Origin of the sequence: Chroogloeocystis siderophila 5.2 s.c.1 (assembly GCF_001904655.1) — a bacterium.
GTDB classification, from domain to species: Bacteria; Cyanobacteriota; Cyanobacteriia; order Cyanobacteriales; family Chroococcidiopsidaceae; genus Chroogloeocystis; species Chroogloeocystis siderophila.
On sequence record NZ_MRCC01000011.1, the window covers coordinates 1 to 197,792 of the forward strand.

The window sequence follows — 197,792 nt, forward strand, 5'->3', positions numbered from 1 at the left end:
CGAGCTTCGTCTCCCAAAAGCTAGGTGAGTTTGACCGACTTTTGCAAGAGACCTAATCTACTCGTACAAGTAAACTGTACTTTGCTAGGTCACTTCACTATCTAAAAATAGTTTTTACCTATTCGCGAACTATGTTTAACCTGCTCTTAATCCTGTCCAACGTCTGGAGTGTTAAAGATCAAGGCGTAGGCAGAAAATGAGAGTGAGTTCATGTCCATTCGACGCCCCGATATTGTTCTTTTAGTCCTCGATACTCAGCGGAGCGATCGCCTTTCGTGCTACGGGTATGCCAAAGAAACCTCTCCCAATTTAGATGCGTTTGCTGCCAGCGCAACTCTATTTAGAAATGCAGTTTCGGCAGCGCAATGGACAGTTCCTTCCCACGCTTCTATGTTTACGGGATTATATCCTTCAGCACATCAGGTCTTGCAATCATATTCAGTATTGCCCAGTAACATTACAACTTTGGCAAAACGGTTGAGCGCTAATGGTTATTACACTGCTGGATTTTGCAACAATCCGCTGGTGGGGGTGATCAACAATGGCTTGCGGCGAGGATTCTATAGCTTTTTGAACTACAGTGGCTTACTCACCTCACGACCCAATCAAGCCGGATTTTCGCCACAACTGCTTGACCGTTACCGTCAGTCGTTTAAGCGGTTGCTAGCTGGAGCCTTAAACTGGGTGCAAGATTCCTTTGCGCGCTCGGAATTGCTGCTGGCATTTTCGTTTACACCCTTGATGGTGCCCCTGTGGCAAACGGCACTCAGCTTCAAGGGCAATACCTTAAAATCACTAGATGATGCAGCGCAATTACTGATTGATCGTCGGGGAATAGGTAACGAGCAGCCAATTTTTACATTTATTAATCTTATGGGTACTCACATGCCTTACCATCCTCCACGCTTGTATGTTGAGCGGTTTGCGCCCCACGTACTGCAAGACAAAGCAGCGCAGCATTACTTGCAACGATTTAATGGCGATATTTATGGCTGGTTAGCTCCCTTAGCCGATGCATTAGATGAGCGGCAGAAAATGACATTAGATGGGATGTATGATGCTGAAGTTGCCTATCAGGATCACCAAATTGGCGTGTTTTTGCAGAAGTTGCAGGAAAATGGTGTACTGAATAATACGTTGATGATTATCTGCTCCGACCATGGAGAACATTTAGGCGAAAAACACTTTGTTGGACATTCGATTTCGCTCTACAATGAACTCGTGCAAGTGCCCTTGATTATCCGCGATCCCACGGGTGCATTCCCTGTGGGAGCAATTCGTGAAGATGTCGTTTCAACCCGCTGTTTATTCCATACTGTATTGGCGGCTGCAGGAGTGGCAAGTGAAATAGAAGAACCACTGTCGTTAGCGCATTCCTCTGCGAGTAGCGATCGCCAAGTGTTTGCCGAAGCCATTCCTCCACAAAATGTTGTGAATCTACTCTACAAACGTCAACCAGAATTAGTGCTGTCCTATGCTTGCGATCAACCTAGACGTGCGGTGTGGATTGGCAATCACAAGTTGATTGAAACAGGAGGCGACCGCCTGGAATTGTATGATGTGCGCAATGACCCGCAAGAAAGTTTGAATCTCACAGACATCTTTCCTGAAAACGTTGAGTTTTTGCAGGAATGTTTGCAACTATTTGCTGCGAATAGAGAAGCAATTGCCACCTCTGAACGCGCTCATAGTTACAACGATTCAGAATTGCAAAGAAGATTGCGTAATTTAGGCTATTTAGAAGATTAATCTTCATTTATTTAGTTTATTCATGCTCTATGTACCCCCCTGTTGACCCCATCATTGTCCAAATCGGACCTTTAGCCTTACGGTGGTATGGACTATTGATAGTAGTCGCTATTATCGTCGGAGTTACAGTTGCCAGTCGCGAAGTGGAAAGGCGCGGACAAAAAAGCGATGATTTTTGGGACATGACGATCTGGGTTTTGATTCCAGCATTTATTGGTGCCCGCTTATATTACGTGTTCGTGCAGTCACCGCGTGGGGAGAATGGGTTGGGTAGCTTTTTGCAAAATCCAGTGATGATTCTGCAAATTTGGCAGGGTGGTATTCACATTTTTGGAGCATTTATTTTCGGAGCGATTGCTCTTTGGATATATACTCGCATCAAACGCTTACCCCTGCTTATCTTTATGGATGCGATCGCATTAAGCCTACCTCTAGCACAAGCGATTGGTCGTTGGGGTAATTTCATCAATCAAGAACTGTACGGACCGCCCACTAACTTACCATGGGGATTACACATCGATCCGAATCATCGTATTGGTCCTTATCAAGACTTAACTACCTATCCAGAGACAACTCGTTTTCATCCCTTATTTCTGTATGAGTCGTTGTGGAATTTTGTTGGCTTCGGACTGATTTTTTGGATTTCTCGCCGCTTTAGTAGGCAGTTACGTGATGGTGACATTACGCTGCTGTACTTAATTTGGTATCCTACTGGGCGATTCTTTATCGAGTTCTTGAGAACCGATTCCTGGTTTTTTACAGGGACTCCGTTTAATGTGGTGCATATTTTGTGTTTTATTGCGGTTGTAGGTTCCGCAATCATCCTTTACCGTCGTCATGGCTCTGGACAAAGTTCCTATTCAGGCACATCATAATCAATTGCACGCAGTCCACATTTAGTTTCAAGCGCATGTCACCTAGATCTTCGCCCCGCCTGCTGATCGTTGGATTAGATTGCATGGAGCCATCTTTGGTGTTTGAGCAATGGCGCGATAATCTTCCCAATTTCTCACGTTTAATGGCACAGGGCAGTTACGGACGGTTAGAGAGCAGCATTCCTGCCATTACCGTGCCTGCTTGGAGTTGCATGATGAGTGGACGCGACCCTGGTGAATTGGGCATTTATGGCTTTCGCAATCGCTCCAGTCGAGGATATCAAAAAATGGCGATCGCCGATGGTCGTGCTGTTAAGGTTCCCCGTCTGTGGGATCTGCTGGGCGACGCAGGCTGGAAGGTAGCAGTCATCAGCGTTCCAGGAACTTCACCCCCCTATCCGGTCAAGGGACAATTAGTATCCTGCTTTCTGACGCCTAATCGCAGCGTGCCTCATACCTATCCTCCTGAATTAGCAAACCAAATTAGCCAATGGATGCCTGACTTTATACTTGACGTACCTGACTTTCGATCTGATGAGAAAGACCGCATTCTGCAAGATATTTATACTCTGTGCGACCAGCGGTTCACCCTGGCAACCAAACTATTAAAACAAGAAGCACCAGATTTTTTGATGGTCGTGGATATGGGTGTTGATCGCATTCACCATTGTTTCTGGAAGTCAATGGATTCAAGTCATCCCCAATATAAGCCTAACTCGCCCTATAAAAATGCTATTCGTGACTATTACGTTTATGTTGATCGGCATGTGGGTGAATTACTGAAGATTTGTGGCAATCAAACCGCAATCCTCATTGTATCGGATCATGGAGCGCGTCCGTTGATCGGAGGTATTTGCCTGAATGAATGGTTGATAGCCGAAGGATATCTTGTCTTGAAAGAAGCACCTGATGTTCCTACTTCCTTAGACGAGGTTGAAGTTGATTGGAGCCGCACCAAAGCTTGGGGAGCAGGAGGATACTACGGTCGTGTCTTTTTAAATGTGCAGGGACGAGAACCACAAGGCGTAATTCCCCTGGCAGACTATGAGCAGGAGCGATCGCATCTTGCCAAAAAGCTAGCTGCTATCACTGCTCCTGACGGGCAACCTCTCAATACTCGTGCGTTTAAGCCTCAACAGATTTATCAAAAAGTGCGAGGAATTGCTCCTGATTTAATCGTCTACTTTGACGAGTTAGCTTGGCGCTCGGTAGGTACTGTGGGCAGCAACTCACTCTATACCTCTAAGAACGATACCGGACCTGATGACGCCAACCATGCTCAATACGGACTAATGATTTTCTACGACTCTCAACAACCTGCGCAGGGAAAAGTTATTGACAATGCTCAGATTTATGACATCTTGCCTACGCTACTGCATCGCTATCAGCTCGTACCACCACCCAACCTCCGAGGCAAGGTGTTGCCAATTTGAAGCTATTCTCGCAGGCTAACAACTCAAACTAACAGGCAAAGAGCTTCTCTAACCTTGTGTCCGATGCATCAGCCGTTGTCGCCAAAATGGCAGAAGAAGCGCTCTGCTGCCATGATGTCTTAACCTGGCAGCTACTTGACTCAGTTACTGTCTTCTAGCTTCTTGCAAGCACTACGGCTTTAATAAGCGCGAATTGCTAAGGTGCCAAATACAGCAGGAACTGGTTATTGGTTACTATATAGCAACTAGCCGTCATTACCTATCACCTGACGTAAAAATATGCGCTCATTGCACTGTTGATGCCCCTAGAGGGCATTGCAAATCTTCTGGAAAACTTATGTGATAAATGATTGAGAGTCAAATTGTGTTAAGTTTATCAAATAATGAGGATACAGCTGTTGAGTTTAGCAGGGCTGTTGATTTTAGCCCCAGGGATAATATTTGGGTGCGCTGCGGAGCAAACTCCAGGTGAACCTCAAGCGCAAGTGCAATCACCAACTCAGTCGCCATCACCGCAGCAACCAGTAGGAACACTCCAAGTTCGCGCGAATGGTGAAGAAAGAGCTAGAGAAGGCTTAGTCAGTAAAGATGGGTGGAGAATAACATTTGATAATGTGTACGCTACCATAGCAAACGTTACTGCATATCAAAGTCAACCACCGTTTAATCCGGAACAAGGAGGAGAGATTCAAGCGCAAGAGAAAGTCGTCGTGCTTGACCAAGCGACAACTGTAGATTTGGCGCAACCTGGTAGTGACGGTCAAGATTCAGTTTTAGTCGCAGAAGCATCGAATGTACCTATTGGTCAATATAATGCACTCTCGTGGCAAATGACTCCGGCGACCGAAGGTCCGGCGCAAGGTCAAACTATAGTGATGAGTGGTACAGCCGAGAAAGCAGGGCAAACAGTTAACTTTGTCTTAAATATAGATAGAGAATTTGAATATATTTGTGGAGAGTACGTTGGTGATGCACGTAAAGGAATCGTTCAAGCAGGTGGAAGTGCTGATTTAGAAGCAACCTTTCACTTAGACCACTTATTTGGGGATGGCGAAGCTAATCCAGACGATTCGATTAACCAGGGTGCATTGGGTTTTGATCCTATAGCGGCTTTAGCGCAAAATGGTAAGGCGCAAGTCAATATGGCGCAGTTGCAGTCACAATCTCCACAAGTTTACCAGCAACTACAAGAAATTTTGCCATCGCTTGGACACGTTGGCGAAGGTCATTGCCGAGAAGCTAAAACTCAGACTACCGGCTAACGTCTGTATCAATACCAATCAGGGAGAGTGTTTTCTCCCTCGTTACTGATTCATAAGTTAATTACTTTAGCAACTATTGATATAAGTTCGATAAATCTAGATTATGAATTTTAAGTGGAAAATAATCATTCCTTTTGCTTTTCTTTCTGTTTTTGGCTCATCAGCTAGCGCGATCGCACACGGTGTGCGAATGCAAGCACGAGAAACGCAAGCAATTGAGGTAAATGCAGAATATGACACAGGCGAACCAATGGCACAAGCCCAAGTGACAGTTTACGCGCCTAACGATCCTGCGACTCCTTGGTTAGAAGGTACAACCGACAAAAATGGAAACTTCATATTTACACCAGACTCCTCGCAGCCTGGCAATTGGTCAGTCCAAGTACGCCAAGCAGGTCATGGCAGTATTGTCAATATTCCTGTAGAAGGTAATCAAGCGCCAACTGAAGGAAACGGTACAGCAGTACCAGCAACGAATACTCCGCGTATCGCAAGTAGTGAATCGGCTAACTTTACTCCCTTGCAACTCATCTTAATGGGAGCCGCTGGCGTCTGGGGATTCATTGGTACAGCATTATTTTTTATGCGCGGTAATAAAAGCAATTCTGAACTGCGACGTTCGGAGTCACAGAATGGGTAAGAGGTAGTCGTTGATAGTTACTATTTTTAGTTATGAATTACAGCCCCAGTCAACAGAGTTAGGGCATTATAGAAGCTCATAATCATTTCCCTGAGGAAGTTTAACGCTGACCCCCACTATTACCAGTTACCAGCCTTTAAGTTATTATCTACTGTCTCCCCAATTATGCATATTCCTGACGGTATCCTTCCCGCTGCGATTATTGTTGCAGGCTACGCAACGACTGGCGGGGTAACGTGGTACTCACTGCGTCAAATTAAACGCGATCGCAACCCCCAAGAAAATATTCCGAAAGCATCGTTACTTACAGCAGCGTTTTTTGTTGCTTCTTGGGTTCATATTCCCGTACCGCCAGCGAGCGTTCATTTAATTCTCAATGGATTGATGGGGACTATTCTGGGATACTATGCTTTCCCGGCAATTCTTATTGGTTTATTTTTTCAAGCGGTGATGTTTCAGCATGGAGGTTTATCAACGCTGGGAGTTAATGCAAGTATGTTTGGTATTCCAGCAATTTTGGCTTATCACTTGTTTCAGCTACGTTACAAATTTGGTAAAAATAACCGCGTGTGGACAGGGATATTTGCTTTTTTAGCTGGCGCGGGTGGTTTGGGGCTTTCAGTCGTGTTATTTTTCTTTTTAGTAATTACGAATATTCCGGCAAATATTGATGCAGCAATAGAACGCAATGCAATTTATGGACTTGTACTTGCACATATCCCATTGATGCTGATTGAGGGCGCGTTTACTGCAGCAGTAGCTTTATTTCTGATGCGAGTTAAGCCGGAATTACTAGAAAGTCGATGAAACACGGATTAGATACCTATGCTTATCTGAAGTCTCCAATTCACCGTTGGGAACCTCGCTGCAAGCTTGTCGCGCTTTTAGCTTTGATTTTTGCTTTTGCTTTTGTACAGCAGTTAATTTTGTTACCACCAATGGCAATAGTGACGTTGGTTTACTACAGTGTTTCACGTTTACCAGTTGCTTTTTTGCTGAAGCGGTTGCGTTACCCTGGTTTTTTTTTGGCAGCGATCGCCATTCTCCTACCCTTCAGTGTTGGTAATACTGTTATTTGGCAGCTCGGTTTTTTAGCACTGCGACAAGAGGGATTAGTAGCGTTAATATTGGTTTTTACTAGATTTTTGTGTATTTTAACTATTGGTTTGATTTTATTTGGCACTGCACCATTTCTAACAAGTATTAAAGCAATGCGATCGCTTGGACTACCATCAGTGTTAGCTGATATGACGCTGTTGTCTTACCGCTACATCGAACAGTTTGGCGAAGATTTAACCAGAATGCAGACAGCAATGCGGTTGCGGGGATTTCGTGCCAACAAATTGAGTCAGCGTAACTTAACGGTTTTGGCATCGCTTGCTGGCAGCTTATTGGTGCGTAGTTACGAACAGTCTCAGCAAGTTTATCAAGCAATGATTTTACGCGGATATGGTTACGTGACTCAACGTCGCCGCCAACAGTTCAAAACTCATGCAAGCGATTGGATTGCACTAATGGTAACTTGTGTTGTTGCGTTAGGGTTTGTCGTGGCAGAAATGAGTTTAACAAACGCATGAAGCAGCAATATTCCGAATCAGTGACAGCAGCGATCGCAATTCAAAATCTCACCTTTTCTTATTCACAGTTGAGTGTCTTACAAAATATTAGTGTGACTATCCGCACCGGCGAAAGAGTCGGTTTAATAGGACCTAACGGTTCTGGTAAAACTACATTATTTCTATTAACTTGTGGTGTATTAAAACCTACAGCCGGAAAAATTTTTCTATTTGATAAACCAATTACTGTGGGAGAGTTTCGTCCTGAAATTGGTTTAGTGTTTCAAAATCCTAATGACCAGTTGTTTTTACCTTCAGTTCGAGATGATATTGCGTTTGGTCCAGAAAATATGGGTTTGTCTGCAACTGAGGTAGAAGAGTGCGTACAAGAGGCTATATTCTTAACTGGCATACAGAATTTAGTTGAGCGAGTTCCCCACAATCTCTCTGGTGGTGAGAAGTGCATGGTGGCTATTGCGGGAGTTATCGCGATGCGCCCTCAACTAGTTCTATATGATGAGCCTTCTGCTAACCTAGATATGCGTTCTCGCCGTCGTTTGATTCAGTTTCTCCAAGAATCACAGCAAACGATGATGATCTCTTCGCATGACTTGGAACTGATTTTAGAAGTGTGCGATCGCGTACTTCTTCTCGATCAAGGTCAAATTATTGCTGATGGTAACCCTCGCGATGTTATGGGCGATCAGCCGTTAATGGAAGCACACGGCTTGGAAAAGCCTTTTTCGCTCACGACGCATTAGCAATTTTCCTGCTAATCCTGGCTACTACAGACAAATGTATCTGTATCCTACACGGATGAACTGTTCTGTTGTCCATTCGTCACTATTAGCTTTGGCTCGTTGGCTGACATTGACAGGAAGAACATACCCCCAGCTTTGGCTGAGGTTGATTAGCTGTTTTGTTGTCCAGTCTTGGTTATTGTTTACTTTGTTGTTTCTCATATCAGTTTTCTTCATTGGTGTAACTTTATATTTCCAATATAGAAAACTGTTACATAAAATACAAAAACTAATTTGCATATTTGCTATGAACAGCTTCGATGGATTAAGCTGAAGTACGAATAAATTCGCTGTTACGTAAATAAAGTCCATAGAGGTAGACTTACTTGTAAAAATCTTGTTTTAGTGTACGAAGATACACTTTAGCTTGGTAGCTCCAACTCCAGTCGAAGGCGTCTACTATTTAGCTTATAGTTGCTAAAGATGCTGATATTTAATGAATGTTACGCGACCCTAAACTGATAGTGCTGCTGCTTGCTGGTTCATTGACAACAATGACAGGAGGAGTTGTCGCACCTGTTTTGCCAGAAATTATCGAACACCTACAACTAGATACTGGATTAGCAGCTAACTTAGTCAGCGTGCATAACTTGACGATCGCACTATTTAGTCCACCATTAGGTATTTTGGCAGATCGCATTGGACGATTAAAGGTTTTAGTGCCTGCACTCGTTCTTTACGCGCTGTTCGGTGTCGCGGGTGCATTTATGGATGATTTTTGGTCATTACTACTCTTACGTGCCTTATTAGGTGCAGCAAGTGGCGGTATTGCGGCAGCAAGTCTTGGTTTACTAGGAAGTATGTATGAAGGACAAGCGCGATCGCAAGCTTTAGGATTGGCAACAAGTACCCTGACACTTACAGGTATTACCGATCCTTTGCTGGGTGGCTGGGTAGGTGCAAGTCGATGGCAAAATGCATTTTATCTCTACGGGGTGGGGCTTGCGATCGCATTCTTAGCTGCTACCATTCTTAAAGAACAACCACGAAAAACAAAATCGCAAGCAACTCAACCGGAAAAGCTAAGACAAGTCTTATTACAACGCCACACATTAAAAATATTGATTGCCCTCAGTTTAACTTCCGTAGCAATGTATGCAGTTGTGATCTATGCTCCTTTGTACCTGAATGCGACGATTAATGCAGATACACTTCTTAATGGCGTCGTTTTAGCATCGCGGGCAATTGGCGCTGGGATAATATCAGCTTTTGGTGCAAGTAAACTAGCAAGACGTTTGGGGTCTTCACGCGCGATCGCATTAGGCTTTGGGCTAATGGCAGTTACTTTAATCGCGATTCCACTACTTCATCAAGTGAGTTGGATTGTCGTCAGCGCTATTATGTTTGGTGTCGGCTTTGGAATTGTGCTACCAAATCTTTATAATGCTTTAGCTAATCTTGCACCAGAGCAACTACGCGCTAGTGTACTGGCAATTGGTACAGGAATGGGCTTTTTAGGGCAATTTCTCTCACCGATTTTACTGGCACCAGTCCTCAACTATGCTGGTATAGAAGCAGTATTTTACGCCGCCGCTGCAATTGCGATCGCCACAGGACTTATTTTACTAGCACCGCAGCAATAGACAGTGTTTACAACATTTGTCTAATCTTTTTAAGTTTTTGTTGGCGATCGGGGCTACAAAGAGCAACTATCACACTTGATAAAACATAGGGTATTGCAAATATATTACCCAAATAAGTCCGCCAAACACTCCAAGAAAATATCGCTCTTGTCGTGGGAGATATATGCCAAAAACGATTGACTGAGCATACCATTTCGTTTCCTAAAGCAGTAACTTCATGCCACCAACCTGCTGGAATATAAAGAAGTTCCCCTTGATTGAGAATAACTTCATGTTTGTGTTGTAATGCTGTTTTTAACTTAGGGAATGATTCAAAGTCAGGATTTTCAGGATATACTTGGCTAAACCAAGAACGTAATTTTAAGCCATGCCTTAGATGAATTGAAAGAGGAAATGGGTAAAGATTATATATCTGTGATGGTGGAAAAAGCACAATTTTTTTAGCACCGTGCATTTGCACTAAAGTGCCATCAACAGCATCGAAGTGTAAGCATTCAATGTGACCTCCTGGACTTATCCAAATATTAAAGTCACTTATTGCTTTGTGTAAACCCAGACGTTCTGCTGCACTGTTTAAAACATTTTCGGAATCGAGTGTTGTGTTTTTAATGGAACATTTAGCCAAGTAGATGTCGTGTTCGTGTGCTTGGCGATCGCGCAGTAATTCTGCATACTTATTAAACTCCATCTTTTTTCCTTCAACACCGCTGCCGATATTTTTCCAATGGCGTTTATCATACTGATATCTTGTTTTACCGTAATATCTTAAGAGAAACTCTTGTTCGCCTAAGTTTTGACATAAATACTCTAAATTCCAGTCGCCATTTTTGAGTAATCCTGTAACAATAACTGGTTTACCTAATTTTTGATATTGCTCAAAAAAACTTTCTGCTGTTAAATCAGAGGCATCGACTCTTGCTACTTGATTTTTTTGTACAGAGTTAGAAAAATTAGATTCTGTTAAACTATTCATAAGACTTGATACATATTTTATCCCATTTCTCACTCATTCTGATGACAGATCCACGCTCCAACCCATAGGTTTAAAACTACGGCTATGGTTTAATTACGAACTCCCCATTACCTCCTACTACAAATCAATCTTCTTTTCCACCGATAAACCCATCAAAAAATTTCTATCCTCACTAATATGAGGAAACTTTAACTGAGAATCAGGAATTCCTTTTTGTAACTGGCGTTGACGAATGGTAGCAAAGCTTCCAGGAGCTAGAATTTGCAATTGTGGAGCAGGGATTGTGTCTTTACGACTAATTTCGTAGTGAGTATTGACTTCTTTTAGTTTATAGTCAAAACATCTTAGAAAAGCTTGCGGATCGTCTAATTTGTAACTCTGCGATAACTCAATATTTACTAGATAACGCGCTGGGAAATCATTTTCAGACAAGGTAATGCAGAAATCTTCTAATGGCAAACTAAACTCTTGCTGGAGGGCTTGCATCACTTGTGTGGCATGAAACTCAGTTGTTTTTTCAGTCGTTGAAGAAACAAATCCGCCGCGACGATGGAGAAAAACAATTAATGGGGCTGTATTATAAAAGCCGACAACTTCGACAACATCACCAATATCGTAACGGTAAAAGCCACTGTAGTTCGTAATCAAAATACGGTAGCGATCGCCTACTCTTACTTCAGTTGCTAAGAGGGTATTGGGATGTTCTGCTTCCCACTGATCTTCTGGTATAAATTCAAAGAAACAACTTTCAATTGCTAAAATACTGCCATCTTGATTAACATCAGGGTAAATGCTAAATATACCTTCAGCCGATGAATAAACAGCACCAAATATCGGAGTATCTTCAAAATAAGTGGGAAATCGTTGAAAATAAAAATCTGACGTTCCCCCCCTTGCAGTAGCTACGAAAGATAAATTTTGCCATGCAAGTTTAGGCGTCAGTCGTCCTTGTGAGTGTAATATTTCGTGTAATTGTGTCGCCCGTTTGGGAGATGCGATCGCCATTTTTTCTAACTGATTACGTATTTCAGGTTCAATTTCTAACCAAGGCGCGATCGTTCCTTTTTCTAGATCTTGAATCAAGTCTTCAGCATAACGCTCTAAGTAATTGCAAGTACGTAGAATTAGCATCGGAAAATTCGCAATCATTCCCCGCATCGTTGGTTCTCGTAAAGCAAATAATAAACACACATAATGTCTCGCTAGGCTATCACCGAGTTGAAGCGTTTCGTAAGGATGCGCGAAAAATTGCCGATAAAGTCGCTTATCCATCCGTAAAACACCCGCGCTTGATGGTCCATAATCGATATTGCCAGCCGTACGTCCCCATTTTTGTACCGAGTTCGTTACCAAGAGTTTGCCGAATTGGCGATTTTGTCTTGCAAGTGCTTCACTCAAAAAGCCGATACTTGTTAATGTTGCTTGACGAACAATGTTTTGCGATCGCCTGGTTGTCGGAATCAGTTTTTTCTTACCTGTCGATCCGCTGGTGAGTGTCAGGTAAACCACTCGATCGGGAGTTAAAATATTCGATTCACCTTGCGCAATTCGCTCAGTGAGGGGTTCATAACTGCTGTAAGGTAAAATTGGAACTTGTGCGCGAAATTGGTCAATTGTCTTGATTTGTGCAACTTTGTACTGTTTTCCTAACTCTGTATCGCGCTGTACAAGCAGCAAATCGCGTAAAAACTGCGCTTGTATAGCATCTGTAACATGAGTTTTTTTAACAAAGTTTGCCTTGACACGTCGAGCAAAAGCGGTCAAAAGTGAAGGTAAAATTGCCATTTGTATATTGAACTGTACTTTTTGGCGACAAAGGAGCGCAAGTAAGATTGCAGGACTAGAAGGATACTGATTTATAGCAGGAATTGCCTAAAATAGTCTCAAATTTAACGAGAACTTAAATTTAATTAGAAGCGGTGTTAGGAGGCGTGATGTTTGCTTTACACAGCGTATTAATTGGAGTTATCTGTTTTGTTGTTGCATTTGTCTTAGCAAGTTTAGTGGAATACTGGCTACATCGATTGATGCACGTTTCGCAGCGAATTGGCGAACGTCACCGCGATCATCACCGTCGCAATGAAGGACAAGGCGTCATCTGGGAATTTCGCGATTATGTGCGTGGTAGCTTTGTTGTGATGATTGCTGTATTTTTCCTTTCTTTAGAAGCCGGAATCGGTTGGTTTCTAGGAGGATTAATCTATGCTGCATTCTCAGCTTATGCACATCAACTACAGCACGAAAATCCGACAAAGTGCTTTTGGATGAAAATGCCGGTTCACTATGTCCATCATAAGTATGGTATGTGGCATCACAATTTTGGTTTAGCTGTCGATTGGTGGGATCGCGTTTTTGGAACGTACAAGCCCGTTGAATGGCTGACTGAAGAAGAATTATCGCAACCGAAACGCGGTTATTTACAGCTGCGGTGGTGGTAATTACATTGACAGAAGTTATATCTAGCCCTCTCCTTAATAATACGCTCTGCCCCGCGATAAGATGGTCATGATTTGAATTCACAGGTGCACTCGCTCAGTAATGTATAAGTCATCTGTACGACAGCGGCAGCCGAATGAAACATCTATTCTGAAGTTGTCACTATATGTGTCTTGCGTAACAGCAGGAATTGGCGTTGTATTTGGACTCATTAGTGAATCTAATGCCATCATTCTCGATGGAATTGCTTCAGCCATTAGTTTGATTTCCACCTGGTTGAGTGTGATTGCTTCTCGATTGGTGTTGAAACCGGAAAATGAAAGATTTCAGTTTGGATACCGACACATTGAGCCATTAGTCAATTTTGTTCGCAGTCTGATCGTCATTGCGGTCAGTTTATATGCTGTCTTGACAGCTGTGGTGCAAATCAGGCAAGGAGGTCGCTCAATTACTGATGGCTGGGTTTTAGCTTATGCTCTCATAACCCTCCTGGTTTCCGCATTGATTTATACGTATCAAATGCGCTATGTGGCTCGAACCGGAGCAACGAGTATTCGACTGGAAGCTCAGGAGTGGTGGATCGACTGTTTATCTAGCTTAGGCATCTTGGCGGGTTATGGAGTTGCCTTGTGGTTAGAGCAACGTGGGTTAATTCGCATTGCAGCGCTGATCGATCCAATTCTGGTGTTCTTGATCGTGGCAATTACGCTACCTTTTCCTGTTAAGACTCTACATCAAAACTTGCTCGACATTCTGCTGATTGCTCCTGACGAAGAAATTCAAGAGAACATTTGCAGTACTGTCGCAAAAGTCGGCTCCCAATACGGCTTTGAGCGCTTTCGCCTACATACATCTCAGTATGGTAATTCACTGGATGTAGAAGTCAATATCATTGTCGATGACTCGTTTATCATTCCTGGAGTTTCTTACCTCGATCGAATCCGTCAAGACATCTGGGAAGGGCTGAATATGCCATCATACCGTCTTTGGTTAGTTGTGTGTTTTGTTGGAGACGAGCGATGGGCATGATAATGAGAATGCTGTTAACTACAAAAAAGGTCTAATCAATAAAGAATTTGTTATTTTTGTTGGCTGTAAAGACTTGGGGTGGTATTGTTCCTACAACACATTGGCAATTTTCTCCAAGATAGGGGCATACGCTGTGAAATATTTCCAAGAAGCAAAAGCTCACTTTGTTGCCAGCCACCAGCACCCGATTAATCAGTTTCTTCATCACTTGACGAATATAGTCGCGATCGCCGCCGTTGTCTTTTTGTTCTACGATTGGCGACTCACCATCGTCTGCTTAGTTTTAACCCAAGTTTTTGCTTTGAGTGGTCATGCTTTTTTTGAAAAAAATGAACCTGCATTTGTCAAGTACCCAGGGATAGCAATTTTAGCTTCAATGCAGTGGTCATTCGAGAATTGGTTCGGCGTGCGCCAAATTTTACAGCACTTTCAGCAAAAAGCTCTGAGCGATTAGTAAAAAAACTATTGACTTAAAGGATAATTTATGTATCAAGGTTTACCCGTAATTGATGCAGATGCCCATAAGCTTGAAAATCCGCTGGTAATGCGCGATTATATCGAGCCAGAGTATCGCGATCGCATCGGTTTAGTCATTGATAGCTTAGGCGATCAACGCGCCAGAATTATCGACTTTAACCCTGCAACCGGAAAAAACGATTTAATGCGGATGTTTCCCCAACCGCAGGGGATGGGTAAGGGTGGTTTTCGCAATTTACATCCTGATACGACATTAGGCGCAATGTTTAATCGCGTCCGTATCGAACATATGGATCGCGAAGGCATTGATGTTCATGTCATTTATGGGACATTAAATTTAATATTTTCGAGCATTCTTGATAAAGACTTGGCGATCGCGTTGTGTCGTGCTTACAACACCTACATGGCAGACGACTGTCGTGGCTACGATAACCGCTTGAAACCCATCGGCGTGATTCCGTTACAAGATGTTGACGCCGCAGTTGCAGAGATGCATCGTTGCGTAAACGAACTAGGGATGATTAGCGTCGCGGTTGCGCCTAATATGCCAATTCCGCACCCAAAAGCACCGGAAGCGTTTCCCGAAATCCGCAGTTGCAAAACAATAAGCCATCCAGACTTTCGCCCGATTCTTCAAGCGGCGGTTGATTTAAATATTGGTTTGGGAATTCACGGCGGACCAGGTTCCTACATGGTAGGCGGCATTTCAGATTATACCGAGACTTTTGTCCTCACGCATATTTTCGTACAACGCAACCAACAACAGCTAGCATTAGCGCGGATGGTATTTGACGGTGCATTCGAGCAATTTCCTACCTTGCGCGTTGGGTTTTTAGAGGGTGGTTGCGGTTGGGTTCCCGATTTAGCTCATGCATTCCACGAACATTGGGAAAAGCGCATTCGTGACTTTGATCCGAAACATCCTTATCGCCCATCACTGATGGAATTTACGAAGTTGATGATTCAAGAACGCGGAACGCACAATAACGTTAACTTGATTAGTCAAGCGAAAAACCTGTTCGATTTATTGTGGAATAAGCAACACGATCCGACAGAGATTGAGGATGCTAGTTTGTACGAACATTATGATTTACGCCACCGCGATCCCTTAGAATACTTTGAACGCGGACAAATTTTCACTTCATTTGAATCCGACGATCCAGGTCCTGCGTATCTACACATTGCAATGGGTGAAACTGGTAAACACCTTACTTGCTTCTCCGGCGATTATGGTCATTGGGATGGCGTTTTACAAAATTGCGTCCATGATGCCGCGACAGTAGCCGATTACGATCGCGACCACTTGAGGTTACTTTTAGGTGGCAATGCCTTGGCATTATACGGCGATCGCTTGCGCCAATCCTTACCAAATCATCTCCTCACACAAACCGCACTAACCTAAAATTCAGTACGGGCAAGGCATTGCCTTTGCCCCTCCCCCTGCACTCCCGCCCCCCTATACCCCTAAACGAATGCGTGTACTACTTTTATATCCGCTTTTCCCCAAATCTTTCTGGTCATTTGATCGCGCACTAGAATTAATTGGGCGTAAAGTCTCCCTACCCCCATTGGGGATGATTACCGTAGCAGCTATTTTGCCTCAAACGTGGGAATTTCGCCTCGTAGATCGCAATGTCCGCGAAGAAACCGAAGCAGATTGGGCTTGGGCAGATTTAGTGATTATTTCTGGCATGATTGTCCAAAAACCCGATATGCTGCATCTGATTGGTGAGGCAAAGCGACGGGGTAAATTGGTAGCAGTGGGGGGTCCTTATGTGACTTCTGTCCCAGACGCAGCGCAGGAAGCAGGGGCAGATTTTCTCGTTTTAGACGAAGGCGAAATTACTCTACCACTTCTGGTTGCTGCACTTGAACAGGGTGAAACGTCAGGAATTTTTACTGCCAAAGGCAATAAACCTGATGTTACAACTACACCAATTCCCAGGTTCGATCTCCTCGATCTCAACGCCTATAACGAGATGTCCGTGCAATTTTCGCGGGGCTGTCCTTTTCAGTGCGAATTTTGCGACATTATTGTGCTGTATGGGCGCAAACCTCGTACCAAAACACCAGCACAACTGATTGCTGAGTTACAGACACTTTACGATTTAGGTTGGCGGCGTTCAGTTTTTATGGTCGATGACAATTTCATTGGTAACAAGCGCAATGTCAAGCTGTTGCTGCGCGAACTTGGTCCTTGGATGGCAAACCACAATTATCCGTTTCGCCTCGCGACTGAAGCATCGGTAGACTTAGCCCAAGATGATGAATTGTTAGCGCTGATGGTTGCGGCGAACTTTACGGCGGTATTTCTAGGAATTGAAACGCCAGATACTGATAGTCTGGCGCTAACTCACAAGTTTCAAAATACACGCAATTCGCTGATCGAATCGGTGCGGAAAATAAATCAAGCAGGCTTGAGTGTCATGGCAGGTTTTATTTTGGGATTTGATGATGAAAAATCTGGCGCAGGCGATCGCATTATCGATTTTGTCGAAGCAACCGCAATTCCCAAAGCGATGTTTGGGCTATTACAAGCCTTGCCAAATACTGCACTATGGCAACGACTACATAAAGAAGGGCGACTTTTAGAGGCGAAGCAAGAAACTGAAGGTCATCAAATGACTCTTACTAATTTTGTTCCAACACGTCCTTTACCAGAGTTAGCCCGCGAGTATGTTAGTTGCTTCTGGGAACTGTATGAACCGCGTCGCTATCTATCAAGAGTGTACCGTCACTTTATGGCAATGAAGCCAGCCCCGCACAAAGCACCGTTTCGGATGTTGGAATTTGTCGAGATGCGAGCAGTATTTATTATCTGCTGGCGACAGGGAATTAAACGTAATACTCGATTTCAGTTTTGGAAACAGCTATTTGGAATCATGCGGCACAATCCAGGTGTCTTTGTTCCTTATTTAAGTAATTGCGCGCTAATTGAACACTTTATTCAGTATCGGCAAATCGTTCGTGACGAAATTGAAGCACAATTAGCTACGTTGCTGGAAGAAGAATCAAGGGAAGATATGGTAGAAAAAACCTATGCTGTATCGCCAAAATAAATTGATCGCGCGCCTAGCAACTAAAGTCGCGGCTTGACAAACAAAGTCCTCCTTCGTGGACTAATACAGTTACGCTTTAATGTCGGTTTAATTTCCCTTATTACGCCAAACTGATATCACTTTTACTATAGTAATAGAACTGTCTTTCCCTGACCCCTACAATAATTCATGGTTTCAGTTGCTCGCAAAAATCTCCTAGAAGATCTGCCGCGCTTTCTTGTAGCCCAAGCGGGAATTATGTTTGCAGTGAGTCTGGTGACGATTCAGACGGGAATTTTTAATGGCTTTACGCGCTCGACTACCCAAATTATGGAGCATTCGCAAGCTGATATTTGGGTGACATCCGAAAGTATTGTGCATCTGGAACTATCTTTACCTATCCCTGCGAGCAAAGTTAATGACGCACAGAAAGTTGTTGGTGTCGCCAACGCTGAACCTTTGATGCTTAGAGGTGCAATTTGGCGTAATTCGTTGCAAGAGATTGTTTTAGTGCGAATTATTGGCTTTAATCCCAACGGGCAATTGTTTACACCCCAAAATGTTACTCAAGGAAATATCACTGCTCTAGCACAGCCATACACTGTTATGGTAGATGGAACAAATTTAACGACACTCAATGTAAGTGACGTTGGGGAAGTTGAGGAGATTGCGACTTTACCTGCAAGAGTTGTTGGTGTCACTCAGGGAAATCGTTCTATTATTTCTAATCCGTTCGTATTTACTTCTTTAGAGAACGCTAACGCCTACGCTAACTCCGGTCAAAGTGCTACTCTGTCTTGCAAATTGCAAGCAGGTTCATCAGATATTCAATGTACTAATGTCTACACACAGCCCGATCCTGAGACAACCGCCGCGCCTAAACCACTAGCAGCATCTGACTTGATTACCCATGTATTAATTCAAGCACAGCCAGGAGAAAATTTACAAGTACTTAAGCAAAGAATAGAAACGGCATTACCTAATACACGTGCTTTTACTCAGGCAGAACTTATTAGACACAATCAACAATTTTGGCAGCAGCGGACAGGAATTGGTTTTATTTTAGGTCTTAGTACAGTGGTAGGTGTGATTGTTGGAGTTGTTGTTGTTGGGCAAATTCTTTATTCTTCAGTTACAGATCATTTAAAAGAATTTGGTACGCTCAAGGCAATGGGTGCTTCTGATTGGAAAATCTATAGCGTGATTGTTGAGCAATCCTTGTGGATGGCAATTTTAGGTTATATACCAAGTATGATTCTATGCTACGGCGTGGGAGCTTGGACGATGGCAACACAGGGAATTATGATTTTGATTACGCCGATGAGTGCGATCGCAATTTTTGGTGTCACTGTATTGATGTGCGTCGGTTCTGCTGCATTTGCGATTCAAAAAGTAACTCGCGTCGATCCGGCGATCGTCTTTAAAGCATAATCGAAGCAATTAGTGACCGCGGAAGGCGGTGAACGCAGGCACGGCACCGGAGTTTAACTCCGGTGTATCGTTCACTAGCGAATTACAGCTATCCACTAGCCACTCAAAACACTACTTTTCGTCTTCGTAATACATCGGTGGCTCAACTGCAAAGTTGTCTAGCCTACCTGACTCATCAACAACATAGCCATCGGTAGTCGGTAATCCTGTTCCTTCTTCTTGTTCTGCCAAGACTTCAACTTGATGGACACTTTCTTCTGTGTCTGTGTTAGATGGGATGACAGCATCTGGAGGATTAACGTCAATGGTTTGTGCCATTTGTACGCCGTAGTGATTGTCTCCCGGTGCGCCTCTCCCTGGTTCAGCTTCACGAGGATCTTCCGGCAATACTTGCTCTGGTTCGTTAATCATAATAGTTTACTCTCTGCTTCAAACTTGAGAAAGAGCAATCAATAGTCAACTGCTCAGCTTCTTTGAAAATAGCCCACTATGTATCAGGAGTATCTCTTTCGTAGGAATTAAATTAGCGTAGATTCAACACCAAAGCGATTTGCTATTGGCGTTTAGCTAGATGCCAATTGCAAAGCTTAAGCGTCGTTTCCAGGTAACAAGGCTTTTAAAACGGTAGCAACTCCTAATGTTGCAGCCGCTACAGCGCCCCACTTAATTGGTGGATTCTTATCAAGCCAGTCGCTGAAACTTGGTATCGTGAGGTTGCTGAAGTCTCCCTCTACTCGGTCGTAGCCTTCAATCGGTTCAAATACGTTGTGTGGTGCATCTTCTGATTTTGGTTCGTTGGTACGTTGTCCAGGAAAACCAATGATCAGCAATAACGCATCAAATAATTGTGGCGAAACTTTTTGTAGCAAATCAACAACTTTGCCGACATCTCCTACGATAAAATCGCGTGTGGGATGCTCAGCAGTATACACAATAGCATCCGCAACTAGGCTGGGTTGATAGTAGGGTGGTACTCCTGTTGGTTTTACACCTAATTTCGTGCGGACTTTGTTGTAGTAAGGTGTATTAATCACCGAAGGCATAATGTTTGTGATGCTGATCGGAATACCTTCGTGCATTAATTCAACACGTAGAGATTCTAAAAGTCCTTCTACCCCATGTTTTGAGGCAGAATAAGGGCTTTGTAGTGGAATCGCGCGTCTTGCTTCTACTGAAGAAATGCTAATGAATGCGCCACGCCCTTCGCGTTTGAGGTGCGGTAGTGCAGCCATCGCGCCGTACGCTTGTCCAGTGAGGTTAACATCAATAACGCGCTTAAATTCTTCTGGCGTAATTTTTTCAAAAGGCGCGAGTACTCCTGTCGCAGCCGCATGAACCCAGGTGTCTAGTCTACCGTAAACTTGTACGGTTTTATCTGCGATCGCTTTTACCTGCTCAAAATCACTTACATCCGCAAGAACATAGATCGCGTCGCCGCCCATGCGTTGAATTTCTTCGACAAGGGACCGCAATCCTGATTCACTTCTTGCTGCAACGACAACCTTCGCCCCACGCTTAGCAAACTGTAACGCTGTCTCTCTGCCAATTCCACTCGAAGCGCCCACAATTGCAACAACTTGTTGATTTATTGATTTAAGCTGAGTCACTTTTACTCCTAAAATTTTTGCACCCTCGTAGCTTTCCTAAGCCAGAAAGCTTTATGAACTTTTATTAATTAAATTAGAAAAATTTTAAGGAGATAGACATCAGCCATAAGATTGACAAATAGAAAAGTCTATGCGGAAAGAAAAATATAACATAGCATCGAGATGTTACTTCTCATCTGTAAGTTTTGCGCGATACTTGCGTTTGAGAAGTTTTCCCCAACGGCGATCGTAAGGATGAACTTGCGTTGTCAACTTGTCATCTTGAAAGACCGAACGTCCTTCATTCACCCATTGAAAAATACTACCCTCAAGGTTGTATACGTGCTTGTAACCAGCCTCAGCTAACTTTGTCGCGATTTTTGCGCTACGATAGCCTACTGAGCAATAAACGACAATTGGTGTCTCGCGTGATTCAGGTAAAGCAGATAGGTCAGGTTGCTGGGGATCGATGTGTCGCGCTTGTTGCAGATGACTCAGTTGATATTCCGCTGCATTGCGGGTGTCGAGTAAAACAGGTTGTGGCTGTTGAGAATTTTGCCATTGTGCCAATTGTTGGGTAGTCAACGGTTGAACTGTGGGAAACTTACGTTTGATCAAACGTTTCAAAATCGCAAAAGCAAGCGATCGCCAATTCAACAACCCGACAACTCCCAAAAACATGACTATTAAGCCCCAAATAATCTTGCTATCCAACTCAATCGTCATAACCGCTAATCATAATGTGCGATCACGCTGCACTTAGATTATTACGAAAAGTTTAATATTAGGCGAGTGAATGGTTCATACAATAAAGATTAATGTTAGGATTTGGCAACTTAGATCATCTAGGTAACTGAATGTTTGTCAACACTCTTGCAGAACTTTCACGTACTCACTGCATTGCTCTATGTGCAGTTTTAGTTCCTGCTAACTTAATTGCTACCTCACTGACAATGCTGCTAACTGTACTACGGCGTCCTATGTCTCAGGTATGGCAATCAGCCGGAATTGCTAGTATCTTTGCAGTGTTGATGTTACTGCACGTCTGGACTTGGTTTATGGTGGGAGTTGTTATGCCTCCAACATACATCTTGCTATGCTTAGCAAGCACTTGTTTATTAACTAATCTCAGCTCAATTATTGTTGCCAGACGCCTTGCAGTAAAGCAGCCTGTAGTAGCACAATAATTTTTGCTTGGCGATGGATGCGATCACTACTAGTTCAAGATAACTTCTCAAATGTCAAAAGTTATTTTGAGCTAGCTTTAATTAAATTTTTGGCAATAGCAATAGATTTAATTTATAAACGAGCTATTGCTCTTGTGTTAGTGTCATTTCTTATCTAAATGCTTTTCTTAATATCTACAATACATCTACAATAAACTTTTCTCTAGTTTAAACAGGTAAATACGTAGTCAAATTAGATACTTTACATAAAATGAAAAAGAGAAATTGACGGTAATAACCGCTTACCAAATTCAATAATGATATGAATTTCTTTTAGTGTAGTCTAAAATACTTTCAGTTTAAATACTTAAGCTTTTTGGTATAGAACTAGAGATAGATGAATAAAGAAAAGCTTAAAGATTAATTTCAGTATATAAGTTTACTGAAATTTCTATGCTCACTTCACTCCAGTCGCTAAAAGATATTTTCTTTTGCCCAGAAGAGTCTGATTTTTATGCTTTTTGCATAGAATCATTAGTATTAAATAAGTGTTCTGCGTTAAAAGCAATAGTTGAATTTGGCTCCGGTGATGGTAGTCCAGTTATTAAATCACTACTGAGAACAAGATTTCCTGGTGTGATACATGGGTTTGAAGTTAATCATTTAGCTTACGAAGCTGCCCAATCAAAAATCGAAGCCTTCGGTTTAGCGAGTCATTACATAATACATAATGCATCTTTTTTTGATGCCGCACACCAAGCCGAGTATTTAATCTCAAATCCACCTTATCTTCCTGCTAAGGATAATAAGATATATCAACCATTTCTGCATGGAGGAATTGATGGAATTACGATTACCCAAAAGCTTTTATCTTTGGCTTACGAAAATGTACTCGTAATGATTTCTAGTTACTCTAATCCTGAAAGCCTCATAGATTACGCGATCACAAGAGGCTACGGTACTGCTGATTTTATAGTTTCACCATTGAAGTTTGGTTACTATAGTTCTGACCCTAAAGTACAACAAAGAATTACTGAGTTAAGAAAAAATAATCAAGCTTTTTACTCCGATAATATTTATATGCTAGCAGGCGTATTGTTTACAAAACAGCAGAAATTAACATCCGATTTATCGAAAGAATTAGTTCAAGTGATGACAGCTTTATAAATCTTTCTGCTATTGAATTAGCCATCAAAATACATCCCCCAACTATCAACAATGTGAGGGACGTAAGTTTATTTATTTAACTTGCAAACGATCCGCTTCTTTTGCTGATCGCACGATTGCAACTCCGGCGCGATCGCCCATAAGTTTTTCTTGGTCGTATCCGAGTAAAAGTTCCCAAGCTTGTTCTGGGTACTTATCAGCTAAAGGTAAAGCAACATCGTCCAACATCCAGCGTCCGTGACGTTCGTCTTCGCGAATGTGCAACTCCCAATAACCCATTGCTGCTTGTGATAAACCCAAACGTTGCGCAGCGGTAAGATAGTTACGATAAGCCGCAGGTCCTGCTACCTCAAAATAAGTTAGCCCGCCATTGTAGCGCAGGAAATAACGCTTGCATTCAGTTACTAAAAAGTTGTGGTTAGCGCAAGCTAGCACTTCCCAAGGCACTAAATCAAAATACGCTTCGGGTTCGGTGTTCATACCAAACTCGGATAGCATTTGAGCAAAATACGTCGAGTGCTTGCGCGATAAGCGACCGTTGCCATATTCTTCGATTAATACCCTAGTGAGTGTTGCTTGGACTTCATTCGCTGCACCACCCAGAATTCTTGACAGGCGGCTTCCTTCAACTAATCCATCAAAAGAACCAATCGCGAGTATCCGGCGATATCCAGCTTCAGTCGTTTGTTCGCGGATATAACGGCTATCTTCAGATGGTGGGGGATCGAGATCGCGCGCACCGCGATTCATTAGCCCTTGCTTGACATCTTCTTGTTGCAGTGCAGCAACATCAATTTGGGCGAGTTCCCATGCTTGCCAAGGTGCTTCGATGCGATCGCGGACACTACGTAAGTAAGCTGAACGTTCGTTCGTATAGTGGCGCAAATCGTCGTACCAAAATAACTTGAGACGGTTAATGCGATACAACACCCGCTGTAAAAAGCGATGCGCGGCTGTATCATTAGAATTGGTGTGATAGGCGTCTTGGATAGCGCGATCGAGCGATGCTTCAAATTGACTGGCAAGTTCGGGTTGGGAAGCCAGATTCTCGTCTAAATTTATCATGTCGAGCAGTGCTATAAATTGCTGCTCGGTGTCAGTGTATACAGTTTGGTTGGTTTGTGTAATCATCGCCGTACGCGGTAATGCTTCGGATAACATTGAACAAGTATCTACAATTGTCCGTAACGATCGCATCGCAATACTCCACTCTAGAGGTAGATCATTGAGGAGACAAGAAAGATGCTAGATTCGCTCTGGAGCAGTTGAGATGACACCAGTGAGTGTAAGTTAAATGAAAGTAGCAATTACAGGAGCCACAGGATTTGTTGGCAGTCGCTTGGTAGAACGCCTCCACGCGCAAGGCGACCAAGTGCTAGTGTTTACGCGCAATTCCACAAGCGCGCAACGAGTTTTTCCCAAGGAAGTTTACTCGAATGTAGAAATTGTCGCATATAGCCCTCGCGAATCAGGTGCTTGGCAAAACGCGATCGCCGGTTGTGATGCGGTTGTCAATCTAGCAGGCGAATCGATCGCCGAAGGACGGTGGACACCTCAACGCAAGCAAGAAATCTTTCAAAGTCGGCAGCTTGGTACACAAAGAATCGTCGAAGCGATCGCTAAAGCAAACCCTAAACCCAAAGTTTTAGTCAATGCTTCTGCGATTGGTTATTATGGCACGAGTGAAACGGAAACTTTTGATGAAACAAGTACATCCGGTAATGATTTTCTTGCCGAAGTTTGTCGTGCCTGGGAAGCGGAAGCACAGAAAGTTTTAGATTATGGAGTTCGCCTAGTTATTTTAAGATTTGGTATTGTCTTAGGCATGGGCGGTGCGATCGCGCGGATGGTGACTCCCTTTAAACTTTTTGCTGGCGGTCCAATCGGTAGCGGTCGTCAGTGGTTTTCCTGGATTCACCGCGACGACGTAGTAAGTTTAATTATTGCCGCAATTCAACGCGAAGACATTCAAGGCGTCCTCAACGCCACTGCGCCTAATCCTGTACGGATGGCAGAATTTTGTCAAACGATGGGAGAAGTGATGAATCGTCCTTCTTGGCTACCAGTACCAGGTTTTGCGATCGAGGCGCTTTTAGGAGATGGTGCAATTGTTGTGCTAGAAGGGCAGAAAGTCTTACCGCAACGCGCACAAGCCTATAATTTTGAGTTTCAGTATCCGAATGTTAAACAAGCCTTAGCAGATATTTTGTCATGAAGCTGAGCGTAATGCTGGTTAACTTTTGGGCTGTTGTCGTAAATTTAACCGCTTGAATATCCAGCCGATTAATCCACTGATGATTGAACCAGCCATAAGGATGCCAATCGCAGGTGTAAATACTGGCTGCCATAGTTTGTACCAAAGATCTAAACCAAGCGGAATATTAAGCGTATGACCAATTACGGCGATCGCGAGCCAAAAAAAGCTAAGTAAAACAAGAAAAAAATCTGCAACTAAGGCAGTATTTAACCAGTAGAGTAGTTTTTCTTTCATTTATTTAGAAATAATCGCACCTTTTTAAGCTATGGGGTAGACAAAACATCTAGCCTATAGCCTCTGGCTTTAATTAAACAACCAGCTTTGTACTCGCTGAAGACTTTTCCAGTCGGGTTTGCGGGTTAAACCATCATTAATACTTTGTTTGACTTCATCACGCATTTCCGAGTCAATCATCATCAATTGCATCGCATAATCGACGTGTTCGCGTACTCCTTTTTGACCTGTTTCTAGCATGGCAACTGCTAGATTAACTCTAGCTTGGGGGTCATGGGGATGTAGTTTTACTGCTTTTTGTGCGGCTTTGTACGCCAAGCTAGGTTTGTTGTTAAGTAGATAAATCCACGCCAAACACGTCCACGCGGCGCTACTTTTTGGAGCGCGATCGCAAATGTCTTGAAAAACCGAAATTAAACTTGCTGGATCTTCACCAGCTTTATAACGTTCTATAGCTGTGTCAAATAAAGAGCTAAGCGTTTCTGTCATTACTGAGTAAGTGAAAATAAACGTACCAAAAAAAACTGGTAATTGGTAATTGGTCAGGGGAAAGCTTCTCTAATACCTATTACCCATTACCTCTTACCGGCGCTAAGGCTTTACAAAATACCAGCTTCATCAAACTCCAAACGATTTACCGCATCCACAAGTTTGGTTAGCGTTGGGGTTGGTAAATTGGAATCCACCACCAATCATCGCATCACTATAGTCGAGCATTAAACCATAGAGGTATAACATACTTTTGCGATCGCAAACAATTTTGAAACCATCGTAATCATACACTTCATCATCGCTACGAATTTTGCTGGGGTCTTCAAAATCCATCAGATAAGACATTCCCGAACAGCCGCCTTGGCGAACACCGACACGCAAACACAAATCTTTTCCTTGGCGATCACGAAGGAATAGTACTTGGCGTAAAGCTGCTTCACTGAGTAGAATACCGCGTTGTTGTGAGGGAACTGCTTGCACCATAAGTCGATTAAACTCCTGAGATTTTTAGCGTAAACTGATGTCAGCTTTTTCGTTTATTTTAACGGTTTAGATACAAAGGTTTGAGGAATTGTACTCTACTCCTTTAAAAGCACTCCAAAGGTTTCTATCCTAGAATTGATGGGTTAAATACAGATAAGCTTTTTGACCCGCAAGCAGGGGAGACTTGTAAAAAGGCTCTTAAGGTCGTGCTTCTCAACCGCATTTTCTGGTTAGCTTGGTTATATGACAATGTCCTTAAATTGCTCTACCCGTCGTCGATTACAAAAATTGCACCAGACTTCTAGTGTCTGGGAAGGTGATCGGCGTCCGTTGTCAACTCACAAACAGAACTTAGAAGCACACGGCGAATGTATCTTGTGGGTAGATGGTTCGCAAGGCGTTGTGAGAGCGATGGACGTTGTTGCGGCTGAAAGTGGTCCAGAAGCTGTTGTTCGTACATTACTGCGCGCAATGGAGCATCCCAACAGTCCAGCTAAACCTGCGCGCCCCCAAAAAATTGTTGTCAGCGATCGCGAATTACAGTTTTTCTTACGTGGTGTCCTGCAAGAACTCGAAATCGTTATCGATTATGTTCCGCAATTACCGCTGATCGAGGAACTTTATCGTGGATTTCAAGACGGTGGCGATGAACATACACCCGATTTACCACCACAGTTTGCCGAACCACTCAGGAAAAAAGCCTTAGAGATTTGGCAAGCCGCGCCTTGGAAATTTCTCGAAGAACATCAGATCATCGCCATCGAGATCAATCAAAGCGATGTTGGCACGCTTTATGCCTCAGTTATGGGAATGTTGGGGATGGAGTATGGAATTTTACTGTATCGTTCGCAAGAATCACTCCGGCGATTTCGCGCTTCGGTTTTGTCGGATGAGGAAGAATCGCCCGAACTTTTAGAAGAAGCTTTTCTGAAGCAGGATTGTTTATTTTTAACGTTTGAGCGAACAACAGACGAAGAAGATGAAGACATCGACATTATCGATTTAGCCGATTTGCCAATTGCCCAAATTCAACCATCATTTGGTAATATTCACCCCCTCGAAGGTTTGCGCGCAGTACTTTATGACGAAGAAGCGACTGCGGTATTTTTGGCGTTAGAAGCCCTCGCACGTTTTATTCGCAGCAAACGCCGTCGATTGAGCGCGGAAACATTTCCCGCTTTGAGTGAGCGCTATCGAATTGCTTTACCGATAAAAGACCAAAACCGCAAAACTATACAAATTGATGTCACTGTTAACACTATGCCAGAGTTGGCCACAGAACTAGAAGAAATGGCAGGTTTTGGCGATGAAGCAGAATTTACCGATGTCGAAGAATTATCAAGCTTAGGGGCGCTTAGAGATGACTTAATTCCAGAGGAATCGTTTCTGAGTCTTGGCGTTGTGTCATGGGATATGGTTGAGCATCTGCGCGCATCTGTGACGCATTTGACCCAATCCGAAGAAATGTCCTCAAGCGGTGATGGATTACCAGTTATTCTCATTCAAACTTCCCGTCCTAAAGCTAAAAATTTAATTGAGACAATTCAAGCAACTGGTGGAATCAAAGGTATCGGGTTTAATCCTGGTACGGATATATTTGGTGGCGATCGCTACGACTTAGGCATTCTGCAAACCGAAAACGGCGAGTTATTTCTCTTTGGTGAGTTTTTAGACGACGATCCCGTTCACATCGCGGCGCGCAAAAAGTGGGATGAACGCTGTAAAAAAACTAAAGGCTACTGTGGTTTAATCATTGCGCGTGGTTTAATGGGTGCTTCGCGCGGACAGCCGCAATTACGCGACATGATGGCATTATTTGAAGCGCGATCGCTTTCACCGCAAGATCTAGGCATTGGCACGCTGCAACTGATGCCACAATTTGAATAAGTTAATCAATAGCCTCGTATAAGTCGAAGTTAGGTTTTTCCTGTAGACTAATGACACTAGCTTTCATTAACTGCTTGTGCTCATAGCAAGGCATTGAATCGAGAATGATGGTTGCACTTAGTACAGCAGAATTGCAAGCGCTTTTTGAGGCTGCAAGTCAACAAGGTGAGAGAATTTATCAGCACTCTGCTTGTGAGTGTCAAGAACTTCTGCCACAAAAATTAGGTAGGGGGGGCGATCGCACGATTGTGCTGCGTCATGGACTCACCATTAGAATTCGTAATGCGTTTCTATGGCAAACAATCCGGCTAGAAAACCCACACGACCAATCGACTCCACTAATTGCTAAATTTCATTTGTCCGGCAACTCCAGAGTTCTTACACCCAATGTCCCAGATGTAAAACCAGATTACGAAGAAATTGCTGGCTATAACTACCTTTACTATTTGCCTAATCTCGTTGAATTTGAAGAATGGTACGCTCAAGAGTCAATTCGACTGGTGATGGTTCTTATCGAGCCTGAAAGTTTGCAAGAATTTGACCCTGGTAGAGATCTACCACAGCCGTTACAAAGGTTGATCGCAGGAGATTTGACTGCACGATTTCATCAGCCGCTGGGTCAAACAACAACTGCGATGCGGCAGATACTGCATCAAGTTTTGCAGTGTCCATATCAAGGCACAATGCAAAAGATGTATTTGGAGAGCAAAGCCTTAGAATTACTCACCTTACAGTTTACGCATTGGTTAGAAGATAGTCAAACACCTCAGAGAGCGCCGCGATTGCGGCACGAAGATATCGAAAGGTTGCATCAAGCGCGAGAAATTCTCATTCAGAACATTGATAATCCCCCATCACTGCTAGCGTTGGCACGGCAAGTTAGGCTGAATGAGTGCAAACTCAAGTGGGGGTTTCGCCAGATCTTTGGCACAACGGTTTTTGGTTATTTGCATGAAGTTCGCATGGAGCGATCGCGTCAACTTTTGGCAACAGGTCAACTCAGTGTGACTGAAGTTGCTTACGCTGTTGGTTACAGCAGTCTTCCCTCGTTTAGTAAAGCGTTTCGTAAACGTTTTGGCAGTAGTCCACTTGCCTACAATTCTCAATTCCGTTTCGGATAAAAAAATCTCCGTCTAGAATAAGACCGCGATTAGCAAAACGCCTTAATATCTAACACGTATCTATTGAGATAAATTCTTGAATGCTTAGTGGGTGAGGCGATCGCGTGAATAGACTAAGAATAATTTGGTTTGCCGGAATAGCATCAATGATTACGATTCAGCCAGTATGGGCTAATGTTCCTTCCTTAGCTAAACCGCAGCAATCAACGCCGATTGCCCCAGCTTCTGTAGTTGAAGTGACAAACGTCCAACTCAAAACCCATGCTGGAATAGAAGTCATTTTGATAACTTCAGGACAATTGCCAGTTCCGATAACCTGGACGATTGGTAGTACTCTGATTGCCGATATTCCGAATGCGATATTAACGCTAGGAGATCGCAATGAATTTCAAGCTACCGAACCTACCTCAGCAATCGCGTCAATCCGCGTCACCAACTTACCAACAAAAGGCATTCGCATTGCAATTACTGGAACCGAAGCCCCACCAGTAGCCGAGGTAAGAACCGCACTAGCAGGGTTGGTCGTTAGTGTAGTTTCAGCGCCAACTGAGGACGATTCGATAGAAATTTTGGTGACAGGAGAACAAGAAGACGGCTATTTAGTTCCTAATGCGAGTACAGCAACGCGAACTAATACACCGATTCTCGAAATTCCGCAATCAATTCAAGTAATTCCTCGGCAAGTGTTGGAGGAACAACAGGTAACGCGCTTGGATGAAGCGTTGCAAAATGCGGGTGGAGTTATCTACAACGGCACAGATACATTTAGTGATGTGAATTATAGCATTCGCGGGTTTGGTGGCACTGCTGTGTTACAAGATGGTTTTCGCCAGTATGACTTGGCTGAAATTCCTGAAGTTGCCAATATCGAACAAATTGAAGTATTAAGAGGTCCAGCATCCATTCTTTATGGGGAAATTCAGCCTGGTGGCACAATCAATTTAGTTACCAGACAACCCTTATCTGACCCATTTTACGAAACCGAAATTCAACTTGGTAGCTACAATCTCATTCGTCCTCGGTTTGATATTTCTGGTTTGCTAAACGATAATGCAACTTTGTTGTATCGCTTGAATGCATTGTATTCGCGCCAAGATGGTTTTCGGAATTTTGACCAAGATTTTGAGCAATTTTTTATTTCTCCTGTTTTAACATGGGAGATTAGCGATCGCACTAATCTCACGTTCGATCTCCAGGTTTCAAATCGCGAACGACCACACGATTCTGGTACAGTTGCCTTTGGTAATAGCGTCGTAGACGTACCGCGCAATCGCATTTTCAACGAGCCTGATGACTTTATTCGCCGCAATTTTTTGAGTGTTGGCTACAATCTCAATCATCAGTTGAGCGACAGCTGGTCAATTCGTAATGCTTTTCGCTTCAAAGATGCGAGTGTCTTCTCAGATCGGCTATCTATCCCACTGGAGTTTGATGAAGAAACTGGAATTCTCACGCGAGTTTTTGCATTAGATGATTTTAATTCTCAAAACTACACGCTGCAAACGAATCTTGTCGGTGAATTTGCCACAGGTTCTGTAGAACACACGTTGTTATTTGGAGTTGATTTGAGTCGCACAAACACAAGTCAATATGCGATCGCTAATTTCACTCCATCCCCCATTAATGTTTTTGACCCAGTATACGGTGTAGACCGACCTATTTTGGACACATTGCTATTTGATCGCACATCAGAAACTGACCGTATCGGAATTTATCTACAAGATCAAATTCAGATTGTTGATAATTTCAACTTGCTGCTAGGCTTGCGTTACGACATAGTAGAGCAACGCATTGATAATGTTCCAGCACTATTTTATCCTGATGGCGATACGACTCAAAGCGATAATGCTCTGACTCCACGAGTGGGCATTGTCTACAAACCGATTGAAGACATTGCGCTTTATGCCAGTTATTCGCAATCATTTAATCCCAATACAGGTGTCGCAGCCGACGGTACTGCATTTGAACCTGAACTAGGTGCAGGATTTGAAGTTGGAGTTAAAGCCGAATTTTTAGATGGTAATTTACTGGCTACACTCGCATATTTTGACATTACAAAACAGAACGTGTTAACTGAAGATCCTGATTTTCCTGGTTTGGGAATTTCCATTGCCACAGGCGAACAGCGCAGTCGCGGCTTTGAATTCGATCTGACTGGGCAAATTTTACCAGGATGGAATATTATTGCGTCCTACGCTTATACTGATGCTGCCATCACCCAAGATAATACTATCCCCATTGGCAATCAGTTACCAGGAATTCCACTGCACAACGCTAGCCTCTGGACAACTTATCAGATCCAAAATGGCGATTTTCAAGGATTGGGATTTGGTATTGGGTTGAACTATATTGGGGAACGTCAAGGCGATTTGAGCAATACTTTTGAGGTAGCCAGCTATTTTCTAACCAACGTGGCTGTATTCTATCAACGCGATAATTGGCGCTTGGCGCTCAATTTCAAAAATCTATTTGATGTTGATTATATAGGTAGTACTGGTAATTTTGGCAGCCGCACAAGCGCTGGGCAACCTGGAGAACCATTTACTATGATTGGCTCAATTTCAGTGAGATTTTAAGTTTTGTAAGATTTTGATTTGTAATTTTCATATGGTTGGGAACTGATAATTGTTAATGGAAATCTATCGGTAACTTTCCATTTTCCTCTTTAGGAATGCGTGTAATACATAAATTATGCCTACCTATGCGGCTTCTACTCAAGAGCGAGAGTTATTACATGCGTCACATTCTTAAATTACTGCTACTCGGTTGTGCGCTCTGCGCAACTTCTGCTTGTCATCAGACGCCATCTAATCAAGGCAATGTCTCGGCATCAAATTGCCAAACAGTTCAGCACGAAGTTGGTGAGACTCAAGTTTGCGATCGCCCACAACGAATTGTGGCACTCAATCCTAAGATGTTAGACATCTTACTGTCACTCGATGTGCAGCCAGTCGGTTATGCTGAAGTATTTCCCATTCATCGCGGCGAGTTTGATCGTCCTAGCCAGCAGATTCCTTATTTAGGTAATCGCATCACCCAACCAATCGCAAATCTTGGGGCTAGCAGTGAACCATCTTTAGAGGCGATCGCGCGACTTAAACCCGACTTGATTCTGGGAGACAGCGGGCAAAACAAAGATGAATACGCTCAACTCAGTCAAATTGCCCCGACTCTACTATTTGAATATGTCGGACACGATAAATGGCAAGAACCACTAAGCGCGATCGCTCAGGTATTGGGGCGTGAGCGGCAAGCACAAGCCGTCATTGAAACGCATCGTCAGCAAGTAGAAGCAACTCGTCAAGCGATAGCACCAATTGTTAAAGCATATCCAGAAGTACTTATGTTGGCATCAGAGCAACTTACACAATCACTCGAACTAGTGACATCAGCAGATTTCTGCGGTGGTTTGCTCGAAGACGTAGGATTTCAACTAGTTTCACGATCCAACGAGCAGCCAACCAGCATTGTACAATCAATCTCAGTAGAAGTCTTACCACAACTCGATGCCAATTTAATTTTTATACAGGGACATGATGTTACCAGCTTTAGTCAGATGGGAAGCGTCAAAAATTTAGAAAACAACCAATTGCAAAAAATTCAGCGATCATGGCGTAGTAATACAATCGCGCAGTCCTTGAGTGCGAGTCAGGCAAACCGAGTTTACTTCATTCCAACTTACATTTGCCGAGCTATACCCTCACCTACTGGAGCACAACTAGCGCTCAAGCAACTTCAAGCACAGCTAGTATCGCTTTCAATGCTAGTTAATAGATCTCCTACATGAATCACAGACGTCCTCTTACTCCCTTCGGGTGTTTGTTAGATACTGCAATGCGTTAGCACGTTTTGAATTAAAACTTCTAATGCCTTTGGCACCTTTCTTAGCAAACAATTTCATTATTCAACATTCATGATTCAGAACTCCACAGCGAATTTGTTCGCAATTCATTTTATGCAGGAGGTCTAATCAATAGTAGATTAGTCTTGTGTAGGATTCAATGAATACGTATGACTCGAAATCAAATACAATATCTCTTCTCCTTCAGATTAAAATACGTAAAGATGTGAGCAGGATAGACTAAATGCGCGTTGCCACCTTCCAAGCGGGGTTAGCTGGGCTAGTAACCGCTGTAAATTCGGTAAATGAACCAACAGCATCCACCCCAAAAAACTGCCATAACAAAATTTTTTCTCGCAGGTAGCTACATACAGCAAGATAATATCGATAGTATAGAAGGCGCTACTCTTGCGGGATGCACTGCTGCTCAGGCTTTTTGAAGCGATAGCCGTTATTTCCCAACCCTCAAAGGTTAGTCGTTAAACCACAGCAAACACAAAGGAACATATCAATGCCAGATTGGTTAGAGCATAGCGTGCAGATTGAGGTAGAAGCACCAATTGACCTCGTGTGGAGTTTGTGGTCTGATCTTGAGCAGATGCCTCGGTGGATGAAATGGATTTCATCAGTAAAGATTTTAGAAGATAATCCCGAACTCTCGCGGTGGAAACTTAATACTGGGGGGCTAGAATTCACTTGGTTATCGCGAATCCTGAAAATGGTACCGCAGCAAATTATTCAATGGGAATCGGTGGATGGATTGCCTAACCGTGGTGCGATTCGCTTTTATGATCGCCACAATAGCAGTATTGTGAAACTTTCGGTTTCCTACGCGATTCCTGGAATTCTAGGTAGAATTATGGATAATCTTTTCCTCGGTCGCGCGGTTGAATCGACGATCAAAGCTGATTTAGAACGCTTCCGCGATTATGCACTCCAAGCAAAAGCCGCACAAAAATAAGCTGTTTGCTCGGTTTGGCTCGATGGTTGTAACTAACTTAACAAGTCATAAGCTTGAAAAGATTTATACTTAGCTGTCATTGCTGAAGTTTGCTTGATGAAGTTCCTACGAGGTTATTTTCTTAGCCTTGTCAATCCTCAATTTATGCCAATTGCGCTCAAGGTCGCAGTTGTCATTGGTTCATTGTTGTTTGCGATCAATCATGGTGCAGCTTTTGTCCAAGGACAGATGACACGCGATCGCTGGATTTCGGCAACTCTGACTTACTTAGTTCCCTACTTTGTCAATATCCACGGTCAATATATCAGTAGTTCGAGAAGACTTAAATAAGCCAGCACAAGTAGAAATCACACTTTATCAATTACCACGTCGGATCGCTAAACAGATAAATTGTTAATTCCGCGCACCCAGGCGGAACAGCGGTAATACAAGCACAGATCGTGTCTCCATCTTCTAGTTCTACTTCACAAGCGTGACACGATCCCATCAAACAGCCAGTAGGAATTGTGACTCCAGCCCGTTGCGCAACAGCTAATAAAGGTTCACCAACACTAGCTGTCACCGTTACATTATCTGGTAAAAAACGTATATGAGTTGCCATGATTCTTTAGGACGGCAAAATCTTCGTCAAGTCTAAGTTTGCCTCTACAATTGCAGCAAGCGTATTTAACGTAGTTTCGCGCTGTTTGCGATAGTTAGAAACACCTGTAGGTAAAGATTTTAGACCGCGTTGTTGGCGTAAGCGATTTAACCAAGCACGCCGCCAAGCGCCATTGTCGAAAATACCGTGCAAGTACGTTCCCCAAACTGATTGATAATTATCAACCAAACCCAAACTAGGATCGTCAAATAACGCTTGGTATGTATTAGGATTAGGTGGTGTATTTGGAGTTTCCACGATACGCGATCGCCCTTGATGAATTTCGTAGCCAGCAACAGGTAAGCCTACTTGTGGAAAATTTGATACAACTTGCCGTTGTCGCGCTACTTTTTGCCCTGTAATTACCGTTTGAATCGGCAATAAACTTAATCCCTTAAATCTTCCTGCTTCGCCCTCTACGCCTTCAGGATCAGCGAGAAATTTGCCTAGCATTTGAAAGCCACCACAAATTCCTAATACCGTACCGCCGGCTGCTGCATAGTTTTGAATTGCTTCTGCCATTCCAGTTCGCTGCAAAATTAATAAGTCTGCAATTGTCGTTTTTGAACCTGGAATAATCACCGCATCAGGATGCCCCAATTCTTGCTTTGGGCTAATGTATTTTAGCGAAACACTTGGTTCGGCTTCTAACGGGTCAAAATCGGTAAAGTTAGAAATTCGGGGTAAGCGGATAACGGCGATCTCAAGTTCTCCTTGATTACTGTGTTTGCGTTCGAGTAAGTCTAAAGAGTCTTCAGCCGGAAAGACATCTTCAATCCAGGGAATAACACCTAATACAGGAATCCCCGTGCGTTCTTCCAACCAATGAAGACCTGATTCTAAAAGCGATCGCTGTCCGCGAAATTTATTGATAACGACACCGCGAATTAACGCTCTTTCCTCTGGTTCTAGTAACTCTAAAGTACCTACCACATGCGCAAAAGCACCACCGCGATCAATATCAACAACTAGCAAGGTAGGAGCATTTAAATGCTTTGCGACGCGCATATTTGTCAAGTCGCGGTGTTTAAGGTTAATTTCTGCGGGACTTCCTGCACCTTCACACACCAGCAAATCAAATTCAGCCGCGAGGTGTTGTAATGACTCTGTAATTGCCTGCCATCCTACATCAAAATATTGTTCGTAGTAATCAGTCGCGCTCACTTTGCCTACAGCTTTACCTTTGAGAATGACTTGCGAGGTCATGTTACCCTGCGGCTTGAGCAGAATAGGGTTCATGTCTACTGTCGGCGTGACTCCCGCCGCCCAAGCTTGTACGGCTTGTGCATAACCAATTTCGCCCCCACTCGTGGTGACATAGGAATTTAAAGCCATATTTTGCCCTTTGAAGGGCGCAACCCGCCAGCCACGTCGCGCCAAAATGCGACAAATAGCTGCACTAAGGAGCGATTTTCCAGCGTGGGATGTGGTTCCTACCACCATAATTGCTTTCATAGAGGGCATCTATCTTGAGAAGTTAAAAAGTGAGGTATCAAGTCGGCTGTAGTTATAGCATCAAGTCTCATTTCATATTTTTCCCTTTTCTTGCTCACTTTCAACTATTTGTAAAGCAATACTCGCTTAAAATGGCAGTCGCAGCCAGCGATTCAGCATATTTGACAGACGATCACGACGTGTTGGATTCCACGATTGTTGAGTTTCTTCGACTAACTGCCGACCTAACGGCGTTAAACGAAAACTATCTGTAATTCCCTGTCCGTCAACTTCACGGCGCAGTACTCCAACTTGAATTAACCACATTAAAGCATTTTCTACGGCTAATTCCGATAGCGGACGCTTGGTATAGCCTTGCTGAGTGCCACTCACATTGGCGATCGCATTGGTAGAAACGCTTTGATAGCACATCGTTTCAAATAAATGTCGTTGAAACGGCGAACACGCCAGTGCTACTTTCGCGCGTTCGACTGTTTTTCTTGGATAAAGAACTTTTTTGGGACTGTTGGACTCGGCAATCGACATTTTGTCTTGCTCATTACACTACTTTGTTAGAAATATCGTTAACAATATTTCTTTATGGCTAGCTATCTATTTTAAACAGTAGTTGTGATTCAACGCCGAAATCATCAATTCATCAGTGTAGGCAAGTTAGATTTGCGGTAGAAGTATAAAAAAAGCAGTCAGGGCAGTGCCAATCTAACCAACAGTGCGATCGCTAAAAGGTTTCAGTAAAATTGCGCATGACAAATAGTAGGAGTGTTTTTAAATTTATGTTGTAGCTAAGTTATGTAGACAATGCTACAGAACTATGATTTATTACCTGCTAATTTGCATTGTTTATCAAAGAATCAAGACAGTTATACCTAGCTTCACAAGATGTCGTAACAATCAAATGGCTTCTAATGTGCGATGTTGCTGGATGTCCAAAATTTTGTACGAGAAATACTAAAGCACAAAGATCTTTAGAAAAAGGAATACTGTCTTTTATTTAGCAACAAGAATATTTACATTTTTTAGAGTTGTTTAGAGAACCTTATAAATACCTGCTTTTCTTTTATTGAGGTCTCTAACAACTAAGTTGCAGAGACTTAAAGCGACTCAAAAACTATCTTCAATATAACTAATTTTAGTATATGGATTAAAGCAACTACCAATTTCTAACTTGAGTGTTATGAGTAGTGAGAAATTGGGAATACTCTTTTACAAGAGAACTTTATTAGTCAAACAGATTATGATGCTACACATATTTCAAATACTGCTGAAACAAGCGGCAGTTTAGAAGAGTAAATCAAATAAGGATAACAGTAATTAGATACTCGGCTACAACAAAGTAGTCAAACATTTTAAGAAATGTTTAGCTATTTCTATAAAACTTTTAGATATAATCATGAAAATAAATAAAATCCTGTCACTTATTGGCGTTTTCTTAGTTAGCTTAATAGTGACTGTTAGCTGTTCTTCGACACAACCAGCCTCTAATATTACGAATACTGCTGCAACAGCTACGCCAGTTCAAATGGGTTATAGTGGTTGGCCTGGCTGGTATCCTTGGGCAGTTGCAAATGAGCAAAACTTATTTGCTAAAAATAATGTTCAAGTAAATCTTAGATGGTTTGATGGCTACTTAGATTCTATGAATGCAATGAATGCAGGTCAGTTAGATGCTAATTGTCAAACTTTAGACCAAACAATTAGTTCAGCAGCGAATGGCTCTGACCAAGTTGTTGTTCTAGTTAATGATAACTCAACGGGTAATGATAAAGTTATTGTCCGTGAAGGTATTAATAGTATCGCTGAATTGAAAGGCAAAAAAGTTGCAGCAGAAGAAGGAACTGTAGACCATTTTCTATTACTTTTAGGGATGAAAGAAGCTGGAATAACTCAAGCAGACATTGAGTTTTTTCCGCTAGAGACAGGTGCTGCGGCTGCCGCATTTGCAGCAGGTAGAGTTGATGCAGTAGCAGTATATGCACCTTTTACAACTAAAGCTCTAGAACGTCCTGGAAGTAAAGAATTATTTAGTTCTAAAGATTTTCCTGGAGCAATTCCAGATCATTTAGTTGTCAGTAGAAAGATGATTAATGAGCGTCCTCAAGAAGTACAAGCACTCGTCAACACCTGGTTTGATACTTTAGATTTTATACAGAAAAATCAGGCAAAATCTCTTGAAATTATGGCTCAAAAGGCTGGGGTTTCGGTTGCAGATTATAAAACTTACGATGCTGGTACTACACTTTTCTCTGTTGAACAAAACTTGCAAGCCTTTCAACCAAGAAATGATATGCAATCTTTGCATTATGCAGCTAAAGAGATTAATAAGTTTCTTTTGGAAGCTGACTTGATTAAACGTATTCCCGACTTAAATCGTATATTTGACGATCGTTTCGTTAAAGCTTACGCTGCTTCTCGCAAAGGGCGAGTGTAGTTTTTCCTTAGTGTTGCTAATCTCATTCAGTCAGTAGTTATTAATAAATATATGGCTTACCCTAACAAGTTCAACGCTTTTAAAGGTAAGCCATAATTATTTTTTTATGCAAAATAATATAAATTTGCTCAATAGCCTGGTAACTAACATCACAGTTGCATCCGGTTTGCCACTTTCAGTAATCTATCTCATATATTTGTGTAATAAAGTTTGCAGTATTAACAAGTTAATGCATCTGAAAAAGCTGCTGAAGTCAATAATTTATAACTTTACTCTAGAAAATAATGACCTTACAGTGTGTAAACTTAACCCTTGATATAGCGATCCTATTTGAGTTGTGAAAATTATTTTTTAATAAACCACAAAGGCACATAGACGCCCGTAGGGCGACTTCTCGTAGAGTAGGACACAAAGGAGAGGTTTTTCACGAATGATTTAGGACTGCTATATAAGGAAATAGTACATTTTCGTTTCTTGTGTTTGTCATCTTTAGCAGAAAAATGTTGCGAAGATATATCAATTTGTTGTTACACTGAACTTTTTAACTAAAATCTGAATTATTCTGACCGAGATAAACCTTATGATTAATTATCATTTAAGTAGGAAATTCTCTAAGAAAAATATGCAAATCAAAGCTCAAATTTATACAGTAAAGAATATTACGGTTGCCCTACCGAATTGGTACGTGGTAATATCGACTTCTTTTAGAGGACGATTCTGTACATTTGATAGAAGTCTATAGTGAGTTGGGCTACTGCGATACTGATGATAATTTTTTCTGTAGAGAGCAACTTATAGGAATGTTTTTTGGTTCGAGTAGTCAGTTTAACTATTCTCTTGAAGAAAGAATAGAATTTAGTACAGGCTTGCGCGAAATCAAAGCGATTGATTGCGAGACTTAGTAATTAACCATTTCGTTTTGCCCAGAAGTTTTTGCCAATTCTGCTTCACGCCGTCTAGGAACTTCATACGTCATAAAATCGTATGCCATTTGTGTGTTAGGAAAAATTGCTTGGGCTTCCTGAAGTAAATCTTTTAATTCGATGACGTTTCCTGGCGCATAGCGGGGACTAAAATGCGTCATAATTAACTGTTTAACTTGAGCCGCTAAAGCGACTTGTGCTGCCATTGTTGAGGTAGAGTGGAGGCGTTGAAAAGCAAGTTCTGCATCTTGATGCGAGAAAGTTGCTTCGTGAATGAGGACATCGGCATTTTGAGCTAGGTGGACTGCGCCATCGCAATAGATAGTATCTGTACAATAAGCAATTTTGCGTCCGATTTCTGGTAAACCGCATAGATCAGCGCCGTGAATGGTGCGTCCGTCAAGCAGTGTCACAGTTTCCCCGCGTTTAAGTTGACCGTAAATTCTGCCAGGGGGAATTGCTAGGGCTTTTGCTTTTTCGACATCAAACCTTCCTGGGCGATCTTTTTCGGCTACGCGGTAGCCAAAAGTTGTAATCCGATGTTCTAATCGTTCGCACGTGACAGTAAATTCGTTATCTTCATATACAACACCAGGTTGTACTGTATGGACTTGGATGTTGTATGCTAAGTGAGTCGAAGAATAACGACCACACGCGCGCAAGTATTCGTCTAATTTAGGTGGACCATAGATATCGATTCTTTTTGTGTTGCCAGCCAATCCACAGGTTGCTAAAAGCCCCATTAATCCAAAAATGTGATCCCCGTGTAAATGGGTAATAAAGATCCGTGAAAGTTGGCTGATTTTCAGCTCGCTGCGTAAAATTTGATGTTGCGTACCTTCGCCACAGTCGAACAACCACACTTCGGCTCTTTGCGGTAAACGAAGCGCCACGCTAGAAACATTACGCGATCGCGTGGGGACACCAGAACTTGTTCCTAAAAATGTAATTTGCACGAAAGTGGCAACCTATCTACAGAATTTTGCGACTTCTTTATCTATAGTGGCACGACTAGAGTAGAAAACTCGTTTGTGGGGTCGATTGCTGCAAAAAGCAGTTAATTCGCTTATACTGATGTATTTGAAATTTGATCGTCATCAACCTCTATTTAATCGCCAGAACAAAAAATGTAAGGATGCCAGTATGAAATTTAAACTTCTACGCTTGTTATCGCTTCAAGGGCGCTTCTGGTGGTCAACCTTGTTTTGGCTCGCGTTCATTACTCCCTCAGCGGCAATGGAAATTCGCGTAGCAATTGAACAAGGTGTCGAGCAAGTTAAAGTTGGTAGTTCAACAACGGCGACAATCCGCGATTACAGCAGTGGCAAACCGTTGGGACAACTTGCGGCAATGAATGCCTTTTACGCGCAACCCAATCCTGCTGGCGTTGCCTTAGCGCAGGTAAAATCTTCGGCGATGTGGGTTGAGCCGAGTGGGGATGGCTATGTATTCATTGGCGATCGCTGGTATCGCGGAAAAACCTTGTTAATGCCCACACAACAAGGCGTAACTGCGGTTAACTACGTCGATTTGGAACAGTATCTCTACAGCGTTCTCGGCGGAGAGATGAATGGTAATTGGCATCAAGAAGCTTTAAAAGCCCAAGCCGTTGCGGCGCGTACTTATGCGGTTTACAAGCGAGAAAATGAAAGCAACGGTGTTTATGATGTTGTCAATACGCAAGCATCACAGGTTTACAAGGGTATTGCCAGCGAATCACCTGGTACTCATGCTGCGGTAAATGCCACCACGGGGCAAATCCTCACTCACAATAACAAAGCGATTCTCGCAGCCTTTCATGCGTGTTCGGGCGGTCATACAGAAAACGTTGAAGATGTGTGGTCGCAACCATTACCATACTTACGGGGCGTTGCTGGCTACGATGACAATGTGAATGCCTGTCAGTGGGTAAAGACGGTGACGGGAGCAGAACTGAACCAGAAAATTACTGGAATTGGCACGGTACAAGCTTTAACGCCCGTTTTAAGTCCTTATGGTAGCGTCAAAAGCATGAAATTTATCGGCGATCGCGGTACGCGCGAACTGCGAGGTGATGCTTTACGTACTGCGCTTGGTTTGAGAAGTACGCGCTTTACGATCACAGCCGAACCTTTGGGTTTACGCTTTGATGGTCGTGGTTGGGGTCATGGCTTGGGTATGAGTCAATGGGGAGCGTATAATTTAGCGCAACAGGGTGTTAAGTACCAGCAAATTTTATCGCACTACTATCGCGGTGCTAGCCTGGCTCAGCTAAAACCTTAACCCTAAATCCGATTTAGCCTTGAGGAATATTGTGGTGTGGCAAACACGATCGCATTATTTCTCATTCAGCATCGCTTCAGCATATTCAAGCCAGTTAAGTAATTCTTCGTTTTCTACTAATTTATTGTGGTTGCAATTGACTCATTTGTAGAAACGTCACTTCCCAAACTAATCGTGGTTGTGCGTAGGAGCGTAAGTACTTTTTGGCTTGTTCTAAATATGGTAAAGGTGAGTGTTGTATGTCTCCTGCTAGAAACTGCTGCCAATAAGCGTGTTGTAGGTAATCTATCAACCACAATTGCGCTTCTGTCTCTAAAGTTTTATCAATTTGTCTTGCTAAATCTAAGGCGCTATGCAGCGATCGCGGTGGATGAGTCAGCGCTTTGATGAGTTCAGCAGGAATTGCTTGGAGTTGCTGAATTGCGGCGATTGCATCTCCTGGGCTTCCTTGTGCGATCGCTAATATAGTGGGTGACATCTGCAAATTTTCATCGCTAGCTTGCTGTAAAACTTGCGTCATCTGCTCGCGACTTAGGCGATAAAATGGAATTCGCTGACACCGCGATACTAATGTTGGTAACAACGCTTCCACCGCAGGCGCAATTAAGATGATTGTTGCTAGTCCTGGTTCTTCTAGTGTTTTGAGCAACGCATTCGCTGCGGCTTCTGCGATTGTTTCTGCTTGTTCAATGACAACTAGATTGCGAGATGCTTCTAACGGAGAACGGCTGAGAAATTGCGCGATTTCTCGAACTTGTTCGACGCGAATTATTGGCGGTGCTTTGCGTTTGACTCCAGCATCGGCGGCTTCTGCGGCGGTGAGTCGTTGTCCTTGATGCAGATAAGTTGGTTGCACCCACAATACGTCTGGGTGGTTTCCTAGTTGTACGCGTTGTTTGATTTGGGGATGCTGAGCGACTGGAACATTTGTACAGAAGATTTGCTGAATAAAGCACTGTGCGGTTAAACTACGTCCTACCCCAGGTGAACCAACAAACAAATAAGCTGGCGCAATTCGTTGACGATCAATGGCTTGTGTTAGTAATGCGATCGCTTGTGTTTGTCCGATAACTGGTGCGAAAAAGTTGGACATATATAAAGGTCAGGGGTCAGCGTTAAGATTTAATCTATGTTGGGCTGTTTGCAGTTTTGCTTTCCCAGACGGTAATAATTACGATTTACTCTTGCTTCTAATTTCAGGAAAGCGTTGTAGTAAGATTTGCTGAATTTGTTCTTGTACTTCAGCTACGCTGCGACTAGCATCGACTCGAACAATCCGATTTGGGTGGTTTTGAGCTAATTCAGTGTAACCTTGTTGTACGCGGCGATGAAACTCTATTTTTTCTTGCTCGATGCGATCACCTCCGGCGCTGCGCTCCGCGCAATCACTCGTACTTTGGTACTGTTTTCTGGCGAGACTGATAGCTACATCGATATCTAACCAAATTGTGACATCGCTTTCTAATCCACGTGTGGCAATGGAATTTAATTGCGCAATTAAGCTATGACTTAGACCTCGCCCGTAACCCTGATACGCGACGGTAGAATCAACATAGCGATCGCATAAAATAATGGTTCCATTAGCGAGCTCGGGTTTGAGGACTTCTTCTACGTGTTGGGCGCGGTCTGCTACGTATAATAATAACTCAGTAGAATGATAAATTGGCTGTGTATTTACATTTAACAATAATTGGCGTAGCGCCGTACCTAAATCTGTTCCACCTGGTTCGCGGGTGACGATCACAGATAACGATAATGTTTTTAGCCATTGATGCGATCGCTGTAACTGCGTTGTTTTGCCGCAACCTTCGACACCTTCAAAGACAATCAATCTACCACTCATGCGCTTACTTTACTCTATACAGAAGTCGAAATAAATTTCTCAATGCGCTAGCTTTGTTTTGCTAACCCCTGGTATTGGCAATCTGTCGTATATCATAGAATCGACGCGCGTTTTCCCAGCGAGGAGTATTTATGGCTCGCTATACCAGCTGGTTCACTGTTGAAGTTCCACCTACACGTTTACAGCAGTTACTGATTGAGGTTTTGCAAACTTGCAATCTTGATATTGTATACCACACAAGCGACTACATCATGGCGCAGGAAATTCCTGGCAAAACTCCTTTCGCTCGATTGGTCGTTGTCGAAGTACTTATAGATAAAACAATGAATTCAACCACAGAAACGCGGATCAACATTGTCGTTAAAAACGAAGAATTACCGCTACAAATGAATAACCATTGCTACCAAATGTTTCAACAAGTAAATCAGGCGATCGCCGATAATCATCAGTGGCAGCTAATCGAAAGTATTTGTGGGTGAACTAATAATTTATAAAAATTAAGCCCGCCGATTTGGGGGCTTACGAAAATATGTTCGTTAATTCTTATGCTGGTCTTGCTAGAGTCTACAGTCGAAGGATGCTTGTCGCTAGTATTGTTTAGTCTTCAAACTCTGGCATCATATTCGGACCAATCAAAGTTACATCATACTCGTCCAAGGGACCAGAAGGCATTGTGTCTCTGCTCAATAGGTAATAAATTGCTCGAACTTGAGGACCAAACACAATTTCATCTTCATTTTTGAGGTCGTGTGCAGGAATTTTCCGACCATTAATCAGTAATCCATTGGCACTAGGTTTTCCTTTATAGTCGCCGTCAATAATACGATAGTAAAAGCTGCCATCTTCGCGTGGTAATCTGACCAGCGTTGCGTGACGACGAGAAACAAACTGCGAAAACAAACGGATATCGCAGCGCGCGTCTCTGCCGATAGAGTACACAGGAGCGTCTAAACTAAATTCTTTACGTCCCTGATCGTCTTCAACAATCAGTATGTGGTTCTGATTAGGTTGTAAAGCCATTGAAGCATCGGTTAGTAAAATCACTGAATCAATCTGTTCGTTTCGCTTTGGTCATACCAGCTGGGAATCGCTATCAAAAAGCGCGATTTCTGCTGAGATTATTGAATTAGCTTAACTTAGCTTGATTGTACTTTACATTTAAATGTCTCCTCTATCAAATCTAGTATCATTTCACTAAATGACAATGACAAATAAGTTCTCCTTACCTTTCTGCTTCCTCTGCTGCTCATTTTGCGTAACTTTAAAGTGGAACAATATAAGGTAGCCTTTAATATTCATCACCAGTAACTTACGATCTATTGCAGTTTAGTTACATAAAGTAACACTCTGAGCGTCTACTATTTTGCCTAGAGTAATTACGTATAGGGAAGCATTGAATTTGATAAGTATAAGCGTTTTAAACGCCTGCTGGAGTCTTCATTTCTGTTTGGTGAAAGCGGCGCAACAACAAAGAATTGGTAACGACACTGATTGAGCTAAGTGCCATGAATGCACCCGCTGCTGCTGGACTGAGAACAAAACCAAAACTCGGTAGCAAAACACCAGCTGCAATCGGAATTCCTAGTGTGTTGTAGGCGAATGCCCAAAATAAGTTTTGGCGAATTTTATTGAAGGTCGCACGGCTTAACTTGATCGCAACGACAACATCGGTTAAGCGATCGCGCATCAGGACAATTTCTGCGGTTTCCATCGCAACGTCCGTGCCAGTTTTTAAGGCAATTCCGACCTCAGCTTGTGATAAGGCAGGAGCATCATTAATACCATCACCTACCATCGCCACGAGATGATTTTGCGATTGTAGTTGTTGAATGGCGGCTGCTTTACCACTAGGACGCACGCCTGCAAGGATGTGGTGTGGTTCGATGGCGAGTTGTAGCGCGATCGCCGCCGCGACTTCTTGTCGATCCCCAGTTAAGAGCATGACTTGTAGACCGATTTGCCGCAAGCTATCTACCGTAGCTTTTGCGTCTGCTCTGAGCGTATCTGTCAGCGCAATTAATCCTACTAATGCACTTTCTACTGCTACATAGATGACAGTTTTACCGTTACTGAGCAGCGATTGACTCAGTTGTTGTGCAGCATCATCAATCGTAATCGAGTGCTGTTTGAGCCATTCCTGATTACCCAGCAACACCTGAGTATGACCTGCAACTACGGCTGATACTCCTAATCCTGGTTCCATGTCGAAGTTATGGGCATCGAGAATTGGCAAATTTTGCTGTTGTGCAGCTTGTCTGATCGCGGTAGCTACAGGATGCGCGTTGCCACTTTCTGCGGCTGCGGCTAGTTGTAGCAGGTACTGAGTATCAGATATAGCTTCTTCGCGGCAGATTTCTGTCAAGGCGATGCAATCGCTGACGTGCAAAAGTCCAGTTGTGAGCGTACCAGTTTTATCAAAAACTACTGCACTTAATTGATGTACTCTTTGCAAGACATCGCCACCTTTGATCAATAACCCACGTTCTGCACCTACTCCTGTACCGACAAGAATCGCGGTAGGTGTCGCTAGTCCTAAAGCACACGGACACGCAACAACCATCACGGCGATCGCAAGTTTTAAACTGAGTAACAGCGGCGAATAAATTGTCGTTTGGACATGATGCGGCTGATGTAGTGAGTTATGTCCTAAGTGGACAAGGTGATGCGGCTGCGTGACGACATCAGACCAGATATGAGTCCCAATAAAATACCAAAACACAAAAGTCAATACCGCAGCGGTTAACACGCCGTAGGTAAAATATCCTGCTACTGTATCTGCTAATTTTTGAACGGGTGCTTTGCGCGTTTGCGCGGCTTCTACTAAAGCGACAATCTGGGCTAGCGTCGTATCTTTCCCTGTACGCGTTGCTCGTAGTGAAATTGTTCCTAGTTGATTTATTGTCCCTGCGGCTACAAGATCTCCAGGGTGCTTTGTCACTGGCATGGCTTCCCCAGTGAGCATTGATTCATCTACCGTTGTCTTCCCTGCAACGATTTCACCATCAACGGGGATTTTTTCACCTGGTAGAACTTGTAACCATTCGCCTACGCGCACGCGATCAGCAGGAATTTCTACACTTTCGCATCCTGAAGAAACTGTGGTTGTGGGCTCGGCTATTAAACGCGCAACTTGCGGTTGCAGCGCTAGTAATTCACGAAAAGCAGATGCTGCACGTCCTCGCGCTTGTTGTTCTAATGTTCTTCCGAGTAAGATAAAGCCCAACAGCATCACGGGTTCGTCAAAAAAGCAGTCCCAACCGAGTTGTGGAAACAAAAGTGCTACTAAACTTGCGGTGTAAGCCGTCAGCGTTCCCAATCCCACTAAGGTATTCATGTTGGGTGCATTGCGCCGCAATCCCCGCCAGCCATCAAGTAAAATTGGGCGTCCTGGTCCGAGTAAGGTGGTACTTGCGAGTCCAAAGTGCAGCCAAATATTGTGCAACATCGGCGGTGCAGGCAAACCCCACTCGCTGAAATGTCCCAAGCTAGACAATACAAGCAAAACGCCAGCAACAACTAACTGTCTAAATGCTGATTGCATTTCATGACGGTGTTTTGCTGGCTCTACACTACTAGAAACAGTAGCTTCTCCCTGTGCATAACGTGGTTGGGTAGGGAACCCAGCAGCGGTTAAATTCTCTGCGAGTTCGGCGGCATCTACAGCACCTGCGGTACACTCAACAACGGCAACTTCTGTAACCAAGTTTACACACGCAGAAAGTACGCTCTCATTTTTTGTTAACTGACTTTCGACAACCTTAACACAGCCAGCACACTTCATCCCTTGAATGTCTAGTGTGATTGTTTCTGTGGGTTGATTGATACTACTCGGTACAGACTGCGGTGACTCGGTTTTTGGGACAAGTTGCATAAATTCAGGGCTGCGACACCTCAACACATAACTACTGTAGCGTTTAGGTACAAAGCGATGGTAGTGCGGCTAAGAATTTAGGAAATTCGTAGTAGTTCTACATCAAAGACGAGGGTGGCGTTGGGAGGAATTACTCCACCTGCACCACGCGCCCCGTAACCAAGTTCAGGAGGAATAATTAACTGGCGACGTCCGCCGACTTTCATCGTGCTAATTCCTTCGTCCCAACCTTTGATGACTTGTCCTGCACCGAGTTTAAAGTCAAAGGGACGATTGCGATCGCGCGAACTATCGAACTTCGTTCCGTTTTCTAAAGTTCCGGTGTAGTGGACATAAACTCTTTGCCCAGCTTTTGGAGTTGCGCCATCACCTTCTTGGATATCAATGTATTTCAGTCCAGAGGGCGTTGTTATAGCCTTTTCATCAGACATCATGTTACTAAGTAAAGTATTTTCTGTAGTGGCGTTGCTGGGTGCAACAACCTCATTTGCTGGTTGATTTGGCGTGAGTTGTTCGGCAATTGCAAAGTCGGGTTGTTGACTGCTAAACTGCGCGACTACCAGTACAATGACGCAAGCGATGACAACACCTAAACTAATTAAAATTTCTCTCAAAATTTAGTTCTCCCTCAAGACAATAAATTGAGCGACTTCACGTGTTCTAGTTTATGTCAAAAGCGATTCTTTGTTAGCTAAACCACAGTAGTTACATTCCCCGCCACAATTTATTTTCTAAATCGCGTACCTGGCGCTCAAGACGGTCAATGCGCCCGCGCAATTCATCCATTTCTGCTTGGCGGGGTACACCCAAGTCTTGCAGCATATTGCGCATTTGACGCTGCATTTGCACTTCAAAATTACCTTGTTCTGATTTAAGTTGGTGCATCAAGTTGTCAATAAACTCTTTCGCTTGATCCGGCTGAAGCTTGCCGTCCTTGACTAGTTCATCACTTACTTCCCGCAGCTTTTCGGCTACCAATGACGTTGTGCCTATACCAACCATTAATAGCTGTTTAATCCAGTTGTTGCTTTCCATGCTATCTTGCGGATATTTAATCAATAAAGACGAAATCAAAAATCAGGGTTAGGAATGAGTCGCCACAAGAACATAACTCTGATACTACTGTATACCGTGTTATGGCATAGAATTGCGGTTGCTAAAGCTATGCTTGAAGCGTAAACCCTAAGTGCCCTGTAGTTCTATTGTGGCAAATTTACAGCTTTGCCTATAGCTACTGCAAGATAGAAAATCGCTAAGATGGTTATTGAGTTGCTTAAGTGTAAAGTAGATCCAAATTTGCGCGAACAATATTTGCAATTAGATGCAGAAGTTTGGACGAAAGCGCTGGCTGAGTGTCCTGGATTTCTAGGAAAAGAAGTTTGGCTGAATCCACACGAAGCATCAGAAGTTATTTTAGTGATTCGCTGGGCGACGAAAGAACAATGGAAAGCTATCTCTGACGAGTTTCTAAATCGGATAGAACAACTATTTTTGCAACAAATGGGTCGCACTTATAAAATTGTCGAGTCAGCAGAGTACCAAGTTTATGGCGATCGCTTATCTTCTTAGTTGACATTAACTTTAACTTTACTGTTATCAATGCCACATTGTCCTCGTTGTCATCAATCGGTTGATGCACAAGCTGTGACTTGTCCTTATTGCCGTACTCCACTCAAAGCTTACGGACATCCAGGAATCCCCCTACATCGCGCTACTGGTGATACGTACTTGTGCGATCGCTGTACTTATCACTTAGACGATACGTGTAATTTTCCGCAGCGTCCCTATGCCAAAGAGTGTACGCTCTATCAAGATGTCACACAAGCTCAATTGCGCGCATCACAGCAGTCTTACAAAAGCAGCTTGCGTGCAAATTTCCGTAGCTGGCTTCAACAATATCAGTTTTGGCTATTAATCCTCGGTTTACTCTTACTGAGTTTTTTGATTGTCTTGTAAAGTGGTATGAGGTCAAGAGTAATTAGATTAAGCAATTCACTCGTCCCTCATAATGATCTCCCGAATCTTCTCGGCGGTAGCAGGTGCGAGTAAAACGCCGTTGCGGTAGTGTCCTGTCGCGAGGAGAATGTTGTCAAAACCTGGCACGTGGCGAATGATAGGCGCCGGTTGTCCTTCGGGGCGTGGGCGTAATCCTGACCAAGTGCGGATAATTTTGGCTTGGGCTAAAGCCGGACAAAATGCGATCGCTTGCTGTTTAACTTTTTCTAATTGCGTAGCATCTGCGACTACCTGTCCGTTTGCAGAAAATTCTACTGTCGCACCAACCCAGTAATCTGTAATTGGTTGACTGCTAAGACAAGGAACAATATGAACGTCATCGCCTGTAATAACAGGTTGAAAATGGGGATTGCCTAAAGGTTGATTGACCCGCATATGAATCGCTTGACCGAGTACAGGTTTAATTTCTACGGCTAGCGTTGATTGTGCTTGCTGCGTAGGTGCAAATGTGAGTGCTATGTGAGTGCGATCGCGAGAAGTAGATTCTTGTCGCCATTGCAACGGTGTTGAACCAGTACCGGCGGCGATGACTAACCAATCAACATCTTTGATTTTTTCGGATAATTGAGCGTTCTCGATTTGGAGATACATCCGTTGATCGGCGTTATCGAGATAATAACCTGTGGCTGTGACTCCAAAATGAAATTGAACTCCTTTGTGCTTTGCGGCTTCTACTAAAGCTAACGTCAGCGCTACGGGGTCAACTTGTCGATCTTGCGGTGAGTAAATTGCTGCTACTATTTTTTCACCATTAAGCTGCGGACAGCGCGATTGTAATTGTGCAGCGTTCCAAATTTCTAATTGCCATTCTTGTGCTGAACGAACTGCGGCTAATTTTTCCCAAGCTGCTAAATCTTCTTGAAAACAAAGCATCAATATGCCTTGTCGATTGAAGGGAATCCGCCGCCTAATAGCCGCTTCTAGCTCTGGAATGAGGGTTTCATAGCGTTTGATACTCGCAGCGCGCATCTGCCAGGCATTACCCTTAATTTTGTGGCTAATGGCTCCCATTAATACCCCCAGCGCTGCCCCTGTTGCTGCTTGGGCGGGTGGTTGTTGATCGATCACGGTAACTTCTAGCCCAGATAAACTGAGTTCGTAGGCGATCGCCGCCCCGACAACACCACAGCCAATAACTAGTACATGACTCATGATTTGAGCGAGAATGTTTGAGTCGAGGAGCAGAGGAGCTTGAGAGAGTTACTTGTAAAGAGTGTTGAGTTACTAAGTTATTTTCTAATGCCTCTAGCACCTTTGTTCGCGAACAATTCAAAACGTGCTAACGCACCGCTACGCTTTCCAAAATTCAAAACTCATCACTATTTCCTCGCTCCTCGCCCCTCGTTAATTACGCTTCACTTTCTTGCGTTGGTGTTGATTTGGGAATCAACTGCAAAAAGCCATCGATATCTGCTAAGGCTTCGCGGTAGTTAAGTGTTGCTTTTTGATAATCAGCGGCTTCTGCGGCTTGCTCAATTTTGACTAAATTATCAAACAAGTCGCGAGTATATGCCCTTGCTTGTGATTGGTCTTGCGGTAGAAGATTGCGAGTGACGTAAGTCATTTTGAGTCGCATTTCCCCAACAGGACCGTGAATGAAGTTGCTGACATCGATCCAATCGCGACGTTTGATTAATGTGATGAGTTCGTTATTCATGCGATCACGTAACGCAACAATGTCAGGAACATATTGCTGAATTTGCTCTATCTGCGCCGCCGTATAGGTTGGAGGTGCTTTTGCAACGCTGGGGCTACTACAACTAACAAGAAACGTTGTCACGATAACTAAAATCAATGACAGAATTGACCGATAACGCGCCATAATCTGACTATACTTTTGTCTGCTGATGAACAGTGTCATTTTAGATCGCTGGTGGCAAGAATCAATTGCTATTGTCTTGCGCAAATGAAATTTTCGTCTCCTACTGCGAGAGGGATGTTCTCAGGACACGTGCGGCTCGTTGGGATTCAAAGTTTTAAGTGTAAATATCTGTTAACGGCTGTGGCGCGATCGCGTTGAGAGCAGCGATTGCAAAATTGATAAAGTATTGTTAAGCTGGAATACCAATACAGTAAGCTTTCTAGCGGTTTTCTGTCGTCTTTTTCACTACACTAGACTCAAAATCCAGGAGAGTTCCCGCGTGAACGCAGCTGAGCAAGCAACTAATTTGGAACTTACCAGTAAAATTGCTACAGTCGTTAATCTTTTTAAATCAGAGTTTCCTGACGCTAGGTCTGACCTCAAACCGTGGACTAACGATCCTGATACTAGAGAATTAGTCGATCCGGATTCAATCGATATTGGCTTTCACTTTCCTGGTGTCAGTCGGTCGTTGCAAAGTCGCAGCATTTTGGTACAAATCCGCTTTCACGAAGATCCTTTAAACGGCGATCGCGCTTGTATCGGCGTTGAAGCCGCAGGTTTTGACCATCGTGGTAAGCAGTGGCGTCTTTCTACCGTGGAAAACTGGAGTTTTGTTGGTGTTGTTCAACCTTCGCCTGAAGTTGGAGAAAAGTTAAAATCGTTTTGCCGCGAAATTATCCGCGTATTTAATCAGCCCACAGCACCAGAGTAGTCATTGATCACAAGTAGCTTCAAGGAATTCTCTAATCTTGCTTAATTGCTTGCAGACTGACTTTTACATTCACTACAGTAAGGTGAGTTATAGGTGTTCTGACGTTTACCAAATAGCGTGTAGCGGTTATCGCGGACTTGTTCGTAAATGCGATCGCCTACCCACTTGACGCCTGGTAATCCGCGATAAGCTTCAACAAAAAGATTACCCATCGGTAACACACGCCCAATTTCTTCGATGGCTGCTGTACCTTGCCAACGACGTTCAGGTGCATCAGCATCAAGTAAAATCACACCTAACTCGCAATCTTGTGGTGTAATTTCCCAGGGTGCAAGCGTCGCTTGGTCTTGCATGGGGACGTAACGAAATATTTGTCCTTTATCAAAGCTCTCAAGTAATCGGACAAAAGTCACGCAAAGATTGCAATTGCCGTCGTAGATAACGTGGTAATTCATGAAAACAATTTTCTGTATATGTGGTTACATTTATATTTTTAAGCTTATTTTGCTTGTTGTGTAAATCATGCTAAGGGGGACTTATTACTTGTAGGCGATCGCACAAACTGAATTTTCCCTTTTTAATATTAGTTTAAAGAGATATTTAATATTAAATATCTCTTTAAATAACACTATCTGAAAAGTAAGTGCCTTACTTTTAGGTGCGTACTTACTATTTTTATCTTTTTTGTTTAATATAGTAATAGAAAACGGGCAGTAATAATTTTTTCTAAATAAATTATTCAGCGAAGAGCATTAAAGTGTTTTAGTTATTTTAGTATTGTATAAACCTCAATAAAAATTAACTAATCTAATAATTAGCTATCTATATAGTTACGAAAAAGCTTGCAGGAGAAAACTCGAGGAGGTAAAAATATGACGCACACAGCTACCAACATTATTCATGATAGAAATGCTCGTGGTCGCACGCGAATGGGCTGGTTAGATAGTTACCATACTTTTTCCTTTGGAAGTTTCTACGATCCAGCGCGGATGGGATTTCGTGCTTTACGAGTTATTAACGACGATCGCGTTGTTCCTGGTGCTGGTTTTCCGATGCACAGTCACCGCGATATGGAAATTTTTACTTATGTTCTAGAAGGTGCATTAGAACATCAAGACAGCTTAGGTAACGGCGCGATTATTTCTCCAGGAGAAGCACAAATCATGAGTGCAGGTACTGGAATAACTCACAGCGAGTTTAATCCATCAACAACTGAACCTGTACACTTTTTACAAATTTGGATTATTCCTGATACACAAGGGGTACAACCTAGATATGAGCAAAAAGCATTTCCTCTAGAACAACGACGCGGTAACTTACGTTTAATTGCTGCTAAAGATGGACGTAATAATGCGGTGACAATTCATCAAGATGTTGATTTGTATACGTCTGTTCTAGAAAAAGGTGATGTTTTGAATTATCACCTCAAACCAAACCGTTATGCTTGGTTGCAAGTTGCGCAAGGAATTGTATCTCTTAACGATCAGGAACTTCGTGCAGGAGATGGAGTACAAATGTACGAAGGAGACTTAGAAATTAGCACTGATATTGGTGGAGAGATTTTGTTGTTTGATCTTGCGTAATTTACAGTGAGGTCGCACTTGAAAAATTAGCTATTAGCTTGCTCTGCCATGCTATAATACTATCTATTTAATTGATTTTAGGGTGAGTATTTGCTCACCCTATTTAGTATTAATGGGGGAACAAAATGCGAATAATCGCTAAAAATAATTATGTAATTACAGCTATAATTACTTTCATAGTTGAACCCGAACGTCAACAGAAACTCATTGATACTATACATAGTTGAATTTATTGAGACTACAGTAAAGTATCAATCTTTTAAGTAAATATTAGTAAGGTTTAGCCAAAAATAAGTTTCATTTATATCAGGTAGTCTATACTCAATCTACTCGTAGTTATTAAAATAACTCTACTTAAACGAGGTAAGCATTATGCAAGTAAGTTCGGCTTATACAAGACTTCTTGTTTCAGATCTCAAAGCTTGTTTTTTCTTCTACAAGGATGTTATGGAATTTCCCGTCAAAGTAGAAGATGAAAAAAAGTGGTTATGCTGGGTTTCAAGTTGGTGGAATGAAGCTGAGTTTATTTAGACGGCAAGAAATGGCAGAAATTATTAGAAAAATTGATAAACCAACTCATGCAGAATGCCAAGATAAAGTAGCTTTAATTTTTACTGTACATGATGTTGAACAAGAGTATCATTGTTTACTGCACAAAAATATTAACCTTGTGATTGAACCTCTGACTAATATAGATTACAGGATTAAAACAGCGTACTTTAGAGACCCTGATGGTAATTTGATTGGGTTGTATCAATTTTTAGACTAGATAATATTTGAAACGTTGTCATGACATGAGTACATCTGAGCAGTTTAATATTGAAGAAATAAAAGCGATCGCACTAAAGTCTTAAGCGATGGAATTTTTGCGATCGTTATTACTTGTTTTAGAACTTAGAGTTACAAATCTTTTAGATAACTTAGCAACAAACGAAATTCCCAGATTTATCCATCTGCTGCCTAAATTTATTAGCTACATCTTTCTGAGTATTCGCGAATTTGCAAGAGCAATGATGGCGGAAGAACAAGATTTATAAATATTGGTCAATATCAACTTTGGCACGGGCGTAGTGAATTCGTAGCACAAGCCCCAAAGTTATTTGCTTTATTATCCAGTAAAACGCTGTGATAATAACGAAGATGATAAATACAACAAACAGAGGACGTCGCTCAGTTAAATCATTGACAGTTTTGAGTAGAACGTTACCAGGTTCTGTGACTAAATCCCAACTGTTAAAGCGACGAAATCTACCAAGATAAACCCCAACAGCACACAACATATGTGCGATTAATTCTGCCCAAACGACAAATTGCCTTGCACCCAGACGTCTTAAGTAATATCCTTGATTAATCAAAGCAACGACATAAGCCTCAAATCCAATGAGCATCGCAAATAGATGCACAGGAATAACAAACAGCGTAATTATCCATGGGGATAAACCAGGGCGTATCCCGCGAATGAGATGGATAATATCGGTAAGTACGTAAGGCGCGTTGGGCAAAAAAGCTACGAAGACAACAAAAACTATCCACCATAGTAGAGAACGAGAACGTGTTTTGCGGCGAAATAACCAAAAGCTAAGCGCTAAAGGAATAAAAGCCAAAAACAAGTTCCACAGAATCCAGCCACTGTAGATTGCATCAAAAGCGCGTACTAGCTGCGTAGATAATTCGGTAAATACCCTGGCGGCAAAAATGCGATCCATTTTAGCTGTAATACTCTTATCTTGCTCTTCTTAGATTAACCTCTGTTTAAGATGGTTCCATCAAACAAGATGAAGTTATTAAGCAAAGATAAAGTCGCGTGTAAAACTAACGTTGGTAGAATCTTGCACTACGCCGATCGCATCATTGCCGAAGAAAATGGCGGTATCAAGTGCCGCATTGCCAAACCAGTTTCCGGATTGTAGCGAGTATTGGCTAGAAGTTCCCCTTACTTGAATATAATCATACCGCCAATCAAAATCGGTAATCCGAGCAAAGCCATCTCCTCGATAAAAGACATTAGAAGTGTCACCTAACACAAAGGTATCTGTACCTGTGCCCCCAGTCAAAACATCAAATTCTGTACTACCGCTGTAACCGACGAGAACATCGTTACCCGCGCCGCCATTCAGCGTGTCAGAACCGCCACCACCGAACAAGTAATCATTACCATTCCTACCTGAAAGATTATTGGCAACGCTGTTACCGATTAGAGTATCGTTTCCCGCCCCTCCGATGGCATTTTCCATAGTGACTCTATAGGCGATCGCTAAATTACCATTAGCTCGACTACTACTGTTATTGGAGAAACGTCCAATCGAACTAAAGCTTCCAGGATTAAGGTTAATCGTTGCAGCTAGAGATTGATTCGCAGCACTAATCGTATCGTTACCGCCAGCATCCCAGATTGTTTGTATAAAAGCTTGATTAGCGTTCCATGAATAAGTGTTATTGCCAGTACGAGTATTATTATTAGCACCGTAGAGAGCCTGAATTGCTGCAATGTCGTAAAGCATTGGTGTTTGAGGATGAATCCCACTACCTGGATGCCTGTTGTACGACATCACTGTATACTTGTTGTTATCTTCTTGTGCGGGTAGATAAGGACCTTGACTACCTCCTCCACCTGCATTGTAGTTACCTGGATGTTTTAGCCCTAGTGCATGACCGATTTCATGAACCATGGTCGCAAATCCAAAAGAGCCATTGGTTTGAGTGTCATTAAAAGAGTCAGAATTATTAAGCCAGACATCTCCTCCCAAGGGATTGTTGTCTGGCAAGTAAGCGTGAGCGCTTTTATTATTTCCTAAATTTGCTGTGCCAAACCGAATGATTCCACCCGCACCTGCATCAGATACTTCGACAAATCTGAGTCCTGAAATTTCACTGAAAAGCTGTAAGGCTCTACGTGCTGCGTTGGCTTGCGTTGTATTAAAAGGAACAAATTTGTTGCGCTCTGGATAGTTCCACGGATAATAGCTTGGGACTGATGTCATGAAACTATAACTTATTGTCGAACCAACCCAGTAATTCGCTGGGGTAGGTAGTAGTGCATCGATGTAGTAAACCCCTGTATTTGCTTGCGGTGTTAATCCTCCGTTTGTTGGTGTTGTGGTTTGATTTAGACTGTCGTTATTGAAATCACTGGAAAAACCACAGCACGCAGAACAGCCACAGCACTGTGGTTGAGTTGACAATTGTGATGTTGGTAGATCGTTACCAATCCACCCAAAGTTTTGCCCCAAATCAAACTTCTTTGCATTACTTATCGCTGAAGCTATTTTTTCAGTGTTAACAAGCTTGCTGCTTTCAATATCTGGCAGTATAAGAAGTTCCTTTTCTTTAACCGAATCGACAAAATCGTTTGAAATGATTTGCTGAAGCGATTTACCGGCAGTTTCTATTAACGATGACGCTACTGATGTAAATTCTGTAATAGTAGGCACGATTTCTAGCAGAGTGTCGCTAGCAAATTCGCTGTAATTTAAAAGGTTGTCTTGGTTCAAATCATATTCATCAGAAATTAGATCAGGATATTCTGTAGTTTTTGAAACAGTTGTCATAATTTTGTCAGTAGAAGTTATGAATAAGTGTTTATTAAGCCGCGTCGGGCTGTGACCTAGCTTGTATAAGTTCAGAATAAATGAGTGACTTTTGCGGCGTATTGCCTTTTTGTGCAAATTTATTTACCAACAATAGTTAATTTTTCTTCACGTACAGCGAGATTGCAAAAAGTTATAGTCGTCACATTGAGTAGTTAGGCACTCATAGCCATCAACAATGACCCATTAGCAATTAGTAACCCCAAATAGAGGCTCATAAGTCAAACTATTTTTGTGAATAACAACTTTGAGTAGCAGTGTTTTCAGCTACAGTATCCGCGCTGCTAGTAGTCAAAAATGGTGATTTAGACAACAGTAAGTTACTTTCGCTTACTACTGTTGGTTGCGATTAAGATATGAAACCTCGGATTATTGTCTGCGGCCTAGAACGCACGGGCTACAAAATCTTTTGTTTACTTAGGCAACAAGGAGCAAGTGTCGTAGGAATTCATCACCAGCCGATTCCTAAAGAAGAAACGATCATCGTCGGCGATCTTCAGGCTGCGGCGACTTTACAAGCGGCAAGCATTGAAACGGCGCAAACACTGGTACTAGCAAACAGTGATGATGCGCTGAATTTGGCAATTCTAATTCAAGCACGCGTACTTAATCCTCGAATTCGGATTATCAATCGCTTATTTAATGCCAACTTAGGCGATCGCCTCGACCACACCTTGCCGGATCACGTTAGTATGAGTGTTTCAGGTTTAGCCGCACCGGTATTTTACTTTGCCGCGCTTGGAAATCGCGCGATCGGGCAACTCAAACTATTTAATCAAACATGGCCTATTCAAGAAGAATACATTCATGAAAATCATCCCTGGCGCGGGCGACTGTTGAGTGATTTATGGGACGATCGCACGCGGATGTTGATTTACTATCTACCAGTATGTGGAGAAATTGATCTTGTTTGTGCAGTCAGTTCAGGACAACAGTTGCAAGTTGGCGATCGCCTGATCGTTGGTACCCAACCAAGTATCCGCACAATGCGTAAATCAGCGCTGTCTAAACTGCTGAAAGTCATTACTAACCTACGTCAATTTCGCCAGCACGGGCAATCGTTAATGGTTGTGACGTTAGTTCTGCTGATCACTATTTTTACTGCGACGCTCACTTATATTTGTTTTGATTTAAACACTTCGATTATTGATGCTTTATATTTTTCGGTTGGGATGATTACAGGTGCTGGCGGTAAAGAAGAAGTTGTCGAAAAAGCGTCAGACAGCATCAAAGTCTTTACCGCGTTTATGATGTTAATTGGCGCAGGTATTATTGGAATTTGCTATGCGTTACTCAACGATTTTGTTTTGGGTACGCGCTTCAAACAGTTTTGGGATGCGGCACGAGTTCCGCAACGCCATCATTATATTGTCTGCGGATTAGGTGGCATGGGCGTGCAAGTTGTTCAACAATTCCATGTGAGTGGACACGAAGTCGTCGTTATTGAACGCGATCATAATAACAGATTTCTCAATACTGCCCGTGGATTAGGTGTCCCAGTGATTCAAGGTGATGCGAGTTTACCGGAAACATTACAAGCCGCGAATCTCAAATCAGCAAGCGCTTTATTAATTGTGACCAGTAACGATGCGGTTAATTTGGAAATTGCGCTGAATGCTAAAACATTAATGCCGAGTATTCCCACGATTGTCCGCTACGAACATCCAGATTTTGCGCACATGGCGCAACAAGTCTTTGAATTCGAGGCGGTGCTAAGTCCTGCTGAACTTGCAGCCCCAGCTTTTGCCGCCGCTGCGCTGGGCGGAAGAATTTTAGGCAATGGCATCACGGCGGATAGTCTTTGGGTTGCTTTAGCAACTTTAATCACTCCTTCGCATCCTTTTTGCGGTCAACGCGTTAAAGAAGCCGCAATGCAATCTGATTTTGTCCCGCTGTATATCGAAACGAATTGCCAAACGATCCACGGCTGGGATTTATTAGGTACGTATTTAAGCGCAGGCGATGTCTTATATCTAACTATGCCCGCAAATCGGTTAGATCAGTTGTGGCGGGCTGTACCTTCTCAGATTATGGTGAGTTGAGCGAGTTTTGACAATCAACTACTTGGAATGCGGCAAACACGAAATACCGGTGACTGCGAGGATAATCAAACTACCTCCGAAGCCTTGTGAAACTAAAAGTCGCTCCCCCAGTATAAAATAAGCACTGATCGCACCGAACACAGGAGTCAGCGTTAGGTAAAGCGACAGTCTGCTTGCAGGGAGATAGCGTACCGCAGCAAGGTAAAGGAGAAACGCTAATCCATAGCCAAATGCGCCTGAAGCGATCGCAATTAGTAAATTTCCCCACATTGCAGGTGTAAATTCAAAAGACTCAAAACCTAACCAAAATGCGCCAACGAGCATCATAATAAACAGAATGAGTGCGATAGATTGTTGAATGGCGGCTAAGACTACAGGATGTAAGCGTTGAACTGAACGCGCCGCCGTAATCGCATAAAGTGAAGCAAACAAAACACTAAGACAAACAAGCAAATCTCCCCAGATTGAGCTTGAGGTGATTGCAGTTCCATCAGGAGTGACAACAAACCTCACGCCAACACAAGCTAACAATCCTAATCCAACGAAAGAAAGATTGAAGTGTTCGCGCAGAATCCACCATGACAGTGCCATTGTCATCGCCGGTTCTGTTGTACTGATGAACGTTGCATTACTCGCTGTTGTCAGCGCTAGTCCAAACATCCCGAAAATATGAGATAGCCCAGGTTCAAGTAGCCCTGCTAAGCTCAATTTGAGCGTCGCCCAACGCAAAGGAACTTGAATACCTTGGAAGATAACGATTGTCCAGAAGAAAAGCACACTTGAAGCGGTTTGAATGCATAACAAAGTAAATGGTGGTATTTGTTCTAAAGCACCTTTCGTTAGCACGATGGTTAAACCATAAATTGCCGCAGCTAATATGATTAAGTACGTTCCTTCAGGAAGATTAAATGAGCGTTTGCTACTCCACAACGATTCAGTCATAAAATGTTTCAAGATTTATATTCAGCAAGATCCGTCTATGGAGACCTAAACAACAAAACTCAAGAAGACTTGAAGGCAATATGCTTTCATGACTGTAAGCACCGCTTATACAAAGAACTGTTGTAATATTACCCACGTTCGCACGCAGTAAGCACAAACAGAAGCATTAAATTCGATGCTTCCAAGCCCAAAATACCTAATATGAGTCACCTAGCTGTGACACTTATTTGCAATAGCCACAGGCTCTACTGTATACAGAAGTACCCTAGATAAGCCAGTAATATGAATTAAAGTAATTTTTTTTGAACTTAAGACCATACGTTTAAATTCTACTCAACAGCGATCGCGCTTCGCTTATCGAGTTAGAATTTTGATTTTTGATAACTTTTCTAATAGCACATTACACCTTTATTCTCGCGCAAGTGTTGTCTTCAGGCTGCTTCCATCTCAGCAATACACTGGTGTAACAAATATTGCATTTTATCAACATCGGCATAATGTCTGCGTCCGTGACCTGGTAATACCCACTCAAAAGCGTATTTCGTCAACTTCCGCATTGATTTAATTTGTTCTGACCAAGAATACCAGCAGACATCGCGCCAAGCAACGAGCGAATGACGATTATCTGACCAAGCTAGGTGATCTCCAGTAAAGAGGAACTGTTTGTGGAGCAAAACTGTATGACCTCTCGTATGTCCAGGTACAGGAATGATGAGTAAGTCTGAGGCGAGTTGAAATGGTTCTGAACCTGTTAGTTGAATTTCTACACTGCGAGTATTCGAGGTGACATCATCATGATGCACAATGCGATCGCATTCTAAATGCTCGTAGTATTTCTGATGATCGGCGACGTCATCTTTATGCGTCAGGTACAAATAGCGAACTCTCCCTAATTTCTCGATTTGCTTCACCAAGGGTGATGTAAATCGAGGTGAATCGACCATCACATTACCTTCGGGACGGACAATCAAGTAACTTGCTGCGCCATAGGAGTTTTCTGCATGATAGCCGCAGTGGTATACATTCGCCGCAACTCGAATCGGAAAACTTTGTTGCGCTTCTTTAATATCGCGAGGCTTCTCTACTGTTCCAATCGAACTTGTGGGACACGCTAAGAGTGCTTGTAGCGATCGCATTCGCTCGATATCATTATCTGGCTGATGGTAAACTGCTGACTGTCCTCCAATACGACGAAATACCTCTGGAGTCATCCAACGACAAGTATCGCAATCGATACACGTGTTATCAACGTAGAAGTCTCCACTCACGTTTTGCGGGCGACGCTGATTTAGGTGAACCATAATCTAACCTCTAGAACGCAGCGACACAGCATAGAAGTCACTGGTTATCCCTAGGCTAGCGCAATTGACATTGGTTTGCCTTTTTGCTAAGGAACAAGGTCAGGAAACACTTCTTGTACCGCAGGATGAACGAGGCGATGATTTTGAACGTTTACACCCGCCGCTAAAGCCGGATTTGTTGTCACAGCTTGCATTCCTAAATTCGCCAATTGCACGACATAAGGTAAGGTGCTATTATTTAAAGCTTGCGTTGCCGTCCATGGTACAGCCCCAGGCATATTCGGGACACCGTAATGAACGACTCCTGCTTCCACATACGTAGGCTTAGTGTGACTTGTCGCGCGTAACGTCTCGATACAACCACCTTGGTCAACCGCTACATCAACAATCACCGATCCTGGACGCATCCGCCCGACTAACTCGCGATTCACCAGAATCGGCGCGCGTCGCCCTGGAACTAAGACCGCACCAATGAGTAAATCTGCGTCGGGAACAACAGCGTCAATTTGTGCAGAATTACTATAAAGCAACTCGACTCTAGAGCCAAAGATTGTTTCTAGATAAGATAACCGCTCTACGTTTACATCTAAAATTTGGACAGTCGCACCCATTCCGACAGCAATTCGCGCCGCTTCAGTACCAACAACGCCACCACCTACAACGACAACATGCGCAGGTCGAACACCTGGAACGCCCCCTAACAAAACCCCGCGCCCTCCTTGTTGACGTTCTAGAAACCGCGCGCCAAATTGTACTGATAAGCGCCCAGCAATAATACTCATCGGTGTGAGTAGTGGTAGCTTGTTTGTGCTACTCGTTACTTCTACAGTTTCATACGCGATCGCTGTCACGCCACAATCAATTAAATGCTCGGTTAAAGCGCGATCAGCGGCTAGATGCAAATAGGTAAATAATAATTGCCCTTTTTGGAGAAACCGATATTCTGGCTGAAGCGGTTCTTTGACTTTCACAACGAGTTCCCGATTCCAAGCCTCTTGTGTAGAAACAATTTCTGCTCCCACTTGACGATAGTCTTCATCGGTAAAACCCGCACCGACACCAGCTTGGGATTCTACAAAAATCTTATGACCATTCTCTTTGAGGACTCGCACACTACTCGGACTTAAGCCCACGCGAAATTCTTGATCCTTTGTTTCTTTGGGAACACCGATTTCCATTGGTTATCATCTTCTCATCTGTTTTTAGCTTAAGCGCGATCGCTCTGTCAGTGGCGACATATTAAGCTTCCGAACCGTGCCTTGAGCCTACTTTTGTCAATTTTATCTGTACAATACAGTAAAGAAATGTAAAGAAAACGTAATTTTGGGTACAATCTAATTTGACTTCTGAATCAACTCTCCTAGCCAATCTATCTGAACGAGGTTTCACAAATGACAACTCAACCACAACCAACAACAACGCCCAATTTAGAGGAACCCAAGTTTGGATTTAACGAATACGCCGAACGTTTAAACGGTAGAGCAGCAATGATTGGCTTTTTACTCCTCATTGTTATTGAATACTTGACAGGCAAAGGAGTATTAGCTTGGCTTGGGCTAAAATAGAGTAAAAGACGCTTACGTCTAAGTTATCAGTACTAGTAGAAACAAAACCTACTTGACAGTGAACCTTAGAGAAATTAATTTTGCCATCTTCAGGAATGATGCAAATTAGATAAAGATACCTCCATCTTAGAAACGTAGGTCTTAAGATGATAGCTAAGCTCAAGTGTATTAATTTGTGATGAACGCAGCCATACCGAAATTGATAAAGTCTGCATACCGTAAAGAGCCGCTACCCAGTATATTGGTGACAATGGGAGCGGTAGATGCTGTCATTGGTGGATTAGGCGATCGCTGGTCTTTGTTTGCGTTTGGATTGGTAACTGTAGGAATAGCGATTGGCTTACGCTGGTGGTTGTTACAGCAGCAGCGCCCTTATCCAACAGAATCAGTGAATACACCGCGTTACTTACCACCTAGTAGTAGTAGCTCGCACCAAGCATTACCCGTGTTAAAAGTGTCAAAGAAACGCCCTCGCCACTAAAAAAATCAGAAGCAAACCTACAACTAGTTGCGAAAACTCCTCAACCGAGCAGTTTTGTGTGGGTCGCAATCAACTCAAGCTTCTGCTGATTCAACGAGTTTTTTCAACTTCATATAAGCTTCTTCTGGAGTAAGTGGCTCGGATTCATTTTCATTGGGAATGTAATATTGTCTATTGTCGGGGAAGTGCCGCACTACAAAACTAGAAATGATTCCTAGTTCCATTGCTCTTTCTCCCAGTCTGTCAGCTGCTTCTGCCAAGCTGTATTCATCGTGAATTTTATACTCGCTCATATTTTTGACTGAAGTTATAAAAAAAGACTTAACTAAAATCATCTTACTAATTTAACTATATTATATATAAAAAAGAATCACTTTAAACACCCGACAGCCAATTAGAGAAAATTATATAATATCATCTATTTTCTCCACTTTAAATGGTAGGTGTTAGCGATCACAAAAGGTGAAAATTACTCTTTTTGCAGTCAAGAAATAATCTATATTTTATAAATTTGAGATTGATTTTGATCTAAAATAAAATAAGTTGATTCAGTAAGACTCGGATAACAAACATATATTTGTTTGTTAAAAGTTTTAGATTTAGTTATTTAATAGAAAAAGCAGTAACTTGTGAGATACACAATATTAATGATTAACAATCTTTTCTTGGCTTGGCTAAGCCTTGAGTAAAAGCAACTTAAATATTGGTTTAAATCATCTTCCTAAAGAAGGGTTTTGATGTTAGTTGCATGGACTCCTAAAAATACAAAAATTGTTTTGAGTATTTTTACACTTGCAGTTAACAAGTAGCCTTAGCTTAGAGAAAAATAGTTATTCTAAATTTTGTAACGCTCTCGCTACTTCAAGCGATAAATCTCTAATTGGGAGAATGTCAAACCACAAATAAAGTATTTATCCTGCAAGCTAGATGACCATCACGGTTGGAGGCAGCGCGTGAATGTAGATAAATTTGTTAAACAAATCTATACACAAATAGAAAGCTTGTATCGATTGAACAATGGAACAGAAATTCCAAAAGAAATGTTACCGATCATGCTAACGAATCTGGGCATTATTTCTGAAGAGCTACAGGTAACGGTAGATGAACTACAACGACAAAATGAAGAGTTAATAGCGACACGTACAGCACTGGAATTACAGATCCGACGTTATCAAGAACTCTTTGATTTTGCTTGTGAGGGTTACATCATTACAGATAAATCGGGAAGGATCGAGGAAGCCAATCGGGCGGCGGCTAAACTGTTGAACGTATCGCAGCGCTTTTTAGTCGGCAAATCATTTCTGATGTTTGTTGTTGAAAACGATAGACAAGCACTTTATAGCAAGTTGATGCAACCGCAGCAGGTAGAAGAATCAATCGAGTGGACAGTGAATCTTTGCCCGCGTAATAGCGAACCATTAAAAGTCGCACTCACAATCGTGATCGCAATTGACAACGAAGGTAAGAAAAGCCGAATGCAAATATGTATTCGCCAAAGTCCAACTGCTGAAGCTCAGCCTTTGATAGAGCCAATCGAAGAAAAAGTGAGTGATTTAACAGGCGATCGCCGTAAGTTTGTTTATTTGAAGGGTGAACTCATACCACTTAACCCGCAAATGATTTGGCAAGTCCACCAAGGAATTGTGAAACTAAGCACTTTGAGCGAAACTGGGGAAGAGGTAGTCGTTGGCTTAGCAGGACCTGGAATGCCATTTGGAGTCGAGTTAACTTCGCTGCATACGTATCAAGCTACCGCGCTTTCCCAAGTTCAGTTACTCTGTTATTCTTTTAGCGAACTCGCCGCATCGCCGTTGCTAGCTGCAAATGTTTTACCGCGAATCAACCAAAGATTACAGCAGACCGAAGCTTTGTTGGCTATTTTTGGGCAAAGACGCGTTAAAGATCGTTTTGAGCAATTATTACAGCTACTAAAACACGAGGTTGGGCAACAAACTGCTCAAGGAACTCGTTTAAGCGTCCGGTTCACGCATCAAGAATTAGCCGAAGCTTGTTCAACAACCAGAGTCACAATCACGCGATTGTTAGGAAAACTGCAAGAACAGGGGAAGATTGCCATTGATGGCAACAATCACATTATTTTGAAAGAAAAAAGTTTGTTTGATAAACTGCCGGAAGAAGATGTTTATACCGTGTAGTCGGGTTCAAAGATCAGGGTTAAAAGCAAGCTATAGTAATAGAATTAATTTTCTACCATATCCTGAGTATCGCTGCGATTGCTATATACAAAGAAAAAACCCCTTTCTGGGGTTTTGCTAGCGGTTACTGACTAGTAAAAACGATTACCAATATGACTTAGAGGATGTACAGCAGTCCAAATAGGACAATCCACACCACATCAACAAAGTGCCAGTAGATTTCTGCTGCTTCTACACCAAAGTGTTTCTCACTTGAATAGTGGCCCGCAACACGCGATCGCCACAAAACTGCCAAAATTGCAACGAGTCCAATAAATACGTGCAATCCGTGGAAGCCAGTGAGAACATAAAACGCACTAGCGAATAAATTTGTCGTGAGACCGAACTCCAAATTACTGTATTCGTAAAGCTGTCCGGCTAGGAAAATTGCGCCCATTGCCGCAGTAATTGCTAACCACGTACGCATTCCAGACACGTCATTTTTCTTAATTGCTGTGTCCGCATTGTGAATCACAAAACTACTGGAAATCAGAATTATGGTATTGACTCCAGGCAGCAGCAGTTCTAAGTCTGGTGTTCCTTCGGGTGGCCATGATGGTAGCACCGAGCGAAAAGCTAAGTAAGCACCAAACATACCGAAGAAAATCATTCCTTCAGCAACTAGAAACATAATGAGTCCAGTAATGCGATGGTCTGGATGTTCTTCGTGGTGCGCTGCGGCTTCAGTGTGGTGATAGTTAAGCGCTGTTTTTGCTGGGTCAAGTGTTTGACTTTGCATGATTTCATTAAATAACAAATGTACGGGTAATGAATTGTGAGCGACTCATAATCATCCCTCACAATTCATCGAGTTACTTGCGGTCTTCTGGGTTAGCAGCAACCTTAGGATCGGGATCAGCACGTAACGCTGAATTAGGACCAGCTGCTAAAGCAGGTTCTTTTTCATCTGAGAAGGGTACATTTTCCACTTCTTTATTGTCACCGTTGCTCATACCGTAATCATAAGGTCCGGTTGCTAGAACAGGTAGTTTGTCAAAATTCTCGATGGCTGGTGGTGAAGTTGTCATCCACTCTAAGGTGAGTGCTTGCCAAGGGTTGTTAGCTGCTTTCGGACCGTACATCCAACTCCAAATCGCGTTAATAATAAATGGAAAAGTAGAAACGGCGAGCAGATAAGAACCCATTGTGCAGATGAAATTGAGCGTTTCAAATTTAGGATCATATACCGCAATTCGGCGGTTCATACCCATCATGCCCAACTTGTGCATCGGCAAGAAAGTCATATTTAAGCCCACAATTGTGAGGGCAAAGTGCACCTTACCCCAAAACTCATTGAGCATGCGCCCAGTCATTTTGGGGAACCAGTGGTAGAAACCTGCATAGATACCTAGGACGCTACCGCCAAATAGAACGTAGTGCAGGTGAGCTACGACAAAATACGTATCATGAACGTGAATATCAAAGGGTACAGCAGCTAACATAACGCCGCTAATTCCACCGATTACAAACGTTCCGACAAAGCCCATGGCAAAGAGCATCGCGCTGTTGAGGCGTAGTTTACCACCCCAAACTGTGGCTACCCAGCTAAAAACTTTGATCCCTGTGGGTACAGCGATGATCATCGTTGTGATCATAAAGAACATCCGCAACCACCCAGGAATACCACTAGTAAACATATGGTGTGCCCAGACGATCAAGCCCAAGAAGCTAATTGCCAAACTTGAGTAGGCGATCGCCTGATAACCGAAAACAGGTTTACGCGCGTGGACAGGCAAAATTTCCGAGATTAGCCCGAAAAAGGGCAAGATCATAATATAAACTGCTGGGTGCGAATAAAACCAGAACATATGCTGGTAAACAATTGGATCGCCACCGCCAGTTGGATTAAAAAACGTTGTACCTGCGAGTAAATCAAATGCCAACAGAATTAACGCACCGGCGAGTACAGGAGTCGAAAGCAATGTAATTGCCGAAGTCGCAATCATTGACCAACAAAACAACGGCATTTGATTGACCGTCATTCCTGGGATGCGCATTTTCCAGATGGTCACTAGAAAGTTGATTGCGCCCAGAATTGATGAGGTTCCTAGCAACAGGACGCTCATAATCCAGATCGCTTCGCCTACCTGTCCCGTTACCAAACTTAACGGTGGATAAGACGTCCAACCCGCATCGGGGGCATCACCAATCAATAAGCTGCTGATGAGTAACAAACCAGCAGGTGGAATCATCCAGAAGGCAACGGCGTTCAAGCGTGGAAATGCCATATCCTTCGCCCCGATCATCAGAGGGATGAGATAATTCGCAAATCCAGCGCCTGCGGGTACGATCCACAGGAAAATCATAATCGTCGCGTGGAGCGTAAACAAGCTGTTGTAAACTTCTGGACTGACAAAATCTGTTTCTGGTGTTTTGAGTTCGGTTCGTACTAAGTCAGCTAAAACACCACCGATACAGTAAAAGATAAACGTTGTGACGAGGTATTGAATGCCGATGACTTTGTGATCGGTATTAAAGCTGAAGTAATCGCGCCATTTTCTTCCCCCTGGTTCCTCACTTAGGGCAGAAATGTTAGCGCCTTCTTGTAGCTGTGCTTGTGTCATGACGAAAGAGGAAGTAGAAAGTAGGGAGTAGGGGTATGATATTTAACCCCTAACACCTTTAATGGTGAGTGTGATGGACTTGGTGGAGCATTTCTGGTTGAATGCCCAAATCACTAACGTAAGGAGCTAAAAATTCTGCGGGAGATAAATCTGCTGAATTAACTGCAACTAGCTGCTGCAAATCGAGACTGGCGACTTGCTGTTCTTTTTGCCACTGCTCAAATGCTTCTGGTGTCTCAATGACAAATTGTGTATTCATTGCACCGTGATATGGACCGCAAAGTTCAGCACAGATTAGCTTATACTCACCGACAGTTTTTGGGGTAAAGCGAATTTCTGACTGTCTCCCAGGAATCGCATCTTGCTTTAGGCGTAATTCTGGAACCCAAAAAGCGTGGATTACATCGTTTGCTGTCATGCTGATTTGAACTTCGCGCCCTACAGGAACATGTAATTCGCCTGTAGTAATTCCTGTATCGGGATAGGTAAAGATCCACGCGTACTGCAATCCTGTAACGTTAACCGTCAGTGCTGGAGGTGTTCCTTCTTTATCAGGGCTTGCACCAATTGTAGGAGAAACAACCCCAACGCCAGGCGCATTTTGTCTTTGAGGAATTTGGTCAGCGTTGCGAACTGCTGCGGTTGCTGGGTCTTGCATTGCCGCATCAGATTTTTCCTGGTTGAGGTTAGAATCTGTGTTTGGCGATGTATCGCTCAGCGTTGCAGCGATCGCGGCTCCTGGCATTCTCACAGCTTGTTCTTCAATTGGGGCATCATGAACGCTATGCGGACTAAACCCCCCAATCGAGTTATAGACATCAAAGCTGTAAATTGCAATTCCGATAACAATAATAGCCGGTACTGCCGTCCATAAGATTTCTAGTGGAATATTGCCGAAAATGGGTGATCCATCAGAATCGTCACCAGGACGACGACGATAGCGAATCGCAGAGTAGATTAAGGCACCTTCCACAATTAGAAACAAACCTGTGGAGATGGTCAACATCGCATTGAATAGCCCATCTACTAACTCAGCTTCGTCTGATGCTGGGGTTGGCAGTAGACCATGATTCTGACCGTACCAAAGGCTGACTATGGTGACGACGATACCAACGAGTAATGTCCAGATCGAGGATGGAATGTTCACGGTTTAGCTATTTAGTGACTTTACTTCTTACTTCTATTGTTAGCTCTGCTTATCTACCACGGTAGTGTAGGGACAAACTACCGTCGAGCCAAGAAAGGTTTTTTACTAATTTCTTTGGGATCGCTCAATAAGGTTTGCCTAGCGTCTTTCTCTAGTATCACCTCTGGCAGATGTTAAGCAAAGTAAATTGTGTTGTTCACTGACCTTTGAAGAGGTCAGGGTAATAGGGAAGAACCCGACCTTAAAAAAAGTACAACAAGCACGAATGTATTCATGAGGATTCTCTGACCTCCGCTCCCCGATCCCTGACCCTTGTTGAGTCATTGATACAAGCAAACTTGAACAAGTCGCCAATTGTAATTTTCGGACTACACAGGATAATCATCAATCACAGTCAAAGCTCAATGTAGCTCATTTTCTGTTAGTAATGCGCTAGCGTGGAGATGAGCAGATAGTCACAAAAACATTAACTTTAATAGCTTTCAATCAGGCAGAAGGTATCGTTCATGACCGAATCCGTCCTGCATCAACAAACTGTAACGGGTGGTGAGCAGTCGCAGCCAAAAGAACGAATCCGGCGGCTCGTATGGAAAATTGCGATCGCGACCTTAATTTTGATGGCAATTGGTAGTGCCACCCGCGTAATGAATGCTGGGCTTGCTTGTCCCGATTGGCCTTTGTGCTACGGCGAGCTTGTCCCGACAAAACAAATGAATTTCCAAGTCTTTCTGGAGTGGTTTCATCGTTTGGACGCAGCCATGGTAGGTTTGGGTGCGATCGCCCTCGCGAGTTTGTCGTGGTGGAACCGCCATGCATTACCGCAGTGGCTTCCTTGGGCAGCAACATTTGCGCTTGGTTTAGTTGTCTTGCAAGGCGTTCTTGGCGGACTGACTGTCACCGAACTATTGCGATTTGATATTGTCACAGCGCACTTAGGTACGGCACTGTTGTTTTTTGTCACGCTACTGGTGATCGGCAGCGCACTCGTTCGCTATCAAGGTACTGGTACAGCAGGAAACTTGCCTTGGATAGGTTTGATTGCTGCAATTACCGTTTATCTACAAAGCTTGATGGGCGCATTAGTCGCATCGCGCTGGGCGCTGCATCAGTGTTTTGCGGGTAATGCCTTGTGTAGCGTCATGTATAGTCATATCGGTGGTGTTATTCCGTCCACACTAGCAATTATTGCGGTTGTCTTTTTCGCGTGGCGAACTCCGGCATTGCACCCAGCTTTACGGCAACTTGCTAATATGGCAGGTGGCTTGCTCTTTTTACAAATCTTACTCGGGATAGCGACCTTCCGCTTGCACCTGCAAGTCGAGCCACTCACAGTAGCGCACCAAGTTGTCGGTGCTGTTTTGCTGGGATCGCTCGTTGTTTTTACCGTACTGGGCTTACGCGATCGCGCAACAAGCAGTATTGCCATACCCACGACTGAACCATCAAATTTATAAAATTGCAGCCAACAGAAGCGCAAACAGCAATTTTGTTAACAAAGGCAATTTCTGCCTGTGCAAAATTTGCTTGCTCGTTGGCTGTGTGTTGTTTCAACAGTAAGGAACTGGTGCAAATATGATTGAGACGAGTGTCTCGCGCCATCATCAAAACTTTTTTCAAGTTATTCAAAGCTACTACCAGCTAACGAAGCCAAGAATTATTCCACTTTTACTCATTACAACGGCTGCGAGTATGTGGATTGCATCCCAGGGAAAAGTAGACCCTGTACTGCTCGTGGCAACCTTAAGCGGTGGAACTTTCGCAGCTGGCGCAGCACAAACAATTAACTGCATCTACGATCGCGACATTGATTATGATATGGAGCGCACTCGCCACCGTCCCCTACCATCAGGACGAGTTCAACCACGCGATGCCCTGATTTTTGCGATCGCCCTAGCAGTGATTTCTTTTACTTTACTTGCCGTATTTGCCAACTTACTCAGCGCGTTGTTAGCCATGTCGGGCATTGTCTTCTATGTCGGCATCTACACCCACTTGCTCAAACGCCATACGACACAAAATATCGTGATTGGTGGTGCAGCAGGAGCAATTCCCGCGCTCGTCGGTTGGGCAGCAGCTACTGGTTCGCTCGGCTTACCTGCTTGGGTAATCTTTGCGATCGTGTTTTTGTGGACTCCACCACACTTTTGGGCGCTAGCACTCATGATCCGCGATGACTATGCCAAAGTTGGAGTGCCTATGTTACCTGTAATTGCGGGCGATACAGCAACAACTCGGCAAATTTGGTTATATACGCTGATATTGATTCCTACTACGCTACTCCTTGTTTATCCGTTGCACGTATCAGGGATTGTCTACGCCGGTATCGCGTTGGTGTTGGGGAGTATCTTTATTAAAAAAGCTTGGGCATTACTCCACGATTCGAGCAACCAACAACAAGCGCGATCGCTGTTTCTCTACTCGATTCTTTATATGATGCTACTGTGTGCGGGTATGGTGATCGATAGTTTGCCAATTACGCATCAAGTGACGACCACTGTAATGGCTTTTAGCGGACAATAGCTAAATGGTGGGCAAAAGCCCACCTTGAATCTTTGAATTTACAACAATCGCGATCTCAACCGCAATCAGGGCTTAAAATAGAAATGAGAATTGTATAGAATTGTATCTTTTTACCAGCAGAGATATAACTTATGGCTCCTGCGGTTTTAATCGAAAATTTAAAGAAACGCTACGGCTCAACCGAAGCTGTTAAAGATATCTCCTTTCAAGTTGAACCAGGAGAAATCTTTGGAATCTTAGGTCCCAATGGCGCAGGAAAAACAACAACGCTACGCGTTTTATGTACGCTTGCGAAACCGGATGCAGGGCACATTGCTGTATCAGGAATCTCAGTTGTAGACTCTCCTAGAGAAGCTAGAAAAAAATTAGGTTATGTCGCTCAGGAAGTCGCACTAGACAAAATGCTTACCGGACGCGAATTGTTGCAACTACAAGCAGCACTGTATCATTTGCCCAAGACAGCCGCAAAAGAAAGAATTGAAACTGTCATTAATTTACTAGGCTTAGAAGAATGGGCAGATAAGCGCACAGGAACGTATTCAGGAGGCATTCGCAAGCGTTTAGACCTGGCTGCGGGTTTACTTCATGCACCAGATGTCCTTATTCTAGATGAGCCTACAGCAGGACTTGATATCGAAAGTCGGTTTGTCGTTTGGAATTTCTTACGCCGAATTCGCGAAGCAGGAACGACAGTATTAATTACAAGTCATTATTTGGAAGAAATTGACGCTTTAGCAGACCGCGTCGCGATTATTGATCGCGGTAAGGTGATTGCGGTAGGAACGCCTTCAGAATTAAAAGATCGCGTCGGTGGCGATCGTATTACGCTCCGCATTCGCGAGTTTTCTCCAGAAGAAGAAGCGAGTAAAGCAAAAAACTTACTCGAAAACTTGCCGTTTGTGCAAGAAGTGATTATCAATAGCGCCCAAGGTAATTCGCTGAATTTAGTCGTCACGCCACAAAATAATGCCTTAAGCGCCGTTCAGCAATCGCTTAACTCTGCAGGTTTACCCATTTTTGGGATTGCCCAGTCGCGCCCTAGCTTAGATGATGTGTATCTAGCTGCAACGGGAAGAACATTAATGGATGCTGAACTTGCCGCCGTAGGAAGCCGCGATCCTAAGGCAGAACGCAAGCAGAATATGCGATGAATAAATAGCGATCGCGTACTTTTTCTCTGACCTCCGACCGCTGATCCCCGACTCCTTCTTCATAATCCTAAATCTAAAATTATTATGAGTCGTACTGTTACACCTCCTAAATCCGAAATTGACTGGCAGCAAGTAGCATCACCGCAATTAGATACTGGTGCTACTTCGATCTTGAATGAATTAGTTCAGGAGACATTAGCGCTAACACGTAGGCTATTTATTCAGTTACAACGACGTCCCTCAACGTTAGTTGCTGGTATTATTCAGCCTGTTATGTGGCTTATTTTATTTGGCGCACTGTTTCAAAACGCACCGCCAGGATTGTTTGGCAATAGTCAAAGTTATGCGCAGTTTCTCGGTGCTGGCGTGATTGTTTTTACTGCCTTCGGGGGTGCGCTGAATGCCGGATTACCTGTAATGTTTGACCGCGAGTTTGGCTTTCTCAATCGCCTACTCGTCGCACCGCTAGCGTCTCGGTTCTCGATTGTTTTAGCTTCAGCAATCTTTATTATTACTCAAAGTTTACTGCAAGCTGCTGTTATTGTTGCCGCAGCAGCGTTTCTAGGGGCTGGGCTACCCGATGTCACAGGATTGGGTGTGATTACCTTAGTTGTCTTTTTACTTGCTTTAGGCGTCACTGCATTAAGCTTAGGCTTAGCGTTTGCATTACCTGGTCATATTGAATTAATTGCTGTTATTTTCGTAACAAACTTGCCTTTACTTTTTGCAAGTACGGCGTTAGCTCCCCTGTCTTTTATGCCTAAGTGGTTGCAAGTTGTGGCGTCACTAAATCCTCTAAGTTATGCGATCGAGCCGATTCGCTATCTCTATACTCACAGCGATTGGAACTTGAGTAGTATAGTCATGCAAGCACCTTGGGGAACAATTACTTTTGGTGGAGCGTTGCTAGTATTACTTGGCTTTAGCCTTGTTGCCTTACTTAGCATTCAACCACTATTACGTAAGTCACTTACGTAAGATATAAGCATCAAAACTATGTTTACCCGATCAACATTATGGAACTACCCCGCATCTTGCTTACTCAAATCCTTTTAGGTACACTCGCTGGAGTTGGTCTAGCATCTTTGCTTCTACCCAAACCAAGCTTGGCTCAAGCCACAAATAGTGCAGATCCTCAAGAGATTTTTAGAAGAGAACGCAATAACGATCCCTTCTCCAGCCAAAACACGAATGACTCTTTTGGGATGTTTGACTTAATTCACCGCGCTCAAATGGGAACGATGCGCGATCCTTACGAATACGCGAATGAACAAAATCAGAATATCAATTCAGCAGCAGAGGCGTTTCGCGCGCGACAAAGACAATTAATGCAACAATCTCGTCAGCAGCAAGCTACTCCCCCTAACTCTGCTCCATCACCCACAATTCGTTTGGATAATTAAGTTTATAAGCTTGGCAAAGTAAATTTTCCAAAACTTTATAGTGTTCCTGCAGAATAGCCACAAAGCATATTATTCTTTGTGGCTTAATTTTTTACAGTCCTAGTGCTGCTAACACGTCACTAGCGTGAGTTGACGTATTTACTGCACTATCTATATGAATGATCTTGCCATTCGGATCGATGACGTAAGTTACGCGCTTAGCATAGCCGCCACCATCTACATCGTAAGCTTTGATAATTGAGCCATCCGTATCAGCTAGCAGCGGAAAATTCAAATTGTACTTCTGCGTAAACTGTTGGTGTGAAGCTTCGTCGTCTTTACTTACACCCAAAACAACAATATCTTTGCTTTGATATTCGGTTCGAGCATCGCGAAAGCTACAAGCTTGCTTAGTGCAACCAGGGGTGTCGTCTTTTGGATAGAAGTACAAAACTACTGTTTTCCCAGCAAAGTCAGATAGTGAGACAGTATTGCCATTTGTATCTTTGGCAGTAAAGCTAGGAGCATCAGTACCAACGGCTAGAGTCATATTAATATCTCGCTAAGATTTAATTGTTGAGCTAATTACTAAGGTTATTCTACCGTTTTCGTCTATTTAAAGCTTTCCGGCAATTGATTATAGATTTCCGCATCCTCGTTTCAAGGTGTGAGAGGGTAAGCTATGCCTTATCTGTCTACATGAGGCGGGCTTAGTGCGTTTATCTATGAATTGATCAATAGTCAATTGGCTACATGTTGTTAGCTAAAATACATTTTTAAAAAAGCTCTACCAATTGTTAAGGTGTGATAAACAACACTAGTAAAAACTCACAACACTGTAAATTAACCGTGAAAATGCGGAGGTGAATCTAGACGAAGGAATTTCTGATAGTTAAGTTGGTAACTAATTAACGGGTGAAATTACGCAACTTAAGTATAGTTTGGTTTTGGTTTTAACAAACACCTACTATAGGCAGAGTTTCACCTAGTAAATCTAGGTTCAGGTTTTCCTAAGAATGCCTTCCTCTAATAAACAACTCTCCGTTTCTGTAATCGTTCCAGTCCACAATGGGGGTGAGAGTTTCCGCCGTTGCTTGTCTAGCATCATGGCTGCTGTTCCTCCTCCGCATGAAGTTATTGTTGTAGCTGATGGAGATACCGATGGCTCTTGGTCTATAGCACAAGAATATTCCGTAAAAGTACTGAAACTTCCTGTATGTAGTGGACCCGCAAAAGCACGTAATTTAGGTGCGCAGGCTGCTACGGGTGATATACTTTTCTTCGTAGATGCCGATGTCACAATTTATCCTGATACGATTCGCCAAGTTGCGATCGCATTTAGTTGCGAACCAGAATTAGCAGCATTGATTGGTTCTTATGATGATGCGCCTGGTGCTAAAAATTTTCTGTCGCAGTACAAAAATCTCTTGCATCACTACGTTCATCAAACAGCGTGTGAGGATGCGTCTACTTTCTGGGGGGCTTGTGGTGCGATTCGTCGTGAAGTTTTTTTCGCAGTAGGTGGTTTTGATAATCGTTACCGACGTCCCACTATTGAAGACATCGAATTAGGCTATCGATTAAAGCAAGCTGGTTACACAATTAAACTTTGCAAATCGCTGCAAGTTAAACACTTAAAACGCTGGGGAGTTATATCCTTACTGCGCGCAGACTTTTTCTATCGTGCGCTGCCTTGGACTGAGTTAATTTTACGCGATCGCCAACCACTCAATGATTTAAACTTACAACTTTCTAGCCGTCTGAGTGTTGTTTTAACCTTTGCATTGCTGGGTGCAGTCATTGGTAGTGCGTGGTGGACAAATTTGCTGGGCGTTGTTGTGTTATTAAGCGGATTGCTACTTTTCCTCAATGCTCCAGTTTACCAATTTTTTGTACGCCAGCGCGGTTGGTGGTTTGCGCTGCGGGTGATTCCTTGGCACTGGCTTTACTACTTCTACTGCGGTTTAGCCTACGCGATTGGGACAGGTCGTCATTATTGGCGTCAAAACAAGCGATTCGCTTTTAGCCAAACTTCATAGTTGGTATTTGCAACCTAGCTTTTGTGTTAGTGGCGCTCGCTATGAATGCGCTTATTAAAAAGTTTATCTGACTGAAATAATTTTTCCTACGGAGTTATATTTATGCATCATCCTGTAGTCATTATCGGTGCAGGTCCAGCTGGTCTTACGGCTGCATATGAACTTGTTAAAAATGGTATCAAGCCGATCATATTTGAAAAAGGCGACAAAGTTGGTGGAATCTCGCGCACAGAAACTTATAAAGGCTACCACTTTGATATTGGCGGACACCGCTTTTTTACCAAAGTAGAAGAAGTACAACAATTGTGGCTCGAAGTTCTTGGTAATGAGTTTATCAAAGTTCCTAGACTGTCACGAATCTACTACCGAGGTAAGTATTATAACTATCCGTTAAGCTTGTTCAACACATTATCTAACTTAGGTGTTTTTGAAAGCTTTCTCATTTTGCTTAGCTATCTTCAAGCAAAATTGCAACCTAATCCCGTTGAAGAAAATCTAGAACAGTGGGTAATTAACCGCTTTGGCAAACGACTTTATAAAACATTTTTTAAAACTTACACTGAAAAAGTTTGGGGAATTCCTTGTAATGAAATTCAAGCTGAATGGGCAGCACAGCGAATTAAAGGATTATCACTTAAGAAAGCAATTACAAATGCTTTATTTGGAACTAATAATACTAAAACTTTAATTAAAGAATTTGACTACCCTGTTCTTGGTCCAGGAATGATGTGGCAGAAATTTCAAGCAGCAGTAGAGAGTAAAGGTGGTCAAGTTGATCTTAACAGTGGTGTTGTCCGTTTAGAGCATAACAGTAAGCGTATTGAGCGCGTAATTGTGAAACAAGATGGCAAACTTGTGAGTATTGCTGGAGATCATTTTATTTCTAGTATGCCGATCACAACTTTGATTCAATGCCTCGATCCGTTACCACCTGATACGGTATTGCAAGCTGCGCGAAAACTTAATTATCGAGATTTCTTGATTGTCGCACTTGTTGTCAATCGCGAACATTTATTTCCAGATAACTGGATTTATATTCATAGTCCAGAAGTTAAAGTAGGACGCATTCAAAACTTCAAAAACTGGAGTGCAGCAATGGTTCCTGATCCCTCTAAAACTTGTTTAGGAATGGAATACTTCTGTACAAAAGGTGATGGAGTTTGGACAATGTCTGACACTGAATTACTTGATTTAGCAACAATTGAACTTGCTAAGTTAGGTTTAGCAAATGCGGCTGATGTAGAAGATGGAGTCATTATTCGTCAACCTAAAGCATACCCTGTTTATGACCACGAATATCGCCGTCATCTCAAAGTGATTCAAGACTATTTAGCAACATTTGAGAACCTGCAAACAACAGGTCGTAACGGAATGCATCGCTATAACAATCAAGATCATTCGATGCTTACAGGATGGTTAGCTGCTAAAAATATTTTGGGTGAGAATCACGATTTATGGGAAGTAAACACCGAACGTTCGTATTACGAAGAATTTACCACAAAGCCAGCGCAGCAAGAGAAAGTATTGGCAAAGGTGTAAATCAAAATCGTGAGATTTGCCTCCTAAATTCCCACAATTGGAGGAGTTCACCTTTAGAATCTCTAGAATTGGAAGCTATCTTTCACTGTGGGATTCTCTAACCTTAATAAGCATTTTAGCTTCATTGTATTAGCTTATGACTTTACCTTGCTTTTCCATTATTATTGAGACGGAAAATTTATCGAGTGCGGAATTAGAAGGACTGTCACGCTGTTTGGATACGCTAGCGAATCAAGACGTATCTCCGACAACGGCTAACGAAGTTCTGATCGTTGAAAGTGGTGATGTTCCTGTAGATGTGATTGAGCGGTTGCGTCGAGATTATCCTTGGTTGACTTTTCGCCGCGCCGAACCAGGAATTGATTATTATGCAGCAAAAATGCAAGGCGTGGGTTTCACGACTGGAGACGTTATTGTCTTTTGCGATTCGGACTGCACTTATCGATCTGATTGGTTGCGCAATTTATTGACTCCGTTTGCTGAGAATCAAGATATTCAAGTTGTAGCTGGAGAAACAACAACACCCATTTTAAATCCATACGAATTGGCGATCGCCTTAACGTATATTTTTCCTCGTTTCTCGCACTTGTCATTTTTGCAACCGTCTTCGAATTACTTTTGTAACAATGTTGCTTTTCGGCGTGATTTTCTGCTGAAATATCCGATTCCTACGCAGCTACCAATCTATCGCGGGAACTGCGTTGTCCACGCGCGATCGCTCAAAACACAAGGTTATACAATTTGGAAGCAGCCACAATCACAAGCAACTCATGCTGTACCTAACGGCTTGTCACACTTTTTCTGGCGTTTCTTGCTCCTAGGCTACGATGCGATCGCTGTGTGTCGGTTGTCATACGATGCTCATCAATCACAGCTAATACAAGATTTACGGGCTTGTTTGCGCTTGAGTTGGAATAAAGCAACTGAGTTTGCAAGTCGCGTTTACACTGTTTTTGCCGAAGACTGGCGGCGAATAGTTTATCTACCGTTAGCTCTACCAATTGCTTTAGCAGCCTTAGTGCTTTATTTTACAGGTTTGATTTTGGGTTGGGTTAAACCTAATGCTTTCCTGAATGCTGGCGACAAAGTGGAAGTGAGTTGGGAACAGTCTTAAGTCTGGATTTTTGTGTTGCTCATGAATTACTCTGCTGCAAAAAGTCAACATATTCTAGGTGGAACAATCCGCATTTTTTTAGCAGAAGCGTTGTTGTTACCAACAGGAATCGTAACTGCGGGCTTTCTGACGCGGCAATTTGGTCCTGAAGGATATGGTTTATTTACACTTGCTGCAACGCTGATTGCTTGGGTAGAGTGGAGTGTAACGTCGGTTTTTACTCGCACGACGATTAAGTTTGTGGGCGAAGCTGATGATTGGCATCCTGTCGCAACGACAGTACTGCGGTTACATCTCGCTGTGGGTTGCGCGGCGATGTTACTCGTTTGGTTGTGTGCTTATCCAATTGCTAATTTACTCGACGAGCGGGCGATCGCGATGTATTTAATTTTGTTTGCGATCGACATTCCATTGTTTTGCTTGGCGTATGCACACCGCAGTATCCTGGTTGGTATTGGTGGTTTTAATCAACGCGCGAACGCTACTGCTGGGCGTTGGATTGCACGATTGCTGCTTATTTTACTCTTAGTTGAGCTAGGGCTTTCGATTCCTGGGGCAATTCTGAGTACAATCGGAGCCTCAATTGTCGAACTTGCAATTAGTCGTTGCTACATTCGTCCTTCGCTCTTGACTCACTCTAGCTTTCCCCCACGGCAATTAGCTAACTATGCTGTACCGCTGTTTATGTTTGCGCTGTCAATGCGTCTTTATGACAAGCTTGATTTATTTGCACTCAAAGTTCTCGGCGGTACCGCAGCCGAAGCAGGGTTTTATGGTGCTGCCCAAAACTTATCATTAATTCCAGGGATTTTTTCCCTCTCGTTCTCACCACTTTTGCTTTCTAGTCTTAGTCGTACTCTGCACAACGGTGACATAGAATCGGCAAAAAAGATGAGTCAAAATGCGTTGCGTGCGATCGTTGCGATATTAACCGTCGCTGGAATGATTGCTGGTGCTGCACCAGAAATCGTGCAATTAATTTTTGGCAATGCATTCTTATCAACTGCACCATTATTAGCCATTTTAATTTTTGGCGCGATCGCGTTAGCAATGATTTCAACAACAACAGCCATTCTAACCGCTGCAAGTAAACCTAATTGGACTTTTGTGCTAACTGCACCATTAGTTCCTTTAGCCGTTGTTGGGTATACATTAGTTATCCCTCTTTGGGGTGCAATTGGTGCAGCTTGGGTATTTACATTATGCGCCACATTCGGTGCAGCCGTGACAGTAGGGGCAGTTTACTATCTTTTACACGTGCTTCCTCCTGCGAGCACGGTATTGAGAAGTTGTTTAATTTGTGCGAGTGTTTACGCTATTGCAGCAATTGTACCGACACAGGGTTTACTACTATTACTCAAGCTATTCGGCATTACACTCTTAATTCCTTTATTGTTCTGGTTACTCGGTGAATTTAGCCAAGCCGAAATTTATCAAATTATTTTGCTACTTAAGTCCAAATTAAAGCATCAAAAATCGCATTAATCTTAATTACTAATGTCCCACGAATCAAAATTATTTGTTTCTGTCATTATTCCAGTATTTAATGATGCTAAGCGCTTAAAGCTTTGTCTAAGCGCGTTGGAAAAACAAACTTATCCACAAACACTCTATGAAGTTATTGTAGTTGACAATGCTTCTGACCTAGAACAAAATATTGCTAGCGTAGTTGCTCAGTTTAAACAGACAAAGACTGTTTACGAACATTCTCCAGGTTCTTATGCGGCGCGTAATAAAGGCATGTCGCTCGCTCAAGGTGAAGTTGTTGCCTTTACAGATGCTGATTGTATTCCTACACTAAATTGGATTGAAAACGGCGTAAGAAATCTTGTAGGAACGCCAAATTGTGGCTTAGTCGCAGGTAAGATAGAAATCTTTTTCAAAAACCCACGACGGCTAACAGCGGTAGAACTCTACGAAAGTATTATGGCACTACCGCAGCGAGAATTTCTCGAAAAACATCACTATGGTGCAACAGCAAATGTTTTTACTTGGAAAAGTGTGATTGAGCAAGTAGGAGTTTTTGACGCTAGCTTAAAATCGAGTGGTGATGTTGAATGGGGACAGCGTGTAGCTAAATATGGTTATAAACAAGTTTATGCAGAAGATACCTGTGTTGCTCATCCAGCTAGATCTTCTTGGCGTGAACTTTACAAAAGAAGCATTCGACACGCTGGCGGTTTTTATGATTTACAAGTGAAAACTTCTAAAACATTTTGGGAAAGAAATCATAAGTTTTTTGTTAGCTTATTTCAAGATCTCACACCACCTTTAAATTTTACATTAAATGTATTTTTGGATTCCAGATTAGAAAATTTCACACAGAAAGCCAAAGTTTCTTCTGTCATGTTTTTTATTCGATACGTGAGTGCTTGGGAGAAAATAAGATTGAAATTTGGTGGAGATTCAGCAAGAGAGTAGTTTTTGTAAAAACTTAGTGGCTAGCTTATGACATCATCAACGAATCAAGAACTTTTATTCTCTATTATTATTCCTACTTATGCTCGCCCTGATCGCCTAAAAAATTGTCTACACGCGATCGCGCAACTTGATTATCCACGCGATCGCTTTGAGGTGATTGTCGTAGATGACGGTAGTCCAATGTCGTTAGAACTTGTGGTGAAACCTTTTAGCAATCAGTTTACGCTGACACTATTGAAGGAAGTTAATTCGGGACCAGCAACCGCACGTAATCATGGTGCTGCAAAAGCTAACGGGAAGTTTCTTGTTTTTACTGACGATGACTGCATGCCAGTTTCTAGTTGGTTAACTGCCCTAGAGAAGTGCTTTGAAACAGCGCCAGAGTGTTTAATTGGTGGAAAGATATTGAATGCTTTAACCGATAACCTGTGTTCAACAGCAAGTCAGTTGTTAATTGATTATTTGTACGCCTATTACAACTCTACTGCACAGCAAGCACAGTTTTTTGCTTCTAATAATTTTGCTGTACCCGCGAAACTGTTTCGTAGTTTAGGTGGTTTTGATACTACTTTTCCGTTAGCCGCAGGCGAAGATCGGGAATTTTGTGATCGCTGGTTATACTCTGGTTACTCAATGCTTTATGCTCCAGAAGTTCAAGTTTACCACGCGCATAAATTATCACTACGTTCATTTTGGCGTCAGCACTTCAATTATGGACGTGGCGCTTTTTATTTCCACCAAGCGCGATCGCGGCGTAATGTAGAGCAAATTGAAATTGAGCCGCTATCATTTTATTTTAATTTATTGCGATATCCGTTATCAGTGCGATCGCAGCATCCCGTAGTGTTATCTATTTTCTTTGTTATATCTCAAATAGCGAACATTACTGGATTTTTTTGGGAACGCTCTCATCAAAAATATAAAGATTTAACAACTTCACAAACTGTAGCATAACTATTAATTACACAATAATTATGTCAGCCTTGAAAACTGTTTCTTGTTTCTCTCGCAAAGAGCCTATTTTTACTTTTTGGCTCGTATTTTTATTTTTCTCTATTAGTCTCTTGAGTATTCTCAGTCATGAGATGTGGCTAGATGAACTCCAAGCATGGCTTATCGCTAGAGATAGCACCTCTATTGTTGATTTATTTCACAACCTCAGATATGAAGGACATCCAGGATTATGGCATCTTAATTTGTACTTTATTAGCCAATTTACACATAATCCAACTGCTATGCAGTTCTTTCATCTTATTATTGCTACCCTAAGTGTTTATATTTTTGTCAAATATTCACCTTTTAATAAACTGCAAAAAATATTATTCATTTTTGGATATTTTCCATTATATGAATACAATGTTATTAGTCGAAATTATAATTTAGGTGTACTATTTTTATTTGTTTTTTGCACACTATTTCCTAAACGGAGTAAGAGTTATACAATACTAGCATTTCTTCTGGCTGCTTTAGCAAATGTGAATGTTTATAGCTTTCTTATTTCTATTTGCTTATTTTTAACCTTAGTACTTGATTTTATTAGTAATAGTCAGATTCGTAAAAGTTTTCAATATAAAAAACAAAATCTTTTAATAAGTCTTGCGTTATTGGCGTTTGGGTATATAGCTGCACTTATTCAAATCATTCCTCCTGATAATGCTAAGTTTACAGGAACCACGCAAATTTTTAATGAGTCTAATAGTGTAATAAACACAATCAAGCATTTATCCTACGTTTTGATGACTGTTTGGCGAAGCTACGTTCCTCTACCAAATTTTTTGGATTATCACTTTTGGAATACTAATATACTTATTGAAGGTGCTGGCTCATTTAGAGTCATCGCGCTTCTTTTTTCTTTGTGTTTATTACTATTTTCTACAGCTATTTTTATTCAAAAGCCAATTATACTTTTTCTATACACCTCAGGAACTTTTGCAATTTTACTTTTTACTTACACAAAGTTTTCAGGATATTTAAGACATCACGGTCATTTATTCATTTTATTTATAGCGTGCTTATGGCTTGCTAATTATTATCATAAATCATACTTTTTCGGAAAAAGAATTATCAACTTTTCACAAAAGTTGACTAAATACAAAAAACAAATTTTAACAATTATTTTGTACTTTCATGTATTTGCTAGTATATTTGCAGTGAGTATGGATATGTTACATCCTTTTTCTGCGAGTAAGCAAGTTGCTCAATTTATTAAAAATCAGCAATTGGATAAAGTATTAATTATAGGTAGTAGAGATTATTCTTTAGCTCCCGTTTCTGCTTTACTTAATCAAAACATATTTTATTTAGAAAGTAATAGCTTAGGAAGTTTTATCAATTGGAATCAGCGAAGAGATTTAGATGAAGCTAGCTTTATGCATAATCTAAAAGCGGCTGTTTCGCTTCATAGTAAAAATTCTATAGTTCTTGTTCTCAATTATGAGCTTTATGAGCAAGCTTATCAATTTTTTGATGTATCACCTTTATTTAAATCAAGTCAAAGTATTGTGCATGGCGAAAATTATTACTTATACTTATTAGAAAGTAAACAAAAGTCCAATTAGCCTCTAAATAGAAAAATTATAAGTAAAGCCTGAAATGATGAATATTAGACTTCCTGCATGAATCCCAGATGTCCTGCGACTTTCTTCAGGGCTACTCAAATAAAGTGTGCCTTCGCACACTGAAATAAGCGTTTTATCAATAATTACACAGAGGTAAACAGGGGGTTTATTTAGCCGCAAATTAATTCACACTTCTCTTTATGCAGGAGGTCTGTTAATTCTATTGACTCTTGAAAAGACCAAAAATTATTTTCAACTAAGTTGTCGTATATTCTCAAAAAGGTTGATAACGTAAAGAGAAGTAAAAACCATTGTCTTGTAAGGAGTTTCCTTGGTTGGTGACTGCAATTAAAGGAATACCATAATCAAGGCGAAGCGCTAGACTTGGGCTGACTAACCAATGTAAGCCCACTCCTAAACCAGCAAGTGTTGCAGGATCAGGGTTGGGAAAGCGATTATTCCAAGCTGTACCGATTTCAACAAAGGGTGCTATTTGTAGTCGATTTGGATCGGATGTTAGTGGAAAACGAACTTCTACTGAACCTAAGATGGCATTGTCTGCAACTATTTGATTTTGACCGTAGCCTCGGACGGTATCTACTCCACCAAGACCGAATCTTTCTAGTGATAGTAACGAGTCTGGTGTCAACTGTGCATCAATGCGAGAGAGTAAAACAATTCTAGTTGATAGTTGCTGCACCCATTGAAATTGTCCTAACCAACTAAAAAATTGCCCATCAGTACCAGTATCGTTAATTGTTGCATCAAACGCATCAATGCCAAAACTAAATTGCGATCGCGCGGCTAAGACTCGTGTTGTCCCACGATCTACCCAATCTTGAGCAAAGCGTATTACACTCACTCGTGATTCTCCATTGTCAGGTCCTTCATTAAAGGAAAATGGTTCGCCAAGTAAAAAGGTACGACTGCGACGCAGATCAAATGCTAAAGATAATCCAAATTCGTTGGTAGGAGTTTGTGAAACAGGCTGACGAAATGACAGTGACAAGGTGCGGGTATCGCTTTTGATATCGAAATCGCGAAAAGGATCTTCAATAATCCGGCTATCACTGTTACCGTAACGTAAAGCAAGTGTACCATTGCTGGCATTTACGGGAATTGTATAGTTAATGTCATAAATATTGAGTCCTTCGGTAATTCCATACTCTGCACTCAAGCGATCGCCAAATCCTAATAGATTATTGTGGGTTGCAAATACACTTCCTTGTAGCGAACCAATGCTAGGAGACTGACGATTATCTGTATTCAAGCCAGCAGTGAAGGGAGGATTTTCTTGCAGACTGACTTGCAACACATTGCGCCCAGCGGTACTTCCTGCGGTTAATTCTGCATTGACTTGACGAATTAAGGGATCAATTTGCAATAGTTGTAATACACGTTCTAGGCGTTGTTGATTGACGGGTGTTTTGGTTGCAAGTTCTAAACGCGATCGCACATATTCTGATCGCAACCTTTGTAATCCATCAACATTAATACGTTCGAGTTCGCCTTCAACAACTTGGATTGTAACAATACCACTAGTAATATCTTGGTTTACAGGCAAAAATGCACCAGAGGTGACATAGCCATTATTGATATATAGCTGAGTAATATCGGTACGTAGCTGAATTAAATCTTCAAAAGTGACTTCACGGTTTGTGAAAGCTTGAGTTAGTTCAGCAATTTCGTCTTGTAAAACTGTGCTTCCTAGTACTTCTACTTTGTTGACAACAAAGCGATCGCCTATCGGAGGAGGAGTTTCGGGTGATGGAGTTGGGGGAACTTCTAATCTCGGTGCGGGTGATGGTAATTCTGGGGGTGTTTGGGGTGGTTGCGGCGGTTGAGGAATCGTGCGTTCGATTGTTTCTGGTGTATCGGGTGGAAGCGTGACTCCTGACGGTGGAGATTGTGCTAAGACACTTTTGGTAATGAGAATGGGGATAATGCTTAGGGCGATCGCTATTCCTTTCTCAGTTTGAAGTTTACCAAGAATATCAATATTCATTTATTAAATTTTATTCAGTAATTTTGCTGAACTTTTATTATTTTTAGCTTTAATTTATACAGCAAAATACTATATAAAAAATGTTCATTTTTATACTTTTTAACAAAAAGCTACGAACGACTAAGAACATTCACGACTCAGAATCAATTGCCCGTTACTCAAGCGGTATACAGCTTGCGGTTCAACAATAGGATCTCCTAGTTGCCATGTACGAGAGCTTGTATCAGATACTGAACGCACACTTCCAGTAGAATATGTAGAGGCTGCTTGCTCTCCTGGACGACTTGGCAAACCACCAGCACCTGTAATAAGAAAACTACCTGCTTGGTTGCGACTACGCGCTACACAACTATTTGCGACTAAAGTTTCTGTATTAGTTAAGTTTGCTGGCAGTTCTGTCAGGCTATTTTGAATAAAACTAACATCGGGAATATCAACAACACCTGCGACTGCACCAGTGGCATTAATATCGGCGCGGTTATTGCTATCTAGGGTATTTGGGTCACTATTAACTGCGGCTGGTTGAAAGTTTTCACCAAAAAATACGGGGGTATTAAGAGTGATATTACCACCGCGACCATCTTGAGCAAAGGCAAGAATATCGCTGTCATCGAATGCGAGGATTGAGTTAGCAGTTAAGGTGATGTTACCACCGCCACCAGTACCACTAGCAACATTGGTTTGAATGTCACTGTCACCATGCAGGCGGATATCTTGGGCTGTAATAAATATTTCCCCACCACTAGCTTGAGAAGCATTAGTCAAGATTTCTCCATTATTGGCTTGTAATGTGCCTTGTACGTCAAGTTCAATATTCCCAGCGTCTTGCTGTCCTTGACTTTGGGTAGTTATAAGTCCCTGTTCTCTAATACTTAACTGTCCGGTACTAATCTTTAAATTACCACCTCTACCAGTACTATTTGAACCAACAGCAGCACTTAATTCACTTCTTAACTGACCATCAGCAGAAATTCCCACTATTTCTAAAGAACCTGGTGCATTGATTTGCAATGTTCCGGCATTACCTGTACCATCAGTTTGAACCGATACCCGCGCTCCACCTCTCACGCTCATCCGTTCAGTTGTGATGGTGAGATCTCCCCCGTTACCAATTGCCCCTCTTTCGACCCCAGCACTAACAGTACTGCGTAATCCGTTGTTAGTAGTACCAATAACTAATAAATCGCTAGCTTGTATGCGTAACTCTCCCGCGTTTCCTCTTGCATATGTAGAAACTGATACTCTACCTCCGTCCCTAACGCTTAACTGTTGCGTGTGAAGTGTTAAATTTCCGCTATTACCTGTAATGGCTTCTGGGCTGGCAGGGGTATACACCTCCGGTGGACTAACATCAGCCCCTAAAAAGCTAGGTGCGTTATTTTGGTTTGTACCGACAACTTCCACAAAGTCTTTGGCATTAACAAAGATGTCACCACCATTACCTTCACCGGAAGTAGAAGCCTCAACACGCCCACCATTTCGAATACTTAGTCGTTCAGTTGTAAGTGTAAGCTTACCGCCGTTACCTCTAGGAAGAACTTGAGAACGAGGATCTTGTATAATGCCAGCAAAGATGCCTGTAAAGAATTCAGGATCAAGAGTATTGAATATCTGTATGTCGGCAGCATCAATTTCAAGTTCACCTGCATCTCCTTGCCCTAAAGTAGCGACTTGCACTTTGCTGCCATTGCTAATGCTCAAGCGTCCGGTTTCTAAAGTTAAGTTACCTCCACGTCCTTTACCTGTGTTTGGTTCAACTTGAGCGAGTAAACCGCCAGGAACGCCAGTTTGCCCATTTTCGCCAGCATATTCCCCATTCAGAACCACGGAGTCTGAAGCACGAACTGTTAGATTGCCTGCATTTCCGTTACCAGATGTAGAAGCAGATATTTGGGCACTGTCCAGACTCAAACTGCTAGTCTTGATTGTTAAATCACCCGCATTGCCTTGTCCATAGGTGTCAGTTGCGATAAATCCTCCATCTCTCATAGAGAGTAAACCTGTAGAAATGCGAATATTGCCTCCTTCTCCTACGGCATTACGCTCTACAGTAGTTGAAATTTGACTTGGAATTATTTCATTAACGTCTAGAGAGTTAGGACCAACTCCTTCCAAGATGACAGTATCGCGAGCCTCAATTGTGATACTGCCTGCATTGCCTTGATTCTCCGTATCAGCAAGCAAGGCTGATCCGTCTTTAAGCACTAAAGAACCCGTAGAAATTCTAATATCACCTCCATTACCGACACTACCCCCAACGTCGCTGACCTCATTGATGATCATCGAGTTTAATAACAATACCTGATCCTTTACTTGAATAACGATGTCTCCTGCGTTGCCTATACCAGAAGTCCAGCTACCAAGTTGAGCGCGATTAGTGATGGATAGTGAGTTCGCAGAGATTTCAAGACCACCAACGCTACCTGTTCCACGAGCTCCTACAATGCTAAAAGCTCCACTTGGCGATCCATTTATAACTCCATTCTCCCTTCCATCAAAAGACACTGAATCGCGGGCAGTTATTGTCACTTTGCCTGCATTTCCCTGTCCAAATGTAAGTGCCTGAATTTGTGCTCCATTTGTAACAAATAATGAACCAGTATCGATGGTTAAGTTGCCACCTTGACCTACTGCATTGGTATTTACATTTGCAGTTAACCATGAATTACCAATGATTTCCACGGAGTCGCTTGCTTGTACAAACAAGTTATCGCCATTTCCTTGACCAAAAGTATCTGCTTGTACAAAACCATCCCTGATGCTCAGCCGCCCAGTTTCTATCGTGATGTCACCAGCATTGCCAGTACCTCGATGGACTTGATTTGTGAGGAAGCCTCCATCGGTAATTTCAACTGAATCTTTAGCTTTGATTAGTATATTGCTAGTATTTCCTTGTCCATTAACAACAGCTTGAACAGCTGCATTGTCTTGAATATTTAGTTGCTCCGCTTCTATATAGATGTTTCCACTATTGCCTAAGCCACCTAAGTATAAGGTGTTAAAAATACCAGAGTTGGCTATAGCGATCACTCCTTGTGCATCAAGAGTAATGTCTCCTGCTTGAGCGCCATTTGAACCTAAATTGCTTAATATCCCAGCATAAAGACCACTTCCTTCTAGGATACTTATGTTTTGTGCAGCGATCGCAATATCCCCACCACCGCCACCTGCAACAATAAACCCTGCTGCATTTTTCAAAGAAACATCAGCCCTTGATAAATTATCTGGAACTGACAAACTAAAATTATTGCCATTATGTTCTAAGCTGACGCTTCCTGTTCCTGCTACTGCTGCGAGATCAACGCGCCCACCGAAAGTAACGATTCCGCCACCATCTGCGGTGATATCTCCACCAACGAGTAGTAAGCTTTCACCATCGGGAACTCTTAAACCAAAATATCCTGAATTACCTGCTGCATCTAATCCTGCTGGTGCTGTTGACCTGTTTTCAATAGAACTTGCATTAATTTGATTAAACAAAAATGCTGAAGGACTCACTGTTAAGAGTGATGAAGGCACATTAGGACTTGATGCATTGAATAAACCTTGTTCGCCAAACCCAATTGCATTAGCCGTCGTCGCCACAAAAGAGCCTGCAACGTTCAAACTGGCATCTTGCCCAAAAATAATACCATTAGGATTCATCAAGAATAGGTTGGCATTACCTAAAACACCAAGGGTACCCAGGATATTAGAAGGGTTGTTTCCTGTAACTCGACTGAGAATATTTTCAATTCCCGCAGGGTTACTAAAATAGGCTCCTCGTCCTGCATCAATATTAAATTCTTGAAAACTGTGAAATAGGTTAGCCCCACGAGTTGCACCACCATCTATGCGCTCGCTAGCAGTCCCATTAATAACAACATTAGGTGACACTACCGAATTTTCACTACCAAGTGTGGTATCTGGTGTAATCTGTGCTTGGGCGCATGTTGGTGAAAGTGCGATCGCACCTACTATTACCGTATGCACTAGCTGCAATCCACTCAAACTAAGTTTGCTATTAGTCATTACGGGTATATTGCCTCAACAATCCAATTACTCGGATCTGGGTCAGGGATAATTTGGTTCAAATTATACTTGTATCTATGTTTACCAAAACTAAATATTTTCTTAAGAGCCGCTAGTCCTAACAACTGTGCTCTTGAGCATCTTGATGCGATCGCTGTCTCAAACTACAAAAAGATTAATAAACTAAACAAAATTGACATATATTTCCAGTATTAATACTTAAGCTCCAGAACCAAATAGAGCAGGATTCTCTTTCCACTTGAAGCGATCGAATGACTATCTGCGAATTCTGGCGCATTCATTCTATTTGAAGTAAGTATTGCACAAAATAGCAATCAAGCTGGCACTAAATTCCAATGTTTTAACTGACGATTTTTGTATCCTACTTAATAGGCAAAAAATGCTTGAGAAAATATTAATCAACAGCTACTTCTATTTTCAAATACCAGATATTTTCGTAGCTTCAACTCAAGCAGATAATGATTTTTCTGTAGTTTTTTAGTGGTAGAGGTAAATTTATGTTTACTAGCAACAGATTGCTAAAGCTATTGGTTACAACATTTGTATTTGTACCTACCATAACTATAAGCAGTTCCTCAGTATTAGCTAAATCTTTTCAACAAGAAACTACTTCAATATCACAAACAGCATTCAAAACAGAACCACCTAACAACTCCTTACGTAACACCAATTTATCAGTGTTAGCCAGTTCTCCTGGCAATATCACACCAATGACAGTCCCTGGGGGTCGAGCATTTATTTATAGTCTCTCTACAGCAGGAACAACCTATTCTGGTAATACAAATTTTCCTACTCAAAACACATCCTACACACCTGCTTTTAATTTTAGACTTCCTGGAGCATTAGTACTTGAGTCAACACTAGCGGCTCAAAATACTAATAGAAGAAATGGAGTAAATCCAAGAGAAGTTGGACTTTTTATTGGTAATGACGCTTCTTTAAGTACTGCAGGAACATTACGTTATGGAACTCATACTTGGGTTCATCGGTATTGGGGAGGTAGAACTTTGGGCCGTCCTGCCCTAGATACAGCTTTTGTTAGCTTAAATAACATAACTAGCACTTTGAATGCTAGAGTCGATCCGCAATGGGCGCGTAACGATACTACTAATCTTTTTTCTTGGAGAAGTAGCATTTTCAGTGCTCCAAAACAGATTTTAGCAGGAGATATTAGTATTCGATTCACAAATGGAGGACGTAACGTTACTGGTAGTGCTACATTCTTTGGTAATGGCTATATAGAACCAGGTGCTTATGCCTATGTTGTAAATTTCACAGGAACACTTGCAAGATAAATCAGCCTTATTGATCGAATTAATTTTTGCAAGTGTTATCATAAAAAAATTAGATGTAGTAGGATAGAAAATTTCCTGCTACGTCTTTATTATTTAAAACTGACAGTAGTTTCATCAACCAAGTACTATTTGATCTACATAAGCTAAAATTGAGTTAATATAACTTAGTTAACTAGAACATGAAGAAGTTATGTTTTTAGCATTTAAGTTAATAGCAGCGTTAGAATTTTGAGTTAAGATAAATACGTTAGGTGTTGTAGGCTGCTGCGTTACAGGACAGTTTTCACTCGGAGTAATTTCGGTGTAGTGGATCAGCCATTGAGGAGTTTCGGAATCTGTTAGTTGCTCAATGCAGTCGATTTGCATGCTATATCCTCCAGTTGGTCGAGAACCAATAGTTAAGCCAATAACCATTTTTTGTTCAAAGTCAACAGAAGGAACAGGAAGTTTTTGTTCGTTTAAGTTGACATCTAAAAAAGAGAATTTGCGCCAAAAATTATTCCATTCTTGCTGATTTCTAAAAATAACAATTTTCGGTTCAGGTTCAAATCCTGCTACTAAAGGGTTGTAACCAACATCAATTAATTCAAAATCGATAGAATTATTCATATGACTAATTTGTAGTGTAGAAGGTTGAGAAGATATGAAGCGAGAAGCATTAGATTGCATGAAAAAAAGGCAACTTGTAGTAAGTGCGATCGCTATTCCCAATCTCAACATTTTTACAAGCCTCCGTTCTATATTTGTCGTGAATGGAGTTTGCACTAACTGAATATGGTGAGACAGCTTTTTAGTCTGCCCCACTTTTGTTATCTTTACAATTTAATTTGATGGGCTGCTCATTCAAGTCTACATAGTTGCATTTCAATTATGCAGCACCGCGTCCAATTGCCATCGCGCGTCGCACAGCAGCATCAGCATTCACAAATCCATGACCATAAACTGTATCGTAGCCTCTTGCACCTAAATCAAAAGCTGTTTGCGACAATATTTGTTTAATTCGGGTACCAGAAAGATTGCGATTAGCACTCCACACTAAAGATGCGACACCTGTAACATTTGGCGCTGCGGCCGAGGTACCATCGAACCCAGGAATGCTTCCGGTTCCCCAAAAACCAAATTGCCCATAGCGATTAGCATAAGGCGCGATCACCTCAGAAGGTCCCATTAAAGTGAGTCCAGTTCCGTACTGCGAACCCCAACCGTTTGGACCTGGATATGAAATGCGATCGCCTGGCGTAGTTACACTATTGTTTGCACTACGTGTACCCCAAGACGCACCTACAGAGATAACATTGCTGTACAACCTTGCGAGTGTTGCGGGATAAGAGATACCACTTGCTCCTAGATGACCCTCGTTACCTGCGGCAATAACAAAAAGAACGTTGGGGTTATTAGCAACAACTTGATTGAAAGCAGGGAAAATATCAGTTCGACCAAAATTACTCAATCCTGGCGCCCCTAGACTCATATTGATGACAAGACGTTGCCCTTGACTATTAGCTTGATTAATCATCGCTTGCGTAGCTTGAGCTAAGTCAAAATCTCCCTGTTCTCTACCAGGACCAGGTATGACATCAATGTTAACAACAGGAGAATTCCAGTTGATGCCACTCATTCCTAAGCCATTGTTACTTCTCGCTGCAATAATGCCCTGAACCGCAGTACCGTGAGAAGTAAAATTATCTCCATCTGTAAACTCATCGCGGTAGTTATTGCCAAATACAAGAGTTTTGTCAGCGTTTAACTCAGGGTGAATGTTACCATTACCATTTACTCCTAAGCCTGAATCTTGAACGCCAACTAGTACATTTGTGGAACCCTTAGTAAAGTGCCAGGCGTTATGCACGCCCATCATGTGCAAATTCCACTGTTGATTAAACAAGGGATCGTTACGTCTGACAAAGCGGTTAATTGTCCGATCTGCGAAGCGAATGCGATCAATTCCTTCAAACAAAATTTGACTGCCATTGTTGAGTGTAATCGCATCAAAGACGCGCGCACCATTTCCAGGGTTGTAAACTACCCCACCTCCACTAGCATTGGCAAGATTTAATCTAGCTGTAGTTGAGGAAATATTAGCAAGATTCAGTGTGTCTAATGCTCCACTACCAAAATCTACATTACCGTTGCCAGAAATGACTGTACGATTAAATCCAGATTGCCAAGTAAATGTATCCGCGCCTAAGTTGCCTAAGACTGTACGTACACCATTGACAATTGGCGTAGCAGATAAGCTAAGACGGTAATTTGTGTTACCAGTGTACCGAAAGACGTTAATATAATAAGTCCCTGCTGTTAAGCTGCCGTCTATCCATTCTGATGTTGTACCAGAAGCACCAGAAATTGCCAGGCGCGTACCATTTCCGTTGAGTAACTCGACATCAGCATCTGCTGTGAGACCATTTAGAGATAAGTTGAAACTACTGTTACTTGCTAAGCTGAAGCGATAAATATCCGAAACATCGCTATTACCAACAAAATCTGTTAGGGTAAATGGGCGATTGAGAGTACCAAGATTATACGCAGTCGCTAAGGTACTTCCAGGATCGGGTGTCACTTGTGGTGTGACTGAATTCGAGAAACTAGAACTGTAAGATGTTCTACTATTTGATAGTGGATCGTCAAATTCTGGTGATATTCCTAAATCAAGTAGTCTAGATGTTGAATGTAACTTTTCTAACGACTCATTAGCACTAGTAACAGAAAAAGACTCATGATTGCGACGAGAGGTAGCTAGCATTTTTGTTTTCTCTATAAAAGTGTTTCTATTTCTGCATTAGGTGCTTACTTTGAAAGTAAATAAACTGAAATTCATCTTAAAATTGCTACAGTCAACTTAAGATTATCTTTCTTTTTACCTATAACCTAAAAGCAGCATTATGAGTTTGTATGCTTTTTAAAATATAGAGAAAATGCAGGTAAAGTCTTGCAGTTTTGTGCAAATTTCATTGCTAAAGGCAGACATAATATAGCAATCCTAAATAGGTGGAAATAGGCAGAAGCAGATAAGCGAGAGAAACCTTTGTAGTCGCGCTGAGAAGCTAATGAATAGCTTGAGACAATTTATTGCCAGCACAACGGATGCAAGAGAGCTCAAACGCGCCCTAGCGGTCCAAATGCGGCAACAAGGTGATCCTGACCAACAGATAGAATCGCTGTTGGAGGTATAGCAGAGTTTCATCAGTAAATGGCAGCAACTCTACCAACAGCAAGGCATCGATGTACTCAAATTAGGATACTGGGGTACGCAAGGCTATCTAGATGATAGGTCTAAACAAGCAGTAATGGAATGGCTGCGTCAGCGGCAGACATGTCAACGCGAAGAGTTGCTCGCTCACGTGGATCTCACCTATGGAGTTGTCTTTAAGTCGCAACAGAGTTACAGAGTTACTACGACTTGCTGCATCAAGCTGGATCATGGAAGAAAACGCAGGCACAACGTTCCCAGAAGGACGAGGTGCAACTCACCCAAAAACACACCAAAAACACAAGAGATTGTGGAGTTACTGATGAGATGGCGCAGTCAAATCGCTTCTGGGCAAGTGCGGGTGTTGTTGGTTGATGAATGCCATTTGCTCTGGGGCGATGCTTGTGGCTATGTTTGGGGCAAAACTAACCAACGCCTTGAAGTACCGATGGCTTCTGAGCGGCAACGCCAGACCTACTATGGTGCGTTCGATTACGCCAGCAAGCAGTTTTATCTCCAAGCCTACGATGCTGGGAACACAGACAACACAATTGCCTTTTTAAACTATCTGCGCTTGCTCGATGAGCAAGCGCGTTTGCTGATTATTGGGGATGGTGCAAGCTACCATCGCTCGCAACAGTTGCGGGCGTTTTTGGCTGCTGTCAACGCTGGACTGCGCTTTGAAGACTGGAAGATTGAGTGTATTCGCTTTGCGCCTCATGCTCCAGAGCAAAATCCGGTGGAAGACATTTGGTTGCAAGCCAAGCAGTTCATTCGCAAATTCTTCTTGTTGTGTAAGTTCTTTGCTGTAGTCAAATATCTATTTGAGCTTGTCACCCATCAACAGTCCTTTACCTTTTAGAAAGCCTTTTTGTATGGTTAATGCCACATCCTATTTAGGATTGCTATAGATAGGTCAGACTCCTGAAATTGCATCATCGATCCACCCACACTCTGGGCTTATATTTAGCTAATTTATTTATTTCTACCACGTAAACAAAGGGTGCGTGTCTAATAATTCAAGTTGTTCATCTTTCGTCCACCGCTGTCGAGGTTGAATGATTTCCTCGCCATTATAGAACGAGCGTTCGATAACCAACTCGCCATTGATATACCTAGCGCCCTCTGGCTCCCACAATTCTTCATCGGGTTCTAAATCGCACGGGTTGATGTAGGGTTCGTCTTGCTCCGCTTTCAAACCCAAAAAGTCTACAAAGTGCTTGCCCTCTAATTCAGGATCAAGTCGAAAGTCCAAGCAACTATCGCCCTCCGGTCCGTAAGGATGAACTGCGCAAACAAGAAAAGGTTCGCGAGCGCATAAAAGACAGCGATCGCCCAAGCGGAAGTCGCCGCATGGCTCTAGGTTGAATCACAGTAGTGTCCTCCAATGCTGCTACTACTGTAATGCCCAATTGCAAAGGCGATATCTAAGCAGCACGAAGAGCGATCGCATCTTTTACCAAAAGGAATAAGAAGATAAATGTAAAATAGACATCTCATGATACAATGTGACCACAGAGTGACCACATTATAGTGATTGTGATGAAAAGTGTAGGTATACGCGAGTTTAGAGATAAAGCTTCTCAGTATTTGGCAAGTAAAGAAGCGATCGCAATCAAGCGTCATGGCAAAATAACAGGTTTCTATATTCCAGTTAGCGAGTCAGATGAAAAAGAAATTCAAGCAGCATTAATGCGGCTCTCCCAAACAATAGAAACTGCATTAGCTCAAAGTGGCTGGGATGAAGAAAAACTTAGCCAAGCATTAGATTTGTCGCAACCCGAATAAAATGCGCTTAGTAGTTGATGCCAATATTTTGGTAGCAGAACTAATCCGTAAACGAGGAAGAGAGTTAATCGTTCATCCTGCGTTAGAACTTTATATGGCACAGATGGCTTGGGAGGAAACTTGCCACGAATTGAGTAAGCGAGTAGAAAAAATGGTACAAAAGCAAGTATTTTCCCAAGAGGTCGGACAAAAGCTATTGACTGATGCGATCGCTCTGGCTGAAACTAAAGTGCTTGTAGTACCTCATGAAGTTTATGCCTCGTACGAAGTTATTGCCAAACTTCGCATTCCCCGCGATCCCAATGACTGGTTTACTGTTGCCCTGGCTTTAGTTTTACAAGCGGGAATTTGGACGAACGATAGTGATTTTTTGGGATGTGGTTTACCTACGTGGACTACAGAAACGCTGATTTCGCACCTAGCGCTGTAACAATATCTAGCGGAAACTTCCGTGCGGGGGTTCCCCCCGTTGAGGAAAGTTTCCAAGACATAAGCAGGGACTTATAGATTAAATAGAATTTGTGCGATCGCTCCCACTTAACCTATTTAATTACTTTTACAAAACTCAGGGTGAAACTTATGAAGCAATGCGCCTTGAGGAAATCCTTCTCTTTTTAGTTGGTGACGATTTAGATAATCCGTATCTAAAATCCCATAGCACTTAGTTTTTGCAGCAGTCTCCATCACAAACTTTTTATTAAAGACAACTCCAAAATAGGCAAAATCACTTGTTTCTTCAACCCAAGTTGGATCGATGACTTCCATATTGTCGTTCACTAACCAAGCATGAGATAAAGCTATGGGCATATCGTCTTGAATAGCAAATCCCTCGCAGTAGCTAAACAAACACCATACTTGAGTTGCTATTTATAAATTACTTTAGCTCATCTGTAGCCTCACTTAAAAAATTAGTATAATAATTAACAAAAATAATATCACGCACTTGGTCTAAAAACTTTTTTCGGTAGAGGAGTAATGAATTGAAAAGCTACCGTTCAGTCTAATCAGGTCAAGTTGGCTCTTATACAAATAAATACTTGCTTGTTCTCGAGAGAAATTCTAAAGTTTCAGTATTCTTACTGCTAAAAGGTGTTATTTTTATACATAATAATTTAGGATTAAATCAGTAGATATACTAAGTTCCCTTTATATGATTTACCAATAAAGGGTATTATGCAGCACATGAGATCCTCTAATACCCGAAATCGAGACGTTAGACTAACGCTTTTTCATACCCTTATTCGAGGTATTAGACAGAAAAAGGCATCCCAATTAATAGTTGAACCGCATACTTTTATTAACTCAGAGGTACAGATGAATAACCCTGCTTTTACTTGGCTCATTAACTGTATTTTGTTTGGCTCAATGACCGTTTCAGCCATCTCAATCAGTGAAATATCCCAAGCCCAATCTGCTCCACCCAATCGCCCACTTGACGGACCTGAAACTACTGTCGCGAACTTTCACAAATCTCTTCAAACCGTCGCTCGAAATGGCAACATTAATTCACTTAACAAGTACTACTGCTCAGTCGAAAGAGTGCTTTTAGAGCAAGGCGATCCAAGGGGTCGAAGCACCAGAGCCATCAGTGCCTATCTGCAAATGGCTTCACTGCTTAGGTCCTATTCCCTCGACACCTCTCGGCTTTACTATGAAACCAAATACTACGATCCAAAGCAGGGGAGAGCTATTGTTGCAATTACAGGAAACGTTTTACTCAGAACATCCAACAATCAAGCTTTAGTCATGCCTTATAGAAGATTTAACACCTTTGGTCGAGATTGGCTGCGACTGATCAAAGAGAATAATCAGTGGAAGCTTTGCTATAACTTGGTCAATCCGTTCAAATAAATCTGCGTTTTGTTAATGAATCAGAACAGAAAATAGCATTCATTCGAGGGAAGGCTAAATCTCTTAGCTGAAGATAACTTGTGGTAAATGATATGTGACGAGTTGCCAAAAACTTTAATTATTACCTTGGCGCTATTTCTACACCTGTAGACTGCGTGAGGAAGCTTTTATCTATCGTTGAAAGGAACCTACAACTGCAATTACATCGAGAACTATCAAGGTTTACATTATCAGTATGGATTGAAGACAGCAGCTAGAACAAGCATTGATCCAAAAGTGGTGATCGCCTTTTAACAAAGAAAATTGGGTTTTCTGGGGTGCATCTTTTATTGAATAGGAGATAGGTCATCACTTCCTGAGTGTTGGTGCTTATACTCCTGATATTGTTTATCCGGTAGTGCTCAAGATGTAATGATGGAAAAGTATAGTTTCTGGTTGTTCTTTTTCCATGCCTGCCTGTCCCATGTGTACGTCTTCTCAAACGGTCAAAAATGGTCGCATCCACAACGGAAAACAACGGTTCAAATGCCATAACTGCGGACGGCAGTTTGTCGAACAACCGACTAAAAAAGTGATCGACTCTGCCACAAGGGAACTGATTGACCGATTGCTCTTGGAACGGATTTCTCTAGCGGGAATTGCTCGTTTTGCCCAGGTTTCTGAACAATGGTTGCAAAATTACGTCAATCAGAAATATGCTCAGGTGCCCCGAAGCGTGCCGGTGGCAGCCAAAAAAAGGGGAGGCTAACAATTCAATGCGATGAATTATGGTCATTTGTGGATAATAAAGGGAACAAGCAGTGGGTTTGGTTAGCTCTCGATGCAGACACTCGCGAGATTGTTGGCGTTTATATTGGCGCACGGGACGAAGGCGCTGCCCGCAATTTGTGGCAGTCATTGCCTCCGGTATATCGTCAATGCGCAGTTGCTTACACCGATGTTTGGGCAGCCTATGGAACAGTTCTACCGAGCAAGTGCCATCGAGCCGTGGGGAAGGAGACTGGCAAAACGAGCTACGTTGAACGATTTAATAATACGCTCAGACAGCGAGTGTCTCGTTTAGTGCGAAAAACTTTGTCCTTTTCCAAGTCACTGGAGAATCACATCGGTGCTATTTGGTATTTCATCCATTATTACAATGCATCCTTACTTGTTTAGCACTACCCTGGAGCAAACGTAAAGGCGAATACCCTGGGGTCTCCAAAAAGGTAACTATAACCATTAAGAGACAGAAAGGAAAATGCGCCGAATGTGGACTTAATTTCTATCCAGACGACCTGATTGAAATTCATCACAAAAATGGAAATCACAGGGACAATCGACTGGAAAACTTAGTTGCCATCCACTTACACTGTCACGACCAGATACACGGTGGCATAGGCAACCTTTCAACTCAGCTTACTACCCATGACAGGGGTCAATTTGCAGAGGAGCCGGATGAGGGGCAAACTCTCATGTCCGGTTCTGAAGCCGAGCATGGGAGTCACCCCCATGCTTAGGTTAACTGAGTATGTCAATGAAAAAGGCAAATCAAGAATTGTTGTTAGGCGATCGCTAACACTCTCGACTTAATAGTAATCGTCCGTTTAAGCGATAAACTCCTTGTGGTTCCACAATTGGATCGCCCAATTGCCAAGGACGTGAAGATGTATTTTCAAGAATCGACTGCACAGATCCTGTGGGAAATACAGATACAGAATCTCCAGGACGTGATGGTAAGCTACCTGCACCTGTAATCAGGAAATTTCCTTGTTGAGGACTGCGGGCGATACAGCTATTGGCAATTAAAGTATCAGTATTAATAAGATTTTCTGGTAAATCTATCAAGCTATTTTGGATAAAACTCACATCAGGAATTTCTACGACTCCAGCTACAGCACCACTGGCGTTAATATCAACGCGGTTGTTACCATCCAGGTCATCTGGATTAATGTTAAATGCCGCAGGTTGAAAGTTCTCGGCGAAGAATATAGGTGTATTCAGCGTGATGTTACCACCTTGACCATCGCGGGCAAACGCTAAAATGTCACTGTCATCAAAAGCCAGAATTGAGTTAGCACTAAGGGTAATATTACCTCCACCACCCGCACCACTGGCAACATTAGTACGAAGATTACTGTCACCATGCAGGCGAATATCTCCGGCGACAATATTAATAGCACCCCCAACAGATTGACTTGCAGAAGTAGCAATTTCACCGTCGTCAGCATTTATATATTCGTCAGCACGAATACTAATACTACCTGCTATACCAGTTCCCAAGCTTTGAGCAGAGATTGTAGCGCGATCGCTCAAAAGCAAATTTCTGGTTACTAAATTAATCTCACCGCCATTCCCTGTCGAATCTGCATCTGTACTTGCAAATAATCCACTCGCAGCATTTTCGTTATTGACAATATCACGACCAAAGCGCTCAAATCGCTCAAAAAAGCTGGGATCGCTACCAGACAGAGTAATGCTGTCAGCTGCATTGAGGGTGATATTTCCAGCTTGACCGCGATCGCGACTGACAGTTAAAACTTGTCCACCACCAGTAGCCGTAAAAGTATTAGTGTTGATAGTGATATTACCGCCACCGCTAGAATTCAGCGTTTGAGCGTTGACAATCGCACCATCACGTACTTGTAAGTTGTGGGTAGCAATCGTAATATCTCCTCCTAAACCAATCGCGCCTTTCTCTGTACTCGTGAAAATTCCACTTGAAAATCCTTCTGTAGCGATGAATTCTGAAGTGTTCAAAGGATTATTAATCGGAAGTTGTACCGAACTTACACCGATAAGATCGACAGATTCAATTGCATTAATGGTGATATTACCGCCCTTACCTTGTCCGCCTGGAATTTCACCCTGTTCTCGAAATACCAAAGATTGCACTTGCGAACCATTGGTTAGAGAAAGCGATCGCGTTTGAATATTGATATCGCCACCATCACCAACTGCGCCTGAAGACACACTACTTAGGATTCCACTCACGTTATCAAGTGAAACCTTGTCAGCTTGTACAAATATAATGCCAGCATTTCCTTCACCGAAAGTATTGGCAACAATTTGCGCACCATCGACTAAAACTAAATCTTTTGTATCAATACTGATACTGCCTGCATTACCATTAGCATCGGTAGTTGTAGTACTAAAAATTCCACTTGCATTGTCTCTATTAAATCCAGTAATAGTTACATTATCGCGGGCGTCAATTTTTATGTTTCCTGCATTACCTTGTCCAAAAGTCGCAGTCGATATTTGCGTTCCTTCTGTAACAAATAGCGATCCAGTATTAATGTAAATATTGCCACCATTACCTGTAGAATCAGGAGAGACAAAGTTACCAACTAAGCTATATTCACCTAAAGTAACTTGTCCTGTCGCGTCTAAGATAATATCTCCGGCTTGTGTATCTATAGATCCTAACTCCGGTCGTATACCTGCTGATAGGAGACTTGTTCCTACAAGATTGACATTTCTAGCGTTGACTTCAATACGACCTCCCCCTTCTCCCGCTACGCCGATTCCTGCTGTATTGGTCAGTAATACATCTGCTCTTGCTACATCAGTAGGAAAAATTAAATCTAAGTGACTACCATTCACCGTTAGTTCAACTTCTCCCGCTTCAGCTAGTCCTCCAACCTCTACTCGACCACTTGGAGCTAATAAAATTCCACCATCAATAGTTACATTTGCACCTAAGAATATCAAGCTGTTACCTTGAGGTACTTCAAGAAAGCTTGTTGATTGATAAATCGAGGAATTCTCTGCAAGTTGATTAAAAAGAAATGCTGAAGGATTAACGGATAGAAGTGGAACAGAACTAGGATTAGAAGAATTGAAAATACCCTGATCGCCAAACCGAACCGCGTTTGCTGTAGTCGCAACAAACGAGCCTTGAATATCTAGTATTGCATCTGAACCAAAAATAATTCCGTTGGGGTTAATTAAAAATAAATTTGCCTTACCTAGTACGCCGAGAAGCCCTAAGATATTAGAAGGATTTTTTCCGGTGACTCGACTCAATATATTTTCAATTCCTTGAGGATTCTTAAAATAAACACTTTGTGCTGCATCTACATTAAATTCTTGGAAACTATGAAAGAGATTGATTCCACGAGTTACGCCACCTGTAATTAAATCAATAGGTGCAGGTTCAGATGATGTAACAATAGATTTTTCACTTCCTAAAGTTTCATCTGGAACAATTTGTGCCGAAGTGGGTGAAATATAGAATAACTTTCCTGTAATTCCTGCTATTAATAAACTTTTTATAAGTAGTGAATCAAAAATAAACCGACCATAATTTATCATAAAACCTAATAATATTACTAATTTTTATAAAAAATTAAGAAGTTAGCAAAGTAACTTTCACCTGATTAATGATAGGTATAATACAACTACTAAAAAACGGCAAGAAAATTTATTTTAAATAAAAATATTCGATTATATCAAAGTTGAATATGGGAGGTAGAAAATGCGGAATCTCCGCTGCAAAGTGCGCTTTTTATTAATTATGTTTCTGAGTAGCCTAACTTGCTTGTGCTGGGATAGTATGCCTTTACTCACGCAAGTGCCTTATGCACATCAGTTTGTTCAGCAAGGTATTGAGCGTTACCAAGCAGGAGATTATAATGGCGCGATCGCACCTTGGCAAAGAGCGTTAATCTTATATCAAAAAGCGAAAAATAGTCAGCAAGAAGTAGCAATAGTAGCAGAAAATTTAGCTCGAACTTATCAACAAATTGGTCAAGGCAATCAAGCGATTCGATATTGGGAACAAGCGATCGCCTACTACCGCCCAATCGATCCGCAGCAAACTGGAAGGCTACTCACTGAACAAGCACAATCATACAGTAGTATTGGGCAAAACCGACAAGCGATCGCGCTACTATGTGGAACAGTACAAGATCAAGAGTGTCTTCCGCAAACCGCAGTTAGTATTGCACGCGCGCATAAAGATTTATTAGGAGAAGCCGCAGCCTGGGGAAGCTTAGGCGAAGCTTATCGCATTCGCGGTGATTATTTACAAGCGATTAATTATTTGCACAATAGTTTAAAGATTGCTGAAGAAATTGCAAATCCACAGTTGCAAATCTCTGCTTTGAATAGTTTAGGAAATGCTTATAGTAATCTTGCACAGGTGGGCGATCGCCAGGCAAACTCTGCGGAAAAACTCGGTGAAAGCGAACAATCAAATCAACTACGCCAACAAGCCGCAAGCAATAATAGTAAAGCTTTAGAATATGTTCAAAATAGTCTTGAACTAGCACAAAAACAAAGCGATCGTACTCATCAAACGCGTGCTTATATTAATTTAATTCCTTTATATTATCGCCAAGCAAACTATACTGCTGCTGCACAAACACATCAACAAGCGCTGGGACTTTGGCAGCAACTTCCTAATGATCGGAATAAGATTTACTCAGCAATTGACCTTGCTAAACTACAGCAATCCAATACAAATTCACCAATAGAATGTTTGAATCCACAAGTTCAACCCAATGCGATCACGCTACTCGAACAAGCTGCTAGTATCGCCCAAAAAACTCAAGATAATCGTGCATTATCGTTTGCGATAGGTGAACTCGGTCATATTTACGAATGTCGTCAAGACTACACACCAGCATTAAAATTAACACAACAAGCACGCTGGGCTGCTGAACAAGACAAAGATAGTCTTTATCTTTGGGAATGGCAAACAGGCAGAATTTATCAAGCTCAAAATCAAAAACCTTCTGCAATCAATGCTTATGAAAAAGCAATAGCAACTATTGAAACAATTCGCGATGAAATCCTGACAGCTAACCGCGATTTACAATTTGATTTTCGCGACACTGTTGATCCTATTTATCGCGATTTAATTACAATGAAATTAGATACTGTTCCCTCTGCTGTTTTATTAGCTGCAACAGATGCAAATACTAAAAATCTTAGGTCTGTATTGTCAACAGCCGATTCACTCAAACTTGCAGAACTTCAAAATTACTTTGGTGATGATTGCACTCTGAATGTTGTCAATCAGCAAGGAATAGATATTGGTAGCATAGACAAAAATACAGCAATTTTTAGTTCTATTATTCTAGATAAGCAAACAGCAATTATTGCTAGTTTTCCTAACGGAAATAAAAAAGTTATTTGGTTGAATAAAGATAATGAAAGTCTCCGTCAAGAAATTAATGAATTTCGTTTAGGACTCGAAAGCTTTTTTGATGAGTACGATCCGCAACCCGCGCAGAAAGTTTATGATTGGTTAATTCGTCCTTTTACGTCTGAATTGCAGCAAGCAAAAATCAACACGCTTGTTTTCATCCAAGATGGAATTTTACGCAGCGTACCAATGGCTGCACTGCATGATGGAACACAGTTTTTAATTCAAAAATATGCAGTAGCAACAACTCCTGGATTAAGTTTAACCGAGTTGAAAGCTTCAAATCCACAAAATTTCCGCGCGCTTGCATTAGGGTTAACTGAAAGTGCTGTGATTGATGGTCAAAAATTTGCCCCACTGTCGCACGTACAACAAGAAATCGGCGAAGTTCAAGAACAATTAAAAGGTAGTACACCTTTATTAAATGCAGAATTTAATCGCACGCGCTTGCAACAAGAGTTGAGTGAAAATAGTTATCCAATTATTCATATTGCGACTCACGGAGTGTTTGGCACGGTTCCAGAAGATACGTTTCTGGTTACTGGAAATCAAGAGAAACTAACAATTACGGAACTTGATATGTTGATTCGCAGTACGACTAAAAATACGGAACCTATTGAACTTTTAACGTTAACCGCTTGTCAAACTGCGATCGGAGACGATCGCGCTGCGTTAGGTCTTGCTGGGGTTGCTGTCCAAGCAGGTGCTAAAAGTGCATTAGCCTCTTTATGGTCGATTGAAGATGCAGCAACTGCACAAGTAGCCGCACAATTTTATCAAAGCCTAACAGATTCTAGAATGAGTAAAGCACAAGCTCTACAGAAAGCTCAATTAGCACTCATTGAAAAAGGTGACAAATATACCCATCCAGCTTACTGGGCGCCTTATATTCTCATTGGAAATTGGTTATAACAAATGCTAATTGGTAAATGGTCATTTTTGACGGGCAAAATCTCTGATCGCCGATTACCGTTTTCCTGTGCAAATCATTAGACATCTTGCATAAATGCTAGTGCGAATTTACTCGTAGCTAAACTAACCCTGTCCACCTCCGTGGACATTAATAAAACTCTTACTGAAAGTGTGTACAGCAGCACACTTCGTTTGAGTAGCCCCGACTTCAGTCGAAGGGCATCTGCGATTTATGCAAGAGAGCTATTATATGTTTTGTTGTCGCTCTAGCTCAATGATAGGTCTGATGCGAGTGCTGTATTCGATTGTACGTGCTTCGTTTGGATCTTCCAAATTCGCCAAATCTTCTAATAACTCTAGTTCAAGCCTTTGTGATACTTTATTTGTTGTCGCTGTTAAAGCTGTACCAAGTGCGTCGTACCATAAACCTGCACTAGCGTAAGCTTTAACTTTTTGTTGTGGGTTATTATTTGCTAGTGTAGTTGCTAAGTTATTTGGCATTGTGACAACATCGAGATCTGCACCCGCAACTAAAGCACTAGAAGGACGATTTGGGTTGCACAAAAGAATAACTTGCCAATTGTATCTTTCTCCCGTAGCTAAAGGGGGTGTATCAAGTGGTAAAGCAAGTGACATAATTCCGCGTTGGCTTTGTAACCGAACTTTACGGATAATTGTGCGATCGCCATTTGCTTCGTATCTGTAAAGCCGAAATTCGAGTGGATAAGACTGTGTATCAGGTACAAACCATGCAAATGTAGGATGCGAGGAAGCTGTTTGTCCGGTGTGTTTTTGAGGCGCAAGGGCTGTTAATGTTGCTTGTTTGTCTTTGCGACATCCTCCTGTTCTCGTTACTGTACCAGTTGTTCTGCTTGTAGGAGGCTTTTGATCTCTAGGTGGTATGTATTCAGCCATAACAGCATGACAAAATACCAGCGAAGGTATGAGAACACCAATTGCGAGCAATCTATTGTTAGTGTTTTTGTTTAAAAGTCCAGTCGCTTTATTCAACATCTTAAATTCTTCGATATTTCAGTTTCACAATACGAAAAAACTATTTCAACTTCATCGATGCTTTGTGCTCAACAAATAGCAGATTTAAGCCTACGAAGTGACCGAAAAATACATATTGATAACTGACATCAACTAAACCAAGACTTTCTCCGATGCCAAGTTAATTCACATACTGTACCCTGAACAGACGAAGAACGCTGAAATTTCCCTCTAAGTTGTCGTGCTAGCTGCATTGCTTGTTTTGTGCCACGACCTTCAGAAGATACACTAAGGCTTGAGCCATTATCTGTAACGCGTACAATACATTGATCTTCTTTTTGCAAGCAATCGGTTCTCAGCCGCGTGACTCCTTTGGCGTGTTTACCAACATTACATAAAGCTTCTTCGAGAAACTGACACAAGCTACGTTTTTGCTCGATACTAAGGTAGCTGGCGTCAATTGGTTCAAAGTTAGGGATTTTTAGCTTTAGCGTTTTGTAGCAGGGAAAATCACGTTCGAGCGTTTGGCTATACACTTGGTATAAAGTTTCGTGTAGCGGCGCATTTAAGTTAATCTCTTGCCCACTGCCGAGGCGTAAACTTTGTTCTTGGGTTTGAACGTCCCTTTCTAGTGATTCGTAGACTTCTCGCAGTTCATTGTCGATCTGTGTCAATGTTAAGATAAGTTCGTCTTGAGGTACATCTTGGTCGCGGGCTTGTTTGATAAGTAATTTTAGGGTTTGCAAAGGTCCGTTATGGATCGTTGTGTAAGTGTGGTTGATTGTTAGCTGACGTTCATGAAGACGCGATCGCATCGCCCGATTGTATTGATAAAACGCGGTGAGTCCTACACCATTAAGAACCAAAACAAGCGCTGTAGGGACAACAGGAATCCACAATCCCCACCATGTCAACAGTGCATAACTTGTACCGACAACACCAAAGCTTGTTATTCCCACAATCACAAAATTTTTATGTGGTGCTAGCGGTAGCCACCCCAAGACGATACCTACAATTCCCCAGAGGATAATCCATAAATATTCCCATCCATCTGCCCAAGTCCAAATGAGCGATCGCCCATCGAGTACCGCACTGATAATTTGACTGACAGCATGGGCTTGCACCTCGACTCCATAAATATTTCCCTGTGCTGAAAGACTGCTAGCAACCGCTGTCACTGGAAAATCGTCTTTTGCACTAGGCATCGTCATGCCGATAATAATGATGCGATCGCGTAACCACGCAGGGTCAAAATTCCTCTTTTTAATATCAGTAAGCGATAACGTCCGAAATTGGTTTTGTTTATGATGATTGCGATAGTTCAGTAAAACTTGCACTCCACCAGCATCGGCGCTAACATAACCACCAGAATGTGAATGTATCTGTGACAGTTCAACGCTACCAAACCGCATTGTGGCAGGATCGCGAATACCATTTTCTAAACTTATTCCTTCAGTCGCTAAATAAGCTGTCGCTAAACGTAGCGTTAATGAGTGTTTATAGATTTGATGATTTTGTGGATCTGGTGTTCCCAGCAAGCTACGCCGCAAACGTCCGTCATTATCCAATACCCCATCGATAAATCCGACTTGCGCACTAGCTACATTTGGTGGTGGTGCAATTGTATCTGGTAGAACTTTCTCAACAACAAAAAGCTTTTTACTATTTTTAAATACAGTAGTGAGATCCTGATGACCAGGGTTAACAGCGTGCTCTCTAACAATATCTAAACCAATTGCTCTCGGTTTATACTCTTGTAGTGTATTGATTAATAATGCAAGTTCGCGATCAGGAATAGGATAAGCTTTTAGGTTTTGGACATCTGCTTCATTAATACCAACGATCGTAATTCGGTCGTCAACTGGTTCAGTGGGACGCCAACGCAGAAAGCTATCAAACACTAACCACTCGTGATACTGAAGAAGTCCAATTAAGCGTAAAATAATGATCGCTCCCAAGAAAGTAAATCCTGGTAACGCACCAGTGCGCCAATTGCCATACTTAGCAGGAATTCTTTGCCAAACACCGCGCTTCATGAAAGTTTTGAGTTTTGAAGTTTGAGTTTTGAGCTAACTTCATTCATCTTTTGTAAACAAAAGAATTGTGAATAAATTCGCTACTATATACAATGTTTACTTTTATAAACTTACTTATAAAACAGTGTACGCATCCACACTTTATTCAGGTAGCCCCGCCTTCAATTGAAAGGCATTGATGATTCATGCTGCTAATCGATTAATCCTACTTCTCTAGCACGTCTTTCGGTTTGAATGCGAATGTTTCTCTTACCTTCGTCAGGATACACTTCAAGCACGTCTTGGACTTTTGTCCAGTAGTGGCGCACTGTACGAGCCGATACTAACATTCGTTTGGCAATTTCTTGATCTTGTAATTCTTCTTCAAACGCAAGTTGCAACAGCGTTAGCCAGTCTTGTTTAATTTCTAACCCACTCTGCATAGCCTTCAAGTCTTTTGTGTAGGTCAATCCTTGTAAAGCCCAGTCAATTCGCTTCAACATTTCTTTAGTAGAAAGACTTTTATCCGCTACGGTAAAGCCGCCTTGATGAGCATCAATCGTAGGTTTAATACGGACTAACGCTTTTATATAACTACTTTGTACTGTAAAATTAAGCGTAGGATATTGCTGCATCAAAGTCTTAAGTAGTTGAATACCTACATCGGATTTATCATGCTCACCCACCTTGTCTGGAATTGAAAGATCCATGACAACAAGATCGGGTTTAAAACTGGGTAATTGTTCTAGCAGTTGTTGTGCGGTTTGTGTCGTGCGAATGTCTGCCTCTGGATATTGCTGTTTAAGTGCATAAATTGTTCCATAAAGAACAGTTTCGTGGTCATCGATAACAAGAATTTTTTGTTTTTCCTGTTGTAAATTGTGACTCATATTATTAATTCCTTTTCAGCGATCGCCAGCGAAAATATAACGTTTCAGTTAACTTAGTTCTCCGACAGAAGCACTGTCCTGCGGTGAGGAATCTAAAGGTTTGTTTAAGATATTTCAGTTCTGGCAACTGCGAACAGAAGCAAAGAGACTGAACATCAGGGTAGGAAATTCTAATAATTAGCTCTTTGAGTTCGTATTGTAGTGGAATTAAGCTAATTTCTAGTGAAATTTTTGTTAAATTTTTAACCGACAATGTTCTCAGTAATTCGTCCAAAATCTGTAGCACAATGATGCTGTGACTCGGAAGTTCATCTCGCCAAAGTTCTGGAAGTTGTGTTGCAATCTTTAGTTGAGTATTTTTGGCTTGCCACGATTGTATGAGAAATTCAATCGCTAAAGGAAGGCTGTGTTCTACATAAGGAGGAGAAAGGCGATCGCCTAGATGCGCTAAAGAATGATGAAGAAATTCAACGCTATGTATCCAGTCGCTACTAGTTTCAGCAAATGCTCCTGGTTTTTCAGCTATTGATCGCTCAATACTCCGGCGCATACAACATGATTCTTGCAGCAAGCTATCTCTAATTTGCTCAGCTTCATCAGCTAGTTTGAGTGATTGACCGTAAGACCACCATTGCAATGCTTTTTGAGATTTTAAGTAAGATGCAACTAACCACAGCACACTGATGAAATAAATAAGTAAGAAGATGAAATTTTGCTCAATGAAAGTCACAATTGATACAGTGCTAAAAGAAGAAAATAGACAAACATTTGTAACTAATTTTTTATCTTCATCGCGATCGCACTACAGACAAATTATTAGTAGATTACTCAGGCGTCTTTCTAAAGTAATTGAGCAGAGTCTATCCCTGCACGAGTAGAAAGTGCTAACGTGCATTCATTTATAAGACGATTCACTTGCTCAAATCTGCTAGACCCATTGCACAAAAGTGCAAAGTGCAGATAAATTAAAGTCAGAGTTGACTGACAAAACTCTGAAACGCGGCGGTTAGTCTGCGGAGGCAGACTTTACTTGGGTAGGCGCGACTTTTAGTTGCTAGTCACTAAGCAATTGAAGTTTTAAGTTTCAAAAAGTGCAAGCGTTGGGAAAGCATTTAGTAAAAAAAACTTCGTCAACTACCTCACCCCTCATTAACCGTTTGATTGCGCATTTCAAGAAGACGATCGCGAATGTCTGCAAGTTGTACTTGAGAATCAACAGGCGATCGCGGTGCAGGAACTTCAGTATTGGGCCAAGTTGGTAGATCATTACATGGACACGACAACGAAGAAACGCCGACGCTAGGAATTGGAATCGGCATACTGCAACGCGCGCAGGAATCTACTTCCCAAGCAGGGGAAAGCAATTCAGCAATCGAGTGTTCTGTACCCTCTAAATAACACTCATTTAAGTTCGATGATTGTAATTGCTGCCAGCAGTTTTCAAAATCTTGGCTATAGTGATCGCCCTGAATGACAAGTTTCGGTTTGATAACTTGCTGACCGTTGTTGAGTATAACTTTTTTACCTAGTTGAAACCAGTAGGCAAGATATTGTCTTACTTCTTGTTCTGATGCCATGACAAAAATTGGGGCGAGGGGCGAAAAATTGTATGCAGATATTGATCTACTACTTCATAGTGACAGATCATTTTGATTGATCGCTAGGAAGAAAAGGTTAATATAGCTCTAACCAAGGCTTTTCTCACTTTTGGTAGGGCGGTAATGGAGAACCTAGTGCGGTGAGATCGAGGACGTAGCCGCCAGTCACTAAGTAAACAACATCCGCGACCGCCGCGATCCGGCGCACTAAATTACCCAAGCGATCACGAAAAATTCTGCCAAGGGGATAAGCTGGAACGATTCCCCATCCTGTCTCTTCTGCTACTAGAATGATATCTTTCTCGGCTGAACTTAAAGCTGAGCATAAGTTTTGTAGGATATTTTCCCAGTTGTTGTTGTCTTCTTCAAGCAGGTTCGCGACCCAAGTACCTAACGAATCAATCAGTAGACAATCATTTTGCGGTGTGGTAATCGCATCAACTAATTGTCGTGGAACTTCCCATGTTACCCAATCAGGACGACGTTGGCGGTGTTGATTAATTCGAGACAACCACTCAGAATCATCAGCGTTAATGATGGCGGTGGCTACATAAATTACAGATTTACCCGTTTGTGTTGCAAGGTTTTCCGCCCATTCACTTTTACCCGATTTAGCTGGTCCTGTTACTAGAATAACTTTACTCAACGAGGTAGTCCTTGATGATTAAGTAAGGCTTTAAAGGTTACGATTTGATTCTAGGTCTGAAAGTATCTTGTTGGGCTATGTTTTTGTACATTTTGTCGTCATTTTTGGTGTTATTGACTTCTAACCGATAAAATGACCACCAGTATTATTGCTAGAAATGCGATACTCAAAAAAGATTTCTTGAAAATCGCATTGCTCGAAGCAAAGATAAAGTAGCTGCTGATTCCTCGGATGGAGACCATGAAGCCAAAACTACAAAAGTTAGAGTCAAACCGACACCACGCAAAAATTATCAGCATTTCCTCCTTGTCTCAGGATAACGCTTCTAGAAATCACAGCTATTCTTTTAAAATTCACAGCGATCGCACTCAAGCAGACGCTATGCAACCAGTTTCAGACGAAGCTTATAAACAACCGCAGTTGCCGCAGTTTACTACTACTAGCAAGCGCGACCAAAAGACAACCAACTCGACCTATAAGCGATTCTTACCTAAACCAAGAATGGATGTGGCAACGTGTAAAGAGCAAATTAAGCAGGTTGTACAACAAATTAAAGATCTCTATCACGAAGGACCAATTGTTGATGGTTGGCTAGAGTCTCGCCACCAAGCTGCGCCAGGCGAAGTTACGACTGTCAACTATGTGAAAGCGACTTACAAGTTCGATCAAAGTGAAGTTACGTGTGAAGCGCCACGTCCTGGTTACTACCTTTGTGGTGTAGATGACCTTGGTCAAAAATGGTCTTATCCTTGTCCTATGGAACAGTTGCCGAGTGTAAGTCTTGCGATCGCCCGTTACCAAAAGTTGCAGTATCTTCTAGCACGCAAGCGCTCTTTAGAAGCTTTTTTGAATCGACTTCAAGAACGCGAAAAGAAAATCAAGAATTAGCATAACGTTAGTTCAAGGCTTTGCATAAATCTACTCATTCATATTGCGGTATGTTGCTACTGCTGAGGGCGAAATTCGGTTTAAGTAGCGGAAGATCCAATACTTGAAAACTGCATCTAGAATTACTGGAAATGTCGCGATAAATAAGAAAATAAAATCGCGATTTTCTGGTAAGCCGAAATGACGCGACACCGTTCCTAAAAGAACTTCCCAGCCGTGCGTTGAGTGGAATCCTACGAAGATATCGGTAAATAAAATAATAATAAATGCTTTAGCACTATCACTCAGTCCATAAATAATATTATCCATGAATTCTTTGAGCACTTCAAGCTCTTTTCTACTTGTAACAATTAACCAGGTAAAAGCTCCGACAGATAACAAATCAGCAAACACATTTTTGACGGCATTAGTGCTTTCATAGCGAAAGTGTTCAACAATTTCTCTTACTTTCACTTGCATTTGTTGCTCTAACTGTTCCGGAGAAAGTTCAGCTTCCTCATGTAAAAGACTTCTAAATTTAAGTTGTTCCTCAAACCTTTGCATTTCAATTAATGCTCTTTCTTCCATTTCAGAATTCAGAAATATTACGGTTTCTTGTGAGTTACGTAGATGGTCGATAATTGGACCAATAATTAAATTTTTTGATAGTTGTTGCGTTAGAAAAGGGACTATAATTAGTAAAAGAATTAGTCTAATAGAGATGAATGTTCTTCTTTGCGAACTCCGAAATTTTTTAACAACTTCATCTTCGGCTCTAGGATCTAATTCAACTTTAAGACGGTTAATAGTGCTAAGAATTGAACGTGGTAAGACGCTTGTGGTTTCAGCTTTTGTTTTAGGTCTTTGGGTAGTACCAACATTCTTAACGACTGCGTTAGGAGCAAGCTTCGGTTCTACACCTGCGGGTTCGGAACGAATAATCGGATCTTCAGTTGGTACAAAATCAACAGTTTCGTCAGCATTATACTTAGCGAGAATTTCATCAATAAACCTGAGTTTTTCTAAAATTCGCGATTGATGATTTCTTTTTTGGATTGCAAAAGAATCTTTATCTGGAAATGTCCCGTCATTTTTAGTAATTTTTGTAATATTTTGATAATTAGGATTGATCCAGGAACGACTTGCCTTAAACTCTGTCAGTCGCATTCGGATAGTTTTTAAATGTTTTTTAAGCTCAGCTTGAAAATAAGCGATCGCACTACTTCCATAATTAGGATTTGGTGCTATCTTTTGACCATTAAAATGCTCGTCCTCCATCGCCTTAATTAATAAGGCAGCCTTATAAGCTTCTTCCAAAGAGCGCTCTGGTGTATCTAAATACCACTGCTGTGCTTTTACTAGGAACGAGTAAATTTGTTGCGGAATGGACCTTTTCATGGCAGGCAGTTATCCAGCCTTGTATAGTAATTTTTATCAGTCAATCAGTGTACGAGGTATCTTAACAAATCTCAGAGGTGAGAGTTAGTGCTTTCAGATTCCGTTTGGATAGAAGGTTCGAGTCGCAGCGGTAAAACGACGCGTTTGGTTACGCAGTTTTGTCGATGGGTAGAAAACACGACTAACAGACAAAAGCCGCTTCATCTATCAAAGCCGCAAAAACGCTTAAATAATCAACAAACTGAACTAGCAGTGTTATGTTTAGCAGCAAATGACGATAATCGGCGGGAATTGGTTGAAAGAATTGTTACTGTCACCGCAGGTAAATATCCGGTGCGCGCTAAAACGCCTTTGGGTTTTTTTCAAGATGAGGTGATGCTATTTTGGCCGTTACTGATTCAGATCCTCAACTTAAGGGCACAATTTCCCGTGCGGTTGCGTCCAGAAACCGAACAAGAACTCGCAACACGCTTATGGCGATCGCATCTCGATAGCGAAACAATTCGCGCGACAGGTGTAAATGAGTATCGCTTAATTCGCCGGATTCTGGATATTTTGCAACTCGCAGCTTATAGCGGAACGCCGATCGCAGAAATTGCACCGTTGTTAGAACGCAGTTTTAGTATCACCGAAGAAGTTACGACAACAGGAATCGTCGAAACGCCTTTACTCGAAACAATGCTGTTGCAATGGCGCAATTGGTGTTTAGAACGCGCATTGCTCACCTATGGCATCATTACCGAACTGTATTATCAGTATTTGTTACCCGATAGCAACTATCAACAACATCTCCTACGCCGTTATCAAGCGGTACTCGCAGATGATGTCGATGACTACCCAGGAGTGATGCGCGATGTGTTCGACTTTTTGCTCGATCGCCAAGTTGTTGGCGCGTTTACCTATAACCCGAATGGCGGAATTCGTTTAGGATTAGGTGCAGATCCAGAATATATCGCAGGGTTACGCGATCGCTGTCGCGTCGAATCTTTACCACAGCCACTTGGGAATTGTCTGGCAAATACATTATCGCTACCCGTTAGTGAATTACTCGATAACACGGCTGGCATCTTGTCACTACCAAACTTTCAGTCTATTCAAACCACTTCTAGAAGAGATTTATTAAGAGAAACCTCTGAGATTATTGCCCAAGCAGTGCGATTAGGACAAATTCAACCGCAGGAAATCGCCGTTATTGCGCCTGGTTTAGATGCGATCGCGCGGTACACGCTGGTAGAATTGCTGACTAAGCAAGAAATTCCTGTCGCCCCCCTCAACGATCAACGTCCCCTTGTCAGTTATCCGATTATTCGGGCTTTACTCACCTTATTAAGCTTCGTCTATCCTGGTTTAGGACGCTTAGTTGATCGCAACGCGGTAGCTGAGATGCTAGTTGTATTGAGTAGACATCGACAAGAGACGCTGATGCCTAATATTGACTTAGTACGCGCGGGACTCATTGCCGATCATTGTTATCAACCGCATCCAGAACAACCGAATTTGTTACCTGTAACCGCATACGATCGCTGGGATCGCTTGGGCTACGCCGCAACGACAGCTTATGAAGAAATCATTCAATGGATCGAATTACAGCGATCGCAACAACAACAGCGATTGATTCCTAGTCCGATTTCGCTATTAGACCGAGCAATTCAGCGGTTTTTGTGGAATGGGAGTAATTTACCCTACGAACAATTAGCCGCGCTGCGCGAACTTTTAGAAACCGCACAACACTACTGGGAAGTTGATACTCGATTTCGCCAAAGTGAAGTTATCGAGACACCTGCGCAGGGAGCGATCACGCAATTTGTCCAACTGCTGCAAAGTGGTACGATTACCGCTAATCCATATCCGGTACGTCCCATTGGTCCGATGAGTCGTGCTGTTACTTTAGCAACAATCTTTCAATACCGTTCTAGTAGAAAATGTCATCGCTGGCAATTTTGGCTTGATGCGGGTTCGCCGCTGTGGTTAAGTGGGGGTGCTGCAACGTTATTTAGCGCGCCGTTGTTTCTTCATGATCGCTACGCGCGAGGTTGGACTGCTGAAGATACACTTAATGCTGATTGGCAAAGATTACACCGCATTTTGCAAGATTTACTCTCTAGAGTAGAAGAGAGAGTTTATTTGTGTCATAGCGATTTAGCCGTAAATGGACAAGAACAAGACGGACCTTTGCTAGCATTAGTCAATGCTGCTGCACCACTCAACGTTAACGATTACACGCTCATCTAGCTTGACGCTTATCTCGGAGTCTGATGAATCAACTAGGTAAAAATATTAATGCTGAATTAGTTGCCGCATTGTTAATTCACTACAGCTTTGATTTAGGGGGCTACACAAGCAGTGAATTAATCGAGCAATGGTTTGCTAATTATCCAGAGAAATGGGTACGTGCTGCGGTGATTGAAGCCTTGTATCGCGGACGTTACAAAGCAGTTTCTGTCAATCAAATTTTAGCAGTGTGGCAGCGTCGAGGTGATGCGCTGCATCATTTCAACCACGAATTTGAGCGCCTTGTGTGCGCTGACTTACCAGAAACACTCATCGAACGACTCGAATCCGCAGATGACAAGATAGCCTACAATAGTCGAATGCATTTTGTCGCTGACATATCTCCACGCGCGAGTGGATCGCCAGTAATCGTTGTTGAACCTACAAGTCAACCTTATGTTACTAGTACTGTAAACGAAAGGCGATCGCTCGCAAGCGGCAACTATTCACCAATTGTGCGGTTTACTCCACCAGAAGCTACCACTTCAGACTTTTACGCAAAGCTTAAAGCTATTTCGCGTAGTACCAAAAAGCAGTCGGAATCTGATAATTTGTAGATGTCTTCCCACTGAAGTTGGGGCTACTATGCACACTCTAAATCCGAGTTTTCTTCATAAGTTTGTTTAGCTGCGAATTTATTCGTTCAGCCTCAAGTTGATGCATTCGATGTTTCAGTTTCTTGAGTTACTGGCTTTGCACCTCCCATACGAATTTCTGAGGTAAATGAAGCCATGCTAAACCCGCCAAAGCGTTTTAAGACACTGACGCGCATTCGCAAATTGGGACTTGCGAACCACAGGCGTTCTTCCGAAGACATTGTTTCGTACTCTGTGATTAAGGTTAATGCGCCATCGCTACCCATAACATAGCGCCCTGCAACAGGGACTTTTTCGGCGTAACCAATTTCGCGTAATAGCTTACCTTCGTGAGGATTTTCAGCGTCGGGAACCGAAACCAATACTGTAGAACCAATGTGCTTTTCTTCATCCCATTCCATTGTGCCATTCCAGCTAACGCGCGCGCCACAGCTAGCTTGGGTGGGATCAATCTCATACTGTTCGCAGAGTTTAACGACTTCTGGATGATCTTTTGGCAGTGTTTCAATTGTAATATCAGACTTTCCCGACTCAGATTGTTTAAAAGCTAAGTGATGACTTGTGCGGTGTGAAAACCATTTACCAGCACTTTGCTCGAAAAATTCTTGAATATCCATCAATTTATCCTGCGTTTAAACCTATATCCTAAGTTAGCAGCTTGCTTGGGTGTTTCAAACTTCAGGTAGAAGCTTTGTTTAGACGTTCTAAAGCAATTTTTGCAGCAGCGGCGACATTCGGATGGCTATCTTTTTCTAGGTATTTTAATGCAGACACGCTTTTTTCACTCGGTAGCTGACTTAAAGCTTCAGCAAGGCGTTGTCTTGTCAACCAATCTTCTGACTGCGCAAAACGCAGAATATGATCGACTGAGTTGATGTCTTTGATTTCACCTAACGCTGCGATCGCTGCTTGCTGTAACACAACTTCATCACTGTCTAAGGCTTGTAATAGCACTTCATGCGCGCGCGGATCTTTTAAATTCCCTAACGATACCGCTGCACTAAAACGAACTAACCATTCGGTATCTTCATAAAACGCGCGTACCAAAGCTTCAAAGGCTCTAAGATCGCCCAAATATCCTAAAGCCCCCGCCGCATCAGCACGAATTCCGTAATCAGGATCGGTTTCTAACAGTTTGACTAAGATCGGATAGCATTCATCGGTTGGTTTAATTCCCAACGCGAACACAGCCATTGAGCGAATTTGGAGGATTTCATCTTCTAAAACTTTTTTAATAAGTGGTACAGCATCTGCTGCGGGAACATCGCGCAACGCCGCAAGCGCCAACATGCGATCGCGTGAATTTGGACTTTCTAATTGTGCAGAAATTTCTTCTAGGCTGGAATGCGCCATGTATCAATGCCTTTTTTAATGTTCTTAATCTACTGTTACCATTTTTGACGTTAAGATCTACTTCCAAACGAGAGGTCTTATACCGTTTCAATTTAAAGTTGCGACATCTGGGCAGCTGCTTGTGCAGAGGAGAAATTACTTGTATTTTTCATGTAGTAGATTTGTATTATAATAGAATTTAGGAAGATAGGTTTTCTTTGTATAGCTGCGGTTTTAACCGCCAAGCTATTTGTTACATCAAACGAAAATGTCCCAAGTGTTCTTCGCCTTGACGTGCTGGTACAGAATTCGTGATTGGCTGTAGGCTAAGAATTTCAAAATCCGTCTCAAAGTATTGTTTAATCTCTTCAGGACTCACGCCAAAAGGTGGACCGCCAGGACGAGAATGCGTAAAAAAGATTGCTATGAGTTCGCCTCGTGGTTGCAAAATTTCTCGTACGACTTGTACATAAGCTTGACGCTGTTGTGGATTAATTGCGCAAAAACAAGTGTGTTCAATAACATAGTGGAAATACTGAGGAAATTCAGTAGGTAAGTCAAAAATATTACGTTTTAAGAATTTAGCTAAACTGCCACTTGCTTGGGCGATTGTAGTAGCTTCGGCGATCGCAGCAGGTGCAAAATCAAAACCAATCACATCAAAGCCATATTGAGCAAACGCGATCGCATCATAACCGCGACCACTACCTAAAACTGCTGCCTTTCCTGGCGGTAATTCTGACTGTAATAAACTTACAAACGCTGGTGCTGCTTGTCCTAAATCCCAACGTGTTGTTCCTTCTTGATAGCGCTGTTCCCAATATTCTGATTGAAACGTTTCCACTAATCCCCCCAATACAGATAGGGTACTGCCTTGCCTTTGTTACCCCTTTTTATGCTAAAACATGGTGGTCTAATATAGAGTCTCAAACTAAATCCGCTGCAAAACGATGATTTCAGTTGAGCATTTAAGTAAATTTTATGGATCTACACCAGCAATCCAAGATATCACCTTTAGCGTCGAACCTGGTGAAATTGTCGGGTTTTTAGGACCTAATGGTGCGGGTAAAACCACGACAATGCGGATTTTGACTGGATATCTGCCAGCGACGAGTGGAAGTGCCAAAATTGCAGGCTATGAGGTTCATGAGAATTCCTTAGCAGTACGTCAGCGCATTGGTTACTTGCCAGAAACACCGCCGTTGTATCCTGAAATGACGGTTGAAGCATTTTTGTACTTTGTGACGCGACTCAAAGGTGTTCCCGCAGGCGATCGCGCATCAAAAGTAGACGCGGCGCTGAAACGCTGCAACTTACAGGAAAAACGCCGTGTGTTGATTCGCAAGCTTTCTAAAGGTTTTCGCCAACGCGTAGGAATTGCGCAAGCGATCGTTCACGATCCCCCTGCAATTATTCTCGATGAACCAACCGTCGGACTTGACCCGCGACAAATTATCGATGTTCGCAATCTCATCAAAAGCTTAGCAGGAATGCATACGATTATCCTATCTACGCATATCTTGCCTGAAGTAAGGATGACGTGTAACCGCGTCACAATTATTAATCAAGGAAAAGTTGTGGCAACAAATACACCAGATAATCTCGAAGCAAGTTTAGCGGGTGGTTCTGGCTATGAGTTAGAAATTGAAGGGAATTCCACTGCTGCACAACAGCAAATACAACGCTTACCAGGAGTGCGGGTCGTAGAACCCGTGACAACAACAGAAATCCCTGCACGTGCGGTGTTGCGTGTCGTGTCAGAACCTGGAATTGAACCTGGAAAAGAGATTATTGCTGCTTTGGTGAGTATGGGAATCGGTGTTCATGAAATGCGACGCACGCGGGCGAGTTTAGAAGATGTGTTTTTGCGTCTAACGACTCAAGAGAAATTAGAAGACAATGCGAACGCAACCGAGAAGCAGAAAGAAGAGGTAACGCAATGAGACTGATTTGGGCTAATATTGCGGCAATTTATCGCAAAGAGTTACAAAGTTACTTTGCATCGCCTTTAGCTTATGCAATCGCCGGAATTTTCTGGCTATTGTCGGGATTCTTCTTTACGGTTATTTTACTAGGTCCGCAAGGATATGTTTCCTTAGCTGCGCAAGCCGATTTACAAGCACAACAAATCGGAGTACCTGCACCACCAATTGATGTAGCTTATGAATTTTTACGCGCTTTTTTAGGTATTATGGGTTCGCTAGCGTTGTTTGTGCTACCCATTCTCTCGATGGGTTTGTATGCTGAAGAACGCAAACGCGGCACTTTAGAGTTACTCGCGACGTCACCAGTGACAAATTGGGCTGTTGCTGTTGGCAAGTTGTTGGGAGTATTAACGTTTTTTGTGGCGATGATTCTGCCGTTATTAGCGTATCAAGCGATCGCGCTGAGCGCCGCAAATCCCCCTGTTCCGCCCGCAGTTCCGCTATTAGGACATTTGGGCTTGATTCTGTTAGCAGCGAGTGTGTTGTCTTTAGGAATGTTTATCTCTTCACTAACGGATAGCACATTACTCGCAGCAGTTCTGACGTTTGCTTTAATTCTCTTTCTCTGGGTGATTGATACTGTGGCGCGGGCGTTTAGTGGTTCAATGGGAGAAGCATTAGGTCATCTTTCGTTACTAAGACATTTTAATAACTTGGTTCAAGGGATTTTTGACACAAGTAGTATTATTGTATTTGCAAGTTATATTTTCTTGGGGATTTTCCTGACTGCTCAATCTATCGATGCATTGCGCTTCCAACGTTCTTGACTCTAGCTTCGAGTTGTAAACCTTTTTAGAAACAAACCACAAAGGCACATAGACGCCCGTAGGGCGGCTTCTTGTAGAGTAGAACGCAAAGGAAAGAGATAGGGAGAGATATTACCCAAAAAATTTAGGATCGCTGTATATGAAGTCTATTGCGAGAAGAAATCAGAGGTATTGGAAGTATTTGTTTTGGCTTGGTCCAATTCTTTTTGTTGCTGGGTTAACGGCGGGATTCGTATCTAATGATTGGGAACCAGTACCCTTAGGATTGATTGTTGCTGGTGTCGTTATTACTGGCTTATGGCTGATATTGAGTGCGAATCAAAATCGTTGGTGGAGTCGGCGTTCAACTCAAGCAGGAACGAATGCACTGATTGCTACACTTTCTGTATTGGCACTTTTGGGGTTGATTAATTTCTTAGCTGTGCGCTATCCGGTGCGGCGCGACTTTACGGAAGCCCAGTTGTTTACCTTGGCACCACAATCACAGCAACTCGTGCGGAATTTGTCGCAACCTATCAACGTGTGGATTTTTGACCGCAATCAAGACCAGCAAGATCGCGAATTGCTAGAAAATTATCGTCGGCAAAATCCGCAATTTAGTTTTGAGTACGTCGATCCGCAAGTGCAACGCGGATTAGCCGAAAAGTTTGGTGTCAAGCAATTTGGTGAAGTTCATCTCGAAGCAGGACAACAGCGGCGGTTAGTGCAAGTTGTGAATAATGAACAACGACTGTCAGAAGTGCGATTAACGAATAGTATTCAGCAAGTGATTAGCGATCGCACCGCAAAGGTTTACTTCCTACAAGGACACGGCGAACTTCCCGTCACGGGCGAACAAGGTGGACTCTCGCAAGCGTTGACTGCCTTGGGAGAACGCAACTATACAACCGAACCGCTCAACTTAATTCAAAACCCGACGGTTCCTCAAGATACCACAATAGTTGTGGTCGCAGGTCCTAAACAACCATTATTTCCGTCAGAAGTCAAGGCTTTGACTGATTATCTTAATAGGGGTGGTAGTTTACTTTTGATGATTGACCCCAACACTAATCCAGGGCTAGACGGTTTATTGAAATCTTGGGGTGTTACCCTCGACAATCGCATTGTGATTGACCCAGCGGGCGCAAGTATTGGTTTTGGTCCTGCGGTTCCTGTGGTAGATACTTACGGTGAGCATCCGATTACGCAGGATTTTAATAATGGAATTTCTTTCTACAGTGAAGCGCGATCACTAGAACTGAGTGAAGTTGCTGGAGTCCAAGCAACACCTTTACTCATTACAAGTCCGCAAACTTGGGCAGAAAGTAATTTGCAGGGCGATCAATTACAGTTTAATCCAGAAACAGACGTTCAAGGTCCACTCACAATCGGTGCTGCACTAAGCCGCAAAGTCAATAATCAACAGTCGCAAGAAGCAAGACTTGTTATTTTTGGCGATTCTAATTTTGCAGTAGATGGATTATTTGAGCAACAACTTAACGGCGATGTGTTCCTCAACTCGATAGGGTGGTTGAGTAAGCAAGACGAAGAAACCTTATCAATTCGCCCCAGAGAACCAAGAAACCGCCGCATTAACTTAGCAGCACAGCAAGCCAACGTTTTAGGTTTAACCGCACTGCTATTGATTCCCTTAATTGGCTTCGCCTCAGCCGTATTTTTATGGTGGCGCAGGAGATAAGCAGAAGGTAGTAGTGTAGGTGGGTATGAGGAAACAATAGCAAAGTAATTAGCTCTCTTCCACACTCCCCACACTCCTACTCTCCCATACTCCCACTCGTCACTAGCCATTAATCACTAACCACTATGAAGCTACAGCGTACTACTTTGATTTTGCTACTTTTAGCACTAGGTTTAGGTAGCTTTGTTTATTTTTATGAAATTCGAGGTGCGACACAGCGTCAGGAAGCAAAAGCAAGAGAACAGCAAATCTTCGGGTTTACGCAAGAACAAGTACAAGCATTAAGGATTCAAACGCAAGGACAAACGTTAAACTTTGAGCGGGAGAATGGACGATGGTTGATGACTACTCCTGAGAAGACTCCCGCAAGTAATGCATCGATTTCCTATTTACTTGATTTACTTGTACAAGGAAGAAGCGATCGCACAATTCAAGTTCCTGCGAATCAACTGACAGACTACGGTTTAGCCAAACCGCAAGCAACCGTTACAGTCACGCTCAATAATCAGCAAACGCATCAGTTAAATTTGGGCAATCCTGACTTTACTGGCAACTTCTTATATGCGCAAGTTGATCCTGGAACTAACCCTAGCGGTAATGTAGATTTATTCTTGGTGTCTTCAGATTTCCAAAATGGTGTCAATCGCGATTTAGCCGAGTGGAAAATTGAAAACGATACACCGCAAACACCTACTTCTGCTAGCCCGTCGCCTTCGCCATGAACCGCCCTACCGCAACTTTACTCATTTCGTGTCCCGATCAAAAAGGTTTAGTCGCTAAAATTGCTAACTTTATCTACGCCAACGGCGGTAATATCATTCATGCCGATCAACATACCGATTTTGCAGCAGGTTTGTTTTTGACGCGCATTGAATGGCAACTTGATGGCTTTAATTTACCACGCGAATTGATTGCACCAGCATTCGGTGCGATCGCTCAACCATTACAAGCACATTGGCAATTACATTTTTCTGATACTATTCCGCGTATTGCCATTTGGGTAAGTAAACAAGATCATTGTTTGTTCGACTTAATTTGGCGACACAAAGCTAAAGAATTTACTGCTGAAATTCCTTTAATTATTAGCAATCACCCTGATTTAAAAGAAGTTGCTGAGCAATTTGGTATTGATTTTCATCATATTCCAATTACAAAAGAAAATAAACCTACTCAAGAAGCACAACAACTCAAACTATTACAGCACTACAAAATAGATTTAGTGGTATTGGCAAAATATATGCAGATTGTCAGTCCAGATTTTATTAATAAGTTTCCTAATATTCTTAATATTCATCACTCATTTTTACCTGCTTTCATCGGTACAAGTCCTTATCACCAAGCTTATCAACGAGGAGTCAAAATTATTGGCGCTACAGCACATTATGTCACACCTGAACTCGATGCCGGACCAATTATTGAGCAAGATGTAGCACGAGTTAGTCACCGCGATGATGTAGCTGATCTCATTCGGAAAGGGAAAGATTTAGAGCGCGTAGTGTTAGCAAGAGCAGTGCGATCGCATTTACAAAATCGTGTTTTAGTTTACGGTAATCGTACAGTAGTCTTTGAGTAGAACTTTATAAAACGAGTTAATTTACCAATTTCTAATTACCAGTTACCAACACATAAACTACATTAATTTGTTCCATAACGTCAAAAAATCTTCTTCTGTCGGTTCTTTAACAACGATATTATTCAAATTATGACGGAGTTCTGCGAGAGCTTCATAGACTTGCTTACGTGCGCGATTAACTCCCCCTAAAGGTTGATGTTCGGGTAACGAGTGCCACGGTGTGAAAGATAAATTTTCGCAGAATTCCATCTGTTGTGGAACAGTGAATTGCTGGCGAGGAATTTTAATCGTTGCTACTTTCTGAAACGGTGATTTCCATTCAATTCTCGGATCTTCAATTGGCATTTTTTGGGGATCTGTTTGCAACTGAATTAAGAAATCAAAGCTTGCATCTTGATGATTTAGATGCTCAATCATAGCTTGGCGGAGATAATCTGGTGTTTGAATAACAGCTGGTGTAGGATTCTGAGAACTTGGTACCGCGGTGAATTTGATCGCGCGATCGCCTAGTTTATACGGCGTACTACTCCAGTATTGAATCACTAGAGGACTATTCACTTTTTTGTTAAGCATTACCATCCCAATAATAAATTCTCGTAAATGCCATTTAAATGGATTGGGATTGAGAAAGAAAAATTTTAGTGGTAAATTACCTTTAGCTAATTGTCTGGCTCTAAAGAATTCAACGTAATCTTGTACATCTTTAATAAAGAAGACAGGATGATTAATTAATAGTAAATCTTGCGTTTTTTCTTGTTTTTGTCGTTCTAATAGTTTTTCACCTTCTACTCCAAAAAGCTTAATTGCCATTCCTCGAACATCTTTTTTTGTATCGTCAACTGCTTTATTATTAGAAAAACGAATTGCCGCAGTAAAAGTACGAGGGTGTTTGAAAATTCCTGCTTTTAGTTCTTGGGGAATACCCTCATCAATAATAAATTCTGCTCTCACACAACCATGATGTTTAGGGTGAGCGTCGCGTAAAACAGGTCTAATATTGTCTGGAAAGCTTTGCTTAAGCGCATCAATACTAATCTGCTCAATTTCTTTTATACCTGCTATTTCTCCGGTAATAGGATACTCTTTACCAAGTTCAAGTTTTTTAAGCTGCATAATAGTTCCTGTTCTGAGGCTATTTTGAAGTGTAAGACGCCTAGTTTCAAATACTCTTTTTGTTAGCGAACTACATTTTTACAACAGCAGCTAAGATAAAAAATCTGAAAACTTAATTAAAATTAACTCTTTTCTCTGTGCCCTCAGTGTCTGGAGTGGTTCGTTTATACTCTTTATCATAGATTTTCTCAGCAATATGAAGCTATGGGAAGGATTTTGCTGAAATACGCGTCAATAACTGATAGTTATTTATTCGGTGAGAGGAATGAAAATTAAAGGTAAAATGATTTTGTTTGCTGTTAGCGCAGCTTTAGGGTTGATGCCTTTAATGAATTTGGCGAATGCTCAAAATAACGCAACATCTGCACAACCTTGGTATAACTGTAGAACGCGTGAACTTTGGACTTTGCAAAAGCAAGCTTGGTGTCAAAAAGCTGAGCGAGTGAAAAACATGACTTATCAGCTACCTAATGTTGGTTCAGTTCAACTCCAAAATGGTTCTTATCAGGCTCGAACGAAAGGCGTTACAGTCACGTTAATTGATAAGCCAGGTGCGCTCGCATTTACAGATATTAATGATGATGGAAATGAAGATGCGGTAACTGTGTTAGTAGTCAATGGAACAGAGGCAGTGTATTTGTCACCAGTTCTTAATGTAGCAAGTAATCCGCGTAATGTGAATTCAGTTTTGTTGGGCGATCGCGTTCAAGTTCAGTCGATTGTTGTTAACGCGGGACAAATTCAAGCGAACATCACCAAAAATAACCAAGCACTCACGCAAACTTATACAATATCAGGAAATAATCTCACGCTTGTCTCCGAGTGTCTAACCGCAACCAACGAGCGCGATAGTTATAGTGCAATTAATCTAGAACAAATCAACTCAGAGTTAACCGGAAGCAATCCTAGAGAAATCGCGATCGCGGCGTTTGGAATCCAAGAACCACAAGAAGGTAATTTTCAACAAACAGTAAGTGTTGACGATCGCAATCCTCAACAAGTTGTCGTGACAATGACGCAAAACAATTTACCTGATGATTCAGTGCAAGATGTACGCTATCGTGTAGAATTTGAGCCAGTGGCAAATCAATCGCAATGGCGGATGGTATGGGCTGGTAGACAACAGCGCTGTCGCCAAGGGCGCGGTTCTCAAAACTGGACAACCGAAGCTTGTCTGTAAACTCAAATAAAAAACCTCCTGCATAAATCTTTTAAGCCTACAGACTGAAGCCGTTTGATCGCAGCAGAGGTCAGGTTTTTAGAGCAGCAGAGAAGAAGTTCTTTGTAGCTCTTTTTTAAAGAATTGGCATAACACAATTAGACCACAAAGGTGGTCTTAGTTTGATTAGCGGCGACTGAAGTCGCCAAGCGATTTTATGCAAACACAAACTTGTTACTACTGAGTGTACTTGCTTGAACACCTGTGAGGACAGCGATATCTTGATTTAAAGCACGAATCACCGTATTAGCACCATTTTGTGTAATAGTGAGGTCATCAAACGAGTTAATCGCTGCAACTCCACTAATTCCAATTACGTTGTTACCTAGATTAAAGTCAGTAATTGTGTTTGCTGTTTGTGGTAGTTGATTTAACGCAATCCAGAACTGATCGTTACCAAAACCACCACTCAGGAAATTGCCACCGTTACCAGCATAAAGGACATCATTGCCGAATTGACCATAAAGCTGATCGTTCGCTCCCCCAGCCAATAAAGTATCATTACCAATACCACCGTATAGTTGGTTATTACCCGTACCATCTGCGGCATTTAAATAGTCATTGCCAATACCACCGAGTAGAGTGTCATTGCGGCGAGCGAATAATTCATCGTTACCTCTGCCACCATTAATGATATTGTTACCAGTTGAACCTGGTGCAGAACCTACTAAGTCATCACCATTACCTGCAAAAATAGTTTGTCTACCTTGGGCGGCGATTTCATCATCTCCAGCAGTTCCAAATACCAAGCGAGAATTACCGACTGTGGAAGTTGGATTTGCTAGCGCAAAGCGCGAGAGTAACGGATCGTGATCGCTATCTTGATCGACAAACTCCGCATTAACGTGGACGATATCGTATTCAGCTATCGGTAATAAGCTATCGGTGACTAAAATGTGATCGAGGGCTTGCGAGTTACCTTCAAAAATGTAGCTGTAGCGTTCATTTTCTGGTAGAGTTTCAGTTAAATTGTTGAGGACTTGTTCAGCACCACCTTCTAGAACTTCCAAAGGCGGGAAGAACTGAAATTCATTCAAGTCACCTAATACAATCGCTCTCGCGTCTGAATTTGCTGCTAAGATATCTTCGACAAACTCACGATTAATGCGCGCTTGTTCAGCACGGACATCTTCGCGATTATTTGTAGGAGGTTGAAAGCGACCAAACAGCGGATCGCTACCACTTTTTGCGCTAAAGTGATTGTTGATTAAAAATAACCGCTGACCATTAAAGACAAACTCACCCGCAAGTGGTTTGCGGCTAGCAGTAAATGCTGGATCGTTAGGTTCTACTCTACCAGGACTTTCTGACAGCCGACCGTTAATAATTGTCGTTTCACTTGTTGCAGTACCGCCAGGGCGATCAATAAAGTTCACGCGTTCGGGGTTGTAGAGATAGCCGACGCGAATGTTACCGCCAGGTTGTCCGCCATCTTGTCCATCAACAGGGACGATGTCACGGAATTTGTAAGTAGGACCACCACGCGCAGCGATCGCATCAATTAATACCTGATAAGATTGGGAAGCATCGACAATACCGTTATTTGTTGGACCAGAGTTATCCTGAACTTCTTGCAATGCAATAACATCTGGTGCTTTCAGGTTTTGGGCGATATGTCCGGCGATGCCGTTAATTTGTGATGCAGAACTACCAGGATGAAAGTTTTCGATATTATAAGATGCCACTGTTAAGCGATCGCCTACTGGATTTAAAGTTGTGACTTCCCGCTGTAAACCTCCTGGTGTTGCGGTGACAGGAACAGTACTTAATACTTCAAAGTTACCGAAACTGTAATCTAGAATGCCAGTGACACTATCTATGCGATCGCCAACATTGACTTGCGGTGCAGATCCTGGTGTCAAATTACGGTCGATTTGAATTTGAATGCGTTCGGGGTTAAAATCGTCAGGACTAATTACAATTCCACCACGCGGAGTCCGTCCTGTCGCCGCAATGCCATTATCTCCTAATACCCAAATTTCGTTAAACTGGTTTGTCGGACCAACAACAACACCACCATCAACTTGCACGCGCATTCCTTCTAAACTTTCGTAGAAGTCGAGTCCGTTGCGTTGTGGGTTAAATTCGTTACCAGGATTTTCGACATCACCACCCACAGCATCGCCATAAATTCTTTCCGTAGGTGGCTTCCTTCCTTCTACACCGATAATTGTTGATTCTGGTAGCGCATTACCACGCGACAATATGTTAAAACTTGCACCACTAATCTGCGTTGTTGTCAAATTACCACTACTTGCACCACCAGGACGAAACTCGCCCACGGTTCCACTCGCCAAAACTTCATCGCCTACAGCAACATTGGGAGCAGAAGCAGTAAAGATAAAAATACCATCTGACGTCGCCTCATTGCCGTCACCTGTTGCATCTTGAATGTAAAAGCCGTTATTTCTCACAGCGGTGACGATTCCAGGAACGTTTGTCACTTGCTGTCCTTCTAAGGGTGAACGATGCGATGTTCCTTGAATATCAAAAATCCTTACATCACCAGGTTCAACGGGTTCGGGGTCTGGATCGCCTTGTTCACTAATTGCAATCGTAAAATCATCAATCGCTAAACCATGATCTGCACCAGGGTGATCGGGGTCAAACCAACGTAACCAAATTTCTTGTTCAGCTTCTAAGACTAAATTTGTCAAAGTTGCTGATTTAAAAGTGCGATTAGCATCAGCATTACCATTGAGCGCCCCTGTTGTACCGCTTGTCACCGGGCTGGTAAAATCGAGAGGGTCAAAGTTAATCCAGTTGCCTGTTGTTAAATTTTGCGCTCCGATTTGGTAAGAAAAATCAACTGTTTGCGCGGCGTTTGCACCACTAAAGCGCCATTGTTCGCCAAAGTAACTAATATCTAGTCCAGTAATTGTCTCATTGGTGTCATTAATTAAGCGTACTCCCCAATAGAAATCTCCTGCTGCTGCATTTCCTGAACCAATTGAACCTAAAGCGCGATCGCTGTTACCTGCTAAGCCAAAGCTGTAAAGATTTCCTGCATTACTACTTCCGGTAGATGCGACAATACTTGTTCCGGTTCCAGTTCTTGCTGTGTACCAACCTGGAATTGTCGCGTCATTCGCCCAAGTTGCAGAACCAGAATCAATTAAAGAATCAAAATTTTGTGAGTAACCGTCTTGAAAATTAACCGCTGCCATTTAATCACCTCTGGGATTGTAAGTGCGATCGCAGCTACAGATCTTCCGTAGTCTGCCACTTTCTACAAATCCCACAGGAACTTTAACAAATCTCTATCGGAAGATTAAAACTGATTGGTAATTAGTAACGGGTAATCGGTTTGCATTTATAAGTATTCCCCAACTCCTCGCCTTTTAGTTGTATTGCGGATCGTTTAACTCTTTCCATTTTGCTTCTGCGGCTTGATATGCTGCTAAGTATTCTGCACCACCCAACATGACATCTCCATAGTATTCATAAGGTGCAGCACCGTAAACTGGCAGAGGATTGTCTTCAGGATAGTCTTCTTGTGCTTCTTCTATGGCGGCTTTGAGTTGTTTGAGTGTAAGTTGCTGTGCAGGATAGTAGTAAAGGTCTTCAGCTTTGTTGTTTAAAAAAGGTAGTGTCGGATCGATAATGCGATCTTCGAGTTCGATCCAACTGTGTTCGATGATGCGATAAGGTTTCGCTGCTAAAACTAAAAAGCCTTGTACGTACACTGCACCATCAGTTGCTAGGGCTGCTTTGTAGGCGTTGTCAAAGCTGTGTTTTGCTTTACTTTTGATATTATTAGCGATTTCTCGCGAAACAGTTTCATCTAGTTGTTTACTCATAAATTGAAACTAGTGTTGAGAGCAGAGTATATTTACCAAGCTACTGCATTTAACCTGATTTACCTAAAGCGATCGCCATTGAACCGGTAACGACTAAAATAGCACCTGCGAAACCTAAAAGTGTCAATTGTTCGCTGTCAATCCAACTAAAAATCGACGAATGGGATTAAACGGCATTTAGTCGATACATTGGGGTTTTCCTTTTTTACACACTGCTTAGTGTACTCCTCGACCGCACCTACCCGCTGTAAAGGCTTTTTATGAAAAAGGTTCCGCGCCAAAAACTAGGATTGCTCTTGCTTGTTTGGATGCATTGCACTTTTGAATATCAGCCCTATCTATTCGCAGCAGCCAGTACAACGCCGAATCGAACGAGTGGAAGGATATCTAGCAACGCCAGAACCGCTTGAGTTTAATAAATCGCTAGTGCAACAACTCAGGATACCCGCAGGATTTCTGATTAATGTCTTTACCAAAGACTTAGGGAATCCTCGCAATATCGCGATTGCCCCCGATGGCACAGTTTATGTCACGCGCCGTGAAGAGCAAGATGTTATTGCACTACGCGATCGCAACCGTGATGGACGTGCAGACGAGATGCGGATGATCGCCTCAAATTTACCGTTTGTCAATGGAATTACGATTTATCAAAATCGCTTGTACTATGTCACCGATACGAGTTTGTATGCCTCTGATTTAGGTCGTAACGGTGCAGTTGGTAAACCCCAAGTTTTGATTATGGTGTAATTTATCGCGTAACGTATGCAGGTACAGCAAGAAGATAATTACTAGTAAATAAACTTTCTTCTTCCTTTAGAAAGATATTACTCACGCTTTTAGACGACTTTAAAAACACGCACAGAACCTCCGCAGTTCAAGTCTCCCGTTGAAGCAAGTGACGTGGATTTAGAAGGCGAAAATTTCTTCAAGCTTGTCACTTTTTCGCCACATTGTCTGAGAATACTAGATAACATGACGTTAAATGGCTCAATATTCTAGTTGAAATTTAGCATATCGGAGTATTTGCGATGGGTCTTATCATTACTTGGTTTGTCACTACAATCAGTTTCTTAATTATTTCGAGACTACCCATCGGCGTAGAAATTGATAGCTTTGGTAAAGCTGCATTATCAGCCGCAATTTTTGGAATTCTTAATGCATTTGTTCGTCCAATTATTGCTTTTTTTGCTTTTCCGATTACTCTCCTAACTTTAGGGTTATTTAGCATTGTCATTAATGCAATTATTTTTGGTTTGGCAGCACTATTAGTGCATGGATTCCGCTTGCGTTGGGGAATTTGGAGCGCGCTGATCGGTACGATCGCACTGAGTATTGTTAATTCGATACTATTTAGTATACTCGGAACACTAAGATTATAAATAGTTTAACGTCAATCTCAAAATAAGTGGAAAGAGAAAGATGTTGCAAATGAAAAATCCCTGGGTTGCCGGAACCTTTTGGGTCGTTTTATATCTTTTAATCACGCTTTCTCCTTTGCTGATTCTGTTGATTCATCCAGTACCAGGCGGAAGGGGATTTTGGATCGAATTTTCTGCCGCCTTGGGTTATGTAGGCTTAGCAATGATGATGTTGCAGTTCGCATTAACCGCACGGTTTGATGCGATCGCGGCTCCTTACGGCATTGATATTGTTCTACAGTACCATCGCTACATCACGCAGGTTGCCTTTGCGTTAATTCTGGCGCATCCGATTATTTTGTTCGTTCGCGATGCGGAATATCTACAGCTACTCAACTTTTTTGAGGCACCGTGGCGGGCAAGATTCGCGGTGATCTCGACAATCTCATTAATTTTGCTCGTTGTCACTTCACTGTGGCGACAGAAGCTTAAGCTTAACTACGAAGTGTGGCGCACTAGTCATGGAATTTTGGCTGTCCTGGCGGTGGGATTAGGGTTAGCTCATGCGTTTGGCGTTAATTATTATCTAGCGCTACCTTGGAAAGCATTGTTATGGATACTCTTAGCACTGCTTGCTTTTGGTTCGTTGATTTATGTTCGTTTAATCAAGCCGTGGTTAATGACGCAAAAGCCGTATCGAGTCGAAGCAGTGGTACCACAGCGAGGTGATGTTTATACATTAGTCCTCCGTCCGCAAGGTCATGAAGGTATTCGTTTTTTACCAGGACAATTTGCTTGGTTAACGCTTGATCGGTCTCCTTATCGCATTCAAGAGCATCCGTTTTCATTTTCTTCTAACGGCGATCGCACCGATCAAGTTGCACTGACGATCAAAGCCGTTGGTGACTTCACAAACACTATCAAAGATGTCCAGCCAGGAACAAAAGCTTTTCTTGATGGTCCGCATGGGGCTTTTACTCCTGATCGCTTTGATTGTAGTGGGCTGGTACTCATTGCAAATGGTGTCGGGGTTACACCGATGATTAGCATTCTGGTAACGCTTGCTGAACGCGGCGATCATCGACCGATTCGTTTGATTTATGCCAATGGTTCTTGGGAAGATGTTGCTTTTCGCGAAGACTTGGAATATCTCAATAAGCGATTAGATAGTCTCACAGTAACGCACGTGATTAAGGACCCTCCGGATGATTGGCCTGGAGAATCAGGCTATGTTGATAAAGACCTGCTAGCACGACACATTCCGCAAAATCGCGAAGGTTGGCGTTATTTTCTTTGCGGTTCTCCCCGCTTTTTAGATGAAGCCGAAAAAGCTTTACACGACTTAGGAGTACCTGCAAAAGCTATTCACATGGAACACTTTAATCTTGTTTGATGGAGGTCATAGCTCAAGAATTATGCGTTTCAACATTATGCTCGAAGTTGTTGCTTTTGTTTCGGTTGTCTTGGTTTTGACATCTGCTTTGTTCGGCTATGTTCAAAGAAATCCGGTCGAGCCGAGTATAGATTCTGGTTGGGTTGAACCAACTAACCAATAAACTTTATGCGCATGCGATCGCGTTTTTCCTGGTTTTCCTTCCTAGAACGGGGTAAAGACCAAAAAAAAGTTGAATGAGTTCAAAGCAAAGTCCTTGCAACTCCAGAAGTCCACTGCGGTGGACTTTATTTTTTGGCTGTGAGTTCATTCGCGATTTTACTCAGCATAAATGCGCAAGTAGGATAATTGTCGATAAGCGCTAGTTTATATCTACCCAAGGGTAGTATTTTAGGTGTTAGCTTTATAGTAACTGTTCTTATACTATAAGCAAACTTCACAAACCAAGCTCGAAACTTTACATAAGCTTTAATTAATAATTGGTAAAAATTAATCTCGATTAGTGGTAATCTGTAAAAACAATTAAATTTTCTGTTTACAGAAATTAAGTTTGTAGATATTAGCAGAATGGCAACCTTTGTGCGTTATGACTAAAAGAGGAGTGAATTTAATTATATTATTAGTCCACCAATTTTTATTTATTGTACATTTTTGGAACTTCAGCTAATAAGTCGCAGTCTGTCAGTTTCAACGAATTAAATATTAAAAAAAATCCATAAAATTCCTTCCTCGATTTTGATTAAGGAAAGGAACATTCTATTGAAAATTTGCCAGGAATGTAAAGAGATGGTAGATGCTCTATCAAAGGTTTGGTTACGCTTACGTAACCGCCATTTTTTTGTCGCCGATGCAGTGATTTTTTTGCTGACACCTGCATTAGCACTGGCTTTGCGCCTTGATAAACTATTTGTTTTTAGAGTTTACGGAACCGATGTTCTTATTGTAACAGCAGCTTTTTTAGTAGTAAAGATATTACTGTTGTATCAATTTGGCTTTTATCGTAGGTGTTGGCGTTACGCCAGTATTGATGAATTGATTCAAGTCGTCGCTTCGATGGCTGCGGTCTTAGTAGTTCAAACTTGGTTATTTTATGTGCTGTATTACACGACTGATTTAATCAGTAATTTGCCGCGATCGCTACCGTTGCTCGATGGAATACTGAGTCTCATATTAGTAGGTGGAATACGCTTTAGCGTGCGGGCGCTCGAGCGCGCGTGTCAGCTTCCGAAAACAAATCAGCAATACGAACGCGCTTTGATCGTCGGTGCAGGACATGCAGGTGTGTCATTAGTGCAAACGATTCAGCATAATCCTAAGCTAGGTCTTTATGCAGTTGGTTTTGTTGACGACGATCCGACAAAACTAGGGTTACGGATTCGGGGAATTCGGGTACTCGGCGATCGCCATAGTATTCCTGAAATCATTCGCGCTTTTAATATTGAGCGTGTCATTATTGCAATGCCTACGGTTTCTGGGAAAGTGATTCGCGAAATTGTTGATCGCTGCCAGTCACTGGGGGTGGCAACAAGTACTTTACCCAGCATTCATGAGATTCTCAGCGGTCATGCTCGTGTTGCCAGTATTCGCGATGTCAAAATTGAAGACTTACTACGGCGAGAACCAATAAAAACAAATGTGGAAGCAGTATCGCACTTCCTTAATGGCAAACGAGTTCTGATTACAGGTGCAGGCGGCTCAATCGGTAGCGAGATTTGTCGTCAAGTTCTGCAGTGCTGTCCTGCCGAAATTTTGCTTGTTGGACACGGCGAGAACTCTGTGTTTAATATTCAGCAAGAACTTCAACAAGCCTTAGAAACTTGGCATCGTTGTTCTACCAATATCCCTCGGCTGACGACGTTGATCGCGGATATTCGCTTTGCTGCGCGTTTAGATTATGTTTTTGAGCAATTTAAACCGGATATTGTCTTCCACGCCGCAGCACATAAGCACGTACCTTTGATGGAAGCCAATTCTCCCGAAGCAATTACAAACAACGTTGTGGGAACCAAAAATTTGCTCGATTTGGCGCTGCGCTACAACGTCAAACACTTTGTCATGATTTCCACCGACAAAGCTGTGAATCCTACAAGTATTATGGGTGCAAGCAAAAGAGCCGCAGAGATGTTAGTTCTCAAAGCCGCGCAAGTCAGCAAAAAACCTTTTGTTGTTGTGCGATTCGGTAATGTTTTGGGCAGTAGGGGCAGTGTTGTTCCAACGTTTAAGCGACAAATCGCCGCAGGAGGTCCGATTACGATTACGCATCCTGACATTTGTCGTTATTTTATGACAATTCCAGAAGCTGTACAACTTGTGTTGCAAGCTGCGGTCATCGGTCACGGTGGCGAAGTGTTTATGCTTAACATGGGGGAACCTGTCAAAATTGTTGATTTAGCAAAGGATTTGATTCGGCTTTCGGGTTATGAAGTCGGCAAGGATATCGATATTGTATACACAGGGCTACGACCAGGCGAAAAACTCTATGAGGAATTGTTTATTCCTGGCGAACGCTACGAACCAACGCAGCATGAAAAAATTCTCTCAGTACGCAACGCGAGTGGCATCATTCCTGAAAATTTAGAGTCAATGGTCGCAGCGCTTTGCCAAGCAGCCGATTTGAATGATAATCAAGCGATTGTTTCTTTGCTACAGCAGTTGGTAACTGAGTACAAGCCAGGCGGTAGCAGTACGACTAAAAAGAGTGCGATCGCTCGCACTTTTCGTCAACAAAATCTTACTCAAGTTACGTCCGAATCACTACAACTCGAAAAAGACTTAAAACGGGCATTAATGCAACGCGAGTTGCGAATTCACTATCAACCGATTATCAACTTAGCAACGCAGGAAATTACAAGCTTTGAAGCTTTACTGCGCTGGCAACATCCGCAACAAGGTTTGATTGCACCCGCAAAGTTTATCAACATCGCTGAAGACACAGGCTTAATTGTACCCATTGGTTGGTGGGTATTACGTCAAGCGTGCCAACAACTTCAACGTTGGCAACAGCAATTTCCGCATACACGCTTGGGAATGAGTGTCAATCTTTCGCGCCAGCAGTTTTTTCAAGCTGACTTAAGCGAACGAATCGCCCAAATTTTGGCAGATGTTCGTTTGCACGCAGGTAGTTTAAGGTTAGAAATAGCTGAACACGCGATCGTAGAAGATGATGAATATACTTCGGCGCTGATGCGACAGTTAACTGCTTTGGGCGTACAATTGCAAATCGATAATATTGGTGTTGGTTACTCGTTTTTGAGCTTGCTTCTGCAACTACCACAGCTATTACAAAATAAAAAAATTAGCAGGCTGAAGCTTGACCGCACACTCGTTAGTTGTGACGACAGTGAAACTGCGGAGATTATGCAAACGATTACCGCGATCGCGCAGGATTTACACATAAACGTGACAGCTACCGGAGTCGAGACAACTCAACAGCTTGCGCGTGTCAAAGCACTCAATTGTGAATACGCACAAGGTTATCTATTTTCTAAACCTTTAGAAAGTCAAGCTATTCATTCACTACTTACAACACGTTTTAGGGCGACGTTTGCTGAACTTATTTAATCTAGATCTAATGCAATGTCTGTATTCAATGACAGAAAAATTACTGAGAAATACAAGTATTTTGATAAGGAGTATTTTCAACTGAGTAAATCTTCTGAGCAATCAACATAAATAAATAATATTTATTTTCAGTGAATTTGCTCTAGCTGTAAGATAAGTGTAAAGTTATCTTCAGCTTGTTGTTTGGTTGCGTGTAGCTGCAATAAAGCACTAACTCACCTAGCCACACAAGAAATGAAGTGTATGCAACTAGATCATGGTAAGCCGATTCTTCCAACGTTTACATATACCTATTGTCTTTTCATTGCTGAGCCTAACTATTAATGCCTCTTGTCACGCCGCTACAGCTATGAATGCTGAAACAAAAACTTATCAAGGAAGTGGAGAAACCTTCGCTAATCCTGAGCGTGGGTTCTATATCAACTCTATCACGAAGCATCAAGATACTCCTTTGACGGCTATTCAAGCAGCAACAGCTAAAAAGAGAAACATAAGTTTAATTCGGCGAATTTATGTTATTCCTCAGTACCGTTACAGTAGTTTACCATCATCTTTTCTTGAGTTCGTAAAACAAGACTTTAACATAGCTCGACAAGCTGGAATCAAATTAGTTGTTCGCTTTGCCTATAACTGGGATATAGGTGGTTATGATGCCCCTAAAGATGTGATTTTGACGCACTTGGAGCAATTACAACCAATTTTGAGAAACAACTACGATGTGATTGCTTATCTAGAAGCAGGGTTTGTTGGTGCTTGGGGACAGTGGAATCGTTCTTCGCATCAGCTAATTAACAATACAACTCTTGACGTAACACCAGATTCACGCGCAATATTTTATAAAATTCTTGCGGCTTTACCATCTCAGCGAATGGTTGCTTTACCATTTCCTAAGCAAAAGATGGATATATTTAACACAACTCAACCGCTTAAATCGAGCGAAGCTTTTAGTGGAAGTGCACGTGCGAGAACCGCTACTCACAATGACGGCTTTTTAGCAAGTTCGGACGATTTGGGATTTTACACTTATCGCCAGGTTGAAAGAGATAAGCAATTTTTGAGTGTTAATAACTTGTATGTCGTGCATGGTGGTGAAACAGCCAGCGCTAGTGGCCCTGCTCAAGCTTATATTGGTTGTGCGAATGCGTTAGCAGAGATGGCAAGATTACGCTGGAGCGTCTTAAATTTGGAATTTCATCAATCTGTTATTCAAGGATGGAAAAATCAAGGCTGTCTGCCGGAAATCAGACGACGTTTAGGCTACCGCTTTCGGCTACTCAAAACAACAATTCCCACTCAAGTCAAGCCATCAGGCACTTTTGCAATGAGCTTTGTTGTTACTAACGATGGCTGGGCTAATGCTTACAATCCACGTCGCGTAGAAATCGTTTTACGTCACAAACAAACAAAAAAAGAATATCGTCTACCAGTGCAAGAAGATCCGCGCAGATGGCTACCTAGTCAGATTAAAACTGTAGAAGTTGTCGCAGGTGTTCCTGCAAATATGTTGAGTGGAGAATATCAAGTTTTCCTCAATCTTCCCGATCCTTCACCAAGATTATATAATCGCGCGCCATACTCTATTCGACTAGCAAATCAAAATGTTTGGGAAGCCGCGACAGGCTATAATTTATTAGCAAGTAGTGTAACAGTTACTTCCAACGTATCCGGAAGTAATTACTCAGGTAGCCAATTTTTTACTTCTCGGTAATTCTTCATTCAAAACGCGTTTTAATTTGTTAAATATCATGTTCTGTAGCGGATACCTCAGTAGCTCCGCTACTTTGGTTTTTAGAATAAAATTTCTAACAAACTTTTGATGAAATGTAGTCATTTATTGTAAAATATATACATTGAAGCTAAACAATTACAAGTTATTCTGAATGTTATTTAAAAATTAAAATGGTTATCTAATCTACAAGTTTTGGTCTGAACTAAGTTAAATTGATTGGATAAATAAAAGACCTGTGCAGGCAAAATGCAAATGCACAGTACATAGTCATTTATCTGGGTATACGCAAAAAAGTAGCAAGCTATTTCAAGGAACTGGCAAGTGCAAAAATTACTAAATGGTTGGACAAAACTAACAAGCACTTCCGTCAACCGGAAAATTTTTGGTGCAGCAATGACGGTTGCTATCTGGACTGCGTTTGTTAAAGTAGCAGCTGTGATTAAAGAACTTGTTATTGCGTGGAGATTTGGAACAGGTGACGCGGTTGATGCTTTTTTAATTGCTTTGTTAGTGCCAGCTTTTATTATTAATGTAGTTGCCGGCTCGTTTAATGCAGCTTTGATTCCAACTTATATTCAAGTTCGCGAAAAGCAAGGTATGCAATCAGCGCAGCAGCTATTTTCTGGAACAATGGTTTGGGGCTTGGTTGTACTCGGATTAACTACTTTTTTGATGATCGCAACAGCACCAATTTATTTACCTTGGATCGCGGCTGGATTTGATTCAGAAAAGCTTCGCCTAACATTTTACTTGCTGTGCGCGATCGCTCCAATTGTATTGTTGAGCAGTATTGTTACAATCTGGGGAGCCGTTTTAAACGCAGGTGAGCGTTTTGCGTTAGCTGCGATCGCTCCGATCGCAACTCCCGCGATAACCGTTCTCTTTTTATTCATCAAACCCTGGGGAATCTTTGCGTTAGCCGCTGGATTAGTTGCAGGTACTGTCTTAGAAATGATTTTACTTAGCTTAGCATTGCGAAAACAGGGTATATCGTTACTACCAAGGTGGTATGGTGTTAGTCCTGCGATTTGGCAAGTTGTGCAGCAATGCGTACCAGCGCTGATTGGCGCATTTATTATGTGTAGTGCTACTTTGATAGATCAATCAATGGCAGCAATGTTAGCTCCAGGAAGTGTCGCATCGCTCAATTACGGTAATCGTGTTATTGCGTTTCCGATTACGTTAGCAACAACCGCACTCAGTACCGCAGTTATTCCTTATTTTTCGCGAATGGTTGCTTGCAATGAATGGTTAGGAGTCCGCCGAACTTTGAATCGCTATATGTGGCTCATTTTTGCTGTCTCTTTACCTGCTACGGGATTATTATTAATCAGTTCTGAATTAATTGTCCAAATTCTCTTTCAACGTGGCTCTTTCACACCTGAAGATACACAGGTCGTTGCACAAATTCAATCATTGTATGCACTCCAAATCCCATTTTATATAGCTGATATTTTTGTTGTTAAACTACTCATCTCAATGCGGCTAAATTATATACTCATGTGGGTATCGGTTTTTAATCTTGTAATTAATATCAGTCTCAACTACTTATTTATGCAGTGGATTGGAGTTGGTGGTATTGCTTTATCGACTAGCTGTGTCTACGTATTCTCTTTTTTCTATCTACTTTTCTTTGCTCACAAAAACTTAAAAATATTCGCGACACAATGCAATTAACACTAGTATCTGCAACTCTTTCGTGTGGTGGAGCAGAGCGAGTTTTAGTTCTGCTTGCAGAAGGCTTCTTACGACAAGGACATGATGTTGCTGTAGTAACACTTTCAGGAAAGGAAAATGATTTTTATCAACTACCGCCAGGTGTCAAACGAATTGCTTTGGATGTAATGCAGCAGTCTCCTTATTTGCTTGCAGCCGTGAAAAATAATTTTTATCGTTTGTTACAGTTGAGGAGTGCGATTCAGTCATTACAGCCAGATGTAGTGATTTCTTTTGTCGCTCAGACTAACATTGTAACGGTGTTATCACTGCAAGCAACAGGATATCCGGTAATTGTCACAGAACATTGTGATGTGGGGATGAAATATGTTGGTGCTATTTGGGAAAAGCTGCGTCGAATTACATACCCGCGTGCAGCCAAAGTCGTTTGCGTGAGTCAAGGCGTCGCCAGCGCTTTTGAGTGGGTTCCTGTTGAAAAGAGAAGTGTGATTTACAACCCACTTGTGATTCGTGAAAATCTTCAGGCTGAAGCGCACCTTCCACAAAGTATTGATATGCAAAAACAGTGGATTGTGGCTATAGGAAGATTAACTTACCAAAAAGGCTTTGATCTTTTAATCTCTGCTTTTGGACAAATCGCGACTCGATTTCCTGAGTGGCAATTAATTATCTTAGGAGAAGGAGAGTTACGGCAAGAACTAGAAGCTTATGTCGCTAAATTAGGTCTATCACATCAAATTGTTTTGCCTGGGGTTGTTCATAATCCTTTTGCAATTTTGAGGAAAGCAAAATTTTTGACGATGGCTTCTCGGTTTGAGGGTTTTCCAATGGTACATGGAGAAGCGCTAGCTTGTGGTTTACCAGTTGTTTGTACTGATTGTCCTAGCGGACCTAGAGAAATTGTTCGCGATCGCATCGATGGCATCCTCGTTCCTAATGGAGATGTTACGGCGCTAGCCCAAGCAATGCAACATTTAATGACGGATGAAACCGCACGCCAGCAATTAGCTAGCCGCGCGCCAGAAGTTTCAGCAAGATTTAGCCTTGAAAGTGTTATGCGCAAATGGGAAGCGTTGTTTAAGGAAGTGGTGCAAAATTAGCACTAGTCGCGGCTTAGTAAATTTATGCCTCAATTTTCTTTAACGAAACGTATTGCTTTTTTTCTTCCAGCTTTGCACGGTGGCGGTGCGGAAAAAGTGGCGATTAATCTTCTGCAAGGAATGTTGACTTATGGTGTTTCCTTGGATTTAGTTTTGGCAAGCAAAGAAGGACCTTACTTAAAACAAGTTCCCTCGCAAGTGAGAATTGTCGATTTAGCCGCGGGAAGAGTCATTAAAGCGATCGCACCTTTATCGCGCTATCTACGGGAAACTCAGCCTGAGGCGTTATTATCGCACATGAATCACGCGAATGTGATCGCGGTGATTGCCAAAGTGCTCGCATCGACCAACACTCGCCTTGTTCTAGTAGAACACGATACGCTGTCGGTAGCTCAACCGAAACTACTGCGTGCCAAGCTGCTACCGCTATTTATGAAATCGCTGTATCCCCACGCCAATGCAATTGTAGGAGTTTCTCAAGGTGCTACTTCTGACTTAGCGAAACATTTAGCTATTGCCCCACAAAAGTTGCATGTTATCTACAATCCGGTTGTTGACGAGCAGTTAATAACTAAAGCAAAAGCAATTCCAGAGCATCCTTGGCTCCAGAATAGCACTATACCTGTATTCTTAGCCGTGGGTAGGCTAACAACTCAAAAAGATTTTGGTAGCTTGATTCAAGCCTTTGCAATTTTACGCAAAATACGACAAGTACGCTTGCTGATTTTAGGCGAAGGTGAAGCCCGACAAGAGTTAGAAGCACTTGCCCAAAAACTAGGGATTGCGGAAGATGTCGCTTTACCTGGGTTTGTGGAGAATCCTTATGCTTACATGAGTCGAGCCGCTGCGTTTGTCCTTTCTTCGCGTTGGGAGGGTTTACCAACTGTATTGATTGAAGCGATGGCTTGTGGTTGTCCTGTAGTGTCTACGAATTGCCCAAGCGGTCCAGAAGAAATTTTAGCAGCAGGAAAGTACGGTGTTTTAGTTCCAGTGGGCGATATCTCTGCTCTTGCGACAGCTATGTTGAGCACATTAGAGCAACCAGTTAATCAAGAATTGTTGATTCAACGCGCTCAAGATTTTTCTTTACAACAAGCAGTTCCTAAATATTTGGCGCTACTCGGTCACAACAAAGTGTAGCACAGGGGATATAGGCAAGTAAAACTATGTGATTATGAATCCTATTTTAGAGCAAAAGCAAAATTTAATCTTTTATTACCAATGTGTTTTGGCAGTCGCGGCTGTTGTTGTTTTCTTTTCTGATATAGACCTTTATTTTTTCCGAACAGGACAAGCCCCTGCACCTGTCACATTGGTTTTTCTGTTTGGATTTGGCGCGATTCCTTTACTCTTATCAATATTTAGTAGAATTCAATATTTCTCATTACCTATTGTTGTTTGGTGTAGCAGTTATCTATTAATATCTTTGTTTTCCTTTATCTTGTTTTTATCTTCTGATGCTGGCTATCAAGAGTTAAGATTAAGAATTTTATCAGTGTTGTTTTTCTTAATAATGTTATTGATATTTTCAAAATATCATGCAGTGCAACTATCAGCAAGATATGCAACTATTATTATTGGCATTATGGGAGTTATTAATAATATTTATGAATTAATTAATCCATTAGTATTTGGTGGCTTTAATGATACTGGTCGACCAGCGGGATTTTATGTAGATCCAAACAGAACTGGATGTGCTTTGGTGTTAAGCGTGATTTTTGGAACTGGATTAGTTCCTCAAAAGTACCGTCCTTATTTCATTGCGCTGATAGGATTAGGAATTTTGTTGACTTTTTCTAGAGGTGCTATTTTGGGATGGCTTTTAGTTGTTCTCATTTTTATTAAAAATAATGTGATTAGTAAAAACCAACTCATTTACTGGTTATTAGGAGCAGGAATTGTTGCTTTTGTTGTAGGCTTTTCAATTGATAACTTGATTAATGTTAATCAACTGCCGTACGGAGTAAGAGAGAGAATTGAATGGTTTGAAAACCCAACCGCGTCAGAACACTCTGCTGATTCGCGGATGCAAATTTTAATCGCGGGATGGCAGTTATTTGCACAAAGTCCGTTATGGGGAAACGGCATTGCTTCGACAATTGATTGGAACTACAAAATATCAACGCATAATATGTATTTGGTATTTATGGCGGATCATGGTTTTTTAGGTAGCTTGATTATGCCTTTGTTTGTTTGTGCAGTAACGCAGTCAACTAAAGGAGAAAACCGTTATATTGCCTTATCGTTTACTGTTTTTATTCTGTTGTGGGGTTTGTTTAGCCACACAATACTCGAAGATAGATTTATATTGTTGAGCTTTGCTTTGATGGCAGCTTTGAGTGTGACAAGCCAGCAAGCAGAAAAATATCACTTATGGCAGGAATGAGAATTGTTCATATCATCACTGGACTTTCTGCGGGTGGTGCAGAGATGATGCTTTATAATCTTTTGTCCCGCACGCACCGCGATCGCTTTTACCCGATAGTTGTTTCCTTGATGGATCGCGGCATGTTGGGCGATCGCATTTCAGTGTTAGATATTCCTGTCTATACGCTAGGTATGCAGCCAGGGATGTTACCAACACCTGATATTCTTTGGAAATTAATTCGCACTTTACGTCAATTGCAACCTAATTTTATTCAAGGGTGGATGTATCATGGCAATTTAGCCGCATACTTTGCAAGTCGTTTTTTTGCGCCGAAAGTACCAGTCGTTTGGGGAATTCATCACTCGATTGCGCAACTCGATGCTGAAAAGCAAATGACACAAGCAATTGTCAAATTGAGTGCCAAAATATCTCATTCGCCAAAAAAGGTAGTTTTTGTCTCTCAAACAAGTAAAGCGCAGCACGAAGCTATAGGATATTGTCAGCAAAATAGCTGCGTGATTCCTAATGGTTTTGATACGACGCGGTTTCAACCTTCATCACAAGCAAGATCAGAAGTTCGCACAACTTTAGGATTAGCAGCGGATACTTTATTAATCGGATTATTCTGTCGTTATCATCCGATGAAAGACCATGCAAACTTTTTTCATGCAGCCGCACTTCTGACTAAGAAATATGCAAATGTCCATTTTTTGCTAGCTGGTACTGATGTCACTCTTGCCAATCAAGACTTACAACAACTTATTAGAATAGAGCGATCGCAGGTGCATCTTTTAGGTGAACGTAGTGACATACCACAGCTAATGGCAGCACTTGATATTGCAACTTTGGCATCTGCCTATGGTGAGGCATTTCCTTTAGTTGTTGGTGAGGCGATGGCGTGTAGTGTACCATGTGTTGTTACTGATGTCGGCGATTCTAAGTGGATTGTCGGCGATACAGGCAAAGTCGTACCGCCAAAAAATCCGCAAGCGCTTGCAGACGCTTGGCAAGCACTGATAGAAATTGGCTCGTCTAAGAGAACCGCTTTAGGAAAAGCTGCAAGAACAAGAATTCAAGAAAATTTCGCCCTCGATCCGATTGTTGCCCAGTATCAAGCTTTATATGCCTAAACTTTTGATAGTTACGACGATTCCAGCTACTGTGCGCGCGTTTCTTTTACCCTATATCGCGCACTTTCGCGCCCAAGGTTGGCAAGTCGATGCTATGGCAGCAGCAATCACCGATTGTTCTGAGTGTACGACTGCGTGCGATCGCGTTTGGGATGTTACATGGTCGCGCAACCCTCTCGATCCGCGCAATTTTATTGATGCACCGCAACAAATTCAACAAGTTCTCGCGCAACAAAATTACGATCTAGTCCACGTTCATACACCAGTTGCGGCGTTTGTTACACGTTATGCGATCAATCGTTGGCAAAATCAAAGAAAACCAAAAGTCATCTACACAGCGCACGGTTTTCACTTTTATCATGGTGGATCGCCAGTCAAAAATACGATCTTTCTCACATTAGAAAAACTGGCGGGGCGTTGGACAGATTATCTTGTTGTGATTAATCGTGAAGACGAACAAGCCGCAAAGCAACACCAAATCGTATCTGCGGCAAAAATTCGCTATATGCCAGGAATTGGAGTTGATACCAATTACTATAATCCGCAGACAGTTGCTCGCACTGATGTCGCGCAGCTACGCGAAGAATTAGGATTGACGTCAGAAAATGTACTCTTTTTGTCGATTGCAGAATTCATTCCACGCAAGCGTCATCGCGATCTTCTCCAAGCCTTTGCTTTGTTAAAACCACATACCCACTTAGCATTAGCAGGAACAGGAGTATTACAACCACAGTTACAAAGTTTAGCCGCGCAATTGGGAATTGCTCAACGCGTTCATTTTCTGGGATTGCGACGCGATATTCCGGTTCTGATTCGCGCTTCAGTCGCGACCCTACTTGTTTCAGCGCAAGAAGGATTACCCCGAAGTGTGATGGAGTCTCTCAGCTTAGAGGTTCCTGTCATTGGTACGCAAATTAGAGGTATTCAGGATTTATTACCATCAGAACTTTTGGTTCCACTAGGAGATATTGCTGGAATCGCACGGGTAATGAATTGGGTATTAGAACATCCGCAAGCTGCGCAAAATTTAGGCAAAAAAGGACGCGATCGCATGGCTGATTATGACTTACGCCAGATTATGGCGATGCATGAAAAACTCTATACTGAAGCCTTGCTATGTACGATGTCAAAGTCTATCTAACAAGGTTGGAATGGTTTGTCCAAGCTGCCCTTTCCTATCGCAAGCAAGTATCATAATAGATTGCCTCACCAATTTTGGGTAACTTAGGAGGTTATTTTTAGTGCCTTTAATACTTGCAGCATGCTCAATTTTTTCTAAACTGAATTTATCATCTTAGATATATATCAATATGACGCTTGAAAATCGAAAATTCTTATTGAAGCAACAATATATCGAAGTTAGGTATACATAATTAGTTAAAATATTTAAACATTGAGAGAAAAATCTCAAGTTACTGCGATCAAAGTGAGCAGACTCATATGGAAAGCTGCTACAAAGCTCAATCTCAAAACCCTTTACTATTGAACAAATTAATAGAGTGTCTAGTTCTTGACTTTTCACATCCTTTGTGGAAGCAGACTCTAAATGACTTACGCCATGATTTTTATCATCTACCTGAATACGTAGCTTTGGAAGCAAGAAGAATCAATGCAATTGCTGAAGCTATTTTAATTACTGAAGGCGATAAAATTTTCTTCCTCCCCTATTTGTTACGCTCGTGCAATACGCTATTTACACGTCAGTTTGAAATAGATTTTTTTGATGTTATCTCTCCTTACGGCTACCCTGGAATTCTGCTCAACGAAGCAGCAAATACGCCAGATTTTCTAGATATCGCATTTCAGCAGTTAATTCATCAACTATCGAGTAAAAAAGTCTGTTCAGCTTTTTTACGGCTTCATCCCATACTCAATCAAAATTTGAGCGAGTATCCATACTGCAAATTCAACGGAGAAACTGTTTCAGTTGATTTAAAACTATCGCTTACAGAAATATGGCATCAAACTCGCCCAGAACATCGCAATAAAATTAACAAAAATAAACGCACTGGGATGTCAGCAAAAATAGTACCGTTTGCAGAATACATTGACATTTTTGTCGAGCTTTACGAACAAACAATGGATCGTGTAGGTGCAACACAGTCTTACTATTTTGGTAGAGATTACTTTGTTCAGTTGTCGCAAGCATTAAAGCATCAAATGCATTTGTGTGTCGTAGAATTAAACGATGAAATCATTTGTGGTGGCATATTTACCGAAGTGTGTAGGATAGTTCAGTATCACTTAGGTGGAACAAAATCAGCTTTTTTAAAACAAGCGCCTAGTAAACTTATGTTTGACTATGTCCGTATTTGGGCAAAAGAACGCGGTAATGAATTTTTACACCTAGGTGGTGGCGTCGGCGGAGCAAAAGATAGTTTGTATCATTTTAAAGCTGGTTTTTCTAAACAAAGACATAGTTTCTCGACTATCCGTTTAGTTGTCAATCAGAAAAACTACGACGATTTAGTAAAAGTGCGTGCAAAAGAGTTAGGTATTTCGGTAGCAGAGTTACTAAATTCTGACTTTTTTCCTGCTTATCGGGCACATATCTAAGTATAAAACAAGAGCAACAACTGAATTACTGAATATCAATTAGTTAAATAATTAGCCATGCCAGCAGTTAATAACAAGCAGATATACAGCACTGTAGAGTTTGATGCTTGGGCATATGGAGAAAATTTACTTGATGAGGAAAAGTATCTTATAGAAACTTATTTAAATAAAGAAAGCAAGATACTAGAAGCTGGAACGGGAGGCGGTAGAATTTTACTAGAAATGAAAAAAATGGGATTTAAGTCACTCCATGGCTATGACTATATGCCTGAGTATATTGAACAAGCTAAACAAAGAGATCCTGAATCTAGTATTTGTTTTACAGTGCAGGATGCAACACAGTTAAAGTATTCAGATTCTAGTTTCGATCAGATTGTTTATTTGCAGCAGATTGTCAGTCTCATCGAAAATAAGATTGAGCGTAGTAAGGCGATTCAAGAAGCATATCGAGTTTTAAAAAAGCAAGGAATCGCTTTGTTTTCGTTTCTTTGCCTTGATTCGAGGAGGCAAAGTATTCAATACTTGTCATTTTTAATGTATCTTCATATAACTAGAAAGATACGTGGTTCACATTGCTCGCTGCACTATCTTCCTTGGCTAAAGTTAGGTGGAAAACCTAACTGGAATGCACTGTGCGATCGCCAACCGTATACATATTGGTATAGTTTACACGAGGCGGTTCAAGCTTTAAATAAAGTAGGTTTTACAATACTGGCAATTGGTTCAACCTATCAAATTCAACAGCGACAAATGTATGCATCTCCTGAAAGTTTGGTCGATGAACCGATTAAAGGAATGCTTTACTGTGTTTGTCAAAAAACTTGACAAATTTACTTTATTATGAGTTTTTTTTGATTAGCATTAAGCTAATCAGTTTAACAAAATGGTAGTAGTTGATTGACTAGAAAGAGTGGATTACGGATGAAAAGTCAGAAGTCTCGTTATCTTTATGATTTAAGCCGTATAGGAAAATCTTTAATAGATAAAATCGCGGCAATTATTGCTTTAAGTTTGTTGTCTCCGGTTATGCTGGGAGTGGCGATCGCAATTATTATCCAGATTGGGCGACCAATTTTTTTTACGCAGCCGCGTCCTGGTAAAGATGGCAAAATTTTTGACTTTTACAAGTTTCGCTCGATGACCAACGACTGTGACGCGCAAGGAAACTTGCTTCCTGACGAACAACGTCTAACGCCAATCGGGCAATTTCTGCGCCGCACGAGTTTAGACGAGTTACCACAACTGTGGAATGTACTCAAAGGCGATATGAGCATCGTTGGTCCTCGCCCGTTACTTGTTAAGTACCTTGATCGCTACACTCCTGAACAAGCACGTCGTCATGAGGTCAAGCCTGGCATTACTGGTTTAGCACAAATCAATGGACGGAATACGCTTTCGTGGGAAGAAAGATTCAAACTCGATGTTTGGTACGTTGACCATTGGAGTTTGTGGCTCGATCTTAAAATTCTTGTGCTGACGGTGTGGAAAGTTCTACAGCGTGAAGGTATTACTCAACAAGGTTGTGCGACGTGCGAAGAATTTCAAGGGCAAAATCAGGATCGAGTAGCAACATAAAAGTATTATTCACTGCCAGTCAAGCGATAGTATATGTGGGGATAGTGCTGGCGAATTAAGTTGCCAGCAATTGAATTTAAGGCGACACGAGCCGGAATATGTTTTACGGGAAATCCTATACTCTCTTTGTAGACACATAGCGCTTGATCCTCACGCGAATGCAAACCGTTGACAACCTCGTGAATTTTGCCACTGCGACGACAAACCTGCACGAATTCATAAACGAGTCCACTATTGATATTAGTTGTTAACGCTTCAGTCGCAATATAGAGGTTTTCAAAGTAAGCTACCCCGTCAACAGCATAGCCACTGATGTATCCACCAAGTTGGTCGCCAATGATACCCGCGAGAACTAACCGATGCTGAGGATCGATGTAGTTGGTAAGGTTAGCAATGTATTCCTGCTGGGAAGGTACTTTTAAATATTGAGTTCGCTTTACTGCGGAGGAAACAACTTCGTATCCTTGGTGCTGCAAGATTTCTGAGTTGGTAAGTTCGATAATTTTAACTCGTTTTTGACACCGACGAAGATTATGCCGTCGATTTGATGAAAAGTTTTGCAGATCGTAGTTATGAAGATCCGATAAGACATGAACCGGAATTGAGCCATTACTGATTGCGCGATCAGTTTCGCTTAAAGCAGCCCGATATCCCCAACACCATTGCGTCGGCTTTGTCGCCTGTTCAGCACTCAAGCGCGCAAGCAAGTGGACGGGTTGATAGAAGCCAGGGCGTATTCTTTCCCAGTAACGATCGCGATGCGAGATGATATGAAAACCCTGCTGGCGACGCCAGTTAGCCATTTCCACTTCTGTCATTGATACGATGCTTGCTTCGGAAACTTCTCGTGCTTGCACCGATCTCTCCTGAGTAGTGCTGGTATTGCCTATCATGGATTCTAGGCTTTCTAATGCCGGAATGTCAGAATTTGTTAATTTAACTTAGTCAACCATTCGTTTATAAGAATTAAGCCAAGCAGTGATTAAACCAATTCTCCTTTCGACACCACACATGGGCGATCGCGAACTAGAGTTCGTTAGAGAAGCTTTTGAGACGAATTGGATTGCGCCTGTTGGTCCGCACGTTGATACGTTTGAGCAAGAATTCTGTCAAGCTATTGGTACAAATCATGCTGCGGCGGTTAGTTCGGGAACCGCAGCGTTGCATTTAGCATTGCGACTTGTTGGTATTGAACCAGGCGATGAAGTGATTTGCTCAACACTCACGTTTATTGCAACCGCAAGCCCAATTACTTATTTAGGGGCAAAACCGATATTTATCGATAGCGATCGCACTTCGTGGAATATGAATCCTGATTTGTTGCGGGAAACTTTAGCAAAGCAAGCGCATCAAGGAAAGTTACCTAAAGCTGTCGTTGTTGTCCATCTGTACGGACAAAGTGCGGATCTTGCCCCAATCGTTGAGGTGTGTAATGAGTACGAGATTCCACTGATTGAAGACGCGGCGGAGGCGTTGGGTGCGACGTACAAAGGGCGATCGCCAGGTACGTTTGGGCGCATTGGCATTTTTTCGTTTAATGGCAACAAAATTATCACAACCTCTGGCGGAGGAATGTTAGTGTCTGAAGATGCGGATTTAGTCGCCAAAGCGCGTTTTTTAGCGACGCAAGCGCGAGATCCTGCACCCCACTATCAGCACTCGGAAATTGGTTACAACTATCGCTTGAGTAATGTTTTAGCTGGAATTGGGCGCGGACAGTTGCACGTTTTAGAAGATCGCGTTGCCGCCCGACGGCGCAATTTTACGATTTATCAACAAGCTTTGGCTAAGTTCCCTGGAATTGAATTTATGCCAGAAGCTGATTTTGGACGTGCTACGCGTTGGTTAACGTGCTTAACAGTTGATGCTAAGGCGTTTGGAGTTGATCGCGAACAAATTCGCATCGCACTGGCGCAACAACAAATCGAAGTGCGTCCGGTATGGAAGCCATTACACTTGCAACCTGTCTTTCGTGAATGTGAGTGCGTCGGTGGCGCGATCGCCGAAGATTTATTTAATAACGGTTTGTGTTTGCCATCGGGTTCTAATTTAACTCTTGAAGACTTAGACCGCGTGATTCAAGCGATCGCGCATCTCCACCGCTAATTGTAGCTATTTTTTTGCCTTGGGCTGTACCGCTGTTGGTGCCGAATTCGCATTTGCAGTGTTGTACTCTTGCGAGAAATAGTAATAACTTTGCGGTTCGTTTTCGGGTACCACACCATTAACAACTAATCCTAAAATGTTTTGGTTCGACTGCTGAAGAAACTGCTTAGCTAAAGCCGCATTATTCGCATCTGATACTCCAGGACGGACAACTAATAAGACTCCATCTGCCATTTTACCTAAAATTGGCGCTTCGGCATCGACATTAATTGCCGGTGTATCAATGATAGTGAAGTCGTAATCTTTGGTGAACCGCGTCATTAAAGCTGCCATTTTTTGGGAATCGATTAACGCGATCGGATTAGGCGGTGTCACTCCCGCCGGAAGAATGTCTAAGTTAGGTATTGCGGATTTGATCGCTGTTTGAAATTCGGCTTGCCCGACTAAAAGATTACTTAAACCTGCTTGATTGGTTGTTTCCCAAATAGAATGCTGCACAGGACGGTGCATGTCTGCATCTACGAGTAAAACTCTTCTTCCTGATTGCGCCATCGTTGCTGCTAAGTTCGCCGCGACGGTCGATTTACCTTCTTTTGGGACTGCACTAGAGATAACAATAATTTTTAGTTCTTTGTCAGAACTGAGAAACTTCAGATTTGCCTGTAACATTCGATACACTGCACTGAAAGGCGATCGCGGTGCATTCCACACCACAACGTCAGGAATTGTCCGTTCTAAATCGCCTTGCCGCACCACAGGTTTTTCTGATTTTTTGAAGGCGGGGATAATTCCCAACAGCGGTAAACCAAAAACTCGCTTAGCTTCATCAACGGTTTTGAGTGATTTATCGCGTGCTTCTAGGATATAAATTGTCGCTGCTGCTGCGAACCCACCCATTAACAATGCGGCTAGAATCGATAGCTGGCGCGAACCAGCGGGTTCAGGTGGTACAAAAGCCGCAGAAATGATGCTCGCGTTGCTTGCATTCTGATTTTCTGCAATGCGTGCTTCTTGGTAACGCTGCTGTAACAAATTATAAGTAGCTTGTGCGGTATCACGTTCACGCTCCAAATCGGCTTGCTGTTGCTCTAATCGCGGAATGCTATTGAGTTTCTGCGTGTAAGCAGTTTGCAAGTTAGATAAAGCTGCAAGTTGGCTTTCTAAGCCTAGTCTTCTTGCTTCCGAACGTGCCAAATCTTGTGTCAATTCTTGCTCATACGCGCTAAGTTGCAAGCCACGCAGATTTGGAGACTGGTTACGTCCAAAGTTTCCTTCTACACGCTGTTGCAATAGTCGTTCTAATTCAGCTTTTCGGGTTTCTAAAGCAGCAACTGTAGGATGATCCGCTTGAAAACGCCCGCGATCAATTGCTAGTTGCGATTCTACGCGTTGAATTTCTGCAAGTAGTTCTTGTACGCCAGGTAACTGACTCGCGGCAGTTGCGGTACTCGCTTGTTCTAAGCCTCTACCCAGTTGTTTTTGGAGCAGTGCTGATTGTGCCCTGGCATCCGCTAGCTGTGTTTGAATTGCATTTATTTCTCGCTGGATATCAGCACCTGTGTCTACGGCAGTCCGTTTTTCTTCGGGAAGCGAGACAATATTATTTTGTTCGCGGAAAGCGCGTAAAGCTGATTCTCGTTCTTGTAAGGTTGCTTTTGCTTGTGGTAACTGCTCTTCTATAAATTTTCGGGCGACTGCTGCTGCACTACGATTATTAACTATATTGTTCTCAAGGTACGAAGTCATCAAAGTATTGACAACTGCTGCCGCCTGTTCTGGATTTCTGTCTTTGTACGTCACTTGCAGTACATCAGTACCCGCAATTGTTCTGACGGTGAGTTGCCTTAAAAACTGATTCGGCGAGAGCAGTCTACCGTTTTGGTCGGTTAGATTGAGTCTACTGATCGTGTTTGTGGTAATTGGTGCAGAGCGCATCACTTCTGCTTCGGTATCGAGAGGGCTATTCTGATACTGCAAAGGCTCTAATTGCCCTATCTCTGTTCCTAGACCTGTCAGCGATGAAGTGGGGCTTGTTCTGCGAAATTGTAGCTTGCCTTCAGCAACATAAGTCGGTTGACGCGTGAGTAGACCCGCAGCAGTCAAGGCAAATATAGTACTAAAAGCGATCGAAGCAGGTATCCACCGCCGCTTTAACATTAACCAGTACTGCTGGAATCCTGTAGAAGCTTCCCTAGATTCCATAATTAACTTGTAAAAAGGTTTTCGCTGGACGTAGAAAATTACAGTAACACTATTACAGTTACTCAGTAAGTTTTGCTACTACAATCAGGCGATCGCGTAGCTAAGTGCTAAGAATCTGACCGACGTAATCGACGCTGCCATTCGTTATCTATTTTATCAGATTCTGCCTCCTGCTCTAAAAGATTAGTCTCAGTAGTATAAATTAGATCTTCCTGAGTAATCACTGTATTCGCACCAAATTGTTGCGCATAGGACATTTTTTGTTGTAACGTCGCATCAGGATTAGCTAAAGTTCCGGCTCGAAGTTGTCGCTGACGATTGCGATCGCTAATTCGTCGATTCCGCCCTTTGATCCAGAAATAGCGCACGAGGGGAACGGCTAAGAACGCAGTACCGTAGCCCAGAAGTAACCAATAAATTCCTTGCGCAAACGCGACTAACCCTCCCAATTCAGCCGCGATCGCACCATCGGCTAATAAATATCCTAAAAATACCGCACCGACAAAGTTTAATAATCCTAACCCTGCGGCTAAGGCAATTTGTCCTGAACTTGCCGCACTAAAGCGCCAGAGTGACTCTTGTAAGTACGGTGCGATAGAACGCGATCGCTGTTGCGCTGCACTGACTTGTAATTCGGGAAAGTGATAGACTAAATGTCCCTGGGGACTAACTGCCGGTTGTCCGTTAAAGCGCGTGAGTACGGGTAACATATAATCTTCGTACTCTTGTGCGTACCCCGAACCAATATCATCAAGATACGGCGCAATTTGTTCTGCAATAACTGCACCAGAGTTATTCCGAATGACAGTTGCGATCAATTGCCAGCGCTGTTCTTCTAAATTAGCATTGGGATTGCCATCACCGAATAAAAACGAGAAGATCGCTTCTAAAAAATTAAGTTCGTTTTTTTCTCGGCGTCGTTGTTGGTAACGCGTATCGTAGTCAGGGTAAAGAAACCAATACCAATTAGGACCAACCCAAAAGTGTGGCATATATACCATACCACCACCCGAATGGTTGCCGCGATCATCATTGTCGCGATTGAGCGTACTGATAATAATAAAAATGCTGAGAAAAATGATCGCGATCGACACTAATAAAACAATACCGAAGGAAATCCGAATCAAGTAGAATAAAACACGCCAAACCTTTTGCCACCAAGCTTGTAGCCGTAATCTCCAAAACTTGTTTCGCAAAACTGTACGGAGATTTTTGGGAAACTGATAGACAATTTCACCCGATTCAGCGACTTGCATATGTCCACCAGCTTCGGAAGCAAGCGTTAATAATCCCTGCTGTGCTAAGCTGACGTTCAATCCTGATTGCGTAGCAACGTCTCCAACTGTGACGCGGTAGCCTAGTTGTTCCACAGCTTGCATAATTGTGGGATTTGGAGCCATGATATCCTCAGTCAAAAATTAGCTTCCTATATACCAGTATAAAGTTCTGCCTTTTGATGGTTGAAGTGTTTGATAAATTGCAAGTTGCGATCGCGTCATAATAGCTTACGTTACAATGTGTTTCTCAACATGCTAAAACAAGTATTCATAACAATTAAACTCAGCAGTACTAGATAATATTTAACGAATGACTTATGGTTAAGTACACTTTGCCGCAAAGCCCAGAAATTATCCTGAATGTTCCTGGCAAAGATTCGGCAAAAGCGCGAGATAAAGCGATGGATCAGGTAATGGAACTTATGGATGAAGGTAAGTTACCTACTGATCTCGCCGAAGGTTTTAGTTCTCAACAGTTAATTGAGGTAAAAGAAGCAGCTACAGATACCGCGAGTGATGAGGATGCAGTAACGCAAGCAGTACAAGTTTTGAGTAGTCTTGCTACGCTTAAACTCAAAGTGCAAGAGTCGCGTGAAGAAGCAATGGCTGTGCGTGCTGCGATTGATGTATTGTTTACAGATAAATCTGTCAGCGAAGAGGAAATTACTCGGATCAAAGAAGGCTTCAAGGCACTAAAAAACTTTGCGCAAGTGAATTTGCGTTATCAAGAAGCAAGAGCAAAAGCTGAAGAAGCTCGTACTGTACTCGATCGCGCTTTAAAATCAACAGAAACTTAGCTCGCAGCTTCACTATCTACGTTTTTCTAAAGTAGCAACTCGCTTTTCTAAGTTATTAACCTGTTGCTTGACTTCTACTACAAGCGTTGCTAATCTATCAAACATTTGTTCTTGACTCAATTGCGCTCTTGGTCCTGGTGGTGCTGGTGTAATTGTTGATGGTGTTCGCGGTGATTGTCCGCCGCGCGATTGATTGAGTTGGGCTTCAATACGGTTAAGTCGCGATTGCACACCGCGAAGATCGACTTCTAGGGCATTAATGCGTGATTGCGCTTGTGACGCCGCTGGATCGACGAGTAAATTTCCCCATACAAATATAACGGCGATCGCCGCAAAACTAAACCAGATAATTTTTCTAAACATTGTTGTTGAATGCGAAGGTAAACCGCTAGTTTTGACGCCGAGTTGTTACAAAACGTCTTCCTATTGACGAAAGGAGAATTCTCATAGACAATCGCTGTACTTCAACTTTAACTAATGCCAATGTGTATTAATCAGTGATCGCGGTCATGCTAACGCACCTGCATAAACTTCTCTCACCGCAAGACACTAAGTCTAGCATTCAGATTAAATTCTGGCTAGGTCTAAGTCTCGTCTTGACCGCTGTTTATGGCATTCTAGCGCTTCAGCAAGCTTTTAGCAGTGAGTATGTAGTGCAAGATGATGCGCGACAACACGTTTTTTGGCTGCGGCGGTTTTTAATCTCGGAATTATTTCCAAATGATTTAATTGCTGACTATTTTCAGTCAGTCGCACCCTTAGGATACACAATTTTATATCGTAGCTTCGCTGTTGTAGGAATTGATCCGCTGTGGTTAAGTAAAATCTTACCACTAATTTTAGGACTAATGACAGCAAGTTACAGCTTTGGTGTTTGTTTACAAATATTACCTCTACCTATAACTGGGTTTATTGGAGCAATTCTTCTTAATCAAAATTTGTGGATGCAAGATGGCTTAATTTCAGCTACACCAAAAGCGTTTATTTATCCTTTATTTTTAGCATTTCTTTATTATTTTTCGCGACGTTCTTTTATCCCTTGTTTAGTTGCGATCGCACTTTTAGGATTATTTTATCCCTCGTTAATTTTTGTTTGTATTCTCATTTTGCTTTTTCAGTTTTTTCATTGGCGACGGTGGCAATTACAACTAGCTTTTAATCGTCAAGAATATATCAGCATCGCCGGAATTGGAGTTGCAATTTTAGTTCTTTTACCCTATGCACTTTCTTCGAGTGAATTTGCACCAACGACTGCCGCATCGACTGCAAAAACTTTACCGGAATTTCTATCAGGGGGAAGAAGCAGCTTTTTTATTAACGATCCTTGGGAGTTTTGGTTTAATGAAAGCCGCAGCGGAATTCGGTTGACTTCAGCGTTAATGCCACCACTAGTTTATGCTGGGCTATTGCTACCAATTATGCTGCGTTATCCATCGCTGTTTCCTTTAGTAACCAAAATTCGCTCTACTATTATTCTCTTACCACAGATGATACTTGCATCTTTGGTCATGTTTTTCGTTGCCCATGCACTGATATTTAAACTTCATCTTCCTAGCCGCTATACACAGCATAGTTTGCGTATTATCTTGACAATCGCTGCCGCGATCGCTTTAACTTTGTTAATCGATACTTTACTACGGCGATCGCGCGGATTTGAACAAAGGCTATTTGACTATATAAAACGTGCTTTTGCGCTGATAATTGCTTTGATATTGATATTTTATCCAGCTACATTAAATCAGTTTTTATGGACGGGTTATGTTGTAGGAAATAACCCTAGTTTATATCAGTTTTTTCAACAGCAACCACCGGATATCATTATAGCTTCTTTAGCAGATGAAGCCAATAATTTGCCTACCTTTGCTCAACGTTCTATTCTCGTTGGCAGTGAGTATGCTATTCCTTATCATTGGGGATACTATCGTCAATTTCGTCAGCGGACGCTCGATCTCGTTCAGGCGCAGTATAGTCAAGATTTAACTGCTTTACAGCAATTCATACAGAAATATAATATTGATTTTTGGCTATTAGAAAAAAACGCTTTTACTCCAGAGTATGTGACAAGTGATGGCTGGATTCGACAATTTCAACCGCTTACTGCAAATATAGCACAACAATTACAGCAGCAAGCCCCAGCTTTAAGCAAAGTCACCATCCAATGTACTGTTTTTGAGGTTAATAATTTTATCGTTTTACAAACACAATGTATTCAAACACAATCTGAATGACTCATTTTAGATATAAACTTTACTCCCTTCATTTCTTTTTAGTTACTGTTATATTGCTGGGTATATTTTTTCGATTCGTCAATCTCGATAAAAAAGTGTATTGGATTGATGAGGTGCATACTTCAGTACGCGTTGTTGGCTACAAGAAAACAGAATTTGTTGATGAAGTACCCAGTGATCGCATTATTAATATTAAAGATTTACAAGTCTTCCAACGCTTATCGCCGGAAAGAAATTGGTTCGATACAATCAATGCTTTAGCTGCGAATGCTGAACATACACCAGCCTATTATGCGATCGCCCGTTTAGCAATGCAAATGTTTGGAAGTTCCGTTGCTGTCACTCGTGGTGTAGCGGCTGTTATTAGTTTATTCGTCTTTCCCTGCGTTCACTGGTTATGTTTAGAGTTATTTGCTGCGCCACTTGTGGGGTGGATTGCGATGGCTTTAGTCGCAGTTTCTCCAATACACGTACTGTATGCCCAAGAAGCAAGACAGTATAGTTTACTGACTGTGACTACCTTACTAGCTAGTATTGCTTTTTTACGCGCTATCCGTCAGAAGAGAAAGTTAAGCTGGGGAGTATATGCTTTAACCGTCGTTTTGGGTTTATATTCTCATCTTCTATTTCTTTTAGTTTCTTTCGCACATGGTGTTTATTTGTTGCTTCGAGAGCAATTTTGCGTAACTAAGAATTTTCTTGCTTATCTCATTGCTTCCTTAGTTGCGATCGCGACATTAACTCCCTGGATAATTCTATATTTTATTAATGCAAGTAGTATTGGTGAATGGACAGCGCGGGCAATTAGTTTTAATACTTTAATACAAAGATGGTTATTAAATTTTACTGCTTTATTTTTTGATATCCAAGTTTCTTATAATAACGTCCAGTTCTTTGATGTTGAAGCAGGTAACGATATTCAATTTAATACAAATGATATCTTGCCATATATAATTACTGTATTTATAGTGCTAGTTGTATATGCGTTTTATATTTTATATAGTCGTACATCAACATCCAGTTGGTTATTCCTCGTTACACTTTTAGTTGTTACTAGTATAAGCTTGGTGCTACCAGATTTAATTTCTGGCGGACAACGCTCAAGTATCGCGAGATATTTGTTACCAGGATATCTTGCTATCCAAGTAGCTGTTGCTTATTTATTTGCTAACCATTTAACGGCGTCTTTGAAATATTTGCAGCAAAAAGTTTGGCAATTTATTTTGGCGATCGTACTAGCGAGTGGAGTTGTATCTTGTATTGTGAGTGCGCAAGCTGAAACTTGGTGGAACAAGTATAGTAGTTATTACAATCCTGATGTTGCCAATATTATCAATCAAGCAAATCAGCCACTTGTGATAAGTAGTCAAAGGCGAGTAAGTCGTATTACTTCGCTAAGCTATGAACTCGATCCTCAAGTAAGCATATTATTGGTAAGTGAAACTGAAGTTCCTGACGATATCAAGCGATTTAGTGAAATTTTCTTATTTAGACCTGATGCAGAGTTGCAAGCAAAATTACAAAACAACCCTAAGTATAAATTAGAACTTATCCATGCTTCTGGTCAACTTTGGATCGTACAAATAACAGCGTAATCAGCTTAATTCAGCGCTAGCGCGACGGTTGATGATGTTGAGGATTGACGCAGTATCTTCAGCGCTTTGTTATTCTCCTCAAAGTTTTGCTTATAATCTCAATGCAATTAACTTTATTAACAACTTCTACTTATACATATTAAAAAAAAGAGTGAATAGTTTATTCAAAAAAAAACAGGAAATTGTAATATTCTGAACATAAGAACACGCAACTAGGTTCGTCTCAAATTTAATTAACTTTACTTATTCCATTAATAATTGACCTGAAAATCTAAAGCATCTTTCTAAAAGGCGTCAAGATTTTAATGCCAATTTAAGTATTATTTTTCAAAGATTAGTACTCTAGAAGGTAAAAAATAAGCTACAGATATTTCTTTGGCACGGAGGCTGAATGAATAGAATTTCTCGACGTAGATTTATTGCTGTTGCTGGAACATCATCGGTAAGTTTAATTGCATTAAAGGGATGTACAGCTAATACGGAGAACCAATCTGCTTCGCTTGTTACAGAACAATCTCCCATATCACCTAGCGATGAGAAAGCTTTGTATGAAGCGGCTAAAAAGGAAGGAAAGCTTGTTCTATATACTGTTTTCTTTACTCAAGAGATAGTTAATGAAATTGGCACGGCGTTTACTGCTAAATATCCAGGAATTACTTTTGAGGGAACTCGTAATGCGGCTGCTACTTTGTTTCAAAAAATTAACCAAGAAATACAAGCTGGTTTGAGAGTGACGGATGTTTTTGGAACGACTGACATTAGTCAAATGATGCAGCTTAAAGAGCAAGGAAGACTTTTACAATACGAACCATTAGGTAAAGCAAATATTCCAGAACCGTATCGCAATCTCGATCCTGATAACTTCTATCAAGTGGGTGCTTTGATTCCGATTGTGATTGCCTACAACGCCCAAAAGATATCAGCAGCAAATGTTCCTAGAAGTTGGAAAGATTTACTACAAGGGCAATATAGAGAGCAAATTGCTACAGGAAGCGGTGCAGCAAGTGGACAAGTAGGAACTTGGGCGATCGCAATGCAGCAAAAGTACGGTTGGGATGAATATATTGTTAGATTTAATCAACTTAATCCTAAGCTAGGGCGCTCGATTAACGACGTTATTCCGGTGCTAGTATCTGGCGAACGCGCAATTGGTATTGCAACGCTAGGGCAAACATTAACGCGTAAAGCGCAAGGCGATCCGCTAGAAGTCGTTTACCCTACTGATGGTGCAGTTGTCGTCGTGGGTCCAATTAGCATATTGCATGATGCGCCGCATCCTAATGCTGCCAAGCTATTTATGAATTTCTTGATGACAAAAGAATATTCCGAGCTAATTGCTAAGTATTACGAACAACCGCTCATAGCTGGTGTTTCTATTCCTGGTGCAAAAACACTCAAAGATATGCAACCAATAGTGCCAACGGCAGCAGAAATTCAACGCGATATCCCTGAAGTTATCAGGAAATGGCGTAATGAGTTTGGCGCTTGACGCAACGGAGGAAAAATTTTGACTACTCAAACTGGTATCACAAGACTCATTGTTAGCCCGCAGCGATTCTTAAATCGTTGGTTTGGGAAATATGACTTTTCTTTCGTTTTCTGGATTGGTTTTATTCTGATTTTGCTATTGTTGATTGGTTTACCAAGCTATTGGTTAGTCTTGCGTAGCTTAATGCAAGTCAATGAAAGTGGATTTACTCTCAGCAATTATATTGAAGTTTTGACAAACCCACGCTTTCGCCAAGCGGCACTCAACTCATTGATACTAGCAACAGGAACAGGAGTTTTAAGTATTTTAATTGGGGTTCCTCTCGCTTGGGCGACGACTCGGACAAATATGCCGTTACGAGGACTCATACGGATTTTATTGCTAGGGGCATTTTCGATGCCTACCTTTTTGGGTGGAATTGCATGGATTCTGCTTGCTGCTCCGACATCAGGTTGGCTCAATCGGGTTTTTGTAGAGTTGACTGGGACAGAAAAAGGACCGCTCGATGTTTATACAATGTTGGGTGCAATCTTTGTGGTGGGAATCTACAGCTTTCAATATGTGTTTTTGATGGTGAGTTCGGCACTAGAGTTTGTCTCCTCAGAATTAGAGGATGCGGCGACAGTCCTAGGAGCAGGCACATTGGCAACAACATTTCGTATCACTTTACCACTCGTATTACCGGCGATTATTTCTGGCTTCATTTTGTCCTTTTTAGAAGCGATCGCGCTTTTTGGTTCTCCTACCTTAATACTGATTCCCGCGCGAATTAATATTGTGACAACTGAAATCTGGCAGCAGTTTCAGTATCCTTCTAACGTTGAACTAGCTTCGGCTTTTTCGATATGTTTGGTCGTTCTTACCGCAGCATTGCTGTTACTGCAACGTCGTCTGCTAGCGCGCAAGGGCTACACGACGCTAACGGGAAAAGCTGGACGAAAACGCCTTATTGATTTGGGATACTGGAAATGGATTTTTCTAGCTTTCTGCTTACTTGTTGCGACGCTATCACTGTTTTTGCCAGTTTACGTCCTATTGCGTACAGCACTATCAAAGTCTTGGGGACGTCCGCTAGATGCTTCTAACTTGACACTTGCATGGTTTGAAGACGTATTGTTCAAGCAACCTTTTACTTCAGTTGCAATTCAAAATACTCTTGTCTATGCTGCTGGTGCCGCGACGTTTGCGATGTTAGTTGGCATTGCGATCGCTTACATCGTTAATCGCAAGTTGGTACGGTTTTATCAGGTATTAGGCTTTCTTCCCATGCTACCCTTAGCAATTCCAGGCATTGTGATTGCTGTGGGAATTTTTTCGGCTTACTCGCGTCCACCTCTTGTAATGTAAGGCTCAGCAGCAATTTTGATTGTTGCTTTTACAACGCGATTTTTACCGATCGCTTTTTCTAATGCTGGTAACATTTTCACGAGCATCAATCCTGAGTTGGAACTCGCGGCGCGTAACCTGGGCGCAACGCAGGCAACAACAGTCCACAAAATTACTGTGCCTTTAGTACAGCGCGGCTTAATCAGCGGCTGGCTGCTTGTATTTATCTTGTCGGTACGCGAACTAAGTTGTGCGATTTTACTCTATACGAATAACACGCAAGTCATTTCCACTGCCCTGTTTCAATTGGTAACAGAAGGCAGCTACGAACGCGTAGCCGCATTAGGAATCGTGATGCTAGCAATTATCTTCACCACAATTGGTATTGCTTACAAGTTCCTAGGACGCGATTTCATGCTGGAAAAAGGCTAAACAATCACGCAAATTAAATCTATGGCAAGCATTACAATCGACAATTTAACCAAATACTTTCAGAATAGCTGCGCAGTTGACCACATTAATTTGAATGTAGCCGATGGCGAATTGATTGCTTTGTTGGGTCCTTCGGGGTGTGGTAAAACGACGACATTGCGAATGCTAGCGGGTTTTGTATTTCCCGATGAGGGACGAATTTTTGTAGGCGATCGCATCGTTTCTTCTCCCCAAAAAACTGTACCGCCAGAGAAGCGCAATATGTCAATGATTTTTCAAAGTTACGCGATTTGGCCGCATAAAACAGTGTTTGAAAATGTAGCATTTGGATTAGAGTTGCGCCATGTAGGACGCGAACAGCTGCGATCGCGGGTGAATCGAGCCTTGGAAATTGTACACTTAAGCAGATTTGCCAATCGTTACCCTGCGGAACTATCCGGAGGACAGCAGCAGCGAGTCGCGCTAGCGCGGGCGATCGTTGTGGAACCACAGATTTTGCTGTTAGATGAACCACTGTCTAACTTAGATGCCAGCTTGCGTGATGAAATGCGCAATGAAATTCGCAATCTCCATGATCAACTAGGATTGACAACAGTATACGTCACGCACGATCAAGGAGAAGCACTGGTGCTTGCCGACCGAATTGTTGTGATGTATGAAGGTACTATTCAACAAGTAGGCACTCCCGAAGAAATTTATGAAAGTCCAGCAACCGAGTTTGTAGCGCGGTTTATTGGACGTTGTAACGTGCTTCCTGGTACTTTGTTAGCTTCGGGACAAGTAGATGTGGGCGGAGTATTCATTACAGCAAAAAATAATGCTCCAGGCGTTTATCCTGGTGATGCAGTCGCATTAAGTGTACGTCCGCACTCGATTATCATGGACTCGGTTTATTGCCCAACCGATAATCCTGAAATGAACTGTTTTAGTGCTTGGGTAGAACACCACAACTATTATGGAGAATTTCGTGACTATACTGTGCGTCTAGATAACAGCGATATTGTTTTGAGTGTGGTAACTTCTCCTCATGTTCGTCACCAAATTGGCGAACAGATGTATCTAGCAATTCCTGCTGAATGCTGTCGTGTGGTTCCTCAAAGTGCTACTACCACTCAAGTAGCAGAAGTGATCGCCACAGCAGCGGCTGTATCTTGAGATAAGCTTATGACTTCACTGACTCACAAACCAGCAACACTACTCGATCTACTAAACGGAGAAGACGATCGCCCAGCTATTGTTGCACCGGATAAACCAAGTTTGACTTACAGGCAACTACGTCGCCAAATTGTTGAACTCGCAGCGCAGTTGAATCGCTTGGGAATTAAACGCGGATCGCGAATTGCGATCGCCATGCCAAATAGTCCAGAAATGATTTTAACTTACCTGGCGGCGGCAACGTGCGGTACAGCTGCGCCACTCAATCCTAAATACAAACAAGAAGAATTTACGTTTTATTACGAAGATACGCAAGCGATCGCGCTTATTGTTCTTGATGACGGAATTGCGGCGGCGCAAGCGGCGGTAACTCCACAAATGATGCTCATTCAAGCGACGCCAAATTCTGATGGTACTTTGTCTTTACACAAGATTCAGGGGAAAGAATATCCACCGCAAACGATTGAACAAGCTGAAGCAGAAGATGTCGCAATGATTCTGCATACGAGTGGTACGACGAGTCGCCCGAAGCGCGTACCTATTAAACATCGTCATTTGGCGGCTTCGGCACGAAATATTATTGGCACGTATAACTTGAGTGCGAGCGATCGCGCTTTATGTATTATGCCGCTATTTCACGTTCATGGAATTGTCGCCTCGATGTTATCAACTTTAGCTTCAGGGGGAACTGTCATTTGCCCCAATGGGTTCAATGCGATGGAGTTTTGGCGGATTTTTAGCGAGTTTCAACCGACGTGGTACTCAGCAGTACCGACAATGCATCAACTACTACTCGCCCGCGCTGAACGCAATCAGGAGGCGATCGCTAAAAGTCGTTTACGCTTTATTCGTTCGAGTAGTTCCTCGCTACCCCCAGTGGTGTTAGAACGCCTTGAAGCGACGTTTCATGTTCCGGTACTAGAAGCATATAGTATGACCGAGGCATCGCACCAAATGACTTCTAATCCCTTACCTCCTAATCTGCGCAAAGCTGGTAGTGTCGGGTACGGGTTCGGCGTGGAAGTCGGAATCATGGATGAAGCCGGTAATTTATTAGAAAAGGGACAGTTAGGCGAGGTTGTGGTTAAGGGTGCTAATGTTGTGGATGGTTACGAAAATAATCCTGAAGCCAATGCGCAAGCGTTTACTCAGGGTTGGTTTCGTACTGGCGATCAAGGCGTATTCGATCCTGATGGCTACCTTTCTCTAACAGGGCGTATCAAAGAGTTGATTAACCGAGGTGGAGAAAAAATTTCTCCTCTAGAAGTTGATAATGTTTTACTGCGTCATGCGGCGGTTGCAGAAGCACTGACGTTTGCTGTTCCCCACAAAACTTTAGGCGAAGATATCCACGCAGCAGTGGTCTTAAAAGATAGTAGTGTCAGCGAACAGGAATTACGCAAACATTGCTCAGAACTGCTTGCAGAATTTAAAGTTCCCCGTCAATTGCATATTCTGGAGGAGTTACCTAGAGGCGCAACAGGTAAATTGCAACGGTTGAATATGGCAAAGTTGCTGAAGATTGGGGAATAAGCTGCTATGAAGATTTGTATTGTTGGTGCAGGTGCGATCGGGGGATACATTGGGGCTAAATTGGCGCAGGCTGGCGAACAAGTGACGTTAATTGCGCGCGGCGCGCATCTGCAAGCAATTCAACAACAAGGCTTAACGCTACGCAATGCAGATGGTACAGAAGAGTTGATTAAAGATGTCGTTGCGACGCAGGACATTTCGACTGCGGGTACGCAAGATGTCGTCATTTTGGCATTGAAAGCACAGAGTATGCCAGGTGTTGCGCCTAGTTTATCGGCATTATACGATACTGAAACAATCGTCGTGACTGCGCAGAATGGCATTCCTTGGTGGTATTTTCGTAAGTTAGAGAGTCCTTACGCTGATTATCAAATTCAGTCAGTCGATCCGCAGGGAATTATAGAAGCAAACATTCCTGTTGATCGCGTGATTGGCTGTGTTGTGTATCCTGCTGCTGAACTTGTCGCGCCTGGAATTGTGCAACACATCGAGGGCGATCGCTTTTCATTAGGCGAACTTGATGGCGCTAAAACTCCCCGCATTCAACAACTTTCACAAAGCTTCCGTCAAGCAGGAATCAAAGCGCCTGTACGCAACCAAATCCGTAATGAGTTGTGGGTGAAGTTATGGGGAAATTTAGCGTTTAACCCGATTAGTGCGTTGACGAGATGCACACTAGAAGAAATTTGTCAATATCCTTTGACGCGCGAACTAGCAAAAAATATGATGCTCGAAGCGCAGGCGATCGCCGAGAAACTGGGTGTAGAGTTTGGCATTTCGCTAGAGCAACGCATCGAAGGCGCAGAAAAAGTAGGCGCGCACAAAACGTCCATGCTACAAGACATTGAAGCACACCGTCCAACCGAAGTTGATGCCATTGTGGGTGCAGTTGCCGAACTTGGAAAATTAACGAAAACTCCAACTCCCTATATTGACGCCATTTACGCGAGTGTCAAGTTACTTGAAAAAACTCTAACCTGCTAAGGCAATACCATCGGCACGCGGTTCAGAAGCCGCAATTAAGGTTTCTCCTTGCCGTAAGATGATTTGACCTTTGCCAAAGTTACGCCGCTCGGCGATAATTTGAATGTCATGTCCGCGATCGCCCAATGCGAGTGCAACTGAATGCGGTACAGTTGGTTCGAGTAACACTGTTTTCCCTGTCGTAAATTGCCAGCGGGGTGCGTCTAAAGCTGCTTGCGGATTCATGTCATAATCAGATAGGTTAACGACAACTTGCAGATGTCCTTGCGGTTGCATATGTCCTCCCATCACGCCGAATGCTCCTAAAGGCTTGTTGTCTTGTGTGAGGAAACCTGGAATAATTGTATGAAAAGGACGTTTTGCAGGTGCAATTTGATTGGGGTGTCCGGTTTGGAGCGTGAAGCCTGAACCGCGATTTTGCAGGGCAATGCCTGTTTCTGGAACGAGAATTCCGCTACCAAAGCCCATGTAGTTTGACTGGATGAAAGATACCATCAAGTCGCGATCAGCGGCTGCAAGATAAACGGTACCTCCTTGAAGTAAATCAGGTTGTGCAAATAGCGCGTGGTCGCTAATTAACTCTCTTCGCTGCGCGGCGTAAGTTTTTTCTAATAAGCGATCGCTTGTTACTTGCATAAATTCAAGATCGCCAATGTGCGCATGAACATCCGCAAACGCAAGTTTCATAGCTTCAATTTGCAGATGATAGCTTTGCACCGACTCGCGCGGATAACGCGATAACTCAAAACCTTCAAGAATATTCAACGCCATTAAAGCGGCAATTCCTTGCGTATTTGGGGGAATTTCCCAAACGGTTAAATCGCGATAATTTGTCGAAATTGGTTGTACCCAGTCGGGTTGATGCTGCGCCAAATCTTCTTGTGTTAGCATTCCTCCTGTATCCGCAGCAAAATTTGCAATTTTCAGGGCTAAATCTCCACGATAGAAACTCTCTCCACCAGTTTTGGCAATTTCGCGTAGTGTTTGCGCGTGAACTATACTTCCCCATATTTCACCTGCACGCGGGGCGCGATCGCCTGGGAAAAAGACTTGTTTGAACGGTTGAAATTCTGGGGTGTTGAGTGATAAAAAATGCGATGCAGCTTGCCATGCACGGGCAGTTTCGGGAGATACCGGAAACCCTTGTTCAGCATAACGAATAGCTGGGGCAAATAATTGCTCAAACGGTAATTTTCCCCAACGTTCCCACAGCGATCGCCACGCAGAAACAGCCCCAGGTACGGTGACGGTTAACCAACCCACAAGCGGAATTTGTGCTAAATCATCACATTTGAGATTTCGCGGACTTTTGCCAGAAGCATTCAATCCATGTAATTTTCCATCCCAAACTAAAGCAAACGCATCCGAACCAATGCCATTAGAAGTTGGTTCAACGACTGTGAGTGTGATCGCCATTGCTAACGCCGCATCGACAGCATTACCACCAGCCCAAAACATTTCCATAGCAGCTAGCGTTGCTAATGGTTGACTGGTACTGGCGGCATAATTTTTCCCTAAAATCACTCGTCGCGATGCAGCATAAGGATATTGCGTTAAGTCGAACGCCATGCAGCTAACCTTGAGACTCTACCTTTGCCTGAATTGAGTTTAAGTCAAGATCGAACTTATTGGCGATCGCTTCCATAATGCGTGCAGCTTCAGGTGTAATGATACGGTCTTTTTGCACAATTCGATAACACTGTGCTAGTAAAGGAATCGCAAAATCACGGTTGAGTTGATCGAGAAGTGTATCTAATGGTTGCGGTGATTTAATATTATTGCCGATGCTTTCTAACGAAGACTCGCTGAAATTGAGATTTGTTAATTCAGGGAGAATCTCTTCCCACGATTTTTCAGGATGACTTGCAAGGATCATGTGTACTAAAACTTGATCCATAATCGCTTCTTGGGCGATCGCCGTTTCAGCATAGCGATCGCTTTGTTTTGTAATTTCTGCAAGTGTTTCCTCCGAATCAATCGAAGTATTTTGATTTAACTTCGCTTCATAAAAGCGACAAGCTGCGTATCCTACAGAATACATAATCGCCGCATTAGAACTTGAGCCAATCATTGCCCCAGCAAAGGGAATATTCCGCAGTAAGCCCAAACCTGCGGTACGCAACAAACGTCCACCACCTAAAGCTAAGCCAAAAATCGCCAGCACTTCACCTTTGCGCGCGGGATCTTTTAAATCGAGTCCATACGCCGCTGCAATTTGATAAACCATTTCTGCTTGCAGGCGTGTCGTTGCAGCTAAATCAACCGCAAGCAGTGCTAAAGCTGCCCCTGGTAAGATACTACTTGCTAAACCTATGCCACCTGCATACGTTGCCTTTTCCACCATAATCCGATGTGCAATTTCGCTAGGTGACTCATTAGGATACTGTTGTTGTATCTTTCTAACTTCCTCGGTTGCTTTTTCAAGATCGACATTATCGGTTGCACCGACTAACCATTGCAGATTAAGCACGCGCGAAAAGCGCTGTACTATCCAATTATCGCCAACAAAGTTAACCGCTTCGCCCGCAGTCTGCGTTGCTTGCGCAATGAGATCGTGCGTTTGTTTCGCGGCGGCTTCACCGACTTCTACAGCAGTTTGTGCTAGCGATAACCCTGTCTGGGCTGCGGTAGTGGCAACTGCTACTGTGACATCACCAACGGTTTTGGCAAAGAAATCAAAGAAAGATGGTGAATTGTCCGTGGTATTTGGTTGTGTAGGTGCATTCGGATCTTTGTTTTCGGTTTTTGGCGGGAGAATCGTCACTTCAACATCTGATGTATCAGACACCGGTGACGGCTGTTGAGATTTATCTTCCATGAGTAAGTGTATGATTTAAATAAACTTCACTCTCTTTGTAGCCGAAATTTTAGGCATAAAACATCTACCTGCGATCGCATCTTCGCTAGCAGTAAAGTAGATTTTTGTCCTAATGCAAGTGAAGGCACTATACGAAGTTCACAACCGTCATATTAAATCTGGTTGATTAGCGATGATAAAAATGGTAACTAACTACTTAACCAGAGATCGCATCAATAACTAATTTCTAACCCTGACCTCCGACCTCTGACCTCTACTATTCGCTGTCGCTTGTACAATTCGATTATCTAATTTAGTCGCTAAATCTTGCAGTGATGCTTGTGGGGTGCTGCGATTTAAAGACATAACTGCGGTGAATACCCCTACATTACCCCGCCGAAAGCTGCCGACATCAACTTGTGCCTTTTGATTCAATGCACCTATTGCTAGTGTCGCGCCTGCGGAAGAATTACCAACGTTCAAGCGATTTGGTCGGTGTTCGAGAAGTTTAGCTGCTACGCTTATTTGCGGTTGCAATTTCGTAAATAATTGTTGCCAGTATTGGGGTTGTGCGACTTGTCGCAGATTCGCATCGAATCGTAATAAACTTAATGGTTGATTCGGAATCGTTGTTGTAAAGCCGGAAACAACTTCTAAGGTGTCGCGGTTGACATACACAAAGTAATCGTTAATCTGCAAATTTTGTTTCGTTAAAAGTGGAACAAAATCACTTAGATAAGCTGCAATTTGTGGCTTAAAAGCTGAAGGAATTTCTTCAAAACCTGCGGGTAAGTCTTCAATTCTTAAACTAGTAGCAGACGATACAGTTTTTTGTGTCAATAGTTCAGCAGACGGTGTTGCAGCATTTGAGATTTCAACCGACAATGGAGTGAGTAGCGTACCACTAACAACAGCTAGGGTAAAAAGCGATCGCCTGGAGATTTGCCAGGAGTTGCCGACAACAGTTTTCATTACCAAACGTTTTTATGCTCTGAATCTACAAAAAATACTGACTTTGCTTTGTGTCGCTTTAGTTCCTACATTTGTTCGTTTCGCTTAAATGGTCAATCTAAATAAGCAGTTTCCGGCGCGATCGCGGTGGAAATTATTTCATCTCGACATTAACGCTTTAGGGTAAAACAGGACTTCTACGCGTCCCCATTTCGACATAAAATTCTTAGAACATCCTGACGTTCTCTCGCTTACTGGTCTGTTACTTAACCCATAATTTTTAGATTACTATGGCTATTGGCTACGTTGCCCTTGTCCTCCACGCTCATCTCCCGTTTGTTCGTCATCCCGAAAGCGATTACGTACTTGAAGAAGAGTGGCTTTATGAAGCCATCACAGAAACATACATTCCTCTATTGCAAGTCTTTGAAGGACTTAAGCAAGACGGGATCGACTTCAAAATTACGATGAGTATGACACCGCCGTTGGTGTCAATGCTGCAAGATCCGCTGTTGCAAGAACGCTACGATCAGCATTTAGCCAAGCTAGAGGAATTAGCAGAACTCGAAGTCGAACACAATAAGCACAACGGACACATTCGCTATCTTGCTGAACACTACGCCACAGAATTCAATAACGCCCGCAATCTCTGGGAACGGTACAAAGGCGATCTCGTCACCGCATTTAAGCAATTTCAAGACACCAATAACTTAGAAATTATTACCTGTGGTGCAACGCATGGCTATTTGCCGTTGATGAAGATGTATCCTCAAGCTGTGTGGGCGCAAATTCAAGTTGCTTGCGAACACTACGAACAAACTTTTGGTTGTGCGCCTAGAGGCATATGGCTACCCGAATGTGCGTATTATGAAGGTTTAGAGCGAATGCTTGCGGATGCAGGCTTGCGTTACTTCTTGACAGATGGACACGGGATATTGTACGCGCGTCCGCGTCCTCGTTTTGGCAGTTACGCACCTATATTTACCGAAACGGGTGTTGCGGCGTTTGGACGCGATCACGAATCTTCGCAGCAAGTTTGGTCATCAGAAGTCGGTTATCCTGGTGCAGCAGAGTACCGCGAGTTTTATAAAGACTTGGGATGGGAGGCTGATTACGAATATATCAAGCCCTACATCATGCCCAATGGACAGCGGAAAAACACGGGTATTAAATATCATAAAATTACTGGACGCGGTTTAGGACTATCTGATAAAGCACTTTACGATCCTTACTGGGCGCGGGAAAAAGCCGCAGAACACGCGGGTAATTTTGTGTATAACCGCGAACGCCAAGTCGAGCATTTGTATGAAATAATGCAGCGATCGCCGATCATTGTTTCTCCCTATGATGCAGAATTATTCGGTCACTGGTGGTATGAAGGTCCGTGGTTTATCGATTACTTATTCCGTAAATCGTGGTACGATCAAAAGACGTATCAGATGACGCATTTAGCAGATTACTTACGCGTCAACCCCACACAGCAAATCTGCAAGCCTTCGCAATCGAGTTGGGGTTATAAAGGATTCCACGAATATTGGTTAAATGAAACAAACGCCTGGATTTACCCGCATTTGCACAAAGCCACTGAACGCATGATCGAATTATCGCGGCGCGAACCCGCAGATGAATTAGAATGGCGGGCGCTAAACCAAGCTGCAAGAGAAGTCTTGTTAGCGCAATCCTCAGATTGGGCGTTTATTATGCGTACAGGAACGATGGTACCTTATGCGGTGCGCCGAACGCGATCGCACTTGATGCGGTTCAATAAACTCTACGAAGATGTCAACATCGGTAAAATCGATAGCGGTTGGCTAGAAAAAGTTGAGTCGATGGATAATATTTTCCCCAAAATCAACTATCGCGTTTATCGTCCGCTTTAAAGTAAGAATTAGGGCTTGGTATTGCCAAGCCCTCGGGGGTGCGTGTCACCTTCTTGAGAGGAAATTAGAGCAGGTTGTTGAGGTAAGCACAGCGGTGAGCTAACACGTTCGGCACATGCTCTGGTTTCCAACGTGCCCCCGAAATCTGTAATCGACGGTCAATCTGTTTGACGGTTGACTCTATAGCACCAGAACCAATCGAGCAAATGTCTTCACTCTGGTAATAATCGTAGTTGACGATCCGGTGCCGATGCTTCTGCAAATACTGACAGAAGCACTGCGCTTGATGCAGTTGACAGTCGTTAAATAACGCCAGAGCGTTTCATCCACCTTACCCCGCCACAACAGCCGCCGAGCTTCTGCTAAGCGATTCAACGACCCCCCAATCTTCTCCAAGTTCTCGCTCAAATGAAACCAATCGAGAATCTCTTGTCGCTCCACGGCATCAGGCAGTTGAGCAAATAAATTCCAAATTCCATCGTGACCATCGCCCAGGCAGGTTAGACCAGCAGCAAGCGGTTGATGGTTGAGCCACTCAAGCAGCGCGGCATTGTCGTCGAACCAGGCGGCACGAACTCCCATGGCAGCCAGATGAATCGCTTTATACTGCTTCCACAAGGGTTTCTGCCCTGACTCCACAATCAGTCGCACCGTTCCGCCATCAATGCTGGCTTCTGACACTGACTCGTCAACGCTGGGTGTTTCAAATGTTTGGCGTTGAACTAACCGCTGTTGCGTTTTGGCGCTAACGGCGATGCCGGTGAACAGTTCCACATCTTGAGCTGCGTGTTGATACGATACATTGGCACTCACCTGCAAACAGCATCGCTCCAGCATGGGACTCACCTGGCTACCCGTTTTCACTCCTAGTCGTTGGGCTTGTTCGCTGGTCACGCTTAAGCGTCCGAGAATACTCTTCAGCGTCCGTTGGTAGCCATCAGTTGTGCCAGTCGCTGCTGCAATAAAAAAACTCCCAGTTGCGGCAACACCGCTCGTTGCGTGTGGGTTCGGATAGCTTGCTCAATGCCTTCTAGCGTTTGCAGTTGTTCAGCGGGCGTGTTGCGATACAAAATGTTGGCAATTGTTTCAACACACTGTTGCCGTTGGGCGTCGTCTTCAGGAGTCATGGTCTTAGTAGATAGTTCTAGGTCTTCTCCAGCCTAATTTTTCTCCCAAGAAGGTGACACGCACCCAGCCCTCGGTAATACAACAAGCCTGTAACACTACAAAATTACCTGTTTGAAAAACTGCACAGCGCTTGATTTCATTGGCTAAAGCAGGAATTTTTCCTTGTTGTAAGAAACTAATCGCTTGATTCGCTGCATCGTACTGTCTAATCCAGCGACTGCGAGTTATGTATGTCGGCTGCCATGCGGAAGATTCAAGTAACCAGTAATCGATATTATATTTTTGAATAAAACTCTGCACTTGTTGTAAATCAGGGCTATATTGCGCCGCGATTAAATCGTTAGTTCTTTGTCGAATTTGGGCATAATAGCCTTTGTGATAGGGAACAGGAAATCCTGCACCACCTACTAAAATCGAACGTTGCGAAAACGAAGGAAGGTTAGTAGTTTCCTCGGTTAAAGAAGCAATGAGAATGTCTTTTGGTTGTTGCGCAAAAAATTCATATAAAGCTGGGAGTTGACCGATAACGTAGTCGGTTTTAGGAAACTTTTCTAGAAACGTTGGTGAGATGACAACGCTAGTAACTAATAAAGTTGCACCACCTAAAGCTAACCATTGATATTGTTGTGAATTTCGCTTGGTATATGCAGCCCAATCAAATAAAGCATCTAATACTATGGCGATCGCAATTCCACCCGCGATCGCGGTAACAATTCTCAAACTATGCTCAGTGTATCTTGTCGGCAGATGTAAGCGAAATAATAACGCATGAGCAGCAAAAAACATCACTAACGATGCTATAGTAACTTGTACCAAAAGCCAACCTTGAGAAGTTAGCTGTTTTACCAACGGAAATACTCTAGGAAAAAGCAGCATCGGGAACAACAGTAGCGTTGCTACTATGGGTAAGACAGTTCCATATTTGGGCATCATGCCGCTACGCTGTCCAGTAAACCAGAAGTGTTGCGGAATATCAACAAAAAACTGACTCAAGCCCATTGGTCTAAATTCTGGTAAGGTTCTCGCTTCAGCGGCTGTAATTACTGAACCATATTCTGAAGACTTTAACGCATAAACGGATAAAACCAGAAAAGCTACACCTAAAGCGATCGCACAAAATAAATAGTCACGCCGATTCTGTGTAAATGCAATTCCACGACGTTGCCAACGAACCAATTGCAAAACTAAAATACCTGCACAAATAAAAACACCTTGAGGATAAAACAAGCCTAGAAGTGCGATCGCAATACAGACAAGTAATAAGTTGCGACGCAATAAATAGAATAAGAAAGCGCTAAATAGAGGGTAGAAAAAAGCAACTGCTGTGCCAGAAACTAAATCGTCACGTAGCCATAAATACTGATTTAATAACAAAGTTGCAAAAAATCCTGCTAAAGGCACAGCAAACATTTGTAGGCAAGTACCAAAGCAAAATCCTGTTGTAATAACGCCTAATACTGTTGGTATAAATTTATTGAGCAACATAGGATCGATGCCCATTGTTGCGAAAAAACGATATAAGTTTGTATAACCTAACGGCGCGACTGATTGAAAGTAATCTGCTAACAAATCATTAGGAAATAACTCAGAATCTAAAAAACGCCGCATCCAAAATACGTGCTGACGAGCATCATCTTGGACAATATAATTGCTACTAAAACCTATTTTTAGACCTAATAGGCTATAAAGTATCGCAAAAGTCAAACTAAGACTGAGCCAAAATAATACCCTGCGATTGAATTTAATTTTCGGAGTAGTAACAAACTTTTTTCGACGTAAAGTTACCATAATAAAAAATATTTCGATTGATTAGCTATAAATACTAATTAAGAGTATCCAAATTCGATATCTTCAAAAAAATAAAGCGTGCGATCGCCCTAGTCAAAGTTTGAGTATTCATTGCTCTTATCTCAAATAACCACTATCCCAAACTATTAAAATACCGACGAATATTGAAAGAAATATGATTTAATTAAAACTAAGTAAGATTGTATAAATAAACATAAGAGCCTTTTGTCTCAAATGCATCAATTTGACGACCAAAGGTATCAAGGTATGTCGTTACTCTTTCTTTTTCCTGCGCCCAACTACGCACATGAGAAAATACAATCCAAACTCTTTGCTTCCCACGCAACTTATCCAAATCGCTAGTGTATCTTTGCCATTCCTTGTCTGAAATACCCTGTCCATCTTGTTTATCTAGATCATCTATACCTAAGATATAATCTTCCGCTTGATAACCAAATTTATTAGCATAATATTTAAATTGAAACTCAGCACGTTGATACACATAGATTATATCGTTTAGTTGTTGATGTTCTTTAATGTAAGCTATTATCGGTCTTATTTCTTGCTTTTCATATGGTTTAATCATTAAATATGTAGCAGTTCCTAGTGGGGGAACAAGTAGTAATATTAAAATTAAAGTACGTATTTTTATTTGATTTTTTTTTGTGTATTTAATCAATGCTACACCTTCGCTAATCAAAAGAATAAAAAAAGGTGTTAGAAATAATACTAGTCTGCCATCAAAAGGATAAATTTTTAAGTAAGCAGCAAAAAAAGTGATAATGACAGGAGATACGAGTATTAGTAAGAGCTTTGAATTTGTTTTAATTAAAGACACACAACCTAGAAAAAATGTAAAAACAGTAACTCCTAAAAATACATCTGGAAAGCCTAGGGGTTTATGAAAAAATTCCCAAAAAGTCGTCAAAAACCACGAAAAATCACCAATAGAATTTGGAAAAGTACCGCGACTCTCCCAGGAATTAAATAAATCTGTTTGATTAGCAAGATCTTGGAGTGTAACAGTATAGAGAATACAAAAACTTATCGCCCAAACTAAATAAATTATTAAAAGTTTTAGAATTGTAGTCACTCGTTGACCTATTAAAGCCAATACTAGTTGGCTCAGTGCGATCCCAGCTAAAACAAACACAATTGGATGCGAAAACCAAATTAATGTTGCTCCCAAAACACTGTAAGTTATGACTTGTGTAGGATTTAGCCTAACTCGTGACAAATCAATAAAAAGCAAACTGGAAAGTATTGCGATCGCCACATCACTAGAGTACTGTTTAACTTCAGTAGCATAGTAAACTATAATATGTAGGCTAGAGAAAAGCGCTAACGCTATCCATACGGTAGAGGGTTGTAAACAACGCTGTGCTAAGCGATAAAAGAGAAATAGTGAGATAATGGCTGACAAGAAAGGAAACAATCTTAAGGAATACTCGCTATCACCAAACAACTGTGTTGCTAATTTTTCTATGAATAGAAAGCCAATAGGCGCACCTTGATCGTAATCTAACGGTTCGAGTAACTCAACGTAGGAACGATTAAGGATATTGAGCGCAAGTGCTGCTTCATCATTCCATAGCGAACGATTATATAAGTATTGCACTGAGCGTACTAAGATACCAAAACTAATAATAGTCCAAGGTAATCTTTGCGGTGAAAATAATACTTTGTTGAGTGTTTTACTCAATTGATGATGCGTGTGTGATAGATGCATAGGATAATAGCTTAGAAACGGAGAGATTTTTTATTTGCTTGTATAGTTTGAATTGTTGACAGATACTGTCCTAAAAAAGGTAAACCAGCGATCGCAGGGACGAAATAGCGCGAAGTGCAGAGTAACCCTAAAGCCGCTGCTGTAGGTGCATTAAAATAAGGTTGATAAAACATGATAAGTGCTGCATCGCGAGTACCAATACCCGCAAAAGTCAATGGTAATAGCCCCGCTAAAATTGCTAAAGGAGATAACGCTAGGCTAGCAAGAAAAGGTGTCCAAGCATTCAGCGCAAGAATAAAAAACCAAATTTGCAACAAATGAAGAAACCAAATAAAGATTGAAGTTACAGCTATCTGTAATAGATGAACTTTATCATGCCAAAAATAATTATGCATTTGTCCCCAAGAACTACGGAATTTTTCTAGCTTTGGGTGAGTTCTTTTAGGGAGAATAACTCTAATAATATCAAAAAATAACTCCGCAAATTGGCGCGAAGCGAGTAGTAATACTCCTGTGACTAAGCCGAGAGTAACACTCGCATTCATTATCCAAAAGAGCCAATCGTTTTGCGAATAAAAGATTAAACCAAATACACACCACAGTAGTAATGAAAGTAAATCGCAAGTTTTTTCAAATATGACTAAAGATAGCGATAAAGAGCCGCTCAAATGCCCTCGCTCTTTCATAAAATAAGCTTTAGCAATATCTCCCATTTTGGATGGGAGAATCATATTCAAGACACTTGCGGCTAAAATTAAACGATTTGCCTCAAAAAAACCTAAACGCTTGCCTATAGGTATAAGTTGTTGTAATCTCCATGCTGTTAACATTGTTAAAGGAATAACCATCCCTAAACTAATTAACATCCACGAAAGATTACTATTTTGAAAAACTTGAATTAATCGAGGAAAGTCTATTTTCCAATAAATAATTCCTAAAATAGTAAAACTGACAATAATAGAAAGCAGTCTTTTCATGTAATTAAATCAAAGTAAGTTTATTATCTTTTTCAGCCTATAGTCTGCTCAATTTTAGAAACAACGCTCTATCTTTAGTGGTTCACCAAGAGCTAGTTTTCTTACTTCTTGTGTAAGATTAAACCATGATTGCATTTGATTGTGCTGAAATGTACGACTCATCACAACATATATAGAAGTTTGATCGCCGCCAATACCTGCATAAATGACATTATGCCAAGAGCGGGTATAAACTTCGTCAGTAATACACCATTGCCCACTATGCCAGCAAAGTTTTCGTCTAAAGTAATAGGGAGCGTTTTGTTTACCTGTAATTAATAATTTTTGCAGAATTTTACGAATTAAATTTGGAAAGAAACGTCCGAAAGTAAGCATTACAGCGCGTAAAATAAGCAAGTTTAATGGCGTCATTTGTTTTTGCTTTGCCCATCCCATTGTCCCAGCAATCGTAATTTCATCATCACCAATCGTCATTTCATACGCATCAACTAAATGTGCTACACAATTTTTCAGTTTATTTTTGATTTCAACTTGTAAGGAGATTTGAGTATCAGAAATAATTAATTGATTGTTGCGAAATAGTTTGAAAACGCCACCTTTATTTAAGGCTAAATACAATACTGTATTTTCGCGTCGCTCAATCAAAATCTTTGCTTCTTTTAACCATAAACGCCCTTGAGGAGGTGTGGTGAGTGTAGGACGCTGTGGCACAAAATCACGCCATGCTAGTAAATAATTCCAAGTATGATGTCCAATAATATGATCGTCAGCATAGCAAGGTGCTAATCCTTTAGCGAGTCCCTCAAGGAAGCGATCGCTAATTTGTAATGCTTCTGGCATCCAGCGCCCAATTAACTCAAATCCGTGCGGAAAGAAGTTATAAGTGTTACGACTGGCGTACTCACCACCATAGGAACCATCAGGATGCACAAAATGGGCTGCTAGCTTGACGGCTTTGATCAGTGCTTCTTTTAGCTTGGCATCGGGTTGGAGTTGATAAATTCTGGCTAAGCAGGAAATTGTCATTGTGTTGTAGCCAGGATCGCAGCCTTCGTATTCCTGAAACCACCCTTCAGAACTTTGCCAAGATAAAACGAGTTCTAGACGTTGCGCGATCGCCCTTTGCCATCGGGATGTTTGCAATAAATGAGAAAGTAGTAATAGACATAATGTAATTAAGGCTTGATGGTTGCTGAGTCGCCCGCTTTCTTGGTGGCTGGCTAACCAATCTGCCCGTTGGGAGAAAAACTGTAGAATTGCTGAATTATTTAGCCTGAACAGCACATAACTATCAATACACGCAAGTAACGAAAAAGCCGCTGCCCCACTCGCGCGTTCGTAAGGAAAGTAATCATCACACGAACCATCTTTGTGCGCGCTTCTCGCAGCATAAATAATACCTGCTTCTACCCAATCGCGCAGCACTGGTTGACGGTAAAAAGGGTTGTCAGGTAGATCAGTATCGTAAGCAAGCGCGAGTGGTAAAACAAATTCCTGTGCCATCCCGCTAGGAAAATCAATAATTTTATAATGCCAAAAGTTACGATCAAAGCAGCCATAGGTAGGGCTATGCGGATTGCGATCTAGTAGTGTCAAAATTTTAGGAATGTTTGCTAAAGCACTACGGGCAAATAAATTGCGGTGAGACATAAACTTAGATTTTAAAGTTCAAGGTGAACATTGCTTCCTTGCTTGACAGGTGAGACATCTTTGACAGTTCGCTTTACTGCATCTGTGTCTACCCGCCGCATTCGTAATTGCACCTCTTCGATTAGACGGCGATTTGCTGCCATTAAATCAGCAACTAAACCAAACATCCACAATTGAAAGCCAATTAAAATTAAAATTGCAGCCAGAATTAAACTTGGTACGCGCGTGCGTGTAGTAGTTTCAAAAAAGAAGAAAAATAACCAACGGAATCCTAATAATACCCCAATACTAAACGGCAAGGTGCCTAAGAACAGAAAGAAGCGTAGCGGTTTGTAGATAATGAAAATGCGCAGGATAGTAAAAAGCGATCGCACAACGTATCTTGGCGTACTTTTAACTAATCGCGACGGGCGCATCACTGGGTTAGTGTGAATTGGTACCGATGCGATCGCGATTCCTTTTTGCCCCGCTTGAATAATTGTTTCTAGAGTGTAAGTGTAGTTATTGAATACATTGAGTTGTAATGCAGCTTCGCGGCTAAATGCCCGAAAACCACTCGGCGCATCAGGAATTTTAGTATTACTCGCGATTCTCACAACCCAACTACCTAATTTTTGCAACAGTTTTTTTGATAGCGAAAATTGCTTGGTTTTCCAAATCGGTCTAGCGCCAACGACAATTTCGGCTTGGTGTAATAAAATTGGTTGGATGAGCGTAGGAATATCCTCAGCGCAGTATTGATTATCTGCATCGGTATTAACGATAATATCCGCCCCAGCCTTAAGACTTGCTTCCAACCCTGCCATAAACGCCTTGGCTAAACCTTGGTTTATTGGAAAACGAACAATGTGATCGACACCGTAGGCTTTGGCGACTTCAACTGTGCGATCGCGACTGCCATCATCAATTACCAACCATTCAATACAATCAATTCCAGGTAGCGATCGCGGTAATTTGGCTAGCGTTGTTCCTAAAGTATGTTCCTCGTTATAACAAGGAATTTGAATAATTAGTTTCATCATTGTCGATGGCGTGCAGCTTTCCTTGAGTAAAGGCGCATAAAACGACTGCACCTACTCGCAGAACTCGGATGGAGCTAAATTGTATAGCAAGCTCCACCTAATGAGTCCTAGAGTTAATAACAATTCAAGGAAATACTTCCTGAGTGAGTTTAGGAAATTGTCTGCGTGATATCAGCGTCTACCAGTAGCGTCGCTGCACCAGATGTGTAGCAATCGTACAAAATCCCATTAAGAGTAGTTGTACCGCCACTCAACCATCTTTGTCTTGTAGAAGTTACCGCATCACCAGCATTACCGTTAACGATGAGTTGATTTGTTGTATTTGATAAATCCAACAAGTCTAAACGAGTCAGTTTTAAGCTGTTATTACCAGTACCTGTCAAGTCAATTATCTCGATACCTTGAATTCTGTTATTTGGTAAAGTTGTTAAGTCAACAAAAACGCCACTACCATCGACAGCTAACGTGTCTGTACTACCACCACCATCAAGGCGTTTAAAGCTAAGAGTATCATTGCCTGCACCCCCGTAAAGCTCGTCGATACCCTTACCACCAATTAATCTATCATTACCTTGTTTGCTAGTAAGGATATCGTTACCCTCACCACCAATCAAAGTATCATTACCTGCTAGTCCTATGAGTGTGTCGTTACCTGCTTTTCCATCAAGGACGTTGTTAAGGCTGTTACCGGTAAGCGTATTGTTGACACTGTTACCATTGCCTATTGTTGCATCATGCGTCAGAACTAGGTTTTCAAAGTTATTGAACAGCGTGTAATCATAGGAAGCGTAGACAGTATCTATGCCCGCGTTTGCCTCCTCCGTAATACCTACTGTAATCACAACATCATACGGTACTCCGTTAAAAGGGTCGTAGGCTGTAACAATTTCTCGACCAACAAAATAAGTATCGTCGCCAACACCTCCTACATTACCACTCTGTAAAGCACCAGATAATGTATCGTTACCACTACCACCATACGCAACGCAACCAATAGCAGGGTATAAAACATCATCACCACTACCCCCATACAAAGTGTCTTCATCTTGAGAGTAGTAGTTACCATTAAACAATCGACTATAACTAGATGAGTAAAGAGTGTCGTTGCCATCACCGCCATATAGAATATCTTCTCCAAGGGACGTTGGGATATCATTACCAACGTTGATAATGTCGTTGCCCCCACCACCGATTAGAGTATTGCTATTAGAGTTACCTGTAATAGTGTTGTTCAGATTGTTACCTATTGCTGTAGTGGCGCGATTCCCGCGTAAGATTAAGTTTTCTACGTTTGCGGTTAATTGGTAGTTGGTATAGGCAATAACGGTATCTATTCCTGCATTAGCTGCTTCAATAATTTCATCATCAAATTGATCGCCTACGATATATGTATCGTAACCATCGCCACCATACAGAAAATCTGAAGTGGAATCACCTAGGTAATAGTTGTATTCCACATATGTAGTGCCAGCATTGAGCGTGTCATTTCCATCACCACCATACAAAATATCGCTACCATCATTGCCACCTAAACCATCATTTCCAACTCCACCATACATAACGTCATTACCATCACCACCACTCAAACCATCGTTGCCTATTCCTCCATCAAGTGTGTCGTTGCCACGTGGTACAAAAATATCAGGGTTATCTTTCGCTTCGCCAAACAGATTATCGTTACCACTACCTCCTGCTAAATAGTCATCGCCTATTCCACCATTAAGCGTGTCATTCCCACCCAATCCTAAAAGACTATCATTGCCTGCAAACCCAAAGATTGAATCTGCAAACTGAGTACTAGTAAGTGTATCGTTAGCAGATGTGCCATTATATAGTTGCCATAACTTTTCTGCCTGAATGTTAAGTAGAAATATGGTTTAATCTTGACAAAAATTTCCTATTGTCTATCTACAACTTCTGTAGAGAAGTAGAAGCTATTGATGTTAAGCTAAAGGGATTTTTGCCTCAAAGTTGATACTTTGAGATTAAGGTGTTAGGGACTATTTAAAATATAAACTTTCTGTAATGAAAATGATAAATTATGAGCTAAATTAAAGATTTAGCAAAAAACGGGCGAAATTTAAATTATTTGAAGGTATGTAGCAGAAAAAGCTAAACATCCGCAGGATTGAGCCGCATCATTGCCCAGGTTGTATAAGTACCAATCGGACTCCAAAGGAGATAAGGTACCAGTAAAAGTGCTGCCCAACCAGAAATTGGCAATACAGTGAAAGTTAATAAAAAACCGATAATTGCACCAGTACCACCAATAATTGCGCCCACCTTGAGGCTGCGTGTTTTAAACATTACTGGAGTGTACGCAATCGTAACTATTTCTAGTAATAAATAGAAGCCCATTAGTAACCAAGTAAAGTTTGTACCTGGATTGCTTTCCCAAACAATGTATGCTGACCAAGCACCGCAAATAAAAATAATTGTCCAAATAATGGGAATTAATGGCTCAAATGTCAACCAGCCAGGACGACGCAAGCGTCTAAACCACTGGCGATCGCCTCGCGTTATCAAGTTCGCACCCAGCGCAACAAGGAAAGCAACAGCCCCAATTACCATCCAAGACCTAATCATGTGCTGCCCTCGCTCCTCTACGCTGCATCACTATTATCTAGCGATTGTGCCACCTGACGTACAGAATTATTTGTTAAGGCAGGTTGCGTTTACGTAGTACATTAGTATAAGACTTTTGACACCAGGACCGCCGAAAAATTAGCAGCTAAACAACCTGAGCTAGGTGTCAACCGAATTCTTTTTGGTAATGCTTTGCAAGTGTACCACCAATGACATCGAGTTTACGTAACATTTGTTTAAACACTTGTTTCACAGAGTTCTCGGTAATCCATAGCATTGCACTAATTTCAACCGTTTAATGCTAGTTCACTAAAAAGCACAGGAGAAGCTTTGGTGCGAAAGGTGCAAGATTTTGGCAAACAACTCATCGAAACATTTTTTACCGTAAAGCAAACAGCTATACAACTGAGTGCGAATACTTAGTTAGCATGGGTAGAGTGGGTAACTACTGACTCTACTCGGCGATCGCCCTGTTCAATTTCCGTATTTTCATAGTGTTGCTTTTTAATTTATCTATGGCATTCTGAGGTACAGAAATATTTTTTATAATGCAATCAAATTACTATATTTTTTTCGATGCAATCTTATATATTGTGTTACCAATCTATTCTTGAGCGAAGAATTAAATTTCTGGTATCATACTGGAGTGGAAAATTTAAGGATGCTATACCTTGGAAGTTAGTTAAACATCTAAGCTTTTCTGCATGGAAGCGAATAGCTGTTTATTTGGCACTAGACTACATTGTTCTCCCTGCTGATCCATTGCACAAATTGCTTCCTAACAGTGTATTTACAGATACATTATCTTCTGCTTTTACCGTTATTTTATCTATCGCAATTTATATTGTCCCTGAGTTGAAAGCTGTTGGCAAAAACAATATTCAAGGATAGGGGCTTAACCTTTTATTGTTCAATAGATTAGAATCGGGTGAGCATTACCCACCCAAATAAATTAACTAAAGATACTGCCAAAGAATTCAACCGCTTCTTGTAATGCGGTAATAAAAATATCAATTTCCGCACGCGTATTGTAAAAAGATAAGCTTGCGCGTGCGGTAGACTGGACACTGAGATGACGATGTAGCGGTTGAGTGCAATGATGTCCGGCTCGAATTGCCACACCAGCTTGGTCTAAAATAGTCGATAGATCGTGTGGGTGAACCTCACCCGCAGTAAATGCAGCGAGTGCCGCCCTACCTAAACCTGCTACTTTGGGTTTAGGACCATAAGTGTGAATTTCGGGAATTTGTCCGAGTTGTTCCCACAAGTAAGCTGTTAACTCAGCTTCGTACGCATAAATGTTTTCCATACCAATCGCACTTAGATAGTCTACTGCTGCACCCAGCGCGATCGCTTCGGCAATTGCTGGAGTTCCTGCTTCAAACTTATTTGGTAGATCTGCGTAAGTAGCATGGTCTAAAAAGACATCCGCAATCATTTCACCACCACCTAAAAATGGCGGCATTGAGCGGAGTAAATCTAGTTTCCCATAAAGGAATCCGATACCGGTCGGCGCGCACATTTTATGTCCAGAAGCAACGAGCCAATCGCAGTCGATCTGCTGCACGTCAATTGGCATATGCGGTATGCTTTGGCAAGCATCAATTAATACTTTGACACCGTGTTGATGCGCGATCGCTGTAATTTCTTTAACTGGATTGATACAGCCTAACGTATTGGAGACATGAACTGTCGCGACGAGTTTAGTTTTTTCACAGATCAGTGATTTGAAGTGTTCTAAATCAAATTCTTCGTCGGGTGTAAGTTCAACAAATTTAAGTACTGCGCCGCTGCGTTGTGCAAGTAATTGCCAAGGAATTAAGTTGCTGTGGTGTTCCATCACGGAGAGAATAATTTCGTCTCCTGGTTGTAGAGTGCTTCCCCAGCTATAGGCGACTAAGTTAATTGCTTCCGAGGCGTTACGCGTGAAGACAATTTCTTGGCGCGAGGCGGCGTTGACAAAAGCTGCGACTTTATCGCGGGCGGCTTCGTAAGCATCGGTGGCTTTCGCGCTGAGGGTATGTACTCCACGATGTACGTTGGAATTGTACTGCTCGTAGTATTCGCGGAGTGTGTTGAGGACGAGGAGTGGTTTTTGCGATGTCGCGGCGTTGTCTAGGTAAACTAGGGGCTTGCCGTTGACTTCTTGGTGGAGGATGGGAAAGTCGTTACGGACGCGGTCGGCGAGGGTTTTTTCTCTGGTGAGTGTCATGGTTGGAAGGAGGTGATGGAACCACAAAGGCACAAAGGGCACGAAGGATTTTGTTAGCGATTGATGGTTTTGGTTAGGGTTTGTTGCAGGGAGAAAACAGGGATTTGGTTGATGATTTCGGCGGCGAAGGCGTTGATGAGGAGGTTGCGGGCTTCGTTGGCGTTGAGTCCTCGGCTTTGCAGGTAGAAGACTTCTTCGTCATCGAGTTGACTCACGGTTGCGCCGTGGGCGCATTTAACGTTATCAGCGGTAATTTCGAGTTGGGGTTTGGTGTCTACTCTGGCTTTGGGTGAGAGGAGTAAATTGCGGTTGAGTTGGGCGGCGTCGGTTTGTTGTGCGGGTTTAGGTACGAATATTTTACCGTTGAAGACGGCATGGGCGCGATCGCCAACGATACATTTATGCAGTTGGTGACTTGTACCGTAGGGATGATTGAGTGCGAGGTTGCTGTGCGTATCGGTGAGTTGATTTCCAGTAATTTTAGTTAAACCGTTGAGCGTAGTTTGAGTTTGTTCGCCTGTTTGGAAAATGTCTAAGTTATGGCGTGACAGTCTTGCGCCTAAATTAATTGCGTTACAGGTGTAGCGGCTATCGCGTGCTTGGGCGATCGCAGTTTTACCAATATGAAATGCTTCTGGGCTATCGCGCTCGATTCTTGTATGGTTGACTTGCGCGTTTTCTTCGAGCCAAATTTCGGTTACAGCGTTGGTAAAGTAAACAGGTTCGCCAACTTCGGCTTCACTTTCTTCCGCTTCTAAATTTGTCATTTGATTGAAATAATCTTCAATTAGCGTGACGCTACTACCTGCTTCGGCGACGACAAGACAACGCGGTTGAGTAATGATGGGTGTGACACTTGCAGTCGAGATGAATAAAAGATGTATTGGTGTTTCTATAACAACATTTTTAGGTACCCATACGACAGCAACATCCGCGATCGCCGCTGTGTTGAGTGCGGTAAAAACTTCTTCTGTCCCTGGAATTTGCGCTAAGTAGTTTTCTAACCGCGAACGATACGCTGGTGGTAGGCGATCAAGGTTACTCGCGACAACGTCATCGGGTAGAACAACAGCTGATAACTCAGGTGCATAAATACCGTTGACAAATACTAAGCGACTGCGATCGGCTTCTGGTAACAGCAGCGGTTTAAATGCAGCTAAATCAGGTACTACCGACGGCGCTGCTTGAAACTTAACTTGCTTTAGCGGTGAAACATCTGTAAATCGCCACTCTTCATCGCGAGTTGTTGGGAATTTCGACTGATGAACAATTGCTGTGGCGCGATCGCGGATTGCTTGTAGCCAAGATTCTGATTCTTGAGTGGCGATTGCTTGTGTTTGAGCTTGGCTTAACAACTCACTTAAGATTCCCGTATCAACATTATTAGAAGACACAACGCCAACTTCATTCAGGTTAGGAGTGACTTGAATACTCATCTTGCTCCCACCTCAGATGCATTCTCTTCTAGCACCCAATCGTAGCCACGCGACTCTAATTTGAGTGCCAATTCTTTACCACCACTCATTACAACTCGACCACCTGCCATCACGTGTACAAAGTCTGGCACGATGTAATTGAGTAACCGCTGATAGTGGGTAATTAAGAGGATGGCATTATCGGGAGTTGCTAATTGATTTACCCCGTTCGCGACAATTTTGAGCGCGTCAATATCTAGTCCTGAGTCGGTTTCGTCCAAAATCGCCAGTTTGGGTTCAAGAAGTGCCATTTGGAGAATTTCGTTCCGCTTCTTCTCGCCACCCGAAAAACCTTCGTTGACACTACGGTCAAGAAAAGTTGCATTCATCTTAACAATGTCTAACTTTTCCTGTATCAATTCATCAAAATCAAAAGCGTCTAATTCTTCTAAACCCTGTGCTTTACGGCGCGAGTTGTAAGCAACCCGCAGAAAATCCAAGTTCGTCACCCCAGGAATTTCTAAAGGATATTGAAATGCCAGAAAGACACCACTTTGGGCGCGTTTTTCTGGTTCCATTTCTAACAAGTTTTTTCCCTGGAAGAACACTTCACCGCCAGTCACTTCGTATGCTGGATGTCCTGCTAACACTTTGGAAAATGTGCTTTTTCCAGAACCATTAGGTCCCATAATGGCATGGATTTCACCTGCTTTAATTTCCAGGTTGACACCTTTAAGAATTGGGTTTCCGTCAACTTCTGCTGTCAAATCCCGCACCGACAGCACAATTTCACTATTTTCTACAATCATGTTTCTTTCTTTAGCGTCATTTATTTTAGCAGGACAGGCAAGATGCCTATCCCCGCGTTAGCCTACACTACCTTCAAGCTTCAAACTCAACAAGCGATCTGCTTCTACCGCAAATTCCATCGGTAACTGATTGAAGACATCTTTACAGAAACCGCTGATCATCATCGAGACAGCATCTTCAGCCGAAATACCGCGCTGCGTAAAATAAAATAGCTGTTCTTCACCAATCTTAGAAGTAGAAGCTTCGTGTTCTACTTTTGCAGTGTTGTTTTGCACTTGAATGTAAGGGAAAGTATTTGCATGAGCATTATCCCCAATCAGCATTGAGTCGCACTGCGAATAATTTCTTGCGCCTTTCGCGTTCGGGCTGACTTTGACTAAACCACGATAGCTATTCGAGGAACGTCCCGCAGAAATTCCTTTAGAAACAATCGTGCTACGCGTATTTTTGCCGACGTGTACCATCTTTGTTCCCGTATCAGCTTGCTGCATATTATTAGTTAGTGCAACTGAGTAAAACTCGCCTACCGAGTTATCGCCGACTAATACACAGCTAGGATATTTCCAAGTAATTGCGGAACCTGTTTCAACTTGCGTCCAGGAAATCTTAGAGTTGACTCCTTGACACAAACCGCGCTTCGTTACGAAGTTGTAGATTCCACCCTTACCATTTTCATCTCCAGCGTACCAATTTTGTACAGTAGAGTATTTAATTTCTGCGTTGTCTAAGGCGACTAATTCGACGACTGCTGCGTGTAGTTGGTTCGTATCGTACATCGGCGCAGTACAGCCTTCGAGGTAAGAAACGTAGCTACCTTCTTCAGCAACGATCAGCGTTCGTTCAAATTGTCCCGTATCGCCACTATTAATGCGGAAGTAGGTCGATAGTTCCATTGGACATTTAATGTTTTTAGGAACGTAGACGAAGGAACCATCACTAAACACCGCACTGTTTAAGGCTGCAAAGTAGTTATCTGCAACAGGGACAACGCTACCAAGATATTTTTGAACGAGTTCAGGGTACTCGCGTAGCGCTTCGGAGATCGAACAGAAGATCACGCCTTCTTTCGCTAGCTTTTCTTTAAACGTTGTGGCGACTGAAACGCTATCAAAAATAGCATCGACTGCGACATTAGAAAGCCGCTTTTGTTCGGATAAGGGAATACCCAATTTCTCGAAAGTTTCTAAAAGTGCGGGATCGACTTCTTCAATGCTATTGAGCTTGGGTTTCTTTTTTGGTGCGGAGTAGTAAATAATATCTTGGTAGTCAATGGGCGGATACTTGACATTAGACCAAGTCGGTTCGGTCATTTTCTGCCACTGACGAAAAGCTTTGAGACGGAACTCTAGCATAAACTCTGGCTCTTCTTTCTTAGCAGAGATCAGCCGTATGACATCTTCATTCAGTCCACGCGGAATTGTATCTGCTTCAATGTCAGTGACGAATCCGTATTTGTAGGGCTGATTGACTAGGGTTTTGACAGTGGCACTCATGGTTGGTGTTCTCTCGTGTGCTGCAATAGAATCTCTTTAAAGCTCGAAGACGGGGTAAAATCTGCTTTTGACGTTTTTAACTTAACTGCTGTTACAATGAAATCAACTAAAACAACAACTATGTTGTTTAATATATCTCCATTTTACGCTACATTAACAACAGGTATGTTGTCAAAGTAAATTTTTCACCTAAAAACTTTGGTAAGAAGATGGCGATTACGCAGCAGCAGCCTTCCACAAAGCAGGACATTCTGCATTATCTACTTAAACAGGGTCAGGCAACAGCCCAAGAACTTGCTACGCAGTTAGAAGTCAGTCCCCAAGCAATTCGTCGTCATCTCAAAGATCTAGAAGCCGAGGATCTCATTCAATACTCAGCCGCACAAGTAGGAATGGGACGCCCGCAGCACATTTATCAACTAAGTTCCTTAGGACGCGATCGCCTACGTCGTCATTCAACTGATGCAGACAGTTACGGCGATTTTGCTGTTTCGCTACTCGATACTTTAGCGGAAACTGTAGGGCGCGAGCAGATGAGTTCGATTTTACGCAAACAGTGGGAACGCAAAGCAATTGAATATCATGATCGCTTAGGTCATGGTTCTTTAGAAGAACGCGTTGCCAAATTAGTCGAGTTTCGCAAAGCCGAAGGTTTCATGGCGGAATGGTATCCGGTTGACTCAGAGGATACTAGAGAAAAGGGCGATCGCTTTATCGTTACCGAGCATAACTGTGCTATTTCTAATGTTGCTGAGTCATTTCCTAGCGTATGCAGTCACGAACTCGAAATGTTCGCAGCCGTTTTACCAGACTGTATAGTTGAGCGCACGCATTGGATTATTAATGGCGAACATCGTTGTGGTTACTTGGTACAAGCGAAAAAGCCAACCAGCAAATCAAAGTGAGGTTTATATCAATCTTTCTACAATCAACTAAAGCGATATAAACTTTAATCTCTGCTATACAACTCGCAATTGAACTCTGACTTTTGCAATGAACGCACAACAGCCATCAATCCAATTTTTGACTTTAGAAGAATCAGCCAAGGTCGATGCCGCATTGCTATCTTCTTCAGAAAAATTTCTGACTAGATTAACGATTTCTTCTTGGAAGCTATTGAAGCATATTGCCCAAGATTACAACGTAGCAGTAGAAGACTTAACAACTCAGCAAATTATTGATTGGTTCGAGAAAGATGGAAAAGTGCGGCGAGAACAAGGTAATGAATCTGCATACCTCAAGTGGTAAACCATAACAGAGGTCAGATTTAAAAGCTACAAGATGTAACAGAAACCCCCGTGTAGAGATTTCTTCTGCATCACAAACTTTACAAGACATTGTTTCTAAGCTTCTATACTCTCCTCAATTGCTACGACCCACAGAGTTAGTGTGCGCTCATCACACTTTGTTTCAGTAGCCTCGACTTCAGTCGGAAGGCGTCTACAATGCATACAGCAAATCCAACGATCATTCCTTCCTATCAACAATAAATGCTCGCAGCCCAGCCGCAGTTGCACCGTGATAATCTTCTGTCCAACTATCACCAATGTGCCAAGCTAATTCAGGATCGCATTGATGCTTCGCTAAAGCTGTCATAAAAATTTCTTTATCAGGTTTCGCCGCGCCTGCTTCAGTAGAAATCGTAATTGACGCAAAAAACTGTTCTAACCCAAGTTCTGCTAAAACTAAATAGAGCCGAGAATCGAAATTTGATATTATTCCTAACTCAATTTCTCGCTGTTGCCATTGTTCTAACGCAGGAAAAACATCAGGATATACATACCAAGGCTCAGCCGTGGCAAAATATTGATACAACTCGGCAAAGAAAGCTGAAAAATCGGTAAATTGATTGAGAACACCGACTTGCTGAAACGTTTGCTGTGCAACTGATTTCCACCAATGAAATTCACAGCTAGCAATCTCATCAGGTTCCATTTCTGGAAAAACTGGTGGCGGTGCTGCTTGGAAACTTTGCAGAAAGGCTTGATTTAATGTTTTCGCTGAAATATAGATTCCAAATTTTTGTGCTACCTCGCCATAAACTTGACCGACGCTACCTTTGACGCCGAAAAGCGTACCAACTGCATCAAGAAAAATGATTTTTGGTTTTTGCATCATTTGTTGTTAGTTGTTAGCCTACGGCGATCTCTAATCATACTCTGCTAATCGTTACTATTGAAATTATTTAGCCAACTCGGTCAGCGGGCTAGTTATCCAATTAATTCCTACCTTAAGTTTGTGACCTAAAGTCGGCATACGATAAAGATATGCTAAGCGACGAGCGACATAAGCTAAAGGACCATCAAGCTGAATTCCTAATCCCGTAAACGTTGCATTGTCGGTTCCCAGCGTCATCATTTCGCCTAAATGTTGATAGCAAAAGGGAAGTAAAGGACGTTGTGTCAACGAAGCCCAAACGTTCCAACCCGCATAGTCAGCTTGTTGAAACGCTGCTTGCGCGGTTGCGGGGACTTGTTGTCCTTCTACATCGCGACAGTCAGCTAAGTCGCCCAAAGCAAAGATTTCGGGATGGTCGATAACTTGTAAAGTAGATGTTGTTGTTAGTTGACCGCGCTGATTTTGCTTGAGTGGAAGCGATCGCACTACAGGTGCAACGCGCGTCCCTACTGTCCAAATCACGATATCGACAGGAATCGTATCAACTTGATTTTTGTATTCGAGTGCGATCGCTTGTGGTTTAACTTCTTGGACGCTAGTTTCTAAATCTATCCAAACCCCTCGCGCCTCTAGTGCTTTATTCGCAGCGACTCGATTATGTTCTGGCGAGGTTCGCAAGATTTGATCTGTCATTTCAATTAATCGAATGCGCGCGCGGTTTTCTAGGCGATCTGCTAATTTGCACGCCAACTCAACACCGCAATAACCTCCTCCCACAATTGCTACACGGATTTTATCGACGGGAGATTCTTCTAACCGTCTTAGTCTAGCGTCCAAGCGATATGCATTCTCAATTGTTCGGAACGAAAAAGCATACGATGCTGCGCCAGGAACCATATCCAGCGGAGTTTCACCACCCAACGCCAAAACGAGGCGATCATAAGGAATGTCTGCACCTTCTTGCAGATGAACGCGTTGGTCATCAATATTAATTTCTGTAACACTTCCTTGATAAAAGCACACACCCGTGCCTGCTAAAATTTCTGAGAAGGGTGGTGCTATTTCCCAAGTTTGTAGTTCACCTGTGAGGAGTTCATAAAGTAGCGGTGAGAATAAGAAGCGATCGCTTTGATCGACAAGTACAATTTCTGGTTTTTGCGACTTCCAGGGTAGTTGTGACAATCTTAAGGCAGTGTAAAGACCACCAAAACCACCACCGAGGATACAAATTCGTGCAGGTTGCTGGGTCATAAGTTTAGTCAAGCATAAGCAGCAGGGCTTCTTTCAGGATAGCAAGCGAATTACCAAGTCACGTGATCGCTTAACTGAGTCACTAGCTTCTTGCCAATTCCTGATACGCGTTCCAAATCGGCGAGAGATGTAAAAGGTTTTTCTTGACGTGCGGTGATAATGCGCTGTGCTAGTTTTTCACCAACACCAGGTAACGCCATTAATTCTTCTAAGCTAGCTGTATTGAGATTAACTTTTGTGTCAACCACAGCAGTCGCGTGATGCGCGCACTGTTGCTGTTGTTCTTTAATTTTTCTTTGCACATGGACTGGTACACCCAATTGCGCCGTTGCATAAAGTCGCTCAAATTCTTGCACGTAATGCGCTGCAACGGTAGAGTTGTGTAAGATTAACAACGTTTCATCATTTTTTTCATTCGCTGCGGCTGACCAATTATGCGAACCTGTAATGATAATTCGTTTGTCTACAACACCAAACTTGTGATGTAACGAATCACCTTGCGAGAGTTGCAGTGTTCCAACAGTTGCGATCGCCTTTTGCCAAGGACGATTATTTTGTTCATACTGACAATTGTCGCTCAATGCTACTCCCATCATGTCTAGTGCTTCACTGTAGGTACGGAAAGCAAAACTTGGATCAATTAACGCTCGAATTTTGACACTTTGTTGGTGTGAATTCTCTAAAATATTCGCTAATCGTTGTTCAGAAAAAACGAATAAAGCTAAATCTACAGAACTTGTGGCTGTACTAAGTACTTGACCAATTAAACCATTAGTGCTGCGGTTCCAAGGAATAGTAGGCGATGTTGGCGAAAACTGTACAGAAATATACGTGTTACCAACTTGAACGTGCTGCGGCGATCGCAGCGGCTTTTTTAAACCAAATTGGCTATCGAGTTGACCACCAGGACCATCACCCCACATTAAATCAAATTCTTCAATAAATAGCTTGGCGAGTTCTGGGCTATCAATTTTCAAAAGATTATTCGCATTACCAATACTGCTAGGAAAACCAAAATCGCCATGAACATCACTTGTCGTAAAGTTTGCAGACGTTACAATTACAGTCCGTTGATCAACAACAACAAATTTGTGATGCATCAAGCCGCTACCTGCTGAACCATCCGCCGTATCGTCAATCCAAGGAACTCGTGCTTGGTTGAGTATGACTAAAGCATCACCTTGATTAATTTCATCAGGAGTCATTTTGCCATCTCGGTTGCGATCTACTAACGCCTGAAATTCTTGGTAGCGATCGCGATCGCGTTGTGGTAACTTCTCTACTTCTGCGGCGCTAAGGCTACTCCACGGACGGCTATAGTTATTTTCCAAAACAACTCTAACTTTTACCCCAGTATTGTGGCGTTCGACTAAAGCTTGCGCAATTTTAGGTAAACGTAGTTCTTGAATTGCAATGTCAATGGTAGATTGCGCCGCAGCGATCGCCGCAACGATTTTTTCCTCTAAATCATCGCCCTGTCGTTTTTGCTGGCGATAAGGTTCTTGATATTCTGCCGATTCTCTATGATTAAAATACACCTCAACGAAAGGATCTTGTGGTAGAAGTTTTGGTTTTTGTTGCGACTGTACTGAGCGACACGCGGTTAAACTCAGCGACAGTAGAATTAACAGGCGACTTACAGTAGCAGATAGTAGAACAGGCACGGAAGAATTTGGCAATCATGGCTGTATCGATTTTTCCCATCAAAGATGTGCGATCGCACAACCACTCAAGCGATATCCTGAAAGAAGCAACCTCAGCTAGCCAGTCGCTGAACGATTGAGAGCTTGACACTATGCAAATTTATCTAGATTACAGTGCGACAACACCACCACGCCCTGAAGCGATTGCCGTCATGCAGGCAGTTTTGACACAATATTGGGGTAATCCCTCTAGCCTACATGAGTGGGGTGGACGTGCTGCAACAGTATTGGAACAAGCGCGAATGCAGGTTGCTAGCTTAATCAATGCACCAGCAGAGTCGATCATTTTTACTTCTGGGGGTACAGAAGCCGATAACTTAGCAATTATGGGAATTGCGCGTCAGTACTCGCAACCACAGCACATTATTATTTCGCAAGTAGAACATCCTGCAATCACTGAACCAGTTAAACTACTCGAGCAATGGGGTTGGCAAGTTACTCGCCTACCAGTAGACACGCAAGGAAGAGTCAATCCACTGGAATTAAAAGCAGCATTACGCAGCAATACAGTTTTAGTTTCGATCATCTACGGACAAAGTGAAGTAGGAACATTACAGCCAATTGAGTCTCTATGTAGAATCGCGCATATGCATGGTGCTTTATTTCACACAGACGCCGTGCAAGTTGCGGGAAGATTACCCATTGACGTACAACAACTTCCTATTGATTTACTGTCGCTTTCTAGTCATAAAATCTATGGACCTCAGGGTACGGGAGCGCTTTATGTACGTCCTGGCATCGAAATAGTACCATTACTACTTGGTGGCGGACAAGAATCACGCCGACGTTCTGGCACAGAAAGCGTACCAATCATTGCCGGATTTGGTGTAGCTGCGGAACTCGCTGCGCAAGAGATGACTTTAGAAACACCTCGTTTAATTCAACTACGCGATCGCCTTTTCGATCTACTCAGCAATACACCTTATTTAATTCCTACAGGCGATCAGACTTCGCGTCTTCCACATCATGTGAGTTTCTGCCTTGCATATACCGATGAAAACAACATCACAGGTAAAACAATTGTCCGCCAACTTAATCTAGCAGGCATTGCCATCAGTTCCGGTTCCGCTTGTCAAAGTGGTAAGCTTTCCCCAAGCCCAATTCTTTCTGCAATGGGTTATACTCCCCAACAAGCACTAGGCGCAATTCGTTTGACTCTAGGACGAGACACAACCACAGCCGATATCGATTGGACAGCAATAGTCCTAAAACAAGTCTTACACCGATTAATACCTAAATTAACCTGTGCAAGTTGCTCGTAATAATTTAGCACTCAAGTGCGAAGGCATACTTTGTTTATGTAGCCCCGAAGAAAGTGGAAGGCATCTCATCACATCCTCTCAATAACCGATATACCAAGTAAAGATAAACCAAGTCGCAGCGATCGCGCAGTTAAATCGCACATCTGTAACCGAGATGTACGTATCGGTTCTTCTGCTTGTAAAACTGGGCACTGGTCGTAAAATTGATTAAACTTCTGACTGAGTTCAAACAAGTACTGACACAAACGATTTGGCATTAAATCTTGCTCAACATCGCTGAGGATTTCACCCAGTTGTAATAAGTGCTTTGCTAGCGTAAACTCTGTTGGTTCCTGTAAGGAAAGTTGTGTTTCTGACCCTAGTTGCTCAAAGTTTATCCGTCCTCTACGACTAATTCCTTGAATCCGCACATAAGCATACAGCATATAAGGTGCTGTATTACCCTGCAAAGCCAGCATCTTATCGTAACTAAAGATATAATTGCTCGTCCGATTTTGACTCAGATCGGCGTATTTAACTGCACTGATACCAACAGTTTGAGCGACTTGGGCTTTAAATTCTTCTGTCTCCGTCCGACCTTCTGCTTGCAGTCGAGATTCTAAATCAGCACGCGATCGCGCGATCGCTTCATCAAGTAAATCCCGCAATCGGATAGTCTCTCCAGAGCGTGTTTTAAGTTTCTTTCCATCTTCTCCCAAAACTAACCCAAAGGGAACATGAACAATTTCCACGTTCTCTGGAATCCAACCTGCTCGTCTTGCTACTTGAAATACTTGTGCAAAGTGACTTGCTTGTCCAGCATCTGTAACATAGATTAACCGTTCTGCCTGATCTTGTTTGATTCGGTAACGTAGTGCAGCTAGATCTGTCGTAGCATAATTGTAACCACCATCCGATTTCTGCACAATCAACGGCAGCGGTTCTCCTTCTTTATTAGTAAAGCCTTCCAAGAAGACGCATTTTGCTCCTGCGTCTTCTACAAGCAAGCCTTGACGGTCTAAATCTTCTACAACTGCTGATAATAATGGATTATAAAAAGATTCTCCGCGCTCGATTAAATGAATATCGAGTAAGTCGTAGATAACCTGAAATTCCCGCCGCGACTGTTCGCATAGCAATTTCCAAGCCTTCTGAGTATCTGCTACTCCTGCTTGCAGTTTAACAACTTCTTGTCGTGCTGTTTCCCTAAATGTCTCGTCTTCGTCAAACCTTTGTTTAGCTTTGCGGTAAAAAGTCACTAAATCTCCAAGTTCTAACGCATTAGCCGTTGTCAATGCATCAGGGTAAGCTTCACGTAGGTAAGCGATTAGCATGCCAAACTGCGTACCCCAATCGCCAACATGATTTAGCCGCAAAACATCGTGACCGCGAAATTCTAAGATTCGTGCAATACAATCTCCAATAATCGTAGAACGCAAGTGTCCTACGTGCATTTCCTTGGCAATATTCGGGCTTGAGAAGTCAACAATTACCCGTTTGGGAGTTTTAGCTAGTGCAACACCTAATCTAGGATCTGTCTGAATTGAACGCAGTTGTGCTTCTATATATTCTGTCTTTAGCAATAAATTTATAAAGCCAGGACCGGCAACACTCGGTGGTTCACAGATATCAGTTACATGTAATTTTTCTACAATCTGTTCAGCGATCGCGCGTGCTGGCTGTTTTAATTTTTTACTCAGCGATAAAGCAACATTAGATTGATAATCGCCAAATTTAGGATTACTTGCAGGTACAAGTATTGGGTCTACCTCAGCCAAATCATTGCCAAAAGCAGCAACCAAGGCTTGTGTAAATCGATGTTTTAATTGTTCCAGTGTCGCAATCATAAAGTTAAGGCTTGAGAAGAGACATTACAGCAGTTAAGAAGTTCCATACTACAACCTCTAGCCTTTAATTTTCATACTTAAATCAAGCCACGAAGAGTGCGTCACTGGAGCACTTGTCGAAACATAATCAACTCCAGTAGCAGCGACTTGATAAATTGTGTCCAACGTAATGTTACCTGAGGCTTCTATTTTTATTCGTTTATTATACTGACGAATCAGTTTAACTGCTTGACACATCACTTCTACAGGCATATTGTCAAGCATGATAATGTCCGCTTGATGCTGTAAAGCTTCTTGCACTTGTTCAATTGTTTCTGTTTCCACTTCTATCGTCAAAGGATAAGGCATTTGGTCGCGAACGTGGGTGATCGCATTTCCAATTCCTCCAGCAGCAGCAATATGGTTATCTTTAATCATGACTGCATCATCTAAACCCATGCGGTGGTTTTTCGCACCGCCTACTTGCGTTGCATACTTCTCAAGCAACCTTAATCCTGGCGTTGTTTTGCGCGTATCAACCAACTGTGTAGGAAGTTCAGCAAGTTTCTCTACATACTTTCGTGTCGAAGTTGCAATCCCACTCAAGCGCATAGCTAAATTTAACGCGACTCGTTCTCCTGTCAGCAGTGCTTCTAGTGAACCTTCTATTTGTGCGACTACTTGTCCTGGCTGACACGATTGCCCTTCATCAACAGTAGTTATAAAACGAGTTTGCTCAGACAAAAGCTGAAATACTCTGGCTGCAACTGGTAATCCGGCAATCACTCCTGGGGCTTTTGCTATCCACTGTGCGCTTACCCACGGATTTTCTGCTGACAATAAACCTTGCGTTGTGCGATCGCCTCGCCCAATATCCTCGATTAACCAAGCACGAAGCATGGGATCTAAAATTAAAAGAGGCGGTAAGACAGCCAAATTTTTCATAACTAATGCTTTCTAATTTACCTTTTCTCTAGTCAATTTATCTCAAAACTACCGCCTAGCAAGCTTTTCAAGATTTTTCCCAATTGACTTGACAATTCAGATTGGGGTTAGATATATTAGTAAAGCGCCG

At 42.2% G+C, this 197,792-nt stretch carries 172 protein-coding genes and 1 pseudogene; 96 read left to right on the forward strand and 77 right to left on the reverse strand.

The window, feature by feature from the left end; genetic code table 11:
* Window positions 1-210 precede the first annotated feature (210 nt).
* The 8 genes from NIES1031_RS13980 to NIES1031_RS14015 all read left to right on the forward strand — a co-directional run bounded on the left by NIES1031_RS13980 (window position 211) and on the right by NIES1031_RS14015 (window position 8,276).
* The gene (locus tag NIES1031_RS13980; RefSeq protein ID WP_073550100.1) at window positions 211-1,749 is read left to right on the forward strand and encodes a sulfatase; all 1,539 of its coding nucleotides are present in this window, start codon (window positions 211-213) and stop codon (window positions 1,747-1,749) included.
* A 29-nt stretch (window positions 1,750-1,778) separates the two neighbouring features.
* The gene (lgt, locus tag NIES1031_RS13985) at window positions 1,779-2,624 is read left to right on the forward strand and encodes a prolipoprotein diacylglyceryl transferase (RefSeq protein WP_073550102.1); all 846 of its coding nucleotides are present in this window, start codon (window positions 1,779-1,781) and stop codon (window positions 2,622-2,624) included.
* 35 nt (window positions 2,625-2,659) lie between these two features.
* Window positions 2,660-4,057 (forward strand): alkaline phosphatase family protein, encoded by a 1,398-nt coding sequence (locus NIES1031_RS13990; protein WP_073550104.1) that lies wholly within the window; start codon window positions 2,660-2,662, stop codon window positions 4,055-4,057.
* A 383-nt stretch (window positions 4,058-4,440) separates the two neighbouring features.
* Window positions 4,441-5,319: a DUF4382 domain-containing protein gene (locus NIES1031_RS13995; RefSeq protein WP_073550106.1), complete on the forward strand. Its 879-nt coding sequence runs from the start codon at window positions 4,441-4,443 to the stop codon at window positions 5,317-5,319.
* 103 nt (window positions 5,320-5,422) lie between these two features.
* Window positions 5,423-5,959, forward strand: coding sequence for a carboxypeptidase-like regulatory domain-containing protein (locus tag NIES1031_RS14000; RefSeq protein WP_073550108.1), 537 nt, complete (start codon window positions 5,423-5,425; stop codon window positions 5,957-5,959).
* 165 nt (window positions 5,960-6,124) lie between these two features.
* Window positions 6,125-6,766, forward strand: coding sequence for a cobalt transporter CbiM (gene cbiM / locus NIES1031_RS14005; protein WP_073550110.1), 642 nt, complete (start codon window positions 6,125-6,127; stop codon window positions 6,764-6,766).
* A complete protein-coding gene (gene cbiQ / locus NIES1031_RS14010; protein ID WP_073550112.1) occupies window positions 6,763-7,536 on the forward strand; it encodes a cobalt ECF transporter T component CbiQ in 774 nt (257 codons plus the stop codon). Before cbiM ends, cbiQ begins: the two co-directional genes overlap by 4 nt.
* Window positions 7,533-8,276 (forward strand): energy-coupling factor ABC transporter ATP-binding protein, encoded by a 744-nt coding sequence (locus NIES1031_RS14015; RefSeq protein WP_073550114.1) that lies wholly within the window; start codon window positions 7,533-7,535, stop codon window positions 8,274-8,276. The genes cbiQ and NIES1031_RS14015 overlap by 4 nt, the downstream gene beginning before the upstream one ends.
* Before the next feature lie 24 nt (window positions 8,277-8,300).
* Here the strand turns inward: NIES1031_RS14015 and NIES1031_RS24415 are convergent, their stop codons facing one another.
* Entirely contained in the window at window positions 8,301-8,477 is a 177-nt protein-coding gene (locus tag NIES1031_RS24415) for a hypothetical protein (RefSeq protein WP_178378141.1), read from the reverse strand.
* A 278-nt stretch (window positions 8,478-8,755) separates the two neighbouring features.
* On the opposite strand from NIES1031_RS24415, the gene NIES1031_RS14025 reads away from it, so the two are divergent.
* On the forward strand, window positions 8,756-9,898 hold the full coding sequence (locus NIES1031_RS14025; RefSeq protein WP_073550118.1) for an MFS transporter: 1,143 nt from the start codon (window positions 8,756-8,758) through the stop codon (window positions 9,896-9,898).
* 7 nt (window positions 9,899-9,905) lie between these two features.
* On the opposite strand, the gene NIES1031_RS14030 is transcribed toward NIES1031_RS14025, so the two are convergent.
* On the reverse strand, window positions 9,906-10,871 hold the full coding sequence (locus NIES1031_RS14030) for a cupin-like domain-containing protein (RefSeq protein ID WP_073550120.1): 966 nt from the start codon (window positions 10,869-10,871) through the stop codon (window positions 9,906-9,908).
* A gap of 117 nt (window positions 10,872-10,988) precedes the next feature.
* Entirely contained in the window at window positions 10,989-12,656 is a 1,668-nt protein-coding gene (locus NIES1031_RS14035) for a GH3 auxin-responsive promoter family protein (protein ID WP_073550122.1), read from the reverse strand.
* Window positions 12,657-12,805: 149 nt separating this feature from the next.
* On the opposite strand from NIES1031_RS14035, the gene NIES1031_RS14040 reads away from it, so the two are divergent.
* The 6 genes from NIES1031_RS14040 to NIES1031_RS14065 all read left to right on the forward strand — a co-directional run bounded on the left by NIES1031_RS14040 (window position 12,806) and on the right by NIES1031_RS14065 (window position 19,282).
* The gene (locus NIES1031_RS14040) at window positions 12,806-13,309 is read left to right on the forward strand and encodes a sterol desaturase family protein (RefSeq protein WP_073550124.1); all 504 of its coding nucleotides are present in this window, start codon (window positions 12,806-12,808) and stop codon (window positions 13,307-13,309) included.
* Window positions 13,310-13,409: 100 nt separating this feature from the next.
* Window positions 13,410-14,336 (forward strand): cation diffusion facilitator family transporter, encoded by a 927-nt coding sequence (locus NIES1031_RS14045; RefSeq protein WP_073550126.1) that lies wholly within the window; start codon window positions 13,410-13,412, stop codon window positions 14,334-14,336.
* A gap of 133 nt (window positions 14,337-14,469) precedes the next feature.
* A complete protein-coding gene (locus NIES1031_RS14050) occupies window positions 14,470-14,790 on the forward strand; it encodes an Mpo1-like protein (RefSeq protein ID WP_073550304.1) in 321 nt (106 codons plus the stop codon).
* A gap of 30 nt (window positions 14,791-14,820) precedes the next feature.
* Window positions 14,821-16,215 (forward strand): amidohydrolase family protein, encoded by a 1,395-nt coding sequence (locus NIES1031_RS14055; RefSeq protein WP_073550128.1) that lies wholly within the window; start codon window positions 14,821-14,823, stop codon window positions 16,213-16,215.
* 70 nt (window positions 16,216-16,285) lie between these two features.
* Window positions 16,286-17,872, forward strand: coding sequence for a B12-binding domain-containing radical SAM protein (locus tag NIES1031_RS14060; protein WP_073550130.1), 1,587 nt, complete (start codon window positions 16,286-16,288; stop codon window positions 17,870-17,872).
* Between the two features lie 168 nt (window positions 17,873-18,040).
* Window positions 18,041-19,282, forward strand: a complete 1,242-nt coding sequence (locus tag NIES1031_RS14065) for an FtsX-like permease family protein (RefSeq protein ID WP_073550132.1) — start codon at window positions 18,041-18,043, stop codon at window positions 19,280-19,282.
* 111 nt (window positions 19,283-19,393) lie between these two features.
* Here NIES1031_RS14065 and NIES1031_RS14070 read toward each other — a convergent pair whose 3' ends face one another.
* The 3 genes from NIES1031_RS14070 to NIES1031_RS14080 form a co-directional block, all read right to left on the reverse strand.
* Entirely contained in the window at window positions 19,394-19,693 is a 300-nt protein-coding gene (locus NIES1031_RS14070) for a hypothetical protein (protein ID WP_073550134.1), read from the reverse strand.
* Window positions 19,694-19,869: 176 nt separating this feature from the next.
* Window positions 19,870-20,889, reverse strand: a complete 1,020-nt coding sequence (locus NIES1031_RS14075) for an SDR family oxidoreductase (RefSeq protein ID WP_073550136.1) — start codon at window positions 20,887-20,889, stop codon at window positions 19,870-19,872.
* 165 nt (window positions 20,890-21,054) lie between these two features.
* Window positions 21,055-21,594 carry a rhodanese-like domain-containing protein gene (locus NIES1031_RS14080; protein WP_084544357.1) on the reverse strand — a complete coding sequence of 180 codons (540 nt, stop codon included), beginning with the start codon at window positions 21,592-21,594 and terminating at the stop codon, window positions 21,055-21,057.
* 131 nt (window positions 21,595-21,725) lie between these two features.
* Between NIES1031_RS14080 and NIES1031_RS14085 the strand changes: the two genes are divergently transcribed.
* Together NIES1031_RS14085 and NIES1031_RS14090 are read left to right on the forward strand one after the other, a co-directional pair.
* A complete protein-coding gene (locus NIES1031_RS14085; RefSeq protein WP_073550138.1) occupies window positions 21,726-22,055 on the forward strand; it encodes a hypothetical protein in 330 nt (109 codons plus the stop codon).
* 432 nt (window positions 22,056-22,487) lie between these two features.
* Window positions 22,488-23,201 (forward strand): class I SAM-dependent methyltransferase, encoded by a 714-nt coding sequence (locus NIES1031_RS14090; RefSeq protein WP_073550140.1) that lies wholly within the window; start codon window positions 22,488-22,490, stop codon window positions 23,199-23,201.
* A 72-nt stretch (window positions 23,202-23,273) separates the two neighbouring features.
* On the opposite strand, the gene NIES1031_RS14095 is transcribed toward NIES1031_RS14090, so the two are convergent.
* Window positions 23,274-24,398: an iron-containing redox enzyme family protein gene (locus tag NIES1031_RS14095; protein WP_236738842.1), complete on the reverse strand. Its 1,125-nt coding sequence runs from the start codon at window positions 24,396-24,398 to the stop codon at window positions 23,274-23,276.
* Between the two features lie 97 nt (window positions 24,399-24,495).
* Here NIES1031_RS14095 and thyD point away from each other — a divergent pair, with 97 nt between their 5' ends.
* Window positions 24,496-25,416, forward strand: a complete 921-nt coding sequence (thyD, locus tag NIES1031_RS14100; protein ID WP_073550142.1) for a thylakoid membrane protein ThyD — start codon at window positions 24,496-24,498, stop codon at window positions 25,414-25,416.
* A gap of 18 nt (window positions 25,417-25,434) precedes the next feature.
* Here the strand turns inward: thyD and NIES1031_RS14105 are convergent, their stop codons facing one another.
* The 3 genes from NIES1031_RS14105 to NIES1031_RS14115 form a co-directional block, all read right to left on the reverse strand.
* The gene (locus NIES1031_RS14105) at window positions 25,435-25,692 is read right to left on the reverse strand and encodes a hypothetical protein (protein ID WP_073550144.1); all 258 of its coding nucleotides are present in this window, start codon (window positions 25,690-25,692) and stop codon (window positions 25,435-25,437) included.
* 69 nt (window positions 25,693-25,761) lie between these two features.
* Window positions 25,762-26,181, reverse strand: a complete 420-nt coding sequence (locus tag NIES1031_RS14110) for a tetratricopeptide repeat protein (RefSeq protein WP_073550145.1) — start codon at window positions 26,179-26,181, stop codon at window positions 25,762-25,764.
* 129 nt (window positions 26,182-26,310) lie between these two features.
* Window positions 26,311-26,667 (reverse strand): iron-sulfur cluster assembly accessory protein, encoded by a 357-nt coding sequence (locus NIES1031_RS14115; protein WP_073550146.1) that lies wholly within the window; start codon window positions 26,665-26,667, stop codon window positions 26,311-26,313.
* 243 nt (window positions 26,668-26,910) lie between these two features.
* Between NIES1031_RS14115 and NIES1031_RS14120 the strand changes: the two genes are divergently transcribed.
* The 7 genes from NIES1031_RS14120 (at window position 26,911) to nrtS (ending at window position 34,807) form a co-directional block, all read left to right on the forward strand.
* On the forward strand, window positions 26,911-28,554 hold the full coding sequence (locus NIES1031_RS14120) for a DUF6930 domain-containing protein (protein ID WP_073550147.1): 1,644 nt from the start codon (window positions 26,911-26,913) through the stop codon (window positions 28,552-28,554).
* 104 nt (window positions 28,555-28,658) lie between these two features.
* A complete protein-coding gene (locus tag NIES1031_RS14125; protein ID WP_073550149.1) occupies window positions 28,659-29,675 on the forward strand; it encodes a helix-turn-helix domain-containing protein in 1,017 nt (338 codons plus the stop codon).
* 146 nt (window positions 29,676-29,821) lie between these two features.
* The gene (locus tag NIES1031_RS14130; RefSeq protein WP_073550150.1) at window positions 29,822-32,251 is read left to right on the forward strand and encodes a TonB-dependent siderophore receptor; all 2,430 of its coding nucleotides are present in this window, start codon (window positions 29,822-29,824) and stop codon (window positions 32,249-32,251) included.
* Between the two features lie 158 nt (window positions 32,252-32,409).
* Window positions 32,410-33,462 carry an ABC transporter substrate-binding protein gene (locus tag NIES1031_RS14135; protein ID WP_073550151.1) on the forward strand — a complete coding sequence of 351 codons (1,053 nt, stop codon included), beginning with the start codon at window positions 32,410-32,412 and terminating at the stop codon, window positions 33,460-33,462.
* 359 nt (window positions 33,463-33,821) lie between these two features.
* Complete coding sequence (locus NIES1031_RS23835) at window positions 33,822-33,956, forward strand: FAD-dependent oxidoreductase (RefSeq protein WP_143167778.1); 135 nt, start codon at window positions 33,822-33,824, stop codon at window positions 33,954-33,956.
* Between the two features lie 71 nt (window positions 33,957-34,027).
* Window positions 34,028-34,477, forward strand: a complete 450-nt coding sequence (locus NIES1031_RS14145) for an SRPBCC family protein (protein ID WP_073550153.1) — start codon at window positions 34,028-34,030, stop codon at window positions 34,475-34,477.
* Between the two features lie 96 nt (window positions 34,478-34,573).
* Entirely contained in the window at window positions 34,574-34,807 is a 234-nt protein-coding gene (nrtS, locus tag NIES1031_RS14150; RefSeq protein WP_178378142.1) for a nitrate/nitrite transporter NrtS, read from the forward strand.
* 31 nt (window positions 34,808-34,838) lie between these two features.
* On the opposite strand, the gene NIES1031_RS14155 is transcribed toward nrtS, so the two are convergent.
* The 3 genes from NIES1031_RS14155 to NIES1031_RS14165 all read right to left on the reverse strand — a co-directional run bounded on the left by NIES1031_RS14155 (window position 34,839) and on the right by NIES1031_RS14165 (window position 37,097).
* Window positions 34,839-35,078 carry a 2Fe-2S iron-sulfur cluster-binding protein gene (locus NIES1031_RS14155; protein WP_073550157.1) on the reverse strand — a complete coding sequence of 80 codons (240 nt, stop codon included), beginning with the start codon at window positions 35,076-35,078 and terminating at the stop codon, window positions 34,839-34,841.
* Window positions 35,079-35,084: 6 nt separating this feature from the next.
* Window positions 35,085-36,572: a cobyric acid synthase CobQ gene (cobQ, locus tag NIES1031_RS14160; protein WP_073550159.1), complete on the reverse strand. Its 1,488-nt coding sequence runs from the start codon at window positions 36,570-36,572 to the stop codon at window positions 35,085-35,087.
* A 126-nt stretch (window positions 36,573-36,698) separates the two neighbouring features.
* Window positions 36,699-37,097, reverse strand: coding sequence for an Npun_F0494 family protein (locus NIES1031_RS14165; RefSeq protein ID WP_073550161.1), 399 nt, complete (start codon window positions 37,095-37,097; stop codon window positions 36,699-36,701).
* Between the two features lie 865 nt (window positions 37,098-37,962).
* On the opposite strand from NIES1031_RS14165, the gene NIES1031_RS14170 reads away from it, so the two are divergent.
* Window positions 37,963-39,000, forward strand: coding sequence for an ABC transporter substrate-binding protein (locus NIES1031_RS14170; protein WP_073550163.1), 1,038 nt, complete (start codon window positions 37,963-37,965; stop codon window positions 38,998-39,000).
* Window positions 39,001-39,898: 898 nt separating this feature from the next.
* On the opposite strand, the gene NIES1031_RS14175 is transcribed toward NIES1031_RS14170, so the two are convergent.
* Complete coding sequence (locus tag NIES1031_RS14175; RefSeq protein WP_073550165.1) at window positions 39,899-40,879, reverse strand: ribonuclease Z; 981 nt, start codon at window positions 40,877-40,879, stop codon at window positions 39,899-39,901.
* Between the two features lie 187 nt (window positions 40,880-41,066).
* Here NIES1031_RS14175 and NIES1031_RS14180 point away from each other — a divergent pair, with 187 nt between their 5' ends.
* Window positions 41,067-42,185, forward strand: a complete 1,119-nt coding sequence (locus NIES1031_RS14180) for a SpoIID/LytB domain-containing protein (RefSeq protein WP_073550307.1) — start codon at window positions 41,067-41,069, stop codon at window positions 42,183-42,185.
* A gap of 121 nt (window positions 42,186-42,306) precedes the next feature.
* Here the strand turns inward: NIES1031_RS14180 and holB are convergent, their stop codons facing one another.
* On the reverse strand, window positions 42,307-43,278 hold the full coding sequence (gene holB / locus NIES1031_RS14185) for a DNA polymerase III subunit delta' (protein WP_073550167.1): 972 nt from the start codon (window positions 43,276-43,278) through the stop codon (window positions 42,307-42,309).
* Between the two features lie 78 nt (window positions 43,279-43,356).
* On the reverse strand, window positions 43,357-44,028 hold the full coding sequence (gene tmk, locus NIES1031_RS14190) for a dTMP kinase (RefSeq protein WP_073550169.1): 672 nt from the start codon (window positions 44,026-44,028) through the stop codon (window positions 43,357-43,359).
* Window positions 44,029-44,159: 131 nt separating this feature from the next.
* Between tmk and NIES1031_RS14195 the strand changes: the two genes are divergently transcribed.
* On the forward strand, window positions 44,160-44,507 hold the full coding sequence (locus NIES1031_RS14195) for a hypothetical protein (RefSeq protein ID WP_073550171.1): 348 nt from the start codon (window positions 44,160-44,162) through the stop codon (window positions 44,505-44,507).
* A 118-nt stretch (window positions 44,508-44,625) separates the two neighbouring features.
* Here the strand turns inward: NIES1031_RS14195 and NIES1031_RS14200 are convergent, their stop codons facing one another.
* From NIES1031_RS14200 to NIES1031_RS14215, 4 genes are all read right to left on the reverse strand, one after another.
* Complete coding sequence (locus NIES1031_RS14200) at window positions 44,626-45,048, reverse strand: FHA domain-containing protein (RefSeq protein WP_178378143.1); 423 nt, start codon at window positions 45,046-45,048, stop codon at window positions 44,626-44,628.
* Window positions 45,049-45,445: 397 nt separating this feature from the next.
* A complete protein-coding gene (locus NIES1031_RS14205) occupies window positions 45,446-47,899 on the reverse strand; it encodes a heavy metal translocating P-type ATPase (RefSeq protein WP_073550175.1) in 2,454 nt (817 codons plus the stop codon).
* A gap of 77 nt (window positions 47,900-47,976) precedes the next feature.
* Window positions 47,977-48,513: an FKBP-type peptidyl-prolyl cis-trans isomerase gene (locus NIES1031_RS14210; protein WP_073550176.1), complete on the reverse strand. Its 537-nt coding sequence runs from the start codon at window positions 48,511-48,513 to the stop codon at window positions 47,977-47,979.
* A gap of 91 nt (window positions 48,514-48,604) precedes the next feature.
* Complete coding sequence (locus tag NIES1031_RS14215) at window positions 48,605-48,934, reverse strand: phasin family protein (RefSeq protein WP_041918722.1); 330 nt, start codon at window positions 48,932-48,934, stop codon at window positions 48,605-48,607.
* A gap of 222 nt (window positions 48,935-49,156) precedes the next feature.
* On the opposite strand from NIES1031_RS14215, the gene NIES1031_RS14220 reads away from it, so the two are divergent.
* Both NIES1031_RS14220 and NIES1031_RS14225 read left to right on the forward strand, forming a co-directional pair.
* A complete protein-coding gene (locus NIES1031_RS14220) occupies window positions 49,157-49,468 on the forward strand; it encodes a TIGR03792 family protein (protein ID WP_073550177.1) in 312 nt (103 codons plus the stop codon).
* A gap of 30 nt (window positions 49,469-49,498) precedes the next feature.
* Complete coding sequence (locus NIES1031_RS14225) at window positions 49,499-49,855, forward strand: zinc ribbon domain-containing protein (RefSeq protein WP_015190779.1); 357 nt, start codon at window positions 49,499-49,501, stop codon at window positions 49,853-49,855.
* A 36-nt stretch (window positions 49,856-49,891) separates the two neighbouring features.
* Here NIES1031_RS14225 and NIES1031_RS14230 read toward each other — a convergent pair whose 3' ends face one another.
* Both NIES1031_RS14230 and psbQ read right to left on the reverse strand, forming a co-directional pair.
* Window positions 49,892-51,067, reverse strand: coding sequence for an NAD(P)/FAD-dependent oxidoreductase (locus NIES1031_RS14230; protein WP_073550179.1), 1,176 nt, complete (start codon window positions 51,065-51,067; stop codon window positions 49,892-49,894).
* Window positions 51,068-51,263: 196 nt separating this feature from the next.
* Window positions 51,264-51,776, reverse strand: coding sequence for a photosystem II protein PsbQ (psbQ, locus tag NIES1031_RS14235; protein ID WP_236738843.1), 513 nt, complete (start codon window positions 51,774-51,776; stop codon window positions 51,264-51,266).
* A 280-nt stretch (window positions 51,777-52,056) separates the two neighbouring features.
* On the opposite strand from psbQ, the gene NIES1031_RS14240 reads away from it, so the two are divergent.
* A complete protein-coding gene (locus NIES1031_RS14240; RefSeq protein ID WP_073550183.1) occupies window positions 52,057-52,491 on the forward strand; it encodes a hypothetical protein in 435 nt (144 codons plus the stop codon).
* 41 nt (window positions 52,492-52,532) lie between these two features.
* Here NIES1031_RS14240 and NIES1031_RS14245 read toward each other — a convergent pair whose 3' ends face one another.
* Window positions 52,533-52,946 carry a thiol-disulfide oxidoreductase DCC family protein gene (locus tag NIES1031_RS14245; protein ID WP_073550184.1) on the reverse strand — a complete coding sequence of 138 codons (414 nt, stop codon included), beginning with the start codon at window positions 52,944-52,946 and terminating at the stop codon, window positions 52,533-52,535.
* Window positions 52,947-53,363: 417 nt separating this feature from the next.
* On the opposite strand from NIES1031_RS14245, the gene NIES1031_RS14250 reads away from it, so the two are divergent.
* The 3 genes from NIES1031_RS14250 to NIES1031_RS14260 all read left to right on the forward strand — a co-directional run bounded on the left by NIES1031_RS14250 (window position 53,364) and on the right by NIES1031_RS14260 (window position 55,111).
* Entirely contained in the window at window positions 53,364-54,074 is a 711-nt protein-coding gene (locus tag NIES1031_RS14250) for a pirin family protein (RefSeq protein WP_073550186.1), read from the forward strand.
* Window positions 54,075-54,546: 472 nt separating this feature from the next.
* Window positions 54,547-54,843: a VOC family protein gene (locus tag NIES1031_RS14255; RefSeq protein ID WP_218596807.1), complete on the forward strand. Its 297-nt coding sequence runs from the start codon at window positions 54,547-54,549 to the stop codon at window positions 54,841-54,843.
* 88 nt (window positions 54,844-54,931) lie between these two features.
* Window positions 54,932-55,111, forward strand: coding sequence for a hypothetical protein (locus NIES1031_RS14260; RefSeq protein ID WP_073550188.1), 180 nt, complete (start codon window positions 54,932-54,934; stop codon window positions 55,109-55,111).
* Here the strand turns inward: NIES1031_RS14260 and NIES1031_RS14265 are convergent.
* The gene (locus NIES1031_RS14265) at window positions 55,106-55,780 is read right to left on the reverse strand and encodes a DUF1361 domain-containing protein (RefSeq protein ID WP_073550190.1); all 675 of its coding nucleotides are present in this window, start codon (window positions 55,778-55,780) and stop codon (window positions 55,106-55,108) included. The genes NIES1031_RS14260 and NIES1031_RS14265 overlap by 6 nt on opposite strands.
* Window positions 55,781-55,858: 78 nt before the next feature.
* Window positions 55,859-57,622 (reverse strand): M10 family metallopeptidase C-terminal domain-containing protein, encoded by a 1,764-nt coding sequence (locus NIES1031_RS14270; RefSeq protein ID WP_073550192.1) that lies wholly within the window; start codon window positions 57,620-57,622, stop codon window positions 55,859-55,861.
* A 395-nt stretch (window positions 57,623-58,017) separates the two neighbouring features.
* Here NIES1031_RS14270 and NIES1031_RS14275 point away from each other — a divergent pair, with 395 nt between their 5' ends.
* Complete coding sequence (locus NIES1031_RS14275; protein ID WP_073550194.1) at window positions 58,018-59,703, forward strand: NAD-binding protein; 1,686 nt, start codon at window positions 58,018-58,020, stop codon at window positions 59,701-59,703.
* Between the two features lie 18 nt (window positions 59,704-59,721).
* Here the strand turns inward: NIES1031_RS14275 and NIES1031_RS14280 are convergent, their stop codons facing one another.
* The 3 genes from NIES1031_RS14280 to ald all read right to left on the reverse strand — a co-directional run bounded on the left by NIES1031_RS14280 (window position 59,722) and on the right by ald (window position 63,124).
* Window positions 59,722-60,645: a DMT family transporter gene (locus tag NIES1031_RS14280; RefSeq protein ID WP_073550196.1), complete on the reverse strand. Its 924-nt coding sequence runs from the start codon at window positions 60,643-60,645 to the stop codon at window positions 59,722-59,724.
* A 431-nt stretch (window positions 60,646-61,076) separates the two neighbouring features.
* Window positions 61,077-61,946 (reverse strand): MBL fold metallo-hydrolase, encoded by an 870-nt coding sequence (locus NIES1031_RS14285; protein ID WP_073550198.1) that lies wholly within the window; start codon window positions 61,944-61,946, stop codon window positions 61,077-61,079.
* A gap of 86 nt (window positions 61,947-62,032) precedes the next feature.
* The gene (ald, locus tag NIES1031_RS14290) at window positions 62,033-63,124 is read right to left on the reverse strand and encodes an alanine dehydrogenase (RefSeq protein ID WP_073550200.1); all 1,092 of its coding nucleotides are present in this window, start codon (window positions 63,122-63,124) and stop codon (window positions 62,033-62,035) included.
* Between the two features lie 213 nt (window positions 63,125-63,337).
* Between ald and NIES1031_RS23845 the strand changes: the two genes are divergently transcribed.
* Together NIES1031_RS23845 and NIES1031_RS14295 are read left to right on the forward strand one after the other, a co-directional pair.
* On the forward strand, window positions 63,338-63,511 hold the full coding sequence (locus NIES1031_RS23845) for a chlorophyll a/b-binding protein (RefSeq protein ID WP_015190765.1): 174 nt from the start codon (window positions 63,338-63,340) through the stop codon (window positions 63,509-63,511).
* 178 nt (window positions 63,512-63,689) lie between these two features.
* Complete coding sequence (locus tag NIES1031_RS14295; RefSeq protein ID WP_073550202.1) at window positions 63,690-63,992, forward strand: hypothetical protein; 303 nt, start codon at window positions 63,690-63,692, stop codon at window positions 63,990-63,992.
* A 74-nt stretch (window positions 63,993-64,066) separates the two neighbouring features.
* Here the strand turns inward: NIES1031_RS14295 and NIES1031_RS14300 are convergent, their stop codons facing one another.
* On the reverse strand, window positions 64,067-64,285 hold the full coding sequence (locus NIES1031_RS14300; RefSeq protein WP_073550308.1) for a hypothetical protein: 219 nt from the start codon (window positions 64,283-64,285) through the stop codon (window positions 64,067-64,069).
* A gap of 660 nt (window positions 64,286-64,945) precedes the next feature.
* Between NIES1031_RS14300 and NIES1031_RS14305 the strand changes: the two genes are divergently transcribed.
* Window positions 64,946-66,148 (forward strand): helix-turn-helix domain-containing protein, encoded by a 1,203-nt coding sequence (locus NIES1031_RS14305; RefSeq protein ID WP_073550203.1) that lies wholly within the window; start codon window positions 64,946-64,948, stop codon window positions 66,146-66,148.
* A gap of 157 nt (window positions 66,149-66,305) precedes the next feature.
* Here the strand turns inward: NIES1031_RS14305 and NIES1031_RS14310 are convergent, their stop codons facing one another.
* The 3 genes from NIES1031_RS14310 to NIES1031_RS14320 form a co-directional block, all read right to left on the reverse strand.
* Window positions 66,306-66,926, reverse strand: a complete 621-nt coding sequence (locus tag NIES1031_RS14310) for a cytochrome c oxidase subunit 3 (protein ID WP_073550204.1) — start codon at window positions 66,924-66,926, stop codon at window positions 66,306-66,308.
* Window positions 66,927-66,999: 73 nt separating this feature from the next.
* The gene (gene ctaD, locus NIES1031_RS14315; RefSeq protein ID WP_073550205.1) at window positions 67,000-68,751 is read right to left on the reverse strand and encodes a cytochrome c oxidase subunit I; all 1,752 of its coding nucleotides are present in this window, start codon (window positions 68,749-68,751) and stop codon (window positions 67,000-67,002) included.
* Between the two features lie 58 nt (window positions 68,752-68,809).
* Complete coding sequence (locus NIES1031_RS14320) at window positions 68,810-69,898, reverse strand: cytochrome c oxidase subunit II (protein ID WP_073550207.1); 1,089 nt, start codon at window positions 69,896-69,898, stop codon at window positions 68,810-68,812.
* Window positions 69,899-70,404: 506 nt separating this feature from the next.
* On the opposite strand from NIES1031_RS14320, the gene NIES1031_RS14325 reads away from it, so the two are divergent.
* The 5 genes from NIES1031_RS14325 to NIES1031_RS14345 all read left to right on the forward strand — a co-directional run bounded on the left by NIES1031_RS14325 (window position 70,405) and on the right by NIES1031_RS14345 (window position 74,972).
* On the forward strand, window positions 70,405-71,352 hold the full coding sequence (locus NIES1031_RS14325; protein WP_073550209.1) for a COX15/CtaA family protein: 948 nt from the start codon (window positions 70,405-70,407) through the stop codon (window positions 71,350-71,352).
* Between the two features lie 118 nt (window positions 71,353-71,470).
* On the forward strand, window positions 71,471-72,418 hold the full coding sequence (locus tag NIES1031_RS14330; protein WP_073550211.1) for a heme o synthase: 948 nt from the start codon (window positions 71,471-71,473) through the stop codon (window positions 72,416-72,418).
* Between the two features lie 131 nt (window positions 72,419-72,549).
* A complete protein-coding gene (locus tag NIES1031_RS14335; protein ID WP_073550212.1) occupies window positions 72,550-73,569 on the forward strand; it encodes an ABC transporter ATP-binding protein in 1,020 nt (339 codons plus the stop codon).
* A gap of 84 nt (window positions 73,570-73,653) precedes the next feature.
* Complete coding sequence (locus tag NIES1031_RS14340; RefSeq protein WP_073550213.1) at window positions 73,654-74,547, forward strand: ABC transporter permease; 894 nt, start codon at window positions 73,654-73,656, stop codon at window positions 74,545-74,547.
* A gap of 38 nt (window positions 74,548-74,585) precedes the next feature.
* Window positions 74,586-74,972 carry a hypothetical protein gene (locus NIES1031_RS14345; protein WP_073550215.1) on the forward strand — a complete coding sequence of 129 codons (387 nt, stop codon included), beginning with the start codon at window positions 74,586-74,588 and terminating at the stop codon, window positions 74,970-74,972.
* Window positions 74,973-75,063: 91 nt separating this feature from the next.
* Here the strand turns inward: NIES1031_RS14345 and NIES1031_RS14350 are convergent, their stop codons facing one another.
* The gene (locus NIES1031_RS14350; RefSeq protein ID WP_073550216.1) at window positions 75,064-75,501 is read right to left on the reverse strand and encodes a peroxiredoxin; all 438 of its coding nucleotides are present in this window, start codon (window positions 75,499-75,501) and stop codon (window positions 75,064-75,066) included.
* Window positions 75,502-75,967: 466 nt separating this feature from the next.
* On the opposite strand from NIES1031_RS14350, the gene NIES1031_RS14355 reads away from it, so the two are divergent.
* The 7 genes from NIES1031_RS14355 to NIES1031_RS14385 all read left to right on the forward strand — a co-directional run bounded on the left by NIES1031_RS14355 (window position 75,968) and on the right by NIES1031_RS14385 (window position 84,622).
* Window positions 75,968-76,990, forward strand: coding sequence for a glycosyltransferase family 2 protein (locus tag NIES1031_RS14355; RefSeq protein ID WP_073550217.1), 1,023 nt, complete (start codon window positions 75,968-75,970; stop codon window positions 76,988-76,990).
* A 102-nt stretch (window positions 76,991-77,092) separates the two neighbouring features.
* Window positions 77,093-78,529 (forward strand): NAD(P)/FAD-dependent oxidoreductase, encoded by a 1,437-nt coding sequence (locus tag NIES1031_RS14360; RefSeq protein ID WP_073550218.1) that lies wholly within the window; start codon window positions 77,093-77,095, stop codon window positions 78,527-78,529.
* 136 nt (window positions 78,530-78,665) lie between these two features.
* Window positions 78,666-79,643 (forward strand): glycosyltransferase family 2 protein, encoded by a 978-nt coding sequence (locus tag NIES1031_RS14365; RefSeq protein WP_073550220.1) that lies wholly within the window; start codon window positions 78,666-78,668, stop codon window positions 79,641-79,643.
* Window positions 79,644-79,664: 21 nt separating this feature from the next.
* A complete protein-coding gene (locus NIES1031_RS14370; RefSeq protein ID WP_073550221.1) occupies window positions 79,665-81,128 on the forward strand; it encodes a lipopolysaccharide biosynthesis protein in 1,464 nt (487 codons plus the stop codon).
* A 12-nt stretch (window positions 81,129-81,140) separates the two neighbouring features.
* A complete protein-coding gene (locus tag NIES1031_RS14375) occupies window positions 81,141-82,064 on the forward strand; it encodes a glycosyltransferase family 2 protein (protein ID WP_073550222.1) in 924 nt (307 codons plus the stop codon).
* Between the two features lie 27 nt (window positions 82,065-82,091).
* On the forward strand, window positions 82,092-83,018 hold the full coding sequence (locus tag NIES1031_RS14380) for a glycosyltransferase family 2 protein (RefSeq protein ID WP_073550224.1): 927 nt from the start codon (window positions 82,092-82,094) through the stop codon (window positions 83,016-83,018).
* A gap of 20 nt (window positions 83,019-83,038) precedes the next feature.
* Window positions 83,039-84,622, forward strand: coding sequence for a hypothetical protein (locus tag NIES1031_RS14385; RefSeq protein ID WP_218596808.1), 1,584 nt, complete (start codon window positions 83,039-83,041; stop codon window positions 84,620-84,622).
* A 274-nt stretch (window positions 84,623-84,896) separates the two neighbouring features.
* On the opposite strand, the gene NIES1031_RS14390 is transcribed toward NIES1031_RS14385, so the two are convergent.
* Both NIES1031_RS14390 and NIES1031_RS14395 read right to left on the reverse strand, forming a co-directional pair.
* Window positions 84,897-86,627 carry a ShlB/FhaC/HecB family hemolysin secretion/activation protein gene (locus NIES1031_RS14390; protein WP_073550225.1) on the reverse strand — a complete coding sequence of 577 codons (1,731 nt, stop codon included), beginning with the start codon at window positions 86,625-86,627 and terminating at the stop codon, window positions 84,897-84,899.
* 120 nt (window positions 86,628-86,747) lie between these two features.
* Window positions 86,748-90,638, reverse strand: a complete 3,891-nt coding sequence (locus tag NIES1031_RS14395; protein WP_073550227.1) for a two-partner secretion domain-containing protein — start codon at window positions 90,636-90,638, stop codon at window positions 86,748-86,750.
* A 518-nt stretch (window positions 90,639-91,156) separates the two neighbouring features.
* Here NIES1031_RS14395 and NIES1031_RS14400 point away from each other — a divergent pair.
* Window positions 91,157-91,954 carry a hypothetical protein gene (locus NIES1031_RS14400; RefSeq protein WP_073550229.1) on the forward strand — a complete coding sequence of 266 codons (798 nt, stop codon included), beginning with the start codon at window positions 91,157-91,159 and terminating at the stop codon, window positions 91,952-91,954.
* Window positions 91,955-92,122: 168 nt separating this feature from the next.
* Here NIES1031_RS14400 and NIES1031_RS14405 read toward each other — a convergent pair whose 3' ends face one another.
* Both NIES1031_RS14405 and NIES1031_RS14410 read right to left on the reverse strand, forming a co-directional pair.
* On the reverse strand, window positions 92,123-92,563 hold the full coding sequence (locus NIES1031_RS14405; RefSeq protein ID WP_073550230.1) for a protease complex subunit PrcB family protein: 441 nt from the start codon (window positions 92,561-92,563) through the stop codon (window positions 92,123-92,125).
* A 259-nt stretch (window positions 92,564-92,822) separates the two neighbouring features.
* The gene (locus NIES1031_RS14410; RefSeq protein WP_073550231.1) at window positions 92,823-94,697 is read right to left on the reverse strand and encodes a S8 family serine peptidase; all 1,875 of its coding nucleotides are present in this window, start codon (window positions 94,695-94,697) and stop codon (window positions 92,823-92,825) included.
* A gap of 475 nt (window positions 94,698-95,172) precedes the next feature.
* On the opposite strand from NIES1031_RS14410, the gene NIES1031_RS14415 reads away from it, so the two are divergent.
* Entirely contained in the window at window positions 95,173-96,006 is an 834-nt protein-coding gene (locus NIES1031_RS14415; protein ID WP_236738848.1) for an IS630 family transposase, read from the forward strand.
* 123 nt (window positions 96,007-96,129) lie between these two features.
* On the opposite strand, the gene NIES1031_RS14420 is transcribed toward NIES1031_RS14415, so the two are convergent.
* Window positions 96,130-96,399, reverse strand: coding sequence for a hypothetical protein (locus NIES1031_RS14420; protein WP_218596809.1), 270 nt, complete (start codon window positions 96,397-96,399; stop codon window positions 96,130-96,132).
* Between the two features lie 287 nt (window positions 96,400-96,686).
* Here NIES1031_RS14420 and NIES1031_RS14425 point away from each other — a divergent pair, with 287 nt between their 5' ends.
* A complete protein-coding gene (locus tag NIES1031_RS14425; protein ID WP_073550233.1) occupies window positions 96,687-96,932 on the forward strand; it encodes a hypothetical protein in 246 nt (81 codons plus the stop codon).
* 1 nt (window position 96,933) lies between these two features.
* Complete coding sequence (locus NIES1031_RS14430) at window positions 96,934-97,362, forward strand: putative toxin-antitoxin system toxin component, PIN family (RefSeq protein WP_073550234.1); 429 nt, start codon at window positions 96,934-96,936, stop codon at window positions 97,360-97,362.
* A 116-nt stretch (window positions 97,363-97,478) separates the two neighbouring features.
* Here the strand turns inward: NIES1031_RS14430 and NIES1031_RS14435 are convergent, their stop codons facing one another.
* Window positions 97,479-97,697 (reverse strand): hypothetical protein, encoded by a 219-nt coding sequence (locus tag NIES1031_RS14435; protein WP_143167781.1) that lies wholly within the window; start codon window positions 97,695-97,697, stop codon window positions 97,479-97,481.
* A 549-nt stretch (window positions 97,698-98,246) separates the two neighbouring features.
* On the opposite strand from NIES1031_RS14435, the gene NIES1031_RS14440 reads away from it, so the two are divergent.
* Window positions 98,247-98,783, forward strand: coding sequence for a hypothetical protein (locus NIES1031_RS14440; protein WP_143167782.1), 537 nt, complete (start codon window positions 98,247-98,249; stop codon window positions 98,781-98,783).
* 448 nt (window positions 98,784-99,231) lie between these two features.
* Window positions 99,232-99,941, forward strand: a protein-coding gene (locus NIES1031_RS23390) for an IS1 family transposase (RefSeq protein WP_422614090.1) whose coding sequence is annotated in 2 segments (ribosomal slippage) — window positions 99,232-99,522 and window positions 99,525-99,941 — 708 coding nt in all. Because the reading frame shifts where the segments join, the coding sequence is not laid out codon by codon here.
* A 396-nt stretch (window positions 99,942-100,337) separates the two neighbouring features.
* On the opposite strand, the gene NIES1031_RS14455 is transcribed toward NIES1031_RS23390, so the two are convergent.
* Window positions 100,338-103,079, reverse strand: coding sequence for a two-partner secretion domain-containing protein (locus NIES1031_RS14455; RefSeq protein ID WP_073550238.1), 2,742 nt, complete (start codon window positions 103,077-103,079; stop codon window positions 100,338-100,340).
* 163 nt (window positions 103,080-103,242) lie between these two features.
* Between NIES1031_RS14455 and NIES1031_RS14460 the strand changes: the two genes are divergently transcribed.
* Window positions 103,243-105,828 (forward strand): CHAT domain-containing protein, encoded by a 2,586-nt coding sequence (locus NIES1031_RS14460; RefSeq protein ID WP_073550239.1) that lies wholly within the window; start codon window positions 103,243-103,245, stop codon window positions 105,826-105,828.
* A 246-nt stretch (window positions 105,829-106,074) separates the two neighbouring features.
* Here the strand turns inward: NIES1031_RS14460 and NIES1031_RS14465 are convergent, their stop codons facing one another.
* From NIES1031_RS14465 to cobU, 6 genes are all read right to left on the reverse strand, one after another.
* Entirely contained in the window at window positions 106,075-106,743 is a 669-nt protein-coding gene (locus NIES1031_RS14465; RefSeq protein ID WP_178378144.1) for a DUF928 domain-containing protein, read from the reverse strand.
* Window positions 106,744-106,970: 227 nt separating this feature from the next.
* Window positions 106,971-108,857: a sensor histidine kinase gene (locus NIES1031_RS14470; RefSeq protein WP_073550241.1), complete on the reverse strand. Its 1,887-nt coding sequence runs from the start codon at window positions 108,855-108,857 to the stop codon at window positions 106,971-106,973.
* A 191-nt stretch (window positions 108,858-109,048) separates the two neighbouring features.
* Complete coding sequence (locus NIES1031_RS14475) at window positions 109,049-109,726, reverse strand: response regulator (protein ID WP_073550242.1); 678 nt, start codon at window positions 109,724-109,726, stop codon at window positions 109,049-109,051.
* A gap of 4 nt (window positions 109,727-109,730) precedes the next feature.
* Window positions 109,731-110,456 carry a hypothetical protein gene (locus NIES1031_RS14480; protein ID WP_084544361.1) on the reverse strand — a complete coding sequence of 242 codons (726 nt, stop codon included), beginning with the start codon at window positions 110,454-110,456 and terminating at the stop codon, window positions 109,731-109,733.
* 409 nt (window positions 110,457-110,865) lie between these two features.
* The gene (locus NIES1031_RS14485) at window positions 110,866-111,303 is read right to left on the reverse strand and encodes a hypothetical protein (RefSeq protein ID WP_073550244.1); all 438 of its coding nucleotides are present in this window, start codon (window positions 111,301-111,303) and stop codon (window positions 110,866-110,868) included.
* 124 nt (window positions 111,304-111,427) lie between these two features.
* The gene (gene cobU, locus NIES1031_RS14490; RefSeq protein WP_073550245.1) at window positions 111,428-111,970 is read right to left on the reverse strand and encodes a bifunctional adenosylcobinamide kinase/adenosylcobinamide-phosphate guanylyltransferase; all 543 of its coding nucleotides are present in this window, start codon (window positions 111,968-111,970) and stop codon (window positions 111,428-111,430) included.
* Window positions 111,971-112,351: 381 nt separating this feature from the next.
* Between cobU and NIES1031_RS14495 the strand changes: the two genes are divergently transcribed.
* Window positions 112,352-112,858 carry a hypothetical protein gene (locus NIES1031_RS14495; protein WP_178378145.1) on the forward strand — a complete coding sequence of 169 codons (507 nt, stop codon included), beginning with the start codon at window positions 112,352-112,354 and terminating at the stop codon, window positions 112,856-112,858.
* Between the two features lie 30 nt (window positions 112,859-112,888).
* Here the strand turns inward: NIES1031_RS14495 and NIES1031_RS14500 are convergent, their stop codons facing one another.
* Window positions 112,889-114,235: a proton extrusion protein PcxA gene (locus NIES1031_RS14500; protein ID WP_073550247.1), complete on the reverse strand. Its 1,347-nt coding sequence runs from the start codon at window positions 114,233-114,235 to the stop codon at window positions 112,889-112,891.
* An 87-nt stretch (window positions 114,236-114,322) separates the two neighbouring features.
* Between NIES1031_RS14500 and NIES1031_RS14505 the strand changes: the two genes are divergently transcribed.
* The gene (locus NIES1031_RS14505; protein WP_073550248.1) at window positions 114,323-116,467 is read left to right on the forward strand and encodes a hypothetical protein; all 2,145 of its coding nucleotides are present in this window, start codon (window positions 114,323-114,325) and stop codon (window positions 116,465-116,467) included.
* 23 nt (window positions 116,468-116,490) lie between these two features.
* Window positions 116,491-117,063, forward strand: coding sequence for a GNAT family protein (locus NIES1031_RS14510; protein ID WP_073550249.1), 573 nt, complete (start codon window positions 116,491-116,493; stop codon window positions 117,061-117,063).
* A 92-nt stretch (window positions 117,064-117,155) separates the two neighbouring features.
* Here the strand turns inward: NIES1031_RS14510 and NIES1031_RS14515 are convergent, their stop codons facing one another.
* From NIES1031_RS14515 to NIES1031_RS14525, 3 genes are all read right to left on the reverse strand, one after another.
* A complete protein-coding gene (locus tag NIES1031_RS14515) occupies window positions 117,156-117,719 on the reverse strand; it encodes a phycobiliprotein lyase (RefSeq protein ID WP_073550250.1) in 564 nt (187 codons plus the stop codon).
* A 61-nt stretch (window positions 117,720-117,780) separates the two neighbouring features.
* Window positions 117,781-118,455: a HEAT repeat domain-containing protein gene (locus NIES1031_RS14520; protein WP_073550251.1), complete on the reverse strand. Its 675-nt coding sequence runs from the start codon at window positions 118,453-118,455 to the stop codon at window positions 117,781-117,783.
* A gap of 232 nt (window positions 118,456-118,687) precedes the next feature.
* Complete coding sequence (locus tag NIES1031_RS14525; RefSeq protein WP_073550252.1) at window positions 118,688-119,278, reverse strand: methyltransferase domain-containing protein; 591 nt, start codon at window positions 119,276-119,278, stop codon at window positions 118,688-118,690.
* A 106-nt stretch (window positions 119,279-119,384) separates the two neighbouring features.
* Between NIES1031_RS14525 and NIES1031_RS14530 the strand changes: the two genes are divergently transcribed.
* The 5 genes from NIES1031_RS14530 (at window position 119,385) to purU (ending at window position 124,437) form a co-directional block, all read left to right on the forward strand.
* Window positions 119,385-120,377: an ABC transporter ATP-binding protein gene (locus tag NIES1031_RS14530; RefSeq protein WP_073550253.1), complete on the forward strand. Its 993-nt coding sequence runs from the start codon at window positions 119,385-119,387 to the stop codon at window positions 120,375-120,377.
* Entirely contained in the window at window positions 120,374-121,186 is an 813-nt protein-coding gene (locus NIES1031_RS14535; protein WP_073550254.1) for an ABC transporter permease, read from the forward strand. The genes NIES1031_RS14530 and NIES1031_RS14535 overlap by 4 nt, the downstream gene beginning before the upstream one ends.
* Before the next feature lie 139 nt (window positions 121,187-121,325).
* Window positions 121,326-122,864, forward strand: coding sequence for a GldG family protein (locus tag NIES1031_RS14540; protein ID WP_073550255.1), 1,539 nt, complete (start codon window positions 121,326-121,328; stop codon window positions 122,862-122,864).
* 125 nt (window positions 122,865-122,989) lie between these two features.
* The gene (locus NIES1031_RS14545) at window positions 122,990-123,586 is read left to right on the forward strand and encodes a DUF4340 domain-containing protein (RefSeq protein ID WP_073550256.1); all 597 of its coding nucleotides are present in this window, start codon (window positions 122,990-122,992) and stop codon (window positions 123,584-123,586) included.
* Entirely contained in the window at window positions 123,583-124,437 is an 855-nt protein-coding gene (purU, locus tag NIES1031_RS14550) for a formyltetrahydrofolate deformylase (RefSeq protein WP_073550257.1), read from the forward strand. The genes NIES1031_RS14545 and purU overlap by 4 nt, the downstream gene beginning before the upstream one ends.
* Window positions 124,438-124,494: 57 nt before the next feature.
* Here the strand turns inward: purU and NIES1031_RS14555 are convergent, their stop codons facing one another.
* A complete protein-coding gene (locus tag NIES1031_RS14555) occupies window positions 124,495-125,550 on the reverse strand; it encodes a catalase family protein (RefSeq protein ID WP_073550258.1) in 1,056 nt (351 codons plus the stop codon).
* A 265-nt stretch (window positions 125,551-125,815) separates the two neighbouring features.
* Between NIES1031_RS14555 and NIES1031_RS23395 the strand changes: the two genes are divergently transcribed.
* Window positions 125,816-126,730, forward strand: coding sequence for a hypothetical protein (locus NIES1031_RS23395; protein ID WP_084544362.1), 915 nt, complete (start codon window positions 125,816-125,818; stop codon window positions 126,728-126,730).
* Window positions 126,731-126,924: 194 nt separating this feature from the next.
* Here the strand turns inward: NIES1031_RS23395 and NIES1031_RS14565 are convergent, their stop codons facing one another.
* Both NIES1031_RS14565 and NIES1031_RS14570 read right to left on the reverse strand, forming a co-directional pair.
* Window positions 126,925-129,936 carry an endonuclease/exonuclease/phosphatase family protein gene (locus tag NIES1031_RS14565; RefSeq protein WP_073550259.1) on the reverse strand — a complete coding sequence of 1,004 codons (3,012 nt, stop codon included), beginning with the start codon at window positions 129,934-129,936 and terminating at the stop codon, window positions 126,925-126,927.
* A 174-nt stretch (window positions 129,937-130,110) separates the two neighbouring features.
* A complete protein-coding gene (locus NIES1031_RS14570; RefSeq protein ID WP_073550260.1) occupies window positions 130,111-130,569 on the reverse strand; it encodes a hypothetical protein in 459 nt (152 codons plus the stop codon).
* Window positions 130,570-130,890: 321 nt separating this feature from the next.
* Here NIES1031_RS14570 and NIES1031_RS14575 point away from each other — a divergent pair, with 321 nt between their 5' ends.
* From NIES1031_RS14575 to NIES1031_RS14640, 15 genes are all read left to right on the forward strand, one after another.
* Window positions 130,891-131,316, forward strand: coding sequence for an SMP-30/gluconolactonase/LRE family protein (locus tag NIES1031_RS14575; RefSeq protein ID WP_143167784.1), 426 nt, complete (start codon window positions 130,891-130,893; stop codon window positions 131,314-131,316).
* Window positions 131,317-131,597: 281 nt separating this feature from the next.
* The gene (locus NIES1031_RS14580) at window positions 131,598-131,948 is read left to right on the forward strand and encodes a phage holin family protein (RefSeq protein ID WP_073550262.1); all 351 of its coding nucleotides are present in this window, start codon (window positions 131,598-131,600) and stop codon (window positions 131,946-131,948) included.
* Window positions 131,949-131,997: 49 nt separating this feature from the next.
* The gene (locus NIES1031_RS14585) at window positions 131,998-133,320 is read left to right on the forward strand and encodes a ferredoxin reductase family protein (protein WP_073550311.1); all 1,323 of its coding nucleotides are present in this window, start codon (window positions 131,998-132,000) and stop codon (window positions 133,318-133,320) included.
* A gap of 22 nt (window positions 133,321-133,342) precedes the next feature.
* Entirely contained in the window at window positions 133,343-133,483 is a 141-nt protein-coding gene (locus NIES1031_RS24420) for a hypothetical protein (protein ID WP_178378147.1), read from the forward strand.
* Window positions 133,484-134,106: 623 nt separating this feature from the next.
* Window positions 134,107-136,881 (forward strand): polysaccharide biosynthesis protein, encoded by a 2,775-nt coding sequence (locus NIES1031_RS14590; protein WP_073550263.1) that lies wholly within the window; start codon window positions 134,107-134,109, stop codon window positions 136,879-136,881.
* 349 nt (window positions 136,882-137,230) lie between these two features.
* Window positions 137,231-138,589 carry a DUF4832 domain-containing protein gene (locus tag NIES1031_RS14595; RefSeq protein WP_084544363.1) on the forward strand — a complete coding sequence of 453 codons (1,359 nt, stop codon included), beginning with the start codon at window positions 137,231-137,233 and terminating at the stop codon, window positions 138,587-138,589.
* A 342-nt stretch (window positions 138,590-138,931) separates the two neighbouring features.
* The gene (gene murJ, locus NIES1031_RS14600) at window positions 138,932-140,287 is read left to right on the forward strand and encodes a murein biosynthesis integral membrane protein MurJ (RefSeq protein WP_073550265.1); all 1,356 of its coding nucleotides are present in this window, start codon (window positions 138,932-138,934) and stop codon (window positions 140,285-140,287) included.
* Complete coding sequence (locus NIES1031_RS14605; protein WP_073550266.1) at window positions 140,278-141,387, forward strand: glycosyltransferase family 4 protein; 1,110 nt, start codon at window positions 140,278-140,280, stop codon at window positions 141,385-141,387. The genes murJ and NIES1031_RS14605 overlap by 10 nt, the downstream gene beginning before the upstream one ends.
* A gap of 24 nt (window positions 141,388-141,411) precedes the next feature.
* Window positions 141,412-142,527, forward strand: a complete 1,116-nt coding sequence (locus tag NIES1031_RS14610) for a glycosyltransferase (protein WP_073550267.1) — start codon at window positions 141,412-141,414, stop codon at window positions 142,525-142,527.
* 34 nt (window positions 142,528-142,561) lie between these two features.
* Window positions 142,562-143,773 (forward strand): O-antigen ligase family protein, encoded by a 1,212-nt coding sequence (locus NIES1031_RS14615; protein ID WP_073550268.1) that lies wholly within the window; start codon window positions 142,562-142,564, stop codon window positions 143,771-143,773.
* On the forward strand, window positions 143,770-144,885 hold the full coding sequence (locus NIES1031_RS14620) for a glycosyltransferase family 4 protein (protein ID WP_073550312.1): 1,116 nt from the start codon (window positions 143,770-143,772) through the stop codon (window positions 144,883-144,885). Before NIES1031_RS14615 ends, NIES1031_RS14620 begins: the two co-directional genes overlap by 4 nt.
* Window positions 144,878-146,026 (forward strand): glycosyltransferase, encoded by a 1,149-nt coding sequence (locus NIES1031_RS14625; protein ID WP_073550269.1) that lies wholly within the window; start codon window positions 144,878-144,880, stop codon window positions 146,024-146,026. The genes NIES1031_RS14620 and NIES1031_RS14625 overlap by 8 nt, the downstream gene beginning before the upstream one ends.
* A gap of 341 nt (window positions 146,027-146,367) precedes the next feature.
* The gene (locus tag NIES1031_RS14630) at window positions 146,368-147,441 is read left to right on the forward strand and encodes a GNAT family N-acetyltransferase (protein ID WP_236738844.1); all 1,074 of its coding nucleotides are present in this window, start codon (window positions 146,368-146,370) and stop codon (window positions 147,439-147,441) included.
* A 57-nt stretch (window positions 147,442-147,498) separates the two neighbouring features.
* The gene (locus NIES1031_RS14635) at window positions 147,499-148,266 is read left to right on the forward strand and encodes a class I SAM-dependent methyltransferase (RefSeq protein ID WP_073550270.1); all 768 of its coding nucleotides are present in this window, start codon (window positions 147,499-147,501) and stop codon (window positions 148,264-148,266) included.
* 96 nt (window positions 148,267-148,362) lie between these two features.
* Window positions 148,363-149,016: a sugar transferase gene (locus NIES1031_RS14640; protein WP_073550271.1), complete on the forward strand. Its 654-nt coding sequence runs from the start codon at window positions 148,363-148,365 to the stop codon at window positions 149,014-149,016.
* Between the two features lie 5 nt (window positions 149,017-149,021).
* Here the strand turns inward: NIES1031_RS14640 and NIES1031_RS14645 are convergent, their stop codons facing one another.
* The gene (locus NIES1031_RS14645) at window positions 149,022-149,873 is read right to left on the reverse strand and encodes a hypothetical protein (protein WP_218596812.1); all 852 of its coding nucleotides are present in this window, start codon (window positions 149,871-149,873) and stop codon (window positions 149,022-149,024) included.
* 121 nt (window positions 149,874-149,994) lie between these two features.
* Between NIES1031_RS14645 and NIES1031_RS14650 the strand changes: the two genes are divergently transcribed.
* Entirely contained in the window at window positions 149,995-151,122 is a 1,128-nt protein-coding gene (locus NIES1031_RS14650; protein WP_073550272.1) for an aminotransferase class I/II-fold pyridoxal phosphate-dependent enzyme, read from the forward strand.
* A 6-nt stretch (window positions 151,123-151,128) separates the two neighbouring features.
* Here NIES1031_RS14650 and NIES1031_RS14655 read toward each other — a convergent pair whose 3' ends face one another.
* Together NIES1031_RS14655 and NIES1031_RS14660 are read right to left on the reverse strand one after the other, a co-directional pair.
* A complete protein-coding gene (locus tag NIES1031_RS14655) occupies window positions 151,129-153,324 on the reverse strand; it encodes a GumC family protein (protein ID WP_143167785.1) in 2,196 nt (731 codons plus the stop codon).
* Window positions 153,325-153,431: 107 nt separating this feature from the next.
* Window positions 153,432-154,724, reverse strand: a complete 1,293-nt coding sequence (locus tag NIES1031_RS14660) for a hypothetical protein (protein WP_073550274.1) — start codon at window positions 154,722-154,724, stop codon at window positions 153,432-153,434.
* Between the two features lie 194 nt (window positions 154,725-154,918).
* Here NIES1031_RS14660 and NIES1031_RS14665 point away from each other — a divergent pair, with 194 nt between their 5' ends.
* Window positions 154,919-155,398, forward strand: coding sequence for a hypothetical protein (locus NIES1031_RS14665; RefSeq protein ID WP_073550275.1), 480 nt, complete (start codon window positions 154,919-154,921; stop codon window positions 155,396-155,398).
* A gap of 12 nt (window positions 155,399-155,410) precedes the next feature.
* Here the strand turns inward: NIES1031_RS14665 and NIES1031_RS14670 are convergent, their stop codons facing one another.
* On the reverse strand, window positions 155,411-155,761 hold the full coding sequence (locus tag NIES1031_RS14670) for a hypothetical protein (RefSeq protein WP_073550276.1): 351 nt from the start codon (window positions 155,759-155,761) through the stop codon (window positions 155,411-155,413).
* Between the two features lie 146 nt (window positions 155,762-155,907).
* On the opposite strand from NIES1031_RS14670, the gene NIES1031_RS14675 reads away from it, so the two are divergent.
* From NIES1031_RS14675 to NIES1031_RS14705, 8 genes are all read left to right on the forward strand, one after another.
* Window positions 155,908-157,626: a hypothetical protein gene (locus tag NIES1031_RS14675; RefSeq protein ID WP_073550315.1), complete on the forward strand. Its 1,719-nt coding sequence runs from the start codon at window positions 155,908-155,910 to the stop codon at window positions 157,624-157,626.
* Between the two features lie 95 nt (window positions 157,627-157,721).
* Complete coding sequence (locus NIES1031_RS14680; protein ID WP_218596813.1) at window positions 157,722-159,221, forward strand: glycosyltransferase family 39 protein; 1,500 nt, start codon at window positions 157,722-157,724, stop codon at window positions 159,219-159,221.
* Between the two features lie 391 nt (window positions 159,222-159,612).
* Window positions 159,613-160,710 (forward strand): ABC transporter substrate-binding protein, encoded by a 1,098-nt coding sequence (locus NIES1031_RS14685; protein WP_073550278.1) that lies wholly within the window; start codon window positions 159,613-159,615, stop codon window positions 160,708-160,710.
* A gap of 18 nt (window positions 160,711-160,728) precedes the next feature.
* A complete protein-coding gene (locus NIES1031_RS14690; RefSeq protein ID WP_084544365.1) occupies window positions 160,729-162,057 on the forward strand; it encodes an ABC transporter permease in 1,329 nt (442 codons plus the stop codon).
* A 15-nt stretch (window positions 162,058-162,072) separates the two neighbouring features.
* Window positions 162,073-162,468: an ABC transporter permease subunit gene (locus NIES1031_RS23400; protein WP_178378148.1), complete on the forward strand. Its 396-nt coding sequence runs from the start codon at window positions 162,073-162,075 to the stop codon at window positions 162,466-162,468.
* A 21-nt stretch (window positions 162,469-162,489) separates the two neighbouring features.
* A complete protein-coding gene (locus NIES1031_RS14695) occupies window positions 162,490-163,623 on the forward strand; it encodes an ABC transporter ATP-binding protein (protein WP_073550279.1) in 1,134 nt (377 codons plus the stop codon).
* 9 nt (window positions 163,624-163,632) lie between these two features.
* Window positions 163,633-165,156, forward strand: coding sequence for an acyl--CoA ligase (locus NIES1031_RS14700; protein WP_073550280.1), 1,524 nt, complete (start codon window positions 163,633-163,635; stop codon window positions 165,154-165,156).
* Between the two features lie 6 nt (window positions 165,157-165,162).
* Window positions 165,163-166,140 carry a 2-dehydropantoate 2-reductase gene (locus NIES1031_RS14705; protein WP_073550281.1) on the forward strand — a complete coding sequence of 326 codons (978 nt, stop codon included), beginning with the start codon at window positions 165,163-165,165 and terminating at the stop codon, window positions 166,138-166,140.
* On the opposite strand, the gene NIES1031_RS14710 is transcribed toward NIES1031_RS14705, so the two are convergent.
* The 3 genes from NIES1031_RS14710 to NIES1031_RS14720 all read right to left on the reverse strand — a co-directional run bounded on the left by NIES1031_RS14710 (window position 166,129) and on the right by NIES1031_RS14720 (window position 169,909).
* Window positions 166,129-167,709, reverse strand: coding sequence for a gamma-glutamyltransferase family protein (locus NIES1031_RS14710; protein WP_073550282.1), 1,581 nt, complete (start codon window positions 167,707-167,709; stop codon window positions 166,129-166,131). The two genes, NIES1031_RS14705 and NIES1031_RS14710, sit on opposite strands and share 12 nt — an antisense overlap.
* Window positions 167,710-167,713: 4 nt before the next feature.
* The gene (locus tag NIES1031_RS14715) at window positions 167,714-168,958 is read right to left on the reverse strand and encodes an EcsC family protein (RefSeq protein ID WP_073550283.1); all 1,245 of its coding nucleotides are present in this window, start codon (window positions 168,956-168,958) and stop codon (window positions 167,714-167,716) included.
* A gap of 219 nt (window positions 168,959-169,177) precedes the next feature.
* Window positions 169,178-169,909, reverse strand: a complete 732-nt coding sequence (locus NIES1031_RS14720; RefSeq protein WP_073550284.1) for a hypothetical protein — start codon at window positions 169,907-169,909, stop codon at window positions 169,178-169,180.
* A gap of 269 nt (window positions 169,910-170,178) precedes the next feature.
* Here NIES1031_RS14720 and NIES1031_RS14725 point away from each other — a divergent pair, with 269 nt between their 5' ends.
* Window positions 170,179-171,768 carry a glycoside hydrolase family 57 protein gene (locus NIES1031_RS14725; protein WP_073550285.1) on the forward strand — a complete coding sequence of 530 codons (1,590 nt, stop codon included), beginning with the start codon at window positions 170,179-170,181 and terminating at the stop codon, window positions 171,766-171,768.
* 64 nt (window positions 171,769-171,832) lie between these two features.
* Here the strand turns inward: NIES1031_RS14725 and NIES1031_RS14730 are convergent.
* The 8 genes and pseudogenes from NIES1031_RS14730 to NIES1031_RS14775 all read right to left on the reverse strand — a co-directional run bounded on the left by NIES1031_RS14730 (window position 171,833) and on the right by NIES1031_RS14775 (window position 182,648).
* Window positions 171,833-172,895: pseudogene (locus NIES1031_RS14730) on the reverse strand (ISKra4 family transposase).
* 4 nt (window positions 172,896-172,899) lie between these two features.
* Window positions 172,900-174,504 (reverse strand): hypothetical protein, encoded by a 1,605-nt coding sequence (locus NIES1031_RS14740; RefSeq protein WP_236738845.1) that lies wholly within the window; start codon window positions 174,502-174,504, stop codon window positions 172,900-172,902.
* 370 nt (window positions 174,505-174,874) lie between these two features.
* Entirely contained in the window at window positions 174,875-176,386 is a 1,512-nt protein-coding gene (locus NIES1031_RS14745) for a glycosyltransferase family 39 protein (RefSeq protein WP_236738846.1), read from the reverse strand.
* 38 nt (window positions 176,387-176,424) lie between these two features.
* Window positions 176,425-177,390 (reverse strand): lysylphosphatidylglycerol synthase transmembrane domain-containing protein, encoded by a 966-nt coding sequence (locus NIES1031_RS14750; protein ID WP_073550288.1) that lies wholly within the window; start codon window positions 177,388-177,390, stop codon window positions 176,425-176,427.
* A gap of 54 nt (window positions 177,391-177,444) precedes the next feature.
* The gene (locus NIES1031_RS14755) at window positions 177,445-179,040 is read right to left on the reverse strand and encodes a hypothetical protein (protein WP_073550289.1); all 1,596 of its coding nucleotides are present in this window, start codon (window positions 179,038-179,040) and stop codon (window positions 177,445-177,447) included.
* An 11-nt stretch (window positions 179,041-179,051) separates the two neighbouring features.
* Complete coding sequence (locus NIES1031_RS14760; protein WP_073550290.1) at window positions 179,052-180,062, reverse strand: glycosyltransferase family 2 protein; 1,011 nt, start codon at window positions 180,060-180,062, stop codon at window positions 179,052-179,054.
* Window positions 180,063-180,211: 149 nt separating this feature from the next.
* The gene (locus NIES1031_RS14765; RefSeq protein WP_407919502.1) at window positions 180,212-181,936 is read right to left on the reverse strand and encodes a calcium-binding protein; all 1,725 of its coding nucleotides are present in this window, start codon (window positions 181,934-181,936) and stop codon (window positions 180,212-180,214) included.
* 238 nt (window positions 181,937-182,174) lie between these two features.
* Entirely contained in the window at window positions 182,175-182,648 is a 474-nt protein-coding gene (locus NIES1031_RS14775; RefSeq protein WP_073550293.1) for a TspO/MBR family protein, read from the reverse strand.
* Between the two features lie 576 nt (window positions 182,649-183,224).
* Here NIES1031_RS14775 and NIES1031_RS23865 point away from each other — a divergent pair.
* Complete coding sequence (locus tag NIES1031_RS23865) at window positions 183,225-183,539, forward strand: hypothetical protein (RefSeq protein ID WP_143167786.1); 315 nt, start codon at window positions 183,225-183,227, stop codon at window positions 183,537-183,539.
* 61 nt (window positions 183,540-183,600) lie between these two features.
* Here the strand turns inward: NIES1031_RS23865 and NIES1031_RS14780 are convergent, their stop codons facing one another.
* Genes NIES1031_RS14780 through sufB form a run of 4 tightly spaced genes read right to left on the reverse strand, consistent with a single transcriptional unit; the run spans window position 183,601 to window position 188,578 of the window.
* Window positions 183,601-184,860, reverse strand: a complete 1,260-nt coding sequence (locus NIES1031_RS14780) for a SufS family cysteine desulfurase (protein ID WP_073550294.1) — start codon at window positions 184,858-184,860, stop codon at window positions 183,601-183,603.
* 53 nt (window positions 184,861-184,913) lie between these two features.
* Entirely contained in the window at window positions 184,914-186,296 is a 1,383-nt protein-coding gene (gene sufD, locus NIES1031_RS14785; protein WP_073550295.1) for a Fe-S cluster assembly protein SufD, read from the reverse strand.
* Entirely contained in the window at window positions 186,293-187,084 is a 792-nt protein-coding gene (gene sufC / locus NIES1031_RS14790) for a Fe-S cluster assembly ATPase SufC (RefSeq protein ID WP_073550296.1), read from the reverse strand. The genes sufD and sufC overlap by 4 nt, the downstream gene beginning before the upstream one ends.
* 57 nt (window positions 187,085-187,141) lie before the next feature.
* Window positions 187,142-188,578 (reverse strand): Fe-S cluster assembly protein SufB, encoded by a 1,437-nt coding sequence (gene sufB, locus NIES1031_RS14795; RefSeq protein ID WP_073550297.1) that lies wholly within the window; start codon window positions 188,576-188,578, stop codon window positions 187,142-187,144.
* A 209-nt stretch (window positions 188,579-188,787) separates the two neighbouring features.
* Here sufB and sufR point away from each other — a divergent pair, with 209 nt between their 5' ends.
* Both sufR and NIES1031_RS14805 read left to right on the forward strand, forming a co-directional pair.
* Window positions 188,788-189,483: an iron-sulfur cluster biosynthesis transcriptional regulator SufR gene (sufR, locus tag NIES1031_RS14800; protein ID WP_073550298.1), complete on the forward strand. Its 696-nt coding sequence runs from the start codon at window positions 188,788-188,790 to the stop codon at window positions 189,481-189,483.
* Window positions 189,484-189,571: 88 nt separating this feature from the next.
* On the forward strand, window positions 189,572-189,826 hold the full coding sequence (locus tag NIES1031_RS14805) for a hypothetical protein (protein ID WP_073550299.1): 255 nt from the start codon (window positions 189,572-189,574) through the stop codon (window positions 189,824-189,826).
* Window positions 189,827-190,045: 219 nt separating this feature from the next.
* Here NIES1031_RS14805 and NIES1031_RS14810 read toward each other — a convergent pair whose 3' ends face one another.
* The 3 genes from NIES1031_RS14810 to NIES1031_RS14820 form a co-directional block, all read right to left on the reverse strand.
* The gene (locus NIES1031_RS14810; RefSeq protein WP_073550316.1) at window positions 190,046-190,693 is read right to left on the reverse strand and encodes an HAD-IA family hydrolase; all 648 of its coding nucleotides are present in this window, start codon (window positions 190,691-190,693) and stop codon (window positions 190,046-190,048) included.
* Window positions 190,694-190,759: 66 nt separating this feature from the next.
* The gene (locus tag NIES1031_RS14815; RefSeq protein WP_073550300.1) at window positions 190,760-191,947 is read right to left on the reverse strand and encodes an NAD(P)/FAD-dependent oxidoreductase; all 1,188 of its coding nucleotides are present in this window, start codon (window positions 191,945-191,947) and stop codon (window positions 190,760-190,762) included.
* 50 nt (window positions 191,948-191,997) lie between these two features.
* The gene (locus NIES1031_RS14820; RefSeq protein WP_178378149.1) at window positions 191,998-193,611 is read right to left on the reverse strand and encodes a DUF655 domain-containing protein; all 1,614 of its coding nucleotides are present in this window, start codon (window positions 193,609-193,611) and stop codon (window positions 191,998-192,000) included.
* 131 nt (window positions 193,612-193,742) lie between these two features.
* Here NIES1031_RS14820 and NIES1031_RS14825 point away from each other — a divergent pair, with 131 nt between their 5' ends.
* Window positions 193,743-194,912, forward strand: coding sequence for a cysteine desulfurase family protein (locus NIES1031_RS14825; protein WP_073550301.1), 1,170 nt, complete (start codon window positions 193,743-193,745; stop codon window positions 194,910-194,912).
* Window positions 194,913-194,980: 68 nt separating this feature from the next.
* On the opposite strand, the gene argS is transcribed toward NIES1031_RS14825, so the two are convergent.
* Both argS and nadC read right to left on the reverse strand, forming a co-directional pair.
* Window positions 194,981-196,738 (reverse strand): arginine--tRNA ligase, encoded by a 1,758-nt coding sequence (gene argS / locus NIES1031_RS14830; RefSeq protein ID WP_073550302.1) that lies wholly within the window; start codon window positions 196,736-196,738, stop codon window positions 194,981-194,983.
* Between the two features lie 57 nt (window positions 196,739-196,795).
* Window positions 196,796-197,662: a carboxylating nicotinate-nucleotide diphosphorylase gene (nadC, locus tag NIES1031_RS14835; RefSeq protein ID WP_073550303.1), complete on the reverse strand. Its 867-nt coding sequence runs from the start codon at window positions 197,660-197,662 to the stop codon at window positions 196,796-196,798.
* Window positions 197,663-197,792: the final 130 nt, after the last annotated feature.

Excerpts from the sequence above, each read along its gene's own strand:
- sufC (WP_073550296.1), bottom strand. The coding sequence starts at position 187,084 with ATGATTGTAGAAAATAGTGAAATTGTGCTGTCGGTGCGGGATTTGACA.
- NIES1031_RS14710 (WP_073550282.1), bottom strand. The coding sequence starts at position 167,709 with ATGGCGTTCGACTTAACGCAATATCCTTATGCTGCATCGCGACGAGTG.
- NIES1031_RS14090 (WP_073550140.1), top strand. The coding sequence starts at position 22,488 with ATGCTCACTTCACTCCAGTCGCTAAAAGATATTTTCTTTTGCCCAGAA.
- NIES1031_RS14350 (WP_073550216.1), bottom strand. The coding sequence starts at position 75,501 with ATGACTCTAGCCGTTGGTACTGATGCTCCTAGCTTTACTGCCAAAGAT.
- NIES1031_RS14740 (WP_236738845.1), bottom strand. The coding sequence starts at position 174,504 with ATGCGGCGTTTTTTAGATTCTGAGTTATTTCCTAATGATTTGTTAGCA.
- NIES1031_RS23865 (WP_143167786.1), top strand. The coding sequence starts at position 183,225 with ATGCAATCTTATATATTGTGTTACCAATCTATTCTTGAGCGAAGAATT.
- NIES1031_RS14580 (WP_073550262.1), top strand. The coding sequence starts at position 131,598 with ATGGGTCTTATCATTACTTGGTTTGTCACTACAATCAGTTTCTTAATT.
- NIES1031_RS14325 (WP_073550209.1), top strand. The coding sequence starts at position 70,405 with ATGACCGAATCCGTCCTGCATCAACAAACTGTAACGGGTGGTGAGCAG.
- NIES1031_RS14200 (WP_178378143.1), bottom strand. The coding sequence starts at position 45,048 with ATGGCTTTACAACCTAATCAGAACCACATACTGATTGTTGAAGACGAT.
- NIES1031_RS14260 (WP_073550188.1), top strand. The coding sequence starts at position 54,932 with ATGGAATTTTTGCGATCGTTATTACTTGTTTTAGAACTTAGAGTTACA.
- NIES1031_RS14530 (WP_073550253.1), top strand. The coding sequence starts at position 119,385 with ATGATTTCAGTTGAGCATTTAAGTAAATTTTATGGATCTACACCAGCA.
- NIES1031_RS14675 (WP_073550315.1), top strand. The coding sequence starts at position 155,908 with ATGCTAACGCACCTGCATAAACTTCTCTCACCGCAAGACACTAAGTCT.
- NIES1031_RS14030 (WP_073550120.1), bottom strand. The coding sequence starts at position 10,871 with ATGAATAGTTTAACAGAATCTAATTTTTCTAACTCTGTACAAAAAAAT.
- NIES1031_RS14145 (WP_073550153.1), top strand. The coding sequence starts at position 34,028 with ATGCCAGATTGGTTAGAGCATAGCGTGCAGATTGAGGTAGAAGCACCA.
- ctaD (WP_073550205.1), bottom strand. The coding sequence starts at position 68,751 with ATGACACAAGCACAGCTACAAGAAGGCGCTAACATTTCTGCCCTAAGT.
- NIES1031_RS14625 (WP_073550269.1), top strand. The coding sequence starts at position 144,878 with ATGCCTAAACTTTTGATAGTTACGACGATTCCAGCTACTGTGCGCGCG.
- NIES1031_RS24420 (WP_178378147.1), top strand. The coding sequence starts at position 133,343 with ATGCGTTTCAACATTATGCTCGAAGTTGTTGCTTTTGTTTCGGTTGTC.
- NIES1031_RS14665 (WP_073550275.1), top strand. The coding sequence starts at position 154,919 with ATGGTTAAGTACACTTTGCCGCAAAGCCCAGAAATTATCCTGAATGTT.
- NIES1031_RS14640 (WP_073550271.1), top strand. The coding sequence starts at position 148,363 with ATGAAAAGTCAGAAGTCTCGTTATCTTTATGATTTAAGCCGTATAGGA.
- psbQ (WP_236738843.1), bottom strand. The coding sequence starts at position 51,776 with ATGACACTGTTCATCAGCAGACAAAAGTATAGTCAGATTATGGCGCGT.
- NIES1031_RS14040 (WP_073550124.1), top strand. The coding sequence starts at position 12,806 with ATGTTTGCTTTACACAGCGTATTAATTGGAGTTATCTGTTTTGTTGTT.
- NIES1031_RS14105 (WP_073550144.1), bottom strand. The coding sequence starts at position 25,692 with ATGAAAGAAAAACTACTCTACTGGTTAAATACTGCCTTAGTTGCAGAT.
- NIES1031_RS14780 (WP_073550294.1), bottom strand. The coding sequence starts at position 184,860 with ATGACACTCACCAGAGAAAAAACCCTCGCCGACCGCGTCCGTAACGAC.
- NIES1031_RS14670 (WP_073550276.1), bottom strand. The coding sequence starts at position 155,761 with ATGTTTAGAAAAATTATCTGGTTTAGTTTTGCGGCGATCGCCGTTATA.
- NIES1031_RS14750 (WP_073550288.1), bottom strand. The coding sequence starts at position 177,390 with ATGAAAAGACTGCTTTCTATTATTGTCAGTTTTACTATTTTAGGAATT.
- NIES1031_RS14545 (WP_073550256.1), top strand. The coding sequence starts at position 122,990 with ATGAAGCTACAGCGTACTACTTTGATTTTGCTACTTTTAGCACTAGGT.
- NIES1031_RS14485 (WP_073550244.1), bottom strand. The coding sequence starts at position 111,303 with ATGGCATCAGAACAAGAAGTAAGACAATATCTTGCCTACTGGTTTCAA.
- NIES1031_RS14110 (WP_073550145.1), bottom strand. The coding sequence starts at position 26,181 with ATGACAGAAACGCTTAGCTCTTTATTTGACACAGCTATAGAACGTTAT.
- tmk (WP_073550169.1), bottom strand. The coding sequence starts at position 44,028 with ATGAGTGGTAGATTGATTGTCTTTGAAGGTGTCGAAGGTTGCGGCAAA.
- NIES1031_RS14070 (WP_073550134.1), bottom strand. The coding sequence starts at position 19,693 with ATGATTAACGAACCAGAGCAAGTATTGCCGGAAGATCCTCGTGAAGCT.
- NIES1031_RS14775 (WP_073550293.1), bottom strand. The coding sequence starts at position 182,648 with ATGATTAGGTCTTGGATGGTAATTGGGGCTGTTGCTTTCCTTGTTGCG.
- sufD (WP_073550295.1), bottom strand. The coding sequence starts at position 186,296 with ATGAGTATTCAAGTCACTCCTAACCTGAATGAAGTTGGCGTTGTGTCT.
- NIES1031_RS14430 (WP_073550234.1), top strand. The coding sequence starts at position 96,934 with ATGCGCTTAGTAGTTGATGCCAATATTTTGGTAGCAGAACTAATCCGT.
- NIES1031_RS14635 (WP_073550270.1), top strand. The coding sequence starts at position 147,499 with ATGCCAGCAGTTAATAACAAGCAGATATACAGCACTGTAGAGTTTGAT.
- NIES1031_RS13980 (WP_073550100.1), top strand. The coding sequence starts at position 211 with ATGTCCATTCGACGCCCCGATATTGTTCTTTTAGTCCTCGATACTCAG.
- NIES1031_RS14405 (WP_073550230.1), bottom strand. The coding sequence starts at position 92,563 with ATGAATAATTCTATCGATTTTGAATTAATTGATGTTGGTTACAACCCT.
- NIES1031_RS14215 (WP_041918722.1), bottom strand. The coding sequence starts at position 48,934 with ATGGAAAGCAACAACTGGATTAAACAGCTATTAATGGTTGGTATAGGC.
- NIES1031_RS14155 (WP_073550157.1), bottom strand. The coding sequence starts at position 35,078 with ATGGCAACTCATATACGTTTTTTACCAGATAATGTAACGGTGACAGCT.
- NIES1031_RS14285 (WP_073550198.1), bottom strand. The coding sequence starts at position 61,946 with ATGGTTCACCTAAATCAGCGTCGCCCGCAAAACGTGAGTGGAGACTTC.
- NIES1031_RS23845 (WP_015190765.1), top strand. The coding sequence starts at position 63,338 with ATGACAACTCAACCACAACCAACAACAACGCCCAATTTAGAGGAACCC.
- NIES1031_RS14385 (WP_218596808.1), top strand. The coding sequence starts at position 83,039 with ATGTCAGCCTTGAAAACTGTTTCTTGTTTCTCTCGCAAAGAGCCTATT.
- NIES1031_RS14220 (WP_073550177.1), top strand. The coding sequence starts at position 49,157 with ATGGTTATTGAGTTGCTTAAGTGTAAAGTAGATCCAAATTTGCGCGAA.
- NIES1031_RS14395 (WP_073550227.1), bottom strand. The coding sequence starts at position 90,638 with ATGACTAATAGCAAACTTAGTTTGAGTGGATTGCAGCTAGTGCATACG.
- NIES1031_RS14400 (WP_073550229.1), top strand. The coding sequence starts at position 91,157 with ATGTTTACTAGCAACAGATTGCTAAAGCTATTGGTTACAACATTTGTA.
- NIES1031_RS14115 (WP_073550146.1), bottom strand. The coding sequence starts at position 26,667 with ATGGTGCAAGCAGTTCCCTCACAACAACGCGGTATTCTACTCAGTGAA.
- NIES1031_RS14375 (WP_073550222.1), top strand. The coding sequence starts at position 81,141 with ATGTCCCACGAATCAAAATTATTTGTTTCTGTCATTATTCCAGTATTT.
- NIES1031_RS14565 (WP_073550259.1), bottom strand. The coding sequence starts at position 129,936 with ATGGCAGCGGTTAATTTTCAAGACGGTTACTCACAAAATTTTGATTCT.
- NIES1031_RS13995 (WP_073550106.1), top strand. The coding sequence starts at position 4,441 with ATGAGGATACAGCTGTTGAGTTTAGCAGGGCTGTTGATTTTAGCCCCA.
- NIES1031_RS13990 (WP_073550104.1), top strand. The coding sequence starts at position 2,660 with ATGTCACCTAGATCTTCGCCCCGCCTGCTGATCGTTGGATTAGATTGC.
- NIES1031_RS14340 (WP_073550213.1), top strand. The coding sequence starts at position 73,654 with ATGAGTCGTACTGTTACACCTCCTAAATCCGAAATTGACTGGCAGCAA.
- NIES1031_RS14725 (WP_073550285.1), top strand. The coding sequence starts at position 170,179 with ATGGCTATTGGCTACGTTGCCCTTGTCCTCCACGCTCATCTCCCGTTT.
- NIES1031_RS14015 (WP_073550114.1), top strand. The coding sequence starts at position 7,533 with ATGAAGCAGCAATATTCCGAATCAGTGACAGCAGCGATCGCAATTCAA.
- NIES1031_RS14360 (WP_073550218.1), top strand. The coding sequence starts at position 77,093 with ATGCATCATCCTGTAGTCATTATCGGTGCAGGTCCAGCTGGTCTTACG.
- NIES1031_RS14130 (WP_073550150.1), top strand. The coding sequence starts at position 29,822 with ATGATTACGATTCAGCCAGTATGGGCTAATGTTCCTTCCTTAGCTAAA.
- NIES1031_RS14520 (WP_073550251.1), bottom strand. The coding sequence starts at position 118,455 with ATGGCGCATTCCAGCCTAGAAGAAATTTCTGCACAATTAGAAAGTCCA.
- NIES1031_RS14715 (WP_073550283.1), bottom strand. The coding sequence starts at position 168,958 with ATGGAAGATAAATCTCAACAGCCGTCACCGGTGTCTGATACATCAGAT.
- NIES1031_RS14195 (WP_073550171.1), top strand. The coding sequence starts at position 44,160 with ATGGCTCGCTATACCAGCTGGTTCACTGTTGAAGTTCCACCTACACGT.
- NIES1031_RS14815 (WP_073550300.1), bottom strand. The coding sequence starts at position 191,947 with ATGACCCAGCAACCTGCACGAATTTGTATCCTCGGTGGTGGTTTTGGT.
- NIES1031_RS14025 (WP_073550118.1), top strand. The coding sequence starts at position 8,756 with ATGTTACGCGACCCTAAACTGATAGTGCTGCTGCTTGCTGGTTCATTG.
- NIES1031_RS23835 (WP_143167778.1), top strand. The coding sequence starts at position 33,822 with ATGAACCAACAGCATCCACCCCAAAAAACTGCCATAACAAAATTTTTT.
- NIES1031_RS14265 (WP_073550190.1), bottom strand. The coding sequence starts at position 55,780 with ATGGATCGCATTTTTGCCGCCAGGGTATTTACCGAATTATCTACGCAG.
- NIES1031_RS14295 (WP_073550202.1), top strand. The coding sequence starts at position 63,690 with ATGAACGCAGCCATACCGAAATTGATAAAGTCTGCATACCGTAAAGAG.
- thyD (WP_073550142.1), top strand. The coding sequence starts at position 24,496 with ATGAAAGTAGCAATTACAGGAGCCACAGGATTTGTTGGCAGTCGCTTG.
- NIES1031_RS23395 (WP_084544362.1), top strand. The coding sequence starts at position 125,816 with ATGAAAATTAAAGGTAAAATGATTTTGTTTGCTGTTAGCGCAGCTTTA.
- sufB (WP_073550297.1), bottom strand. The coding sequence starts at position 188,578 with ATGAGTGCCACTGTCAAAACCCTAGTCAATCAGCCCTACAAATACGGA.
- NIES1031_RS14255 (WP_218596807.1), top strand. The coding sequence starts at position 54,547 with ATGAAAAAAAGTGGTTATGCTGGGTTTCAAGTTGGTGGAATGAAGCTG.
- NIES1031_RS14390 (WP_073550225.1), bottom strand. The coding sequence starts at position 86,627 with ATGAATATTGATATTCTTGGTAAACTTCAAACTGAGAAAGGAATAGCG.
- nrtS (WP_178378142.1), top strand. The coding sequence starts at position 34,574 with ATGAAGTTCCTACGAGGTTATTTTCTTAGCCTTGTCAATCCTCAATTT.
- NIES1031_RS14590 (WP_073550263.1), top strand. The coding sequence starts at position 134,107 with ATGGTAGATGCTCTATCAAAGGTTTGGTTACGCTTACGTAACCGCCAT.
- NIES1031_RS14475 (WP_073550242.1), bottom strand. The coding sequence starts at position 109,726 with ATGAGTCACAATTTACAACAGGAAAAACAAAAAATTCTTGTTATCGAT.
- NIES1031_RS14125 (WP_073550149.1), top strand. The coding sequence starts at position 28,659 with ATGATGGTTGCACTTAGTACAGCAGAATTGCAAGCGCTTTTTGAGGCT.
- NIES1031_RS14700 (WP_073550280.1), top strand. The coding sequence starts at position 163,633 with ATGACTTCACTGACTCACAAACCAGCAACACTACTCGATCTACTAAAC.
- NIES1031_RS14180 (WP_073550307.1), top strand. The coding sequence starts at position 41,067 with ATGAAATTTAAACTTCTACGCTTGTTATCGCTTCAAGGGCGCTTCTGG.
- NIES1031_RS14455 (WP_073550238.1), bottom strand. The coding sequence starts at position 103,079 with ATGATAAATTATGGTCGGTTTATTTTTGATTCACTACTTATAAAAAGT.
- NIES1031_RS14825 (WP_073550301.1), top strand. The coding sequence starts at position 193,743 with ATGCAAATTTATCTAGATTACAGTGCGACAACACCACCACGCCCTGAA.
- NIES1031_RS14685 (WP_073550278.1), top strand. The coding sequence starts at position 159,613 with ATGAATAGAATTTCTCGACGTAGATTTATTGCTGTTGCTGGAACATCA.
- purU (WP_073550257.1), top strand. The coding sequence starts at position 123,583 with ATGAACCGCCCTACCGCAACTTTACTCATTTCGTGTCCCGATCAAAAA.
- NIES1031_RS14065 (WP_073550132.1), top strand. The coding sequence starts at position 18,041 with ATGGTTTCAGTTGCTCGCAAAAATCTCCTAGAAGATCTGCCGCGCTTT.
- NIES1031_RS14080 (WP_084544357.1), bottom strand. The coding sequence starts at position 21,594 with ATGACGATTGAGTTGGATAGCAAGATTATTTGGGGCTTAATAGTCATG.
- NIES1031_RS14535 (WP_073550254.1), top strand. The coding sequence starts at position 120,374 with ATGAGACTGATTTGGGCTAATATTGCGGCAATTTATCGCAAAGAGTTA.
- NIES1031_RS14275 (WP_073550194.1), top strand. The coding sequence starts at position 58,018 with ATGAAACCTCGGATTATTGTCTGCGGCCTAGAACGCACGGGCTACAAA.
- NIES1031_RS14345 (WP_073550215.1), top strand. The coding sequence starts at position 74,586 with ATGGAACTACCCCGCATCTTGCTTACTCAAATCCTTTTAGGTACACTC.
- NIES1031_RS14035 (WP_073550122.1), bottom strand. The coding sequence starts at position 12,656 with ATGGCAATTTTACCTTCACTTTTGACCGCTTTTGCTCGACGTGTCAAG.
- NIES1031_RS14755 (WP_073550289.1), bottom strand. The coding sequence starts at position 179,040 with ATGTCTCACCGCAATTTATTTGCCCGTAGTGCTTTAGCAAACATTCCT.
- nadC (WP_073550303.1), bottom strand. The coding sequence starts at position 197,662 with ATGAAAAATTTGGCTGTCTTACCGCCTCTTTTAATTTTAGATCCCATG.
- NIES1031_RS14695 (WP_073550279.1), top strand. The coding sequence starts at position 162,490 with ATGGCAAGCATTACAATCGACAATTTAACCAAATACTTTCAGAATAGC.
- NIES1031_RS14615 (WP_073550268.1), top strand. The coding sequence starts at position 142,562 with ATGAATCCTATTTTAGAGCAAAAGCAAAATTTAATCTTTTATTACCAA.
- NIES1031_RS14120 (WP_073550147.1), top strand. The coding sequence starts at position 26,911 with ATGACAATGTCCTTAAATTGCTCTACCCGTCGTCGATTACAAAAATTG.
- NIES1031_RS14500 (WP_073550247.1), bottom strand. The coding sequence starts at position 114,235 with ATGAAAAGGTCCATTCCGCAACAAATTTACTCGTTCCTAGTAAAAGCA.
- NIES1031_RS14595 (WP_084544363.1), top strand. The coding sequence starts at position 137,231 with ATGAATGCTGAAACAAAAACTTATCAAGGAAGTGGAGAAACCTTCGCT.
- NIES1031_RS14230 (WP_073550179.1), bottom strand. The coding sequence starts at position 51,067 with ATGAGTCATGTACTAGTTATTGGCTGTGGTGTTGTCGGGGCGGCGATC.
- NIES1031_RS14660 (WP_073550274.1), bottom strand. The coding sequence starts at position 154,724 with ATGGCTCCAAATCCCACAATTATGCAAGCTGTGGAACAACTAGGCTAC.
- NIES1031_RS14605 (WP_073550266.1), top strand. The coding sequence starts at position 140,278 with ATGCAATTAACACTAGTATCTGCAACTCTTTCGTGTGGTGGAGCAGAG.
- NIES1031_RS14705 (WP_073550281.1), top strand. The coding sequence starts at position 165,163 with ATGAAGATTTGTATTGTTGGTGCAGGTGCGATCGGGGGATACATTGGG.
- cbiM (WP_073550110.1), top strand. The coding sequence starts at position 6,125 with ATGCATATTCCTGACGGTATCCTTCCCGCTGCGATTATTGTTGCAGGC.
- NIES1031_RS14300 (WP_073550308.1), bottom strand. The coding sequence starts at position 64,285 with ATGAGCGAGTATAAAATTCACGATGAATACAGCTTGGCAGAAGCAGCT.
- NIES1031_RS14470 (WP_073550241.1), bottom strand. The coding sequence starts at position 108,857 with ATGAAGCGCGGTGTTTGGCAAAGAATTCCTGCTAAGTATGGCAATTGG.
- NIES1031_RS24415 (WP_178378141.1), bottom strand. The coding sequence starts at position 8,477 with ATGAGAAACAACAAAGTAAACAATAACCAAGACTGGACAACAAAACAG.
- NIES1031_RS14610 (WP_073550267.1), top strand. The coding sequence starts at position 141,412 with ATGCCTCAATTTTCTTTAACGAAACGTATTGCTTTTTTTCTTCCAGCT.
- NIES1031_RS14095 (WP_236738842.1), bottom strand. The coding sequence starts at position 24,398 with ATGCGATCGTTACGGACAATTGTAGATACTTGTTCAATGTTATCCGAA.
- NIES1031_RS14425 (WP_073550233.1), top strand. The coding sequence starts at position 96,687 with ATGAAAAGTGTAGGTATACGCGAGTTTAGAGATAAAGCTTCTCAGTAT.
- NIES1031_RS14570 (WP_073550260.1), bottom strand. The coding sequence starts at position 130,569 with ATGAGTAAACAACTAGATGAAACTGTTTCGCGAGAAATCGCTAATAAT.
- NIES1031_RS14170 (WP_073550163.1), top strand. The coding sequence starts at position 37,963 with ATGAAAATAAATAAAATCCTGTCACTTATTGGCGTTTTCTTAGTTAGC.
- NIES1031_RS14410 (WP_073550231.1), bottom strand. The coding sequence starts at position 94,697 with ATGCTAGCTACCTCTCGTCGCAATCATGAGTCTTTTTCTGTTACTAGT.
- NIES1031_RS14085 (WP_073550138.1), top strand. The coding sequence starts at position 21,726 with ATGTTTGTCAACACTCTTGCAGAACTTTCACGTACTCACTGCATTGCT.
- NIES1031_RS14245 (WP_073550184.1), bottom strand. The coding sequence starts at position 52,946 with ATGAATTACCACGTTATCTACGACGGCAATTGCAATCTTTGCGTGACT.
- NIES1031_RS14655 (WP_143167785.1), bottom strand. The coding sequence starts at position 153,324 with ATGGAATCTAGGGAAGCTTCTACAGGATTCCAGCAGTACTGGTTAATG.
- NIES1031_RS14270 (WP_073550192.1), bottom strand. The coding sequence starts at position 57,622 with ATGACAACTGTTTCAAAAACTACAGAATATCCTGATCTAATTTCTGAT.
- NIES1031_RS14720 (WP_073550284.1), bottom strand. The coding sequence starts at position 169,909 with ATGAAAACTGTTGTCGGCAACTCCTGGCAAATCTCCAGGCGATCGCTT.
- NIES1031_RS14515 (WP_073550250.1), bottom strand. The coding sequence starts at position 117,719 with ATGGATATTCAAGAATTTTTCGAGCAAAGTGCTGGTAAATGGTTTTCA.
- NIES1031_RS14620 (WP_073550312.1), top strand. The coding sequence starts at position 143,770 with ATGAGAATTGTTCATATCATCACTGGACTTTCTGCGGGTGGTGCAGAG.
- NIES1031_RS14585 (WP_073550311.1), top strand. The coding sequence starts at position 131,998 with ATGAAAAATCCCTGGGTTGCCGGAACCTTTTGGGTCGTTTTATATCTT.
- NIES1031_RS14365 (WP_073550220.1), top strand. The coding sequence starts at position 78,666 with ATGACTTTACCTTGCTTTTCCATTATTATTGAGACGGAAAATTTATCG.
- cobQ (WP_073550159.1), bottom strand. The coding sequence starts at position 36,572 with ATGAAAGCAATTATGGTGGTAGGAACCACATCCCACGCTGGAAAATCG.
- NIES1031_RS14495 (WP_178378145.1), top strand. The coding sequence starts at position 112,352 with ATGCAACCAGTTTCAGACGAAGCTTATAAACAACCGCAGTTGCCGCAG.
- NIES1031_RS14540 (WP_073550255.1), top strand. The coding sequence starts at position 121,326 with ATGAAGTCTATTGCGAGAAGAAATCAGAGGTATTGGAAGTATTTGTTT.
- NIES1031_RS14135 (WP_073550151.1), top strand. The coding sequence starts at position 32,410 with ATGCGTCACATTCTTAAATTACTGCTACTCGGTTGTGCGCTCTGCGCA.
- NIES1031_RS14435 (WP_143167781.1), bottom strand. The coding sequence starts at position 97,697 with ATGGAAGTCATCGATCCAACTTGGGTTGAAGAAACAAGTGATTTTGCC.
- NIES1031_RS14510 (WP_073550249.1), top strand. The coding sequence starts at position 116,491 with ATGAATCAACTAGGTAAAAATATTAATGCTGAATTAGTTGCCGCATTG.
- NIES1031_RS14555 (WP_073550258.1), bottom strand. The coding sequence starts at position 125,550 with ATGCAGCTTAAAAAACTTGAACTTGGTAAAGAGTATCCTATTACCGGA.
- NIES1031_RS14165 (WP_073550161.1), bottom strand. The coding sequence starts at position 37,097 with ATGTCGATTGCCGAGTCCAACAGTCCCAAAAAAGTTCTTTATCCAAGA.
- ald (WP_073550200.1), bottom strand. The coding sequence starts at position 63,124 with ATGGAAATCGGTGTTCCCAAAGAAACAAAGGATCAAGAATTTCGCGTG.
- NIES1031_RS14225 (WP_015190779.1), top strand. The coding sequence starts at position 49,499 with ATGCCACATTGTCCTCGTTGTCATCAATCGGTTGATGCACAAGCTGTG.
- NIES1031_RS14205 (WP_073550175.1), bottom strand. The coding sequence starts at position 47,899 with ATGCAACTTGTCCCAAAAACCGAGTCACCGCAGTCTGTACCGAGTAGT.
- NIES1031_RS14280 (WP_073550196.1), bottom strand. The coding sequence starts at position 60,645 with ATGACTGAATCGTTGTGGAGTAGCAAACGCTCATTTAATCTTCCTGAA.
- cbiQ (WP_073550112.1), top strand. The coding sequence starts at position 6,763 with ATGAAACACGGATTAGATACCTATGCTTATCTGAAGTCTCCAATTCAC.
- NIES1031_RS14250 (WP_073550186.1), top strand. The coding sequence starts at position 53,364 with ATGACGCACACAGCTACCAACATTATTCATGATAGAAATGCTCGTGGT.
- NIES1031_RS14000 (WP_073550108.1), top strand. The coding sequence starts at position 5,423 with ATGAATTTTAAGTGGAAAATAATCATTCCTTTTGCTTTTCTTTCTGTT.
- argS (WP_073550302.1), bottom strand. The coding sequence starts at position 196,738 with ATGATTGCGACACTGGAACAATTAAAACATCGATTTACACAAGCCTTG.
- NIES1031_RS14055 (WP_073550128.1), top strand. The coding sequence starts at position 14,821 with ATGTATCAAGGTTTACCCGTAATTGATGCAGATGCCCATAAGCTTGAA.
- NIES1031_RS14380 (WP_073550224.1), top strand. The coding sequence starts at position 82,092 with ATGACATCATCAACGAATCAAGAACTTTTATTCTCTATTATTATTCCT.
- NIES1031_RS14060 (WP_073550130.1), top strand. The coding sequence starts at position 16,286 with ATGCGTGTACTACTTTTATATCCGCTTTTCCCCAAATCTTTCTGGTCA.
- NIES1031_RS14355 (WP_073550217.1), top strand. The coding sequence starts at position 75,968 with ATGCCTTCCTCTAATAAACAACTCTCCGTTTCTGTAATCGTTCCAGTC.
- NIES1031_RS14465 (WP_178378144.1), bottom strand. The coding sequence starts at position 106,743 with ATGGCTGAATACATACCACCTAGAGATCAAAAGCCTCCTACAAGCAGA.
- NIES1031_RS14310 (WP_073550204.1), bottom strand. The coding sequence starts at position 66,926 with ATGCAAAGTCAAACACTTGACCCAGCAAAAACAGCGCTTAACTATCAC.
- NIES1031_RS14810 (WP_073550316.1), bottom strand. The coding sequence starts at position 190,693 with ATGCAAAAACCAAAAATCATTTTTCTTGATGCAGTTGGTACGCTTTTC.
- NIES1031_RS14440 (WP_143167782.1), top strand. The coding sequence starts at position 98,247 with ATGAATAACCCTGCTTTTACTTGGCTCATTAACTGTATTTTGTTTGGC.
- holB (WP_073550167.1), bottom strand. The coding sequence starts at position 43,278 with ATGTCCAACTTTTTCGCACCAGTTATCGGACAAACACAAGCGATCGCA.
- lgt (WP_073550102.1), top strand. The coding sequence starts at position 1,779 with ATGTACCCCCCTGTTGACCCCATCATTGTCCAAATCGGACCTTTAGCC.
- NIES1031_RS14805 (WP_073550299.1), top strand. The coding sequence starts at position 189,572 with ATGAACGCACAACAGCCATCAATCCAATTTTTGACTTTAGAAGAATCA.
- NIES1031_RS14370 (WP_073550221.1), top strand. The coding sequence starts at position 79,665 with ATGAATTACTCTGCTGCAAAAAGTCAACATATTCTAGGTGGAACAATC.
- NIES1031_RS14460 (WP_073550239.1), top strand. The coding sequence starts at position 103,243 with ATGCGGAATCTCCGCTGCAAAGTGCGCTTTTTATTAATTATGTTTCTG.
- NIES1031_RS14045 (WP_073550126.1), top strand. The coding sequence starts at position 13,410 with ATGTATAAGTCATCTGTACGACAGCGGCAGCCGAATGAAACATCTATT.
- sufR (WP_073550298.1), top strand. The coding sequence starts at position 188,788 with ATGGCGATTACGCAGCAGCAGCCTTCCACAAAGCAGGACATTCTGCAT.
- NIES1031_RS14760 (WP_073550290.1), bottom strand. The coding sequence starts at position 180,062 with ATGATGAAACTAATTATTCAAATTCCTTGTTATAACGAGGAACATACT.
- NIES1031_RS14330 (WP_073550211.1), top strand. The coding sequence starts at position 71,471 with ATGATTGAGACGAGTGTCTCGCGCCATCATCAAAACTTTTTTCAAGTT.
- NIES1031_RS14335 (WP_073550212.1), top strand. The coding sequence starts at position 72,550 with ATGGCTCCTGCGGTTTTAATCGAAAATTTAAAGAAACGCTACGGCTCA.